General features: G+C 64.5%; 184 protein-coding genes, 1 pseudogene and 2 riboswitches (2 of these 187 running past the window's edge). Of the genes and pseudogenes, 90 read left to right on the forward strand and 95 right to left on the reverse strand.

Annotated elements, in window-relative coordinates; translation table 11 throughout:
- Positions 1 to 793: the 5' portion of a cardiolipin synthase gene (gene cls / locus ACTJK4_RS09605; protein ID WP_232039801.1), read on the reverse strand. Its footprint begins 641 nt before the window's first position; the window shows 793 of its 1434 coding nt (coding positions 1–793); it begins with the start codon at positions 791 to 793; the stop codon falls past the left edge of the window.
- Between the two features lie 188 nt (positions 794 to 981).
- Here cls and ACTJK4_RS09610 point away from each other — a divergent pair, with 188 nt between their 5' ends.
- A complete protein-coding gene (locus ACTJK4_RS09610) occupies positions 982 to 2709 on the forward strand; it encodes a phospholipase D-like domain-containing protein (RefSeq protein WP_440817747.1) in 1728 nt (575 codons plus the stop codon).
- A 76-nt stretch (positions 2710 to 2785) separates the two neighbouring features.
- Here the strand turns inward: ACTJK4_RS09610 and ACTJK4_RS09615 are convergent, their stop codons facing one another.
- Positions 2786 to 2926, reverse strand: coding sequence for an entericidin A/B family lipoprotein (locus tag ACTJK4_RS09615; RefSeq protein ID WP_024978581.1), 141 nt, complete (start codon positions 2924 to 2926; stop codon positions 2786 to 2788).
- Between the two features lie 289 nt (positions 2927 to 3215).
- Between ACTJK4_RS09615 and ACTJK4_RS09620 the strand changes: the two genes are divergently transcribed.
- A complete protein-coding gene (locus ACTJK4_RS09620; protein ID WP_440817751.1) occupies positions 3216 to 4784 on the forward strand; it encodes a methyl-accepting chemotaxis protein in 1569 nt (522 codons plus the stop codon).
- 58 nt (positions 4785 to 4842) lie between these two features.
- On the opposite strand, the gene ACTJK4_RS09625 is transcribed toward ACTJK4_RS09620, so the two are convergent.
- Entirely contained in the window at positions 4843 to 6258 is a 1416-nt protein-coding gene (locus ACTJK4_RS09625; protein WP_433867897.1) for an EAL domain-containing protein, read from the reverse strand.
- 224 nt (positions 6259 to 6482) lie between these two features.
- A complete protein-coding gene (locus ACTJK4_RS09630; RefSeq protein WP_260801531.1) occupies positions 6483 to 7388 on the reverse strand; it encodes a flagellar brake protein in 906 nt (301 codons plus the stop codon).
- Positions 7389 to 7508: 120 nt separating this feature from the next.
- Between ACTJK4_RS09630 and ACTJK4_RS09635 the strand changes: the two genes are divergently transcribed.
- Positions 7509 to 8021: a GtrA family protein gene (locus tag ACTJK4_RS09635; RefSeq protein ID WP_440817755.1), complete on the forward strand. Its 513-nt coding sequence runs from the start codon at positions 7509 to 7511 to the stop codon at positions 8019 to 8021.
- A gap of 15 nt (positions 8022 to 8036) precedes the next feature.
- On the opposite strand, the gene ACTJK4_RS09640 is transcribed toward ACTJK4_RS09635, so the two are convergent.
- Positions 8037 to 8519, reverse strand: a complete 483-nt coding sequence (locus tag ACTJK4_RS09640; RefSeq protein ID WP_316870784.1) for a hypothetical protein — start codon at positions 8517 to 8519, stop codon at positions 8037 to 8039.
- 654 nt (positions 8520 to 9173) lie between these two features.
- On the opposite strand from ACTJK4_RS09640, the gene ACTJK4_RS09645 reads away from it, so the two are divergent.
- A complete protein-coding gene (locus ACTJK4_RS09645; protein WP_440817974.1) occupies positions 9174 to 10514 on the forward strand; it encodes a diguanylate cyclase domain-containing protein in 1341 nt (446 codons plus the stop codon).
- A 78-nt stretch (positions 10515 to 10592) separates the two neighbouring features.
- Here the strand turns inward: ACTJK4_RS09645 and ACTJK4_RS09650 are convergent, their stop codons facing one another.
- The 5 genes from ACTJK4_RS09650 to ACTJK4_RS09670 all read right to left on the reverse strand — a co-directional run bounded on the left by ACTJK4_RS09650 (position 10593) and on the right by ACTJK4_RS09670 (position 20643).
- On the reverse strand, positions 10593 to 11156 hold the full coding sequence (locus tag ACTJK4_RS09650) for an acyloxyacyl hydrolase (protein ID WP_232039794.1): 564 nt from the start codon (positions 11154 to 11156) through the stop codon (positions 10593 to 10595).
- Between the two features lie 300 nt (positions 11157 to 11456).
- Positions 11457 to 12962, reverse strand: coding sequence for an efflux transporter outer membrane subunit (locus ACTJK4_RS09655; protein WP_322018428.1), 1506 nt, complete (start codon positions 12960 to 12962; stop codon positions 11457 to 11459).
- Positions 12963 to 12964: 2 nt separating this feature from the next.
- Positions 12965 to 16066 carry a multidrug efflux RND transporter permease subunit gene (locus tag ACTJK4_RS09660; protein ID WP_440817759.1) on the reverse strand — a complete coding sequence of 1034 codons (3102 nt, stop codon included), beginning with the start codon at positions 16064 to 16066 and terminating at the stop codon, positions 12965 to 12967.
- The gene (locus ACTJK4_RS09665; protein ID WP_440817762.1) at positions 16063 to 19197 is read right to left on the reverse strand and encodes an MdtB/MuxB family multidrug efflux RND transporter permease subunit; all 3135 of its coding nucleotides are present in this window, start codon (positions 19195 to 19197) and stop codon (positions 16063 to 16065) included. The genes ACTJK4_RS09660 and ACTJK4_RS09665 overlap by 4 nt, the downstream gene beginning before the upstream one ends.
- A gap of 57 nt (positions 19198 to 19254) precedes the next feature.
- Positions 19255 to 20643, reverse strand: a complete 1389-nt coding sequence (locus ACTJK4_RS09670) for an MdtA/MuxA family multidrug efflux RND transporter periplasmic adaptor subunit (protein ID WP_440817764.1) — start codon at positions 20641 to 20643, stop codon at positions 19255 to 19257.
- Between the two features lie 253 nt (positions 20644 to 20896).
- On the opposite strand from ACTJK4_RS09670, the gene ACTJK4_RS09675 reads away from it, so the two are divergent.
- The 3 genes from ACTJK4_RS09675 (at position 20897) to ACTJK4_RS09685 (ending at position 23458) form a co-directional block, all read left to right on the forward strand.
- Entirely contained in the window at positions 20897 to 21628 is a 732-nt protein-coding gene (locus tag ACTJK4_RS09675; RefSeq protein ID WP_232039789.1) for a response regulator, read from the forward strand.
- Positions 21612 to 22898: an ATP-binding protein gene (locus tag ACTJK4_RS09680; RefSeq protein WP_232039788.1), complete on the forward strand. Its 1287-nt coding sequence runs from the start codon at positions 21612 to 21614 to the stop codon at positions 22896 to 22898. Before ACTJK4_RS09675 ends, ACTJK4_RS09680 begins: the two co-directional genes overlap by 17 nt.
- Before the next feature lie 119 nt (positions 22899 to 23017).
- Positions 23018 to 23458 (forward strand): putative hemolysin, encoded by a 441-nt coding sequence (locus tag ACTJK4_RS09685; protein WP_316879414.1) that lies wholly within the window; start codon positions 23018 to 23020, stop codon positions 23456 to 23458.
- Between the two features lie 85 nt (positions 23459 to 23543).
- Here ACTJK4_RS09685 and ACTJK4_RS09690 read toward each other — a convergent pair whose 3' ends face one another.
- On the reverse strand, positions 23544 to 25238 hold the full coding sequence (locus ACTJK4_RS09690) for a glycosyltransferase family 39 protein (protein WP_440817769.1): 1695 nt from the start codon (positions 25236 to 25238) through the stop codon (positions 23544 to 23546).
- A 350-nt stretch (positions 25239 to 25588) separates the two neighbouring features.
- Here ACTJK4_RS09690 and ACTJK4_RS09695 point away from each other — a divergent pair, with 350 nt between their 5' ends.
- Both ACTJK4_RS09695 and ribB read left to right on the forward strand, forming a co-directional pair.
- On the forward strand, positions 25589 to 26821 hold the full coding sequence (locus ACTJK4_RS09695) for a Zn-dependent hydrolase (protein ID WP_440817771.1): 1233 nt from the start codon (positions 25589 to 25591) through the stop codon (positions 26819 to 26821).
- A gap of 91 nt (positions 26822 to 26912) precedes the next feature.
- Positions 26913 to 27068, forward strand: a riboswitch (FMN riboswitch).
- Positions 27069 to 27194: 126 nt separating this feature from the next.
- Positions 27195 to 27920 (forward strand): 3,4-dihydroxy-2-butanone-4-phosphate synthase, encoded by a 726-nt coding sequence (gene ribB / locus ACTJK4_RS09700; protein ID WP_440077330.1) that lies wholly within the window; start codon positions 27195 to 27197, stop codon positions 27918 to 27920.
- A gap of 35 nt (positions 27921 to 27955) precedes the next feature.
- Here the strand turns inward: ribB and ACTJK4_RS09705 are convergent, their stop codons facing one another.
- From ACTJK4_RS09705 to ACTJK4_RS09725, 5 genes are all read right to left on the reverse strand, one after another.
- A complete protein-coding gene (locus ACTJK4_RS09705; RefSeq protein WP_440077329.1) occupies positions 27956 to 28582 on the reverse strand; it encodes a bifunctional 4-hydroxy-2-oxoglutarate aldolase/2-dehydro-3-deoxy-phosphogluconate aldolase in 627 nt (208 codons plus the stop codon).
- Between the two features lie 34 nt (positions 28583 to 28616).
- Positions 28617 to 29969 carry a GntT/GntP/DsdX family permease gene (locus ACTJK4_RS09710; protein WP_232039782.1) on the reverse strand — a complete coding sequence of 451 codons (1353 nt, stop codon included), beginning with the start codon at positions 29967 to 29969 and terminating at the stop codon, positions 28617 to 28619.
- Positions 29970 to 30051: 82 nt separating this feature from the next.
- The gene (locus ACTJK4_RS09715) at positions 30052 to 30438 is read right to left on the reverse strand and encodes a RidA family protein (protein WP_009240594.1); all 387 of its coding nucleotides are present in this window, start codon (positions 30436 to 30438) and stop codon (positions 30052 to 30054) included.
- A gap of 42 nt (positions 30439 to 30480) precedes the next feature.
- Positions 30481 to 31965: a D-aminoacylase gene (locus ACTJK4_RS09720; RefSeq protein ID WP_440077328.1), complete on the reverse strand. Its 1485-nt coding sequence runs from the start codon at positions 31963 to 31965 to the stop codon at positions 30481 to 30483.
- Positions 31966 to 31978: 13 nt separating this feature from the next.
- Positions 31979 to 32848: a MurR/RpiR family transcriptional regulator gene (locus tag ACTJK4_RS09725; protein ID WP_024542574.1), complete on the reverse strand. Its 870-nt coding sequence runs from the start codon at positions 32846 to 32848 to the stop codon at positions 31979 to 31981.
- Positions 32849 to 33010: 162 nt separating this feature from the next.
- Here ACTJK4_RS09725 and ACTJK4_RS09730 point away from each other — a divergent pair, with 162 nt between their 5' ends.
- On the forward strand, positions 33011 to 34288 hold the full coding sequence (locus ACTJK4_RS09730; RefSeq protein ID WP_440077327.1) for an amino acid deaminase: 1278 nt from the start codon (positions 33011 to 33013) through the stop codon (positions 34286 to 34288).
- An 11-nt stretch (positions 34289 to 34299) separates the two neighbouring features.
- A complete protein-coding gene (locus tag ACTJK4_RS09735) occupies positions 34300 to 35220 on the forward strand; it encodes a sugar kinase (protein ID WP_440077326.1) in 921 nt (306 codons plus the stop codon).
- Between the two features lie 224 nt (positions 35221 to 35444).
- Here the strand turns inward: ACTJK4_RS09735 and ACTJK4_RS09740 are convergent, their stop codons facing one another.
- The 7 genes from ACTJK4_RS09740 to ACTJK4_RS09770 form a co-directional block, all read right to left on the reverse strand.
- Positions 35445 to 35711 (reverse strand): PAAR domain-containing protein, encoded by a 267-nt coding sequence (locus tag ACTJK4_RS09740; RefSeq protein WP_322018419.1) that lies wholly within the window; start codon positions 35709 to 35711, stop codon positions 35445 to 35447.
- A 385-nt stretch (positions 35712 to 36096) separates the two neighbouring features.
- Positions 36097 to 37317: a T6SS immunity protein Tli4 family protein gene (locus ACTJK4_RS09745; RefSeq protein WP_440077325.1), complete on the reverse strand. Its 1221-nt coding sequence runs from the start codon at positions 37315 to 37317 to the stop codon at positions 36097 to 36099.
- The gene (locus ACTJK4_RS09750) at positions 37314 to 39197 is read right to left on the reverse strand and encodes a lipase family alpha/beta hydrolase (protein WP_440077324.1); all 1884 of its coding nucleotides are present in this window, start codon (positions 39195 to 39197) and stop codon (positions 37314 to 37316) included. Before ACTJK4_RS09750 ends, ACTJK4_RS09745 begins: the two co-directional genes overlap by 4 nt.
- Positions 39187 to 41796: a type VI secretion system Vgr family protein gene (locus tag ACTJK4_RS09755; protein ID WP_440817778.1), complete on the reverse strand. Its 2610-nt coding sequence runs from the start codon at positions 41794 to 41796 to the stop codon at positions 39187 to 39189. The genes ACTJK4_RS09750 and ACTJK4_RS09755 overlap by 11 nt, the downstream gene beginning before the upstream one ends.
- Positions 41797 to 41903: 107 nt before the next feature.
- Positions 41904 to 44333, reverse strand: coding sequence for a penicillin acylase family protein (locus ACTJK4_RS09760; protein WP_440817781.1), 2430 nt, complete (start codon positions 44331 to 44333; stop codon positions 41904 to 41906).
- Between the two features lie 268 nt (positions 44334 to 44601).
- Entirely contained in the window at positions 44602 to 46650 is a 2049-nt protein-coding gene (locus ACTJK4_RS09765; protein ID WP_440817784.1) for an ATP-binding protein, read from the reverse strand.
- A gap of 139 nt (positions 46651 to 46789) precedes the next feature.
- Positions 46790 to 48088 (reverse strand): MFS transporter, encoded by a 1299-nt coding sequence (locus tag ACTJK4_RS09770; protein WP_440817787.1) that lies wholly within the window; start codon positions 48086 to 48088, stop codon positions 46790 to 46792.
- Between the two features lie 152 nt (positions 48089 to 48240).
- On the opposite strand from ACTJK4_RS09770, the gene ACTJK4_RS09775 reads away from it, so the two are divergent.
- Positions 48241 to 48600 carry a DUF3175 domain-containing protein gene (locus ACTJK4_RS09775; RefSeq protein WP_316879655.1) on the forward strand — a complete coding sequence of 120 codons (360 nt, stop codon included), beginning with the start codon at positions 48241 to 48243 and terminating at the stop codon, positions 48598 to 48600.
- A gap of 17 nt (positions 48601 to 48617) precedes the next feature.
- On the opposite strand, the gene ACTJK4_RS09780 is transcribed toward ACTJK4_RS09775, so the two are convergent.
- The gene (locus tag ACTJK4_RS09780) at positions 48618 to 48899 is read right to left on the reverse strand and encodes a hypothetical protein (RefSeq protein ID WP_316879434.1); all 282 of its coding nucleotides are present in this window, start codon (positions 48897 to 48899) and stop codon (positions 48618 to 48620) included.
- Positions 48900 to 49254: 355 nt separating this feature from the next.
- Between ACTJK4_RS09780 and ACTJK4_RS09785 the strand changes: the two genes are divergently transcribed.
- Positions 49255 to 49503, forward strand: coding sequence for a dodecin (locus ACTJK4_RS09785; RefSeq protein ID WP_232039761.1), 249 nt, complete (start codon positions 49255 to 49257; stop codon positions 49501 to 49503).
- 64 nt (positions 49504 to 49567) lie between these two features.
- Here ACTJK4_RS09785 and acpA read toward each other — a convergent pair whose 3' ends face one another.
- The gene (gene acpA, locus ACTJK4_RS09790; RefSeq protein WP_440817791.1) at positions 49568 to 51730 is read right to left on the reverse strand and encodes an acid phosphatase; all 2163 of its coding nucleotides are present in this window, start codon (positions 51728 to 51730) and stop codon (positions 49568 to 49570) included.
- 274 nt (positions 51731 to 52004) lie between these two features.
- On the opposite strand from acpA, the gene ACTJK4_RS09795 reads away from it, so the two are divergent.
- Both ACTJK4_RS09795 and ACTJK4_RS09800 read left to right on the forward strand, forming a co-directional pair.
- On the forward strand, positions 52005 to 53402 hold the full coding sequence (locus ACTJK4_RS09795) for a cytochrome-c peroxidase (RefSeq protein WP_440817794.1): 1398 nt from the start codon (positions 52005 to 52007) through the stop codon (positions 53400 to 53402).
- Positions 53403 to 53525: 123 nt separating this feature from the next.
- A complete protein-coding gene (locus ACTJK4_RS09800; protein ID WP_260801551.1) occupies positions 53526 to 55106 on the forward strand; it encodes a TerC family protein in 1581 nt (526 codons plus the stop codon).
- Here the strand turns inward: ACTJK4_RS09800 and ACTJK4_RS09805 are convergent.
- Both ACTJK4_RS09805 and ACTJK4_RS09810 read right to left on the reverse strand, forming a co-directional pair.
- Entirely contained in the window at positions 55103 to 56020 is a 918-nt protein-coding gene (locus ACTJK4_RS09805) for a DMT family transporter (protein WP_322018412.1), read from the reverse strand. The genes ACTJK4_RS09800 and ACTJK4_RS09805 overlap by 4 nt on opposite strands.
- Before the next feature lie 93 nt (positions 56021 to 56113).
- Entirely contained in the window at positions 56114 to 56893 is a 780-nt protein-coding gene (locus ACTJK4_RS09810; protein WP_440078066.1) for an AraC family transcriptional regulator, read from the reverse strand.
- A gap of 261 nt (positions 56894 to 57154) precedes the next feature.
- On the opposite strand from ACTJK4_RS09810, the gene ACTJK4_RS09815 reads away from it, so the two are divergent.
- From ACTJK4_RS09815 to ACTJK4_RS09825, 3 genes are all read left to right on the forward strand, one after another.
- Positions 57155 to 58708 carry an ATP-binding protein gene (locus ACTJK4_RS09815; protein WP_440817797.1) on the forward strand — a complete coding sequence of 518 codons (1554 nt, stop codon included), beginning with the start codon at positions 57155 to 57157 and terminating at the stop codon, positions 58706 to 58708.
- A complete protein-coding gene (locus tag ACTJK4_RS09820; protein WP_232039755.1) occupies positions 58692 to 59351 on the forward strand; it encodes a response regulator in 660 nt (219 codons plus the stop codon). The genes ACTJK4_RS09815 and ACTJK4_RS09820 overlap by 17 nt, the downstream gene beginning before the upstream one ends.
- 105 nt (positions 59352 to 59456) lie before the next feature.
- Positions 59457 to 60011 (forward strand): Spy/CpxP family protein refolding chaperone, encoded by a 555-nt coding sequence (locus ACTJK4_RS09825; RefSeq protein ID WP_260801555.1) that lies wholly within the window; start codon positions 59457 to 59459, stop codon positions 60009 to 60011.
- Positions 60012 to 60072: 61 nt separating this feature from the next.
- Here the strand turns inward: ACTJK4_RS09825 and ACTJK4_RS09830 are convergent, their stop codons facing one another.
- From ACTJK4_RS09830 to ACTJK4_RS09845, 4 genes are all read right to left on the reverse strand, one after another.
- Positions 60073 to 60513 (reverse strand): universal stress protein, encoded by a 441-nt coding sequence (locus ACTJK4_RS09830; RefSeq protein ID WP_112188252.1) that lies wholly within the window; start codon positions 60511 to 60513, stop codon positions 60073 to 60075.
- 155 nt (positions 60514 to 60668) lie between these two features.
- Complete coding sequence (locus ACTJK4_RS09835; protein ID WP_232039753.1) at positions 60669 to 61586, reverse strand: helix-turn-helix domain-containing protein; 918 nt, start codon at positions 61584 to 61586, stop codon at positions 60669 to 60671.
- A gap of 52 nt (positions 61587 to 61638) precedes the next feature.
- Positions 61639 to 62070, reverse strand: a complete 432-nt coding sequence (locus ACTJK4_RS09840) for a hypothetical protein (protein ID WP_232039752.1) — start codon at positions 62068 to 62070, stop codon at positions 61639 to 61641.
- On the reverse strand, positions 62067 to 62465 hold the full coding sequence (locus ACTJK4_RS09845; RefSeq protein ID WP_232039751.1) for a glycoprotein: 399 nt from the start codon (positions 62463 to 62465) through the stop codon (positions 62067 to 62069). Before ACTJK4_RS09845 ends, ACTJK4_RS09840 begins: the two co-directional genes overlap by 4 nt.
- 712 nt (positions 62466 to 63177) lie before the next feature.
- Here ACTJK4_RS09845 and ACTJK4_RS09850 point away from each other — a divergent pair.
- The 4 genes from ACTJK4_RS09850 to ACTJK4_RS09865 all read left to right on the forward strand — a co-directional run bounded on the left by ACTJK4_RS09850 (position 63178) and on the right by ACTJK4_RS09865 (position 67938).
- The gene (locus ACTJK4_RS09850) at positions 63178 to 65928 is read left to right on the forward strand and encodes an EAL domain-containing protein (RefSeq protein WP_440817804.1); all 2751 of its coding nucleotides are present in this window, start codon (positions 63178 to 63180) and stop codon (positions 65926 to 65928) included.
- Positions 65929 to 66050: 122 nt separating this feature from the next.
- On the forward strand, positions 66051 to 66554 hold the full coding sequence (locus tag ACTJK4_RS09855; protein WP_232039749.1) for a DUF6622 family protein: 504 nt from the start codon (positions 66051 to 66053) through the stop codon (positions 66552 to 66554).
- 66 nt (positions 66555 to 66620) lie between these two features.
- Positions 66621 to 67433 carry a TOBE domain-containing protein gene (locus tag ACTJK4_RS09860; protein WP_322018408.1) on the forward strand — a complete coding sequence of 271 codons (813 nt, stop codon included), beginning with the start codon at positions 66621 to 66623 and terminating at the stop codon, positions 67431 to 67433.
- A gap of 7 nt (positions 67434 to 67440) precedes the next feature.
- Positions 67441 to 67938: a flavodoxin family protein gene (locus ACTJK4_RS09865; RefSeq protein WP_440817807.1), complete on the forward strand. Its 498-nt coding sequence runs from the start codon at positions 67441 to 67443 to the stop codon at positions 67936 to 67938.
- On the opposite strand, the gene ACTJK4_RS09870 is transcribed toward ACTJK4_RS09865, so the two are convergent.
- Positions 67935 to 68678, reverse strand: a complete 744-nt coding sequence (locus tag ACTJK4_RS09870) for an ABC transporter ATP-binding protein (RefSeq protein ID WP_232039746.1) — start codon at positions 68676 to 68678, stop codon at positions 67935 to 67937. The genes ACTJK4_RS09865 and ACTJK4_RS09870 overlap by 4 nt on opposite strands.
- A complete protein-coding gene (gene modB, locus ACTJK4_RS09875; RefSeq protein WP_433867918.1) occupies positions 68675 to 69361 on the reverse strand; it encodes a molybdate ABC transporter permease subunit in 687 nt (228 codons plus the stop codon). The genes ACTJK4_RS09870 and modB overlap by 4 nt, the downstream gene beginning before the upstream one ends.
- A gap of 450 nt (positions 69362 to 69811) precedes the next feature.
- Between modB and ACTJK4_RS09880 the strand changes: the two genes are divergently transcribed.
- On the forward strand, positions 69812 to 70891 hold the full coding sequence (locus tag ACTJK4_RS09880) for a helix-turn-helix transcriptional regulator (RefSeq protein ID WP_260801560.1): 1080 nt from the start codon (positions 69812 to 69814) through the stop codon (positions 70889 to 70891).
- 34 nt (positions 70892 to 70925) lie between these two features.
- Here the strand turns inward: ACTJK4_RS09880 and ACTJK4_RS09885 are convergent, their stop codons facing one another.
- The 4 genes from ACTJK4_RS09885 to ACTJK4_RS09900 are packed head-to-tail and all read right to left on the reverse strand — an operon-like array spanning position 70926 to position 74358.
- A complete protein-coding gene (locus ACTJK4_RS09885; protein WP_392397738.1) occupies positions 70926 to 71696 on the reverse strand; it encodes a lytic transglycosylase domain-containing protein in 771 nt (256 codons plus the stop codon).
- An 11-nt stretch (positions 71697 to 71707) separates the two neighbouring features.
- The gene (gene sctR, locus ACTJK4_RS09890) at positions 71708 to 72367 is read right to left on the reverse strand and encodes a type III secretion system export apparatus subunit SctR (protein ID WP_045201601.1); all 660 of its coding nucleotides are present in this window, start codon (positions 72365 to 72367) and stop codon (positions 71708 to 71710) included.
- A gap of 57 nt (positions 72368 to 72424) precedes the next feature.
- On the reverse strand, positions 72425 to 73513 hold the full coding sequence (gene sctQ, locus ACTJK4_RS09895; protein WP_260801561.1) for a type III secretion system cytoplasmic ring protein SctQ: 1089 nt from the start codon (positions 73511 to 73513) through the stop codon (positions 72425 to 72427).
- Positions 73510 to 74358, reverse strand: a complete 849-nt coding sequence (locus ACTJK4_RS09900) for a helix-turn-helix transcriptional regulator (RefSeq protein WP_232039742.1) — start codon at positions 74356 to 74358, stop codon at positions 73510 to 73512. The genes sctQ and ACTJK4_RS09900 overlap by 4 nt, the downstream gene beginning before the upstream one ends.
- Positions 74359 to 74568: 210 nt before the next feature.
- Here ACTJK4_RS09900 and ACTJK4_RS09905 point away from each other — a divergent pair.
- From ACTJK4_RS09905 to ACTJK4_RS09965, 13 genes and pseudogenes are all read left to right on the forward strand, one after another.
- Positions 74569 to 76609, forward strand: a pseudogene (locus ACTJK4_RS09905) (FHIPEP family type III secretion protein).
- A 51-nt stretch (positions 76610 to 76660) separates the two neighbouring features.
- Positions 76661 to 76936: a type III secretion system export apparatus subunit SctS gene (gene sctS / locus ACTJK4_RS09910; protein ID WP_024978637.1), complete on the forward strand. Its 276-nt coding sequence runs from the start codon at positions 76661 to 76663 to the stop codon at positions 76934 to 76936.
- Between the two features lie 15 nt (positions 76937 to 76951).
- Positions 76952 to 78886: a type III secretion system outer membrane ring subunit SctC gene (sctC, locus tag ACTJK4_RS09915; protein WP_373407714.1), complete on the forward strand. Its 1935-nt coding sequence runs from the start codon at positions 76952 to 76954 to the stop codon at positions 78884 to 78886.
- A complete protein-coding gene (locus ACTJK4_RS09920; protein ID WP_316870822.1) occupies positions 78846 to 80039 on the forward strand; it encodes an FHA domain-containing protein in 1194 nt (397 codons plus the stop codon). Before sctC ends, ACTJK4_RS09920 begins: the two co-directional genes overlap by 41 nt.
- Before the next feature lie 142 nt (positions 80040 to 80181).
- Positions 80182 to 80388, forward strand: a complete 207-nt coding sequence (locus tag ACTJK4_RS09925) for a hypothetical protein (protein ID WP_024978640.1) — start codon at positions 80182 to 80184, stop codon at positions 80386 to 80388.
- 62 nt (positions 80389 to 80450) lie between these two features.
- Positions 80451 to 81032, forward strand: a complete 582-nt coding sequence (locus ACTJK4_RS09930) for a hypothetical protein (protein WP_316870823.1) — start codon at positions 80451 to 80453, stop codon at positions 81030 to 81032.
- A 1-nt stretch (position 81033) separates the two neighbouring features.
- Complete coding sequence (gene sctJ / locus ACTJK4_RS09935; protein ID WP_440817814.1) at positions 81034 to 81801, forward strand: type III secretion system inner membrane ring lipoprotein SctJ; 768 nt, start codon at positions 81034 to 81036, stop codon at positions 81799 to 81801.
- The gene (locus ACTJK4_RS09940; protein WP_440817815.1) at positions 81798 to 82460 is read left to right on the forward strand and encodes a SctK family type III secretion system sorting platform protein; all 663 of its coding nucleotides are present in this window, start codon (positions 81798 to 81800) and stop codon (positions 82458 to 82460) included. Before sctJ ends, ACTJK4_RS09940 begins: the two co-directional genes overlap by 4 nt.
- Positions 82442 to 83047 carry a type III secretion system stator protein SctL gene (gene sctL / locus ACTJK4_RS09945; protein ID WP_440817817.1) on the forward strand — a complete coding sequence of 202 codons (606 nt, stop codon included), beginning with the start codon at positions 82442 to 82444 and terminating at the stop codon, positions 83045 to 83047. Before ACTJK4_RS09940 ends, sctL begins: the two co-directional genes overlap by 19 nt.
- Complete coding sequence (locus ACTJK4_RS09950; protein WP_260801568.1) at positions 83044 to 84402, forward strand: FliI/YscN family ATPase; 1359 nt, start codon at positions 83044 to 83046, stop codon at positions 84400 to 84402. The genes sctL and ACTJK4_RS09950 overlap by 4 nt, the downstream gene beginning before the upstream one ends.
- Positions 84399 to 84893 (forward strand): hypothetical protein, encoded by a 495-nt coding sequence (locus ACTJK4_RS09955; RefSeq protein WP_440817819.1) that lies wholly within the window; start codon positions 84399 to 84401, stop codon positions 84891 to 84893. Before ACTJK4_RS09950 ends, ACTJK4_RS09955 begins: the two co-directional genes overlap by 4 nt.
- A gap of 28 nt (positions 84894 to 84921) precedes the next feature.
- Entirely contained in the window at positions 84922 to 85698 is a 777-nt protein-coding gene (sctT, locus tag ACTJK4_RS09960; RefSeq protein ID WP_440817820.1) for a type III secretion system export apparatus subunit SctT, read from the forward strand.
- Positions 85695 to 86762, forward strand: a complete 1068-nt coding sequence (locus ACTJK4_RS09965) for an EscU/YscU/HrcU family type III secretion system export apparatus switch protein (protein ID WP_440817822.1) — start codon at positions 85695 to 85697, stop codon at positions 86760 to 86762. The genes sctT and ACTJK4_RS09965 overlap by 4 nt, the downstream gene beginning before the upstream one ends.
- Before the next feature lie 64 nt (positions 86763 to 86826).
- Here ACTJK4_RS09965 and ACTJK4_RS09970 read toward each other — a convergent pair whose 3' ends face one another.
- Positions 86827 to 94563, reverse strand: a complete 7737-nt coding sequence (locus ACTJK4_RS09970; RefSeq protein WP_440817824.1) for a glutamate cyclase domain-containing protein — start codon at positions 94561 to 94563, stop codon at positions 86827 to 86829.
- Positions 94564 to 94876: 313 nt separating this feature from the next.
- Between ACTJK4_RS09970 and ACTJK4_RS09975 the strand changes: the two genes are divergently transcribed.
- Positions 94877 to 95821 carry a LysR family transcriptional regulator gene (locus ACTJK4_RS09975; RefSeq protein WP_045201589.1) on the forward strand — a complete coding sequence of 315 codons (945 nt, stop codon included), beginning with the start codon at positions 94877 to 94879 and terminating at the stop codon, positions 95819 to 95821.
- Positions 95822 to 95849: 28 nt separating this feature from the next.
- Here ACTJK4_RS09975 and ACTJK4_RS09980 read toward each other — a convergent pair whose 3' ends face one another.
- Complete coding sequence (locus ACTJK4_RS09980) at positions 95850 to 96764, reverse strand: glutaminase (protein WP_316870829.1); 915 nt, start codon at positions 96762 to 96764, stop codon at positions 95850 to 95852.
- A gap of 224 nt (positions 96765 to 96988) precedes the next feature.
- Between ACTJK4_RS09980 and ACTJK4_RS09985 the strand changes: the two genes are divergently transcribed.
- From ACTJK4_RS09985 to ACTJK4_RS10015, 7 genes are all read left to right on the forward strand, one after another.
- On the forward strand, positions 96989 to 97795 hold the full coding sequence (locus ACTJK4_RS09985; RefSeq protein ID WP_232040190.1) for a putative hydro-lyase: 807 nt from the start codon (positions 96989 to 96991) through the stop codon (positions 97793 to 97795).
- A 138-nt stretch (positions 97796 to 97933) separates the two neighbouring features.
- A complete protein-coding gene (locus ACTJK4_RS09990; RefSeq protein ID WP_440817825.1) occupies positions 97934 to 99235 on the forward strand; it encodes an MFS transporter in 1302 nt (433 codons plus the stop codon).
- Positions 99236 to 99765: 530 nt separating this feature from the next.
- The gene (locus ACTJK4_RS09995; RefSeq protein ID WP_440476827.1) at positions 99766 to 102048 is read left to right on the forward strand and encodes a type VI secretion system Vgr family protein; all 2283 of its coding nucleotides are present in this window, start codon (positions 99766 to 99768) and stop codon (positions 102046 to 102048) included.
- A 4-nt stretch (positions 102049 to 102052) separates the two neighbouring features.
- Positions 102053 to 102475, forward strand: coding sequence for a DcrB-related protein (locus tag ACTJK4_RS10000; protein ID WP_316870831.1), 423 nt, complete (start codon positions 102053 to 102055; stop codon positions 102473 to 102475).
- 13 nt (positions 102476 to 102488) lie between these two features.
- Positions 102489 to 107114 (forward strand): DUF6531 domain-containing protein, encoded by a 4626-nt coding sequence (locus tag ACTJK4_RS10005; RefSeq protein ID WP_440817826.1) that lies wholly within the window; start codon positions 102489 to 102491, stop codon positions 107112 to 107114.
- Positions 107115 to 107132: 18 nt separating this feature from the next.
- Entirely contained in the window at positions 107133 to 107561 is a 429-nt protein-coding gene (locus ACTJK4_RS10010; RefSeq protein ID WP_316870833.1) for a tetratricopeptide repeat protein, read from the forward strand.
- Positions 107562 to 108330: 769 nt separating this feature from the next.
- Complete coding sequence (locus tag ACTJK4_RS10015) at positions 108331 to 108696, forward strand: hypothetical protein (RefSeq protein ID WP_440077302.1); 366 nt, start codon at positions 108331 to 108333, stop codon at positions 108694 to 108696.
- Between the two features lie 150 nt (positions 108697 to 108846).
- Here ACTJK4_RS10015 and ACTJK4_RS10020 read toward each other — a convergent pair whose 3' ends face one another.
- From ACTJK4_RS10020 to ACTJK4_RS10035, 4 genes are all read right to left on the reverse strand, one after another.
- On the reverse strand, positions 108847 to 110424 hold the full coding sequence (locus ACTJK4_RS10020; RefSeq protein ID WP_440817828.1) for an efflux transporter outer membrane subunit: 1578 nt from the start codon (positions 110422 to 110424) through the stop codon (positions 108847 to 108849).
- 25 nt (positions 110425 to 110449) lie between these two features.
- Positions 110450 to 113656, reverse strand: a complete 3207-nt coding sequence (locus ACTJK4_RS10025; protein WP_414562007.1) for an efflux RND transporter permease subunit — start codon at positions 113654 to 113656, stop codon at positions 110450 to 110452.
- Between the two features lie 29 nt (positions 113657 to 113685).
- Positions 113686 to 114996 carry an efflux RND transporter periplasmic adaptor subunit gene (locus tag ACTJK4_RS10030; RefSeq protein ID WP_316879476.1) on the reverse strand — a complete coding sequence of 437 codons (1311 nt, stop codon included), beginning with the start codon at positions 114994 to 114996 and terminating at the stop codon, positions 113686 to 113688.
- A gap of 115 nt (positions 114997 to 115111) precedes the next feature.
- Positions 115112 to 116209, reverse strand: a complete 1098-nt coding sequence (locus ACTJK4_RS10035; protein ID WP_316870840.1) for an alpha/beta hydrolase — start codon at positions 116207 to 116209, stop codon at positions 115112 to 115114.
- 346 nt (positions 116210 to 116555) lie between these two features.
- On the opposite strand from ACTJK4_RS10035, the gene ACTJK4_RS10040 reads away from it, so the two are divergent.
- The 3 genes from ACTJK4_RS10040 to ACTJK4_RS10050 all read left to right on the forward strand — a co-directional run bounded on the left by ACTJK4_RS10040 (position 116556) and on the right by ACTJK4_RS10050 (position 118852).
- Positions 116556 to 117500 carry a LysR family transcriptional regulator gene (locus tag ACTJK4_RS10040; RefSeq protein ID WP_232039721.1) on the forward strand — a complete coding sequence of 315 codons (945 nt, stop codon included), beginning with the start codon at positions 116556 to 116558 and terminating at the stop codon, positions 117498 to 117500.
- Between the two features lie 97 nt (positions 117501 to 117597).
- Entirely contained in the window at positions 117598 to 117927 is a 330-nt protein-coding gene (locus tag ACTJK4_RS10045) for a hypothetical protein (protein WP_232039720.1), read from the forward strand.
- Between the two features lie 148 nt (positions 117928 to 118075).
- The gene (locus ACTJK4_RS10050) at positions 118076 to 118852 is read left to right on the forward strand and encodes a Mut7-C RNAse domain-containing protein (protein WP_414562012.1); all 777 of its coding nucleotides are present in this window, start codon (positions 118076 to 118078) and stop codon (positions 118850 to 118852) included.
- On the opposite strand, the gene otsA is transcribed toward ACTJK4_RS10050, so the two are convergent.
- The 4 genes from otsA to ACTJK4_RS10070 all read right to left on the reverse strand — a co-directional run bounded on the left by otsA (position 118853) and on the right by ACTJK4_RS10070 (position 123571).
- Positions 118853 to 120283 (reverse strand): alpha,alpha-trehalose-phosphate synthase (UDP-forming), encoded by a 1431-nt coding sequence (gene otsA, locus ACTJK4_RS10055; protein ID WP_232039718.1) that lies wholly within the window; start codon positions 120281 to 120283, stop codon positions 118853 to 118855. It lies immediately after the preceding gene.
- The gene (gene otsB, locus ACTJK4_RS10060) at positions 120280 to 121080 is read right to left on the reverse strand and encodes a trehalose-phosphatase (protein ID WP_440817831.1); all 801 of its coding nucleotides are present in this window, start codon (positions 121078 to 121080) and stop codon (positions 120280 to 120282) included. Before otsB ends, otsA begins: the two co-directional genes overlap by 4 nt.
- Before the next feature lie 161 nt (positions 121081 to 121241).
- Complete coding sequence (locus ACTJK4_RS10065) at positions 121242 to 123281, reverse strand: oxidoreductase (RefSeq protein WP_440477312.1); 2040 nt, start codon at positions 123279 to 123281, stop codon at positions 121242 to 121244.
- Positions 123282 to 123388: 107 nt separating this feature from the next.
- Positions 123389 to 123571, reverse strand: a complete 183-nt coding sequence (locus ACTJK4_RS10070) for a hypothetical protein (RefSeq protein ID WP_440077298.1) — start codon at positions 123569 to 123571, stop codon at positions 123389 to 123391.
- Between the two features lie 110 nt (positions 123572 to 123681).
- On the opposite strand from ACTJK4_RS10070, the gene ACTJK4_RS10075 reads away from it, so the two are divergent.
- The 4 genes from ACTJK4_RS10075 to ACTJK4_RS10090 all read left to right on the forward strand — a co-directional run bounded on the left by ACTJK4_RS10075 (position 123682) and on the right by ACTJK4_RS10090 (position 129036).
- On the forward strand, positions 123682 to 124662 hold the full coding sequence (locus ACTJK4_RS10075) for a tyrosine-type recombinase/integrase (RefSeq protein WP_440817833.1): 981 nt from the start codon (positions 123682 to 123684) through the stop codon (positions 124660 to 124662).
- A gap of 166 nt (positions 124663 to 124828) precedes the next feature.
- Positions 124829 to 125854 (forward strand): UDP-glucose 4-epimerase GalE, encoded by a 1026-nt coding sequence (galE, locus tag ACTJK4_RS10080; RefSeq protein WP_440077296.1) that lies wholly within the window; start codon positions 124829 to 124831, stop codon positions 125852 to 125854.
- 38 nt (positions 125855 to 125892) lie between these two features.
- Positions 125893 to 127320, forward strand: coding sequence for a PAS domain-containing protein (locus ACTJK4_RS10085; protein WP_433867940.1), 1428 nt, complete (start codon positions 125893 to 125895; stop codon positions 127318 to 127320).
- A 174-nt stretch (positions 127321 to 127494) separates the two neighbouring features.
- Positions 127495 to 129036, forward strand: coding sequence for a methyl-accepting chemotaxis protein (locus tag ACTJK4_RS10090; RefSeq protein WP_440077295.1), 1542 nt, complete (start codon positions 127495 to 127497; stop codon positions 129034 to 129036).
- A 120-nt stretch (positions 129037 to 129156) separates the two neighbouring features.
- Here ACTJK4_RS10090 and ACTJK4_RS10095 read toward each other — a convergent pair whose 3' ends face one another.
- From ACTJK4_RS10095 to ACTJK4_RS10115, 5 genes are all read right to left on the reverse strand, one after another.
- Positions 129157 to 129465, reverse strand: coding sequence for an H-NS histone family protein (locus ACTJK4_RS10095; protein ID WP_004627393.1), 309 nt, complete (start codon positions 129463 to 129465; stop codon positions 129157 to 129159).
- 412 nt (positions 129466 to 129877) lie between these two features.
- Positions 129878 to 131965 carry a putative bifunctional diguanylate cyclase/phosphodiesterase gene (locus ACTJK4_RS10100; protein WP_433867941.1) on the reverse strand — a complete coding sequence of 696 codons (2088 nt, stop codon included), beginning with the start codon at positions 131963 to 131965 and terminating at the stop codon, positions 129878 to 129880.
- Positions 131966 to 132268: 303 nt separating this feature from the next.
- Entirely contained in the window at positions 132269 to 133522 is a 1254-nt protein-coding gene (locus ACTJK4_RS10105; protein ID WP_232039710.1) for a helix-turn-helix transcriptional regulator, read from the reverse strand.
- 131 nt (positions 133523 to 133653) lie between these two features.
- A complete protein-coding gene (locus ACTJK4_RS10110; protein WP_232039709.1) occupies positions 133654 to 135327 on the reverse strand; it encodes a ShlB/FhaC/HecB family hemolysin secretion/activation protein in 1674 nt (557 codons plus the stop codon).
- 268 nt (positions 135328 to 135595) lie between these two features.
- Positions 135596 to 137065, reverse strand: coding sequence for a collagen-like triple helix repeat-containing protein (locus tag ACTJK4_RS10115; protein WP_440077294.1), 1470 nt, complete (start codon positions 137063 to 137065; stop codon positions 135596 to 135598).
- Between the two features lie 489 nt (positions 137066 to 137554).
- Between ACTJK4_RS10115 and ACTJK4_RS10120 the strand changes: the two genes are divergently transcribed.
- From ACTJK4_RS10120 to ACTJK4_RS10200, 17 genes are all read left to right on the forward strand, one after another.
- Positions 137555 to 138679, forward strand: a complete 1125-nt coding sequence (locus tag ACTJK4_RS10120; RefSeq protein WP_260801594.1) for a collagen-like triple helix repeat-containing protein — start codon at positions 137555 to 137557, stop codon at positions 138677 to 138679.
- A gap of 568 nt (positions 138680 to 139247) precedes the next feature.
- A complete protein-coding gene (locus ACTJK4_RS10125) occupies positions 139248 to 139433 on the forward strand; it encodes a Flp family type IVb pilin (RefSeq protein ID WP_440817837.1) in 186 nt (61 codons plus the stop codon).
- 92 nt (positions 139434 to 139525) lie between these two features.
- Positions 139526 to 139990 (forward strand): A24 family peptidase, encoded by a 465-nt coding sequence (locus ACTJK4_RS10130; protein WP_440817839.1) that lies wholly within the window; start codon positions 139526 to 139528, stop codon positions 139988 to 139990.
- A 64-nt stretch (positions 139991 to 140054) separates the two neighbouring features.
- Positions 140055 to 140558: a TadE/TadG family type IV pilus assembly protein gene (locus ACTJK4_RS10135; protein WP_440817841.1), complete on the forward strand. Its 504-nt coding sequence runs from the start codon at positions 140055 to 140057 to the stop codon at positions 140556 to 140558.
- 52 nt (positions 140559 to 140610) lie between these two features.
- Positions 140611 to 141540 carry a Flp pilus assembly protein CpaB gene (gene cpaB / locus ACTJK4_RS10140; RefSeq protein WP_440817843.1) on the forward strand — a complete coding sequence of 310 codons (930 nt, stop codon included), beginning with the start codon at positions 140611 to 140613 and terminating at the stop codon, positions 141538 to 141540.
- A complete protein-coding gene (locus ACTJK4_RS10145) occupies positions 141533 to 142897 on the forward strand; it encodes a type II and III secretion system protein family protein (RefSeq protein WP_440817845.1) in 1365 nt (454 codons plus the stop codon). The genes cpaB and ACTJK4_RS10145 overlap by 8 nt, the downstream gene beginning before the upstream one ends.
- 9 nt (positions 142898 to 142906) lie before the next feature.
- A complete protein-coding gene (locus tag ACTJK4_RS10150) occupies positions 142907 to 144250 on the forward strand; it encodes an AAA family ATPase (RefSeq protein WP_440817847.1) in 1344 nt (447 codons plus the stop codon).
- Positions 144247 to 145602, forward strand: a complete 1356-nt coding sequence (locus ACTJK4_RS10155) for a CpaF family protein (RefSeq protein WP_232039703.1) — start codon at positions 144247 to 144249, stop codon at positions 145600 to 145602. The genes ACTJK4_RS10150 and ACTJK4_RS10155 overlap by 4 nt, the downstream gene beginning before the upstream one ends.
- Positions 145595 to 146521 (forward strand): type II secretion system F family protein, encoded by a 927-nt coding sequence (locus ACTJK4_RS10160; protein WP_440817849.1) that lies wholly within the window; start codon positions 145595 to 145597, stop codon positions 146519 to 146521. The genes ACTJK4_RS10155 and ACTJK4_RS10160 overlap by 8 nt, the downstream gene beginning before the upstream one ends.
- Before the next feature lie 9 nt (positions 146522 to 146530).
- A complete protein-coding gene (locus tag ACTJK4_RS10165) occupies positions 146531 to 147520 on the forward strand; it encodes a type II secretion system F family protein (protein ID WP_440817851.1) in 990 nt (329 codons plus the stop codon).
- 1 nt (position 147521) lies between these two features.
- Positions 147522 to 148457, forward strand: a complete 936-nt coding sequence (locus tag ACTJK4_RS10170; protein WP_440817853.1) for a hypothetical protein — start codon at positions 147522 to 147524, stop codon at positions 148455 to 148457.
- Positions 148454 to 148783 (forward strand): DUF3613 domain-containing protein, encoded by a 330-nt coding sequence (locus ACTJK4_RS10175; protein WP_232039699.1) that lies wholly within the window; start codon positions 148454 to 148456, stop codon positions 148781 to 148783. Before ACTJK4_RS10170 ends, ACTJK4_RS10175 begins: the two co-directional genes overlap by 4 nt.
- A 93-nt stretch (positions 148784 to 148876) precedes the next feature.
- Positions 148877 to 150523, forward strand: coding sequence for a TadG family pilus assembly protein (locus tag ACTJK4_RS10180; protein ID WP_433868430.1), 1647 nt, complete (start codon positions 148877 to 148879; stop codon positions 150521 to 150523).
- 15 nt (positions 150524 to 150538) lie between these two features.
- Positions 150539 to 151945: a sigma 54-interacting transcriptional regulator gene (locus tag ACTJK4_RS10185; protein ID WP_440817854.1), complete on the forward strand. Its 1407-nt coding sequence runs from the start codon at positions 150539 to 150541 to the stop codon at positions 151943 to 151945.
- Positions 151946 to 152052: 107 nt separating this feature from the next.
- Complete coding sequence (locus ACTJK4_RS10190) at positions 152053 to 152844, forward strand: DUF2968 domain-containing protein (protein WP_440817855.1); 792 nt, start codon at positions 152053 to 152055, stop codon at positions 152842 to 152844.
- A gap of 150 nt (positions 152845 to 152994) precedes the next feature.
- On the forward strand, positions 152995 to 156234 hold the full coding sequence (locus tag ACTJK4_RS10195; protein WP_440817857.1) for a bifunctional cytochrome P450/NADPH--P450 reductase: 3240 nt from the start codon (positions 152995 to 152997) through the stop codon (positions 156232 to 156234).
- A gap of 191 nt (positions 156235 to 156425) precedes the next feature.
- Positions 156426 to 156716: a hypothetical protein gene (locus tag ACTJK4_RS10200; RefSeq protein WP_004627354.1), complete on the forward strand. Its 291-nt coding sequence runs from the start codon at positions 156426 to 156428 to the stop codon at positions 156714 to 156716.
- Between the two features lie 53 nt (positions 156717 to 156769).
- Here the strand turns inward: ACTJK4_RS10200 and ACTJK4_RS10205 are convergent, their stop codons facing one another.
- The 3 genes from ACTJK4_RS10205 to ACTJK4_RS10215 form a co-directional block, all read right to left on the reverse strand.
- Positions 156770 to 157924 carry a Gfo/Idh/MocA family protein gene (locus ACTJK4_RS10205; protein ID WP_232039694.1) on the reverse strand — a complete coding sequence of 385 codons (1155 nt, stop codon included), beginning with the start codon at positions 157922 to 157924 and terminating at the stop codon, positions 156770 to 156772.
- Positions 157925 to 158078: 154 nt separating this feature from the next.
- Positions 158079 to 158423, reverse strand: coding sequence for an antibiotic biosynthesis monooxygenase family protein (locus ACTJK4_RS10210; RefSeq protein ID WP_260801606.1), 345 nt, complete (start codon positions 158421 to 158423; stop codon positions 158079 to 158081).
- A gap of 48 nt (positions 158424 to 158471) precedes the next feature.
- Positions 158472 to 159611 (reverse strand): cytochrome P450, encoded by a 1140-nt coding sequence (locus ACTJK4_RS10215; protein ID WP_440817860.1) that lies wholly within the window; start codon positions 159609 to 159611, stop codon positions 158472 to 158474.
- An 88-nt stretch (positions 159612 to 159699) separates the two neighbouring features.
- On the opposite strand from ACTJK4_RS10215, the gene ACTJK4_RS10220 reads away from it, so the two are divergent.
- Positions 159700 to 160416 (forward strand): ArsR/SmtB family transcription factor, encoded by a 717-nt coding sequence (locus ACTJK4_RS10220; RefSeq protein ID WP_232039691.1) that lies wholly within the window; start codon positions 159700 to 159702, stop codon positions 160414 to 160416.
- Between the two features lie 16 nt (positions 160417 to 160432).
- On the opposite strand, the gene speG is transcribed toward ACTJK4_RS10220, so the two are convergent.
- From speG to ACTJK4_RS10235, 3 genes are read right to left on the reverse strand one after another with little or no spacing between them, the layout of a single operon-like run.
- Positions 160433 to 160975, reverse strand: coding sequence for a spermidine N1-acetyltransferase (speG, locus tag ACTJK4_RS10225; protein WP_440817863.1), 543 nt, complete (start codon positions 160973 to 160975; stop codon positions 160433 to 160435).
- A 55-nt stretch (positions 160976 to 161030) separates the two neighbouring features.
- Positions 161031 to 162173: a PepSY-associated TM helix domain-containing protein gene (locus ACTJK4_RS10230; protein ID WP_440817865.1), complete on the reverse strand. Its 1143-nt coding sequence runs from the start codon at positions 162171 to 162173 to the stop codon at positions 161031 to 161033.
- A gap of 30 nt (positions 162174 to 162203) precedes the next feature.
- Positions 162204 to 164324 (reverse strand): TonB-dependent receptor, encoded by a 2121-nt coding sequence (locus ACTJK4_RS10235; RefSeq protein WP_440817867.1) that lies wholly within the window; start codon positions 164322 to 164324, stop codon positions 162204 to 162206.
- A gap of 266 nt (positions 164325 to 164590) precedes the next feature.
- On the opposite strand from ACTJK4_RS10235, the gene ACTJK4_RS10240 reads away from it, so the two are divergent.
- Positions 164591 to 165667 carry an oxidoreductase gene (locus ACTJK4_RS10240; RefSeq protein WP_440817869.1) on the forward strand — a complete coding sequence of 359 codons (1077 nt, stop codon included), beginning with the start codon at positions 164591 to 164593 and terminating at the stop codon, positions 165665 to 165667.
- Positions 165664 to 167775, forward strand: coding sequence for a cation:proton antiporter (locus tag ACTJK4_RS10245; protein ID WP_322018826.1), 2112 nt, complete (start codon positions 165664 to 165666; stop codon positions 167773 to 167775). Before ACTJK4_RS10240 ends, ACTJK4_RS10245 begins: the two co-directional genes overlap by 4 nt.
- 30 nt (positions 167776 to 167805) lie before the next feature.
- Here the strand turns inward: ACTJK4_RS10245 and ACTJK4_RS10250 are convergent, their stop codons facing one another.
- The 4 genes from ACTJK4_RS10250 to ACTJK4_RS10265 all read right to left on the reverse strand — a co-directional run bounded on the left by ACTJK4_RS10250 (position 167806) and on the right by ACTJK4_RS10265 (position 172273).
- Positions 167806 to 169068, reverse strand: coding sequence for a DUF3734 domain-containing protein (locus ACTJK4_RS10250; RefSeq protein ID WP_232039685.1), 1263 nt, complete (start codon positions 169066 to 169068; stop codon positions 167806 to 167808).
- Between the two features lie 32 nt (positions 169069 to 169100).
- Positions 169101 to 169886 (reverse strand): 3-hydroxybutyrate dehydrogenase, encoded by a 786-nt coding sequence (locus ACTJK4_RS10255; protein WP_009240666.1) that lies wholly within the window; start codon positions 169884 to 169886, stop codon positions 169101 to 169103.
- A gap of 45 nt (positions 169887 to 169931) precedes the next feature.
- The gene (locus tag ACTJK4_RS10260) at positions 169932 to 170675 is read right to left on the reverse strand and encodes an acetoacetate decarboxylase (RefSeq protein WP_232039684.1); all 744 of its coding nucleotides are present in this window, start codon (positions 170673 to 170675) and stop codon (positions 169932 to 169934) included.
- A gap of 194 nt (positions 170676 to 170869) precedes the next feature.
- The gene (locus tag ACTJK4_RS10265) at positions 170870 to 172273 is read right to left on the reverse strand and encodes a PLP-dependent aminotransferase family protein (RefSeq protein WP_440817872.1); all 1404 of its coding nucleotides are present in this window, start codon (positions 172271 to 172273) and stop codon (positions 170870 to 170872) included.
- 155 nt (positions 172274 to 172428) lie between these two features.
- Here ACTJK4_RS10265 and ACTJK4_RS10270 point away from each other — a divergent pair, with 155 nt between their 5' ends.
- Entirely contained in the window at positions 172429 to 173766 is a 1338-nt protein-coding gene (locus tag ACTJK4_RS10270) for an aspartate aminotransferase family protein (RefSeq protein ID WP_440817873.1), read from the forward strand.
- A 1-nt stretch (position 173767) separates the two neighbouring features.
- Entirely contained in the window at positions 173768 to 175291 is a 1524-nt protein-coding gene (locus ACTJK4_RS10275) for a CoA-acylating methylmalonate-semialdehyde dehydrogenase (protein WP_322018831.1), read from the forward strand.
- Between the two features lie 76 nt (positions 175292 to 175367).
- On the opposite strand, the gene ACTJK4_RS10280 is transcribed toward ACTJK4_RS10275, so the two are convergent.
- Together ACTJK4_RS10280 and ACTJK4_RS10285 are read right to left on the reverse strand one after the other, a co-directional pair.
- Positions 175368 to 175574: a cold-shock protein gene (locus ACTJK4_RS10280; RefSeq protein ID WP_024978714.1), complete on the reverse strand. Its 207-nt coding sequence runs from the start codon at positions 175572 to 175574 to the stop codon at positions 175368 to 175370.
- A gap of 176 nt (positions 175575 to 175750) precedes the next feature.
- A complete protein-coding gene (locus ACTJK4_RS10285) occupies positions 175751 to 175954 on the reverse strand; it encodes a cold-shock protein (RefSeq protein WP_027679026.1) in 204 nt (67 codons plus the stop codon).
- Positions 175955 to 176304: 350 nt separating this feature from the next.
- Here ACTJK4_RS10285 and ACTJK4_RS10290 point away from each other — a divergent pair, with 350 nt between their 5' ends.
- Positions 176305 to 178200 carry a potassium transporter Kup gene (locus ACTJK4_RS10290; RefSeq protein WP_440077282.1) on the forward strand — a complete coding sequence of 632 codons (1896 nt, stop codon included), beginning with the start codon at positions 176305 to 176307 and terminating at the stop codon, positions 178198 to 178200.
- 18 nt (positions 178201 to 178218) lie between these two features.
- Here ACTJK4_RS10290 and fdhD read toward each other — a convergent pair whose 3' ends face one another.
- From fdhD to ACTJK4_RS10335, 9 genes are all read right to left on the reverse strand, one after another.
- Entirely contained in the window at positions 178219 to 179034 is an 816-nt protein-coding gene (fdhD, locus tag ACTJK4_RS10295) for a formate dehydrogenase accessory sulfurtransferase FdhD (RefSeq protein WP_232039679.1), read from the reverse strand.
- The gene (locus tag ACTJK4_RS10300) at positions 179031 to 179276 is read right to left on the reverse strand and encodes a MarR family transcriptional regulator (RefSeq protein WP_413411280.1); all 246 of its coding nucleotides are present in this window, start codon (positions 179274 to 179276) and stop codon (positions 179031 to 179033) included. The genes fdhD and ACTJK4_RS10300 overlap by 4 nt, the downstream gene beginning before the upstream one ends.
- Positions 179276 to 181615, reverse strand: coding sequence for an FdhF/YdeP family oxidoreductase (locus ACTJK4_RS10305; protein ID WP_440817874.1), 2340 nt, complete (start codon positions 181613 to 181615; stop codon positions 179276 to 179278). Before ACTJK4_RS10305 ends, ACTJK4_RS10300 begins: the two co-directional genes overlap by 1 nt.
- 28 nt (positions 181616 to 181643) lie before the next feature.
- The gene (locus tag ACTJK4_RS10310) at positions 181644 to 183299 is read right to left on the reverse strand and encodes an OFA family MFS transporter (RefSeq protein WP_232039676.1); all 1656 of its coding nucleotides are present in this window, start codon (positions 183297 to 183299) and stop codon (positions 181644 to 181646) included.
- A 290-nt stretch (positions 183300 to 183589) separates the two neighbouring features.
- On the reverse strand, positions 183590 to 184066 hold the full coding sequence (locus ACTJK4_RS10315; RefSeq protein ID WP_440077279.1) for an Hpt domain-containing protein: 477 nt from the start codon (positions 184064 to 184066) through the stop codon (positions 183590 to 183592).
- A gap of 90 nt (positions 184067 to 184156) precedes the next feature.
- On the reverse strand, positions 184157 to 187252 hold the full coding sequence (locus ACTJK4_RS10320; protein ID WP_440077278.1) for an efflux RND transporter permease subunit: 3096 nt from the start codon (positions 187250 to 187252) through the stop codon (positions 184157 to 184159).
- Between the two features lie 2 nt (positions 187253 to 187254).
- A complete protein-coding gene (locus tag ACTJK4_RS10325) occupies positions 187255 to 188400 on the reverse strand; it encodes an efflux RND transporter periplasmic adaptor subunit (RefSeq protein WP_440477295.1) in 1146 nt (381 codons plus the stop codon).
- A gap of 4 nt (positions 188401 to 188404) precedes the next feature.
- Positions 188405 to 189775: a TolC family protein gene (locus tag ACTJK4_RS10330; RefSeq protein ID WP_260801623.1), complete on the reverse strand. Its 1371-nt coding sequence runs from the start codon at positions 189773 to 189775 to the stop codon at positions 188405 to 188407.
- A gap of 154 nt (positions 189776 to 189929) precedes the next feature.
- Entirely contained in the window at positions 189930 to 190331 is a 402-nt protein-coding gene (locus ACTJK4_RS10335) for a MerR family transcriptional regulator (RefSeq protein WP_232039671.1), read from the reverse strand.
- A 97-nt stretch (positions 190332 to 190428) separates the two neighbouring features.
- On the opposite strand from ACTJK4_RS10335, the gene ACTJK4_RS10340 reads away from it, so the two are divergent.
- A complete protein-coding gene (locus tag ACTJK4_RS10340) occupies positions 190429 to 190851 on the forward strand; it encodes a hypothetical protein (protein WP_260801624.1) in 423 nt (140 codons plus the stop codon).
- A 13-nt stretch (positions 190852 to 190864) separates the two neighbouring features.
- Here ACTJK4_RS10340 and ACTJK4_RS10345 read toward each other — a convergent pair whose 3' ends face one another.
- From ACTJK4_RS10345 to ACTJK4_RS10380, 8 genes are all read right to left on the reverse strand, one after another.
- Positions 190865 to 191281: a BON domain-containing protein gene (locus ACTJK4_RS10345; protein ID WP_260801625.1), complete on the reverse strand. Its 417-nt coding sequence runs from the start codon at positions 191279 to 191281 to the stop codon at positions 190865 to 190867.
- 61 nt (positions 191282 to 191342) lie between these two features.
- A complete protein-coding gene (locus ACTJK4_RS10350) occupies positions 191343 to 191813 on the reverse strand; it encodes a DoxX family protein (protein ID WP_322018846.1) in 471 nt (156 codons plus the stop codon).
- On the reverse strand, positions 191810 to 192568 hold the full coding sequence (locus tag ACTJK4_RS10355) for an HvfC/BufC family peptide modification chaperone (RefSeq protein ID WP_440817875.1): 759 nt from the start codon (positions 192566 to 192568) through the stop codon (positions 191810 to 191812). The genes ACTJK4_RS10350 and ACTJK4_RS10355 overlap by 4 nt, the downstream gene beginning before the upstream one ends.
- Complete coding sequence (gene bufB, locus ACTJK4_RS10360; protein ID WP_260801627.1) at positions 192555 to 193424, reverse strand: MNIO family bufferin maturase; 870 nt, start codon at positions 193422 to 193424, stop codon at positions 192555 to 192557. The genes ACTJK4_RS10355 and bufB overlap by 14 nt, the downstream gene beginning before the upstream one ends.
- A 22-nt stretch (positions 193425 to 193446) precedes the next feature.
- Positions 193447 to 193713: a BufA1 family periplasmic bufferin-type metallophore gene (locus tag ACTJK4_RS10365; RefSeq protein ID WP_260801628.1), complete on the reverse strand. Its 267-nt coding sequence runs from the start codon at positions 193711 to 193713 to the stop codon at positions 193447 to 193449.
- Positions 193714 to 193941: 228 nt separating this feature from the next.
- Positions 193942 to 194472: a DNA-binding protein gene (locus tag ACTJK4_RS10370; RefSeq protein ID WP_414562097.1), complete on the reverse strand. Its 531-nt coding sequence runs from the start codon at positions 194470 to 194472 to the stop codon at positions 193942 to 193944.
- A gap of 123 nt (positions 194473 to 194595) precedes the next feature.
- On the reverse strand, positions 194596 to 194865 hold the full coding sequence (locus tag ACTJK4_RS10375) for an H-NS family nucleoid-associated regulatory protein (RefSeq protein ID WP_232039663.1): 270 nt from the start codon (positions 194863 to 194865) through the stop codon (positions 194596 to 194598).
- Between the two features lie 156 nt (positions 194866 to 195021).
- A complete protein-coding gene (locus ACTJK4_RS10380) occupies positions 195022 to 195924 on the reverse strand; it encodes a DMT family transporter (RefSeq protein WP_440817876.1) in 903 nt (300 codons plus the stop codon).
- Positions 195925 to 196056: 132 nt separating this feature from the next.
- Between ACTJK4_RS10380 and ACTJK4_RS10385 the strand changes: the two genes are divergently transcribed.
- Entirely contained in the window at positions 196057 to 196509 is a 453-nt protein-coding gene (locus ACTJK4_RS10385) for an Lrp/AsnC family transcriptional regulator (protein ID WP_433867962.1), read from the forward strand.
- Between the two features lie 11 nt (positions 196510 to 196520).
- Here ACTJK4_RS10385 and ACTJK4_RS10390 read toward each other — a convergent pair whose 3' ends face one another.
- A complete protein-coding gene (locus ACTJK4_RS10390) occupies positions 196521 to 197699 on the reverse strand; it encodes a cystathionine beta-lyase (protein ID WP_440817877.1) in 1179 nt (392 codons plus the stop codon).
- A gap of 125 nt (positions 197700 to 197824) precedes the next feature.
- On the opposite strand from ACTJK4_RS10390, the gene ACTJK4_RS10395 reads away from it, so the two are divergent.
- Entirely contained in the window at positions 197825 to 198301 is a 477-nt protein-coding gene (locus ACTJK4_RS10395; protein ID WP_232039659.1) for an Lrp/AsnC family transcriptional regulator, read from the forward strand.
- Between the two features lie 144 nt (positions 198302 to 198445).
- Positions 198446 to 200176 (forward strand): gamma-glutamyltransferase, encoded by a 1731-nt coding sequence (ggt, locus tag ACTJK4_RS10400; RefSeq protein ID WP_316870900.1) that lies wholly within the window; start codon positions 198446 to 198448, stop codon positions 200174 to 200176.
- Between the two features lie 77 nt (positions 200177 to 200253).
- On the opposite strand, the gene ACTJK4_RS10405 is transcribed toward ggt, so the two are convergent.
- The 5 genes from ACTJK4_RS10405 to ACTJK4_RS10425 all read right to left on the reverse strand — a co-directional run bounded on the left by ACTJK4_RS10405 (position 200254) and on the right by ACTJK4_RS10425 (position 205844).
- Positions 200254 to 201330 (reverse strand): 4-hydroxyphenylpyruvate dioxygenase family protein, encoded by a 1077-nt coding sequence (locus tag ACTJK4_RS10405; protein ID WP_232039657.1) that lies wholly within the window; start codon positions 201328 to 201330, stop codon positions 200254 to 200256.
- An 83-nt stretch (positions 201331 to 201413) separates the two neighbouring features.
- Positions 201414 to 202604 carry an MFS transporter gene (locus ACTJK4_RS10410; protein ID WP_232039656.1) on the reverse strand — a complete coding sequence of 397 codons (1191 nt, stop codon included), beginning with the start codon at positions 202602 to 202604 and terminating at the stop codon, positions 201414 to 201416.
- Between the two features lie 4 nt (positions 202605 to 202608).
- Positions 202609 to 203442, reverse strand: a complete 834-nt coding sequence (locus tag ACTJK4_RS10415; RefSeq protein WP_440077271.1) for a shikimate dehydrogenase family protein — start codon at positions 203440 to 203442, stop codon at positions 202609 to 202611.
- A gap of 18 nt (positions 203443 to 203460) precedes the next feature.
- Positions 203461 to 204846: an MFS transporter gene (locus ACTJK4_RS10420; protein WP_440077270.1), complete on the reverse strand. Its 1386-nt coding sequence runs from the start codon at positions 204844 to 204846 to the stop codon at positions 203461 to 203463.
- Between the two features lie 230 nt (positions 204847 to 205076).
- Positions 205077 to 205844 (reverse strand): IclR family transcriptional regulator domain-containing protein, encoded by a 768-nt coding sequence (locus ACTJK4_RS10425; protein WP_009240699.1) that lies wholly within the window; start codon positions 205842 to 205844, stop codon positions 205077 to 205079.
- A gap of 131 nt (positions 205845 to 205975) precedes the next feature.
- Between ACTJK4_RS10425 and ACTJK4_RS10430 the strand changes: the two genes are divergently transcribed.
- The gene (locus ACTJK4_RS10430; protein WP_440817878.1) at positions 205976 to 207859 is read left to right on the forward strand and encodes a bifunctional sugar phosphate isomerase/epimerase/4-hydroxyphenylpyruvate dioxygenase family protein; all 1884 of its coding nucleotides are present in this window, start codon (positions 205976 to 205978) and stop codon (positions 207857 to 207859) included.
- A 125-nt stretch (positions 207860 to 207984) separates the two neighbouring features.
- Positions 207985 to 209049, forward strand: coding sequence for a porin (locus ACTJK4_RS10435; protein WP_440077269.1), 1065 nt, complete (start codon positions 207985 to 207987; stop codon positions 209047 to 209049).
- 67 nt (positions 209050 to 209116) lie between these two features.
- Here ACTJK4_RS10435 and ACTJK4_RS10440 read toward each other — a convergent pair whose 3' ends face one another.
- The 3 genes from ACTJK4_RS10440 to ACTJK4_RS10450 form a co-directional block, all read right to left on the reverse strand.
- Positions 209117 to 210370: a D-amino acid dehydrogenase gene (locus ACTJK4_RS10440; protein ID WP_440817879.1), complete on the reverse strand. Its 1254-nt coding sequence runs from the start codon at positions 210368 to 210370 to the stop codon at positions 209117 to 209119.
- Between the two features lie 145 nt (positions 210371 to 210515).
- Positions 210516 to 210621, reverse strand: a riboswitch (glycine riboswitch).
- Positions 210622 to 210685: 64 nt separating this feature from the next.
- The gene (gene eutC / locus ACTJK4_RS10445; RefSeq protein ID WP_440077268.1) at positions 210686 to 211477 is read right to left on the reverse strand and encodes an ethanolamine ammonia-lyase subunit EutC; all 792 of its coding nucleotides are present in this window, start codon (positions 211475 to 211477) and stop codon (positions 210686 to 210688) included.
- 20 nt (positions 211478 to 211497) lie between these two features.
- A complete protein-coding gene (locus ACTJK4_RS10450) occupies positions 211498 to 212880 on the reverse strand; it encodes an ethanolamine ammonia-lyase subunit EutB (protein ID WP_433867969.1) in 1383 nt (460 codons plus the stop codon).
- Positions 212881 to 213004: 124 nt separating this feature from the next.
- Between ACTJK4_RS10450 and chrA the strand changes: the two genes are divergently transcribed.
- Complete coding sequence (gene chrA / locus ACTJK4_RS10455; protein WP_316870911.1) at positions 213005 to 214240, forward strand: chromate efflux transporter; 1236 nt, start codon at positions 213005 to 213007, stop codon at positions 214238 to 214240.
- 49 nt (positions 214241 to 214289) lie between these two features.
- Here chrA and dbpA read toward each other — a convergent pair whose 3' ends face one another.
- Together dbpA and ACTJK4_RS10465 are read right to left on the reverse strand one after the other, a co-directional pair.
- Positions 214290 to 215687, reverse strand: coding sequence for an ATP-dependent RNA helicase DbpA (gene dbpA, locus ACTJK4_RS10460; RefSeq protein ID WP_433867971.1), 1398 nt, complete (start codon positions 215685 to 215687; stop codon positions 214290 to 214292).
- Positions 215688 to 215701: 14 nt separating this feature from the next.
- Entirely contained in the window at positions 215702 to 215887 is a 186-nt protein-coding gene (locus tag ACTJK4_RS10465) for a hypothetical protein (protein WP_232039646.1), read from the reverse strand.
- Between the two features lie 502 nt (positions 215888 to 216389).
- Here ACTJK4_RS10465 and ACTJK4_RS10470 point away from each other — a divergent pair.
- From ACTJK4_RS10470 to ACTJK4_RS10505, 8 genes are read left to right on the forward strand one after another with little or no spacing between them, the layout of a single operon-like run.
- Entirely contained in the window at positions 216390 to 218138 is a 1749-nt protein-coding gene (locus ACTJK4_RS10470; protein WP_440817880.1) for a PHA/PHB synthase family protein, read from the forward strand.
- Positions 218139 to 219653, forward strand: a complete 1515-nt coding sequence (locus ACTJK4_RS10475; RefSeq protein WP_440817881.1) for an efflux transporter outer membrane subunit — start codon at positions 218139 to 218141, stop codon at positions 219651 to 219653.
- On the forward strand, positions 219650 to 220723 hold the full coding sequence (locus ACTJK4_RS10480) for an HlyD family secretion protein (RefSeq protein ID WP_440477278.1): 1074 nt from the start codon (positions 219650 to 219652) through the stop codon (positions 220721 to 220723). The genes ACTJK4_RS10475 and ACTJK4_RS10480 overlap by 4 nt, the downstream gene beginning before the upstream one ends.
- Positions 220720 to 223503: a ribosome-associated ATPase/putative transporter RbbA gene (rbbA, locus tag ACTJK4_RS10485; RefSeq protein ID WP_440817882.1), complete on the forward strand. Its 2784-nt coding sequence runs from the start codon at positions 220720 to 220722 to the stop codon at positions 223501 to 223503. The genes ACTJK4_RS10480 and rbbA overlap by 4 nt, the downstream gene beginning before the upstream one ends.
- A 12-nt stretch (positions 223504 to 223515) precedes the next feature.
- Positions 223516 to 224667, forward strand: coding sequence for an ABC transporter permease (locus ACTJK4_RS10490; RefSeq protein WP_440817883.1), 1152 nt, complete (start codon positions 223516 to 223518; stop codon positions 224665 to 224667).
- 10 nt (positions 224668 to 224677) lie between these two features.
- Complete coding sequence (locus ACTJK4_RS10495) at positions 224678 to 225190, forward strand: hypothetical protein (protein ID WP_232039638.1); 513 nt, start codon at positions 224678 to 224680, stop codon at positions 225188 to 225190.
- Positions 225191 to 225199: 9 nt separating this feature from the next.
- A complete protein-coding gene (locus ACTJK4_RS10500; RefSeq protein ID WP_260801645.1) occupies positions 225200 to 226645 on the forward strand; it encodes a bifunctional enoyl-CoA hydratase/phosphate acetyltransferase in 1446 nt (481 codons plus the stop codon).
- Positions 226642 to 227820: an acetate/propionate family kinase gene (locus tag ACTJK4_RS10505; RefSeq protein ID WP_440817884.1), complete on the forward strand. Its 1179-nt coding sequence runs from the start codon at positions 226642 to 226644 to the stop codon at positions 227818 to 227820. The genes ACTJK4_RS10500 and ACTJK4_RS10505 overlap by 4 nt, the downstream gene beginning before the upstream one ends.
- Positions 227821 to 227934: 114 nt before the next feature.
- Here ACTJK4_RS10505 and ACTJK4_RS10510 read toward each other — a convergent pair whose 3' ends face one another.
- The 3 genes from ACTJK4_RS10510 to ACTJK4_RS10520 form a co-directional block, all read right to left on the reverse strand.
- Positions 227935 to 228459, reverse strand: a complete 525-nt coding sequence (locus ACTJK4_RS10510) for a hypothetical protein (RefSeq protein WP_414562128.1) — start codon at positions 228457 to 228459, stop codon at positions 227935 to 227937.
- A 66-nt stretch (positions 228460 to 228525) separates the two neighbouring features.
- Complete coding sequence (locus ACTJK4_RS10515) at positions 228526 to 229386, reverse strand: sulfurtransferase (protein ID WP_414562130.1); 861 nt, start codon at positions 229384 to 229386, stop codon at positions 228526 to 228528.
- 289 nt (positions 229387 to 229675) lie between these two features.
- Positions 229676 to 230536 carry an MBL fold metallo-hydrolase gene (locus ACTJK4_RS10520; protein WP_232039628.1) on the reverse strand — a complete coding sequence of 287 codons (861 nt, stop codon included), beginning with the start codon at positions 230534 to 230536 and terminating at the stop codon, positions 229676 to 229678.
- An 82-nt stretch (positions 230537 to 230618) separates the two neighbouring features.
- Here ACTJK4_RS10520 and ACTJK4_RS10525 point away from each other — a divergent pair, with 82 nt between their 5' ends.
- Positions 230619 to 230686 carry the 5' portion of an ArsR/SmtB family transcription factor gene (locus ACTJK4_RS10525; RefSeq protein ID WP_414562132.1) on the forward strand. It continues 271 nt past the right edge of the window, so the window shows 68 of its 339 coding nt (coding positions 1–68); it begins with the start codon at positions 230619 to 230621; the stop codon falls past the right edge of the window.

The following is a 230686-nucleotide window of genomic DNA, read 5'->3' on the forward strand; positions in this document are numbered from 1 at the left end:
CCGCGGCACCGACAATCTCAATATGCGTGTCGCGCCACGGTGCAAGCGGCGGCTTTTCACCCATGTATTCGTTGCCGACGTTGTGGCCGCCAACGTAAGCGCGCTCGCCATCCACCACCACGAGCTTGCGGTGGTTGCGGAAGTTGAGCTGGAAACGGTTGACGAACCCGGCGTGCGTGGAGAACGGCTTGGCCAGCACGCCGCCTTCAATGAGGCGCTGCACATAGCGGCGGGGCAGCGCGTGGCAGCCGATGCTATCGAAGAGAAAGTACACCCGCACCCCGGCACGTGCGCGCTCGAGCAGCAGTTCGGCCAGGCGGCGGCCGAGCGTGTCGTCATGCACGATGAAGAACTGTACGATCAGCACGCGCCGCGCCTGTGCAATCGCCGCAAAGATGGCATCGAAGGTTTCCGCGCCGTTGATGAGCAGACGCACGCGATTGCGCGCCAGGCACGGCGTGCCGGTCAGGCGCGGCAAGGCCTGCATGCAGGTGTGCTGCGGGGCGACCACGCTGGATTCATGGTCGCGCAGGCGGCGCCAGTCGTCGGAGAGGGTGATTTCTCGCAGGCGGGCGTTGTGAAAGCGTCGCGCATCCACATAGCCGGCAAAGGTGCTTCGCCCGAAGATCAGATAGGGGATCAGCGTGAATTCGGGCAGCGTGACGAGCGAAATGGCCCATGCGATGGCACCCTGTGACGTGCGCACGGTCAGCACGGCATGCATGGCCGCGAGCACGCCCACGCAGTGCACGAAAAAGAGGAAAGTGGCAAATGCCGTGGTGTTGGTCAGCATTGAAGGCAGCAGGGGGGAAACAGCACACCGTTGGGCATTTTGACACGCCCGGGGTGGCGTCGGACAAACACGGATACTGCCCCGGCTGATATCTCGCGTAGTCTGACCGTGGCGTCGGTTCAGGCACGCCGCATGCTGGTGTGAAGTCAACGTCCTCTCGACCTGCCGTACCCAACACGACATCGAACATGCAAGGGCACCCGAGGAACCTCCCGATCGCGTATCTGCGCGCCTGGTTTGCGTGTCTGGCCATCGCGCTGGTGACGGGCTGCGCAAGCCTGCCCGACCACGTCGATCGCCCCGTGACAACGGCGCTGCCCAATGCCGAATCGGCCACCTCGCTCGGGCGCCTGGCGCAGTCGAATGCGCCCTCGGCGGATGTGTCCGGCTTTCGGCTGATCCCGTCGGGCGAAGAGGCCTATGCCACGTTGCTCACGCTGGCCGACCGGGCCGAGCGTACGCTGGACTTGCAGTACTTCATCATTGCCAGCGACAACAGCGTGCGCGAACTGATGCGCCATGTGCGGGCCGCTGCCGACCGCGGTGTGCGCGTGCGCATGCTCGTCGACGATCTGCACAGCGATGGGCGCGATCTCGCTTTTCTGAAATTCTCGTCACACAAGAATATCGACGTACGCCTGTTCAACCCGTTTCCAGGCGGGCGGATGTCGAACATCACACGGTACTTGAGCGGCGCGGCTGAGTTCCGCCGCGTCAATCGGCGCATGCACAACAAGGCTTTCATTGCTGACAACGCGCTGGCTGTAACGGGCGGGCGCAATCTTGGCGCTGAATATTTCACGCAGAACCAGACCACCAACTTCGTCGATCTGGACGTGCTGGCCGCAGGGCCGGCGGTGCGTCAGCTGTCGTCGGCGTTCGATGCGTACTGGAACAGCGAATTCTCCTATCCGGTGCAGGCACTGGCGCCCGAGCCTAGCAAGGCGCATCCGCCCGAGCCGAAGGAGGGCAACTATCCGCCGCCGGTGATGATGCCCAACCGCCCGGAAGGGCCGCCGCAGCATATCGATGTGCCGACCCGGCCGATCGACATGGGCTCCGGTTCCGCCACGCCGGCATCCGATCAGACGATCTCGCAGCTCGAGCAACGCCGCAACCAGACCGATCTCGCCAGCCCGGCGCCGGAGCAGCCCTTGCCGCTCAAGCCCGCTCCGCGCGATTGGTTCCTGGCCGATCAGATCGCCCGTGGCCGCCTGCGCCTGGAGTGGGCCCCCGCGCAAGTGATCGTCGATCGTCCGGCCAAGGTATCGGGTGACGAGGTGGAACCTGGCGGCGAGCGTCTCGCCCAGACTTTGCTGCGTTTGATTGACGAAGCCAAGCGCGAGGTGGTGCTGATTTCGCCGTACTTCGTGCCGGGCAAGCGCGGCGTCGAGGTGGCCAAGCGCCTGCAGGATCGGGGCGTGCGGTTGCGTGTGCTGACCAACTCGCTGGCAGCGACCGACGCGCCCATCGTGCATGTGGGCTACGCGAAATATCGCGGGGCGCTGATCGACGACGGTGTCGAACTGTACGAACTGCGCCCGACGCTGGGCGATCGCCCGAAGATGATCGGCACGTTCCGGTCGTCGCAGGCGAGCCTGCATGTGAAATCGATCGTGGTGGACCGCACCACGCTGTTTGTCGGCTCGATGAACATCGACCCACGCTCCATCGGCCTGAATACCGAAACGGGGTTGATCATCCGCAGCCCGGTGCTGTCGGATGCGGTCGCCAAGCTGTTTGACGAGTCGGTGCGCGACAGCGCCTACCGGGTGACCAACGACGACGGCCATCTGCGCTGGACCACCCACGAGAACGGCAAGGAGGTCGTTGTCGATCACGAACCGGAAGTGGGCCTGGGCCGCCGGACGTGGATCCAGATGTTGGCGCCGTTTACCCCGGAAGAGCTGCTGTAGCGGCTCCAAAAGAAAAACGCCGCGAACTTGCGGCGTTTCTTAACTCAAGCCAGGGGCTCCCCCGGCTGTCCCTTCATTACATCTTCTGCTTGGTGTTGTCAGCAGCGTTTTCCAGCTTCTGGCCGCCCGTCTGAATATCCTTGCCCATGCCGGCCATTGTGTTGCAGCCTGCCAGGACGACGCAGCCCAGGGCCAGCAGCGCGATCAGTTTCTTCATCTCGATCCCCTAGTGAGCCGTGCGGTATCCCGCACGATGTTTGCGTAATTGCCACCCCAACGGTGGCGCAACCCGCATTTTAGTGCCACCTCGCGCACGCGGGGTGCGTCGGCCGCATCTTTTTTACTCCTTGCATATCACTTGCGGCGCATTCCGGACATTCGTGGTGATGCCCTCTATTTCTGGCGTCGCCTGCCGTTAGCACCTTTGGGAGTGAACAGGGTGCCTGAAGAGGGGCGCCGGAAGAGGATCTCGGCGCCGCACGGCCCAACCATGCAGGGGAAAACATATGTGGAAGTGGATGGATACGAGCATTCGCACGCGGCTGACGTTCCTGGTCGCGGTATTTGCGGTCATGATCGCCGTGGTGGGTTTTGCCGGTATCACGACCGGCCGGGCCACCAATGAAGATTTGCGCGCCGTGTATCTGGAAGATGCCAAGGGCCTGGACCTGCTGGCAAAAGACACTATCAACCTGCTGTGGGCGCGCATCCACCTGACCAACTTCGATGCGGTCTCGTCGCCTGAAGAGCTCAAGAAGCTGCTGTCCGATGCGCACACGATGGTCAACACAGCCAACGATGCCTGGGCGCAGTTCATGAAGCTGCCGATTGCCGATGCGGATCGCGCCCAACTGCAAGCCGCCGACGCGGCACGCACCAAGTTCGTCAAGACGGCGCTGGAGCCGGCCATTGCCGCCCTGGAGCGCAGTGACCTCACCACGTACCGTGAGCTGAACACGAACCTGGTGCCGAAGCTCTTTGTCGACTACGACTCGGCGCTCGGCCCCCTGGTCGGGGCGCGCTTCAAGTACGGCCAGCAACGCTTTGATCATTCCCAATCGCGCTATGCGATGAGCATCTGGATTTCGGGTGGTTTGCTGGCCGCCGCGCTGGTGCTGTCGCTGGTGGCGCGCGGCGTGCTCGGCCGCACGGTGGTGCGTCCGCTGGAGCGCGCCATTCAGGTGTTCGAGCGCATGGCATCGGGCGACCTCGCCACGCGCATGGAAGGCCAGACCGCCGCGGGGCGCCGCGACGAAACTGCACGCCTGATGCACGCCGTATCGTCCATGCAAACGAGCCTGCAGCAGATCATCGGGCAGGTGCGCACGGGCTCGGATTCGATCGCCAGTGCCACCAAGCAGATCGCCGCGGGCAATGCCGACCTGTCGCAGCGTACAGAGCAACAGGCTTCGTCGCTGGAAGAAACGGCGTCGAGCATGGAAGAGTTGACGAGCATCGTGAAGCAGAACGCCGACAACGCGCGTCAGGCAAGCACGCTGGCCGTCAATGCGTCAGATATTGCGGTCAAGGGCGGGGAAGTCGTGGGCCGCGTGGTGGACACGATGGCCGGCATCAACGAAAGCAGCCGAAAAATTGCCGACATCATCGGCGTGATCGAGGGCATTGCGTTCCAGACCAACATCCTCGCGTTGAATGCCGCGGTGGAAGCCGCACGCGCGGGCGAGCAGGGCCGAGGCTTTGCTGTTGTTGCCGGTGAAGTGCGCAGCCTTGCACAGCGCAGCGCCACGGCTGCCAAGGAGATCAAGGAACTGATTGGTGATTCGGTGGGCCGCGTGCAAAACGGGTCGACCCTGGTGGCTGAAGCCGGTACGGTGATCGACGAGGTGGTGGTGGCCGTGCGCCGCGTGACCGACATCATGGGCGAGATCAGCGCTGCGTCGGAAGAGCAGAGCAGCGGCATCGAACAGGTCAACCAGGCCGTCACACAGATGGATCAGGTGACGCAGCAGAATGCAGCGCTGGTCGAACAGGCTGCGGCTGCGGCGGAATCGCTGGAAGAGCAGGCTGAAGCGCTGCGCAGCGCGGTGGCGGTCTTCCGCGTCGAGCACGTTTAAACCGCTCAGACACACGCAATAGCGCCCTTCCGCTTTGCAGGCGGGAGGGCGTTTTCTTTTACGGCATCAGATCGCGTGCGCGCTCGGCAATCACGTCTTGGGTGTCGTCGATCCAGCGGGCAGGGAAGGGCTGCGAGAGCAGGTAGCCCTGGATGACGTCGCACCGGCAGGCACGCAAGGCATGGAGCTGCGCGGCGGTTTCCACGCGCGTGGCGGTGACGGGCACGCCCGCGCCATGCGCGGCAGTCACCAGGCGTTGCAGCACCGCGTGATCGCTCGCGTTGGTCACTGCGTTGACGATGGCTTGATCGAGCTTGACCTGATCGGGGCGGAACGTTGCCAGGCAATCAAGGCTGTGCGCGGTGGCGCCAAAATCTTCCACTGCCACGCGTGCACCGCAGGCGTGCAGGGCTTCCACGGCCTTTTGCGCGGAGCCGTTGGCACGGTGCAGCGTGTGTTCCGATATTTCGAAGACAAGGCGTGTGGCCGGCACCGCGTGGCGTGCGGCAATCTCGCGCACCACGTCGCTCAATTGCGGATCGAGCAACTGCGCAACCGACAAATTGACTGCCGCATGCACGCCCGGCTGGTGGCGGCTGTTGCGTCCCGCGCGCTGGGATTCCTCGCGCAGCAGCCCGGCCAGCATCTGGGCGGCGTTGTCGAGCACCCAGTGGCCCACCTCGCGAATGTCGCCCGTCTGCTCCAGGATCGGCAGAAAATCGGCAGGCGCCACGACGCCCAGTTCCGGTGAAATCCAGCGCAGCAAAAATTCGTAGCCGACGATCCGCCCGTCGGTGAGGCTCAGTTGCGGCTGCAGGTTCAGGCTGAACTGGCGGCGCGCTAGCGCATGGCGCAGCCGGGCGGCCAGGCGTGGATGCTCGGCGGCGGCGTCGTATCCGTCAATGGTGGCGGTGTTCCCGTCTGAGACCGGAGGCATGGCCGCCGGCGCATACAGCGCCGGGCTTTGCTCGGCACCATGCTGGACCCCGTAGAGCGCCCGGTCGGCCTGTTCAATCAGCCGCGCTGCATCGGAAGGCATGGTCTCGAAAAGCGTCATGCCGATGCTGCACGAGCAGACCAGTTCGTAACCATGCGTGATGAAAGGTCGCGTGAGTGCCGCGGAAATCCGCCGCGCGAGGTCGTGCACGTCTTGTGCCGAGACGAAATCTGCGCAGGCAACGGCAAAGGTCTCAGGGCCGACGCGCCCGACGATGGGTGCGATGCCATCCGCCGGCGGCACGCTCAACGCTTCAAGCCGCGATGCACATTCGACGATGACCTCTCGCGCGGCCAGGGGCCCGAGCGTGTTGGTCGCCTCGGCAAAATGGTCGAAGCCGATCAGCAACAGTGCGCCAACTGCGTCCTGGCGCGTGGATTGCGGCATGGCAGCCAGCAGCCGGACGAATTGTTCGCGGTCCGGCAATCCGGAGATCGGATCCAGACTCGATGGCGCGGCAGACCTTGCGCGGCTCATAAATGGGGATCGTCCTGCAAATGCCTTTAAAACGGAAATACGTGCACTCGGCGCACTTTCAATTGTATAGCTTTGTCACAAAAACGCGTACGGCATCATAAGCTGAAAACCGGCCGTGGTGGCCGCTTCCGGGCATGTTTTCGGGTCGGTCCGGTAGGCAGTTTTAACGTTTAACAGCAATGAATTCTGAACAAAGAAAATTGAATATCAGGTCTGTCTGCACGTTACACCATACGCTGGCCGCCCCAAAGCAACTGTTCATAGATAAAGCACTGCAGCAGCATCTTTTGAGCAGCGACCAACTCGATGAATTCCACGCCGTATTGATAAACGTTGGGCAGGTCGGCCGGCTTCTCACTGCGCACCAGGGCCGCGGCCACCAGCTCGGAGTGGTAGTCGCGCGTCTTCACGCGAAAGCGCAGACGCGCCGGCGCGCCGCTCACTTCCAGCCGATGCGCGGAGCGGAATGACGCGCCCGTGGTGCTGATGTCGGAGATATGGATCATGCGCGGCGGGTCGCCGCTCACCAGCATCTTGCCGACCACGTTGGCACGCACGCGCAGCGATTTGCGCAACGTGCGGTTCTTGATCCGCCGCGGCGGTGACAACACGACGTATTCGAACGGGATGCGGCACACCCCCATCACCGTGCATTCGAAGCTGGCAATGCCCTCGCCCGAGAAGGCGTGGACTTCCACCAGCTCGTCCTTGACCGGCATGACCGTGCGGCCGTTGTCGGTGGGCATGGTGATGAGCAGATGGCGTTGCGGGCTGTAACCCATCACGCGCGCGGCACCCTTGGTCTGGCCGGCGCCCGCGGTCAGGCGCACGGTCAGCATGCCGCCGGGGCGCAGGCCCAGCAGCTCCATGGCGATCGTGCGTTCGCCGTCAGGGTCGTCGCCCATGTCGGGGAACATCGTGTTCGGGAACTGCGTATTTGCAAACGCGGGCGCAGGCGCGGGCGTTCCGTCGGCCAGGCGATGCGGGCGGTGCAGCGTGCACAGCAGGTCGATCTCCTCCGGGGAGTGGATGACGTCGCCCTTCGGGACGAGCAACTGCCCGTCGGCGTCAAGCATCGGCCACGGCAGGGGGATCGCAAGCGGAATGTCGAGAGGTTGAAGTTCGAGCATGGCAATAGGGGAGCCAACAGCCGCGCAAGGCCCCACCGGTTTTATACGGCCAAATGTTGCATAACTTTAAGCGCACTTATTGTGCGGGGTGCGTGGCACGCTAGTTGCGGCCCCGCAGCCATGATCGAGCACAATGTCGGTTCCAAAGTGGATGGGGTGAGCACGCGCATGGCGTCTCGGCAGCATTTCTGGGCGGTGATGGAGCAGTTTGCGCGCTATGTCGTGATCGGCGGGGGCGCGACGCTGGCGCACTATGTGGTGCTCTTCGGGCTGGTGCAGGTGGGCGTCTCGCCTTGGCGGGCGTCGGTGGCGGGCAGCGTGATCGGCGCCACGCTCAACTACTTCATCAGCCGGCAGGCTGTCTTCAACAGCACACGCGGGCACGTCGGCGCGATGGTGCGGTTCGGCCTGGTGGCCTTTCTGGCGCTGGGTTGTAACGCGACCATCATGGCCATCGGCCTGGGGATTGGCCTGTATTATCTGATCGCGCAGGTGTTCGCCTCGGCCATCACGGCGATCTTCAACTTCCTGGTGCACCGTTACTGGACGTTTCGTGACGCCGATGCCGTCGGTGCGCCAACTGAACCGCAGCCGGCCATCGTGCCAGAGCGGCCCACGCACAACGGGCCCTGAGCGGTTCGGCCGGCGTTAATGCCGGCTTGCCACGCTGTGCACGCCAGCCGTGGTTTCCGTAACAAACGTCACTTCGCCGATGCCGTCGGCAGGCGGGGTGGGGGCATCGTCACGCAAGCGCTCCACCACGAGGTGTACATCGATGACATCGGCCACTCCGGATGCCTCCAGCGACACAAGTGCGGCCAGCTGCGCAATCGCAAACGTATCCGCGAGCAGCGGCGTGTCGTCGTGGAGATCGCCGGCAACGCGTGCGGGTGAGGAGTTGCCCGCCGCGCGCGTGCGCTGCTGTGCCGTCTCACGTGCGCGATAGGCAAAGTAGGCGTCGGCAAAGTGCACGCGGTGCGCGTCGAATACGCGCACGGCGGCGGTAAGGGCATCGTCCACCCAGGCTGGATCGACTGACGCCGTGCCGGGCTCCGTCCCTTCGGGTAGGCCCGCGAGCTTGAGCGCATATCGATGCGTCTGGGTGCCGGGGGCGACAAAACTCAATTCCATACAACCTCCCACAACCGCGTGCGCTTGTGTCGCGGCTCGCCATGTTTGAATTCGCCCCCCCGAGCGATATAGAAGAATAGTAACGGAGCCGGCCGTTTGCGCGTTTCGTCCTTCCGGATGAGGTCGAGCGGCGTTGTCTTCACCTTAAGACATTCACAATGTGGAGATTGGGTGCCGCCTGCGTGGCAAACGGTTGCGTGGCGGCAGCGTCTGCGCGACCTAACCGAACGGCTAACTGCTTCGCCCAGGGGGCCCGTGTACAGTGATCGGATGTCTGGCGACGCCGGGCAACTGTCGACAATCGACGTCGACAAACGCAGACGGGAATGACGCGGGGCGCGTTTCCTTCGCGTCATCTCGCGCACGAGGGGACCCAAAGCGCGCACGCGGTCCATGTCCCCTCGCGGGAAGGGATTGCCCCGTTAACTCGCGGCTTCTATAGTCCGCCTCGATTCGTGCGCTTGCAACGCACCAAGGTCTGTCATTGCCAGTCGCCAGCTGGGCCACGCAGACCACGAGACCGGTTACGGGGATCACGCCAGCCGCCACCGCGCGCGCCTAACGCAGACATTGCGTCAATGGGCACCCGGCGGCGCGATGGCCACCATGTCAGCCACACCCCCGGGACTGCCGCATTCGCGAAACAGCATCGCCATGCTTGAGGACCACCACTTGTACAAGGCTGCGATCGAACATTCGCCGATAGGAATCGGCCTGTGCGCGCCGGAGGGTCGCTTCCTCGACGTGAACCGTGCGCTGTGCGCGCTGACCGGCCACGAAGCACAGGCGCTGCGCGCGCGCGATCTGTTCGACCTGTGCCACCCCGACCACACTGAACGCACGCGACATGGCGTTGAATCGCTGCTCGCCGGTCAGCGCGATGCGCTGTCGATGGAAACGCGCCTGGTCCGCCAGGACGGCACCACCGTGTGGGTGCAGACCGACGTAGCGGTGGCACGCGATGACGGCAACGACCACCTTGTCGTGCAGATGCAGGACGTGACTGCGCGGCGCCTGGCGCTGGAATCGCTGCGCGCGTCGGAGCAACGGCTGGCCTATGTGCTGGACGGCGCGGGGCTGGGTACGTTCGACTGGTCCACGCGTGCGCGGCATGTGTCGTTCAACCGCCGGACGGCCGACATGCTCGGCTACGAGCCGGCGGACCTGCCCAACGATCCGGATGCATGGTTCGCCATGGTGCATCCGCAAGATGCCGCGTTGAGCGCGCGACGCATTTATCGCCATATGCGCGGCGATGCCGACAGCTTTGAAGTCGAACAGCGCATGCGCGCGCGCCATGGTCAGTGGATCTGGGTGGCTGCGCGCGGTCGTGTGACCGAGCGCGATGCCCGGGGCATGGCCACCCGCGTGAGCGGCACGCTGCTCGACGTGACACAGCGGCGCACGGCACTGGACCGAGCGCACCACCTCGCACTGCATGATCCGCTGACGGATCTGCCCAATGCACGTTTGTTGCGCGATCGCCTGTTCGTCGCCATTCAGGCGGCACGTCGCGCGCGCGGCCAGGTTGCGGTCGTGTTCATCGATCTCGATCGCTTCAAGCCCGTCAACGATGAATACGGCCACGGGGTTGGCGATCTCGTCCTGAAGGCTACGGCCATGCGGCTGCGCAGCGGGCTGCGTGCCTCGGACACGGTGGCGCGCCTGGGCGGCGACGAGTTTGTCGCCGTGCTTACGCATTGCGCCACGCGCGACGATGTGACGCTAACCGTGGAACGCCTGATCGAACAATTGCAGACGCCGTTCCGTGTGGAAGGCCATGTGCTGTCGATGGGTGTGAGCGCCGGCGTGGCGCTGTATCCGACCGACGGGCATGACGCGCAGACGCTCATCCGCAATGCTGACGCTGCGATGTATGAGGTCAAACGTGCCGGCGGCAACGGCCTGGGTTTCCACGCCTCGCTCAATTACGAGCGGCTGATGGGCATGCGATCGCGCGATCGCAATCTCGACGGAGACGCCGACGCGCGTTAATACACCACCGTACGCCAAAAGAAAACGGCCCGCCGCATGGCAGGCCGTCTTTCTTCAAGCGTCGCAAACGTTCGGGCTTTAGAACGTGTAACGCAGGTACAGCTCGTTCAGGTCCGTGCCCGGGTTGGGGCGCTTGATCGACGCGTTTGACAGGTGTTCGAAGCGGTAGCCCATCTGGAATTGCTGCTTGCTGCCGAAGGCCACACCGACGCCGATCATGTCGGAGAACTGGAAGGCCGTGCTGAAATAGTGCTCGTTGGACGTGCTCACGTGCGACAGCAAGCGCGGGCCGACGCCGGCCTCGATGAACGGTACCCATGAGCCGCCGCGCTTTTCAAGGCGGAACAGCGGCGTCACGCCGAATTCTGTGATGTTTTGGCGGTTGGTGCCCTTCGTCGAGCGCCATTGGCCCAGCGCCACTTCCCAATCCAGGTTCACGAACCAGCCTTGCGGGTTGCCCCAGTGGAAGCCCGAATCGAAGTCGAGGTCGACGCCGTATTTCTCGATACCGTGCTTGTTGTCTTTGCCGTAGATGGCGCGCACGGACGGGTCAGCTTGGGCAGGCAGAGCGGCGAACAGCGTGGCGGCGCCCAGGGCGGTGGCCAGCAGCTTGGCAGAACGGGGAAGCGCGGATCGGATCATCAGAGAGAGCGGAGTCAGTTGAGCGGCGCGCGTGAATCGGGGCAACTGCGTCGGCAACCACGCGCGCGGCGGACATGGTGGCTGGCAAACAGACGGTCTGGACGGCACCGGGCGGGCTTGCAAGGCATCGGGCGACGCAATTTGCGCGCCCGATGCTGCATCAGCCGGCCCGGATGGTCGGGGCGGTCTGAAATAAATTCCGTCGATTATAGGGGGAACTATCCGACTGCGTGCGGGCTTACGCACAAGGGGACATTGCCGGTGGCGAAACGTTGTCGGCCACCGGCAACAAGAGAAGGGTTATTGCGCGGCCGGTGCGGACGCCGGTTGCAGCGCCGCTTTGCCGACCACCGGCACTTCGCCGTGCCACCCGCCGCCCAGCGCCTTGACCAGCAGCACCGCTGCCGAATACTGCTTGCCCTGCAGCGTCAGCAGCGTGCGCTCGGCACTGTAGGCCGTGGCTTGTGCGGTGATGACTTCCAGAAAGCTCACCGTGCCGGCGCGATAGCGGTTCAGATTGAGTTGCGCGGCTTCCTGCGCGGCTTTGACGGCATCGGCCTGTACGCCAAATTCCTGCGTCTGCCAGCGAAGCGCGGCGAGGTTGTCTTCGACATCCTGGAACGCGCCCAGCACCGTCTGGCGGTATGTTGCGACCGACGCGTCGTAAGCAGCGCCGGCCTTGTCGACGGCGGCCGCGCGCGCGCCGCCATCGAACAGCGTGGCGGCCAATGTCGGGCCGATCGACCAGACGCGGCTCGGCAGCGTTGCCAGGCGCGTGAGCGTGTTGGCTGCCAAACCGGCCGATGCGCCCAGCGTGAGCGTCGGGAAGTATGCCGCCTTGGCCACGCCGATCTGCGCGTTGGCAGCGGCCATGCGGCGCTCGGCGGCGGCGATGTCTGGGCGGCGTTCCAGCACGGCCGATGGCACTTCCAGCGGAATGGCGGGCAGGGCGGGCAAGTCGGCCGCGCTGGCAGCGGTGGCCGGGGCCAGCGAGAATTCCGCCGGCGGTTTGCCGATCAGCACCGCAATGGCGTGCTCAAGCTGCGCGCGGGTGACTTCGGTATCCAGCAGCAGCGCCTGCGACTGCTTGAGCTGCGTCTGCGCGGTCAGCACATCCGAGCGCTGCGCCACGCCCACTGCGTACTGGTTTTGCGTGAGCTTCAGGAAGCGTTCGTAGTCTGCAACCGTGCGTTGCAGGACGGCCTTCTGGGTATCCGTGACACGCAATTGAAAATAGTTCTGCGCAAGCGTCGCCTGGGCCGACAGCAAAGCGGACGATAAATCGCCTGCGCTGGCTTGCGCGCTAGCCTTGTTCGACTCAACCGATCGGCGGATGCGGCCCCACAGGTCCAGTTCCCAACTGGCGTTGAGCGACAGGCTTTGCGAGTTCAGCAGGCTGGGGTTGCCGGTCGACAGGCTGCCATCGGGGTTGACCGAGGTGCGCACTGAACGGCTGCGCGTGGCCGATGCACTGGCCCCCAGCGTCGGGAAGAACGAAGCCTGCGCCGATTGCACCAGCGCCTGGGCCTGCCGGTATTGCGCCTCGGCCACCAGGATGTTCTGGTTGGCGGCGGCCACCTGTTCCTCCAGCGCGTTCAGTTGCGGGTCGTTGAAGATCTCCCACCACTTGCCGCGGGCCATGGCGTCGCTCGGGTCGGCGACTTTCCAGTCGCCGGCTTCCTTGTATTGCTGCGGTACTTCGGCGTCGGGGCGCTTGTAGTCGGGCCCGACCGCGCAGGCCGAGACGAGCGCGCACGCGGCCAACGCGAGCAGCGAGGTACGAAGGGCTTGAGTGCCTCTTGTCATGTTCAGCTTCCTTGCGAATCCAATGCGGGCAGCGGTGTGTCCTTGCTGCGGCCGGCGCGACGCAGGCGCAGCCGGTCGAGCGCCAGGTAGACCACCGGCGTGGTGTAGAGCGTGAGGATCTGGCTGACCAGCAGCCCGCCGACGATGGAGATGCCCAGCGGCGTGCGCAGTTCCGCACCGTCGCCACGGCCAAGTGCCAGGGGCAGGGCGCCCAGCAGAGCGGCCATCGTCGTCATCAGGATCGGCCGGAAGCGCAACACGCAGGCGTGGAAGATCGCATCCGCCGGGCTCATGCCCTGGCTGCGCTCGGCCTCCAGCGCGAAGTCGATCATCATGATCGCGTTCTTCTTGACGATGCCGATGAGCAGAATCACGCCGATCAACGCGATGATCGAAAAATCCGTGTCTGTGATAATCAGCGCCAGCAGCGCGCCCACACCCGCCGAGGGCAGCGTCGACAGAATCGTGATCGGGTGCACGTAGCTCTCGTACAGCACGCCCAGCACGATGTAGATGGTGATGAGCGCAAAGAGGATCAGCACGGGCTGGCTGGAGAGCGAATCCTGGAACGCCTTGGCGGTGCCCTGGAAGCTGCCGTGCACGGAGGACGGCACGCCGATGCGGTTCATCGCGTCCTGGATATCCTGCGTGGCACCCGACAGCGAAGCCCCCGGCGCCAGGTTGAACGAGATCGTGCTCGCCGCGAACTGGCCCTGGTGGTTGACCGCCAGCGCCGTGTTGGTGGGCTCGTAATGCGAGAAGGTCGACAGCGGCACCTGCGCGCCCGTCGATGTGATGAGGTAAATGTCCCGCAGGCCGTCGGGGTTCTGCCAGTACTGCGGCGCGGCTTCCATCACAACACGGTACTGGTTGAGCGGGTTGTAGATGGTCGACACCTGGCGCTGTCCGAACGCGTTGTTCAGCGCGTTGTCGACATCGCTCGGGTTGATGCCGAGCGACTTTGCCTTGTCGCGGTCAATGACGAGGGACGTCTGCAAGCCCTTGTCCTGCGTATCGGTGTTGACGTCTGTCAGCGATTTCACCTGCGTGAGGGCCTGCTTGATCTTCGGGTCCCACGCGCGCAGCTCGTTCAGGTCATCGGCCTGCAACGTGTATTGGTACTGGGCATTGCTGGCCCGGCCGCCCACGCGGATGTCCTGTACCGATTGCAGGAACAGGCTCGCGCCTGGTTCGCGTGCCAGCTTGCCCCGCAGCCGATTGATCACCTGGTCGGCGGAGAGCTTTCGCTCGGCCAATGGTTTGAGCTGGATGAACATGAAGCCGCTGTTCCGCTGGCTGCCGCCCGTGAAGCCGACCACGTTTTCAACCGCAGGGTCCTGCTGGATGATGTGGATGAAATCGGTCACCTTCGTGCGCATGGCCTGGAACGAGATGGCCTGGTCCGCCTGGATGTTGCCGATCACGCGGCCTGTGTCCTGTTGTGGGAAGAACCCCTTGGGCACGATGATGTACAGGTAGACGTTCAGGCAAACCGTGGCCAGCAGGATCAGCAGCGTGAGCCAGCTGTGCCGCAGCGCCCACGCCAGCGAGTTGCGGTAGATGTCGAGCAAGAGGGTGAAGAAGCCTTCGGTTTTGCGGTGGAACCAGCCGTGTTCTTCCTCGGCGGCGGGCTTGAGCAAGCGCGCGCACATCATCGGCGTGGTGGTGAGCGACACCACCAGCGACACCAGGATGGCTACCGACAGCGTCACCGCAAACTCACGGAACAGCCGCCCGACGATGCCGCCCATCATCAGCAGCGGGATGAATACGGCAATCAGCGACAGGCTCATCGACACCACAGTAAAGCCGACCTCGCGCGCGCCCTTGAGCGCGGCCTGCATGGGCCGCATGCCGTTTTCGATGTGGCGCGAGACGTTCTCGAGCACTACGATCGCGTCGTCCACCACAAAGCCTGTCGCCACGGTCAACGCCATCAGCGAGAGGTTGTCGAGGCTATAGCCGCACAGGTACATCACCCCGAATGTGCCGATGAGCGAGACCGGCACGGCCACGCTCGGAATGAGCGTTGCCCGCACGTTGCGCAGGAACAAAAACACCACCATGATCACCAGCGCGATCGACAGCACCAGCGTGCGCTCCACATCTCTGAGCGAGGCGCGGATGGTGGGCGTGCGGTCCATCATCACATCGAGGTTGATCTGCGCGGGAATGGTATTGCGCAGGTACGGCAGGATGTCGTTGATGCGGTCGACCGTGTCGATGATGTTGGCGCCAGGCTGCCGGCTGATGATGAGCAGCACCGATGGCTTGCCGTTGGCTGAGCCGTAATTGCGGATGTCCTGCACGCTGTCGCTGACGTCTGCCACGTCGGCCAGCCGCACCGGCGAGCCGTTGCGCCAGGCGACGATGAGCGACTGATATTCGGCAGCCTTCTTGGCCTGGTCGTTGGCGTAGATGGTCCAGACGCGTTCGCCGGATTCCATCATGCCTTTGGGCTTGTTTGCGTTGGTGCTGGCGATGACGGTGCGCACGGTCTCCATCGAGATGCCGTACTTGTTCAGCGCCATCGGGTTCAGCTCTACCCGCACCGCCGGCAGCGACGCACCGCCGATGGTGACCTGACCCACGCCGTTCACTTGCGACAGCTTCTGCGCGAGGATGGTCGAGGCCGCGTCGTACAGCTCGCCGCGCGACTTGGTGTCGGACGTCAGCCCCACAATCATGATCGGAGCATCGGCCGGATTGACCTTGCGATACGTCGGGTTGCTCGGCAAGCCGGAGGGCAGCAGGCTGCGCGACGCATTGATGGCGGCCTGCACGTCGCGTGCGGCGCCGTCGATGTCGCGCGACAGATCAAACTGCAGCGTGATCCGTGACGAACCGAGCGAGCTGGACGAGGTCATCTCGGTAATGCCCGCGATGCGGCCGAGCGAGCGTTCCAGAGGCGTTGCCACGGTAGCCGCCATGGTTTCAGGACTGGCGCCCGGCAGCGATGCGTTGACCGAGATGGTCGGAAAGTCCACCTGCGGCAGCGGCGATACCGGCAGCAAGCGGAACGCTGCGATACCGGCCAACGCCACGCCGATGGTCAGCAGCGCCGTGGCAACAGGCCGGGCGATGAAGGTGGCGGACAGATTCATCGCGGTCCGCCAGACTGGTTGGTGCCTGCGGCGCCGTGGCGTCGGGCAGCACGGCGGGCGCGCCAGTCACGCAGGCGTTCGCCAAGGTTGTCAAAGGCCAGATAGATGACCGGCGTGGTGAACAGCGTCAGCACCTGGCTGACCAGCAGGCCGCCCACCATCGTGATCCCCAGCGGCTGGCGCAACTCGGAGCCCACGCCGGTACCCAGCATCAGCGGCAGGGCACCCAGCAGGGCGGCCATGGTCGTCATCAGAATCGGACGGAAGCGCAGCAGACACGCCTGGTAGATGGCGTCGCGCGGGGCCATGCCCTGTTCGCGCTCGGCCTCCAGCGCGAAGTCGATCATCATGATCGCGTTCTTCTTGACGATACCGATCAGCAGGATGATCCCGATGATGGCGATGATGCCCATGTCCTTGCCCGACACCAGCAGCGACAGCAGGGCACCTACGCCGGCCGACGGCAGCGTCGACAGAATCGTCACCGGGTGGATCGTGCTTTCGTACAACACGCCCAGGACGATGTACATCGTGATGACAGCGGCCAGGATCAGCCACAACTGATTCGACAGCGACGCACGGAACGCCAGCGCCGCGCCCTGGAAACTGGTCTGCATGCTGGCCGGCAGACCGATTTCCTGTTCGACGGCATTGATCGTGTCGACCGCTGCCCCCAGCGATGCATGCGGCGCCAGGTTGAACGAAATGGTGGCCGCCGGGAATTGCCCCTGGTGGTTCACTACCAGCGAGCCCGGTTGTTCTACCACCGTGGCAAACGCGCCCAACGGAATCTGTTGGCCACTGCTCGATGCCACGTGCAGGTCATACAACGATTGCGGCCCAAGCTGCATCTTCGGGTCCGTTTCGAGCACCACGCGGTATTGGTTCGATTGCGTGAAGATGGTCGAAACCAGGCGCTGGCCGTAGGCGCTGTACAGCACGCTGTCCACCGCCGCCATCGTGATGCCGTACACCGCCGCCTTGTCGCGGTCGACCTGTACGTAGGCGCGCAAGCCGTTGTCCTGCAGGTCACTCGCCACGTCGCGCAGTTCGTTGGTCTGCTGCAGGCGTTCAACGAGTTTCGGCACCCACTTCGAAAGGTTGTTCGGGTCCGGATCTTCCACCGTGAATTGGTACTGCGTGCGGCTCACGCGGTCTTCAATCGTCAGGTCCTGCACCGGCTGCATGTATAGCGAGATACCCGCCACCTTGGCCAATTCGGGCTGCAGGCGCTGAATGATCTCGGTGGCGTCGGCGTCGCGTTTATCCTTCGGCTTGAGGTTGATCAGCATGCGGCCGCTGTTGAGCGTGGTGTTCACGCCATCCACGCCGATGAACGACGACAGGCTCTCGACCGCAGGGTCTTTGAGCACCACCTCGGCCAGCTTCTGCTGCCGCTCGGCCATGGCCGAGAACGAGATCGACTGCGACGCATCCGAAATGCCCTGGATCACGCCGGTGTCCTGCACCGGGAAGAAACCCTTGGGCACCACCACATAGAGCAGGGCCGTCAGGACCAGCGTGCCGATGGCCACCAGCAGCGTGGTCTTCTGCCGATCAAGCACCCATTGCAGCATGCGGCCGTACCGCGCGATGACGTTGTCGAAGAACGCGCCCGCAGCGTGATAGAAGCGCGATTGCTCAGCTTCGGGAATGTGCTTGAGCAGTCGTGCGCACATCATCGGCGTGAGCGTGAGCGACACCACGGCCGAGATCAGGATCGACACTGCAAGCGTGATTGCAAACTCGCGGAACAGCCGCCCAACCACGTCGCCCATGAACAGCAGCGGAATCAGCACGGCGATGAGCGAGAACGTGAGCGAGATGATCGTGAAACCGATCTGCTTGGAGCCCTTGAGCGCAGCCTCCATTGGCGGGTCGCCGTCTTCGATGTAGCGGGCGATGTTTTCGATCATGACGATGGCATCGTCCACCACAAAGCCCGTGGCGATGGTCAGTGCCATCAGCGTGAGGTTGTTGATCGAAAAACCTGCCAGGTACATCACGCCAAACGTACCGACCAGCGACAACGGCACCGCCACTGCCGGAATGACCGTGGCCGGCACGTTGCGCAGGAACAGGAAGATCACCATCACGACCAGCGCCACGGCGAGCATCAGCTCGAACTGCACATCGGATACCGAGGCGCGGATGGTCGTGGTGCGATCGGTCAGCAGCGACACTTCCACGTTGCCGGGCAGCGTCTCCTTGAGCTGTGGCAGCAGAGCCTTGGCGCGGTTGACCACTTCGATCACGTTGGCGCCGGGCTGGCGCTGCACGTTCAGGATGATGGCCGGGGTGGTGTTGGACCAGGCGGCCAGCTTGCTGTTTTCGGCGCCATCAACGATCTGTGCCACGTCGGTCAGCCGGATGGGCGCGCCGTTCTTGTACGCGACGATCATCTTGCCGTACTCGGCGGCCGACTTGAGCTGGTCGTTCGCGTCGATGGTGGAAGCGCGCGTCGGGCCGTCGAAGCTGCCCTTTGCCCCATTGACGTTGGCCGTGCCGATGGCGGTGCGGATGTCGTCAATCGACAACCCCAGCGCCGCCAGCGCCGACGTGTTGGCCTGGATCCGCACGGCCGGCCGCTGCCCGCCGCTGATGCTGACCAAGCCGATGCCTGGCAACTGCGACAGCTTCTGCGCGATGCGCGTGTCGACAAGGTCTTCCAGCTTGGGCAGCGGCATCGTGTTGGAGGTGATCGCCAGCGTGAGGATCGGCGCGTCGGCCGGATTTACCTTGCTGTAGATCGGCGGCATCGGCAGGTCGTTCGGCAGCAGGTTGCCGGCCGCATTGATGGCCGCCTGCACCTCCTGCTCGGCAATGTCGAGCGAGAGCGACAGATCGAACTGCAGCGTGATGACCGAGGCGCCGCCCGAGCTGGACGACGTCATCTGCTTAAGGCCCGGCATCTGCCCGAACTGGCGTTCGAGCGGCGCAGTGATGGACGACGTCATCACGTCGGGGCTGGCACCCGGGTACAGCGTCGTGACCTGGATGGTCGGGTAATCGACTTCGGGCAGCGCAGAGAGCGGCAGCATCCGATAAGCCACCAGGCCCGAGAGCAGGATGGCGACCATCAACAGCGTGGTCGCCACGGGCCGGAGGATGAAGATTCGGGAGGGATTCATGCCAGCTCGGAACAGAAGACTTCGTCAGGCGCGTGCACGCAATGCACGACTCAGGGCTTACGGTTTGGCGGCCGGGGCACTCGCGGCGGGTGCTGAAGCACCGCCCTGGCCGCGGCGATGTCGCCCGCCCTGGTGACCCTGGCCCGCTGCGGGGGCACTGGCAGGGCCGGCACCCGGCTGGATCACCTCCACCGGCGAGCCGTCGCGCAGCTTGTCGGCACCATCGATCACCACGCGCTCGCCGGGCTGCAGGCCTTGCGCCACTGACACGCGCTCACCTTCGGTCACGCCCAGCTTGACCACGCGCAGCGCCACCTTGTTGTCGTCTCCCACCACGTAGACGAAGGTGCCCTGCGTGCCGCGCTGGATGGCGGCGCCCGGCACGATCACCACGTCGCGCAGCGTATCCACCTGCATGCGCACGTTCACAAACTGATTGGGGAACAGCATCGCGTTCTGGTTCGGGAACTGCGCGCGCAGCTTCACCGTGCCGGTGGTGTTGTCGATGGTGTTGTCCACTGTCATGAGCACGCCGCGCGCGAGCTGCGTGGTCTGGCCGCGGTCCCACGCTTCCACCGGCAGCTTGTCGCCGGACTGCAGGCGCGGCATGACCTTGGGCAGGCTGTCTTCGGGAATCGAATAGATGACCGTGATCGGGTCGATCTGCGTGATGACGACGATGCCGTTGGTGTCCGACGCATGCACGATATTGCCCGGATCGACCTGGCGCAGGCCAACCCGGCCAGACACCGGTGCCGTGATGCGCGTGTAGGAAAGCTGCACGCGGGCGTTGTCGACGTTGCCCTGGTCCAGCTTGACCGTGCCGTCGTATTGGCGCACGAGCGCCGCCTGCGTATCCACCTGCTGCTTCGAGATCGAATCCTGCGAAAGCAGCGTCTGGTAGCGCTGCAGGTCGAGCTTGGCGTTTTGCAGCAGCGCCTGATCGCGCGCAAGCTGACCTTCCGCCTGCGCGAGCTGCGCCTGATAGGTGCGCGGGTCGACCTCGGCCAGCAGGTCTCCAGCCTTGACGGTCTGGCCCTCGGTAAACGCCAGGCGCACGAGCTGGCCGTCCACGCGTGTCTTGACCGTCACGTTGTTGACTGGCGTGACATTGCCCAGCGCCGACAGCACCACGTTGATGTCGCCCTTGACGGCCGTGCCGACCATCACGGGCATCGGCTTGCCGGCCATGGCCGCGCCGCGGCCACCGGGGCCACCTCGCCCACCGGGGCCGCCCGCGTTGCGGTACTTCGCGTGATAGACCGCATAGCCGATCAACACCAGGATGATGATCACCACCCAGATGCCCCAGCGGCGGCGCTTGCCACCTTCGCGCGGGGGCGGCAGCAGCGTCGAAGACACCTCGTTGGGCGTCTCTGTCCCCTCGTGCGTACGGCGGCCGGCGTCGTCAAACTGGCCGGGCTTCTGGTCCTTGGGATCGGACATGTTGGCGTTCCTGTTCTTAGCAATATGGGGACGAGCGCACATGATAGCTGGCGCCCGTGCCAGTCAAACCGCAGCTTAAAGGCAACGTCTTTGCGAAGAATGAGTCGCGCAGCGGGTTCTATTACGGCAGATTACAAACCCATCGCGGTGTTACCGGGCGAAACAATATGGTGAAAGTGCGCGCGATTCGTGGTGGCCACAATCGCTATCATGAGCACACCTTCCTGCGTCTACCAGACACTCCACCAGACAGATGAGCGGCACCAAGATCCTGGTCGTCGATGACGACGTCGAACTGCGCGACCTTCTGCGCGAATACCTGACCCAGCAGGGTTTTGCCGTTTCCGTGCTGCACGACGGCGATGGGCTGGGCGCCCGGCTCGAACGGGAGCGCCCGGCCCTTGTCGTGCTCGACCTGATGATGCCCAAGGTGGATGGCCTGTCCGCCCTGCGCGACCTGCGCGCTCGCAATGACGATGTGCCTGTCATCCTGCTCACGGCCCGCAGCGATGAGATCGATCGCATCATCGGCCTGGAAATCGGCGCCGACGACTATCTCGGCAAGCCGTTCTCGCCGCGCGAGCTGCTCGCCCGTATCAACGCGGTGCTGCGCCGGCGCCTTTCCGTGCCGGCCTCCGCACCGGAAGACCGCGACAGCTTCAGCTTCGGCCCGTTCAAGCTCAACTTCCGCATGCGCACGCTGTTTCGCGGCGACACCGCACTGTCGATCAGCGATACCGAATTCGCGCTGCTCAAGCTGCTGATCGGGCATGCGATGCAGGTGCTCACGCGCGAGCACATCGTCGAGCTGATGTACGGACCGGGCAGCGGTGTGTCCGATCGGGGCATCGACGTACAGATCTGGCGCCTGCGTCGCGTGCTGGAAGAGGACGCCCAGCGCCCGCGATACATCCAGACCGTGCGCGGCCGCGGCTACACCTTTGTGCCGGATGAGCGGGAAGAGGCCAATGAAGTTCAAGGCTAGATTCGACACGCTGTTCGGCCGGCTGGCGGTGCTGATCGTGGTGGTGCTTGTGCTGAGCCACTTCTCGTGGCTGGGCGTGCTGCGCGCCGAGCGCCGCGAGCGACAGTTCCAGGCTTCGGTAGATCAGATGGCGTTCCAGTTGCAGGCCTTCCAGGCAGCGATGGACGGCCATCTGCATGTGAAGCTGCCCGATCTCGTGACCGAAACCGATGAGCCGCCCTCGGGCGAAGCGTCTTCGGCATCGGACAAGTCTGCGGAGTTGGTGCGACAACTGGCGCGCCGTTTGCCGTCCGACACACAGTTGCGGCTCGAAGCAGGCCCCACGCCACGCGTGTTCGTGCGTTTTTCGCAGCGCAACAAGTGGATTGCCATGCCCCTGGTGTGGGTGCATGCGCCGCCCACCATCTCGGCTGTGGTGCCGGGCGTGATGGTGGTGCTGGCGATTGCCATCGCGTTCTCGCTGTTTGCGGCGTGGCAGATCCAGCGCCCCGTGCGCGAGCTGGCCGATGCTGCGGGTGCGCTGGCCCGGCGCCGCTACGTGGCACCGCTCAAGGAGCGCGGCCCGTACGAACTCCGCCAGTTGACCGACCAGTTCAACCATATGGCTGCTGACCTGTCGGCTGCCGACGAAGAGCGCAACACCATGCTGGCCGGCATTGCGCACGACCTGAAGACGCCGCTGTCGCGCCTGCGCCTGCGTGCCGAAATGCTGGCTGACCAGAAAGCCGGCGCCGGTATCGAACGCGATGTCGAATCCATGTCGGCCATCGTCGAGCAGTTCCTCGCCTATGCGCAGAGCGGCGACAGCGAGGCGCGCGAGGTGTCGGTCGACCGCCATCTGCGCGGCCTGGTGCAGCCCTTTGCCGAGCAGGGCAAACATGTCGCGCTCGATCTGCATGCTGGCGATCGCTTCCGCCTCAAGCCGACGCATCTTGAGCGCATCGTCGTCAATCTGCTCGACAACGCGTTCGCGTATGGCGCCGAGCCGGTCAACGTGCGCACCGCGGCGGACGAAACCGGCTATACGCTGACGGTGGAAGACCACGGTGCTGGCATCCCCGCTGCCGACTTTGACCGCGTCATGCGGCCTTTTGTGCGCCTGGATCCGGCGCGCGGCGGCAATGCGCATTGCGGGCTGGGGCTGGCAATCGTCGATCGGCTGGTGCGCCACCTGGGGGGGGATCTCGCGGTCGGCCCGTCGGCCGCGGACGCGCCGTCGCCGGGGTTTCGCGTCACCATGCGGTTTCCGGCCTCAACAGCGGCGGCTTGATCGCCCGATCGCCCGACTGATTGCCCGACTGACACACGGGCAAGCGATTGCGTGAGCTATCCTAGGCGAGGCAAGCACGCTTGTTGCGTGCGTTCACCAGAACTCCGGGAGGAAAACGCATGAATCGCGCTGTCTGTCTCGTCAAGGATGCCGGCCAAGCCCGCATAACCGCCGCCGTTGCCGCGTGTGTGCTGGCGATGGGCCTGGCGGCCTGCTCGTCGCCGATGCCTCCGTGGCAGCCGCCGCGCATGACCATCCAGCCTGCGCCACCGCCCGCACCTGCACCCGCACCCGCACCCGTTACGACGCTGCCGCCTTCACCGGCCGTGCAGCCGGTACCGGCGCAACCGCCGGCTTACGCGTCACCGCCCGCCGCGGACACCGAACCCCCGCGCGCAACGCCGGGCATGGCGAATCCGGCATCCACGTATTGTCTGCAGCGTGGCGGTCAACTTGAGTTTTCCACGCGTGCCAACGGGGCTGACGTGGGAACCTGCGTCAGCCCAGGCGGAGATGAATGCGAGGAATGGGCGTTCCTGCGCGGCAGTTGCACGTGGTAAGTGGCGGCAGTTGCCGCAGGCAATAAAAAGGGCCGCTGATGTTGCGGCCCTTTCGTTTGGAGGGTGCGATTGTTTGGAGATGCGCCTACCGCCGCGCCACCACCACCTTGTCGGCAGATTCCGCCACCAGGCGCATCGGCACGCCGGCGTCATGCAATTTCTGCCATGTCGAGCGACGCATGAATGCGTAGGCAGGAGGGCCATCGGTCCAACGCTTGATCCATTCGTCCGTGGTGGCAATGACCTTGCTCGGCTCCAAGCCGGCGCCCATCTCCAATTCGTCAAAGCCCGAGACCAGCGTCATCGGTCGACCTAGGTAGTAGATGGCCGTCTGATCTAGCCACTCGACCGAGTAGAAAGGGGTTTCGTCGGGAATCGGGCCCGTTGCGTTCAAGGTTTTTTCAATGACGTCGCGGGCGGACAGTGCATCGCGGAAGATCTCGCTGGCGTTGAGCACGCGGTCCCAGCAGAGCAGGGCCGAGATCGACAGCACGATCACGGCCACGGTGCGCTTCTGCCAGCGCAGCGCCATGAGAGCGGCCAGCGTACCGACGGCCAGCATGACCATCACCTCGCGCAACGCAGGCATGGCCACCGCAACCTGTTGGGCGGGCATTTTCGCGCCAGCCTTGGCGCCGATCATTGGCACCGCAAACCACAGGCCGACGGCGATCAGCAGATTGACGCCCAGCGACCACGCAACAGCGCGCGTGGGCATCTTCTCCAGCGCCAGGGCCAGCACAATCGCCAGTGCGGGGAAGGCCGGCACGATGTAGCCCGGCAGCTTCGAGTTGGATATCGAGAAGAACAGGAAAATCATTCCCGCCCACGCAATCGACCAGCGCATCAGGTCAAATTGTCGTGTGCCGACGAACAGATCCGCCACGCGCCCCATGCGCCGGCCGATGGCCGCAAACAGCAGAGGCGTCCACGGCAGCAGCCCAGCCAGGCCCACCGCTATGAAGTACCACCACTTGCCGCTGCGATGGTGCTCGTTGGTCAGGAAGCGCTCGAAATGCTCGTGGATGAAGAAGAAGTGGAAGAACTCCGGGTTGCGCTCCTGCACGACGACGAACCACGGCACCGTGGCGATCAGGTACAGCGCAAGGCCGGGTAGCCAATGCATGCGGCGGATCAGTGCCCAGTCGCGCGTCATCAGCAGGTAGGCCACGCCGATCAAGCCCGGGACGACCAGCCCGATCAAGCCCTTGGTGAGCGTCGCGCCCGCCAGCGCCAGCCAGACCACGAGCATCCACGCGAGCTGCCCGCGACGCGATGCACCGGGCCGCTGCGCCAGCGCGAAGCCGCACGCACCGACCGTCAGGAAAAAACCCACGCCCATGTCGAGCGTGATGACCTGTCCGAACAGCAGATACAACAGAGACGAGGCGAGAATCGCCGCGCCCGTTGCCGCCGTGCGCCCGCCGCGATAGGCCGCCAGCGTCCAGGCCGTCATCAGGATCCCACCCAGGCCGAACAGCACTGGCCACAGGCGCGCGCCCCAGGCATTGACGCCGAACGCCTGGAACGTGGCGGCCGTCGTCCAGTACTGCAGGGGCGGCTTCTCGAAGTATTTGAGATCGTTCAGGCGGGGCGTCACCCAGTCACCGGAAGCCACCATCTCGCGCGGGATCTCCGCATAGCGGCCTTCATCTGGCCGGAAGAGGGTGGATCGCTGGAACAGGTCGTCCGTCCACAGCGCGAGGAATACGGCGACGAGCGCGACGACAAGCAACGCCATCCATGGCGAGCGGCGGGAGGAGACTGGGCGGGATTCCATGCGGGGGGCGATAGCAAGCACGGTCGGAAAGGCTTGGATTCTAGTCGATGCAGGGTTAGCGGATCGTCAGCCTGGCTAAATGTCTTGCCCTGGCCTCTCGCATGCATGGATAAAGACCCGGTCGACGCCTACCTCCACGAGTGCCTCGGCCGGAATCCGCGACGCACACTTTTCGCCGTTGGCCTTCAGCGCCTGTCTCCGTAACGACGGAATGCACGCTTTACGCCAGCAGTATTTGCCTGACTTATAGGCCGAATAAACATTCGCAATTTGACGCGCATTTTGCGATTGCCAGATAAAGACGGCTGAATGCGCCGAGCCGGTCGGCGTGCATGCAAAGGAATGGAGACATGTTGAAGGTCAACGGGGCGCGGCTGTGGTCGAGCCTGATGGAAATGGCGGCGGTCGGTGCCACGCCAAAAGGCGGTGTGCGGCGCTTGGCGCTCACAGAAGAAGACGTGGCCGGCCGCGCGTTGTTCGCGCGCTGGTGCGAAGACGCGGGCATGACGCTCAGCGCCGACCGCGTCGGCAATCTGTTTGCGCGCCGCGCCGGCAAATTGGCGCAAGCCCGCCCCGTGGCGAGCGGCAGCCATCTCGACACGCAGCCCGAAGGCGGGCGCTTCGATGGTGTCTACGGTGTGCTGGCCGCGCTGGAAGTCGTGCGCACGCTCAACGACGCGGGCATCGAAACCGATAAGCCCATCGAGATTGTTGTGTGGACCAACGAAGAGGGGGCACGCTTCACGCCCGCCATGTTGGGTTCTGCTGCATTTGCGGGCGTGATGCCGCTGGAACAGGCACTGGCCTTGCGCGATGGGCAAGGCGTTTCTGTGGCCGATGCGCTGGTGGCGAGCGGCTACGCAGGCGAACGCGCCATCCCCGGTACGCCGTTCGATGCGTATTTCGAGGCGCATATCGAGCAAGGGCCGATCCTGGAAGAGAACGGCGTGCCGATTGGCGTCGTCACGGGTGGGCAGGCGATCCGTTGGCTTGATGTGCGCGTGCAGGGCCAGGCGGCGCATGCGGGCACCACGCCAATGCGCTTCCGGCGCGATGCGACGTTCACGGCAGCGGAGATGGCCGCGTCGCTGGAAACGCTGGTCGAGATGTTTGCCCCGCACGGCTTGGTGACCATTGGCGAACTCGGCATCCGCAATGCTTCGCGCAACACCATCGCCGCCGATCTGATTTTCACGGTGGACTTGCGCCACCACGAAGACGTGCGCATCGCCGAGATGGAGTCCACGCTGCGGGAGCGCTTTGCCGACATTGCCGAGCGCCGTGGCCTAACCGTGCAGATCGACCAGCATTGGGTCAGCCCGGCCACGCCGTTCGACCCCGTTTGCGTGAAGGCGGTGGCCGATGCGGTGGAAGCCCTCGACTACCGGCATCAGCGCATCGTGAGCGGCGCGGGGCACGACGCCATCCAGATCGCCAAGCATTGCCCGACGGCGATGATCTTCATCCCGTGCGTCAACGGTCTGAGCCACAACGAAGCCGAAGATGCGTTGCCCGAAGATGTGACGCGCGGCGCCGATGTGCTGCTGCACGCCATGTTGGCTCGGGCACAGAGAGCGAGCTAGCGAGATAGCGCTTTGCCCGACCCGTCAGTAGGGTCGAATCGTTGCAACCTGTTGCGGTAGCATTGCGCTTGCCGGCGATCCTGCCGGTTCAGTACGTCTTCAGGGCGGGGTGGAATTCCCCACCGGCGGTATGCGGACCATGTGTCCGTGAGCCCGCGAGCGCCTTGCATGCGCCTGCATGCAAGGGTCAGCAGATCCGGTGAGATGCCGGGGCCGACGGTCAGAGTCCGGATGGAAGAAGATGTGCGGAACAACACGCCCGTGCTACAGGCGCGCGCCTGGCCTTGTGCCGGGCTGCGCCGCTGTATGGCTCGCGCGTGTTTGTCTGCTTGCCCTGGAACGTCTTGTCGCCAATCTTGCGAGGAGCGTTTCCATGTTGTCCACTCAGCAATCCCCTGCGGTTCACCCGCCCGCATTGCCTGTCAGCAATGTGATTCTTGATGCCTTCGACGCCCGCTTCGACCCGGCCGACATGCCTGCGCGCATGGCCGCCGCCCTCGATGCCGTGCGCCTCGGCGTGCCCGTTGTCGTGCTCGACGATGCCGACCGCGAGAACGAGGCCGACCTCATCGTCGCTGCCGACAAGCTCACGCAGGCCAGCATGGCCATGCTGATTCGCGAGTGCAGTGGCATCGTCTGCCTGTGCCTGACGGCTGAGAAGAGCGCATCGCTCGGCTTGCGCCCGATGGTGGAAGACAACCGCAGCCAATACGGCACGGCGTTCACGGTGTCGATCGAGGCACGCACAGGCGTGAGCACCGGCGTGTCTGCCGCAGACCGCATCACGACCATCCGCGCGGCCATCGCGGCAGATGCCGATACGCAATCGGTCGTCAGCCCGGGGCACGTGTTTCCGCTGGTGGCAAGGGAGGGCGGGGTGCTGGCGCGGCGTGGCCATACCGAAGGCTCGGTCGACCTGGCACGCTTGGCAGGCTTGCCGCCGGCCGCCGTGCTGTGCGAATTGATGCTGCGCGACGGCACCATGGCGCGCCGTGACGACGCGGTGCGCTTCGCCGATCAGCACAACCTGCCGGTGCTGACCATTGAAGACATCGTTCAATATCGGGAGCAGATGGAGCGCGCGGTCAGCTTCGTCTAAAGCCAAAGCCGGCCGCGCGAGAGAGGTGACGTTGATTACCGCTTGAGCGCGGCCGCTTCCTTGGCGAGCGCCGTGATGCCTGCCCAGTCGCCGGCAGCGACCTTGTCCTTGGGCACCATCCACGAGCCGCCGACACACACCACGTTGGGCAGGGCGAGGTACTCGGGCGCGCTTTGCGGTGTGATGCCGCCGGTCGGGCAGAAACGCACATCGCCAAACGGCCCGTAAATCGACTTGAGCATCGGGATGCCGCCAGCCGCTTCGGCCGGGAAGAACTTCAGCGTGGTCAGGCCGAACTCCAGCGCAGTGATCAGTTCTGAGGGCGTGATGATGCCCGGTAGCCAGTCCAGTCCCGACTCTGCCTGCGCCAGCGCGAGTGCCGTCGTGATGCCGGGCGACACGGCAAACACGGCTCCGGCATCGCGCGCCTGCACAAAGTGCTCCGGCCGCGTGAGCGTGCCGGCGCCGACGATGGCATCGCTGCCCAGGTCCTTCACCACCGCACGGACCACATCCAGCGCCACCGGCGTGCGCATCGTGATCTCGAACGTGCGGATACCGCCCTCGTACAGCGCGCGGCACACCTTGACGCCTTCATCGACAGATTGGAACTGCAGCACCGGGATGACGGGGCCGGCCTTGACGACGGAATCGATACCCACAACGTTCTCCTAGATCAACTTCAACGGAACAAGCTTAAACGACGGTCGCCAGCGCAAGCGTGAGCAGCAGCGCGACGATCGAGATGATGGTTTCCAGTACCGTCCACGTCTTGAAAGTCTGCGGCACGGTCAGGTTGAAATATTCCTTCACCAGCCAGAAGCCGCCGTCGTTCACGTGCGATAGGATCAGCGACCCGGCGCCGGTGGCCAGCACCATCAGCTCCGGCTTGACGGCGGCGCCCGAGGCTGCGGCGATCGGGGCGACGATGCCACAGGCGGTCGTCATGGCAACGGTGGCCGAACCCGTGGCAATACGGATGAGCACAGCCACCACCCAACCGAGCAGCAACGGCGACAGATGGGCATCGGTGGCGACAGCCACGATGGCCTTCGACACGCCCGAGTCACGCAGGATCTGACCGAAGCCGCCGCCTGCGCCCACCACCAGCGTGATCGTGGCGATCGGTGCCAGACACTCGTTGGTGAACTTGAGGATGGTCTCGCGATTGAAGCCCCGTGCCTTGCCGAACGTGTAGAAGCTCACGATAGCGGCAATCAGCAGGGCCATCACGGAGTTGCCGGCCAGCTTGAGGATGTCGTTCGCCAGCGTCTTGGGCGCGGCGATCAGGTCGGCCCAACTGCCGATCAGCATCAGCACCACCGGCAGCAGGATCGTGAACAGCGTCACGCCAAAGCCCGGCAGTTCGCGCTTCTGGTCGGATTCAACAAATTGTGCGGCCAGCGGGTTGTTCTCGTCCGGCTTGACGTAGCGCGAGACCAGCATCGCCCAAAGCGGACCGGCCAGGATGGCGGTCGGCAGACCGACGATCAGCGCATACATGATGGTCTTGCCGATGTCCGCCTGATAAGCCGTCACCGCCAGCAGCGCGGCCGGGTGCGGGGGGATCAGACCGTGCACCACCGACAGGCCGGCCACCATCGGCAGGCCGACCATCAGGATCGGCGTGCCCGTGCGCTTGGCCACGTTGAAGGCAATCGGGATCAGCAGCACGAAACCGACTTCAAAGAACACCGGCAGGCCGATGATGAACGCGACGACCATCATGGCCCAGTGCGCGTTCTTCTCGCCAAAGGCACTGATGAGCGTTTTGGCGATGCGCTCGGCGCCACCGGATTCCGCCATCATCTTGCCGAGCATCGTTCCGAGGCCCACCACCAGCGCAATGTGGCCGAGCGTGCCGCCCACGCCGGTTTCGAACGCCTTGACGATATTGCCCATCGGCATGCCGACCACCACGCCCAGCGCGAGCGAGACGACGATCAGCGTGACGAACGGGTTCAGTTTCTGAACAGCAATCAGGTAGATCAGCGCCACCACCGCCAGCGCGGCGGTCAGCAATAGCGAGTTGCCTTGCATCGGGACCATCTGGTTTCCTCCTCGGGAATATTCACGGCTCTTGTTTTGATGGGGGCCCCGTCGTGCAGGGCGCCCCTTTCTGGACTACGGATTACGGCTTCTTGTACGCCACGCAATCGACTTCGACCTTGCAGTCGATGACCATGCTCGACACCACGCACGCCCGCGCGGGCGGGTTGGCGCCGAAGTACTCCTTGAATACCTTGTTGAACGACTGGAAATCACGCGGATCATCCAGCCACACGCCGCAGCGCACGACGTGCTCGGGGCCGTAGCCCGCTTCAGCCAGGATGGCCAGCACGTTCTTGATGGTCTGGTGCGATTGCTCGACGATGCCGTTGCCGACAACCTCGCCGTTCACCATGGGCGTCTGGCCCGAGACAAACAGCCAGCCGTCTGCGCCGGCCGCGCGGGCAAAGGGCAGGTGCTGGCCACCGGTGCCGGTGCCGCCTTCAACGCCAATTCGGGTAATCGTCATCGCTACGTTCCTTCTTTCAAAACTCTCAAACAAACTCGGATTTCAGTGGACTTCCGGGGCTGCAACTGCCTGCGCACGCGGCCCGCGCCTAAGGAAGCGCCCGGCACGATGCGGCTGCACGGCGCCATCCTGATACGACAGATGGCCGTTGACCCACACTGCCGCAATACCCGCCGCGGGTTGCTGCGGATCGGTAAAGGTGGCGACATCGCGTACCGTTTCGGGGTCGAACAAAACGAGATCGGCCCAGTAGCCCTCGCGCACCAGGCCGCGTTCAGTCAGGCCGAAGCGCTCGGCCGACTGGCCTGTCATCTTGCGGATGGCTGCCGAAAGCGAGAGCAGCTTGCGCTCGCGGCTGTAGTAGCCGAGCACGCGCGGGAAGGCGCCCCACAGGCGGGGATGTGGCTTCGGATCGTTCGGCAGGCCGTCTGAGCCAATCACCGTGGCGGGGTGCGTGATGATGCGGTCCAGATCCTGCGCCGACATGTTGTGGTACACGGCGCCGGCCGGCTGCAGGCGGCGCGCGGCGTCCATCAGGTCGGTGCCCCACGCGGCGGCAATCTCCTTGAGCGTCTGTCCGGCCATGCCCGGCTCCGGCTCCGACCACGTGATGAAGATGTCGAATTCATCCGTCACCTGCTTCAAGTCCAGCGTGGACGAGCTTGCGGTGTACGGATAGCAGTCGCACCCCACGGGCTGATAGCGCTGCGCCCCTTCGATGGATTCCAGCACCTCGCCCGCGCGTCCCCAGTTGGCCGCGCCCGCGCACTTCAGGTGCGAGATCACGATCGGCACGCGCGCATGTTTGCCGACACGGTACGCCTCGTCCATCGCGTCGAGAATCGCGGCAAATTCGGTACGCAGATGCGTTGTGTAGATGGCGCCGGCCTCGGCCAGCGGCTCGGCCAGGCCCATCACTTCTTCGGTAGTGGAAGCAAAGGCGTTGGCGTAGGCCAGGCCGGTCGACAGGCCCAGTGCGCCGTGATCGAGTGCCTCGCGCAACTGTGCGCGCATGCCTTCGACTTCATCGGCAGTGGCAGGGCGGTCGAGGCGGTCCAGGTGATTGTTGCGCAGCGCAGTGTGGCCGATCAGCGCGGCCACGTTCACGGCCGGGTGTGCGCGCTCCACGGCTTCCACGTACGACGCAAAGGTCGGGTACGCAAATGCGCTGGCGGGCCCCAGCAGGTTCATCGGGTCGGGCGGTTCACCCTTGAGCGTGGCCGGCGACGCGCTGATGCCACAGTTGCCCACGATGACGGTCGTAATGCCCTGCGACACCTTGCACAGCATGTCGGGCGTGCGGATCACGTTGGTGTCGTCGTGCGTATGCACGTCGATGAAGCCGGGGGCAAGGACGCGGCCCTCGCCGGCGATTTCCGCATCCCCCAGCCAGGCGGTGGAGTCCGATGTGGCGATGGCGGCGATGCGGCCGTCGGTGATGGCCACGTCGAACAGCGTGGCCTCGGGTTCGTGGCCGCTGCCGTCCACAATGCGGACCTGACGGATGACGGTGTCGTACTGCTGCATGTGCTGCTCCTGCTCAATCTCCGAGCGGCTGGCGATTGCCGCCGCCGCGATGCGCATCGAGCACGTACTTGATGCGCCGTAAGAGCTCCTTGCTGCGATCGGCCTGCTGCAATGCGACCTCGGTGGCCAGCAGGTCGATCATCATCATCATGGCGTAGCGCGATGACGACGGCTTGAAGATGAAATCGGTTTCCATGGCCTGGATCGGCAGCAAGACATCGGCCAGCGCAGCCAGCGGTGAGCCGATGGCCGTGATGGCGACGATCCGGGCGCCGTACTCGCGCGCGATGGTCACGCTGTCGATCACCTCCGGCACGTGGCCGGTCACGGAGAACACAACCACCACATCGTCCGGGCTGAGCGTGGCCGCAACCATCCTCTGCAGCATCGAATCATGATAGGTGGTGACCGGCCGTCCCAAGCGGGCGAGGCGGTAGCGCATTTCGTCAGCCATGGTGGTCGAGCCGCCACCCATGCCGAATACGGCAATCATGCGCGCCGCCACCAACGCCACTGCCGCGGCGCGAAACGCCTCGGGCTGCACCAGCGCGCGGTTGGCCTCCAGCACATTGCTGATGTCGGCCAGGATGCCGTCGGCGCTCGAAGGTGGGCGGTCCGCGCCGCCATCCAGAAAGCGCTGGCCGACTGCGGCCGCCTGCGCTAGCTTGAGCTTGAGTTCACGCACGTCGCGGCAACCCATCGCTTTGGCAAAACGGGTGACGCTAGCCTCACTCACGCCGGCGCGCTCGGCGAGCGTCTGGATGCTGCCGGCGGCGGCTTCTGCAATGTCGCTCAGGACGGTCTGCGCGACCTTCTGCTCGGCGGGGCGCAGTTCAGCGGCACGCTGGGAGAGTCGGGTCACGATGTCCATCGGTTCACGCATGGGGTCGGGCTTAGGGTCGCGCATTCTGGCCCCCGGTAGTCGTCCGGATAGCGGCTTGAAGAGTGCTTTGGTACTTTGTAACAGGCTGGCCCGGAGAATAATTTCGCCGCTATCATTGTGTCAACCCGATGTTTACCCCCAAAGGAACGCGAGCCGATTCCCATGAGTGATACAAAGTACCAAGGAGACGCCCAGGCCTTCGTCAACCCGCTCGACAAGGGTTTGGGTGCGTTGGAGGCCGCATGCGCGCCGGAGCAGATTGCTGCCCAGCGCTGGAATGTATTGAACGAAGACCTGAACCTGCCTGCGGCAGTGCTTTCGCAATCGCGCGTGGAGCACAACCTGGCCTGGATGCAGCGCTTCGTGAGCGAATACGGTGCCAAGCTCGCCCCGCATGGCAAGACGACGATGGCCCCGCGCCTGTTCCAGCGTCAGTTGGCAGGCGGTGCATGGGGCATCACGCTCGCAACGGCGCACCAGACACGCATTGCGTATGCCCACGGCGTGCGTCGCGTGTTGATGGCCAACCAGTTGGTCGGTAAGCGCAACATGGCCATCCTGGCCGAGCTGCTGGCTGATCCGCCGTTCGAGTTCTTCTGTCTGGTGGATGCGGCGGACCAGGTCGATCAGCTTGCCGCCTTCTTCGGCAAGGCGGGGCGCCCGATTCAGGTGCTGATCGAACTGGGCGTGCAGGGCGGCCGCACCGGCGTGCGCGACGACGCGCAACTTCAAACGGTGCTCGATGCGCTCACGCGTGCCAATGGCGCCGTCAAGCTCGCGGGCGTGGAAGTCTATGAAGGCGTGATCAAGGAGGAGGCGGATATCCGCGCGTTCCTGCAGCGCGCGGTAAAGGTGATGGGTGACCTTGCAAAGGACGAGCGTCTGCAACGCACGCCTGCCGTGCTGACCGGCGCGGGATCGGCCTGGTACGACGTCGTGGCCGAAGAGTTCGCCAAGGCCAATATCGGCCAGCCGCTGGATGTCGTGCTGCGCCCGGGTTGCTATCTGACGCACGACGTGGGCATCTACCGTGCGGCGCAGGCTCGTATCGACGCCAACAACCCCATCGCGCACAAGATGCGTTCGAGCCTGCTACCGGCGCTCCAGCTTTGGGCCTATGTGCAATCCGTGCCCGAGGCTGAGCGCGCCATCATTGCCATGGGCAAGCGTGATGCCGCATTCGACGCGGGCCTGCCGCTGCCGGTGCTGCATTTCCGCCCGGGCGACAAGGCGCCGTCAGCCACACCCGCGCATTGGGAAGTCACCGGCATGATGGATCAGCACGCCTACCTGAAGATCGCCCCGGGTGACGACATCAAGGTGGGCGACATGATCGCCTTCGATATCTCGCACCCGTGCCTCACGTTCGACAAGTGGCGCCAGATTTCTGTCGTTGACGACGCCTACAACGTGGTCGACGTTGTGCAGACCTACTTCTGAGCGGGGCGCCCATGGCAGACATCCTCGCCTATGGCGAAGCGCTGATCGAGTTCAACCAGGCGGATCCCGGCAGCACGTCGTGGAATTTCGGCTTCGGTGGCGACACGTCGAACTTCTGCATTGCTGCGGCACGGCAGGGCGCACGCACGGGCTACATCAGCGCGGTGGGTGCTGATCGATTCGGCCAGGCGTTGCGCGCGCTATGGCAGGACGAAGGCGTGGACCATACCTACGTGCACACTGATGCGCAGGCGCCCACAGGCCTGTACTTCGTTTCGCACGATGCGCGAGGTCACCATTTCGACTACCTGCGTGCAGGCTCTGCGGCGAGCCGTTTCCAGACGGCGCAACTGCCGCTGCAGGCCATTGCGGCGGCCAAGGCGTTTCACCTGTCGGGGATCAGCCTGGCGATCAGCGACACTGCGTGCGACGCGGGTTTGGCAGCGATGGCGCATGCGCGCGCGGCGGGTGTGCTCGTCTCGTTCGACACCAACCTGCGCTTGCGCCTGTGGCCGCTGGCGCGTGCCCGTGCCGTAATGCAGGAAGCGATGCGCACGTGCGATCTGTGCCTGCCGAGTTGGGATGACGTGACGGTGCTGCTCGATTGTCATGACCGTGACGGCATTGTCGATACGCTGCTCGGCTGGGGCGTGAAACTGGTGGCGCTCAAGATGGGCGCGGAAGGTTGCTACGTGGCCACGCCCGACGCGCGTACGCTGGTGCCGCGTCATACGGTCAATGCGATTGATGCGACCGGCGCGGGTGATTGCTTTGGCGGGTCGTTTGTGGCGCGGATTGTTGCCGGGGATTCGCCGGTAGAGGCGGCACGGTATGCCAATGTGGCGGCTGCGATTTCTACGACGGGGTATAGCGCTGTGGCGCCGATTCCTCGGGCGGAGGTTGTGCGGGCGGCGTTGGGGCTGCCAGCCTGAAGGGCGATTTCCTGAGTCTGTTACCGCACGCAAAACGCCACCGTACTGCGACGCGGTGGCGTTTTGCTTTCAGGCGAATTGCGTTGTCTGGCCTGGAGGAGTCAGCCACGGTCATCGATTGCGGACCAATGACAATTGACCTCCGATGTCGCTCTCAGGCGGGCGGCATATCGACGTGCCGCTCGGGGCGCGGACCGTATAACCGCATCGGAGTGGTTTGTGCGCTAGCCACTCACTTGCGTGCGCGGGTCTCCAGCGATCAGCACAGCGCCGCAGGCGGTCTTCATGCCGCCCAGCGCGACCTTCACGCCGTTGACTTCGTAGTTGTCGGCACCCTCGATGATCGGGAACGGACCGCCGCACTTGGGGCACATCACCATGTTGCCCATACCAGCCATCGGAAGGCCATACAGGTCGGTACCGGGGATGCCGTCCAGCACGACACCACCGTGGTCGGTGGGATCGCCTACGCGGATGAATTCAGCGCTCATGTGTCTTTCAGGATTTTTGTCGTCATTTTCGGATGCAACGCTTTGGTAGTGCCTAGTCAACCTCGGTTCTTCCTGTTGCGTCGTTGGATCAACCAACTGAATACGATTGCTGATCCAGACGTAGGCAAGAAGAAAACTGCATAAACAAGGGGCCATGCAGAGGAAAAACCCAAGAATTTTCCAGATTGAGCAACGTAGAAACAGATGGCAGGCACGGCCGCACCACAGAGTGGCCACATGACTGATGCGATGTAAGGGTTGGCAGAGTTGGGCGCAGCGGCGGAGATAACCCAGCCTACCAGTATCAGAATCGCCAGAAATAGCGTGGTGTACAAGAGATCCATCTTTCAACTAACGCAATCAATTGCAATGATGTAATGGGCGCTCACGCGTCGTACTCGCCCATCCATGTCCACACGACAAGCGCTTCGTCTTGCGGCAACCCCAACCCGAAGCGGACCATCGGTTCGCCTCGTTGACGGAAGACACTGCGGCCATTGGCAACCCACGCAGCCTCCGGATGATCTGGAGGCAGCGAGGCCCGCCACAAACCAGTCAGCGGAGTCGGTTCCCCCGAGCGCACTGTCACCGGGGCACCGGTTTGCGTGGGTGGCGCGTTGACGCGAAAGCGCACGCTGTCCAGGAGCCGGTTCCACAAGGCCAGCGCTTCTTCGTCCGTGAGTGAAGAGGATTGACCCAGCGTCCGGTTGGCCTTGACGCCAGTGTTGAGTTGAATGTCGACCGAGGCGGGGTTCAGTGCGCTGCCACTCTTGCCGATGGAGGCCCACAGGAATTCATGGGCGAACACGCCTTTTTCGATACCGTCGCGCCGCAACAGGACTTGCTCGCCTTTCCAGCCATTGACTTCACGCTTGCCCAATTGCAAACGCTTGACTCCGGCGGGGGTCGTCTTGCCCATCGCGTCGTAGTGGCGTTCGATCAGGCCAGGGTCGCCATCGGTGCTCGCGTCTTTGTTGGACAGAATCGAGAAGCTGACATCGGGAAAGCTCGGCAGGTCGATGCCTGCGCTGAAAATTTCCTGGAAACTGCCGGACGAATCGGCTACGAAGCCGTGGTCGATACAGATGCCGGGGGCCGTGGGACGGGAAGCGTTGTCGCGTGCACGGAGGCCGTGTACCAAGGGTGCGAGCTCCTTGCCGCCATAAAACCATTCGAACAGATGAGGGCCGTTGGCGACGAAGGTCCTCGCTTTTTCGACACCATACGTTTTCGCGTTCTTGCTTTCAAACGATCGAATTTCAATGCTGTTGCTATTAGGCTCCAGCTTGAAGTAAGTAATCTCGGCAGTCTTGTTCGCTGCAAGTATTCTTGCGCGATAGGCTTGCGCCATAGCCTCCAGTTGCTTGGCTTCCCCAACGTGGGTAATGATCTTCCCTGGAAACTCCTGGAAGCCCCAAAGCAGCTCCGCTTCTGCCGGCACCTCCATCACATAACGCCCAAAGCACATCTGCTTGGTCTTGGCGAACAGCTTTTGCAAGCGCGGCGGCATAGCAATGGATTCCGACATTTTTTTCTCCGCTAAGACTGTCGATGTATAGCCCGCCAGTAGCAGACTCAGGATGATTGAGAAACGACGACGGTTCATTTGTCCCACCAAGTGGCAGTGTTGGCAATCTTGATGATTGAATACAGGAGGCTGGCCAGCACCTTGTCATCGTTGTAACTGTTCTGATGGTCGTAGCCAGATTGCCGGAAGTGCGTGCCACCCACCGCCTCGGCGGAAGCTTTGGCCGGCACCGTCTGATCGCCGGACTCTTCTGCAGGCGCCAAGTTCAAGGTCAGCAATTTGTTGCCCTGTGTGCGCACCACGATGTTGCCCTTGGCGTCCTCACTCTCAAGGGTCCAGGTGAGAGGATCACCGTGAGACGCGAGATCGGACGTATCCGCCCGCCAGGTCACGCTCCCATAGGTTTTTTGCGAAGCGTCCGCGCCGTAGCTTGCGTAGGTTGTGGCGTGATATAGGCCCTTGATGTTCTTGTGGAAATCTTGGGCGTCAGCAATTCGGAGTTTCGCCACTGAATATGGGTCCGCACGTTCATACTTCTTGAGCGCAGGATTAACCCACTCCGGATTCAACAACCGCCACCACTCCTTCGGGTTTCGTCCATAGATGTCGTATACCGGCTCCCCAATGACTGCGGGTGCCGTCGGTTTTTTCACGCCCAGGGCCTGATGCAGGCGCATCTCTTCGTGATACGCCTTCAATGGTTCATCTGAGGTGGCCGGCAGCGCCATCGCGATCCGGTCATCGTGGGCGGCTTTCACCCGCAGCCAACCACGCGGATAGGAGGGGATCGGCAGCAACTCCAGCGGCCCAGGAGCATTGGCGAAGACTGCCGTCACTTCCTTGCCGGTCTTCCCCATGATCCTGCGCGCAACTTGCCCGGGCACGTCGAGTATCGATGCAGCATCGAACCCTGTGCGTACCCGCTTGTAGGCTGCTGCCGAGCCTAGCGCGGGCTGCACGCTGTGGTAGACACCGAGGATCTTGTCTTTGATGTTTCCATACTCGGGGTGCAGCAGTGCGCGCGTCACCAGCCCGCCCATTGAATGCGTGACGATGATGACCTTCTCGCATTGCCGTCCATTGGCCTTGTACATCTGAATGATGTCGGTAATGCGCTTGGCGATTTTCTTTGCGGACTCGCCATTGCTTTGCAGGTAGTTGTAGCCCATCGCATGGACCGGATACCAGCAGTTGGTTACGCGCAGAATGTCTGCGTCAGTTAGAGCGTCGCCCGCGCCGCCCCACTCGGAAGGATTGATGTCCAATACCCGGCCGCTGGAGCTAGCGCTGTCCCTACGCCAAGGAGGGCTCACCATTGCGATGCCACCAATGGATAGGTATGCCATGCCGTTCAGGTGCCCCTCCATCAACTTGATGACCTCGCCATACGACGAGCGAAACAGCACCTCGCTCCAGCCACGCCAGCGCGCTTTCTGCGCGGCGGTGGATTCGTGCTTGCCGCGTTTGGCTTTCCATTGTTCGGCGGCCGGTGGCAATGGCGCGCTCATCAGCAAGCCAATATCAGGCAGCCCGTTTGGTACATCCTGATGACGCGCGTCCGAGTCTCGGGTTCTCTCGCCCGTCAGGTCGAATTTGCCGGCGTCTTCCGTGATCTCGTAGCGGTCGACTTCGACCTCGTCCGGATCGAACATGAGCTGCCGCTGACTTGGCGTGAGGTACTGTGCTTGGTGTGTGTTACCGCCGAAGAGGCCAGTTGGGCCCAAATCATCCGGTCGCCACGCCTTGTTGTCCTTCTGATTGAGAAACGCTTGCCGCTGGCGGCTCATGCGCAGGTTGGTCCCCATGACGCCCGGCAGAAAGATGACGGGGATCACGTTGGTCGGGGGCACAGGCAGGCTGACGCGCACCTTGTCTATCGAAGGTGTGAGGGCAATGGTAGCGCCGGCATGCCCGCCGATTTCTTCCCCGATGGGTAGGGGGATGCGATCAGTTTCCATGCAGCAGGTCCAGAATTTGAATTTGGAGGTTTTCCGCACTTTGGCTTCGGTGCAGCTTGGTCAAGCCATCGGAGCCGGTCACGCCTTCGATCACGCTGCCGTCGGCATGCGTCATGCGGAATTTGCGGTTGGCAGCCGGGGAGCCATCGGGTAGGTGCAGATAGACTTCTTGGTCGAAATCGCTATGCGGCAGCGAAACAGCGCCGAGGCTCATGCCATCGGGGCCGGTGACGCTATATGAATCGGCATGAATTTGCTTCTTCCCGCTCATACCCTCAACGATTTGCTGAGGCGTTAAACGCAGGTAGGTTTGCCCGACCTTGAACAAGATGCCCTCGTCGGCTTCGAGCACGATTTCGCCAAGCGAGCGCAGATGAACCTTGCGTTTGGCCGTGCCCTTTATGTCGCCATCCTGCGCTTCGAGCACGATGTGATCGGTGGCGGCCACGAGCTTGATTCCAAGGCTGTGTGCGAAGAGTGCAATGCGCCGTGCAGCGCTGGCAAAGAACCCGCCATTGGTAACGAAGGATGCGTGCTTGCCCGTGGTGAAGGCCAGATGCTCGCCGCTGTGCAACTGAGTGGATTGGGCGGTGGTTGTGGCCAAGCCAGCGGGCGATGCCAGCACGAGGTGCGGCGCACTCAGTTCGCCATGCACCTCGCCTGATCCGCGGATTTCATCGTGCTGCGCCTTGAGAGCTTTGGCTACATCTTGTTGCTCGGCATCCTGTGCGTTGTGATGCTGTGCGACCTGGCCCGTCGTATCGTGGGCATGTTGGGCCTGATGCAGCCGGGCGGTTGCGTCGCCCATGTCCTTGTGGTGCGCTTTGGCATCGGGCCGGGCTTCGGTGCTAATCAACAGGCCATCGCCACCGCGCACAGCACCGTGCCCGTCTGTGCGCAATTCGAACCCTTCGCCTCGTTTCTCCCGGCGCCCGATACCGCGCAGGATGCGGGTGATAAAGCCCAGGCTGAGGCTGGAGTTCTGGTGATCGCTTTGCAGTTGCGTCTGAATTTGCCCCTGCGTGTCGTCTTGGACAAAGGCGTTGGTCCCGCTCCCGTGCAATTCCTTGCTGACGAAACCCGAGAGCGCGTGGTGCGCTGGCATGGGCCATTGCGGCATGTTGTTCCGGTTAGGAACACGGCCGGTGATGATGGGGCAGTCGGGGTCGCCATTGAGGAAGTCGACGATGACCTCCTGCCCGATGCGCGGTATCTGGATGGCGCCGAAGCGCTCACCCTGCCAGGGGGAAGACGCACGCACCCAGCAAGAGCTATTGGCGTTCTTCCGGCCGATGCGGTCCCAGTGGAACTGCAAGCGCACGCGGCCGTACTCGTCAGTCCATACCTCCTGGTTCTCTGGGCCTACCACAGTCGCGGTCTGTGGCCCCGTGGTGCGTGGTTTGGGTTGCGTGCGCTCGGGGCGGAAGAGTTCGTTGCTGGGCTGCGCGGTGAAGCTGACCTCGCACTGCCACGATTGACCACCCCCTGATGCTTCGGGCACGTCCTCAATCAGAAACTGTGTGCCGAGGATCAGGTACTCCCGATTGGCTTCGTCCTGCAAGAAATGCGTTAGCTTGAACGTGCAACCCGGCACCATGGCGCGAACGTTACCAGCCCCGCTGACTCGCCGTCCGTGCTGACGTAAGGCCTCCATTCGCAGACGGGCGATTTGATTGCCTTCGGCCCATGGGTCGTTGCCGGTGGCGGGCTGGCTGTGGTCACCGGGCCATTCGCGCACTTCGGCATCGGCGTGGGCGGTGTCGAGCGGATCGGAGGCGCGGACGGTCAGGTCCGCCGTTGGCTTGACGAAGTCGTAGTCGGTGCTGGCCCATTGGCCGGAGACGACGCGGTCGTGCAGCTCAAAGGTGTGCAGGTGTTCTTCGTCGATGCGATCAGAGGACGATTGCCAGCGGATCGTTTGATATGCGGGGCTGGCGAACGGAGCAAATGCGCCATTGCCATCGGTGAGGATCAGACGGTGCTTGCCGCCGCTGTGCTCGATGTGCCAGGAAATGCCCCACTCTTGTGTAAGGCGCTGGAAGAACTCGAAGTCGCTTTCGTTGTATTGAACCTGGTACTCGCGCCTGGGGTAGCGAGCGACATCCAGACGGCGTTCAACGGGGAAGATGTAGTCGGCGAGCAGGGCGTCGAGGATCTCGACAACGGTTTGCTGTTGGAAGATGCGGGTGTCGCGGTTGAGGGTGGCTAACCAGAGCCAGGGACGAATTGTGAGACGGTATTTGATCTGCCGGCCTTGGCCTACAGGAATGGGGCCAACGATGTCGCTGACCAGACCGGTGATCTCTCGCCTGCCGGCGCCGATGCCACCTCCAAGACCAAAGCCGTTGCCATCCAGCGCAATGGTGACAGTGAGTTCCTGTCCGCGTAGTGCGTTGGCGTCGAGATTCGCCCCCGGGCCGTACAGAACGTTGCGATCGTCGGGGGTTTTAAGTTCGACTTCGTACTCGAACAACTCGCCCAGGTGCTCTGTGCCGGAAAGTTTGGAAAACACCAGGGCTGGTTGGCCCATGACCTCCGGCAATCCAGCCCCGGAGACGGTAACGGTTCGGGTGGCAAACGGCAACTCTCGACGGCCCATGGCGGCAACGCTCCAGCTCGGGAAGCTGTTGAGCGTAGCCAGCGAGAGGTCCGTTTGCCCGCGAATTCACAAAAAAATCCAATCTGCCAGGGTGGTGAACCGTCTCCTTACTTCCCAGGCACCAGATGCACTCGCGACTCGGTTGCCGCCTCGACCGCCTTGCGCGAATACAGCAGCGGAAAATACTCGCCCTTGAGCCACAGCGGTGCCAGGTCGCGGTAGTGCGGGCTGTCGGGGTTGCCGGACTGGCCGGGCAGGTTGACGGCGCGCGAGTTGTCCCAGTTGCCGACGTCCACCACTGTGCGGAACGACGGGCCGTTGGTCTGCAGGAAATCGGTCGCGCGATATGTCGATTGGTTTGGCGTGTAGGGGCTGCCGCCTTCCGGCGTGGGGCCGACGTTGAGCTTGGCGCGCGTTGCCTCGTCGACGATGGCTGCGAACGGATGGGCGTTCAGGTTGTGGTGCAACTGGCCCCAGTTCCACGCTTGCGGGTTCGGGCCTTGGCGCTTGACCATATCGGTCCACGCATTCTTCAGGCTGTCGAGCAGCACGGCATCGCGCTTGGCTGCGGCTTGCTGCGGATCTTCGCCAAACTTGCGTTCGCTGCCCTGCGGATGTTCCAGCGTGTCGAGCATGACGGCGGTATCGGGCGCGGCCATCGCTTCGGCGCCGGCCTTGGAAAGCACGGCATTCTTGAACGCGCGGCCAAGATGATGCGTGAACCAGACTTCATGCAGCGCGGCCTGCGGAGAATCCGCCAGCATGGTCGCGTTCCAGCCCTTGAACAGGTTGAGCGCGGCCTGCGTGTCGGCGTAGTTGGACGATAGCGGCGCCAGCAGGGCCATCAGTCTGCGCGCCGGGATCGACACCATGTCGTTCTGCAGGCGCATCGAATCTTCGATCGACACCTTGTCCAGTTTGGCCAGCACTTCGTCAATGCGTGCGTGGCGCGAGCCGTTGGTCCACTCGAAGCCGAGTTTTCGCTCGCGATACGGATAATCCGCAGGCATGTTCATCTCGTTGGACGAGGTGAAGTAGCCCGACTTCGGGTTGTAGCTGCTGGGCAGTTGATCGCCGCGCCAGAAACCGGCCCATTCGTAGCGGCCGTCGCCGGGTACCGGCAGCAGGCCGTCCCAGTTCGGGCGGATCGGGGCGAGGCCGCCTGGCACCCAGCCGATGTTGCCCTTGGTGTCGGCATAGACCTGGTTTTCGGTGGGCGCGCCCCAGTTCATCATCGACTGCTTGAACTGCACGAAAGTGCGTGCGCGCATGTAGCCCACTGAGCCGAAATACGGCGACATGCCCGGCGACAGCCATGCCGAGCGCACCGCATACGCGCGGTGCTTCTCGGCATCGATGTAGATGACCGGGCCGTGCCGCGTAAAGGTCAGGTCGACGGGGCGGGCCTCACCGCCGCGCACCTTCACGGTTTCGTGCAGCACGGTGAAGGGCTCCCAGCCGCCGTTGTAGCGGTATTCGCTGTTGTTGGCCGGGTTCAACTCGTAGACGTAAAGGTCTTCCTGGTCGATGTTGAAGATGGTCAGGCCGAACGCAACGTGCCCGTTATGCCCGATCGACACGGCGGGCAGTGATGGCTCTCCGGCGCCGATGATGTCCAGCGTGGGTGTGCTGACGTGGGCGATGTAGCGCAGGCTCGGTGCCGAATACGCGCGGTGCGGGTCGTTGGCCATCACGGCGCGGCCGGTGGTGGATTTGCCAGGCGCGATCACCCAGTTGTTGCTGCCCTCCATGGTCTCTTCAAGGTTGGCAGCGGCGGCCACGCGCGTGCTGTTGACGTCTACACCCTTGAGCGATTCGGGCGTGAGTTTCACGCCTTGCGTGGCCAGCGTGAAGACCTTCAGCAAGTCCTTCGGCAGGCATGGGTCGAGGCCTTCGGGCAACTGGGTTTGCCAGGCAGGCTGCAGGCCGAAGCGGATGGTGTCGTCGGCAAGGTTGGCCTTGCAGGCCACGTTGGCGCGCGCGACTTCCGATTGCAGATTGCGCGTCAGCCCGTGGCTGCGGATGCGGACCACGTCTTCCGGCGCCCAGTGCGCGGGCGTGTAGTTCAGCTTGCGGAACTCGAACGGCATCTGCTCCGGATGCCTGGCCAGCCAGTCGACGTACGCGTTGATGCCGGCCACGAAGCGCGTGGCAATGCGCTGCGCATCGGGGCTGTAATGATTCCATTCGACCTGCATGTCACCGCGATAGAGGAACAGCCGCGTGGCGCGATCCTGTTCCACATACGCCGGGCCGAACACTTCCGAAAGCTGCCCCAGGCCCCGGCGGCGCCACAAGTCAATCTGGAACAGGCGGTCGCGCGCGGCGTTGAAGCCTTGCGCGAAGAACCCGTCGTCTTCGCTCTTGGCGAAGATATGTGGCACGCCCCAGCGGTCGATCAGGATGTCGGCGGGCTTTTGCAGGCCGGGTACGGCAATAGTCTGGGTGGCCGCCTTGGACGCGTCTTTGGCAACCGCCTGGGCGGAAATGCCGAGCGCAACGGCAGAAAACAGCATGGGAAGCGAACGGATAAGCATGGCGATGCAGTCTCCTCTCTGAGCCCGGAATGCCAGCGCAGCCCAAATGGGCACGGAGGATTCAGGCGTTCTTATGGATACGGCAGACAACCGCGAACGCGGCTGATGGGAAGGGCAAGCTGGCCGATCGAGCGAGCGGGTGCTGGCAACTGCTTGGGGAGAGATGCCCACCGATCGGCACAGACGGCTGAGTATGCGGATGCGCCGCCACTTGCGCCAATGACTTTTGTTCGATCAACCATTCCGTCAAGGCATGGTCGCCGATGTGTCACACCAGCGTCTCCGGCCCGGTCTTGCGATGCACATTGGCGGCGAGCACGTGGCCCAGCTCTCCCGGGAAGATCGGCTTGGTAATGACGGACTGGTAACCCGCTTCCTTCGCAGCCTTCAGGCGGATCGGGTCCGCAAACGCCGTTACGGCGATGGCGGGCAGTTCAGTCAGGCCGCGTTCGCGCACGGCCCGTACCAACTGCATGCCGTCCATGCCCGGCATGGCGAGATCGCTGACTAGCGCATCGAACGGGTAGGCGTTGGCGGCTGCCTGTTCCAGCGCATCGAGCGCGGCAGCCCCACTGGATACGGTAACAACCTCGGCGCCGTAGCGCTCCAGCATCAGCGCGATCACGCCGAGCGATTCGGGGTTGTCATCCACCGCCAGCACGCGGATCCCGTCCAGCGTCGGCATGCCCGTCCCTGCGACAAGGCCCGGCGTGCGGTTGGCCTGTTCGCCCGTCTGCGCGGCATGCAGCGGCAACGACACAGCCATGGTGGTACCACGGTCTGCACCGCTGCTGGCTGCGGTAATGCGGCCGTGGTGCAGTTCGACTAGTTGTTTGGCAATCGCCAGCCCGAGGCCGAGCCCGCCGTGGCGGCGCGTGCTCGACAGATCCGCCTGCTGGAAGCGGTCAAAGATATGCGGCAGGAAGGCCGGCTCGATGCCGATGCCGGTGTCGCGCACGGTGGCGACCACGCCTTCGGGCGCCGGATGTACCGAGAGCCGGATGTGCCCGCCCTCTGGCGTGAACTTGACGGCGTTGGCCAGGAGGTTCCAGAACACCTGCTTCAGGCGCCCGGCGTCGCCTTGCAGTATTGGCACCGGCAGGAATTCAGTCTCGATGGTGATGTTCTTCTGGCGCGCCATCGGTTCGATGGTCTCGCGCGCGCGCTCCAGCACGTCGGCCAGGTCCACAGGGCCGATCTCCAGCGGGACCTTGCCCGAGAGGATGGCCGACATGTCGAGCAGATCGTCGATCAGGTGGACCTGCGTACGGGCGCTGCGCTCGATGGCTTCAATGCCACGCTTGAACGTCGCTTCATCGTAGGCGCGCATGTTCAACAATTGCGCCCAGCCGAGCACCGCGTTGAGCGGCGTGCGCAGCTCGTGGCTGACGGTCGCCAGGAAATCGTCTTTCAGGCGGCTGGCGCGCTCGGCTTCTTCGCGGGCGCGGGATTCGGCCTCGAGCAACTGCGTGCGGCGGGCCTCGGCCTGGCGGCGCTCGCTGATGTCGATCACGGCGTTGGTCAGGCCGATGATCTCGCCCGTGTCGTCGCGCAGCGGCATGACCACCACGTCGTAGACCACCCGCTGCGTGTGGCGTCGCCGGAAGGCGAACTCCACGCGCGTCGGTGTGCCGGTTGCGATGACGCGCTGGCCCGCCTCGGTCAGGCGCGATGCGGCGCGGCGTCCGAACACTTCGCGCACCGTCCGCCCCAGCAGCTGTTCGGGCTGCAGGCCGAACACGGGGTTGTGCACCCACGTGAAGTGCATCGTGTTGTCGACGTCGTAGAGGGAAATGGGCGAAGCCTGCAGAGCGGCCAGCAAGCGTTGCTGCGACAGGCGTTGCTGGGTTTCGGCCCGCGCGCGCCGTTCGGCCCCGGCGCGGGCCCGGCGCAACTGCTCACACAAGGCGCAGATGAGCAGCGCACCCACCCCAAACACCGTCATCTGGATTGGCGTGAGCGGCACGGTGGCAGGCCAGCTTTGCAGCGCAGCCAATCCCATGAACAGCCCTGCATAGCAGACGATGGCCAGCATCCCCGGCCAGAAACCGCCGTACCACGCGGCAATCGTCACCACCGGAAAAGCAAGGTAGAAGGGCAGGTGGATGCCCATCGCCGATTCGAGCAGCACCCTGCCAATCGTGCCGACTGCGGCCGCACCGATCGCCACCAGCCACGCCGATGGACGAATGGCCGGCGCACCGTTGAACCCGCTGGTGCTGAAAGGCCCAGGATCCGGCAGCCGGGCAGCGCCGGCAGCGCGCGCGTCCGACGGGCGGGACGAAGAGGGCAGGATGGACGTCACAGTCGGGCGCAATACCGGGCGTGGAACAAGGCAGCCAAAGGTGACTCAGGATACGAATTGGCCACCGCCGATGCCATCGGGGTTTCGCTGACACGCTTGCAAGACACTGCCCCATTCTTGCTCAAGCCACCAGCGGCGCGGGCCTGCGGGTTTATCCCCCTGAAGAGGGGTGTCCGGTGTGCTCTGGATGCGGATCGCGCATGCGGTCGCGGTGCGTCAGGGCCGGAAACAGCCGCATCCAGGCTGCCACCACCAAGAGCGTGCCCAGGCCACCAATCACCACCGAGGCCACGGGCCCCAGCAGCCCGGCCAACATGCCCGATTCGAATTCGCCCAATTGGTTGGACGCGCCCACGAACACTGAATTGACCGCGCTCACGCGCCCGCGCATGGCATCGGGCGTGTCGAGTTGCACCAGCGACGTCCGGATCACCACGCTGATCATGTCCGACGCGCCCAGCAGCACCAGCGCCAACATCGACACCGGCAGCCAGCGCGACACCCCGAACACCAGCGTTGCCAGCCCAAACACCGCCACGGCGGCAAACATCACCCGGCCAACGTGCCGATCCAGCGGGCGGTGCGCCAGGAAGAGCGCCATGCCCAGCGCCCCCACCGCCGGCGCCGAGCGCAGCAGCCCCAGCCCCCATGCGCCTGTGCCCAGGATGTCGCGCGCGTAGATTGGCAGCAGCGCCGTCGCCCCGCCCAGCAGCACGGCAAACAGGTCGAGCGAGATGGCACCCAGCACCACCGGCCGCCGCTTGATGAAGGCGATGCCCGCAAACAGCGATTCGAGGCTCAACGGCGTGCTGATCGGCGCCGCGCGCTCCATCCGCACCCGCGCCAGCAGTACGTGCGCGAGCAAAAAGAGCCCGGCTGCCGTGGCATACACCACCGGCGCGCCGGCCACGTACAGAAAGCCACCCAGCGCAGGCCCCAGGATGACGCCGGTCTGCCCGGCCGAGCTGGACAGGGCCACCGCGCGCGGCAATGCCTGCAGTGGCACCAGCGTCGGCAATAACGCTTGCAGCGTCGGCGTCTCGAATGCACGCATTGCGCCAATCACCACCACGCACAGGAAGATCGGTTGCACGCCGGCGTGCCCATTGGCCGCCATGATGGCCAGCGAGAGAGCCACCAATGCCTCGATAGCCTGACAGGCGCGCACGACGTACCGCCGGTCGTATCGATCCGCAATATGGCCGGAGGCCAGCACCAACACCACCGACGGCAGGAACTGCGCCAGCCCGACCAGTCCCAGCACATAGGCGCTGCGCGTCAGGTCGTAGATCTGCCAGCCGACGGCCACCCCGAACATCTGATATGCGAACGTGGTGGATAGCCGAGCGAACCAGAACAGTCGGAAGGCGGGGTAGGAGAACGGCGCATCTGACGACGTTTGCGCGGATGCGGAAGAGGAGGCGGGAGAAAGACCGGCGTCGCCAGACACGTTGGATGTGCGCCGGAGCCCGGCGATCAATGAAGGAGGCGGAAAAGAGGCGTGAAGCGTCCGTCATCGTAACGGAAGTCGCCCCGTTGTAGCCGCCCGCGCGGGTATGCGGCTTGCGGAACTGCCAGTACATCATTACAGGAGATTTCATGATGGCCACGCACCACGCCAGGTCGAAGCCGGCGGCCGCCAAATCATCGAAGGCCAAGGCGAAGAGCCGCCGCTGGTCGCACCATGTGATGGACACCAGCGACGCGCTGGACATCGAACCCGACATCTTCAAGGCGCGCAGCCCTGCGCGGATTGCGGCGTCGCTCAAGGCTTCGGCCGAGCACAGCCGGCGGCGCAAGGGGACGGCATTCCAGTCGGCCATGTCAATGCTGACGTTCTATATCAATCGGGCGGGGCACAACCTGGGCGCCGGGCGGCGCCGGATTCTGGAGCGTGCCAAGGATGCGCTGCGTGCCGAGTTCGGCCGCCCTGCGCACGGCACGGCCAAGGCCCGGCACTGATGAAAATGCGGCGGCGCTCAGATGGTCAGCATGACGCTAAGCAGCTGACGGGCGACTGCCTTGTAGTCGGCTTCGTCACCCTGCGGCGAATACGTGGACAGCGTCTTGCCGCGGTATTTGACCGTCACGATGCCGTTGCGGGTCGAATAGGTGGCTTCGATGCTCCGGCCGTTGCGCTCGAGATTGAAGGGGATGGTCTCTGCGACCAGTCGCGCGGTTTCCTGTGTCGCCCGCGGCGTCGGCGCTACGGCCGACAGCGGCGAGTATGAGGCGGGGGCTTGTTGTTCTGGGTGGCGCATGGCGCCTCCTTTTCGGGGAAACGGGTGTGCACCCCAACGCAGGTTCCGTACCAGCCCCGCCCGGCACGGACATGCCGTGCGACCGCCCGAAAAATGGCAGCTCAACCGCCATCAGGGGTTCGTCCTGCGCGCGGGTTTGACGCCACGCGTCGGTCCGTTGACGAGATTTGTCAGATTTGTAAACGCAATTAACCGCCAGAATTTTTTTGGCCCCGTGCAAATCCGGGCTATCAAGGCGGAGGGACAGGTGCCATTCTGGTAAGTGCAATGGCGCGCGCATCGCATGCCAGCCGCATGCATATCGCGCCTTACAGGCACCCTGCCGACGATCCAACCATGCCAACAAGGAGGCGATATGGGTTCCCATACGTACAAGATGATCGAGCTGGTCGGCTCTTCACCCGACTCCAGCGATGCAGCCGTCCGCAACGCCATCGCGCGAGCGGGCGAGACGCTCAAGTATCTGGACTGGTTTGAAGTGCTGGAAACGCGCGGCCACCTGGTCGACGGCAGGATCGCCCACTGGCAGGTGACGATCAAGGTGGGCATGCGGCTCGAAACGCTGGAGAGCGAGAAGCCCGCAGGCAAGAAGAAGGGGAAATAGCGGGTAAAGAAAAGGCGGCCAGGATTGCTCCGGGCCGCCTTTTTCTCAGGACTGCGCTGCTGCGTTATTGCGCTTGCGTGAAGTCCAGCGCGTTGGTCAGGTCGCCCATCGGCTTGTTGCCGTTGGAGACGAGGGCCGCGTCACGTTGCTTGATACCCGGCAGCGTCGGCAGGTCGAAGCGGTGCGTGATCAGGCGCAGGACCGAAGCCGTGTCGTACTGGGTGTGGTCAACGAAACCCTTCTTGGCGAACGGCGAGACGATGATCGCCGGGATACGCGTGCCCGGGCCCCAACGGTCAGCCTTCGGCACCGTGGCGTGGTCGTAGAAGCCACCGTTTTCGTCATACGTCACGACGATCACCATGTTCTTCCACTGCGGGCTCTTCTGCAGTTGAGCGATCACGTTGGCGATGTGCGCGTCGCCGTCAGCCACGTTGGCGTAGCCCGGGTGCTGGTTCAGGTTGCCTTGTGGCTTGTAGAACGTGACAGCGGGCAGCTTGCCAGCGGCTGCGTCTTGCAGGAAGGCGGCGTCGTAGTCGCGCAGGTGAGCCGCACGTTCAGCAGCGCCGGTGGCCGTGGCCGGGTCGAAGCGGCTGAAGTAGTTGAACGGCTGGTGGTGCGGCTGGAACTGGATCGAGCCGCTGTAGATCACGCTGCGCGTGGCGTTCGGAGCGTCGGCAAGGGCCGCGTTCCAGGCGCCGGCATACCAGGCCCAGTCCACGCCACGGGCCGTCAGCAGGTCACCGATGTTGGTGGTGGACTGCTTCGGCAGGGTGGTGGCCTTGGTCGGATCGGCGTAGGCCGTGTTGCCGCTGGCCACGGCGTTGCCCGACGGCTGGTACGGCGGCTGCATCGTGTTGACGGCGTATGAGTTGCCGTTGCTGTCGACCGGCGTCAGGTTGCCGTCCTTCGTGGCGTTGCCATCATCGGCGGCGCCGGCGTACGAGGTCGGCGCACCAGCCATCACCGAGCTTGCAGCCGGGATGAGGGTCGGGCTGCCGTCTGCATTCGTCTTGACGTTGGCGATGCTATTGACCGCCGGCGAGGCTTTTGCGTTCGGATAGATCGGTGCGCACGCGCAGACCAGGTATTGGTGGTTCAGGAACGAACCGCCGAATGCGCCCATGAAGAAGTTGTCGGCCAGCGTGTATTGCTTGGCGATGTTCCACATGGCCATCTTGCTGCCGTCGTAGTAGCCCATGGTCAGGCCGCCGGCATCGGCAAAGGCGGCGAACTTGTCGTTCTTGCCGCCGTTGATCTGCATCTGGTTCTGGTAGAAGCGGTGCCAGAGGTCGCGCGTGATGACGTTCTGGCCGACCACCGTGCCCGTGCTGCCGAAGCCCGAGGCGCTGTCGATCTGGAACATCTGGTTGGGCATATTGGCGGTGGACGCCTGCGTGATCTGCACGCTTTGACCGGCTGCGGTCACGCCGCCCCAGGTGGGCGGCAGCGTCGGCAGCACGGAGCCGTCGAAGTCCTTCTGCGCAACAGCGGTACCGGTCGAGGTGGGGTTCACGCCGGGGATGCCGTTGGCGCCCGGGAACAGGCCGTACAGGTTGTCGAAGCCGCGGTTTTCTGCGTAGATCACCACGATCGTCTTGACGTTGTTGGCCAGCGCCACGCGCTTGGCCACGCCGTCGCGCAGGCTCTTGCCGGTGTCGCCGCCATTGGCAACGGCGTCGGCGATCAGATCGATGGCCTGGTCGATTTCAGCCTGCAGCGCAGCCTTCGTGCCCGCGTCGGCTTCCTTGTTGTGGTCTTCCAGCAGCTTGTCGACCGTCACGCCAAGGCGGGCGGCGAGTGCCGTCTTGGCAGCGCTGATATCGCCGCCGTTGCTGTCCATCAGCACAGCCAGTTCGGTCGAGATGGCGCTGACGACAGCGTTGGCGCCGGCCGGTGCGCGGAACACCAGCGGTCGCGTGATAGCCGTGTGTGCACCTGTGTCCGGATCGTTGCGGAAGGCGTCCGTGCCAATTTCAACGGTGATGGGGCCGGAGCCTGCCAGCGTGTAGGCGCCGTTCGCATCGGTATAGGTGCTGGTTTCACCCGAATCGCACTTGCCGTTGTTGTTGGCGTCGATACAGACCTTGGCATGCTCGAAGTAGCTGCCGGTCACCACGCCCGAGGTGGACGCGGAGGCATTGCTGCTCGAATCACTGCCACCACAGGCAGACATGCTGGCCGCAACCAACGCGGTCAGCGGCAAAAGACGAAGCGCTCGGCTCATGATTTCCCTGGATTGTTGTGTGGGGGACGAAAGCGAGCGGGAGTCTGTGCTTCGTGTGTGACAAGTTGATGATGAAAACGCAGGCGTAGCCCCGATTTCGGCCCAGTTCAGCGTGATCACCATCATCAGGATGAGCAGGGGCACCACCGAACGTTTGAAGACATTTGCCACCATGGAACCCCTCCAAGGGCTGACGTGACACACGTTTGACGACATCAAAGTGTCATGGGAGCCATGCTAAGTTGCAAGGCTCCCAACATTTCGCCTATCGCAAATGCGCCGCCTTCTGCCTGTTGCAACTCATCGCGTGATCGCCGTTTCTGCGCTTGTGCTTGTTGGGCTGGCGGCCGGACTGAGCGGTTGCGGCCGCGGCGAAGCAGCGGTGGCCCATGCCGCAACCGTGGGAGCTTCGGCACCGGCAGCAGCGGCTGCTGCAGCAACATCCGCCAAGCCCGCAGCGGCGCCGGCATACGAAAGAGCCTTCTACACGATCATGGCCACGCGCCGCCCATCGGTGCCGGCGATGACGGCATTGGGCAAGGCGCTGTTTTTTGATCCTGCCCTGTCTGCTTCGGGCAAGCAGTCCTGCGCAAGCTGCCATAGCCCGACGCACGCCTACGGCCCGCCGAATGATCTGTCAGTGCAGCTGGGTGGCGCAGACATGCGCAAGACCGGCGTACGTGCCGCGCCGTCATTGCGCTATATCCAGAACGTGCCTGCGTTCACCGAGCATTTCTACGAGAACGACGGTAACGACTCGGAAGACCAGGGCCCGACCGGGGGCTACACCTGGGACGGCCGCGTGTCGTCCACACACGACCAGGCACGCATCCCGCTGTTGTCTGCGCACGAGATGGCCAACGGCACGCAGGCCGCCGTGGTGGCCAAGCTGCGCAATGGCCGCCATGCGCAGGCCTTCCGCCAAGTGTTTGGCAACGACATCCTGGACAACGAAGACACAGCCTTCCGCGCGGCGCTGATGGTGCTTGAGGTCTTCCAGCAGACGCCGTCCGAGTTCTATCCATATGACAGCAAATACGACGCGTTTTTGCGCAAACAGGTGAAGCTGTCGCCGCAGGAGATGCGCGGGCTGCAGGTCTTTGCCGATCCGGCCAAGGGCAACTGCGCGTCCTGCCATGTGAGCGCCATCAAACAGGACGGGGCGTTCCCGGCCTTCACCGATTTCGGCCACATTGCCGTGGGCGTACCGCGCAACCGCACGCTCGCAGCCAATGCCGATCCGAAGTTCTTCGATCTGGGCCTGTGCGGGCCTGACCGGACCGACCTCAGAGACCGCGCCGGCTATTGCGGCCGCTTTCGCACGCCGTCGCTGCGCAACGTGGCGCAGCGCAAAACGTTCTTCCACAACGGCGCCATCCATTCGCTGGAAGACGCGGTGCGCTTCTACGCCCAGCGCGACACCCAGCCGCAGAAGTGGTATCCGCGCAAGGCGGACGGCACGGTCGACAAGTTCGACGACCTGCCAGCCCAATACCGCGCCAACGTCAACATGGAGCGGCCGTTTGGCGGCAAGCCGGGTGACAAGCCTGTGTTGTCCGAGGCCGACGTGCGCGACATCGTGGCCTTCCTCAAGACGCTTACCGACGGCTATCGGCCGGTGCGGGCAACGCAATCCGGCGCCCAAAGCGCCAGCCGCGTTGCACAGCGCTGAGCGCCAGGCTCCAAGCGCCGCGGCCCGTTTGTTGCAACACCTTGCGCGGGATTCGCGCAAGGCCGCGCGTGCGCTGCGGTTATCATCGGCGGATCGTCTTTCTGCTGTCTTCTATTTCCCGCTATGACCTGGCTTGCTGACCCGTCCATCTGGATTGGCCTGTTCACCCTGGTGGTGCTCGAGATTGTTCTCGGCATCGACAACCTCGTTTTCATTGCCATCCTGGTCAACAAGCTGCCGCCGGCGCTGCGCGACCGCGCCCGGATGATCGGGCTGGGCCTGGCTTTGCTGATGCGCATGGTGCTGTTGGCCGCCATGTCGTGGCTGATCGGGCTCACCAAGCCGTTGCTCACGCTGGGGCCTGTCGATCTGTCGGGCCGATCAATCATCCTGCTGCTGGGCGGTTTCTTCCTGCTGTTCAAGGCCACCTCCGAGTTGCACGAGCGTCTGGACGGCGAACCGCAGGACGAAAGCCACGGCACCGGTCACGGCAAGTTCTGGAATGTGATTGCGCAGGTGGTGATTCTCGATGCGGTGTTCTCCATCGACTCCGTCATCACCGCCGTGGGCATGGTCAACGACCTGCCGGTGATGATGGCTGCCGTGGTGATCGCCATGGGCGCCATGCTGTTTGCCTCGCGCCCGCTGACGGAGTTCGTCAACGCGCATCGCACGGTGGTGGTGCTGTGCCTGAGCTTCCTGCTGATGATCGGCTTCTCGCTCGTTGCCGAGGGCCTGGGCTTTCATATTCCGAAGGGCTATCTGTATGCGGCCATCGGCTTCTCGATCCTGATCGAGTTCTTCAACCAGGTGGCCCAGCGCAATACCGTGCGCTACGATCGCCGCCGCCCGCTGCGCGAGCGCACCGCCGATGCGGTGCTGAGCCTGCTGGGCGACCGCCGTGGCGCGCCGGCAGAGTCCGAATCGCACGAGACCGCCTCACACGATGCTGGCCAGCCCGTGCCCGAGACCGTGTTCCGCCCCGAAGAGCGCAGCATGGTCAGCGGCGTGCTGGACTTGGCCGAGCGCTCGGTGCGCTCGATCATGACGCCGCGCCACGATATTTCGTGGGTGGATCTGGACGCCGATGCGGCCGTCACGCGCAAATTGCTGCTGGCCGTGCCGCATAACCAGTTTCCGGTCTGCCGTGGCGGCCTGGATGACCTCTTGGGTGTGGCGCGCGCCAAAGACCTGATGGGCGATCTCGACACCCGTGGCTCCATCGACGTAGACCGCAGCGTGAAGCCTGCGCTCAAGGTGTCCGACAACATCGGCATCCTGCGCCTGATGGATCAGCTCAAGCGTGCGCGCGGGCGCATGCTGGTGGTGACCGATCCGCTGGACGTAGTGCAAGGCGTGGTCACGCCCATCGACGTGCTCGAGGCCATTGCGGGCGAATTCCCTGATGAAGACGAACGCCTGGGCGTGGTGGAAGTCAGCGATGGCTGCTGGGAAGTGGCCGGCGAGGCTGACCTGCGCCAGCTCGAAGATGTCCTGCACGTCGACTGGCTGCTAGACGAAGGCGGCGGTGCCACGAGCCTGGGTGGCTACCTCTTCAACCAGTGGGACCGCCTGCCCGAAGTGGGCGACACGCTGGTGCGCCACGACCTCCGTTTCGTGATCCTTGAAGCCGGCAGCCGCCGCATCGTGCGCGTGCGCATCGAGCGTATGGAAGATGTGACAGCCCCCGAGGCTGAAGCTTAAGACGTCGTCGATGTGGCCGGCCGTGGTGCACGCGCCAGGCCAAGGCTAATCACGGCTGCCAGCACGCAAGCAATGCCACCCACCTGGCGCGCGCTGACGGCCTCGTCGAGCAGCGTTGCTGCAAATACCACGGCTGCCACAGGGGCCAGCGCGGTAAACAACGATGCCTCTGCACCGCTTACGCGCGCGGCCCCGGCATACCAGAGCACAAAACCACCGACGGTCGGCACGATGGCGTAATACGCCACGGCCATCAGCGCGTGTGTTGCCTGCGTCGATGCGTGCAACTGCCATGGCGCTTCCCATAGCGCGGGCAGCAGCGCCGCCAGCAAACCGAATGCACTCATCAGCGCCGACAGCGCAAGCGGCGGCACCGGCGTGCGCAGCCGCTTGTTGAGCAGGATGAAAAGCCCCTCGCACACCACGGCGCCCATCACCAGCAGGTTGCCGAGCAGCGGATGTGTCGCGTCGCCGCGCGGCTGCAGGGCGATGGCCAGCACCCCGGCGGTGGCCAGCCCAATCGCCCCGAGCACCGCGCGCCCGGGTCGTTCGCCCAGCAGCACGATCGCGATCAGCGCAGACATGACCGGCAGCGTGCCGATGATGACGCCCGCGTCTGCGGCCGACGTGTGCCGTAACCCGGAAATGAGCAGCGTCGTATAGCCCACGCTGCCGGCACCCGCCTGCACGAAAAGCAGTGCCCAATCCCGGCGTGCGAGCACGGGCCAGCGCGTGCGCGTCATGCGCATGATGAACAGGAACAGCGGCAGCGCCATCGCAAAGCGCAACGCTGTCGCCGTAAATGGCGGCAGGCCCGCCGCGATGATCTTGCTGGCCGCCACGGTGCTGCCCACCAGCACCATCGCCAGCGCAAGGTAGAGACAACCTTCAAGTCGATTGGACAGTTTTGGCATTTCGCATCCTGCGTGTGTGGATGCCGCAGGATGGGCCCACGCGATGCGCGCGTCTTGAACGAAATTGCAGCGAGGGGAGGGTGAAAGATGTGGCTAGCGCGCCGCCGCCACCATGCCCGGCGATACGCCGTACTTGCGCACGAACTGCCGCGTCATGTGGCTTTGATCGGCAAAGCCGCAGGCGGCTGCTACGTCCGCCAAGGGCTGGCCTTGGGCGATTAGCCGGCGCGCCAGGGCCACGCGACGCTGCACCTGATAGGCGTGCGGCGTAAGACCGGTCACGCGGGCAAAGCCGCGCAACACCTGGAAGCGGCTCAGGCCCGTTTCGTGTGCGAGGTCGAGCAGGGAGATGGCGGCAGCCGGGTCATCGTCGATGCGCGTGCGGGCAAGCCGGATGGCATCGGGCGCTTCGTCGGCGTGGTGGCTGGCGTGGTGGTTGGCGGCGTGCAGGGCGTCTGCCAATACGGACAGCAGCAGCTGCTCGCGCAGCAGTGCATCGCTTTGTGCGGCGGGCACCGTCATCTGCGCAAACAGCAGGCGCATGCGCGGGGCGAGGTCTGCGTCGTGGATGACCGGGCGGTCAAATTCAGCGTCGCCGCAGTGGCTGGGGTGCAGATCCGTCGCCAGTTCGGCGACCACGCCGGGGTCGAGGTAAAGCATGCGCCATGCGCGGCCGGCATCGCCGATGGGTGTGCCATCGTGCACTTCAAACGGATTGACCGTGATGACGTCGCCTGCGCCGGCTTCCACCATGCCGCGTCCGCTGAACGACTTCTGTGCCCCGCGATCGACGATGCCGATGCCGAACTGGCCATGCGTGTGGCGCGGGAAGGTGTGGCCGGAATCTGCGGCGACCGCCTCCACGCCGCGCATGGCGCAGCGACGCATCGAAAACGCGGGGTTGGCCGGCCGGCTGGGCAAGGGCGGTTCCTTGTAAGGGGATACGCGAATCTACGGGGGTGCAGCGTGGCAGCAGCATACGCTTTCTTCGCATTTCGCTCATTTTTTGCCCACAGGCGGTTGGTATGCTGGGGCTTTCTGCGGCAGCGCGCCCGGTAAGATGAGGCCGTGCCTGCTGCCGGGCAGCGCGGGAACCGCTCCAGCCGGGGCGCCCCGGCAGCCTCTGACTCATCCATGCGCCCGTCTTTCGGTATTACCTCCAAGCTGTTCGTTGCGTTGTTCATGCTGAGCATCGTTGTTGCGCTCGCCATGGGCGCGGCGGTGCGCTGGCGCTTTGACGCCAACTTTCTCGACTACGTGAACGCGCGCGAATCCGAGCGCATGGCCGTGCTCGCGCAGGGCGTGGAAGCCGCCTACACGCAGCACGGCAACTGGGATTTCCTGCGCAACGATCGCATGGCGTGGTTTCGCCTGCTGCGCCGCGAGGGTGCCCGGGCTCGCGCCAACGGCATGGGCGGCGACCGCTTCGACCTGCCACCGGGCCATCGCTTCGATCCACTGCCACCCGGCCCGGACCGCGGCATGGACAGAGACATGCCGCCGCCCGGCCCGCCTCCCGCAGGGAGCCTGCCGCCGCATCCGCCCGGCGAGCCGCCCGTGCCGCACTCGCCGATCTGGCTGCTAGATGCGCAGCGCAACGTCATCATTGGCGACGGGCCACCGCTCGGGCCGAACGCCCGATGGCACGAACTGCACCACAACGGCCAGACCGTCGGCTGGCTGGCCATGCCGCCGCGCGTGCGGGTGCCCGAAGGCGCCGACCAGGCATTCCAGGCGCAGCAGCTGCGCGCTACGTGGATCATCGCGGGGCTGTCGGTCCTGCTGGCGGCGCTGGTGGCGGTGCTGCTCGCACGCGGTCTGCTGGCTCCGATGCGCCGGCTGACCGATGCCGCACGCCGCATGGCTGACGGCGACTACGCCACCCGTGTCGACGTGCATTCGCGCGATGAACTCGGCGAGTTGGCTGCAGATTTCAACCATCTTGCCGCCTCGCTGGAGGCCAACCAGAAGATGCGGCGTCAGCTCACGGCCGACATCTCGCACGAACTGCGCACGCCCCTGGCCGTGCTGCGCGGCGAACTGGAAGCACTGGAAGATGGCGTGCGTCCGTTGACGGCCACGTCGCTCGCGTCATTGCAAGCCGAGGTGTCGACCCTCAGCAAGCTCATCGACGATTTGTACGAGCTCTCGCTGGCCGATGTGGGCGCGCTCGCCTTCCACATGGAGCCGCTCGACCTGGCCGATACCGTGTGCAGCGCCGTGCAGGGCTTTACGTCACGTCTGATGGAAAAGGGCATTGCGCTGCAGCTGGACGTGCCGGCAGCGCCGTCGCATGCAACGATGGTCAAGGGCGACGCGCAGCGCCTGCGTCAGGTCATGCAGAACCTGCTGGAGAACACGCTGCGCTACACCGATGCCGGCGGCACGCTGCGCGTGCATGTCCATCAGGACGGTGACTGGCAGCAGATCGACGTGCAGGACAGCGCGCCGGGCGTGCCCGAGGCGATGCTGCCGCGCATCTTCGACCGCCTGTTCCGCGTGGATGCCTCACGCAGCCGGGCGCAGGGCGGGGCCGGTCTGGGCCTGAGCCTGTGCCAGACCATTGTCGCCGCACACGGCGGCACCATTGACGCCAGACATTCGCCGTTGGGCGGGCTGTGGATCGCCATTCGCCTGCCGATTCTTGATGTGCTTGATCCGCTAGCCGACCATGATTCTGATCATTGAAGACGAACCCAAGCTGGCCGCATTGATGACCGACTATCTGCGCGCCGCTCACTACGAGACCGAGTGGCTGGCCGATGGCACGCATGCCACGCAGCGCGTTCGCGAAACCTCACCCGAACTCGTGCTGCTCGACCTGATGCTGCCCGGTAAGGACGGCCTGGAAATCTGCCGTGAGGTGCGCGCCTTCAGCGAAGTGCCGATCGTCATGGTGACGGCGCGGGTGGAAGAAATCGACCGCCTGCTCGGCCTCGAGCTTGGCGCTGACGACTACGTCTGCAAGCCCTTCAGCCCGCGCGAACTGGTGGCGCGCATCAAGACCATCCTGCGCCGCGTACAGCGCGCCGGTGGCGTGCCGGAGAGCGCCTTGCAGATCGACGGTGCCGCCTATGCCGCCACGCTGCGCGGCCAGCGCCTCGACCTCACGCCGGTGGAATTTCGCTTGCTGGCCGCACTGGCGGGCGCACCGGGGCGCATTCTGTCGCGCTCGAACCTGCTCGAGCAGATCTACGACGACCACCGCATCGTGACCGACCGCACGGTCGACACGCACATCAAGAATCTGCGCCGCAAAATGGAGCAGGTGAGCCCGGGCACGGACATGATCCATTCCGTCTATGGTGTGGGTTACCGCCTCGACGCCTGAGGTTCAAGAAAACTCCTCGGTTTGCCCACCTTTTGTGCAGGGTCGATGGCTACAGTGAACGTATGGTCGGCTTGCTCGGCCGACGATCTCATGAGGAGCTTCAACATGACCGCTGTGACTTCCCGCGTGGCAGGTTTTGCTGCCGGACTTTTGCTTTCGTGCGCCGCACTGGCCCAGACCGCCGGGCCCGGCGCTGTTCCGCTCTCGCCCATGCCACCCATGGCACCTCATGGTCCGGGCATGATGGAGCGCGGGCCAGGCATGGGCCCCGGCGGCCCGCGTGGCATGGGCCCGCATCATGGCGGCGCGCCCTTTCTGCGTGGCCTGAGGCTGAGCGAAGAGCAGCGCGACAAGATTTTCGCCATCGAATATGCGCAGATGCCGGATGCGCGAGAGCAGCGCAAGGCTATCGAGCATGCCCGCCGCGACTTGCACCAGATGGTGGCGTCAGGCCAGTATGACGAAGCGCGTGCACGTGCCCTGACTGAATCGCTCGGCCGCGCTGTTGCCCGCGAAGCGCAATTGCGCGCGCAGGCCGGCGCCAAGATCATGCAGGTGCTTACGCCGGAACAGCGCAAACAGGTGGGCGAGCGTGAAGCCCAGCGCGTGGCGGAACTTGAGTCCGGCGAAGGCGGGCCGGAACCGGTGCCGATGATGTAATTCGCGGCTGCCCAAAGATGGAATCGGTTCTCGGTCTGCAGCGGAGCCCGAGAACGGATTTCTAGCGGTAAACCACCACCGGCACGTGCGCGTAGGTCAGCACCTTGCGCGTCTCGTTGCCGATCAACAGGCGCCCCATCAGGCTGCGGTGCCCGTGCGATGCCATGAAGATGACGTCGCATGCGTGCCGCTTTGCCGCATCGAGGATGCCCAGATAGGGCTCGGCAAACTGCGACACATCGCTGTCGAACTGCACGCCTTCTTCGCGGGCACGCTCTGCGATGCGGTCAATGCAGTCCTTCGCGTAGCCCTGCACCGTTTCCATGTAATGCGCATGCGGACACTCGCCCACGCCGGCCGAATAGGCCATGTTGGGGAATTCTTCAATGCACGTGTAGGCGGTGAGACGGCAACCGGTGGCGCGCGCCAGCTTGAGCGCGCCGTCGATGGCCTTGCGGCATTGCTCGGAGCCGTCGGTCGGCAGGAGGATATGGGTAAACATGGCGGTCTCCATGGGGAACCCATCTCCACGTTACTGCGCGCACCGATGCGCCTCTATCGTGGAAAACGCTAGTCCAGCGCAGCTTTTCAGCCGATACCGACGATCGGCTGGTCGCAATGCACGGTCGTTCGCATATTGACGAGGCAGGTTAAGGCTTAGCCCCGTTGCCACGCCTGCCGGTAGCGCGACGGCGACGCGCCGAGCTGCAGCGCAAATCGCCGGCTGAAATGGCTGGCACTGGCAAAGCCGCAGCGCTCGGCAATCGTCGCCAGCGCAAGGGTGGTTGTGCGCAGCAGCGTTTGCGCGCGCGCCATGCGTTGCTGCATCACCCACTCATGCGGTGCGGCCCCGAATGACGCGCGAAACATCCGCGCGAAATGGAATTCCGACAGATTCGCTTCTGCCGCCAATTGCCCGAGTGACAGGGGCAGGTGCAGTTCTGCGTCGATGCGTGCCGCAATGCGCCGGCATACGTGCGGCGCCAGCCCGCCGCGCACAGCCAGCGCCCGCGTGCGGCCCTGTGTCTGCACGAGATACGACAGCGTGTCATTGGCCAGCGCGTTGGCGCGCATGCGGTCGTCCAGGTCGGTCCAATCGAGCTGGGCGATGTTCGCGCAAGCCTGTGCGAGATGGGCGTCTTCAATGAAGGTGCGGTCGTGCAGCGTGAACAGGCGGGGCTCTGCGTCGAGCAGGCGCACAGCGTGACCGGCCAGCGCGTCGGGCGGGAAATACAGGTGAACGAAGCGCATGGGCTGCTCGATCACCCAGCTCGATTGGTGTTCAGCCGGCAGCATGCACACGCGCCCTGGCGCGCCGAACAGATGCGGTAGATCTTGCCGGTGCGTGGTATAGCCGCCTTGCAGATAGACCGACAGCGTGTGGTGCTCGGGCTGGATGTAGCGCGCCTCGTCGTGCTCGTTGCGCCAGATGGCGGCGGTCACGCCGTCGCCCAGATTCGTCACGCGCTCAAGCGATGCGCGCGAGCCGCGTGCAAGCGTGCCGAAGACGCTCGCGTCTGCGGTGACGCGAGGGTCCGCGGGCTGGGACGAAGGGGATGTGGGGGCAGGGCGCACGCGTTGATGTTACCAACGATGGCACCGCGATGCGATGCAAAGAGCAGGGGCGCTATCCGCCGCAGAGCTGGCGCGCCACCTCGCCTGCCAGGCCGACGGCGTCTACGCGTTGCCAGCCCGCATCGTTGGCGAGCTGCCTTTCGCTGACGGTCAGCGCGCCTTGATACAGCTTGGCTTGCGACACCGAAAACTGCCGGCTGCGGCAATCGACGGTGTACAGAAAATCGGCCATGTCGCCGCGAAAGGCGCCGAACATGCGCTGCAGCGAACGCATGCCCGCACGGTTGGACGCTTCTACGCGCACCCACGCACTGACCGGGCCGCTGGGCATGCGCTGGATGCTGCCAACGTCAAGCGACGCGTAACTGTCCGGTTGATCGGGCAGCTGGATCCAGCGCTCCGCACCGGCCACCGGCATGGACAGCGCCGCCAGCGCTGCCAGCATGCCGGCCATGGCGCGGTGTGCGAAGGCGAAGGGTGTCATCGCGGCTTGCCGCCCGGTACGGGAATGGCAATCGAGTCGGAATGACTGCAGGCCATCATCACGCCGGCCTTGTCGACGTCGATCATTACGGTGCCGGGCTTGTCGGCTGTGCTGGGCGTGGCCGCCAAGCTGCCCGACAGGCGCTGCATGATCGCCTGGCAGGTCGGGGCCGTGGAGGCAACAGTCGTGGATTTGGCTGTCTTGGCCGCCGGGATGGGGGTGGGCGCGGCGGCAGCAACAGCGGGTCGGGTCGGGGCAGGCGCGGTGCCGGCCGTGGGTGGCGTAGAAGCGTGCGCGCGAGGCAACGCAACAAGTGCGGCCAGCACGCTCACGGCAATCAACAACCGCGTGGTGCGCCGTGAAAGCGATCGATTGGGGGGAGACAGAGACGGCATGACAGTCCAGACACGTGCATCCAATTTGCGCCTGCTAGGTCACGGGGCAGACGCGCTCTTTCGACCAGTAACGGCACGCCGCGCGCGAACTTAACGCGGCAATCTGCCTCATGGGTCACTCCAGCGTGATTTTGCCTGCGCAGAATACTTCATGTGAACGACATAATCGGGCAGGTTGGAACATTCTCATCAATGTAGCGACCAACCAATATGCCGGGGAGATTTTTCCGGCGTCGTCGGCATCGTGAAACGTACCGCACACAAGGCTCGCACATGCAGGCGATGTAAGCAGACGGGACAAGCAGCAACGGGGTTCATGCAGTGCCAAAAAAAATGGGTCGGCGGAAATGAAAATGCGATGGAATATCCGGCCTTTTCCGCCCTTTGTTTTTCCAAGGGGACCACTATGATTCATAACATGGTGATGCGACGGAACTTTGCGTCGCTTGCCTCATGGGTCAGTTCTCCTCTCTGGAACAGATCGACACGGTCCAGAGATTTCAACCCGCGCCTCGTCAACTGAGCGCGGGTTTTTTCTTGGGTCATGCCAACGTAGGGTGGCCACCACACGCCCCTCAGGGGTATCACACGCTGCACCCTTCAGTTTTCCACCGGCGCGCCGTTGTGGTTAGGGGCGAGACACGTGTAGTCTGCCTCTCGCTTTCCCATTGCCGTCGCTGTTGCTGTTATCGCTCAAGCCATCGCATTGCCCATGACCCAGTTTCTTCCGGCGCAGGCCGGAGCCTCTCCTACAGACGTTGCGCCGCGCTCCGAGGCCGCGCAACGTCCGGTGGCGGCCATGGCGGGGGCGATGACTGAACTGCGCGGTACCGATTTCGACGCGCTGTCCCGGCTGTCGTCCGACGCGGTATTGCTGACCGTGGACGGGCGGCTGGTGCGAGCCAACCCGGCCGCCGCCCGCTTGCTGGGCGCGCAAGATGCAGCGCAACTGACGGGCCTGCAACTCGCCGGCCTGATTCATCCCGATGACGTTGCCCAGGTGATTCCGCGCCTGGCAGGCATGGTGAGCAGCGGCCTTTCTGCCCAGCCGGTCGAACACCGGCTGGTGCGCGCCGACTACACGCATGTGCTGGTTGCCAGCGAAGCCGCTGCGTGCGAGCACGAAGGTCAGCCCGCCGTCATGCTCGTGCTGCGCGAGGCCGTGTCGCGCCATGCGCTGGAGCGCCACGCCGTACAGGCTCGCGCCGAAGCGCTGCATGCGCGCCGTCTGCTCGCTTCGGAGAACGCCGTGCTTGCGCAACTTGCCTCCAATGCGACGCTGTCGACCGTGCTGCGCCACCTGTGCCTGTACGTCGAGCAGGTCTATCCGAATGCCATGTCGGCACTGTTGTTGCTGGACGCCGACTCCCAGACCATGAGTGTGGCCGCTGCGCCCACGGTGCCTGCGGCCTATGCCGCCACGCTGGAGAACACGCCCGTCGGTCCCGATGCCGGCGCATGCGGTTGTGCCGTGTACCTGGGTGACGCCGTCTTCATCGAAAACATTGCGACCGACCCGCGCTGGCAACACGAGCGCACGGCAGCATTGGCAGCGGGCTTTGTCTCCGCATGGGCGTTGCCGATCCGCTCATCGCGTGGCGACAAGCTTGGCGTGCTGGGACTGTTCTATCGGCAACCGTGCGTGCCCGCGGAAGAAGAGCAGCATTTCCTCGACGACGTTACGCACCTGGCGGGCGTTGCCATTCAGAAGGACAACGTCGAACGGGGCCTGGCCGAAAGCGAGGAGCGCTATCGGCTGGCGATCTCGAACCTGCACGAAGGCGTTGTCATCATGTCGCCGGACGGCGTGGTGCAGGCAGCCAACGCCAGCGCCGAGCGCATCTTGCGCGTGCGCCCGGGGCAGCTCGTCGGCCGCAACCGGCTCGACCCGATTCAACGCGTGGTGGACGAAGACGGCAAGGAAGTCGGTGCGACCATGATGCCGTCCGGGCAGGTGCTGCGCACTGGCGAACCCATCTTCGGCCGTGTGTACGGGCTGTTGCTCAAGACCGGTGAGCTGATGTGGGTGCGGCAGAACATCATCCCCATCCGTCGGCATGCCGAGCCGGCACCCAGCAGCGTGATGTTGTCGTTTGCCGATATCACCGATATCAAGCGCGCGGAGCAGCGCCTGCGCCATCTGGCGGCGCACGATGCGCTCACGGGGTTGACCAACCGCAGCTTCTTCATCGCGCACCTGGAAAGCACCATTGAGAGCGCCCGCGACGAGAGCCGCGAGCTGGCGTTGTTCTTCCTCGACCTCGACCGCTTCAAGAGCGTGAACGATACCGCCGGCCATGCCTGCGGCGACACGCTGCTGCAAAGCGCCGCCGCACGCCTGACCGATTGCATTGGCCCCGGCGACGTGATCGCCCGTCTTGGTGGCGACGAGTTCGTCATCCTGATCGACCAGCGTGTCGAAGGAAAGCGCATTGCGTTGCTGGCTGAACGATTGCTTCAAGCCATGCGCGAGCCGTTCGATACCGTCAACGGGCGGTATTACCTGGGCGTGTCGATTGGTGTGGCGCTGTATCCGCATGACGGCATTTCGGGTTCCGACCTGCTGCGTTCGGCCGACGCCGCCATGTACCGCGCCAAGCAGAACGGCCGCAACCGTGCCCAGTTCTATACGGCCGAGCTCAACGCCCGGCTGCAACGCCGCTACATGCTGGAAAACGCGCTGCGCGATGCACGCGAGAACAACGAACTGCAGCTCGTCTATCAACCCAAGTACGACCTGGCCAGCCATCGCATCGTCGGGGCCGAGGCGCTGCTGCGCTGGAACAGCGCCAAGCTTGGGGCGATCTCGCCGGTGGAGTTCATCCCGGTGGCGGAAGAGACGGGCCTGATCGTGCCGATCGGCGCGTGGGTCTTACGGCGCGCCTGCGAACAGGCCGTGATCTGGTACGAGGCGCTGGGCTATGACTTCCGCATGGCGGTCAACCTGTCGGCGCGCCAGTTCCAGGCCGGCGACGTGGTCCCGATGATCGAGCAGACGTTGGCCGACACCGGCCTGCCGCCCACCGCGCTCGAAGTCGAAATTACCGAAAGCCTGCTGATGGGCGGTGCGGATGAAGTCCGCCCGATGTTCGATGCGCTCACCGCGCAGGGCATCCGGATCTCGATCGACGATTTCGGCACCGGGTATTCATCGCTGTCGTATCTGCAGCGTTTCCCGATCAGCAACGTGAAGATCGACCGCTCGTTCATCACCGGCATTCCGGGCGATCCGGATTCCGTGGCGCTGACGGAGGCCATCGTCGCCATGGCGCGCGCCCTGGGCATGACCGTCACCGCCGAAGGTGTGGAAGACGCCGACCAGGTGGAGTTCCTCGCCAAGGCAGGCTGCCAGGAAATCCAGGGTTATTACATCGGCAAGCCTGTCACGGCCGAAGGGTTCGACCGTTTGCTGCGGGCGCACCTGTCGGTGGTGGATGCCGGCGTGCGCGCCGCGCTGGGCTGACTGCCCGACCCGAATCGCATCTTTCCCGCCATTCACACCGGCGTTTCTGCCGTTCGTCGCAATCCGCTCCCGCGTGCGGGGGCCGGCACCTAAGCTGGCGTCATTCCAACAGGGAGACCGCCATGCTTGAATCGATCGCCTCCATCGTCTCGCATACGCCCACCTGGGTGTTCGTGGTGTTTGCCGTGCTGATTGGCATCGGGATGCGTCAGATGCAGTCCCGCATCGTGTCGCGCCGCCGTCTGATCGTGCTGCCGCTGGTGGTGGCCGCGTATTCGCTTTACGGAGTGTCGATGGCAAGCCATGGCAGCCCGCTTGCGCTCACGATGTGGCTGGTGGCCGTTCTGGTGGCGTTCCTGTTGACGTACATGTCGCCGCCCAACGGCGCCGTGTCTGAAACGGCCCACACCGTTCGCGTGCCCGGAAGCTGGGTGCCGATGGTGGTGATCGTGGGCCTGTTCGCCGCCCGCTATGCCTACAACGTGATGCTGGCGATGCACCCGGAAGTCTCGCACTCTGCCAGCTTCATGGCGATGTTCAGCGCGCTGTTCGGCTTCCTGGGCGGTCTGCTCCTCTCGCGCTCGGTGCTGCTGCATGTGCGTACGCCGCGCCTGGCGGCGGCTTGAGCCAGCGAACCGGCGTTAACACGTTAACATCCTGCATGTTGCAATCTCCATCCAAGACGAGACGACATGCTGGAACTCGACGGCACCATCTGGCTGCGCGCCGGTGAAGACAATTGGGGCGGGCGCGGCCGAATCGAACTGCTGGCTGCCATCGGACAGACCGGCTCCATCACCGCAGGCGCAAAAGCCGTAGGTCTTTCCTACAAGGCCGCGTGGGACGCCATCGATACCATGAACAACCTGGCCGGCGAGCCGCTGGTGGTGCGCACCACGGGCGGCAAGGGCGGCGGTGGCAGCGTGCTGACGCCGCGCGCCCAACGGCTGATCGAGAGCTTCCGCGTGTTGGAAGCCGAGCACCGCCGCTTTGTCGATCGCCTGGATGCCGCCGCGCACGCTGCCAGCGAAGACGTCAACCTGCTACGCCGCCTCATGCTGCGCACGAGCGCGCGCAACACGCTGTTCGGCACGGTGGAATCGGTAGCGTCGGGTGCTGTCAATGATGTGGTGACGCTGCGCCTGCCCGGCGGGCAGGCGGTTGCCGCCACCATCACCCAGGAAAGTACGCGCGTGTTGCAGCTGGCGCCGGGCGTACAGGCTGTGGCGCTCATCAAGGCGCCTGCCGTGATGCTGATGCGTGGCGCCGGCGAGTGGCGCGTCTCCGCAGAGAATCAATTGCCGTGCGTGGTCACGGAAATCCGCGATGGCGCGGTGCAGGCCGAAGTGCGCCTGCGCCTGCTGGACGCGAATGCCACGTCCGCGGGCGAGACCGTGCTGGTGGCCATGCTCTCGCGCACGGCGGTGGAAACCCTGGCACTGGCCGAAGGCGTGGAAGCGGTGGCGGTGTTCGAGGCATCGAGTGTGATTCTGGGATTGGCCTGAAGCGCCCATGACGCCCAAGACCCTGCTGATCGTCTACCACTCGATGACGGGCGGCGCGCGCCAGATGGCCGAGGCCGCGCAGGCGGGTGCCGCAGAAGAGGGCGGCGTTGCCGTGCGGTTGATGCACGCAACCCAAGCCGGCCCCGACGATGTGCTCGGGGCAGACGGCTATCTCTTCGCGACACCGGAAAACCTCGCGGCCATCAGCGGGCAGCTCAAGGATTTTTTCGACCGCTGCTATTACCCCGCGCTCGACCGTATCAACGGCCGGCCATACGCGTGCCTGATCTGTGCAGGCAGCGATGGCCTGAACGCGGTGCGCCAGATTGAGCGCATTGCCGCCGGCTGGCGGCTCAAGCCCGTGGCCGAGCCGATCATCGTCTGCACGCATGCGCAAACGCCCGAGGCCATCCTGGCCCCCAAGCAGATTGGCGCAGATGATCTGGAGCGCTGCCGCGTCCTGGGTCAGGCCGTGGCAACCGGGCTTGCGCTGGGCGTTTTCTAGCGCTTTACCACTGCCGTCAGATGCGGATACGGCGACAGCGGTGCCGCATCGTGTGCGCGCACGGCATCGGCCACGACGCGGCCATCGCGCAACTCGAATACGTGGTCTCCGAAGATCTCCACATCGGCCGGGTCGTGCGTGATCATCAGCATGGGTATCTGCAGCCGCGCTTGCAGGGCGGACAGCTCGGAACGCATGCGCGTGCGCAGTGCCGGGTCCAGTGCGGCAAAGGGCTCGTCCAACAGCAGCATGGAGGGCTCGGCGATCAGCGCGCGGGCCAGTGCCACACGCTGGCGCTGGCCGCCGGAAATCTGCGACGGGTAATTGGCGGCGACGGTGCCCAGCTCGAACGTGTCGATCCACTGCTGCACGCGTGGATCGCGTGTGCGGCGCGGCGGGTTGAACCACCCGCGCTTGAGCCCGAACGCAATGTTCTGCGCCACCGTCAGGTGGTTGAAGAGCGCGTAGTCCTGGAAGAGGTAGCCGACGCGGCGTTCCTGCGCGCTCAGGCTGATGCTCTCGGCGTGGTCGAACAGCGTGCGGCCGTTGAGCACGATGCGGCCGCGCTCGGGCGTCATGAGGCCCGCAATGGCGCGCAGCGTGAGGCTCTTGCCGGCGCCCGACGGGCCGTACAGCACCACGCGCCGGCTGTCGGAGCGCACGGCAACGTCGAGCGAGAACACGCGCGCCGCGCTGGTGAGCGTTTTCTGCACGACGAGATCGATCATGCCGCCGCTCATGCCAGTTGCTCCTGCAGGCTCGGCGCGCGCGCCTGCAGCAGGCGGCTGGCCACCACCAGTACCACGATGCAGGTGAGCGAGGTGATCAGCACCAGCGTGTTGGCCGTGGCGTCGTCGCCGGCCTGCACGGCTTCGTAGATCGCGACGGAAAGCGTCTGCGTACGGCCGGGCAGATTGCCGGCGATCATGAGCGTGGCACCAAACTCGCCCAATGCGCGCGCAAACGCCAGCAGAACGCCGGCGGCGATGCCGCGTGCAGCCAGCGGCAGCGTCACGCGGAAGAACACGGCGGCCTCCGGTAGGCCCAGTACACGCGCCGCGCTTTCCAGTTGATGATCGACACCTTCAAAGGCGGCGCGCGCGGATTTCATGACCAGCGGAAACGCCACCACGGTGGAGGCGATCACCGCGCCCTGCCACGTAAAGACGAGCTGGATACCCATGCTGTCGAGCCAGCCGCCGACCGTGCCGCGCCGGCCCAGCAGCACCAGCAGGTAATAACCGAGCACCGTTGGCGGCAGCACCAGGGGCAGGGTCAGGACGGAATCGACGACGTCGCGCAAGCGGCTGCGCGTGCGCGCGAGCGCGTAGGCCGCGCCGACGCCCAGCAGGAGGTTCAGGACGGTCGCCCAGCCGGCCACCTTGAGTGAAAGCAGCAGAGGCGTCCAGATGGAAGCGGACATGCGGATAGTGTGCGAAGGTGCCATCGGCCGGCCGGATGATTCTCGCGAACCGAGAGGTGACGCGTTGGGTGCCGGCGACAGATTGGAAACGTTATCCGCAATATAGGGTTGGATATAACGCACGGTCAATCCTGACACAGTGATGCCCGGCATGTGGCAAGGGGCATGGACGCGCGGCCCCGGCGCCATTGTCAGAGGCGTGGTTTGCTGCGTTGCGACATAAGCCGCGTCGATGGTGGGGCACTAAAAAGTTTTGTTGGACAACGTTGCCACCGGCTTGCAACAATGCGCCAAAACGTAGGCCGGACGTCGCTTTTCACGATCTGCGCCCAGCGGTGCTCAGGGTCACCGCGCAGCAAATGTCATCCCCCGGGGGGGAAACAGCCTTGGCCATGGCCGGAAACATTCCGGCGGCCAAGCAGGTGTTTCCAACATGACCGGAGGACGGCAATGGCCGCCGCACATCGCTCAGATGGTCTGCAGGCAGTACGTTTCCCCCGCGCCGAAGACCTGGCGCTGCTGATGGACATGCGCACCGCGCTCAAGGCAGCGGGCGCGCAGTCTGGCGTTTCCACCCACGCAAGCCCTTCCGTCCAGCTCGACCTGGATGCGCTGTCCGCGAAGGCGGACACTGCGCCGCTACCAGGGCACGCCGATTCCCTGGCTGCGCGCACAGCCGCGGACGATGCCGCCAATGGCGACCGCTTTTTCGTACCGCTGCCGCCGGGCACGGACGTGATTTCCGTGGACGAGCACGCGCTGCTGTTCGAGCCCGCACCCGCGCAGCCGGGTCGACTGCGCCTGGCTGCCGAGCTGCAGGCCGCACGCGGGGTGGCCGAGCGAGCACGCATTGTGTCCGGGCTGATGGGGCTGATGGGTTTTTCGTCCCTCACATACGCGCTGACCGAACGCCACGAAAATGCCCCGCCTACGGTGGCCATGCTCAAGAACTACGTGGCGCCGCGGTTCTTGCAGCGTTATTGCGGCGAACGTCTGTTCACCGTCGACCCACGCCTGCCTGCGGTGTTTGCCACGGGCATGCCGCTGGTGTGGGATCTGGCATCGCTCGCGCGGGGCCAGGCGCGCATGGAGCCGGCGATGCGCGCGCTGCTGCAGACGATGGACGAACACGGATTGCGCAGCGGCGTGATGTTCAGCCTGGGCGCGGGCAAGGGCATGAACCATGCGATTGTCAGCCTCAGTTCGCCGCATGCGGGGCGGGAATGGATCAGCGACAGCGTGCTCGGCCAGTCGATCCTCTTTGGCATGGCGCTGCATCAGGTCTGGCGGGCGCCGCTGCAAACGTTCACGCGCAACACACGCGTATCCGGTGAAGACGCACCGCTCACCGTCATGCAAAGCCGAGTGCTGACGTGCCTGGCCGCCGGCATGAGCGATAAGGAAATCGCCATCAAGCTGCACACCACAGCGCACAACGTTGATTACCACCTGCGCCTGATTCGCCGCCGCTACGGCGCGACCAACCGCGCTCAGTTGGCCTACATTGCGGGCCGCCTGAACCTGATCTGACCGGGATGGGGATGTGGAAGCTGCCGCGCGGCGCTCAGCGCGGCAGCGCCACGCAGCGCAGGCACGATGTGCCGTCGGCGCGATTACACGCAAGGATCATCACCTGCCGGCCGGTCTGGCCGGTGCACGCGCTGCCGGTCAGCACGCGTGGCTGCGCGGGCGCAGATACCGGGCGTGGCGCCCCGGGAGCGGGTGTACCGCCGCCGGCGGGCACGACCGGAATCGGCTCGATCCGTCCACGGGCGGCGTCGGGCACGATGGCCGGCACGTCCCCAGCATTAGCGACAACCTTCTGCACATAGCCGTGGCGGAAGCCGGTCTCGAAATTGCCGCTGTAATAGCAAGACAGCGCCGCGCGCAACGCCTGTTGCTGATCTCCATAGCGCGGCAATGAACGTGCAAAGCATTCAGCCAGGATGGTGCCGCCTGCGCGCAGGTTGCGGCAGGCGTCGAACGCGGTTTCCAGCGTCTCGCCAAAGCGCGCGAGGTTGTAGCGGTTGACCTGCCCGAGTCCCACGCTGAAGTTGTAGCCCTGGCGCTCCAGTGAACGCGCGGTGGCCACGGCTTCTTCCAGCGTGGCAGGCTGGCGCACGAGCCTGCCGCCCACCACGCCGATCGCATAGGGGTTGTAGGCAGACTCCGTGCGCACCAGCGCTTCCAGCGTGACGCGGTCAACGCGCGGCGCGCAGGTGGCGGCCAGCGTGGCAAAGGCGCGTGCATCAATACGCGGGCCTGCCACGGCAGACGTGGCTGCCATGCAAGCGCCAAACGCCATGGCGGCAATGATGAAAGCACTGGCACGCATGGTCGCCACCTCTATCGATAAGACAGCACGAGCCCGTGCACGAGCACCGACCAGCCATCGAGCATCACGAACAGCAGCAGCTTGAACGGTACCGAGATGGTGGTCGGCGCAATCATCTGCATGCCCAACGCCAGCAACAGGTTGGCCACCACGAGGTCGACCACCACGAAGATGATGTAAAGCACAAAGCCCACCTGGAACGCCTTGATCAGCTCGGTAAGGGTGAAGCTCGGCACGAGCACAGTCAGGTCGTCGTTCTTCAGGCCGGCGGCGCGCTCCTTGGGCCAGATGCTCGTGGCGGATTTGACGAAGAAATTGCGCTCCGATTCCAACGTATGGGTCTGCAGGAATTTCTTCACCGGCGGCTGCGCGGCATCGAGAATGGCGATCACGTCATCCACGCTCATCTGGCTGCTCAGGTTGAAGTTGCGCCCGCGCAGGTTGTCGACCATGTCCATGCCGACCGGCGCCATGATGAACACCGTCAGGATCAGCGCGATGCCGTTGAGCACGATGTTGGGCGGCACCTGTTGAATGCCCAGCGCCGAGCGCAGCAGGCCAAACACCACCACCAGCTTGGTGTAGCTCGTGACCATGAGCGCGGCAAAGGGCGCGATGCCCAACGCCGCCACCACGGCAATCATCGCTACGGGATTGGGCAGGTTTCCCATGGTGCGTGTCGAGTGTGTCGATGCGTTGTTCTTGTTGGGGGAGAAGCGGGCCGGGCGTTATGCCTGCCCAGGTGCCGCCTGCCCGATGAAGCGCGATACGCGCACGCCGAGCCGGTTGCCGACAGCAATCAGGTGGCCTTCGCCCACCGGCATGCCATTGGCGAGGATGCGGATGACGGCCTGGTTGAGCGGCTGCGCCAGCTCCATCACCGTGCCGGGCCGCAGCGCGCGCAGCTCGGCTAGTGACAGGCGCCGCTCTTCCAGCTCGAAGGTGGTAACCAGTTCGATGTCGTCCAGGCTGTCGGTGGGAAGCGGGCGCGCCGTGGGCTCCGTGCCGGATGTCGCGGCGTTCGGGGCTGGGTTCTCGGTTGTCATTGGCTTTTCCTCCACGTTTTCCACGACGATGCGGTTGCCTTGCACTTGTCCGAACACACGCAGGTGCAGCCGCCCGCGCACGCGGGCCACGCAGCGCAATGCATCGCCAGCAGGAAGCCATTTTTCGATACGCACGATGTCGCCCAGCGCAATGCCGGAAAAGTCCCGGCGTGACAGAAAGGTGGCGCCCAGCTCGAAGCGCAGCGGCACGTGCGTGCCCATGAAGGCGGCCAGCGGTATGGGTTCTGCAGTCAGCTCTGTCGGACACAGTTCGGGCAGGACGTGCGGCGCGTCGAACAGCAGTCCGGCGCGCGCCAGCCATGGCGCGGCACCGTCTTCGACGGGTGCGTCGTCGTGGCGGCTGATCATCAGCTGCAGGACGTCTGGCCGGTCCAGCCGGACCTCTGGCGATGCGGCCTCCGGCAACCATGTAAGCGCACGTCCGCTGCGTTGTTCGATACCCCGTGCGAGTGGCGCCAAGGCATCGGCCAGCACCGCGCAGCGCAAGGCTTGCGGCACATGCGCGTCTGCGGCGTCGGCCAGCCATGCGCGCTCAGCGGCGGCATCGAGCAGCAGCCAGCCCGGCGCATCGCCCAACGTGAAGCGGTAGGCTTTTGCCGCGGCTTGTACGGCATGCGCTTCGCAACGCGCTTCGTAGGGCGTGCTGCCTACGGAAAACGGTAGTGCTGCGCGCGCCAGATACAGGCGCGACAGCGTACGCGCCAGCGCCTGGTCCACGGCCGAAAGCATGCGGGCGTCGAGCGTATTCATGTCATGAACATGCGTCCGGCCATATAGGCAAGCTGCACGCGGTTCTGCGCACCGTATTTCTTCTTGAGCTGACGCAGGTGATAGTCGACGTTGTGCGGCGACATGTTGAGCTGCTCGGCAATCGCCTTGTCCGATAACCCGCTGGTGATGAATTCCAAAATCTGACGCTGTACCTGGCTGAGCGCACGCGCGTGCGTGTCTTCATGCAACGGTTTTGCGTGCTGCATGAGAAATTCATGCAGGCCCAGCCCCACTGCATAGGCTTGGCCGACCACGTTGTCGGCAATCCAGCCCTTGGCGTTATTGCCCGATCCAAAGCAGATGACGCTGTGCTCCAGGCTGCGTGGGCTCACGACACCGAAGCTGATGCCGCTGCGCAGGCCGGCGCGTTCGGCGTCTTGCAGCAGGCGGTGCAGGCGGTCCGCATCCGCCGGTGCGGTGAGCGTGGCTCCAAGGTCCGCCAAGTCCCACACCAGGGGCCATTCGTAGCGCAACGCAAAGGCCAGCCGCGGGTCGACTTCAAAGTAGCGTTCGTCGACGTAGCGCTTGGGCCAGTTCGGCGGGGAATACGCACGGAAGTACAGCACCCGCGTAATCGATTCCCCAATGCGTGTCAGCCGGTAGTAACAGAGCCAGTCGAAGCCGATGCTGCGCAAGACGGCGCGCAGCAGCAATTGCCGTTCCTGCGCACCGTGCGCGGCCCGCAGATCCTGCGCGGTTTCAGAGAAGGACTCGGCGCGCGCCGTCGCACCCAGGCGGATCGATTCCGCATCGACCACGATGTGTTCTTCGCCAAACAGGATCGGCGCGCGGACATCGCCGGCACCCACATTCGAAGCATTCAACCGTGGCCTCTCGCGTGGCAAGTGAATGCACTTACTGTAGTGGCGCGCACACGCTGCGATGAACTACCGAAAAGCGTAGTCCACCCCGAAACTTCGTCAGGGATTGACCGCACGACTACGAGTTTCAGCGTTGAGCGGACAGGCCCCCCACTTCTACACTTTTCGCAAGGGAAGCGGGTGCTGAACGGCGCCGGTCTTCTACGGACATTCGTGGGCTATGGCCCACACGGCCCAAAGGCGCTCCATGGCAAAGCCTCGCAATCTTGCTGCAGCGTTGGACGTTCCGCTCACCGGCTTGCGCTGGGCGCGGCTGGTGAACTACGACATTGCGATTGCCGTGTTCGTGGTGGCGGTCGTCGCGCTCTTTGTGCTGCCGTTACCCACCGTCGTGTTGGACGGGCTCATCTCGCTCAATCTGGCGGCCAGCATCGTGCTGCTGTGCGTGTCGATCTATCTGCCGTCGGCGCTTGCGTTCTCGTCGTTTCCGGCCGTGCTGCTGTTCACGACGCTGTTCCGGCTGTCGCTGAACATTGCGTCGTGCAAGCTGATCCTGCTGCAGGCCAATGCAGGTCACGTGATCGACACGTTCGGCAAGCTGGTGGTCGGCAACAACTTCGTCGTGGGCGGCGTGGTGTTCCTGGTGATCGCGGTGGTGCAGTTCATCGTGATCGCCAAGGGCTCGGAGCGCGTGGCTGAGGTCGGTGCGCGGTTTTCGCTGGATGCAATGCCCGGCAAGCAGATGAGTATCGACGCCGATCTGCGCGCCGGCATCATCACGTCGGACGAAGCCAAGCGCCGCCGTGAAGCGCTGGAGCAGGAATCGCAGCTGCACGGCGCAATGGACGGCGCAATGAAGTTCGTCAAGGGCGACGCCATTGCCGGCATCATCATCGCGGTCATCAACATCCTGGCCGGCATTGCCGTGGGCGCGTTGATGCACGGCATGTCGATTGGCGATGCGCTGCACCGGTACGCGATCCTGACGGTGGGCGACGGCATGGCTTCGCAGATTCCCTCGCTGCTGGTCTCCATTGCCGCCGGCATCGTCACCACCCGTGTGGCGACGCGGGACCGTGAAGCACGCCACCTTGGTCAGCAGATCGGCTCGCAGATCACTGCCCACCCGCGCGGCATGCTGATGGCCAGCGGCGTGCTGCTGGCGTTCCTGCTGGTGCCGGGGTTTCCGAAGTGGTCGTTCCTGCTGTTGGCCATCGGCACCGCGGCAGCCGCCTTCCTCCGCATGCGCCAGCGCCGGCAGGCGCCGCCGCTCGATCTGCTTGTGCTCGGCCCAGACGCACGGCGGTTGGCTGAACCCGAAGCAGGCTCGCCCGCGGAAGGCATTGCGGCACCCATCGCCGTGCGCCTGTCGGAAGACCTGCGCGGCGAAATCGAACTCGTTGCGCTGCAGACCCGCCTGGCAGAAGCCAAATCGCGCGTGCAGCGCAGACTCGGCGCCGTATTCCCGCGCGTGCAACTGAACTGGGACGCGACGTTACCGGCCCACGGCTACGCGCTGCTCGTACAGGACGTGCTGGCCGCCGAGGGCACGCTGCCCGAGCGCGATGCGATTTCAGACACTGCCGTGCCCGCCGAAGATCGTCTCGCCGCCGAAGTCGAATCGCTCATCGAACGCAACGCCGCGTCGCTCATCGGCATTCAGGAAACGCAGAACCTCATCCAGATCATGCGTCGCGAACACGGCGAGCTGGTGGCCGAACTCACGCGTCTGGTTCCGCCGCAGCGCATTACCGAAGTGCTGCGCCGGCTGGTGCAGGAGGGCGTGTCGATCCGCAACCTGCGCGCCATTTTCGAGAGCCTGATCACGTGGTCGCCCAAAGAGCCCGAAGACGTGATCGGCCTCGTGGAGCTGGTGCGCGTGGACTTGCACCGGCAGATCACCGAGCAGTTCTGCGGCACCAGCCGCGTGCTCGATGTGGTGCTGTTCGAACAATCCTTGCAGGAGCGCATCGAGCAGGCCGTCGTGCACACCAAGCAGGGCAGTGTGCTGAGCCTCACACGTGACGCCAAGCAGGCGATTACCGACCAGGTGGTGAAGATCCTTGGCGGCACCCGCCCGCTGGAGAAAGACCGCCATGGCCGCCCGCTGGCGGTGATGGTGTCGCTCAACTGCCGGCGCTACGTCAAGACGATGCTGCAGCCGGTGTTTGGCGATCTGCCGGTGCTGTCGTACCAGGAGATCGACGAAGCCATCGAACTCAACACCGTGGGCTGGGTGACGAACCCCGCCTGAACGCAGAACACACAGAGCGTACGGAACGCGCAAGGAGACAGACCCATGAACATGAGCGCCACCATTCTCGAAGCCACACGCCAGGGCTTGCTGCTGGTGCTGCTGGTCTCGTTGCCGGTGGTGGCGGTGGCGACGGTATCGGCGTTGCTGATTGCCATCGCGCAGGCAGTGACGCAGATCCAGGATCAGAGCATCGGCCTGTCGGTGCGGCTGATTGCGGTGATGGTGACCATCGTGGTGCTGGCGGGGTGGGGCGGACGCGAAGTGCTGCGTTTTGCCCGCATGGCACTCGATCAGGTGTTTTACGGCGGTGTGGCGCCTTTCTAGCGGGGGGATCGCGAGATGGCGCCGAACGGACAACAACATAACCGAGCGAGAACACGCGTGAACAAACGCTATCGATTCCTGCAGTGGAGTGCATCAGCGGCGTGCCTGTGGCTGCTGACGACGGCGGCCGTGGTGCAGGCCGCCGAGCTGCGCTGGCGCAACCGGTCGTACACGCTGGTGGCCGAAGGCAAGAAGGTGGGGGATTTCATCCGCGAGCTGGCGGCATCCCAGGGCGTGACGGCGGTGGTCGATCCAAAGGTGGAAGGCACCATCAACGGCAAGTTCTCTGGCCCGCCGGCCAGCACGCTCAACACCGTGTGCGCCACCTATGGGCTCACGTGGTACTACGACGGCTCGCTGATCTACGTAGACCGTGCGGACGATTCACAGACGCAGGTCTTCCCGATCCCGAAGGGCAGCGGCCCGGAGCTTGCGCAGATCCTGCGCGCCATGCAGATCACCGATCAGCGGTTTCCGCTGGTTGTGAGCGACAAGGAAAACACCGTCTACGCGTCCGGCCCGAAGCGCTATGTGGAACTCGTGCGCCAGGCCATTGCATCGATTGCCGATCCGTCACGCGGCATGGATCGCGCCGAGATTCGCGCATTCCCGCTCAAGTACGCCTGGGCGGGCGATGTGGAGATCAACCGGTCCGGCAAGCCCGTGACGATTCCCGGCATTGCCACCATGATGCGTCGCTTGCTGGGTGCGCCCAATCCGGGTGCCAGCAGCCCCGGCATGTCGCCCACGCGCGCCATGCGGCTGACTGGCCCGACGCGGCAGATGAAGCTCAGTTCCGGTGACAGCATCAACGTGCCGCGCATCGAGATTCCGCTGGCGGGCGCGCAAGGGGATTCCGGCTACGGCGCGCAGGCGCCGGCAGCATCGGGCGGCGGTGCACCGCCTGACCTCCCGCGTATCGAAGCCGACGCCGGCATCAATGCCGTGCTCATCCGCGACGTGCCCGAGCACATGGCGCAATACGAGCGCCTGATTGCCTCGCTCGATACCAAGCCGCGGCTGGTGGAGATCAACCTCACCATCATCGACATCAGCACCGATTCGCTCGACAGCCTGGGCGTGGATTGGCGCCTGCATACCACGCACGGCGATTTCCAATCCGGCAACGGCAACAATCCGCCGCTCACGTTCAATCTTGGCACCACGGAAGACGGCCAGACCGGTGCCACAACGCCGATCGGCATGGCGCTCACCGCATCGATTGGCGGCAGCCTGCGCAACTACCTGCTGGCGCGCATCAATGCGCTCACGCAGAGCGGCAACGCGCAACTGCAGGCCAAGCCGAAGGTGCTGGCACTCGACAACACCGAGGCCATCCTTGAAAACCTCATCCACTTCTACGTGCCGGTGTCGGGCTTTCAGGATGCATCGCTGTACGGCATCACGACGGGCACGAGCGTGAAAGTCACGCCGCTCATCGTCAACGAGGCCGGGCAGATGAGCGTGATGATGTCGATCGACATCGACGACGGCAACCTGACCAACGACCGCGTCTCGCAACTGCCGGTGGTGCAGGAGCGCTCGATCGTGACCAAGGCGATGATCGAAGAGGGCAAGAGCCTGCTGATTGCCGGCTTTAACTCCGACAGCCTGAACAACACCAAGTCGGGCATTCCGATCCTGTCAGACGTGCCCTTCATCGGCAACCTGTTCAAGTACACCAACAAGACCGGCCAGCACATGGAGCGTTTCTATCTGCTGACCCCGCGCATCCTGACCGCCGCCAGCACCAACCCGAACGACGTGCCCGCCGTGTCGATCCCGGGCGTTGGCATGCCGGTGCCGGGTTCGACCGATTGGAAACCGGGCCCGTTGCCCAACACGCCGGCACCCAACCAGCCGCCGGCCAGTGTCGGTGCCTTGCCCACGCCGCCTGTTTCGCGACTGCATGAACCAGCCAGCCACACAACCCTCGCCGCACTCGGATAAATCGCCCTGGAAGCTGTGCTTCCTGAGCGGGCCGCTGTACGGCAGATCGATGCCGCTGCGCATGGGCGCCAACGTGGTCGGTTCGGCGCCCAGCTGCGAAATCATCGTGCCCGACAGCAGCGTCGCCGCGCGCGAGTTGATGTTCGAGGTGGGCGGCATCGCGGTGTCCGCACGGCGGCTGGACGACGCCGAGCCGACGCTCAACGGCCAGCCGTTCGGCCAGACGCGCCGCAGCGTGGTGCCGGGCGATGTGATTGCCATGGGCGACATTCGCGTCGGCATCGAGAAGGTCGGGACGATCCGCATGCCGGCCGCCGCGGTGGAAGGCGCTGGTGCCACGGTGCTGGCCGAACGCGTGCCGTCGTGGTTGCCGCTGGCGGCAGCGGTGTGGCTGTCGCGGGTGTCCACCAAGGCCGGGCGCGGGCGGACGTGGCTGGTGGCAGGCATCGGCCTGTGGCTTGCGGTCTTGCTGGCCGGTGGTGTGGTGGCGTTTGCCGGGCACGACGGCTGGTCGCTCTGGGGCCGCGACCCCGCAGCGCGTGCAGCGCAGGTCCGTCACGCATTGGGCGACCCGGCGGAGATCGTGGTGGCGCCCGCGTCGGACGGCACGTCGCGCGTTTCCGGCTACGTGCCGACCGAGGCCGACCACCAGGCGCTGCTGAGCCGTGCGCGCGGGTTGTCGGATGTGTCGATCGGCGAGGTGTATGTGGTGAGCGATCTGCTGGCCGCCGCGCAGCAGTACTTCAGCGCAGGCGGCACAAGCGGTACGGCCGCGCTGAACGTGGCCTACGACGGACATGGCCGCATCGTGGTGAGCGGCACGGCCGATCGCGCGCAGGCGTGGCAGCGCATCCGCAACTACGCGCGCGACGCCAAGCCCGCCGTCGAAGTGGTCGACCACGTGGCCTGGGACGGCCCGCCACCGCCGAACATCGTGGCGGACACGCCGCGCGCCGACGGCCTGCCGGCCATTGTGAGCACGTACGAAGACGAAGACGGCACGCGCTTTGTGCAGACGCGCGACGGCCAGTTGTATTTCGAGGGCGCCCGGCTCAAGGGCGGCCTCCAGGTGAAGAGCATCGCTTCAGATGGTGTGGTGCTCGACCGCGGCGGGCAGTCGGTCACGTGGCCGATCCAGCCGCAAACACCGTAGCGCAGCGGGTCCCCCTTTCCCGCGCGTGGGGTGTGTCGTACGGAGGTCGCCGGCAGATGCGAGGTCGGCTTCCACCGCAAGCAGTTGCTAGTGAAGTTGTTCATTCCTTTTGACCCTTTTGACTGACATCCAGGAGAGCACCATGGCAGGTACACCCACCACCGGCGTCGACGGCGCCATCGGCAGCATCAACCAGTCCGGCGATGACCAACTGAAGATCGCCACGGCCGTGCAGGCCGCTGCAGCCAAGGGCGCAGCCGCCAGCGGCATCATCGGCGCGGCCCAGTCGCTGAGCAATACGGCGGCATCGGCAGCCGGTGCCGTCCGCGACGGCGCACGCGCGAGCTGACGCGCAACCCCAGCGGCGGCGGGCGCGGCCTGCCGCCGCTTCACCGAATTCAGGAGGGCACGATGTCGATCGAAGCGAATGCGATTGCGGCCGTTGCCGCGACTCAGGCCGCACAGGCGCAGGCCGGTGGCGCTGCCGGCGCCAGCCAGGCCGCACAGGTGAACCCGGCCGCGTATGCGGCTCAAGGCCCCGGGCAGGTCGAGCAGGGCATCGGCACTCCAGTTACGCAGGCCGCCATGCCCAACGAGGCACAGCAGTTTGGCGGCATGATGCGCCCGGTTGCCACCACGACGGTGCAGGCCGCCACGCTGCCGGCGCAACCGATTCCGATGGCCTCCAACGCAACGCCATCGCCGGTGCCGGATGTGTCGTTCTCGTTCACGCGCGGGCCTGGCGCAGACGGTGCGATGGGCCAGTGGCGTGACTACGGCCATGACCTCAACGAGCGCTACACCAGTATCAACAGCAAGCGCCAGGAGATGCTCGATTCGCTCGACAGCATGGACGTGACCATGACGATGGTGAAGCTGGCCGACTTCAGCTACTTCGCCTCGATGACGCTGGCTGAATACCAGATGGACATGAGCTTTGCGCAGGCCGCCAACGGCGTGAGCCACTCGCTGCTGAAGAACCAGGAAGGCTGACATGAACCGATTGCTGGGTGTGCTGATGGCGCTTGCCTGCCTCTTCGGCCTGGCCGGGTGCGAGCAGGAGCTGTACAGCGGCCTGTCGGAGGTCGAGGTCAACGAGATGGTGGCCGCGCTGTCCTCAGCCGGCATCAGCGGCCAGAAGCTCGTGCAGGACGGCCAGGGGCAGGAGGGCCGCACCTGGACGCTCACCGTCGATCAGGCCGACATGGGCCCTTCACTGGCCGTGCTGCGTGCGCAGGGCTTGCCGCGCCCGCGCCTCGCGTCGCTCGGCGAGGTGTTCCAGAAGCAGGGGCTCGTGGCCACCCCAGCCGAAGAGCGGGTGCGCTACATCTACGGCGTATCGCAGGAGCTGTCACGCACGCTGTTGGATGTGGACGGCGTGATGCTGGCGCACGTACATGTCGTCATTCCCGAGAATGATCCGCTGGCCGACAAGGCCAAGCCCGCGTCGGCAGCCGTGTACATCCGCTACCGGCCCGGCGTGAACCTCACCGCCATGGCACCGATGGTGAAGGACCTCGTCGCGCACAGCATTGAAGGGTTGAGCTACGACAACGTATCGCTGTTCCTGCAGGGCGCGCAGCCCGTGCCCGTGGATGTGCGAAAGGGCGCGGCGTTGCTCGGCACATTCAGCACGCGCAACCCGCTGGTGTGGTTGCTCGGCTTGCTGATCATCGCAGCGCTTGTTGTGACAGGTCTTGTGGCATGGCGGCGGGGCGTGTTCGACAACCTCAGCGGACGCAGGCCGGAGCGCGCGTCATGACCACCGATGCCCGCCTGGCAGCGCTGGTTGCCACGTTCAACCTGCGGCCGGATCGCTATATCGATGCGTCGTGGCTGCCGGCGGACTGGCCCATTGCGCTGCGCGACCCCGCCCGTTACGGCGAGGCAGGGCGCGCTGTGCTGGCGCGGGCCCTGCTGCAAGCCCATCAGTTGCAGGGCGCATGGGACTACGACTTTGCTGCCGTGGAAAAGCGCATCGCCCTGTTGCCAGCCGACGCGCTGGAGCGCCTGGCCGTGTGCTGCGGCCTTTGCCTGCATCGCCAGTGGCTGCGCGAGGGCGAAGTCCCGCGCAAGACGCGGCAGGCCATCGATCTGGCGCTCGGCGCGCCGCTGGTGGCATTTGCGTTGGAGCGCATGCCGGCCTTCGACGCCGTCGCCGAAACCCTGCAGGCGCAGCGTCAGCACCCCCGCCTGGCGGTGGAGACGCTGCGTGCCCGTGGGCGCCGGATACTGATCGATTTTTTGGTGCCCTTTGGCCCAGCCGTCATCCGCCGGCTGCCTTTGAAGTTTCCGCGCAACGCGGTCGATGCCGATCGTCCGCCCTATTTGCTGGGTCGCACGCAACGCGCAGAACTGGGTGAGCTGCTGCGGCTGAGCTTGATTCCTGAACAGGTGCCGGCATGGGACTGGCTTTTCTGATTACCACCGACAAGCTGCAGATCCTGAGCGAGCGCAAGGTGCTCAAACAGCACGAGTATGCAGCGCTGCTCGACGCCACGAGCATCCTCGGCAACGCCCAGGAAGAGCGCGAGAGGCTGCTGGAAGATGCCGAAGCCCATCGTCAGCAACAACTCAAGGCCGGCTACGACGAAGGCTATGAAAAGGGTGAACGCGAAGCCGCCACGCGGCTGTATGCCGATGCGCTTGCCAACGCGCGCGCGCTGGCGGCCATGAAGCAATTGATGGCGGAGCTCGTCACGCGCACCGTGCGCGAGCTGGTGGCTGATCTGCCGCGCGAGGCCATCTATGCCAAAGCCTTTGCGCGCATTGAAACACTGGTCGAACACGAGCCTGTGCTGACGGTGCGCATCGCCCCGCAGCAGGTGGCCGATCTGGAACGCGTGCTGGGAACCATGACCGACGGTACCCGCCGCGTGCGCGTGGTGCCCGATGCCAGCCTGTCGGAAGAGGCGCTGGTGGTGGAGACCGCATCCGGCGTGGTTGAAGCGGGCATCGACACGCAACTGGCGGCGCTGCACGCTGCACTGGCGGGGAACGAAACATGACCGAACCCGCCGTCAGCCACATCATCGACGCAGGCGATCTGGAACGCAGCCTGCGCGACGTGCTGGAGCGCGCCGACGGTATGGCTGCGGGCGTGCAGATGCGTGGGCGCATTCACCGTGCGGTGGGGCTCATGCTCAATGCATCGGGCATCCAGGCGCGGCTGGGCGAGGTGTGCGAATTGCGTACGCCCGGCGAGCGCAGCGTCTATGCGGAAGTCGTCGGCTTCGAGCGGCAGTCGACCTTGCTGACCCCGCTTGGGAGCGTGCACGGGTTGTCGGCCGCCACGGAGGTGATCCCGTCCGGCAGCGCGCACCGCTTTGGCGTGGGCGATGCGCTGCTTGGCCGCGTGCTGGATGGGCTGGGCGCGCCCATGGATGACGGCGGCCCGCTCTTCACCAACGAGCGTGTTTCCACGCACGCAGAGCCGCCGAGCCCGCTATCGCGCCGCCGCATCGACGCGCCGCTTTCCACCGGCGTGCGTGCCATCGACGCCATGCTCACTGTGGGCATCGGCCAGCGGCTGGGCATCTTCGCACCGTCGGGCGTGGGCAAGAGCACGCTGCTCGGCATGATTGCGCGCGGCGCGCAGAGCGACGTCAACGTCATCGCGCTGATTGGTGAGCGCGGGCGCGAAGTGCGCGAATTCCTGGAGCTGTGCCTGCCCGAGGCGACGCGACGCAAGACGGTGCTGGTGGTGTCCACCTCCGACCGCCCGGCCATGGAGCGCGTGAAGTGCGCGCTGGTGGCCACCGCTGTGGCTGAGTACTTCCGCGACCGCGGCAAGAACGTGCTGCTGCTGGTCGATTCGCTCACGCGGTTTGCGCGGGCGCAGCGCGAGGTGGGCCTCGCGAGCGGCGAGCCGCCCACGCGGCGCAGTTTTCCGCCGTCGACGTTCTCGGTATTGCCGCAATTGCTGGAGCGCGCCGGTGCCGGTGCACATGGCGTCATCACCGCGTTCTACACCGTGCTGGTGGAGGGCGATGAAGAGAGCGACCCGATTGCCGAAGAGGTGCGCTCCATCGTCGACGGGCACATCGTGCTCTCGCGCAAGCAGGCGCTGGCGGGACGCTATCCGGCCATCGATTTGCTGGCCAGCATCAGCCGCGTGATGCCGCAGGTGACCACGCCCGCGCACCGCGCCGCCGCGCAACGTGTGCGCGAGCTGCTGGCCAAATACCAGGAGATCGAATTGCTCGTGCAGATTGGCGAATACCGCGAGGGCAGCGATGCCTTGGGCGATACCGCATTGCGCGCCCATGCCGCGCTCACGCGCTTCTTTGAGCAGGACGCCGATGCGCGTGTGAAGCTGGAGCGCACCGTGGCCGATCTCGAAGCCGTGGTGGGGGCGCTATGAGCGATGTGCTCCGCCAACTCGCCCGCGTGCGCGAGGCGCGCAAGCTCGGTGCCGTAGCGCGCGCTCAGAAGCAGGCCGCCTTGGTCGCGCAGGCCGCAGCGCAGAACGCGGCAGCGCAACAGGGGCTGCAGCAGACGGTATCGGCGCGATCTGCGCACGACGCCGCCATTGAGCAAGCCGTGCGTGAAGATGCGCGCAGTGCCGTCGCGCTGCTGTGCGGCGCCAATGCCGCGCGGCTGGCGCTGGATCGTGCCATCTTGGACGCGCATGTCGAATCGCAGCACACCGGCACGGCGCTGGCGGCCGAGCAGGTCGCGCAGGCCCGTGCGCAGCGGCATGTGGCCCGCGCCAACGCCAAATGCGAAGCGGTGGACCGTGCCGAGCAGCGCGTGGTGGCCGCCCGGCGCCAAGCGACCGAATGGCAGGAAGAAGACGCCGCGCTCGAAGCCCAGCTCGCGCGCCAGTTCGCCGGCCAGAAGACCGCCGCCTGAGCCGATGCAAGGGTTCGATCCCCACTCCATGGAAGGCCTGTTCCGGCAGGCGCTGCTGGTAATGCCGCGTCTGCTGCCCATCATGTTTATCGTGCCGGTGTTCAGCGGACGGGTGGTGACGGGCATGGTGCGCAGCGGCTTGATTGCCATCCTCGCGGTGTTCGTGGCGCCGTCCATGGAGGGCGCGGCCATGAACGTGCAGGGCGGCGGGCTGTGGATGGCGCTCGCGCTCAAGGAAGCGCTGATCGGCGTTCTGCTCGGCATGGCCTTTGGCGCGCTGCTTTGGGCCATCGAGAACGTCGGCCACCTGATCGACTTCCAGACCGGCTCGGGCAACGCGTCCTTCTTTGACCCGGTGGCGGGGCACGAGAGCGGGCAGACCGCCAGCTTTCTCGGCTTCATGGCCGTCACGTTGTTCGTCACGGGCGGCGGGCTGCACGTGATGCTTGGTGCGTTCTTCGAGTCGTACAAGCTTTGGCCGATCGAACGCATGCTGCCCAGCGCGTCGGTCGCGCTGGAGCAGTTTGCCGTGCACGAGGCCGATAGCGTGCTCGGCTGGACCCTCAAACTGGCCGCACCGGTGATCATCGTGCTGGTGGTGGCGGAGCTGGGTATCGGGCTGATCAACCGCTCTGTGCCGCAGCTGAACGTGTTCCTGTTTGCTCAGCCGGTGAAGAGCCTGCTGGCCGTGCTGATGATGGTGCTGTTCCTCGGCTTTGTCTTTGAATCGCTGCGCACCTTCCTGGCCGGCAACGGCGAGATGGTCTGGCTGTTGCGCGCGCTGCTGCACAGCCCCGGCGCATGAGCGAGAAACAGCACAAGCCTACCCAGCGCCGGCTGGAAGACGCACGGCGCGAAGGCGAAGTCGTTCGCAGTACGGACGTGACCAGCGCGCTTGTCTTTATCGGGATGCTCGTGCTGTTGTGGCAAGGCGGGCCGTGGTTGCTCGAACGCATGCGCGGCTTGCTGATACAAAACGTGACTGCCGTGGCGCAGGCCCGCGACCCGGCTGCGGCGGTGCGGCAGGCATTGGTATCGGCAGGGGCGGAATGGATTTTGTTGAGCGCAGCCGTGCTGGTGCTGGTGACCGTGCTGGCGGTGCTGGGCGCGTTTGCCCAGGTGGGCGGCATGTTCGCGCCCAAACGCCTGACGCCGCAAATGTCACGGCTCAATCCTGGGGAAGGCATCCAGCGCATGTTCTCGGTGCGCAACCTGATCGGCCTGGCCATCATGCTGTTCAAGGTGGCTTGCCTGGCGCTGACGCTGTTCGTCGTGATTCGCGGGTCATTGGCGTTGCCGCTGCAGGCGGGCTACGGGCGGCCTGCGGCCATCCTGGCCGTGGTGGCGCATCTGGTTCTTGTGCTGTTCGGCTGGGGGGCGGTGGTGTACGTGCTGATGGCTGCGCTCGACTACTGGCACGTGCGTTTCGAATTCTTCAAAAAGAACCGCATGTCTACCGAAGAACTGCGCCGTGAGCACCGCGAGTTGCAGGGCGATCCGCATATCGTGGGGCGCCGCCGCCAGCTTGCATTGGAGGTGCAATACAGCGCGCTGGAAGATCGCATGCGCATTGCCACTGCCATCGTGTTCAGTGCGCGGCACGCGGTGGCGCTGTATTACCCCGGCGATGGCACGTTGCCGATGGTGATCGCCAAGGGCAGCGGCGAGTCCGTGCAGCGCATCCGGCAGATGGCCGAATCCCACCTCGTCCCGACCGCAGCCAACGCCGGCCTGGCGGAGCGCCTGCACGACACCGTACCGATGGATACCACCATTGACCGCACGCTGTTCCGCGACGTTGCCGCGCTGCTCCGCTGGGCTGAAGGTGCGGATGCGGTGGGTAACCCGTACGTGTCGTCAACCTCCTGAACGCGCACAAAAAACAGCGGGCGCCTGACTGCTGCGCCCGCCGTAGGTGGCTCGCCTTTTCCGTTTATCCGATCCGCACGATGTCACCCGGGACGACAAGATCCGGATCCTGCCCCGTTGCGCCCTGTGTGTACGGATTGCCGTCCAGCGCGGCCCAGTCGAACTGGCTGTTCATCGGCGGCAGCTTGTCGAACGCGGCAAGCGTACGCGGCTCGGATGCCGGGCCCGTGGTGCCGAGCAGCTTGGCGGCATCGGCTGCGCTCAGTTGCCAGAGCGTGTCGCCAGGGCCAACGATCGCGTACTGCGGCGACGTGGCAGTGCCGATCGACGGTAACGCGTGCGGAGCGTTGGCGCGCAGCACGTCACCGCTCACGCCTTGCATGTCGGGCAGCGGGAACGCGGCAATGGGCTGAGTGTTCTGATCCTGCCCGTTGCCATTGGCCTGCACTTGCGCAACGGCCGGCTTAGCCGCTTGGTTGGGCACGAACAGCTCGATGCCGAAGCGCGTGACCGCCGCCACACCCAGGATCACGCCGCCGGGCATCATGGGATTGCTTGGCAGGCGCTGGCCGACCTTGGGCATCAGGTCGCCGGCAATGCGCAGGGCGCCTGCCCCGAATGCCAGGTCCAACGCCGCCTTGGTGGCGCCCATGGCCGGGCTGTTCGTATGCATGAGCGCGTCGTTCATCGCCAGGGGCACGGAGCCGACCGTGTACAGCGACATCGTGAATGCCTGGGCACGGTTGAGCCACGGGCTCGTGTTGGTCGCCTTGTCGTTGAACGTGGCGCCCAGGCGGCCAGCAAAGTTGCGGCTGGATAGCGCCAGGTTGGCGCTCAGGAACAGCGCATTGCTCCAGAACGACGGTGTGTTCAGGTGGGCACCGTGCGTTGCAAACCAGTAGGCCGTGTTGCCGTTATTCAGCGCAAGCGTGAGCAGTTGCAGCGTGTCGTTGGCGCGGCCAATGGGGCTCTTCGGAGAGAGCAGTTTCGCCGGTGCGCTCGTGAGCGCTTGCAGGCGCTGCACGTCGCGCTCGGTCTTGGCGTCGGGGTTGTCTTTCTTGCTGAGCGCATCGGTGAGGGCGTCCGGGTTGGCCTGGAAGTGATCCAGCGCTTCACCGATGGCCGCGCGGTCTGTCTTTGAGAGCCCCCAGCGGCCCGCCTGATCGCGCACGTTGGCCTTGAGCCACGCCAGCGCCGAGGCGGAATCCTCGGTCTCCAGCTTGCCAAGCTGTTCGTTGATCGCGCGTGTCTTGTTGGCGCGCAGCGCCGCGATGCTGCCGCGATACATGAATGAAAGCGGACTCGTGACGGACGGGTCGAATACCGCGTGCGTAGCGGCGCTTCCGGTGAGTGTGGCGGAACTCGCAGCCGTGGAGAACGCCCCGGTGAGCGAGCCCGCGAAGATCCACCGGATCCACGGCTTGCGCTTGGGTTCTCCGGCGCTGGCGGCGCTGTTCGGCTCGGTGGGCGGGGTGCCGTTGCCATCGTCGCCGGCCTCGCCGGTCTTGATGGGCGGGGTGCTGGGCTCCGTGGGCTTGCTGTTGGAGGCCTGCGTGCCGGGGGCGGGCGTGTCCGGCGACGGACCGTCCGGACCCTTCGGCCCCGTCGCGTTTGCTGCCGCGGGTGGGGGCACGTCAGGTTTCTTGCCGGCGGCCAGATTGATCATCTGCACAACGGTCTGGTAGGTGTTGCTGTCGTGTCCGCCCACGGTGGGGTCGGCGCGGCCGGTGACGCCATCTACCGCCCCGGCGTTGGCACTGGCCTGGAGCGCGTCCATGTGCTGCTGGTGTGTGCTGAGCAAATCCGTGCGGCCGGCGGCCTTCAGTGCGGATGCGGCAAGCCCGTGCGCGCCCCAGTTGGAGTTGGATGCGCTCACGTAGTGGTCGGCCGGTACCACCGAGCGGGGGTCGACCACGGTGCCGTCGGGCAGCGTCACCTGCGGGGCCGTGCGGCGCGTGTTGCCCATGCCGGCTTCATGCCCGCGCGAGCCTACACCGATGGTAGTCACGCCATCGGTCTTCCAGCCGGCTGCGACCACTTCGTCCAGCGGCACGGTCTGGTCAGTGACGTCGTTGCCGTTCTGGTCGATATACCGGCCATCGGCGTTGCGACCGTGAACGTTGATGGAGACGATCGTGTCGGGCGACTCCTGGTTGATGAGGTCTTGCGCGGTGGTGCGTGCCGGCTCGCCGGGGGCCGCATCGAACGGGACGATGCTGTAGTCGTTGACCGCTGCGCCGCGTGCCTGAAGCGCGGCATCGAGTGTGGGCACCGCTTCGTGCGGGACCACATAGACGACCTGCTTGCCCGAGGCCTGCATGTCATGACCAAACACGGCAGCGCCGGCAATGCCGTCGGTGTCGACAGCGCCATGCGCATTGCGGGCGCCGGCCAGTACCAGGATTCGGTTGCTGTCCTGTAGCGCGGCGGCGGCGTTGTCGACCCCCTTCGGGTTTTCAATGCGCGCCATGTCGGGGTTGAACATCGCCATCACGGCGTTGCTGATGGGCGTGGGCTCCATGCGCGGGTTCGGCGGGATGGTGCCGTCCAGCGTCTTGCCGGGGCCGAACCTGCGCACGCGCTGCACGGGCACATTGAGGCGCTCCATCAGGTTCTGCACCGATTCGCTCACGGGCCCGGTCTTGCCCGAGGTAACCACGTACGGGTCGGTGGAATACGCCGCGCTCGGCGTGTGCCATTCGCTCTTCCCGATTTCGTTGAGCAGCGCTCTGGCCTGGTACTCCATCGGGTCGACCACGGGAATATCCATGCCGCGCTTCTGCAGCGAGGTCACGAGAAAATCCTTCATGGCCGGGTAGTGCGTGCAGCACAGCCACAGCGATGTGGTGTTCGGGTCGAGCTCCTCCACATATTTGTCCGAGGCGGCTTGCAGCTCTGCCTTCACCGCCGGGTCATCGCTCTTGTGCTTGAGGTCGTTGACGAAATCCGCAAATTTGTGGGCTGCCACGGCCTGCGGGGTGATGTCGCCATTGGTCAGCTCGGCGACCCTGTTCTGGTATGCGCCGCTCTTGACGGTGCCCGCTGTGGCGATGACGGCCGGGCGGTCACCGCCGTGTTCGACCATGGCGCGCGAGGTCACGTCAATCAGGTTGATGACGGGCACATCCACGTTGTCCAGCGCTTTCGGGAACGCGGTACACGCGGTGTTGCACGCCATGGCCACCATGGCCGCCTTCAGGCGCTGTGCGGTCTGCAGGCCATTGCCCACCAGGCGGATAAGCGTGTCGGGGCTCTTGGGGCCGTAGGGCGCGTTGGCATGGTCCACCACCGGCACCATCTGCAGGTCTTCCCCCGTTGCGGCCTTGATGATTGCCAGCATGTTCTTGGCCGCGATCAGCCCGCCGTTGCTGGAGTCGAAGGCGGCAACGGTGAAGGGTTCGTTGGGCGTGGCCTCGTCAAACGTCTTGCCGTCGGGCATGTGGTTCATGGCGTTGCGCAACAGCACGAGCATGCCCTGGTGCACCTGCGAGGCGAAACCGTCGACGCTGGCCTCGCCCTTGCGGCTCACGCCATCCACCGCACCGGCATCCACCGAAGCCTTGATGGCCGCGTGCAGTTGCTCCGGCTTGGGCATGAGATCCAGCCGCCCCATGTTGCGCAGCATGTTGGCCAGGATGGCCTGCGCGCCAAAGTTGGAATTCCACGCCGTGACAGGAAAGTCCACCGGCACCGTCGAGGCAAAATCGACTGTGCTGCCGTCAGCCAGCGTGACCGGCGGAATCTTGCTGCGCAGGCTTCCCATGCCGGCTTCGTTGCCGCCGTCACCCACGCCCACCGTAACGATGCCCTTGCGCTTGTTGGCTTCCAGAATGATCTGGTCTTTCGGCGCATTGACGTCGGCAACCGAGATGCCGCGCATGTTCAGGTAGTCGCCGTCGGCATTGCGCGCCGGCAGCTCGATGGCCACCACGGCTTCGGGCTGCACGCGGTCGAGCAGTTCGTTGGCCGCATCGCGCGCGGGCTGACCGCGTTTTGCATCGAACAGCTCGAGCTTGACGAGGTGGCCGCCCGGATAGGTATCGAGCACCGACTGGAGCACGGGCATGTTGGCCGAATCGGTGGCAACGGTGATGTCGTAGCCGGCCTGCGCGAGCGTGGCGGCTTTCTCGCCTGTGCCGACGGGGCCATCGGTTTCCGGCAGCATGCGGCCTGTTGCGGGGTCGCGTCCCACCGTAAAGCCCGTCACCATCAGGATGCGCTTGCCCATCAGCGCGGCGGCGGCGTCTTCGGTGCCGCCCTTGACGAAGAAGTTGCGGATGCCGCGGTCGATGAACATCGCCTGGATGCGGTCCACCGGCGACATGATGCGATCGGCCGTGCGCCCGAACACCGACGACTTGCCGCGATAGAGCTGCATGCGCTGGCGCCAGCTCATGCGCACGGGGTCTTTGATGTTGGCGGTATCGTGCGCGAACTCGGCCTTGCTCAGGATGAGTTGCCGCTGCTCATCGCTCATCTTCGAAAGCGCGCTGGCCAGGCGCCGCACGCCAATGCCACGCGGGTGACGCCCAGCGGTGGTCCCGCTGGTACGGTAATTCTCTGCGTCAAGCAGAAGGTCGGCATGCTGCGACAGCGCGTTCTGCGTGCCGGCGTCGAGTGCCTTTTGCGTGTCGGTAAAGTTCGTGAGCGTGACTTCCGGGTTGGCGAGGTCATCCAAAGCGCCGGGCAGCGGCCGCGAAGGGCGGGCGGGTCCCGTGTTGGTTGGATTGCCTTCGTCGCCCGGTGTGCCCGTTTTGCCGGGTTCCGTGGTTGGGTCGCCTGCGGTCTTGGGCTTGCCGGTGGCGGGGTCGATCGGGTCCGTGCCCGGCTTGCCTGTCGTGCCGTCCTTGCCTTCGGTGCCGGCCGTGGTGCCGCCCGGCTCGTTGGTCTTGCCGTTGGTTTGCGTGATGACCGGCTCGGTGGTCGGGTCGGTTGTGGGCCGGCCGGCGTTGGCCGGGTCGTTGGCAGCCACCGTGGTGGGCTCGGACACCATCTCGGTGGGCCTGTAGCGGTCGGCGTTGTTCTTCAGGGCGTTGAGCAGGCCGACGCGCTCCGTGCCTTGCGACAGGCCAACACGTTCGAGCATGCGCGTGGCGCCCACCTGGCCCAGGCCAAGACCCAGGAACATGATCGATTCGGCTTTCTGCTCGCCCGACATCCGGTCGCCGTACATCAGCAGGTCCTTGACCTGCGCGCCCGTCATGACGATGCCGCCGCCACCGGCCACCAAATCCGAAGCCGAGCGCGTGAGCGTGAACATCTTTGAGGCCGCCGCCGCTTCCGACAGCGCGGACACACCCTTGCCCGCCAGGCTGTACTCACCCGCTGCCGATGTGACGATGGCGAGCCAGTCGTTAAAGGCCTCGGGGTTGGTGGGCGACCACGAGCGTCCGTGGTCGGCCAGCGTGTTGAGGTGGTCGACCGACTCCCCAACGATCCACCCCGTGCCCACCGCCACCATGGCGCCGCCCACAATCGATGCGCCACCGAACGTGCCCACCGACAGGATCACCCCGCCCACCGCCGTGGCCACGCCGGCAACGATGTCGACAACGTGCCGGATCTTTTGCCCCGTTGTGGTGATGTGCGCACTGAAGTGATCGACGTCGGGAATGCCCTTGCTGTCGAGCGCCACAGTGCCTGCAAGGTTCTTCGGCACGTAGATCGTGCCGCCGTCGGACAGGGCGTTGTTATGGCGGTAGTCGTCGAGGTTTTCGTAGTCCCAGCCGCGATCGTCGATGTAGTGCGGCTTGCCCCCGTTCTTGTCGGTGACTTCGAACAACGCCGTCGGCATCACGCCTGCGCTCTTGTCCACGTAGGCAATCGGAATGGCTTTCACGGTCGGGTTATCGCCACCCACCTCGTGGATCTTCTTGTTGACCTCGTCGATGATCTTGGTGCTGTTGCCGCTGGTGAACCACGCTGTGCCGGTGGTGCCGCTGCTTTGCGCGCCGGCGTTGTCAGCCTGGATCATCAGCGCGCCGCCGATGTAGTTCTTGAGCTGCGTGTCGGCATCAGGGCCAGTGAAAGACTGCGCCTTGTCGTTGTAGAGCGGTGTGTCCTTGCCAAAGGTGGCCTTGGACATCTGCCCGAAGATGTTCTTCAGCCCCGTGTTCTGGTCGGACTGGAACGTCTTGTAGTCGGCTTCCGCCTGCTTTTGCTGGACCTTCTCGTTGCCGCGGTCAAAGGCGCGTTGCAGCATGTCGGCGTTGGGCAAGTCCTTGCCGTGCTGCTGGATCAGCGCGTTGGTGACGGTGGCGCCGTTGCCGTCGCCCACGGCGTTCTGCACCGGCACCCACGACGGCATGCTCCCCCCCGAGCCGGAGGTCTGCATGCTGTACAGGAACGATTTGGCATTGGAGTCGGTGGTCAGCCAGTTGGCAACCTGCTGGGCGTGATCGGTGCTTGGCTGGTCGCTGGCAAAGCGCGGCGAATCGGCCACGGCGGCCGTCAGGCTCAAGCCGCCGTAAAAGTCCGAGCCGTGGGGCACGAGTCCCGACGTGTCGGCGCCGGCGTTGCTCTGGAACCATTTGCCGTTGTCGTTGAAGCGATCCTCTACGGTGGTCAGCAGGTTGTTTGCCACCTCGGGTGGCGCCACCTTGGCCAGGTCCTTCATCCATTTGCCGACGGCGTCGTATTTGACCGTGCTGTCGGCCATCTTGCGATTGGCGTCCGGGTCGTCGGGGTTGTACTTGTAGACCTGGGTGAGGTCGCTGATCTGCTTGTTGAAGTAGTCGCTGTGTGCGTTGAAGAAGGGGGCGCCGGCCACCTGGTACAGATGGTCGCGCGCGTCGGGGTCGGCGCTGGTGACCGACACGTCGTTCATGTTGGTCGACAGGATTTTCAGCGCGCCCTGCGCATCGCCCGCCTTCATCTTGGCCGCGACCTGATCCTTGGTGTAGTTCACGCGCACGTCGTAGCTGGCTGCACCGATCTGCTCGTAGATCTGCTCGGCGTTCTTGTCATTGGCGTGCGGCCGCGCAAGCTGCACGCACGCAAACTGCACCGGATCGTTGGTGGCGAGCGCCTTGTCCTGCGCCGACAGCGTCGGGTCGTTCGGGTTGATGTGGTTGATCTGGTACTGGATCGCATCGGCTGTGGCGATGTTCCTGGCAAACGCGAGGCTGCCCTCGTCCCAATCGGGGTGGGCCTTTGCCAGCGCATCGGCGGCGTCGTTAGCCGCCTTCAGGTTATCGCCCGAGCCGAAGTTCTCGTAGCTTGAAAGCTCGCCGCCAATGGCGGTCTTGAAGTCCTGGATGGCCTTGTCCAGGTTGGCCTGCGCCGTGTTGATCGAGTCCTGCTTGTCTTCAGCAATGGTCCGATTGGTGACCTTGATGTTCTGCGCATCCTGCAGCTTGTCTTGCGCATCGAGCACGCCGTCGCGCGCTTCCGATGCGGTGCGCTGGCTCGGGTCTTGCTTCTCTACGGCGTCTTTTGCATCGTCGACGATCTTGTCGAGCCATTTGGCATCGGGATCGCGTTTCTTGATGGCGTCCGCTGCGTCTTCGATGGCTTTCTTCTCGCCGCCAGCGGGCGCTTCGTCGGCCTGCCGGCGCAACTCGTTCTGTACCGAGTTGATGACGTCCGAAAGCGGCTTGTCGAGCTTGGCCTGGGCGGCCTTGGAGTCGTCGCCGTTGTTGATGTAGTCGTTGACCGCCGTGTTGGCCGTCTGGATGGCCGCGTCGGTTTTGGTTTTGGCGTCGGCGGCGGCTTGTTTCTGCTCAGGGGTGGGTGGGGGCGGCGGCGGGGGCGGCGGACGGTAGTAGACGATGCGGCCGTTGATCTCGTCGATGGCGGGCATGGTGTTCTCCAGCGGCGCCCCATACGGGGTGGGCCTGATTGAAAGCAATCGGGGGATAGGGGCATTCTGGACGCCGGTTGCCGACGCAGCTATTGGCGAATTACGTAGTGCGGCGCCGGTGTGGGCGCGCCCGCGTTGTAGAAACTACGAGGTTCCGTGGCAGTTTTGGCCGAGCGTTGGTAAAAACCGCCGAGCACGCATGCATGGGCGTGCGCCGCAGCACGAAAATCCGTAACCTGAGCGCGCTGCATGGGCCGATGGCGCAGCGAGTGCGCCGCAACCGGGCCGCATACAAAAACACGAGGGGCAGGGCATGAACCTACGTTTTCTGGAAACCTTTGTCTGGGTGGCGCGGCTGCGCAGCTTCCGCCTCACCGCAGACAAGCTGTTCACCACGCAGGCATCGATTTCTGCGCGCATTGCCGCGCTGGAAGAAGAGCTTGGCGTACGCCTGTTTGACCGCGACACACGCGGCGTGCAACTCACGCCCGATGGCCACAAGGTGCTGGAATATGCAGACCGCATGGTGAGCACGCTGCACCAGTTGCAGGCGGCGGTGGCACAGCGCCCGGGCTTTGAAGGGCGCGTGCGGGTCGGGGCGATGGACAGCGTCATCCATACGTGGCTCTCGCCGCTCATTGCGCGCACGGCCGAGATGTTTCCCGCGTTGGAGATCGAACTCGTGGCCGACAGCGCGATGCACCTCGTCGAGCAGCTACAGAAGGGCGCGCTCGACATTGCCTTCCAGACCGATCTGCTGCGCGCCGAAAGCGTGCGCAACGTGCAGCTCGCGCAGTACCCGATCCATTGGGTGGTGGCCACCAACTCGCGGTTGGCGCACCCATACGGCAGCCTGGGCGAACTTGCGCGCGAACGGCTCATCACCTTCGTGCGCAACTCCCGGCCGCATCAGGACATGCTCAACCTGCTGCACCTGAGCGGGGTGGAATCACCGCGCGTGAACTGCGTCAATTCGGTGGCCGCCATGACGCGCTTGGTGGGCGATGGCTTTGGCGTGGGCGCGTTGCCCACCGTGCTGGTGCGCGACCGCATTGAGAGCGGCGCGTTGACGGTGCTGGAAGTGGAGCCGGCGTTGCCTGCCCTGCCGATCATCGCGTCGTGGCGCGCGGGGGCGGGCCTGGAGGTGCACGAAGCCATCGTCGGCCTGGCGCGCACGATGGCGCGTGAGTTCTGCCTCTCGGTCGGGCCGCGCTACGCCATTGCCGAGGAAGTCGAGCGCAACACGGAAGCCGCCTAAGCCAACGCAGCGTGCCGTGGCGCCAGCGTCAGAATATCGAGCGGCCGGTCAGTGTCGTGAGCCATTCCAGCGCCTGCAGGCCGGCCAGCGAATTGCCGCTGACGTCGAGCCCCGGAGACCACACGCACACGCCAAATTCGCCCGGCAGCACGGCGACGATGCCGCCGCCCACGCCGCTCTTGGCGGGCAGCCCCACGCGATAGACGAAGTCGCCCGCCGCGTCGTAGGTGCCGCAGGTCAGCATCAGTGCAGAGAGGCGCTTGGCAGGGCTCGCACCGACGATGTGCTCACCGCTCCACGGCACAACGCCGCCGTTGGCGAGAAACAGCACGGCGCGCGCGAGGTCGGTGCAATCCATCTCGATGGCGCACTGGCGGCAGTACGCATCGATGACAGTTTCCACCGGCATGTGCAGGTTGCCGAAGCTCTTCATGAAGTGGGCCATCGCGCGGTTGCGGTCGGCATGGGCCAGTTCGGATTCGGCCACGCGCCGCACGTAGTCGATGCGTGGGTTGTCGACCAGCCGTCGCATGAACTGCACCAGCGCGGTCTCGGCCTGCACGAAGCGGCGGCACAGAACGTCGGTCACGACCAGCGCACCGGCATTGATGAACGGGTTGCGCGGGATGCCGTTCTCGTATTCGAGCTGCACCAGCGAGTTGAAAGCGCTGCCGGAGGGTTCGCGGCCGACGCGCTGCCAGAGCGTTTCGCCTTCGAGCTGGAAGGCCAGCGTGCAGGCAAACAGCTTGGAGACGCTCTGGATCGAGAACGGCACATCCGCTTTGCCCACCGTGTAAACATCGCCGCCCAGGGTGACGATGGCCATGCCGAAATCCGTCGCACTGGCGCCGGCCAGCTCGGGGATGTAATCGGCAACCCGCCCCTGGCCGAGGTACGGCTGGATGTCGCGGTGGATGGTGTCCAGGATCGCTTGGTAGTCCATGTCAGGCCAGGAGGGCAAACGGTGGGGCGGCGATTTTACACGCGCGGGTGCTGCACCGGCCTCGGCAATCACCTTTTCCTATCGCCTGCAATCCGAAACTTTCGTTGGACCGCGTTTCATCACGCTTTCACAATCAGCCGCACAAACAACCTTGTGGAAGAGCTTGCATGACGACGGCAGTGGAGACAGCCCAGGCAAAAAGAATGCCGGAACAACCGGCACCGATGCCCTTACCCGCCCGCACGGGTGCCAGCGTGGCCTACGCAAATCCGTATTCCGCCCGCCTGGCGGCGCGCTCGGGCGTGCTGCGTGGCCATACCAGCGGCCTGTGCGATGGCTATGTGCAGGCCAACATCGTGATGCTGCGCGATACGTGGGCCAACGAGTTCCTGCGCTTCTGCCAGCTCAACCCGAAGCCGTGCCCGCTGCTGGACGTGACCGAGCCCGGCGTGCCCGTATTTCGGCATCTGGGCCAGGACGTTGACGTGCGCCGCGACGTGCCGCGCTATCGCGTCTACCGCAACGGCGAGCTGGCCGAAGAGCCGGCCGACGTTGAAGCGCTGTGGACCGACGACATGGTTGCGTTTGCCATTGGCTGCTCCTTCTCGTTCGAGCACGCGTTGATGGAGGCGGGTGTGCCGCTGCGTCATATCGCCATGTCGCGCAACGTGGCGATGTATCGCACGTCGGTCGACACGATCGGTACGTCCCGCCTGGCGGGCAAGCTCGTGGTGTCGATGCGGCCGATGTCGGTGCCTAACGCCATACGCGCGATCGAGATCACCTCGCGCATGCCGCGTGCGCACGGCGCGCCGGTGCATTTTGGCGACCCGGCGGCCATCGGCATTGCTGATCTGGCGCAGCCCGATTGGGGGGATGCCGTGCCCGTGCAGCCTGGCGAGGTGCCGGTGTTCTGGGCCTGTGGCGTGACACCCCAGGCGGTGGTGCAGCAAGCGCGGCCCGAGCTGTGCATCACGCATGCGCCTGGGCACATGCTGATCACAGACCTGCGCACCGCAGCGCTGACCTGAGCACGCAGTCGCAAGAGCGAAAGAGCGAAAGACGGACGGGTACCGGGGTTCCAGCCGGCGCACGCAGAGGCGCTGGTTTATAGCAAGTAATAAGCGATAGCCGCATCGAGACAGCATCAGTAACAAGGAGGAAACACCATGACAACCGAAGCAACGGTTGCGCGAGCGCCCGCCGGGACGGACGCCACGGCCGCAGCCAATTCCGGCGGTTTGTTCCGCTGGTACCGAGAGATCTCCACGCAGGAGCGGCGCACGTTCTGGAGCTGCAAGGTGGGCTACGCGCTCGACGCGATGGACACGCAGATCCTGAGCTTCGTCATCCCCACGTTGATCGGCGTGTGGGGCTTGTCCAAGGCCGAGGCGGGGTTGATCGGCACATGCACGTTGCTGGCATCGGCGGCGGGGGGCTGGGTGGCTGGCATCCTGTCGGATCGCATCGGGCGCGTGCGCGCGTTGCAGATCACCATCCTGTGGTTTGCGGTGTTTACCTTCCTGTGCGGCCTTGCGCAGAACTACGAACAACTGCTGATTGCGCGCACGCTCATGGGCTTCGGCTTTGGCGGCGAATGGACGGCCGGCGCTGTGCTGATCGGCGAGGCGATTCGCTCGCAGGATCGCGGCAAGGCTGTTGGCATGGTGCAGGCGGGTTGGGCGCTGGGGTGGGGCGCATCGGCGTTGCTGTACGCGTGGTTCTTCAGCGTGATGCCGCCCGAGACTGCATGGCGCGCGTTGTTCCTCGTGGGGATCGTGCCTGCCGTGTTCGTGTTCTTCCTGCGCAGGCTGGTGAAAGAGCCGGAGGTGTTTCAGGAAGCGAAGTCACAAGCCGCCGAGCGCACGAGCTTCTTCGAGATTTTCTCTCCGCGGCTATTGAGCACCACGCTGCGTGCCGCTGTGCTGACCACCGGCGCGCAAGGCGGCTACTACGCCATCACCACGTGGCTGCCGACGTTCCTGAAAACCGAGCGCCATCTGACCGTGCTGGGCACCGGCGGCTATCTGGCCGTGGTGATCATTGGTTCGTACATCGGCTACCTGACCAGCGCGGTGCTGACCGACCGCCTGGGCCGCAAGCGCAACTTCATCCTGTTTGCGGTGGGCTCGATGGTGGTGGCGCTGGCCTACACGCAGCTGGAAGTGACCGACAACACAATGCTGCTGCTCGGTCTGCCGCTGGGCTTCTTTGCCTCGGGCATCTTTGCCGGCATGGGTGCGTTCCTGACCGAGTTGTTCCCGACGGCGGTGCGCGGCTCGGGCCAGGGCTTTTGCTACAACGTGGGCCGGGCGGTTGGCGCGTGCTTTCCGTTCCTGATCGGGCAGGTGAGTGCGCATTCGTCCCTCGGGCATGCCATTGGCATCTTCGCGGCGGGCGCCTATGGGCTGCTCATCGTGGCGGCTCTCACGTTGCCGGAAACGCGCGGCCGAGAACTCGAATCGATTTAACTCCTGTGCTTCCCCCAAAAGTGCACAGCGCGCGGCGTTTGGAAGACGCCGCGCTTTTTTTTGTGCATCGATATGCCTCGGCGGTTTCAAGACACGCCGGACATGAAGCACTGATCTATCCGCCGGTCAATCACGTTCAGGCAGTCGACCGAGGAAGGGCCCGCCGACAATCTGCAGACGCGCTTGGGGCCACTTTGAAGGTGTTCGGCGCGTGAATGCAGGGAGTCCGGCGCGCGCGGTTGGCGTTGGTTTTTTATCAATCGTTAATCTTGGCGTGGCCCAGCGCCGATCAAGTGCACGCATGCCGACTTGGCCCAGCGCAATTAGCCCGCGTTAAACCAGAATTCAATAACTTTCAGGCTCCAAGTAACGGAACGCTCATCTGAAAAACGCACGCTTCCACTAGCATGCGAGCCATCGCCTGTCGACAACGTATCGGCGGGCATGCCGGGGGGATTCCGGCTGAAGGCAACGAGTCTGCGTAGTTGGCCCGGCCGGTGCAAATCGCATAGAACGATGGGAGCGGGCCCATGAGTTTCACCTCTACCGGCAACGGCAAAGCGCCGTCCGGAAATTCCTTTTTGTCGACCCTGTCCGGCGGCGGATTGTCGCCAGGTACCGGCATGCTTGCGGATGCTGCCGGCATGCTCGGCAACGCGCCGGGGGCCGGTTTGATTGGGGGCGCGGCGCGCGCCGCGCAGTTGGCGCAGACGGGCATGTCGCTGCTTGGGCGCACGCCAGCCTCGATTGCCGATGCCATCAACGGCATGCCCGGCGCGAAGTCTCGCCTGACGCAGGCCAGCCGCTTCGTGCGCATGGAGTCGCCACTCGGGCCCGACGTACTGCTGGTCAATGCGCTGGTGGTGGACGAGTACGTCAGCCGCCTGCCGGAAATCCATCTCGACCTGCTATCGCACCAGAGCGAAATTGAGATCGACAAGATCGTCGGGCAGCAGGTGTCGGTGTCGCTGGAACCCAAGTCCACCGGCGGCGTGTTCAGCCAGCTGGCGGCCGGGCCGGAAATCGGCCAGCGCTACTTTCAGGGCTACGTTGCATCGTTCGGGCGAGTCGGGCACCCCGGCTCGGTCACGCGCTACGAGATGACGGTGGTGCCGTGGTTCTGGTTTCTCACGCGCTCGACGGACTGCCGCATCTTCCAGAACAAGACCGCGGAAGACATCCTCTCCGAGATCTTTGTCGAGCTCGGCTTTCACGATTTCGAGTTCAACCTGAAGTCGGAGCAGGCGCGGCTCGAATACGTCGTCATGTACCGGGAGTCCTACTTCAACTTCTGCGCCCGCCTGATGGAGCAGGAGGGCATGTTCTGGACGCACCGCTACGAGAAAGACCGGCACGTCCTCGTCATTGGCGACACCAACGACCTGTTCAAGCCGCTGACGCCTGTCGATACGATTCCGTACTACGGCGCCAGCGCCGCCAGCGAGCGCAACGGCATCGACCGGTGGGACGAGGCGTTCAACTTTCGCGTGGGCAAGATCACCTATCGGGATTTCAACTACGACACACCGTCGTCTCCGCTGATGCACGTGGAAGTGCCGACCACGCTCAAGAACCCGAACATCGGGGCCACCGAGCGCTACGAATACCACTCGCTGTACGACCACAGCGACGACGGCCGCCGGTACGCGCGCCATGCCATGGAAGCAGAAGAGGCGCAGGCGCACCGGTTCAAGGGTGCTGGCTTCGTGCAGGCCATGACCACGGCCGGGCGCTTCCGGCTGACCAACCACCCCGTCTCGGCCTACGACGACAAGGCCTTTGTTCTGCTGCACGTACGCCACCACGCCGTGAACGACTACACGAGCCAGGGCGCCGAGCAGCCGTACCGCAACAGCTTTACGTGCCTGCCCGTGGATGTGCCGTTCCGCCCCGAGCGCCGCACACCCAAGCCCTACATGTACGGTACGCAGGCGGCTGTGGTGGTCGGCCCCAAAGGCGAAGAGATCCATACCGACGGCAGCCGCGTCAAGGTGCATTTCTTCTGGGACCGGCGCGGCAAGATGGATGGCTCCGATTCCATCTGGGTGCGCGTGTCGCAGCCGTGGGCGGGCGCGGGTTGGGGCGGCGCGGCCATCCCGCGTATCGGCCAAGAGGTGATCGTCGCCTTCAACGAGGGCGACCCCGACAACCCGGTGATTGTCGGCCGCGTGTTCAACGGCGAGGCCGCCAACCCGTACCACGGCGACGGCGGCCAGACCATGGGCATCCGCAGCCAGACGCACAAGGGAGGTGGCTCCAACGAGCTGCGTTTCTCCGACGTGAATGGCGCGCAGGAAGTGTTCATGCACGCGCAGAAAGATATGAACACCGTGGTGCAAGACGCGCAGAGCACGCATGTGGTCAAGGGCGATCGGACGATCCTGGTGTCGACGGGCAACCATGCGACGGAGGTCTCTACCGGCAACCTGAGCGAAGCCGTCAAGGGCGACCACACCACGCTGGTTACCCAGGGCCACCACAAGACGCAGATCGACACCGGCAACATGGAAACGACCGTGAGCACGGGCGACAAAACGCTCACGGTATCGAAGGGCAACTACGAGACGACGGTGTCGGTGGGGGATCTGACGGACACGGTCACGCAAGGCAACACCACGCAGAAGTCGCCCGCCGGTGTGCACACGATCGAGGCCAAGGAACTGTGGATCAAGGTGGGCGGTGCCGGCGGGACGTCGATCCATATGACGGCCGATGCGATCGAGCTGCACAAGGGCTCATCCACGATCCGGCTGGATGCGGCCGAGATCAAGATCCAGGCACCCAATACCCATATCAACCCGGATAACGGCTGACACCATGTATCAGATGCAGGAAGGTTCCTTGTTGCTCCCACCGGACTGGATCGACAAGACGATGAATGTGTTCGTCTCCGCCTCGACCGGCACGGAGGGCGTGAGCTTTGTCGTCACGCGCGAGCGTCTGCCATGGGGCATGCAGTTTGGCGAGTACGCCGCCAGCGAGCTGCAAAAGCTCGCCAAGCAGGTGCCCGACTATGAAGCGGTGAGCAGCAGCGAAACCACGGTGTCCGGCCGCGCAGCGTATGCGCACGAATACAAATGGTCGAACAACGGCCGGCCACTGCAGCAGTTGCTGACGATGGTGGAGCACGGCAAGCAGGTGCTGATGCTCACCTTTACTGCGCCCGGTGTGCTGAGCGCCAGCCAGAAGACGCTGGTAGAAGGCGTGGTGCAGAGCCTGCGCCTGAACGAACCCGCCTGAGCGCAGCGCTGCCATGGCGGATCAAGATCCAAGCACACCGAGCACTCCCACCGGGCCGAGCGGCACCGCCGACGAGCGCTTGGCCGCGCTTCAGAACCTGGAAGACGGCGAGGCGAAAAAGCAGTCGCAGATGAAGTGGGTGGACGGCGCCAACTACGGCATGTTGGGCGCCGACGTTGGCTATGGCGCGTACGCCGCCGGCACCGCCGCAACCGCTGCGGGCGCGACCGGTGCGGCTGCGGCAGGTGCCGCAGCGCTGGCCGCCGTGCCCGCTGTGGTGGCACTGGGCGGTGCGTGGCTGCTTGGCAAGATTGGTGTCACCGGCGCCGTTGAGAAAGGCGCCGAATGGCTTGGCGACAAGCTGGGCTTGAGCATCGGAAAGGGCGATCCGCACCCGGCGTGCGTGGGTGACGACATCGCGCATTCATCGGGCTTCTGGGGCATGGTGGCCGGTCTCGCAATCGGGGTCGCCATTGGAGCCGCGGTTGCCGCGACGGTGGCGACCGGTGGGCTGGCCGGTGCGGTGATCGTGGGTGCCTGTATGGCAGGTGGCCTGAGCCTCGGAAGCGGTTTGGCCGCAGCCAGCCAGAGCATGGGCAGCAACTGCGGAAAGATCGCGTCTGGCTCAGGCAATGTCACCTTCGAAGGCAAAGCCGCGGCGCGTGTGACGGACATCATCGCTTGCGATAAGCACCCCGGGCCTGAGCCGCTGGTCGAAGGCAGTCTCACCATCACCGTCAATCAGTTGCCGCTTGTGCGCATCGGCCATTCGAGCCATTGCAGCGGCAAGGTGAACTCTGGGCGCAAGAGCGTCTTGATCGACAAGACCACCGGGCAGTTCGGGCCGAAGAACCCCGAGCTGACAGCCGGCGAGGAGTTCTTTGCGGGTCTCGTGGGTGGGCTGCTTGGGGCCAAACTGGGCGGCATGATCGGCGGCAAGGCGCCGGGAGAGCCGAACAAGTCGGCCGAACGTGATGGCGTCAAAGACGAAACCGCCACCAACTGCAAAGACCCAATCGACGTGGCGACCGGCGAGATGGTGGAGATCCGCACAGACGTGTCGATTCCCGGCGTTCTGCCTCTAGTGCTCACGCGGCGCTACCGCACGCGTTCGGATGACGAGGGCCTGCTTGGTCCAAGGTGGTCGACGAACTGGTCGCAGCGCTTGCGGTTGGATGAAGGTCGCCTCGTTCGTTTCTTCGATGGTGGTGGGCTCACGATCACCTTTGAGGCCCCCGATGCCGATCTCAACGGCATCAACTTGCGCGAACCACGTTATCGCCTGGAGGGCACGCGAACCGCACCTCGCGTCCTTGACGATGAAACGCGCCATATCCTGTGGTTTGCACCATTGGTCGACGGCGCCGTATCGCGCATCGAGCGTATCGAGGACTGGAGCGGCAATGCCATCGCGTTCGAGTACGACGCCCATGGCCGGCTGACCGAGCTGCGACACACGACCGGTTACGCGCTTGTGTTGACGTATCCGGGCGCGCTGCGCACGGTGTCCAGCATTACCTTGCTCGAAGAGTCGGGCGAGACACGACGGTTGGTCGACTACCTGTATGAAGGCGGCATGCTCGCGCAGGTGTCGAGTTTCCAGCATGGTGAGTTCCACTACACCTACGAGGCGCACGGCTGGATGACGAGCTGGCGCGACGCCGACCAGACAGAGGTTCGCTACGCCTACGACAGCTTCGGCCGCGTGGTCGAGACCGGCACACGCGAGGGTTACCACACCGGCCGCTTCGTCTATGAGGACGGCGTCACGCGTGTGCTCGATATCGATGGTGAATGGCTCTACGCCCACAACGCCGAAGGACTGGTCACACGCGAGGTGAACCCGCTTGGGCATGTGATTCAACGCGAGTGGCAACTTGGCCGATTGGCGTCTCAAACCGACCCGCTCGGGCGGCGCACCGATTTTGGATACGACACGCAGGGCCGGCTGGCCAGCATGGGCGATGCCGCCGGCGGCGCCACGCTGTTCAAGTACGACGCACAGCGTCGCCTTGCGGCTGTGGTGCAGCCAAACGGCGATCGCGTGGCAATGGAGTATGACGACAAGCATCGGCTGATTGCACGCACCGAACCAGATGGGCAGGTCAAACGCTATCGGTACGGTGAACGGGGTGAGCTTCTGCGGGCGGTCGAGGGAGAGCAGGAAACCCGCTTCGACTATGACGCACAGCTTCGGCTCATCAGCACGCGTTTGCCCACGGGCGCGAAGCAGGGCACACGCTTCGATGTGCTTGGGCGCCTGCTCGAAGAGGTCGATGCGCACGGCAACGTGACGCGTCACGACTACGCCGCCGGCGTGGACAATCCGCGCGGCAACCGGGCGCTGACCACACTGCCGGACCGCAGCATGCATCGCACCGCCTACAACGCAGAAGGGCTGGCGGTGGCGAACACCGATCCGCTGGGCCGGATCACGCGCCATACCTACGGTCCGTTCGATCTGCTGACAAGCACCACCGATGCCGCCGGCCATGCCACCCGCTTTGAGTACGATCATGCAACGCGGCCGGTGCGGATCGTCAATGCGCGCGGTGAGGTGTGGGAGTACCGCTACGACGCAGCTGGGCGGCTTGTCACCGAGATCGACTGGGGCGGCCGAGTCTCACACTATGAGCGCGATGCAGCCGGGCGGGTGGTCAAGAAGACGTGGCCGGACGGCGGTGTCTGGCTGTATCGATATGACGCGGGCGACCGGCCTGTGGCGATCGACGCGGGCGACGTCAAACTCGTCTACCGGTACGACGCGGCGGGGCGCATGACCGCTGCCGCGGTGCAAAGCGAGTCCACGCACGTCATCCGCTTCCGCTACGACAGCAAGGGCCGCCTGATCGAGGAGGATCAGCACGGGCAGCGCCTCCAACATGCCTACGACGCGCGGGGCCGGCGCGAGGCGCGCAAGACCGCGCATCGGGAAACACGCTATGAGTACGATGCGCTCGGCGCCCTGACGCAGGTTGGCGGCATGACCATCCAGCGGGATCTGCTTGGCCGCGAAACGGGTCGGCAGGCCGGTGAATTCATTCTGCAGCGGCAGTACGACGCCGTAGACCGCCTGCAGCGCCAGACGGCCGGCCCCCGTGCGGCCTTTGACGCGCTGCCGGTCAACCCTGTCGAAGCGCTGCAGAGCCTGACGCGTCAGCATTTCCGCTACGACGCTGCGGGGCAGCTGACCCAGATCGATACCGATGCAGACAGCTTCGTGTATACGCACGACGCGCGCGGACAGGTCACCGCCTTCGATAGCGTTCGGCAGCCCGCAGAGCACTATGCCTACGATGTATCCCGGAACATTGCCGCGCATGGCCGTAGAGGTCCCGTCGATCGACACGATTACCTAGCAGGTGGCTTGCCCGTTCAGGCGGGGCATATCCACTATCGCTACGACGCTCGCGGGCGTGTCATCGAAAAGACCATCGAGCAACCCGGCGAACACCCTCGGACATGGCGTTACGCCTGGGACGGCCTGAACCGCCTGACCGAAGTTCACACGCCTGCCAACGAAACATGGATGTACCGCTACGACGCGTTCGGCCGGCGTATTGAGAAGACGCATGTCGAGACCGGGCGCGCGCAGCGCTTCCTGTGGGACGGTTACACGTTGGCTGAACGGTGGGAATGCGGCCGCGATGGGCAAACGGGCGCTGTCACGACCTGGCATTTCGAGCCAGAGAGCTTCGCACCGCTGGCGCAGGAATGCGGCGACCAGATGTACGCGATCTTCAACGCCCCCACCGGCCTGCCGCTGGAGATATACCGCGACACAGGTGAGAAGGTCTGGTCTGCCCGCTACAACCTGTGGGGCAGGCGGATCAGTGAAGAGGCACATGCTGCGGAAGCCGCCCCCGACACCAGCCTGCGTTTTGCGGGGCAGTGGGCAGACGAAGAGTCGGGGCTGCATTACAACCTGAACCGCTACTACGACCCCGACAGCGGCTGCTATCTCAGCATTGACCCGATCGCCATCCGCGGTGGGCACCGTACACAGGGCTATGTGCAGAACCCGTTGCGGGAGATGGATCCGCTTGGGTTGGCGGTGTGCGAACAACGCTATGCCAACTACAAGTCATTGCGTGAGATGGGGTTGTCAGTCGAGGATGCCGCTAAGCTTTCGAAGTCGTTGAACGGCAAGCCCCTTGAGATCAAGGTGGGCGATAACGGGGAGGTCTATGCAAAGCTGCCGGCACCCTCCAACCCGGATGTCTTGCGGTGGCAGCGAATGAACGGCGATGGCATGTCGAACCGCAGTAAATACATGGGTTCGACGCCTTCAAAGGATTCGCCGGTCGGGCGTGAAGTACAGGACCGGATGCGCAAGGAAGGCACATTGAAGGGGGAGGGCGACGGGCGGGAGGTTCTCGGTGCGGATGGAAAATGGTACCCAATCGATCAAACAGACATGGGCCACAAACAGTCGGCCGTGGATTATTGGAATACGGAAGGGCGCTACTATGGCCCTCGATCGCCAGAAGTGCGCGAATTCATGAACGATCCAAAGAACTACGAGTTGGAGCCTAAGAGTATCAACAGAAGTAACGGCGCGAAGATGGGTACGACCTATGACTCACCGGCAACGCCGGAGGAAAAGGCCGGCTATTTCAGCATTGACGACATTGATTAGAGCTAGAGCACACACAGCATGAGCAAGACACTTCCGGATGCGCTTTACGCGCAAATCACCGACCTCTGTAAGCAAGGCGACGAACTGGTAGAGCAGGGGAACCTCGACGCCGGCAAACAGCACTACATCGCCGCACTACGCCTGCTGCCCGACAACCCGCTCGACTGGGAAGCCGCCACTTGGATCTATGTCGCCATTGGCGACGTCCACTTCCGCACGAACAATTTCGACAAGGCGTTCAAGTGTTTCTACAACGCCGTGCAGTGTCCCAAGGGCTTGGGCAATCCGTACATCCATCTTCGCCTCGGCCAGCTCTACTACGAGCAGGGCAACTTCGACAAGGCGGCTGATGAACTGACCCGCGCCTATATGGGCGGCGGCTTGGACATCTTTCTCGAAGACGATCCCAAGTACCTCGAATTCCTGGAAACGAAGATCAAGCTCTGACAGGGGGGAAGACGCGGCCGAACTGCCGGTCACGGGCCCTTATGGCTCGAACGTGGACCACCAACCGTCGAACGTGAACCTCTGCGGGCGGAATGCGAGCCTCAAACACTCGCATTCCGCAGTCGGAGGTCGAAATTTTCGACCTCCGACACCCGCCATCGAGCCTCGGACACTCGAGCGTCGGCCTCAACTGGACAACGTCGACGGTTTGAGGGCGGGGCTCGGGGCTCGGAGGTCCGATGGGGCGAATGTTTTTGGGCCGCGTTTGACCCTCCAAGGGTCGTGCGCCACTGTTTGATGGTCGCGCGCCGCTCTCGGACTGTGGAAATCGAATGTTTAGGACCCATGCGCGCACCGAAAACTGCGGCGCTCCGCAGTCTGCGGGGCAACGACGGTGGGTTAGGGGTCAGGTTTGCTTCCGAAAGGTTTGGTCGTCGCGCGCTGCGAAGCGGAATGCCCGGTGCGCGCACGGCCCTTGCGCTTCAGAGCCTGATAGACGGAATCGGAACTTGGAAGGCGCCTGCGCCGCTATAATCGGCCCGCTGCCGCACCAACGGCAGCCTGGTTTAGCGACCTGAAACACCAAGGCGGACGATTGCTGCATGCAGTCGCACTGCTGCTTCCGTTCGCGCCTACTTTGGCGGGCCGGATGGTGAGACCTTCGGGTCTACCGGTTTCCTTGGGACCGGGTCGCTAACACCATCGTCAGGCCCGCCACCCTCGTTTAGCGCCGAGATGGTGAGGCTCCTTCAATCCCAAGGAGGCTCCTATGCCGATTTCCGACGCGACGCGCCCCGCGTCCTACCCCTCTCCACCCGCACCACCGAGCCCAGCGCCCACGTCATTCGACACAGGGCGGCTCACCAAGAACCGCACCTACCTGAACGGCGCCATCGCAGCGCAGGCGTATCTCAAGCGCACGCGCACCGCCATGTGCACACACGGCCAATGCCGGCCGGGCATGCTGCGCGAACAACTTCAGGTGTTCTCCACGCAGTCATTTCCACCGGCCTTCATCAAAGGCTTTGTGGATGCGATTGATGCCTACGTATCGATGTCGCTCGGCGGGCGCGATGTTGATCCGCAGACGTGGGACGTGTTAGCCGCCATAGAGCGGCGCGGCTACAGCCAGTAACAACAGATTGACGCATTCCCGTGACGGGCGGGAATGTCGCGCAGCGCTGCGCGAAGATGACATGACTGTGGATCGCAGGCAGTCCGCGGCAAAAAAAACGCGGCCGAAGCCGCGCAGATCTCGCTTTCCAGAGAGAGAGGAGAGAAATTCTTACTGCTGTGCCACCGTTGCGGGCTTGGCCGCATTGGCTGCATTGGCTGCGTTAGGCTGTACCGCCGGCGGCAGATCCCCCCACCCACCGCCCAATGCCTTGATGAGCCCCACCGTGGAGTTCACGCGGCTGCCGGCCAGTTGCACGCCGATGCGTTCGGCGGACAGCATGTTGCGCTCGGCATCGATCACGTCCAGGTAGTTAACCGAGCCCGCGTTGTAGCGCGTGCGGGACAGCTGCGCGGCGCGCGTGGAGGCGCGCACGGCGTCGTCCTGGGCCTTGGCCTGATCGGCCAGCAGGCGCAGTTCCGAGAGGTTGTCTTCCACCTCACGGAAGGCGACGAGCACGCTTTCGCGGTAGTTGGCAACGTTCTCTTCATACGCGGCACGCGCCTGCTTCACGCCGGCGCTGCGGGCGCCACCGTCGAAGATGGGCAGCGACAGCGCAGTGCCGACCAGCGGCCCGAGAATCCACGTGCGGCTGCCCCATTTGAGCAGGTCGCCGATGTCGTGCGACTCGTAGCCGAAGCCGCCCGTGAGTTGCAGTTGCGGGAAGAACGCCGCGCGCGCCACGCCAATGCGCGCGTTGGCCGCAGCCATCGAGCGCTCGGCGGCGGCCACGTCGGGGCGGCGTTCCAGCAGGGCGGACGGCAGCCCGGCCGGTACGCGCACTTCGGCCGATTGCAGCGGGTCTGCGCCCATCGTGAAATCAGCCGGCGCCTTGCCCAGGAGCGTTGCGAGCGCATGTTCCAGCACCGCGCGACGACGTTGTACGCCGATGCGGTCGGAGCGCGCCGTGGCCAGTTCGGCATCGGCGCGGGCGACGTCCAGTTCGCCAATGTCGCCCGTGTTGAAGCGGCGCTGCACCAGCTTGAGCGCCTCTTCACGGCCGACCAGCGTGCGAGCCAGCAACGCCTCTTCCGCATCCAGCGTGCGCAGGCTGAAGTACGTCTGTGCCACGTCGGCCTGCAAGGACAGACGAGCCGCGCGGTACAGCGCTTCGACGCGTTCGGCGTCGGCGCCGGCGGCATCGATGTTGTTGCGCACGCGGCCGAACAGGTCGACCTCATACGCCACCGTGGACTGCGCGCGCCAGTACGTCTTTGGCTGCACGGGCGCGCCGACCGGCAAGCCGGCCGATGCCGCCGAAGCCCGCTGGCGCGTCGGGCCGAAGCCCGCATCCAGTTCCGGGAACAGCGATGCACGGTTGGCCTGCACGAAGGCGCGCGCTTGCGTGACGCGTGCGGCGGCGGCGGCCAGCGTGGGGCTGGCTTCAGCGGCCTGCGCTTCGAGCTTGTCGAGCGTCGGGTCGTTGAAGATCTTCCACCACGCGCCGTCGGCGGGCAGGGCGGGCTCGGCGGTCTTCCACTTGCCTTGCTCGTTTGCGGCCAGCGGTGCATCGGTCGCTTGTGCCGATGGTGCCGCTTCCTTGAAGGCGTTGGGTGTGCCAACGTCCGGCTTCTCGTAGGTCGGGGCGAGCGAGCAGGCCGCGAGGAACAGCGCGGCGGCCAGCGCCAGCGGTGTCCAGCGGCCCGACTGCACGGCCGGACCTGTTTGTTGTTGTGTCGACGCGTTCATAGCGATGTCTTGATGAGTGTTGACCTTAGTGCTGGGTCGACGGCACAGGCAGCGCGCCATCCAGGTCCAGATCACGATCGGGTGCGTCTTCAGAGCGCTGGCCGCGGCGTGCCGCCAGCGTGCGCAGCAGCACGTAGAACACCGGCGTGAGGAACAGGCCGAACAGCGTCACACCCAGCATCCCCGCGAACACGGCCACGCCCATGGCATGGCGCATTTCCGCGCCGGCGCCGGTCGACACCACCAGGGGCACCACGCCCATGATGAAAGCGATCGACGTCATCAGGATCGGGCGCAGACGCAGGCGGCAGGCCTCGATGGCGGCTTCCACGATGGTGCGTCCTTGCAGCTCAAGCTCCCGCGCAAACTCCACGATCAGGATGGCGTTCTTACACGCCAGCCCCACCAGCACCACCAGACCGATCTGCGTGAAGATGTTGTTGTCTCCATGCGAGACCCATACGCCCAGCATGGCGGCAAACAGGCTCATCGGCACGATCAGGATCACGGCCAGCGGCAGCGTCAGGCTTTCGTACTGCGCAGCCAGCACCAGGAACACCAGCAGCACGCAGATCGGGAAGATCCACACGGCCGAGTTGCCGGCCAGGATCTGCTGATACGTCAGATCCGTCCACTCGAAGCGCACGCCCTTGGGCAGCGTTTCATGCGCGATGCGTTCCACCGCCGCCTGTGCCTGGCCCGACGAGAAGCCCGGGGCCGGGCCGCCATTGATGTCGGCCGCGGTGTAGCCGTTGTAGCGCACGACCATGTCCGGCCCGAAGCCTTGCGACACACGCAGCAGCGACGACAGCGGAACCATCTCGCCTGCGGTGTTGCGCGTCTTCAACTGCAGGATGTCTTCTGCATGGGCGCGGAACGGCGCGTCTGCCTGCACCTTCACCTGATACGTGCGGCCGAAGCGGTTGAAGTCGTTCACGTACAGCGAGCCCAGGTATACCTGCATGGTGTCGAACACATCCGTGACCGGCACGCCAAGCTGCTTGGCCTTCACGCGGTCAAGGTCGGCATTCAACTGCGGGACGTTGATCTGGTAGCTCGAGAACGACGGGCCCAGCTCAGGCGTCTTGCGTGCCTTGGCCATGAAGGCCTGCGTGGCGGCAAAGAGCTGCTCGTAGCCGACCGAGCCGCGGTCTTCCAGTTGCAGCTTGAAGCCACCCACCGTGCCGAGGCCCTGCACCGGCGGCGGCGGGAACACGGCAATGAAGGCGTCCTTGATCGCACCGTACTGCTGGTTCAGCTGCCCCGCGATGGCGCCGCCCGACAGGTTGGGCGCCTTGCGCTCGTCAAACGGCTTGAGCGTGACGAACACGATGCCGGCGCTCGGACTGTTGGTGAAGCCGTTGATCGACAGGCCCGGGAATGCCACGGCGCTTTCCACGCCGGGGTGCTTGAGGGCGATGTCGGACATGCGGCGGATCACGTCTTCCGTGCGGTCAAGCGAGGCACCGTCCGGCAGTTGCGCGAAGCTCACGAGGTACTGCTTGTCCTGCATCGGCACGAAGCCGCCCGGCACCTTGTTGAACAACAGCGCGGTCGCGCCGATCAGCGCCAGGTAGATGCCCAGCATGACGGCCTTGCGGCCGATCACGCGCGACGTGCTGCGGCCATACGATTCCGACGCGGCACCAAACACGCGGTTGAACGGACGGAAGATCCAGCCCAGGCCCTTGTCCATCGTGCGCGCCAGCCAATCCTTCGGCGCATCGTGGCTCTTGAGCAGCAGGGCGGCCAGCGCCGGCGACAGCGTGAGCGAGTTGAAGGCCGAGATGACGGTCGAGATGGAGATCGTCAGCGCGAACTGCTTGTAGAACTGACCGGTCAGGCCCGTCATGAAGGCCAGCGGCACGAACACGGCAATCAGCGTCAGGGCAATGGCGATGATCGGGCCGCTCACCTCGCGCATGGCCTTGTACGTGGCCTCGCGTGGCGATAACCCTTCGGCGATGTTCCGCTCGACGTTTTCCACCACCACGATGGCATCGTCCACCACGATCCCGATCGCCAGCACCAGCCCGAACAGCGACAGCGCATTGATCGAGAAGCCGAACATCAGCATCAGGCCAAACGTACCGATGATCGACACCGGCACCGCCAGCAGCGGAATGATCGACGCACGCCACGTCTGCAGGAACAGGATCACCACCAGCACCACAAGCGCCACCGCTTCCAGCAGCGTATGCGTGACGGCTTCGATACTGGAGCGGACGAACTGCGTCGGGTCATAGACGATGCGGTAGTCGACGCCTTCGGGAAAGTCTTCCTTCAGCTCGGCCATCGTCTTGCGCACGTCATCCGAAATCTGCAGCGCGTTGGAACCCGGCGCCTGGAAGATCGGAATGGCCACCGCCTGCTTGTTGTCCAGCAGCGAGCGCAAGCCGTATTCCGACGCAGCCAGCTCGATGCGGGCCACGTCACGCAGGTACGTGACGGCGCCATCGGGCGAACTCTTCAGGATGATGTCGCCGAATTCCTGCTCGGTCTTCAAGCGGCCCTGTGCGTTGACGGACAGTTGCAGGTCCGTGCCCGGCACCGACGGCGAGCCGCCGATCACGCCGGCCGCCACCTGCACGTTCTGGTCGCGGATGGCCTTGACCACTTCGTTGGCCGTCAGGCCGCGTTCGGCCACCTTGTTCGGGTCGAGCCATACGCGCATCGAGTAGTCACCCGAGCCGAACAGCTGCACCTGGCCCACGCCGCTGATACGCGCCAAACGATCTTTGACGTTGAGCACCGCGTAGTTGCGCAGGTACGTCATGTCGTAGCGGTCGTTGGGCGACAGCAAGTGCACCACCATCGTCAGGTCGGGGCTGCTCTTGACGGTGGTGACGCCCAGGCGTTGCACCACGTCGGGCAGACGCGGCAGCGCCTGCGACACGCGGTTCTGCACGAGCTGCTGTGCCTTGTCCGGGTCGGTGCCCAGCTTGAAGGTGACCGTCGTGGTCAGGTTGCCGTCGCTGTTGGCCTGCGACTGCATGTAGAGCATGTTCTCGACGCCGTTGATCTGTTCTTCGAGCGGCGAGGCGACGGTCTCGGCAATCACCTTCGGGTTGGCGCCCGGGAACTGCGCGCGCACCACCACCGAAGGCGGCACGACCTCGGGGTACTCCGAGATCGGCAATCGCCAGATCGAGATGATCCCGACCAGCAGGATCAGCGTGGATAACACGCCCGCAAAGATCGGGCGGTCCACGAAAAATTTAGAGAAGTTCATGGCTGTGAGCGATGAGGTTCAGTCGCAAATCAAGCGCGGTCGGCCGGCAGGCGTTGCGCGGTGGCGGCGGTCTTGGCGTTGGCGGCCTTGGCCTCGGCCTTGGCAGCAGGCGCAGCGGGTGCGTCGGCTTTGGCTTCGGTCGGTGCTGCGGGCGCTTCGGGTTGTGCACCGGGCAACACCACGCGCTTGGTGACCAAGCTATCCATGGTGACCGTGTTGGGCGCCACGGCGTCGCCGGGGCGCACGCGCTGGATGCCGTTCACGACGATGCGCTCGCCGGCCTTCAGGCCCGACTTCACAACGCGCAGGCCGTCGATGGAGGCGCCCAGCACCACCGGGCGATAGCTCGTCTTGTTGGCCGCATCCACCACCAGGACGAACTTCTTGTCCTGGTCCGTACCGATGGCCTTGTCGGTGATGAGGATGGCGTCGTGCGGTGCGCCGGTGCTCATGCGCACGCGGGCGTACAGGCCCGGCGTGAGGCGGCCGTCGGCGTTGTCCAGCGTGGCGCGCACGCGGATGGTGCCCGAGCGCACATCCAGGCGGTTGTCGACGGACTGGATCACGCCTTCGCGCGTGTAGCCGTCTTCGTTGGCCAGCCCGATGTAGACCGGCGTCTTCGCGCCCTGCGCCGCCTTGGCGGAGTAGCGCAGGTAGCTTTGTTCATCCGCATCGAACGCCACGTACATCGGCGAGACCGACACCAGCGTCGTCAGCACCGGCGCAGCACCACCGGCGGAGACGACGTTGCCGACGGTGATTTCTGCGCGCGACACGCGGCCCGCGACCGGCGCCACGATGTGCGTGTACTCCAGGTTCAGCTTGGCGGCATCCAGCGCGGCGGCAGCGCCTTGCAGGTTGGCCTGTGCCTCGCGTGCGGCGTTTTCCTTCTCTTCGAACTCGCGGCGTGCGATGGCGTTGTCGGCCACCAGCTTCTGCGCACGGTCCAGCTCCGACGTGGTGTAGGCCACGCGGGATTTGGCGGCCGTCAGCGCGGCTTGCGTGCGGGCCACTTCGGCCGCGTAGGGGCGCGGGTCGATGGTGAACAGCGCGTCGCCCTTCTTGACGATGCTGCCATCTTTGAAGTGGACGGCGGTGACGGTGCCGCTCACCAGCGGGCGGACTTCAACGCGTTGAACGGCTTCGATGCGGCCGGAAAACTCATCCCATTCGGAAACGTTCTTGGCCAGCACCGGTGCCACATCCACCGGCGTGGCGGCAGGCGCGGCGGCCGGCTGCTGCGATGCGCCGGCACTGGAGACCAGACCGTAGGTGCCCACAGCTGCAACGCCGAGCACGGCGGCAACCGAAATGGCGAGTGTGCGTTTGGACAGGCTCATGATGACTCTCTCGATTTTGTTGGGTAAGCAAAGAGAAAAAGACTGGATAAAAGCGCGTTGGCCGCAGCGTAGAAATACGCGGGCGGCCTCGCACTCCGTTTCTTGTTGTATGGGTTCAGCCAGGCGTCTCCCCGGTCGGGTCAATGGAGGTGCGGTCCTTGCGGTCCGCACGCTGACGGCGTTTGCGAGGTGCTGCCGCCTGCCGCGTCATGCCGAGGTGCCAGCGCAGGAAGCACGTCATCTCGTCTTGCGCGACTGCGCTCATGGCAATCGAGTCATGGCAGGCTTCGTTCACACGCACGACCTGTGTGGCCACGCCCGCTTCAATCAGGCACGCGGCATAGCGCTCGGCTTCGGTGCGCAGTAGGTCTTGCGGCGCGGTGAGCAGCAGGGCGGGGGGCAGGCCCTGCAGGCGGCGCGATTCCACCGGCGCGGCGTAGGGGTGCACGCGCTCGGTCGGGCGGGGCAGGTACTGGCGATAGCAATCGGCGCAGACTTCGGCCGAGTTGTCGGCGTCGGCCAGGTGGTCGGGGCGCATGCGCGCCATGGTCGGATCGAGCATCGGCGCGATCAGGACTTGCGCACGCAGATTCGGGCCGCCACGGTCGCGCGCAATCATCGTCAGCGCGGCAGAGAGGTTGCCGCCGGCGTCATGCCCGGCCACCGCGATGCGGCGACGGTCGATGCCCCACGCGTTGGCATGGTCGGCCATGCAGCACAGCGCGGCGTACACATCTTCGGGTGCGGCAGGAAAGGGGGCGGCGGGCGCCAGCGAATAGCCGACCGTGACCACCACCGCCGGCAATGTGGCGGCCAGGTGGCGCGCCGGCGCATCGGCATCATCGATCGAGCCGCGCACGAAACCGCCGCCATGCAGATACAGCACGCCCGGGCGGCGCAGCGGCGCGGCGGCATCGTCGGCATGCGTTTCCGGGCGGAACACGCGCAGGCGGATGCGGCTGGCGTAGCCCTGCGTCCAATAATCTTCGGCCGTGACCTCACGCGGCAACGGCAACGGCACCGCGCCAGCCGTTTCCTTGCACGCAGAAGCTTGCTCAGGCAGCGTCGATGCTGCGCCGCGCAAATTGTTATTCAGTGCAACATTTGCGGGGGCGGGCGTTGCGTACGGTCGTGCTGGACGAACAGCGGCCGATGCCGCATCGCTGGTGAGCGAACGATCCGAAACAACGAGGCGCGGTGGAGAAGAACCCATGATGTCAGGCGGGGCTTACCTTTGCGGATAACCCGGATATCGATGGGCTGAATGATGGTGATTAGACGAACGCGGATAAATGCCTATAATCAGACATCACTATTAGTTGCAGCCGAACAATCAATATTTACGGTTGTGCTACAAAGTGTCCTAGCTCGAGGCCGATCTTGTTGCACTGCGAAAACCCGTAGTCGCCGCCTTCCTGATCGCGCCGCATGCTCTGAGCGCGTGCATGCGCTCGAGCATGAGCATGAGCAGACCCCTTGATTCCACAGGTCCGGCGCATTGCCCGTTTTGATTCGGGCAGTGCGCCCGCCCCGTGGAGTCCGTCCCTAAGGAGCCGCAGATGGATCGCTTGCAGGCCATGCAGGTTTTCACGCGCGTCGTGGAAGCCAGCAGTTTCACCAAGGCTGCCGACAGCCTTCAGTTACCCCGCGCCACGGTGACGAACCTGGTGCAAAGCCTTGAGGCGCATCTCGGCGTGCGCCTGCTGCACCGGACCACGCGCCGTGTGAATGTCACCGCTGACGGCGCTGCGTATTACGAGCGCTGCGTGCGTCTGCTCGGCGATCTGGAAGAGACGGAAGCCGCGTTCTCGCAAAGCGCATCGGGGGCACGCGGCACCTTGCGCATCGACGTGCCTGCGTCGATTGGCAAACGGTTGCTTGTGCCGCGCATTCGCGATTTTCACGAGGCGTACCCCGATCTTCAGCTGGAGATCGGCATGAGCGATCGCACGGTCGACCTCGTGCAGGAGGGTGTGGATTGCGCCGTGCGCGGCGGCGAGTTGCAGGACTCCAGCCTGGTTGCGCGCCGCATCGGCCAGTTGTCGATGGTCAATTGCGCGTCGCCGGAATACCTTGCGCGCTTCGGCACGCCCAAGACGCTGGAAGACCTGCAGGACCACACGGCGGTGAATTACTTCTCTGCGCGCAACGGCCGCCGCATGGATTGGGATTTCGTGATCGACGGGCAGAAGCAAATCCACAAGGTGCGCAGCATGGTGTCGGTCAACGATGCCGAATCGGCGGTGGCTTGCGGCCTGCATGGCCTGGGGCTGCTGCAGACGTCGCGCTTCCTGGTGTACGAGCACCTGATGTCGGGCGCGCTGGTGGAGGTGCTGCCGGACCATATTTCCGAGCCGGTGCCCGTTTCGGTGGTGTATCCGCACAACCGGCACCTGTCGCCCAAGGTGCGGGTGTTCGTGGACTGGGTGGCGACGCTGTTTGCCGACCACCCGTGCCTGCAGCTCAAGGAACATCCGCGGCTGGAGATTGTTAGCGCCGCCTGAACAGTTATTTCTGCAAAGTCGCATTTATCAGACGGGAGCAACGATCTATTCTGCCCTTCAAGCGCAACAACGAGCGCAAACGAACAAGGAACAGATCATGAACTCCCGCCTCTTCTCCGCCTTCTCCCGCCGCGCTCTCCTGGCCATGGTGGCCACCGTGTCGGCTTCCGCCGCGCTGCTGTCGCAGCCCGCAACGGCTTCCATCCAGCCCAACTTCGATGCGCCGGCCGCTACGCAAGCGGGCCGCTTCGATCCGTACACGCAAGGCGCCGACCGCCAGGCCGATACCTACGGCTATCTGTCGTGGAAGAACGATCGCTTTGATCCGTACAGCCAAGGCGCTGATCGCCAGGCTGATACGTATGGCTACCTGTCGTGGAATGGCGATGCGAGCTACCCGAATGGCGGCGCTGCCTCGCGCGCATAAACCGCGCACCAGTTGAATTTCTCCTCCTCCCTGTTTGCGGCGTGACTCTAGCGGTCACGCCGCATTTTTATTCGTCAAGCTCCGGCAGAACGCTTGCAGCGCGGCCGTGTGAGCGCGCCGATGTCGGGTTGGGAGTATCGTGGCAGGCATGCAAACTGTCGTCCTCACGTTCGATTCCAGTCTGACGCCGCTTCTTCCGATGGCGTTGCGCGGGCGTCCCGTTGTGCGCGCCTGGGCAGAGGGCGCCACGCTCAAGCACGCCATCGAGGCGCTTGGCGTGCCGCATACCGAGGTGGGGCAAGTCCTGGTGGATGGCGCACCCACGGGTCTGGAGGCCATGTTGCCCGGCCGTGGGCACGTTGCCGTCTCTGCCGTGGAGCCGCTGTTGCCGACCGCGCCGCTGCACTTTCTGTGCGACGCTCACTTGGGGGCCACGGCTCGGCTGCTGCGCATGGCGGGTTTTGACACCGCCTACGACAACAACTACGCCGACGCGGCCATCGAAGCGCTGGCCCTGGGCGAAGACTGGATCGTGCTCTCGCGTGACCGTGAGCTCCTCAAGCGGCGCGGCATCCGCCGGGGCGCATTCATCCGCGCGAGAGAGCCGCAGGCGCAGATGCGCGAAATCGTGACGCGCCTGCGGCTGGCCGATGTGGCCAGGCCGTTCTCACGCTGTCTTGAATGCAATGTGCCGCTGCGCATGCTGAGCGCCGAAGAGGCTTCCGCTAGCGTGCCGCCTCGCGTGCGCGAGCGCCAGCGCCTGTTTAGCACGTGCGATGTCTGCCGGCGCATCTATTGGCCCGGTTCGCATTGGGCACGCATGAATGCCGTGCTGGCCGACATGCTGTCGCCCCAGCACTGCCATTCCTCAGACTTATCGGAAGCCCCCCAGCGTATGTCGCGCACTGGCAGCGCAGGCGCTTGACTACTGCGACGGCGCGTTGCGCAGATCGGCCACAAACCGCTCGCGCCAGATGGTGAGGTTGGCCGCGCGCAGCCGATCCATCATGTGAGCGTAGCGGGCTTTGCGTTCTTCCAGCGGCATCGTCAATGCGCGGTTCAGCGCCTCGGCCATGCCGCGCGTGTCATACGGGTTGACGATCAATGCGGCATCCAACTCGCGTGCCGCGCCGGCAAAGCGCGACAGCACCAGCACGCCTGGGTCTTCCGGGTCTTGCGCGGCCACGTATTCCTTGGCAACGAGGTTCATGCCATCACGCAGCGGCGTGACATAGCCGATCTGCGAGCTGCGGAAGAGCGCCATCAGCACGCGCCGTTCGTACTGCTTGTTGATGTAGCGGATGGGCGTCCAGTCCAGCTCCGAATGCTTGCCGTTGATCCGCCCCGACTCTGCCTCCAGCCGCTGCCGGATCTGCTGATAGGTCTGCACATCCTGGCGCGACGTTGGTGCTATCTGGATGAAGGTCACGTGGCGGCGATGGTCCGGAAAATCGTCCAGCAACTGCTCGAACGCACGGAAACGCTCGGGCAGCCCCTTGGAATAGTCGAGCCGATCCACGCTCATGATGAGTTTCGTGGGCTGTTGGCCTTGACCTTGTCCCTGACCGGCGATGCGCTCGCCGCGCGGGTTCGCATGCCGCGTGAACGGATTGCGCCGTGCCAGCGACGCCTTGGCCTGCTGCGCAATCTCGTCCGGATGCACGCCGATCGGGTAGACCTCGGCGCGCAGCGTGTGGCCGTAGGCGTGCACGGGGCCGTTCTGTTCCTTCTGTTCGATGTAGCCGCGCGCCTCCCGCTCGATATAGTCGTAGAAGGCCACGCGATCGGTCTCGGTCTGGAAGCCGACCAGATCGTATGAACACAGCGCGCGCATGAGGTCTTCATGCGGCGGAATCGTCGTCAGGATTTCCGGTGATGGAAACGGAATGTGCAGGAAGAATCCGATGCGGTTGGTGAGCCCCAGCGCGCGGCACTCCGCAGCAAATGGAATCAGGTGGTAGTCGTGCACCCAGAGGATGTCATCGGGCTGCACCAGTGCCTTGAGCTGGTGCGCGAACTGCGCATTCACGCGCCGGTAGCCGTGGTACTCCTGGCGCTCGTAACGTGAGAGGTCCACGCGGTAGTGGAAGATCGGCCACAGCGTCGCGTTGGCAAAGCCGCGGTAGTACTGATCGTAGTCCTTGCGGTTCAGGCCGACGGTGGCATAGGTGATGTTGCCCTTGGTGACGATGTTCGGCTCGTGCGAAACAGTGGCAGCGGTTTCGCCGCTCCAGCCGAACCAGATACCGCCGGTTTCGCGCAGCGCATCGAACACACCCACGGCCAGGCCGCCCGCGGTTCCCTGGCCCTCGGTAACGGGCGCAACACGGTTGGAGACAACAACGAGCCGGCTCATGCCGCACCTCGCTTGGCCGGGGCAGTCAGCGTTGCCAGCCATGCACGCAATGCCGCGGCATCTTGCACGCGCCAGCGCGCTTGGCTCGGGCCCGCACCCACCTTGATCGACCAACCATCCAGCGCATTGACGGCATCGAAGGCGCTTTCATCGGTCAGGTCGTCACCGGCAAACAGCACGGTGCGGCCCATGAATGGCGGTTCGGTCATCAGCGTATGCACTACATCGCCTTTGCTGGCGCCGCGCGGCTTGAGTTCGACAACCATCTTGCCGGCCTGCAGGCGCACGTGGTCGGCATAGCGGCGCGCAAGGCGGTCAGCCACCGTCAGCACGGCGTTCTCGGCCTCTGGCGCGTGGCGGTAATGCAGGGCAAAAGCGATGCGCTTGCTCTCCAGCACCACGCCGGAAAACTGTGTCGACAGTTGCGTGAGTTCGGCGCGCAGCTCGCGCTCCAGCCGGGCGAGTGCATCGGCGTCGGTGCTCAATCGCACGAAGCCGCCGTCTGCGTAACGGCGTTCGGCGCCGTGCACGCCGGCGATGACGAGGCCGGGCAGAGACAGGCGGGACTCCACGTCGTCCACCGTGCGCCCGCTGATGATCGCCAATGCGCCGCCGCTTGCGGCGTGCAGCGCGGCCAGCGTTTCACGCAACGGCGCAGAGACATGCACGGCATCGGGCTGCGGCGCGATGTCGACGAGCGTGCCGTCAAAGTCCAGCAGGAAAGCCGTCCGGCCCAGGTCCAGTGAGGGCAGCGGAGCGGCGTTGGCAGAAGACTGAGGAGAGACGTTCTTGGGCAAACCGGTTCTTGTGAATGTGCGTGATGCGCCTTTTCACGCAAGAACCGGGCCGACCGCGCCAGCCGTTGTCATTTCGGCATTCGCGGTGGTTTGGCGGTGGCGGTCAGATTGTAAAAACAGCCACGTGATGCAAAACCTTCATATGGCGCGTGACCGATACGTCATAACGATGCGGCCAAGCGGGTGCCTTGGTTGATGGCACGCTTGGCATCGAGTTCGAGGGCTTCGTCAGCGCCGCCAATGACGTGCACCTTGGCTCCGCCCGCCTGCAGCGGCCCGACCAGTTCACGCAGCGGCTCCTGCCCTGCACACAGCACGATGGAATCGACCGGCAGCCATTCGGCGGCTTCGCGTTTTTCGCCGTAGCTCACGAGCAGGCCTTCGTCACTGATGCGCTCGTAGTTGACGCCGCCGACCATGCGCACGCCCAGGTTTTTCAAGCTCGTCCGGTGGATCCAGCCGGTGGTCTTGCCCAGGCCGCCGCCGAGTTTGCCGGCGCGCCGCTGCAACAGGATGATCTCGCGCGCAGGTGTTTGCGGTTCTGGCCGGATGCCATCGACACCGCCACGCACTTCGGTCGGATCACCCACGCCCCATTCGGCGCGCCAGGTTTGCAGATCCAGCGTGGGCGAGTGGCCATCGAGCGCCAGGAATTCCGCCACGTCGAATCCGATGCCGCCTGCGCCGACAATCGCCACGCGCTTGCCCACCGGCTTCCGATGGCGCAGCACATCGATGTACGACAGCACGCTCGGATGGTCCTGCCCCGGGATTTTCGGGTTGCGCGGCGATACGCCCGTCGCGATGATGATTTCGTCGTATTTGGCTGTCAGCAATTGCTGCGCATCCACGCGCGCACCGAGGCGTGGCGTCACGCCGGTGGCCTCCACCCGGCGCTTGAAGTAGCGCAGCATCTCGTGAAATTCTTCCTTGCCCGGAATCGTCTTGGCCATGTTCAACTGGCCGCCGAGTTCCTGGGCTGCGTCGAAGAGATCGACCGCGTGCCCGCGTTCGGCCAGCGTGATGGCTGCCGACAAGCCCGCAGGCCCTGCGCCCACCACCGCAAACCGCCGCTTGGCGGGCGTCGGTCGAATGACGAGTTCGGTCTCATGGCACGCACGCGGGTTGACGAGGCAGCTCGCAATCTTGGCCTTGAACGCGTGATCCAGGCACGCCTGGTTGCAGGCGATGCAAGTGTTGATGTCCTGCGCGCGGTTCGTGGCGGCCTTGCGTACGAAGTCGGCATCGGCCAGCAGCGGGCGCGCCATCGAGACCATGTCGGCGCAGCCATCGGCCAGCACGGTTTCGGCCACCTCCGGCGTGTTGATGCGGTTGGACGTCACCAGCGGAATGCCGACTTCGCCTTTCATCTTCTTCGTCACCCATGCAAAGGCCGCGCGCGGCACGCTCGTCGCAATGGTCGGGATGCGTGCCTCGTGCCAGCCGATGCCCGTGTTGATGATGGTGGCGCCCGCGCGCTCCACGGCCTTGGCGAGCTGTACGACTTCTTCCCACGAGCTGCCGTCGGGGATCAGGTCGATCATCGACAGGCGATAGATGATGATGAAATCCTTGCCGACCGCCTCGCGCGTGCGCTGGACGATTTCCACGGGCAGGCGCATGCGGTTGGCATAGCTGCCGCCCCAGTCGTCCGTGCGCTTGTTGGTGTGCGTGACGAGAAACTGGTTGATGAAGTAGCCCTCGGAACCCATGATCTCGACGCCGTCGTAGCCGGCTTCACGGGCCAGTTGCGCGCACCGCACGAAGGCGCGGATCTGCCGCTCGATGCCGCGCGCGGACAACTCGCGCGGTGTGAACGGGCTGATGGGCGAGCGCAGCGCCGTGGGCGCGACAGCGAACGGGTGGTAGCCATAGCGGCCGGTGTGCAGGATCTGCAGGGCGATCTTGCCGCCTTCCTCGTGCACGGCGTTGGTGACCGTGCGGTGGCGGCGGGCCGCGCCATGTGTGGCCAGGCGCCCGGCAAAGGGCTTGGTCCAGCCTGCAATGTTGGGCGCGAATCCGCCCGTGACCATCAGCCCGACATCGCCGCGCGCCCGCTCGGCAAAGTAGGCGGCCAGCCGGTCGAAGTGGTTGCCATCTTCCAGCCCGGTGTGCATCGAACCCATCAGCACGCGGTTCTTGAGCGTGGTGAAGCCAAGGTCGAGGGGCTGAAGCAGGTGGGGATAAGGGGAGGAGGGCATGTCCGGCGCAGGAGGAGGCGCTGCGATGATGTGGAAACGCGCCGGACGGTAGCACCCAAGCGCCCGTTGGAACAACAGGGCGGGGTTCTAGATGTGTGGTGTGCGCGTCAGGATTTTTCCGACTTTTTCGGGTCGTCTTCGGTTGGCTTGCCGAGCAGCGCTTTCAGCAGTTTGTTCTGGGGAATCGCCTTGCCGGTGCCTTGGCCGGGCTTGCCGGTGCGCTGGGCATCGCGCTTGAGATTGTTGGCGATCTTGAGGCCCTTGAGTTTTTCGAGGTCGGTTTTCTTCACGATGGGGTCCGCAATGGGATACAGGAGCTGCGTGTTACGCTCGGCAGGATACGCGAATTGCCACACCCCCGGTCCGCCCACAGCCGTTTTTCAGCATTTCCACTACCGCATTGACCGCATTCACGCCGCCCGCCACGCCCGTTCCGGATCTGTTCCAGCCCAGCCTGCAAGACTGGGCCGAGCGGCCCGCGCAAGCCTTCGAACATTGGCTGGCCGCACGCGGCTATCGCGAATCGTCGGCGACGGTATATCGCGCAATGTGGCGCAAATGGCTGCGCTGGGCCGAGTCGCACCAGCGCGCATTGGCCGATTGGAGTGCCGGCGACATCGCTGCCTTTCTCGATGAATCGGGCCTGACCAAGCTGCATCGCTACCGTTACGCGCGCCTGATCGAGCGCGTCTTCCATCAGATCGAACAACAACGTATTGGCACGCACAACCCTGCAAGCTCTGCGGTGCAGCAGAAGTTGGCCGAAGGTGAGAACGATCCGACCACGTTCCTTTCATTGGCTGAACGTGCGGCAATCGAGGCGTCACTGGAGGTGGGCGCGCACGCCAGCGAGGCCGCCGCCAACGCCAGCGCGTTCAAGCTGGCGCGCGACCGCGCACTCGTAGCCGTGTGCCATGGCGCGGGGCTGAAGGTCGCGCAGGTGCAATCGTTGCTGCTCCGCCAGGTTGATGAGGCGCTGGAGTCAATCACCGTCGAGCGCCCGCGCGGCCCGTCGTACAAGGCGCCCGTGCTTGAAGCTGCGCGCCCCGCGCTGGCCGCCTGGCTGGCGGTGCGCGCACACGCAGAGGTGCCGGGCGAGCGCGTGTTCGTCGCCGATGCGGGCGGGCGCGTCATGCACGCGGCGTCGGTGTACCGGCGCGTGGAGGCATGGCTGGCCGCGCTGCCGGCTTTGCTGCACCGCAGCGAACGGCTGTCGCCGCAGACGCTGCGCAATGGCTACACCGCCGCGCTGTTCGACGCAGGCGCGGACCCTGCTGAGGTGGGGTACGCACTGGGCCTGCGCGATGCGACTTCGGCGTGGCGTCTGCGCGCGGCCTATGCTGAGTGGCAGGCCGCCGCGCATCCCGATGGCCAGCGGTAGTGCCGCTTTGTGGGCAGTCAGGCTTCAACAGCCCGCGAACCGTTGGCGGGCTTTGCTATGATCGCGCTGTTTTGCGCGCTGCGGAGCAGGTCGGCGCAGCGTAGAACGACGATGCCGGGTCCGAACCGGCACGCTGGCTCTCTCCTTCCTCGATACCTCGCACCCCATGACAGAAACCATTCTGCTGACCGGCGCTACCGGCTACATCGCCTCGCACACCTGGGTTGAGTTGCTGGACGCGGGCTACCAGGTGATCGGCCTCGACAACTTCTGCAACAGCAGCTCGACTGTGCTGTCTCGCATCGAGCAAATCACCGCCAAGACACCCAAGTTCGTTCAGGGCGACGTGCGTGACCGCCGCTTGCTCGACGACCTGTTTGCCAGTTCGCGTATCTCGGCTGTCATCCACTTTGCGGCGCTCAAGTCGGTGGGCGAATCGGTGCAGAAGCCGCTGGCCTATTACGACAACAATATGGGCGGGCTGGTCACGCTGTGCGCGGCCATGGGGCATGCGAATGTGCGCCAGCTTGTGTTCAGTTCGTCGGCAACGGTGTATGGCAATCCGCATACCGTGCCGATCACCGAATCGTTTCCGCTCTCGGCCACCAACCCGTACGGCCAGACCAAGGTGATGGGAGAGCAGGTGCTGCGCGATCTGGAGATTTCCAACGCCGCCTGGCAAATCGCTTATCTGCGTTATTTCAACCCGGTGGGGGCACACCACAGCGGCCTGATCGGCGAAGACCCGCGGGGCATCCCCAACAACCTGATGCCGTACGTGGCACAGGTGGCGGTCGGCAAGCGAGAGAAGCTCTCGATCTACGGGGGTGACTGGCCCACTCCGGACGGTACCGGCGTGCGCGACTACATCCACGTGGTGGATCTGGCGCGCGGGCACCTGTCGGCGCTCGACACGCTGCGCCGTGACAACCGCGGCTTTACCGTCAACCTCGGCACGGGCCGTGGATATTCGGTTCTGGAAGTCGTGGAAGCCTACAAGCGCGCCAGCGGCAAGCCGGTGCCGTATCAGATCGTGGATCGGCGCCCCGGCGATATCGCAGCGTGCTATGCCGATCCGGCACTGGCGGCCTCGCTCTTGGGATGGCGCGCGCAATACGGCATCGAGCGCATGTGTGAAGACTCCTGGCGTTGGCAGAGCATGAATCCGGACGGTTTTCAAACCCGTGGCTGATTCATTGAAGTGCCCGAACCAACTGGAGACGCCCCTCCGTGGATGAGGCGTTCATCGCTCACCTGATCCGTACGCTGGCGCATGCACTGTTGCCGGCGTTGCTGCCATTTGTCGTGGCCTGCGCGGCGGGCAGCTTGCTGCTGCGGTTGCTCGATGACTTGCGCAGCGCGATGGCCCCGCGCACGCGCGTGCCGCTGGTCATGACGGCGTTGCTCTCGGCGGTTGGGCTGTGGGCGGTGCCGCTGCTGCCGCTGCTTGCGCACTGGCCCTTGCACGAAAACAACGCGGTGCTTGTGATGACGCTGGCTTCGTTCTGCTGGAGCCTGGCCGTTGCGGCATTGTGGTGTGTGCTGGGCGGCCGTGCAGGTCTGATGCGCGCCATGTTGCTTGGCGTGTTGCTGAGCGTAAGCGGGCCGATCGCGGTGTTGCTGCTGGCCGGCGTGACAAGCTTCAGCGCCACGGCTTGGGAAGACGCTGGGCTGCTCGCTATCGTCATGGTGCTGTCGGCCATGGGGTGTGCGGCGGCGCTGCAGTTTGCGCTTTCGGCACGATCGGGGGCGACTGGGGTGGCGGTGCGTCGCCCCGGCGTGAGTCTGTTTTTGAGCGTGCTGTTTGGCACCGCATTGACGGTGGATGCCGTGTACACGGCGTCGCTTGCAGGCGCGTTTTCACCGCTTTCCGCCACGCCGGGCAATGCGCCCGCTGGGTTGCGGTTATTGCTGGTGATTGGCGCGGTTGCAACCGTGCTGGCTGCGTTGCTGCTGGGCTATCGGGACCGCGCTACGGGCGACACTGCCACCGCCATCGCGGCGCGCGAAATTCGTCTGCGCAAGGAAACCGTACAAGCGCTGAACGACCTGGAGCAGAGCTACCGCCGCCGCGAAGCAGAACTCGTTGCACGTCATCAACTGCTGCTAGACGGCGCAGATGTCGGCCTTTGGGAGTTCGATCTGGTCACGCGTGCCGCGCAGTTTTCCGCCCGCTTTGCCGCGATGCTCGGCTATTCGCTGAAGGAGATTGGCCCAAGCACGAGCGAGTATCTCCGCCTCGTGTATCCGGATGATCTGCCCATGGTGCTCAATCGCATCCAAGCACATGTTGACGGCAACACGCCCGCATACGTGGCTGAATTCCGCATGCGGCACAAGGATGGGAGCTATCGCCAGATTGCTGCACACGGCGTTGCGGTGCGAGACGCCGGTGGCCATGCCGTGCGCATGGCAGGGTCGCATATTGAGGTGACTGCAAAAGCAGCCTCGGCAGAAGTTGCCGTGTCAGCAGCTTCGATCGCTGCCGAAGCACCTGAAACGCTTCGTCGTCATGGTTTGTGGGAGTCCTGGACACCCGTCGACCCTCCCGCCGCAGAAGCCGTCGCATCGCAAAAGGAATCGACATCAACGCCCGTGCCCGCTACAACCTCCACAGGCGGCACGCTTCCGAGCATCAATCCTGACGCCTTGCGCTGAGGCGTCTTCTTTCCCTTTCTCGCTGGCGAACGGGTGCTTGAGTACATGTCCTACTCAAGTTTTTCGCGTTTGTGTTCGATAGCTCAAGCAGAGCGCGTGTAATCGCGCCAGGGGAGCGCCGCAAACGGCATGCGTGCCATGCGCGGATACAAGAAACGCTTGGAGGGAAGGAAGATGAATCGACTCACGCTTCGTCAGAAGCTGTGGCTGCCGCTCGTCCTGAGTTGGCTTTGTCTGTTGTTGATCACGTTGTGGAGCGCCTGGGAAACCCGCACCCTGCGTCTGGAAGAACGCGAGCGCGACTTGCAGAACATCAGTGAATCCGTATTCAGCATCATCAAAGACTACGGACAGATGGCGCAAGACGGCAAGCTTACCGCTGACGAAGCGCGCGCCCAGGCCCTCGCGCGCATCAAGGTGATCCGCTACGGTAAGGATGGCTACTTCAGCATTAACCAGACCAACTCGGTGATGGTGATGCACCCGATCAAAGCCGAAATGAACGGCAAGGACATGTCGGGTTTTACCGATCCGGCAGGGAATCATCTGTTCCAGGAAATCTCTCGCGCGGGCAAGAGCGGCGGCGGTTTTGTCGATTACCTATGGCCGAAGCCCGGCGCGGAGGCACCGCAGCCGAAGAAGAGCTACGTGCTGTATTACCAGCCGTGGGATTGGTGCCTCGTCACGGGCACCTACATGGACGACATCGCGACCGAATTCCGCGCCTCGCTCGTCAAGGCGCTGGGGCTGCTGTTTGGCGTCGGCTTCCTGATGACGGTGGTGGTCGTGGCCGTTACCCGCAGCCTACAGCGCCAGTTGGGGGGCGAGCCGGCCTATGCTGCCCATATTGCCGGCCGCATCGCCGCAGGTGATCTGGCTGTGCAAGTTGAAACCCGCTCGGGCGACCGCGACAGCATGCTGTTCGCCATGTCGCAGATGCAGCAGCAACTGACCGGCACGATTGGCGACATCAAGAATTCGGCGGATTCCATTGCCAGCGCCACCAAGCAGATCGCCGCCGGCAATGCCGACCTGTCGCAGCGGACCGAGCAGCAGGCCTCGTCGCTGGAGGAGACGGCGTCGAGCATGGAAGAGCTGACGAGTATCGTGAAGCAGAACGCTGATAACGCGCGTCAGGCAAGTACGCTGGCCGTCAACGCGTCGGATATTGCAGTCAAGGGCGGCGAGGTGGTGGGGCGCGTGGTCGAGACCATGTCCGGCATCAACGAAAGCAGCAAGAAGATTGCCGACATCATTGGTGTGATCGAGGGCATCGCCTTCCAGACCAACATCCTGGCGCTGAACGCTGCCGTAGAGGCCGCGCGCGCGGGCGAGCAAGGCCGCGGCTTTGCTGTGGTGGCAGGCGAGGTGCGCAGCCTGGCGCAACGCTCAGCAAGTGCGGCCAAGGAGATCAAGGAGCTGATCGGCGATTCGGTGGGCCGTGTGCAGAACGGCTCGGCGCTGGTGGAAGAGGCCGGTGTGGTGATTCAGGACGTGGTGACTGCCGTCAAGCGCGTCACAGACATCATGGGCGAAATTTCCGCGGCGTCTGACGAGCAGAGTTCCGGCATCGAACAGGTCAACCAGGCTGTGAATCAGATGGACGAAGTGACGCAGCAGAATGCCGCGCTCGTGGAGCAGGCGGCGGCCGCAGCGCTGTCCCTGGAAGAGCAGGCGCAATTGCTGCGCACGGCAGTGGGGCGTTTCCAGGTATAACCCCGCTTGACCTCTGTCACGCAGAAATGCAAAAGGCCGGCAAATTCGCCGGCCTTTCTCTTTTGTGGTTTCCGGCGCGCCTCTTTGTGCGGGCTCGGAATGCTGCGCTGAAAGCGCTGCTCAGGCAACCAGAAAATCCTCCATCTTCCGGCCCGACGACAACTCCTTTACCAGCCAGCCCGGTCGCTTGCCACGACCCGTCCAGGTATTGCCGTTGTTGTCGCGGTAGCGCACCGGCACCTTGCGGCCAGCCTTCTTTGAGGCCACTGCGCCCTTGGCGCCAAAACCGAGGTCTTCGGCGGTCAGGCCGTATTCCACGATCTTGTGCTTGATTTCAGCAATCACCGTTGCTTGTTCATTTGCCCGGAGTTCATCGGCTTGGCGCTGCAGTTCAGAGATCTTCTGAACGATTTCCTTGTAAGTCGGCATTATGGATTCCTCAACATTGCAATTGAAACATGGGCACGCTCCCCGTAGCCCAGGGCATTATAACGACTTTGCAGGTGAGAATTGAATTTCGTTAAGACCTCATGTCAACGGCGTGGATCTTTTGCTGCGCCGCTTTTGCGCAAACCCCTATGTGGCGGGCGTTTGCGGGGTGTGTCGAAATCGTAAACATATGAACCATTGCAAAACCATTGGGCTGTATTGCAATCGATGCAGCGCACTCTCTACGCAATCCCGACACAATTCCTTTCTTATGTGACTGCTTCATTGCTTCGGCAATCGCATCTGCCATTCACCTAATATTTCCGAATATGAAGGTGAAAGGTTGCTGAAAGGTTGTGTCGAATGCATCAAACCGGCGCATTTTCTGTGCCGCCTTTTCGAGTTCGACTGTTCAGGCGTACTCGATTCCAAGCAAGCCCTGAAAATCCTTGGCCGGCATGGGGCGGGCCAGCAAATAGCCCTGCACCTGATCGCATTGCAGACTCACCAGCGCCTGCATTTGCGCTTGGGTTTCCACGCCTTCCGCCACCACCGTCATGTCCAGCGAGTGCGCCATCGCGCAGATGGCGCGAATGATGGCGGCCGCCTCGGGCGGGTTGTCGTCGAGTGCAGAGACAAACGCGCGATCGATTTTGATCTGCTGGGCGCGAAAGCGCTGCAGATAACTGAGGCTGGAATAACCGGTGCCGAAATCATCGATGGCCACCTCGAAACCGAGCGACTGGATCTGACGAATGGCGGCAATGCTCTGGCCGGCATCGCGCATGGCCGCCGTCTCGGTAATCTCGAACATCAACCGATGCGCGGCAACCTGATAGCGATGCAGGATCTGCGACAGACGCTGCACGAGATCGGGTTGCTGGAATTGCCGTGGCGAGAGGTTGACGGCAATGCGCTGCGGCGGCATGCCGAGGGCATCCCAATGCATGATCTGGCGGCAGACTTCTTCGACCACCCAATCGCCAAGTTCGACGATGGTGCCGGTGCGCTCGGCCAGCGGGATGAACTCCGCCGGAGACACGGGGCCGAGCTCCGGATGATTCCAGCGCAGCAGTGCCTCGGCGCCGGTCATTGCCTGGGTGCGTGCATCGTACTTCGGCTGGTAGTGCACCGAGAGCTGCCCGTTGAGCGCTGCATGCGAGAGCGCACGTTGAATCTGTAGCACGCGGTGCGCGGTGGTGTTCAGGCGCGGCTCGAAGAAGCGGTAGGCGTTGCCGGTGGACTGCTTGCAATCGAACATGGCCGTGTCGGCATGTTCAAGCAGCGTGTCTGCCGTCGCGCCGTTGTGCGGATGCACGACTACGCCAATGCTGGCGGTCGCGCGAAGACGCCGACCGTCCACCTCCACCGATTCACGCAGGCGAAACAGCAGTTTGTCGCCGATGGTGGCGGCAGATTCGGGTAGCGCCAGGCCTTCAACGAGGATGCCGAATTCGTCGCCGCCAAGGCGTGCCACGGTGTCTTCGCCGCGAATGGTCTGGCGCAGGCGCTCTGCAATGATCTGCAGCACGCGGTCGCCCGCGTTGCGGCCGTATTGATCGTTGATCTGTCCGAAGTTGTCGAGATCCAGATAGAAGAGGGCAAACGGACGCCCGCGCCGTGTGGACGACAGAATTGCCGCCTCCAGTGCTTCGCGTAGATGCAATCGGTTCGGCAGGCCGGTCAGCGTGTCGTGGAGTTGAGGCCGGGGCGTTTGGTTTGCCACGCGTGCCAATGATGCTTCCAGGTGCGCCTGCGCCGAGTCGACACGCGTTTCAAGCATCATCAGCACGGCATGCACGCCCAACGCGATCAACACACCGCCGGCGCTGAGCATGATGACGGGCACGATATGCATCGTCGACTCATCTGCCGGCCATGCGGTGGCACCCGGCCACAACACAAGTGACAGCACAGCCGTTGTGGCCAGCACGGCCGCAGCGCGTGCACGCAAACCCACGGCGGCGCGGCGCTGGGCGGGTGGCATATGAAACGCCATACACATTGCCAGACACACGCCTGCGCCAAGCACCAGCGTGCCGCCGCCCCAGCCCAGCAGGGCGCGGCGCAACGGTAAGGCCTCGTCATGCGCCCACGGGCGATTGAGATACAGCTCCATCGTCAACAACCCGATGCCAAGCGCCACGGCGCCCATGGCAACGCTGCGTCGTTGCGGAGCCTGTGCGCCATTGGAAGACGACGTGTCCGGCAACACGATGGAGAAAGTCGCCAGCGATGCAGCCAGCGCAGTCATGAGCGTTGCCGCAATCGGCGCGAATATGGGTGTGCCGACCTGCCGATGCAGGCCAAGCTGGCCGAGCCAAAGCCCCGACCACAACCCAATGCCAAGAATGGTGGCGCAGGCAATGCGCCAGTTGCGGCGTTTTGCGACCGTCGAGCCCCCCGGCAGACGTGTCGCAGCGTCCAGTGCGGCAAACGTGGTCAGCCCCGTGCTGACCCACGCAAACAGCAGCAGCGCAATATGGAAATCGTTATGCATGCGAGCGCATCCGGCGCGGCCCCCCGATCTACGACCAGCGCCTAGTCTGTGTTTTGCGGCGAGGATAGCGCAAAAACCTGTCGTTTCAGGCCGCGAAAAGGTGCGTTTGTTGCGCGCTATTCACAGAATGCGTCGGGATCATTCGCGGCTACCGCTTCGCATCAAGCAGGCATGCGGCGCCGCGCCTGTCTTGAAAGATCGGCAGAAACCACCGAAACGTGAGCCGGGTATACGCGGATGGCTCGACGCCCGTGATTGGGCGTCGGCAATCAGGCGAAGCAGGAAGGGGAATCGAGCGCGAACTTACGCGTTCAGGCGGCCGCGCCTGCGCGCGGTCGGGGTGGCGGCACCTGCACGTTCCAGATCGACGCTGGGCAGCAGATGCAGCAGGCGCACGAGTTCTGACTGGCGATGCGTGCCGGTCTTGCGCAGGATGTCGCGGATATGCACGCGCACCGTGTGAAGCGAGAGGAATTCGCGCTCGGCAATTTCCTGCAGGGTTTCGCCCGCGGCCAGCCGCGCCGCGACGATGCATTCCTTGTTGGTCAGGCCGAAGAGCGAGGCGAGCACGCCGGCGTCCATGACCGAGCGCGCCTCGGAGTTGCCGACCAGCACCAGCGCCAGCGGCGAAGCCCAAGTCGAGCGCATCGCATCGGAGGGCGCAAGGGGCGTAGCAATGAAAGGCACCGGGCGGCCATCGCGCGCCAGGTACATCCACGAGCCGGCTGCGCCTTGTACGCCGAGCGAGCCGGCGGCCTGTTCGATGAGGTTGCGCAGTGCAGCGTCGTGCGTGTGATCTGCCGAGTGCAGCAAGCCGCCATCGAGCGACAGACGGTCGTCGCCCGTCGTCATCGTGCGCGCCCAGGCATTGGCGTATTTCACGCGCATGGTGCGCTCGATGACCATCACGCCGAAGTCCAGCGTATCCAGGCCGGCCATCCCGAGTGCGGCGAGTTCGTTCAGCTCCAGATTGCGCTGCTGCATGCGCGCAGCCCGCTGCAGGTGCGGCAGCACGCGTTGAAGGCGTGTCTCGCGCTCGATGGCGCTGACTTCCGACAGATCGTCGTCGCGCGTGCGCAGACGCATCGTGACGCACATGTCGGGCGTATCGATCAGGGTCATCGAGGCCGACGGCGTCTCTTCAGGTTGCCCGGCGTTGATCAGTTGCGCGTCCTGGCAGAAGGCGTTGCAGTGACCCGGCTGCGGACAGTGTTGGCACCAGCCCGACGAAACGCCGTGACGCGGCGTATCGGTGTGCTTATCCCAAACGAAATAGTGTGCGCTTTCGGCGCCGGCGTAGACGGAGAGCAGGGCCAGGGCGATCGGCATCTGCGCAGGCTCGAGTACCGCCTCGTAGATGGTATCGACGAGGCGATGGAATTCTGCGTCATCCGATAGACGTTGCAGCATGATGGCCCCCGGTGCGTATTGCGACAGCTCAGAGTGCATTCCCTTGCTGTCGGCGTGTTGCGGCGTGATGCCGCCGTCGCTGTAATGATTATTGTTGTTCTGCGCGACTTCTGTGGTAATCGGCAACTCTTTGGAAAAACTTAACATTCCGCTTTCGATGCTCCCAAATTCCGGCGGCGATGTATCCCCCCCTTGAGAGGGGAGTATGGTCGACTTTCAGCGCTGAAAATATAAAAAATATAAAAAGTTCGTTCACATGTTCACGATGGCGGCGCGTGTCAGTTGAACTGATAGGTGTAGGCCGCGTTGAACCGCAGGCTGCGAGAGCTGGAATTGATCGGTTTGTCGCCGACCGGTCGCGCGATCGCGAGGTCCAGCGTGTAGTACTTCCGATCGGAGAAGCGCACACCCAGCGCGATCGATCCGAGCTGATCATGCACGAGCGTGCTTGCGTTTGAATAGACCTTTGCGGTGTCGTACAGCACGTAGGGCTGCACGGTTTTCAGGTAATCCATCGATACCTGGAAGGCACGGTTGAGTTCGACCGACGCACCCCAGCCGCGATCGCCCGCCACTTCACCGGCCGGATAGGCGAGGCCAAAGAAGCGCCCGCCAAAGCTGATCTGTTCCGATGACGGCAGCACCGCGCCGCTGTACTGCGCGGCACCCGACACCACCACGCCAAAACCCAGGGGCAGGTCGTGGGCTTCGCTGGCGGTGATGCGCGTGCGCAGGAAGCTCAGGTCGACGTTGTTGTTAACCGATTTGCCTGCGCCCAGGCTGTTGATACCTTGGTACAGGCCGAGCGACGCACGGCGCGTTTCACCGGGCTTCACCTCGGTGTACAGCGCTTCGGCGCCGGCCACGCGCACCTTGGCATCGAGTTCAGTTTGAGCAAAACCGGGGTTTTGTGGCGTATAGCGCTGTTTGTCGTCGTTGCCGTAGAAAGTGCCCGTCACCGTCAGACTGCGCGAGTTCGACAGCAACACCGGATAGCTCAACGACAACCCAAGCCGCTGCGTGTCGGTCAGGTAGCGCGATTGATAGCCCAGTTGCTCCAGCGGCAGATTTTCGGGCATGCCGCGATAGTGCGACCACGTGAGCTTCGCAAGCAGCCCATCGGTGCCGATCGGCTGCGCCCAGGTTGCGGAGTAGAACGTCTCGTGATCGGACCCGCGCGGTTGCAGCGTCGAGACGGTGATTTGTTCCCCTAGCGGCGTCACGCTATTGAGCGTGCCCGTGATGATTGCCCGCACACCCGGCGAGCGGTATTCGACGCCCGTGCCGATCGTGTACGGCTGGCGCTTCACGTTCAACACGAGCTCGCTCGCGCCATCGGTGGTGGTGGGCGGCTGCACGGTCGCGGTGATCTGCACGCCGGGTTGCAGCGCGAGCACACCCGTCACGCGCTCGAAGGTTTCGCGGCGCAGGGGTTTCTCATTCATCAGGCGCTGCGAAATTTCGCGCAAGCGGCCTTCCAGCGGCCCGGGTGTGCCCTCGATGCGCATGCGGGCCACATAGCCTTCAACCACCGTGACGCGCACGACGCCGCCTTCAAACGTCTGTGCCGGCACAAACGCAAATGAGAGCGGGAAACCGCGGTCGGCATACAGCTTGGTGACATCGTTCGCGGCCTGCAGCAGTTGCGCGACGGTGATGTCGTGCCCGGCCAAGGGTGCGAAATGCGCGGCCACCTCGGGGAAGGGTAGCGTCTTGACGCCTTCGATCTGGAACTTGGTCGGTGTGAGATGCGTGGCAAGCAGATTTTCCAGCGCCGGGTTCGGCCGCTGCACTTCTACCTGGATCTTCTGCTGGGGCGGGCGGGACGTATCGACTTTGGGAAGCGTGTCGATCGGGTTGCCTTGGTTGGGGCTGCTTTGTGCCCAGCTCAATGCCGGGCCGGTCAGTGCTACGCCTGTGGCCAGGGCCAACCGCATGGTGGTGGTCCGCACGCCTGTCTCCTCCGTGGTTTTCGTTTGTGGTGTCGCGAAGCCGTGCAGCCGCGCGTTGCATCAAACGATAACCGCGAGACATGGTGCTTTACAACAAGACACATAGAGGGAGCGTTCACGCGACGCAACGGCCCAGGTAAATACTGGGATGCGTCGGTGCGTGGCAGCCAACCCAATGACGATGCCGCATTGCGCGGCATCGGTGCGTTTGAAACATGACAGCGGCGGACTGGCGTGATAGCCGGTCCGCCGAAGCGCAGAGCCTGGATCAGCGGGGCGTGCCGCCCAGTGCGGTGCCCACCGTGCCCAGCAGACCGCCCACCGCGCCAGTGACCGGCGCCAGCGGCGTGGCCCCGCCGGCCGACGCCAAGCCCGTGCCTACCGTGGTGACCACGTTGCCAACCGGAGCCGTGAGCGTGCTGACGGGGCCGAGCGGGTTGCTGGCACCGCCCGCTGCACTGCCCAGGCCGCCCAGTGCGCTAGTAATGGGCGCCAGCGGGTTGGCGCCACCCGCGCCGCCGAGACCACCAAGTGCGCCGGTGATCGGAGCGAGCGGGCTGCTGCCGCCCGTCGCGCCACCCAGGCCGCCTACCAAACCCGTGATCGGAGCCAACGGATTGGCACCGCCAGCGCCGCCAAGACCGCCGAGTGCGCCGGTGATCGGAGCGAGCGGGTTGCTGCCGCCCGTCGCGCCTCCCAGGCCGCCCAGCAAGCCTGTGATGGGAGCCAGCGGATTGGAGCCGCCCGCGCCGCCAAGACCGCCGAGTGCGCCGGTAATCGGAGCCAGCGGGTTGCCGCCCGATGCCGTCGGCGAATACACCACGCCGCCCAGCGCGGCAACCGTGTTGCCCGTGGCCGTCACCACGCCACCCAGGCCGCTCACCACTGGAACGTTCGCTGCGGTGAGGGTCGTGCCGCCATTGGCCACCGCGCCGCCAATCGTGCCCAGCAGCGTGTTTGCCGGCGACCCGAGGCCCGTGGTCGCGCCCAGTGTCTGCGTACCGCTGGTGATCTGCGAGGTCAGCGGCACGATGGCCGTGCTCAGCTGCTGCGTGAGTTGCTCGACGGGGCCACTCGACAGCGCTGTGCCCAGCGTGCCGCCCCCGTTTGCAACTGCTTGACCGACTTGCGTGACCACGCCTGCCAGGGGTGTTGTCACCGGAGCCAGCGGCGCCAACGGGCCAGTGCCAAGGTTATTGACCAACGTGCCGGCGCTCGTGACAGTGTTGCCTGCGCCGGTCACCACATTCCCGAGGCTGGAAACCGTGGTGCCCACCGGATTGGCGTTGCGGCCGATGCTGCCCAACCCGTCCTGTACGCCCGTGCCCAGCGCCGAAACCGTCGCGCCGGCGTTTTCAACCACACCGCCCAGGCCGGTCTGCACGCCGCTCAGTTGCGAGGGCAGCGGTGCGGTGGCGATGGTCTTGCCGAGGCCGCTCACAGTCGATCCGGCCGCCGTGACGATGCCGCCCGTGTTGTTGAGGACGGCGCCAGTCGGCGTCAGCGGAGCGGGCGCCGGCGTCGGGCTGGGGGACGGCGAAGGAGAGGGCGACGGGGAGGGGGACGGCGACGGCGAAGGCGAAGGCGTCGGCGTTGAACCGCTGCCGTTGTTATTGGAGCCGCCGCCGTTCGAGCCTCCCAGCGAGCTGCCCATGTCCCCGGAGCCGGAGCTGGCGCAACCACCCAAAACCAACAGGCTTGCCATGGTGGCGGCCAGGCACTTGATGTTCTTATTCATGATGGATCTCCCGTTTTAAAAGTCCGCTTTAGTCAGCTGGAAAATGTCTCACTGTCGATGTGAGGTGGCCGGACTCTGCAAACGGTGTGCCATGTCGCCATTATTACGCATTGCGTAATGGGCTCTCGGAATTTGCTGTGCTTGGCTCAATAAAAATGGAGAGATTGTGAAAACTAATCCGAATATGGGATTTACATACCCCACCAAAGTGGGGGTTAAACGTTTGCTCATGGGGTTATGTCCGAGGTGAATGTGTTCCCGTGTCACGTTACGTCGTAACGCTCGGAACACGGATTTGGGAGGGAAACGGTCTGTGTTCAGGGCCGGGTAATACCTGGCGCGCTGCCTACAAAACCAATAACCACGCCGTCCTTTGAAAACTGAATCCGCCTTCTACTGCGCCTGGCATGCCATTTGCAGAATGTGGCCCGCAGTCCGCAATACCGAGCTCAGACATCAAGACACATCATTCCAAGAAGGGGACGGACCATGACTCACATTCGACACTCCATGCGCGTTGCGCCCTTGGCCTGCGCTGTTGCCGCTCTCATGCTGGCGGCTTGCTCTTCGGGAGGCTCCGGCTCCGGCAGTTCGCCGAATCCGAGCCCGAGCGACACGACGGGCGTGACCCCCGTCGGCAAGGTCGCAAACGGCACCGGCAACACCGTTGTGGCGACCGGCCAGGCAGTCAGCAGCCTGGGCTCAACGCTCCAAAACGCAAACATTCCAGGCTTGTCGGACCAAGCCAAGGCAGGCCTCGGCGGCACCGTGGACAACACGGGCAAAGCGGTCAGCGATCTCGGTCTCGGCATCCAGACCGGGCTCGGCAAGATGGGTCAGAACCCCAACCCGATTGGCACGACGGTGGCCAGCACCGGCAATGTCGTGACGGACCTCGGCCAGGCAACCGTAAGCGCCGGCTCCCTCGTGCAGGGCCTCGGCCAAGGCTCTGGCGCACCGCTCGCACCGATCACCCAGCCGGTGGGCGGCGGCGTTCAGCAGATCGGCCAAGCGCTGATCGGCGGCGGCACGTTGCTGGGTAGCGCACTGTCTTCCGGCGCGGTTCAGCAGGTGACGCAGCAACTGAGCACGGCCATCGTGCCGGTGACTACGCAGGTCAGCGGCGCCACCCAGATGATTGGCGATTCGACGGGCCTGGGCGGGGCCTTGAACAACCTGTTGGGGACCGTTGGCGGCGGCGTGGCGGGTGCCGGCAACACCATCACCGGAACCGGCGTGCCGGTGGTCTCGAATTTGGGCCCGGTGGTGACTTCACTCGGCACCACGGTTGCGGCGGTGGGCGGCGTCGCAACGACCGGCGGGTCGGCGGGCAGCAACCCGCTGGGAGGCCTGCTCGGCGGCGTGGGCGGCGGCACCGGCGGCACGAACCCTCTGGCTCCGTTGACCGGCTTGCTGGGCGGCGCATCTGGAGGCTCCAACCCCCTGGCCCCTGTCACGGGCCTGCTGGGCGGCGCAGCCGGTGGCAGCAACCCGCTGGCTCCTGTCACCAACCTGCTGAGCGGCGCGACCAGCGCGGCCGGCGGCGCATCGGGCAGCAATCCGCTGGCCCCTGTCACCAACTTGCTGGGCGGCGTTGGCAGCCTGGCGCACTGAGCAGTACCTGTCTGTGCTCTTGAAGGTGCGCGGGCGTGTTCCCGTCGCTCGCGCATCCTTTTTTTGCCTGGACAGAAATGGGGAGCGTTCAGACTGGCCCCGAGAATTAATGGGAAACCCATCCGGATAATCGATCTAGTCTTCGGATCATTAGGGGATTTCCATTAGTTTTCAGAGGGTTGGCTTGTTTCTAATAAAATTAAATAGAGACTTCACTCTAATTTGAGGCAAGTACCTCAATTGAGTTATTTTGTTTGCGGTGCCGCACGCCTATAAAGTTGTTACGGGGTGTTACGTGACATACGTGACACGCCGAAAAAAATGGATGCCCATGGGGGGGCGTGCGGTTGATCATCGGGCGTGTTCGGGACACTCCGTTCGGTGATATTTGAATTCCGTTCCATTAGTGGAACGGCGCGAACGGCAAGTTTTTTTGCTGATCGTGTCATCGCTGTAAATCCCCATGCGTTTTATCCGTTATTAGTCAATATGAACTGGCTAAGGTTGGAGCGCCGAAAGCTGGTCGGGATCAACACATCCGCGGGCGAGTGCAAACAGGAGAGAGATCATGAAGAACGCCATTCTGAAGTTCATCCGTGACGAACAAGGTGCCACTGCCGTCGAGTACGGTCTAATCGCTGGCCTCGTCGCTGCGGCGATTGCGGTCGCAGTCGGCAAGCTGGGTACCGAACTCACCACCGTGTTCAACAGCATCTGTGGAGCAGTCAAAGGTGGTGGCGCTACCACGTGCTAGAGCGCTGGTATGGCCATGCAGATACCGCTGGCTGGGCAAGTGTCGTAGTTCTCGCAATCCTTGCAATCACGTGGGACATCCGCTCGCGGCGCGTGCCGAACTGGCTCGTCGCTGCGGGGGTTGTGCTGTCCGTCACTCTGATCAAGTTGGGTGGGGTCCAGGCGCTTGCCTATGACTGGCAGGACTTCTGGCTCGGCGGCGCGATCGCGTTTGCCTGCTTTCTGCCGCTGTACGCCCTCGGCTGGATGGGCGCCGGCGACGTGAAGTTCTTCACTGTCGTCGGCCTGCTTGCTGGCTGGCATGGCCTTGTGGCCGTATGGCTTGTCTCGAGCATGATTTCCGGCCTGCATGCGCTCGCGATCATGGTGTTACGCCAGTTCGATGCGTCGTCGCCGCCTGCTTGGATCGTGATGCGCGTGTGCCCAGCGATCGTGCGTTGGGACACCGCTCAGGCAGGGCGCCGCGGCATCCCGTACGCCGCCTATATGGCAATCGGGTTGCTGAGCCTTCCATGGGTGCCATCAGCGATGCGCATGCCGTGGCTGCCGGGCATGTAGTTCAGACAGTTGAAGCGTTGAACAAGAGCCGCCAAGCGGCCAGCCTATAAGAAAGGAGTCGGCCATGCCGACATTGCAACGGGAACGGGAGGGTGCTGGCATGCACCCGCAAGTCCGCACGCATGCTGGCCGCTGCCCCCGGCGGCAAGGCAGTCGCGGCGCGGCTTCAGTCGAATTTGCCATCGTCGTGCCAGTGCTGCTGGTGCTCATGCTCGGCATCGTCTACTACGGCATGATCCTCGCCATGCAGCAGGCGCTGACCCTGGCGGCGGAAGAGGGCGCACGCGCCGCGCTCCGCTATCAGCCTTCCAATACGCAGCGCGTGGCAGCTGCCTATGCGGCCGTGACGTCGGTACTCCCCACGTTCCTTACCGGGCGGGTTCAGACCAATCAGAACAGCACCCCGCTGGTGAATTGCCAGAACGTGGCAGGCATGCAATGCCTGAGCGTGGTCCTGACGTTGCCCGTGACCTCCGGCAATAACCCGTTGCTGCCTTCGATACCCCTGTTGCCCGCGCCGGACACATTGACGGGTTCAGCCGTCGTGCAACTGGTGCCCGGCTCCTGACACTTTTCAGTTCGTTGCCCCTCTTGATCGATCGCTCGGACACGCCGCCCAGATGACCAGCAAACACCTCCAGATCTTCGCCGCCGCGCTGCTGCTGCTGGCCGCCATTCTTGGCGCCGTGGCATGGAAGACGGCGCATCGCCCGCCGGCACCCGTGGCTATGCAGAAGGATGGCAAGGCCGTCTATCCGGTGGTCGTGACCACGAAACCGCTGGAGGCGGGCAAGCCCATCACCGCGGACCAGTTGGCCGTCGAGCAACTGCCCATCAATCCGGCCGAGGCGTTTTCGGACGTGACGAAAGTGGTTGGGCGTGAACCCATTCTGCCGGTCGGTGTGGGTGTGCCGTTGATTGCTTCGCAACTGTCGTCGGGCCTTGCGCAGCAGGTGGAGGCCGGGCAGCGGGCGGTCGCCATCAACGTGGACGAGGTGATCGGCGTGGGCAACCGCGTGATGCCGGGCGATTACGTCGATGTTTTCCTAGTGATGCGCAAGGATGGCCAGGAGGTTGAAGACAGCCAGGCGCGCCTGCTGTTGCCGCACCTGCGCGTGCTGGCATTTGGCCCGCTGGCCGTCAATGAAGGGGCGCAGAAGCAGCCCGAGAACACCGGGGTCACGCGCAAGGTCGATCAAGCCAAGACGGCCGTGCTGGCAGTGCCGGTAGAGGCGGTTAGCCAATTGGCGATGGCACATCAGAGCGGCCGTCTGCTGCTGGCGCTGCGCAACCCCGGAGACGACGCCGAGCCGACCGTGAAGCCGCAGGACGCAGCGCTGCTGGCTGCCGCCAGCCGCAATCCGATGGACGTGGCACAGGCCGGGGTATCGCTTGCCAGCCTGACAGGCGCGGCGCGGCGCTCGCCGGTGCTCCAGGTGCCGCCGCTGCCCGTGGTGGCGTCAACGCGCGCGACCGCACGAACCAATACGGTCGCCACCGGCGGCGTAGAAATCATCCGCGCAGGAAAACGTGAGGAGCAACATGACTGATGCCGCCATGGTTCGCGGTTGGATGGGCGTACTCGCGTTGGGCTGCGCCGCCTTCGTGCCGAGCGCATTTGCCGAGACGGCACCGACCGGCCAGACGCTTCATCTCCTGACAGGCAGTCAGCGCGAAATTCGCCTGGGCAAACCGCTCGAGCGCATTGCCATCGGCAACCCTGAAATTGCCGATGCGTTGCTGCTCAAGGGGCGCGGTACGGCCACGAGCGTTTTGATCATCGCCAAGAAGCCGGGCGCGGCCAACGTGATGGTCTGGACGCAGGGCGGCGTTGCGACGACTTACAACGTCCAAGTGGACGCCGCGACGCCTTTGCCTGGCGATCCGGCCGTGGTTGCGCAGGGCGATAGCGCCGTCGTGTCAGGCCAGCCTAAAGACGTCTACGCGCTTGCCCGTGCGCGCCGCTCGGCCGCCGTAGCCAGCGGCGGGGAAAAACCTAAAGGCGGCAACGTCATCGACACCACCTCGATGAACGTGCCGGGCACGGTGCAGGTCGACGTGCGTGTGGTGGAGTTCAGCAAGACGGTGCTGAAGGAAGCGGGCTTCTCCTTTAGCCGCACGCGTGGCGGTTTCAGCTTCAGCACGTTCTCCCCGTCATCGCTGACCAAGTACACATTCGGCTCGTCGGGGTTGTCGACCGAGTCGACCATGCCGATCGGCTCGGCGTTCAACCTGCTGATCGGATCAGTCAGCAAGGGGCTCTTTGGCAACCTGAGTTTGATGGAATCGAACGGTATGGCGCGCGTGCTGGCCGAGCCAAGCCTGGTTGCTTTGTCAGGCCAGAGCGCCAACTTTCTGGCCGGCGGCGAGATTCCGATTCCCGTGCCGCAAGCGCTGGGTACCACCACCATCGAGTACAAGCCGTTCGGCATCGGGCTGACGGTCTCCCCGACGATTCTGTCGGAAAACCGCATCGCCCTGAAAGTGGCGCCTGAAGCGAGCGACCTGGATTTCAGCCGAGGCGTCACGCTCAATGGCGCAACGGTGCCGGCCATCGTCACGCGCCGTGCCGATACGACCGTTGAGCTCGGCGATGGCGAGAGCTTTGTCATCGGCGGGCTGGTCAGCCGATCGACGCTGTCCAACGTCGACAAGGTGCCGTTCCTGGGCGACGTGCCGATCATCGGGACGTTCTTCAAGCGCCTGAACTACAACCAGGAAGAACGGGAGTTGGTGATCATCGTCACGCCCCATCTGGTCAAGCCGATGGCACGCAATGCGCCGATCGACAAGATGCTGCCGGGACAGAGCGGCGGGCAGGATCGCGATACCGCAGGCGACGCTGTGTGGCGGCCGTTTGCCCTGGGGGTGGCGGATCCGGCCACCATGCCCGGGTTCTCGAAGTAAGGGGCCGGCATGGATTACTTCCTTCTGCACGGCGGCGCGCGTGGCGGTATGCAAGGCGACGCCCAGGCGGCAGCTGTGCACCGCTGGCTGGCGGGGGCGATTCGCGAGCTGGGCGTGCTGGTGGCCGAGACGACCGGCCACGACGCGTTCATCGAACAGATTGGCGCAGTGAACCCCGAGGTCGTGTTCGTGCGCTTTGCCTCGTCGCCCACGCTCATTGACGTGCCCGATCACGACCAGAAGCTGGGCGAGGGCGCCGACGCCATCAACGAGGCGACGCAACTGGTCGCGCAACTCACGCGCTTGTTTCCGGGCTTGCCGCTGGTGGCTGTGGGCTCGGCTGCCGATGGCCGCGCGATGCTGGCTGCCTTGCGCGCAGGGGTCAAGGATTTCGTCGATGTGGACGGCGCACCGGCCGAGGCTGTGCGCGTGGTGCGCCGCCTGCTGGCGGAGCGCGCATCGGCTGAGCCGACCCGCCGCGGCCGCGTGCTGGCCGTGTTGGGCGCACGCCCTGGCGTGGGCGCCACAACGCTGTCCACCAATCTGGCCACGCTCGTGCGCCGCACGTCGGCCAGTGATGTGATGCTGCTCGACCTGGGGCAGCCGCTGCGTGATGGCGCGCTGTATCTGAATGTGCAGGCCAATTTCCATTTCGTCGAGGCCGTGCGCAACCTGCGTCGCTTCGACCAGGTATTTGTACAGACCGCGCTGTCGCGTCATCCGAACGGGCTTGCCGTTCTGCCGCTGCCGATCTCGCTGGCGGAAATGCGCGACATCTCGTTCTCTGAAGCGCTCGGCCTGCTCAATCGGCTGCGTACGTTCTTCGACCTGCAGGTCGTTGACCTGGGCGGTTTCGGCAACATCGACTTCATCGCACAGATCATCAAGGCCGCCGACGACGTGATGCTGGTAACCGAGCAGAGCGTAGGCGCCATCGTGTCGGCCGCCGAGCTGATGCAGGAACTCAAGAAGCGCGAGATTGACCGCGACCACCTGCACCTGACCATTTCGAAGTTCGACTCGCGCCTGTCGTTGGATGCAGCGCAGATTGCCGAGCGGCTGGAGATCCCCTCGGTGCTGACCGTGCCGAACCGCCGCGAAGCGCTGGTGATCGCCTCCAACCAGGGCGCGATGCTGGCCGAGACCCACCCTACAGATGCCTATGTGCGCGCGCTTGCGCAGATTGCCCAGACGCTCGGCTATGCGCAGCAGAGTGAGCGCGCGTCAGGTGTGTCGAGCTGGGTGTCGGGTGTGAGTGCGCGGCTGGGCGGGCGCTTTGGCGGGCGCTCCAAACGCAAGTCGGCAGACGCCGCTGAACTGGATATCGGTACCACCGAACGGAACGCGACATGACCCAACCCATCGAGTTCTCCAACCAGGCGGACGCCGGCCACGGCGTGTTCGCCGTTTCGCAGGCCTTCCAGGACATCAAGGAAGCCGCGCACGAACACCTGCTGACGCGCATCGAAGAACTCGGCGCCGAGTTCGGCCGTTGGTCGCGCACGGCCATCCAGCGTTTTGTCGATCTGGAAGTGGAAGGCTTCACGCGCATGCGCCGCATCCCCGTCAACGAGACGGAGGTGCGGCAGATTGCCGAGGCGCTCACCAAGGAGTTGGCCGGCTTCGGCCCCATCGAAGACCTGCTGGCCGATCCGGCGGTGGAAGACATTCTCGTCAACGGTCATCTGGACGTGTACGTGTCGCGTCACGGCATTCTCGAGCGCATTCCGGTGCGCTTTGCCGACAACAACCACCTGCTGCGCATCGTGCGCCGCATCCTCGCACCGATCGGGCGGCGGTTGGATGAATCAAACCCGATGGTCGATGCGCGCCTGCCCGACGGCGGCCGCATCAACGTGGTCATTCCGCCGCTGGCCCTCGAGGGGCCGGTGGTGTCGATCCGCAAGTTCCGGAAGGACCCGCTCAAGCCAGAAGACCTGCTTGGCCTGGGCACCATGAGTGCAGAGATCGGTGCGTTGATCGAATCTGCTGTGCGTGCCCGATGCAATATCCTGGTGAGCGGGGGTACGAGCTCGGGCAAGACGTCGCTGCTCAACGCCATGGCGTATCACATTCCGACGACCGAGCGCGTGATCACCATTGAAGACACGGCAGAGCTGTCGCTCAACCATCCGCACGTGGTGCGTCTGGAAAGCCGGCCGGGCGGCTTCGAGGGCACGGGCGTCGTCACGATTCGGGAGCTGCTGCGCAACAGCCTGCGCATGCGGCCCGACCGCATCATCGTGGGCGAAGTGCGTGGCGGCGAAGTGCTGGAAATGCTCCAAGCCATGAGCACCGGCCACGATGGGTCGATGGGCACCATTCACGCCAGCAGCCCGCGCGAATGCCTCTACCGGCTGGAAATGCTGGCGGGCTTTGCCGGATTCCAAGGCAGTGAGGTGAGCTTGCGCCGGCAGATCACCAACGCCATTGATTTCATCGTGCAGATCGGGCGGTTGTCCAACGGCAAACGCCGCATCCTGTCGATCACGGAAGTGACGGGGCTCGGGGACAACATCATCTCCACGCAGGAGCTGTACCGCTACGAGCCCTACGTGGGCCCGGATGGCGAAGAGGTCGACCGCTGGACGGCGCTTGGCCTGCAGCCGCATTCGCCCAAGCTGGCCCGCATGCGCAACAGCGAGGGCGGCGGGATGGATGGTGGAATGACCGGATTCGGCGGCGGAGGCCGTTTCCATGTCTAGCATGACGCTCTGGTTTGGTTGCCTCGCGCTGCTGCTGATGGGCGCATCGCTCATGCTGTGGGCGGAGGCCGTGCGCCGTCGCGAGCGTGAGGCGTCGCGCAGCTTCGTGCGCGCACAGACCGAGCAGATCAATGCGCGTTATCAACCGAATGTGGAGCCTGTGCCGGCAAGCGTGCCCGATTCGCTCAATCGCGCCTGGCACGATGCACTGCGCCGTGCCGACATCGAGCCGAGCCGGCGTTTTTACGTGCTGCTGATTGGCCCGGCGCTGATGATTTCGCTCGCGGTCTGGGCGATGTCGAGCACGCTTTCGGCCCTGACGGCGTTAGCACTGTATGTCTTGATCGTTGCGTTCCTGCTTTGGAACCGCACCCGGAAGATGAACGAGCGCCTGCTGGCGCAGTTGCCGGGCTTTCTCGATGGCGTGGTGCGGCTGATGAGCATCGGCAGCGCGGTGCCCGCGGCGTTTCAGGCGGCGAGTGCCAATACCGAGCAGCCGTTGCGCAACTGCCTGATCGCCATCACGCAGATGCAACGCGCGGGCAAGGACCTCGATGCAGCGGTGCTGACCGTCGGCCAGCAGTACCGCGTGAAAGAACTGGTCCTGCTGTCGTCGGTGCTGCGCCTTGCATTGCGCTACGGCGGGCGGGCCGACATTGTGATGGAGCGCACGGCTGCATTCATGCGTGACCGACAGCAAGCCCAGCGCGAACTGGTTGCACTGTCGGCGGAAACGCGGTTGTCCGCATGGATCATCGGCCTGCTGCCGATCGTGGTGGGTGGTGTCATCGTCATGTTCAACGCGGCATACATCATGTCGATGTGGCGTGACCCGTTCGGCAAGACGTTGATTCTTACGGCATTCGGCATGGAAGTGCTGGGTGCGGTCATGCTGGCCAGGCTGGCGAAATCGGTCTGAGGAGAACGCATGGACGATGCCCTGATCACCCTCAGCCTGACCGCGGCGGCCGCAGGCGTGCTGGTATTCGGTGGGCTCGCGCTGCGTGCAACGCTCACGCGACATCGCAGCGCACGCAAGCTCGATACGGCGCTGTCCGATATGCGCGCGATGGCGGCTAACCCCGCCGCACCCGCTGCGTCGCCGGTTGTACAGCCCGCCGCCAAGCCCCGTCCGCACGGCCCGCGTGAAGCGCAGCAGCTCCAGCAACAGATTGCCAAGGTGGGACAGCGCTGGATCGACACTGGCCTGGGCCGCCGCATCGTGGCGGAGGAAGACCGCAAGTTGCTCGAGGAATGCGGCTACTACGGCGAACACGCCCGCACCGTCTTTGGTGGGACCCGTATCGTGCTGCCGCCGCTGCTTGCTGTGTTCGGCGCATTGCATGCGTCATCGCTCCTGTTCGTGTTCGTGTTCAGTTTTGTCGGCATCGCGTTGGGCTACCTTGCGCCGAAGTGGCTGCTCGGGCGCCGCAAGGAAAGCCGCCGGCGCCGTATGGACGATGAGCTGCCCGTCATGGTCGACATGCTGCGGCTGCTGCAGGGCGTCGGCTTGTCAATTGACCAGAGCCTGCAGGTGATCGCCAACGAGTTCCACAGCATGCTGCCCGTGCTGGCGGGTGAATTTGGCCGCGCCAACCAGCAGTTCGCCTCGGGCCGCCCCCGCGAGCAAACGCTGCTGCGCATTGCGCGACTGTTCGACAACGAAGACCTGAAGGGCCTCATCACGCTGCTTACGCAGGTGGATCGCTTCGGCGGCGCGGTGCAGGAGCCGCTGCGGCAGTTCGGCGGCCGTCTGCAGGAGAACCGCCGCGCGCGGCTGAAGGAGCGCGTGGGCAAGCTGACCGTGCAGATGACGATGATCATGGTCCTGACGCTATTGCCCGCGTTGCTGATCGTCACGGCGGGGCCCGGCTTCATGGGCGTCATGCGCAGCCTGCAACACACCGGGGGACATTGAGATGACACGCTTCCCAAACACCGCGCGCGCCAGCTGGGCCGGCGTGGCCATGTTGACCATCCTCTTGGCTGGCTGCGGCTCGATGGCCACGTCCGAAATGAGCCTGCGCGCCGATGCCGACATTGAAATGGCTCGTCAGCGTCAGAGCCAGGAGAAGTCCGAGATCACCAGTCCGGCGACGTATCTTTCGCTGATTCGCAAGATGCAGGAGCAGGGCCTGTATTACGCATCGCTCGCGCATATCGATGCCTACCAGCAACGCTATGGCCGCGCGCCCGAAATCATGCTGCTGCGCGCGGATGCGCTGCGCGAAACCGATCAACTTGCCGCTGCCGATGCCGAGTACCGCGCGGTAGTGGGCGCCACGTCTGCCATGGGTGCAGGCACGCAAGGCGGATTGCTCAATGCCGCCGCCTGGCGCGGGCTGGGCATCGTTGCGGGGCGCCAGGGCAACTTTGCCGAGGCGGCTCGCCGGCTGCAGGTCGCGGCTCAGGCGAATCCGACCGATGCCAGCACGGCCAGCGATCTTGGTTACGCGCTCATGCGTGCCGGCGAGGTCGAGCAAGCCCGCGTGCCATTGATGCAAGCGCAGCAGATGGCCGCCGCCAGCCCAAAGATCGCCGGCAATCTGGTGATCTGGCTGACCGTGAACGATCGCAAGGACGATGCTGCATCCCTCGCGTCGCATGCACAACTGACGGCATCTGCGCGCAAGGCAGTCGATGACGACGTTGCCCGCGTGCGCGCTGCCTGGCGAGATCGCCGTATCGCTCGGGAAACCACGACGATGGCGCCGCGCGTTGTGGCAACCGGGCCTTCTGCCGCAGCGTCTGCGGGCGTTTCGATCGCCGCTGCGGCGACCGCCACCCACACATCGGCCCGCCCGCTGGCATTGCAGCGCGGTCGCCTGCTTGACACCTTGGAGGCTTCGCAATGACTTTCCGCATCTTGATGGCCGCTGGCGTGGCGGCATGGCTGACGTGCGGCGTTGCCGGCGCCCAGGGATTCTCGGGCGGCGACCCGCAGAGCGCTGCGACGGCGCCGAAGGTCGGCACCCAAGTGGGCGATGCGACGCGAGCGCTGCTCAAGGCGCAGGCCGAGGGCACCTACGCGGGCGAGTTCGTACCGTTGCGAGGCGAGCAGGCAGCGCTGGCCTATCAGCGCTACCTCAATTCGTTCAACCAGGCCATGCCCGGCTTGGCACAGCAGAGCTCCGGAACGCGGGCCTCCACTGTCAACCTTGTTCAGCAGTCTGGGCGCTGATCCCTGCGAAACGTACCTCACGCTGTGACACGAGCCGCCGCCCCCCGTCTTCGCCGAGCCGTCTTGCTCCGCCGCCTGCGTGGCGCGGTCAGCGTGATGACGGCCACCTTCATTGCCACGGTCGGACTGGCGGTGTTGGTGTCGATCGACATCGGCAACCTGTTCTATCAGCAGCGCGCGCTGCAACGCTCGGCCGATCTGGCAGCGATGGCCGCCGTGCAGCGGCTTGACCTGCCGACCGCCGCACAACAGGCGGTGGTGCAGAACGGACTGACAGTGGATGGCACCAATGTCACGCTGGCAGTCGTGCCAGGCGTCTGGGATGCCAGCGCGGGCACGGCGCCCACGTACTTCACCGCGCAGGCGGCTGTTGACGGCAACACCAACGCAGCGCAGGTGACGATCACCCAGAACGTGCCGTATTTCTTCATGGTGGGCCGGCGGCAACTGACGGCGACGGCGATTGCGAAGAACACATCCATCGTGGCGTTCTCCCTCGGGTCTGGGCTTGCCTCAGTCGATAACGGACTTCTGAACCAGCTGCTCGGATACCTGCTCCACACGAACTTGAATATCGATGCCGTTTCGTATCAGGGGCTGGCCACGACCAACATCCGCCTGGCCGATCTCGCGGTCGCGCTGGGTGCGGGGTCGATGCAGGAACTGCTGTCGCTCTCGCCTAGCCTGGGGACTTTTTTCAATGCTGTGATCTCGGTGGCGTCGCAGTCCGGCCTGGCTGGGGTGTCGGTGGGCGGGGCAGGCGCCAGCAATGCGCTGTCGTTTGGCAGCGATCTGAATGTGCCGATCAATATTGGCGATGGCGGAGCCTCGTCGCCGGGCTTGTTGCAGGTGCTGGCGCTGGCGGGCAATGAACAGGCTGCCCTCAATGCCACCGTCAATGTGCTCGACCTCCTTACGACGGCTGCGCAGATTGCGAATAGCCAGTCGGCCGTGAATGTGGCGCCTGTTGTGCTCAACATCCTAGGGCTTGGGACGGTCTCGCTATCGCTGAAGATCATCGAGCCTCCGGCCATTGCGGTTGGGCCACCAGGACAATTCTTGTCGGGGCCGAACGCAGGGCAATGGCGAACGCAAGCGCGGACGGCGCAAGTGCGGTTGGGTCTAGGCATCAATGCCAACGTGCTGGGGGTTGCCGGTATTACGTTGCCGATCGGTTTGCAGGTCGCGGGCGCCCAGGGGCATGCGAAATCGACCAACTGTGTCGTTCCTCGTCAGAACTCGACAGCCACCATCTCAGCGCAACCCCAGCCCGTTTCGCTGTGCATTGCTACAGGGGCGGATACGGCGGTAAGTGGCGCGTTGAATTGCGCATCGGCCGCACCGGCGCCTCTCGTCACTCTGCTTGGGATTGGTGCAGTGAGTATTAAGGCCAACGTGTCGCCGGCCCCCAATTCGGGGTGGGCTGACGAAACCATCGCGGCCACTCAGATCGGATTGAATCCGCAGACCGATACAAGCGGCAATTCACCACCGCGTGTGAGTACGCAGGCAGTGTTTGGCTCTGTCCTGAACAGCAACCTCGATCAGCTGCAGTTGACTGTCCTGGGAATTCCACTTGGGCCGATTGGTACGGCGATTCTGTCTCCGGTGCTAGCTCTGATTGGCTCGACCCTCGACGCGGTACTCACCCCTCTACTCGAAGTCCTCGGCATCCAACTCGGCTACGCCGACATCAAACTCCTCTCGCTCGACTGCGACGCCGTCGAGTTGGTTTACTGACATGGAAGCGACGACATGAAAACCGATCGCTGGGCGTACGAAACGCTTGAGATTTTTGTCTGGGAAGGCCGCCACGACATTGCCGATCGTGTAGCGCGGTTCATGGCGCCGTTCGGGGCGGAGGTCATCCGCGCAGGCGGTATCGATTTTCAGCCGGCCGAGCCTCGGCTCAAGCCTGCGGTGGCGGTGATCAGCGCATCGGTGGTGGAAAGCGGTGGCTTTACGGTGCTCGACTGGCAGGCCGCGCAAGGCATGCCGGTGATCTGGGTGGCGGCGGATACGCAGCATGATTCGAGCCGCTTTCCGCCCGAATACACGCACGTGCTTGGGCCGGATTTTGGTGCGACCGAACTCCGTGCGCAGATCAGCAAGGTGCTGCCATCGATGTCGTCTGCGCAGGCTCAGGCGCAGGATCAGAGCGATCTCGTGGCTGCATCGTCGGCCATGCACGGGTTGCTGGAGCAGGTCGATACCTTTGCCGATTGCGACAGCAACGTCATGCTTTATGGCGAAACCGGCGCCGGCAAGGAACGTATTGCACGCCTGCTGCACGACAAGAACAGCGTCTACGGCAAGGGGCCGTTCGTGGCGGTCAACTGCGGCGCGATTCCCGACGGGCTGTTCGAATCGCAGTTCTTCGGCCATGCCAAGGGCGCGTTCACTGGCGCCATGTACGCGCACCGTGGCTACTTCGAACAAGCCAATGGCGGCACGCTGTTCCTCGATGAGCTGGGCGATCTGCCGCTGTATCAGCAGGTGAAGCTGTTGCGCGTGCTGGAAGACAGCGAATGCACGCGGCTGGGCTCGACGGTGCCGGTCAAGCTGGATTTCCGGTTAGTGGCAGCCACCAACAAGAACCTGCGCGAGATGGTCGCCACGGGCAAGTTCCGGGCCGATCTGTACTTCCGCTTGGCCGTGATCGAGCTGCGCATCCCGAGCCTGGAGCAGCGCGGCGCGGATGACAAGATCGCACTGCTGCTTTCGTTCCTGCGGCATCTGCTGGGCGACAAAACCTTTGACGCCATGCCGCCGGTGCCGGAATGGGTGCGGGCGTCGGTCACTCGCGCCTACTTTGCCGGCAACGTGCGCGAGTTGCGCAACCTGGCAGAGCGCATCGGCATCACCCTGCGCCAGTTCGGCCGCTGGGACGAAGCCCGCATCCTGCCGCTGTTTGCCGGCCTGCAGCGCGATGCCTTCGAGCGCGAAGGCGGCAATGGCGGCTATGGCGAGCGCAGTGGCGGTGGGAATGGCGGAAATGGCGGCGAAGAAGAGCGCCGCCGTATCTTGGCCGCACTGGATGCCAACAATTGGCGCCGCCAGGACACCGCCGCCACGCTGGGCATCAGCCGCAAAGTGCTGTGGGAAAAGATGCGCAAATACCAGATTGCCGACGGCGAAGCCGAGCTGCGCGAGCTGGAGTGACGCCATACAACACCCTCCTGCGCGGCGGGCGTCCGGCGCGCCACTTGGGGAGGCGGATCGCGTATAGTTTTCGGCTGCAACACCTGCGCAGAATCCACAGGGTCGAGATGAGAACACAAAAACAATCAGGGAAAGCGTCGCACCAGGCGTTTCAGAGGGGATTGGCCATCGCGGCCGCGGTTTCAGTCATGGCCGGTATGACCGCCTGTACTTCGGCTGTGGCGCAGAGTCCGGCTGCACCGCCCACCGCCATTGCACCGATTGCCGCCGCCGCGCCCGTGCCGGCGTTGACGGCCACGGTTGGCCAGCCGGCGGCAACGGCACCCGCCGCCAGTGCCCCAGCCACGCCCGGCAGCGCGGCCCGCACCGGCGCTCCGGCCCCGAGCAGCGCCGTATTCGAGCTGCAACAGCGCATGCAGGCGCACGAACTGTCGGAGCTGCGAACCACGTACAACGGCGCCTACGGTGCCAGCCTGCTGTTTGCCCAGAGTGACCTGACCTACTACGTCACGCTGTTCCAACAGAAGGACCTCTGGCGTGTCATCAAGACCACCAACGAAGCCTCTGCTGAGCGCCTGTACAACGACTTCGCCAAGCAGACTCGCACGATGGCCGATCTGGAACTGCAGCGCATTCGCCTGGAAGCCCAGAAAGAGCGTTCCGAGCGCCAGATTGCCGCCCAGCAGGAAAAGCTCCGTGGTCTGAAGACCGACCTGGACATCCAGCGTCAGCAGCAGGCCCAGGCGCAGGAACGGCAGAAGACTGCCCGCACGGAGGCCGAAGCGCTGGATATCGAACGCCGCGCCGCTCGCGCCCGCGTCGACGAATTGCAGCGTCAGATCCGCGAACTCGAAGCGCAAGTCAACGCGCCGTTCAGTCCACAGCCGCGCCGTCGCTGATTCCACGCTTCACGTCATCCTCAGATCGGGCGGCCTACGGGTCGCCCGATTCACTTTTAGGGGCCTGCATTCAAACATGGCGACTTTGTTTGATACCGAGCGGGGCGGCGCGTACATTGGCGGACAATCCATTTTCGCAGTCGACCGCGCATGCGTTCCGCCTCCGAGTTACCCGCCAATGTTTCGCCCGCAACGGCGGCGCCCATCCCGCAGCCCAAGGGCTTGCCGTGGCTGGGCAACCTGCTTCAACTTCCCAAAGACCGCCTGGCCCAGACACTTCTGGAAACCAGCCGGCAGTTTCCCCAAGGCCTGTACCAACTCGACTTTGCCGGGCGGCGCGTGCCGTTTGTCTATTCCGCCGATCTGGTGGCCGAACTGTGCGACGAAACGCGCTTTCGCAAGCTGATCGGGCCACCGCTGTCGTTCCTGAGGGCGGGGGCGGGCGATGGCCTCTTCACCGCGCATGAGGACGAGCCCAACTGGGGCAAGGCGCATCGCATTCTGCTGCCGGCCTTCAGCCAGCGCGCGATGAAGGGCTACTTCGACGTGATGCTCGAAGTAGCCAATGCGCTGGCCGACAAATGGGCGCGTCAGGGGCCCGACGCCGATATCCCCGTGGCCGACGACATGACGCGGCTCACGCTCGACACCATCTCGCTGGCGGGCTTCGGATACCGCTTCGATTCGTTCAACACGCCGGAGCTGCATCCGTTCTTGGCGGCCATGGTGGGCGTGCTGTCCGAAGCCATGGGCAAGCTCACGCGCCTGCCGCTCAAAGATCGCTTCATGCGCGAGCACCATCGCCGGTTCGAGCACGACGTGGCTGCCATGCACCAATTGGTGGACGAGGTGATTCGAGCACGCCGTCAGGCAAAAGATGGCGGCATCGGCGCGAGCGACCTGCTCGGGCTGATGCTCAACGCCCGCGATCCGGTGTCGGACGAGCCGTTGGATAACACGAACATCCGCTTCCAGGTCATCACCTTCCTGATTGCAGGGCATGAAACCACGAGCGGCCTGCTGACCTTCGCGCTCTACATGCTGCTGCGCCATCCGGCGGTGCTGGCGCAGGCGTATGCCGAGGTTGACCGCGTGCTGCCGGGCGATACCGTGCCGCAGTATGCGCACCTCGCGCAGCTCGACGTGATCGAGCGCGTGTTGAAGGAAACGCTGCGCCTGTGGCCGACTGCCCCGAGCTTTGGCGTGGCGCCTTACGAAGACACGCGCATTGGCGGTCGCTACGCCATCCGCAAGGACCAGCGCGTGGTGACCGTGCTGCTGGCCCTGCACCGTGACCCGGCGGTGTGGGACCGCCCAGAAGTCTTCGATATCGACCGTTTCCTGCCTGAGAACGAAGCCAAGCTGCACCCGCACGCCTACAAGCCCTTCGGCAATGGCGAGCGTGCCTGCATCGGCCGCCAGTTTGCGTTGACCGAAGCCAAGCTCGCGCTGGCGGTGATCCTGCAGCGCTTTGCGTTGTCCGACCCTCACGATTACGGCTTCCACATCAAGGAAACGCTGACGCTCAAACCGGACGGTTTCCGCCTGCGCGCGCGGCTGCGCAACGCGCGGGAGCGGCTGTCGATCGCCATGCCTTCGGGCACAGAGGTGGTCCCGCAAGACGACGCCGAGGCCGCACTTGCCGGCGGTGGCGAACCGATGCATGTGCTGTACGGCGGCAGCCTGGGCACTTGCCAGGACATCGCTGAGCAGCTTGCTGCCACCGCATCGCGCGCCGGCTTCGACGCCAAGGTCGCGCCGCTGGACACGATTGCCGACGCGCTGCCGCAGCAGGGCGTGCTGATCGTGGTGGCCGCCACCTACAACGGCCGCGCGCCGGATAGCGCCCGCACGCTGGAGGCGCGCCTGGATGCCGCTGATGCGCTCACGCGGCAGGCAACAGGATTGCGTTATGCCGTCCTTGGTTGCGGCAACTCGCAATGGCCCGCGTTCCAGGCGTTTCCGAAGCGGGTGGAAGCGATGCTTTCTGCAGCCGGCGCACACGCCATCGTGCCGCGCGGCGAGGCTGATGGAAACGCCGGTTTCGACGCCGCTGTCGATGGCTGGACGCGCAGCCTGTGGAGCGCCCTGGGTGCCCGCCAGGCACAAGCCGATGGGTCCTCCGTCCACGTCGAGTATCTCGCTCCCGATGCCGTACGCGCCGCTACGCTGCCGCCCGCCGCACGTGCGATGACGGTGCTCGCCAACGAAGAACTCGTCAGCGACCCCACCGGCCTCTGGGACTTCACGCAGGAAGCCCCGCGCGGCCCCACGCGTCACCTCACCGTGCGGTTGCCCGACGGCGTGACCTACGCCACCGGAGACCACCTCGCCGTCTACCCGCGCAATGCCGACGACCGTGTCGACGCGGCCATCGTGCGACTCGGGTTGGAGGGCGACGCGCTCGTCACGCTGACCGCGCGCCATGCTCACGTGCGGCACCTGCCGCTCAACCAGGCGGTGTCCGTGCGCCAGCTGCTGCGTGATTTCGTCGAGCTGCAGGACACCGCCACCGTGCGCGACATCACCGCGCTGCATGCGGCCACGCGCTGTCCGTTCACGCGGGGTCAGCTTGCCGTCTGGCTGGAGGGCGACGAAGCGGCCAAGCGCTTCGACCAGGACATTCAAGCCGCGCACGTGAGCGTGCTTGACCTGCTGATCCGCTTCCCCGCGATTGAATTGACGCTGGAGGCGCTTCTCGCGCGGCTTGGCGCAATGCGGCCGCGCTTCTACTCCATTGCGTCGTCGGCACATGTGTCGCCGGGTGTGGCAGCGCTCACGGTGGGCACGGTGTCGGGGCCGGCATGGTCTGGAGTCGGCACGTATCGCGGGACGGCATCGAACTACCTGATGACGCTGCGTGCAGGCGCGGAGATCGCCGCCGCCGTGCGCACGCCCAACCCGCCGTTTGCCCCCGATGCCGATGCCGGTAAGCCGATGGTGCTGATCGGCGCCGGAACGGGCATCGCGCCGTTCCGTGGCTTCTTGGAGGAGCGCGCCGCGCAGCAGGCGGCAGGGGAGGCGGTGGCAACGTCGCTCCTGTGCTTCGGCTGCCGCCACCCCGAGCACGACTTCCTCTACCGCGACACCTTGCGCGCGTGGGAAAACGCAGGCGTGGTGCGCGTTTTCGCGGCGCATTCATGCGTGGCCGATCATCCGCATCGCTTCGTGCAGCATGCGCTTTGGGACGCGCGCGAAGCCGTATGGGCGGCGTTCGATGCCGGCGCCACGTTGTACGTGTGTGGCGACGGCCGTGCGATGGCACCGGCGGTGCGCGACACGCTGATCCGCATGCACCAGGCGCGCTACGGTAGCGACCTTGAGACCGCGTCAGGCTGGTTGACGACGCAGATGCAATCCGGCCGCTACCGCCAGGACGTCTTCAATTGAGGGCGCTGATAGGGCCTGATAGGGCGCCGATAGCGGGCGAGTGTGTTGCGGCACTGCCGCATTGACGGCCCCGCTTGGGCAGGGGCACGGGTGCCCCATGTTACGATTTGCCCCTCGGAGCAATGCGCTTTTGGCCCAGCGACGCCCTGCCAGGCGCGTCCGGCGCAGCGGCTCCACGAGGAGAAATGAGAATGTGGCGCCGAATCAAAGCGTCCTGGATGGCGATCTTTCTGGTCACCCTGCTGGGTGTCGGGTACTTGTGGATGTACCGTTTTGAGCCGCTGCTCTCTGGCGAAGCCGGGAGCGACGTGTTCGTGTGGGACCGCTGGACCCACCGCGTCTGTGCGCTGACCGACAACGGCGAAGCCACGGAATGGCGTTGCGATAACGCCATGGAAACCGACGGCTCCAGCAGCAACACCAATTCGGATGTCTCGATCCGCAAGCGCATGCGAGACGCCGTCCAGCGCATCAAGCTGTAAATCCTGAATCCCACGCCCGCCGTTCGTTGCGGGCGTTTTTCTTTCCCTGATCGTTATCCCTTGCTGGGTTCAGCCGCGTCCACCAGTTCCGGCGGGGGCACGGGCGGGAGCTTGCGCACCTGCGCGGTTTCCATGCGGCCCTGACGCTGGAACGGCCCAAGGTTTTGCGGTTGGCCGGATTCCAGCGCGCGCTCGATGGCGGCCAGCACGCGCACGTCGGCCAAGCCTTCCTCGCCATTGGGCTCAGGCTCACGGTTGTTGAGGATGCAATCGGAGAAATACTGCAGCTCGCCGCCAAACTGGTCGGTGGCGTCGAAGGCTTGTTCGTGCGTCTTGCCGTCGATGGTGGCGCGGTACTTCAACCCCACGCCAAACATGAAGCCGGGCGAGACTTCCAGGTCCCCCTTTGTGCCGAGGATGCGGTACTGGTCCATGCTGGCGCCGCTATAGCTGACCACGAACTGGGCGATGCGGTGGTCGGCAAAGCGCAGCGTGACGCTGACGGTGTCATCAAAATTGAAGGGCAGCTCGGGGTCGCGCACCCCACAGGCGGAAACCTCCACCGGCTCTTCGCCAAACAGATTGCGCACCGCGTTGATGGGGTACACGCCCATGTCCGACACAGGCCCGGCCCAATAGCCGTGGCTGGCGCGGTGGTTGGACGGCGCGACCGATTGGCTGAACATGGCCGAGAACGCGCGGATGCGCCCCAGCTTGCCTGCGCGTACGAGTTCAATGGCGGCCAGCGTGGCGGGCTCAAAGTGCAGCCGGTAGGCGATCATCAGCTTTGCGTTGCCGTTGCGGGCCGCTTCGATCATCGCTTCGCAATCCGCCTCGCTGGTTGCCATGGGCTTTTCAAGCAAGACATGGATGCCGCGCTGCAGGGCGGGCAGGGCGTATTGGCGGTGCATGTCGTTGGGCAGCGCCAGGTAGATCGCGTCGATATCTCCGGAGGAGAGCAACTGGTCGTAGTCGGCATAACCGTGGACGTGCTCGATGCCGTAGCGGTCGGCCAGCGCCGTGGCCTTGGCTTCATCGCCGGTGACCAGCGCGGTGACGACGGAGTTGCCGCTCTGCGCTACGCCCGGCAGAAACGCCGCCTGCGAAATCCACCCGGCGCCGACCACGGCATAACGCACGGGGCTCTGAACGGTGCGGGCTGGAGCGACTTGCGGCTCACGTTCAGCTTCATGAAAAGCGGTAGACATGACAATTCCTTTGCAATCGTTGCGCACGGAGGGCCTGCCGATGCCGTGGTGCGGCGCGCTTGGCCGTGCGGGTTCTAACTGACTAAGCAAAGGTGGTGCCCGGTGAGCGTAAAAGGCGTCACACCGGGCCATGTTCGAGCGCAGTGCGGTGCGCTCAAACGTGCTCGGCGCGGCTGTCGGTGGGGGCTTGGTCGCGCTCGGTCATGCCGTAGTCGCGCACCACGTGGGCGATGCGCAGCCGGTAGTCCGCAAACGCATGGTCGCGGCCGGCGTGCTGGGCGCCGCGGTGCTGCTCCATGTTGCGCCACGCCTTCACGGCCTCTTCATCGCGAAAGAACGACAACGAGAGCATCTTGTCCGGGTTCGTGATGCTCTGGAAACGCTCCACCGAGATGAAGCCGTCGACCTGCTCGAGCAACGGCTTCAAACGTGCGGCCAGGTTGAGGTAGGTATCGCGCTGGCCTGGTGCGGGTTCGACTTCGAAGATGACGGCGATCATGGCAAGTCTCCTGTGGGGTGTCTTCGTGATGTCTTCGTGGGTGCAACTTCAAGCTTGAAAGCTGGGAATGCGCGCATTGGGCGACGGGCGATACGCCACCTCGCCAAGGCCCGCAAGCCACCGATCGACATCCGGCAGGCTCAGCAGATGCAGCACCGTTTCGCGCGCGATGGTGGTCGCCAATGCATCGGCGGGGCAGCGGTGCACGCCGCCGCCGAACGTCCACAGGCGCGGCTCTGCGCGGTCGATGTCCAAGCGTAGTGGGTCCGGATTGGCTGTGCGATCCACATTGGCAGCGGCCAGCAGCACCAGGATCTTGTCGCCCGCGCGCAGCGACTGGCCGAGCAGCCCGACATCGTGTGCGACGAAGCGGCGTGTGTTCTGCACAGGGGCATCGCGGCGCAGAACTTCACGCACGAAGGGCTCAATGGCGTGCGGCTGTACGCGCAGCCGGGTCGCCAAGCCAGCTTGCCGCGACAGCGCGACGATGCAGTTGCCGAGCAGCCCGGCGCAGGCGTCGTAGGTTTGCGCGAGCAGGGCGGCGAGATTGGCGATCTCGGCATCGCCGTCATCGCTACCGCCGGTGAGCGGGGAGGCGGCAAAGCGGCGCTGAAGGCGGTCGACGGCGGCATCAGCCAGCGCAACGGCGGCTGCGCTGGCGCCCGGGCCCAACGCCGCCAGATACGCGGCAGTGTCAGCCTGGCAGGCAGGCGTATCGGCGTGGTCGCCCAGCAGTGTTTGCGCGATCGTGGCGAGCGGTACGCGGAAGTGAGCATCGGTATCCAGCGCAGCATCCAGGCTCGCTGCGTCGGGCAGCGCAGTGCGCGCATGCCGCTGCGCGTGGCCGGCCAGCGCAGACACATCCAGTCGGCCCAGCGCGGCCATTACCTTGGCCTTGCGCGTGCTGTGGTCAGGTCCGTCGATCTGGCGCACGAGGCGGCCAAAGAATGCGCCGGTGGGCGTTGCGGCCACGGCCTTGGGTACGGGCTCTTCTGGAGGCCGTACACGACACGCGGTGCTCCCCAGTACGGCATCGACGGCCTCAGCACTGGCGGCAACCCACCAGCCGAGTGCCGCATCGAAGAAGAACGGACGCCTGGCGGCCAGTTCGGCGTAGTAGGGGGCAGGGTCGGCATGCACGATGGCTTGCAGCGCGTCGGCGGGCGGGGCGGTGTCGAGGGCGGTCATCAGCGTGGGGCGCGGGAGTAAGATGGCCCCCATTGTCTGGACTGCCCGCCCGCGTGTCACGCGCCAACAGTTTGGTCTCCATCGAACCATGACCGCATCTTCTCCAGCCACTGAATCGACAACCCAGCCGGACATCGGCCGCGTGGCCGCCACCATTGGCGATCCGACCCGCATCCGCATGCTGCTGCTGTTGATGGAAGGCCGCTCGCTTACCGCCAAGGAGCTGGCTTACGGCGCGGGCGTGGAGCCGGCCACGGCCAGCGCGCACTTGCGCCGGCTTGAGGCCGATGCGCTCATCACCTCGTTGTCGAGCGGGCGCTACAAATACTTCGGGCTGCGCTCTCCGGCGGTGGCGGAGATGATCGAATCGCTGCTGGTGGTCGCGCCTGAAAAACCGGCCGACCCACGACGCTCGACCGTGCCTGAGAACCTGCGTGCGGCGCGCCTGTGCTATGACCACCTGGCCGGGCAGCTCGGCACCGAGGTGTCGGAGAAGCTGCTGTCGCGCGGCTGGCTGACGCAGCTCGATGCAACGCACGGCGCCTACGACGTCACGCCCGAAGGTGAACAGGCTCTGGCAGCCATCGGCGTTGACGTGAATGCACTGCGCAACGGCCGACGCCGCTTCGCTTACGGCTGCATGGATTGGAGTGAACGCCGCCCGCATCTTGCGGGCGCGCTCGGGGCCGCCGTGGCGGAGCGCTGCATCGCGCTGGGGTGGCTGGCGCGGCAAAAGCATTCGCGGGCCTTGAACATGACCGAGGTCGGGCAGCGCGAATTGCATGCGTGGCTGCGCACGGCGTAGGGCTCGCTGTTGTGCGTCAACTGGCGCTGCGGATCGACTTGACGTAGTCGCGCTGGAACACGCACATGCGAAGCGCGTTGTGATACGCGCCGTTGCTGAAGAACTCCTCGATCAGCTCGCCTTCGCGCTGGAAGCCGCATTTCTCGTACACGTGGATCGCGCGTTCGTTCACCACGTCGACAACGAGATACAGCTTGTGCAGATTCAGCACCATGAATGCGTAGTCGATGGCAAGTCGCGTCGCGGTGGACGCATAGCCGTGACCCTGCCAACCGGGCGCGATGATGATCTGGAATTCGCCGCGGCGGTGGATGTAGTTCAACTCCATCAATTCGACCAAGCCCACGGCTTCACCGGCATCGCTCTCGCAGATGAAGCGGCGCTCGCGCTGGTCGTGCACGTGGCGGTCGTAGAGTTGCGAGAGTTCGGTGAAGGTTTCGTACGGTTCTTCGAACCAGTAACGCATGATCTTGGCGTCGTTGTTCAGCTCGTGTACGAAACGCAGGTCATTGCGCTCGAGCGGGCGCAGGCAGAGGTCTCGGGATTTTTCGATCACCATGGTGTTGTCCTTGTTGTGTTGAGGCGCCCGACATCGCGTCGACCCCCTTACGTTGTCAGCAAGGACGTGTCGCTGCGGATGCGTGTTTGCGCTGCGGTTGCGCGCGTCGGCGCCGATCCAGGTAGAGCCACCACCCGGTTGCCGCAAATACCGGCAGCATCAACGCTCCGATCAACACTAGCACGACGCCGATCGGTCCGAAGTAGCGTCCATTGTGGAGTGGCAACATACCGGCCAGCAGGCGTTGCATCGGCGGCTTGTCGGCAAAGGATTCGTTGCGGAGGACTGCGCCGGTGCTGGTGTCCAGCGTCAAGCGGTTGAAGGCGCGGTCGTGCGGGGCATTGGCCGGGAGCCAATTGATATCGACCTTGCCCGTGAGGGCATCGTCGATGCGGAGGGTGGCCGTTCCATAGTTCGACGCGTTGGCCAGGAAAACGTTCCAGGTGCGCTCCAATGCCGCACTTCCGAGCGGTTGTCGCTGGCCTTCCACGGGTTTTGCCTTGGCCATGACCGGCATGCCGGTCAAGCGCTGCAGGCCATCGCGGTACCAGTCATACGCCCAATACAGCCCGCTGAAGGCAGCCAGCAAATACAGCGGCAGCACGAGCGTGCCGATGACGGTGTGCACGTCCCACCAGCGGATGCGGCCCGCGCGGCTCCATCGGATAACGAGCCAGCTTCGCCAGTTCGTGACGCGACGCGGCCAACGCAGGTACAGGCCCGACAGCGTCATCACGACGAGCCCAATCGTGCTCGCCCCTACGATCTGCTTGCCGATCTCATCCGCAAGCAATGTCCGGTGCAGCAGCTTGACGGTGGCGAAGAAGCGCTGGCCGCGAGCTTCGGGCAGCAACGTGCCGGTGGCGGCATCGATGTAGCGCAGCTCTCCGCGGCTGCTGCCGCCGTGTTTGCCCGGCGGCCAGGCATACCAGACACGCCACGGCTGGGTTGGGTCGGATGCGGCGGTGATGAAGGTGACGGGGCGATCCGGCATGGCAGCGCGCGCCTGCGCAGCAACATGCGGCAGCGTCGGTGCAGGGGCGCTGCGCGCGGGCAGGCTGAGCACACCGGGATTGAGCGCGCGCAACAGTTCGTCTTCGTAGGCCATCAGCGCGCCGGTGGCGCCAACGATGGCCAGCACCACACTGGCTGACAACCCGATCAGCCAGTGCACGCGGAAGAGCACCCGTCGCAGCATCGCCGGTTCGCCCGTTTGCCTGTTCGACGCTTACATCTTGTAGCGCACGCCGAGCAGCGCCATGCGCGGCGCACCGGGCATGTTGTAGTTCTCGGCGCCGCCGTGCGCCGACACGTAGTACGCGCGGTTGAACAGGTTCTGCAGGTTCAGCGTGACATCAAGATGCTTGCTGCGATAGCCGGCGCCCAGGTCGACGGTCATGTAACCGGGCAGCGTCGTTACGTTGTACTGCGATGCGTAACGTGCTGCTTCCGCACGTACGCCACCGGCCACGTAGAAGCCGTTCGGCAGATCGTGCTTGAGCCACACCGAGCCGCTATGCCGCGGCGTGAGCGACGGCTGGTTGCCATTGACGGCGACGCCACCGCTGCGGTCGTTCGGGTTTTCCAGGCGGCCATTCAGATAGGCATAGCTCGCCATCAGCGACCAGGTTTTCGCAATCTCCCCCGTGAACGACAGCTCCAGCCCGCGCGTGCGCTGCGTACCGATGGGCACGCCCAGCAGCGTGACCGGATCTGCCGCAGTCAGGTTGGTCTGCTTCATGTCGAAGAGCGCGGCCGTCACGCTTGCACCGGCCGAGAGGTCGTACTTGGCGCCGATCTCATAGTTCGTTGTCGATTGCGGGGCCAGCGCGCCGCTGTTGGGGAAGAAGGTGAAGCTATCGGCCAGCGGCTGGAACGAGCGGCTGTACGACGCGTACAGCGAAAGCGGCTCAATCGGGTGATACACGACGCCCAGGCGCGGGCTGACCGGCTTGTCGGTGCGCGACAGATCGACATTGCGCGCGGTCAGGTCGTCGCGGCTCTGCTTGAGGATTTCATATCGAAGGCCGGCGAGCACCGTCCATTGCGGCGAGAATTTGATCAAGTCCTGCACGTACGCCGCATACGTCTCGTTGTGCGAGAGGCCGTAGTTGGTCGGCACCGCGTTGCCCGGTACGGTCGGCAACACCTGCAGCGTCGGGTTGAACAGGTTGTACGTCGTGCTGCCCGGCGCAGCGGCCACGCGGTCGCTTTTGTCCTGGTAACCCAGCTCGATGCCGTACAGCAGCGTGTGCTGGATGCCCCAGGTCTCGGCCTTCTGCGTCAGCTCGTTCTGCCACAGCGTGCCGCGATCGCTGCGGTTGCGCTGGTTGACGGCCAGCGTGACGGTCGGGATCGGCCCATCGGTAACGCGGCTGATCGTCGTGTAGTTGTTGCGGCCGAGCGAGTATTCGTAGTTGCGCACCACGCTGTGGAACGACCATTTGTCGTTGAAGCGGTGGTCCAGCGTGCCGGTCACGCTCTTGACGGTGGACTCTACATTGCCGGCTGCGGCATTGGCGGAGCCATAGCGTGTCTCGATCGGTACGTCGACAGGGCGACCGTGGTACGACGGCACGCCCTGGTCTGCAACACGCTTGTCGTGCAGGTAGTCGAACTGCACCGTGAGCTTGGTATCCGGCGCGAGGTTGAACAAAAATGACGGCGAGATGGCCTGGCGGCGCAGGAAGTAGTCGTTGCGAAAACCGCCCGAATCCTCGACCGCGCCGGTAATGCGCGCGCGGATGGCGTCGTCGTTGATGGACGTGTTCAGGTCGAACTCCGCGCGCTTCTGGCGCTCGGTGCCTACCACCACGCCCACCTCTGCCAGCGGCGTCGCCAGCGGTTTCTTGGTGACGCGATTGATGATGCCGCCGGATGAGCCACGGCCATACAGCACGGCCGCCGGGCCTTTCAGCACTTCAATGCGGTCGATGTTGGACAGATCTCGGAAGTAGAGCGAGTCGTCGCGCAGGCCGTCGACGTACTGGTCATTGATCGACGAGAAACCGCGAATGGTCACCTGATCACGCTGCGCATCGCCCAGCGATGCCGACACGCCCGGCACGTTGCGCAGCGTGTCGTTGATCGACAGCGCACCCTGGTCCTGGATCACTGCACGCGGCACGACGTTCACCGACTGCGGAATCTCGCGCAGCGGCACAGGAATCTTCGTGGCCGTGTTGGCGATGGGCGTGTCGTAGCTGGTGCTGCTGCGCGTACCCTTGACCGTGGAAGTCGGCAACGTGCCGGCGTCGGCTGCGGCAACGGTGTCGGCGGCAGTTGCCACCTGGGCAAACGGCAGCGTTCCAAGGACGGCCAGAGACAGGCACAAACGTTTCGGCGGCATTGCAGTTCCCGTAAAGTGAAAAAGGACAGCGCGACTCCTCCCCCGAGGTTGGCGCCTTCAGAATGTGAAGGCGCAGATAATAATGAGAACAATTCCTATTTACAAGAGAGTTAAAACCGCTTTTTGACGATGGGCAACGTTTGCCAATCTTGTGACCGGCAATTTTTCATGGCTCACCGCAAGATTCTGGGCACCAAGTTGCGCCTCGAGCGTCTCATTCGCCTGCTTTCTGCCATTTTTTATACATGTCGCCTTCATCACATCAAATGCCATTGAGAGCCGCTTTGGTGGGCTACGGCTACGCCGGCAAGCTCTTTCACGCCGCGTTGATCGACGCCACGCCCGGGCTGCATTTGCAGGTCATCGGTTCCAACCGGCCAGACGCCGTGCGTGCGGATCGGCCCAATGTCGTGGTCTGCACGCCCGACGCGGCGGCCACGCATGCGCAAGCCGACCTCGTCGTCATTGCTGCGCCCAACGACCGTCATGCACTGTTGGCCGAAGCCGCGTTGCGCGCCGGCAAGCATGTCGTCGTGGACAAGCCGTTTACCGTCACGCTGGCAGAGGCGCGGCATCTGGCTCGGGTGGCGCGTGAGGCGGGGCGCGTGCTGTCGGTCTTCCAGAACCGCCGCTGGGACAGCGATTTCCTCGCTGTGCAAGCCGCGATTGCGGGTGGCGCCATTGGCGAAGCCATGCACGTCGAGGCGCATTTCGACCGCTATCGCCCCCAGGTGCGCGCCCGCTGGCGCGAGCAGGCGGGGCAGGGCACGGGCATCTGGTTCGATCTTGGCCCGCACCTGATCGACCAGGCGCTGCAACTGCTTGGCCTGCCGGATGCGGTGAGCGCTTCGTTTGCACGCCAGCGGCCAGGCGCTGAAACGCCGGACTGGGCGCATGTCGTCCTGGAAATGGGCGAGCGGCGCGCCGTGCTTCACGCGAGCATGTTGGTGGCGGGCGGCTCGCCGCGCTGGGTCGTTCATGGCACGCGCGGTTCGTTCATCAAGCGCCGGATTGATCAGCAGGAAGCGCAGCTGCTTGCCGGCATGAAACCTGGCGCGCAAGGCTGGGGCGTGGACGATGACGCAGGCCTGCTGATCGACGGCGCAACATCGACCGAAACCAGCATCGCAACGCCGGCGGGCGACCAGCGCGCCTACTACGCCGCAGTGCGCGACGCCATCCTCGGCCGGCGAGCAAACCCTGTCCCGCCCGTGCAGGCCGTGGCTGTCATGGCCGTGCTTGAAGCTGCCGTGGCCGCCGCCGAAACCGGCACTGCGGTCGTGCCGGATCTGACCGATGCCGAACGCGCGGATTGGCTGGCTGTGCGGGAGACCGCCTCGTGAACGGCGTCGTCATCCTGTTGCTGGTGGCGGGCGGTTTGCTCGCCGTGGTGGCGCTGGTGCAGATGCTGGCCTCGCGCCTGACGCTGCCGGAATCGACATTGCTGGCGCTCGCGGGCATCGGTATCGGCGGCGCCTATGTCATCTTGCGCAGCAGCGCGCCTGCTTTTGCGGCCACGTTCTTCGCGCCGCTCGTCGATCCGAGTTGGCCGGCAGAGGCGTACCTGTGGCTGTTCCTGCCGCCGCTGCTGTTTCAGGCGGCGCTGTCGGTCGATGTGCGGAGCATGGCGCCGGATGCCGCGCCGATCCTGATGCTGGCCATCGTGGCCGTGGTGGTTGCCACGGGCGTGATCGGACTCGCTGCGGCCGCCGTCACGCCGTTCGGCATCGTCACGTGCCTGCTGCTCGGCGCGATGATTGCCACGACGGATCCCTCTGCCGTGATTGCGGTGTTCCGCGACGTGGGCGCGCCGGCGCGGCTGATCCGCCTGGTGGAGGGTGAGGCGCTGCTCAACGACGCCGCAGCCATTGCCATCATGGGCGTGCTGCTTGCCATGCTGACGGGAAACGGCGGTGATGCCTCCGTTGGCACCGGTCTGCGCGAACTGGCCAAGGCGTTCGGTGGCGGCGTGGTGTTCGGGTTGGTTGCCGGGCGCATCGCCGCATTTCTGCTGCCCGCGCTGCGCGGCATTGCTCAAGCCGAAGCCGCGTGGACACTGGCATTGCCGTATCCGCTGTATCTCGTGGCCGAAAACGTGCTGGGCGTGTCGGGCGTAGTGTCGGTGGTGTGCGCGGGGCTGGTGATCGGCGCGCTGGGGCGCACGCGCCTCACGCCGCGCAACTGGTCACACCTGCAGCTCATCTGGGAGCAGATTGCAGCGCTGGCCGGCGCGGTGGTCTTTCTGCTGGCTGCGGTGCGCGTGCCGGAGCTGTTGCACGGCGTGGTGGGGAAAGACGCGCTGTGGCTGGCGGTGATTGTGTTGGCCGCGCTTGCGGCGCGTCTTGCGGTGCTGTTTGGCCTGTTGCCCGCGCTCGCGTGGCTCAAGCTCTCTGCGCCGGTCAGCCATGCCTACAAGCTCGCGATTGCATGGGGCGGCCTGCGTGGCGCCGTCACGTTGGTGCTGGCGCTGGGTGTGGCGGAGAACCAGGCTGTGCGCGAGGCGGATCGCCATTTCGTCACTATCCTGGCCACCGGCTTTGTTCTGGTGAGCGTGCTCTTCAACGGCGCCACGCTGCGCTGGGTGATGCGCCAGCTGGGGTTGGATCAGTTGTCGTCCCAAGAGCAGGCCCTGCAGGGCCAGGCGCTGAACATGTCGACAGAGGAAGTGGAATCGACCATGCGCCGCATCGGCGGGCACTTTCATTTCACCTCGGGCGCGACGGACCAGGCTGCGGAGGTGTATCGGCGAGAGGTCGCGGCCGGCGCGGTCGAGCTGAACCTTGAGGAGGCGCTGTCCGAACGCGAGCGCCTGACCATCGGCCTCGTTTCACTCGCCACGCGTGAGCGCGAGTTGATTCCCGAGTACGGCAACGGCCTTGTCTCCATCCGGAACCTTGACGCGATGATGCGCAACACCGCGGACATGATCGACGCGGCCCGCACAGAGGGGCGCCTGGGCTACAAGCGCGCATCGCGGCGCATCCTGGCCAAGCACGCCGGCTACCGGTTCGCGGTCTGGCTGCACCGCGTGGTGCATATCGACCGCCCACTGGCCAACGCGCTGGCCGATCGCTTTGAATTGCTTATTTGCCGCCAGACGGTGCTGGAGCGCTTGCGCGCGTACAACCGTGCATCGCTGCAGCCCGTGCTGGGCGAGCGCATGGCAGACCTGCTCGACGGCGTCTTGATTGCCCGGATCGAGGCGGCGGAAGAGGGCTTGGCGGAGCTGCGCGGAAAGTTTGGCGACTACAGCGCCGCTCTGGAAAAGCGCCTGCTCGTGCTGTTCGCGCTCTACATCGGCCAGAGCAAGATCGACACGATGCTGGCCGAAACCGTGATCTCGAAAGAGGTCTACAAGCAGATCAGCGCGGTGATCCGCCGTGCATGGACGGCCGCGCTGCCGCGGCCGCCGCTGTCGACTGCATTGCACATGCCGCCCGCACAGAAATAGCGCAACTCGGGTGATTCAGCGGCGAACAGCTCAGAGCCGCTTGTCTTCCCGCTCCACGCCGGGATGGCGGTGGATGTCGTGCGTGACGAAGCCCGTGTCGTTATCGGGCATCTCCAGCCACTCCGGATGCGAGAGCGATTCGCGAATATCGGCCAGGCCCGAGGCCCAGTGGTCGCGCATGGTGGACGGCCCGAACTGGATGTCCTTGCCGGGGCCTTCGTGTTCCTTGGCCGCGTAGATGAGGTGGAAGACGTTGTAGCGCTTGGTGCAGGCCATTTCCTGCGCGTGCTTGTACCACTGCGTGCGCTCGAACTCCTTGGGCGGAAGATGATCGAGCAGCTTCCGTATCAACCGGCGGGTGGATTGCGAACGCTCCATCCAGTCGGTGGTAAGCCGCGTGCGGCTGGAGTACTGCAAGTCCTTCTGGCGGCTGGCCACGCCGATCATCGTATTGGGCACCGGGCCCAGCGCGCTCCAGAGGTCCACCTGAAACACCAGCGTGTCGCGGCGCGGCTTGGAGCCCAGCACATACGACAGCGGCGTGTTGGAGACCACACCGCCGTCCCAGTAATACTCGCCGTCGATCAGCACGGGCGGAAAGCCCGGCGGCAGCGCGCCTGATGCCATGAAGTGCTCCGCGCGCAGGCGGCGCTCGGTGTTGTCGAAGGCTTCCAGGTTGCCCGTGCGGACGTTCACGGCGCCCACTGACACGCGAATGCCGCCGTCATTGATGCGGTCGAAATCGCACAGGCGTTCCAGCGTCGCCTTGAGCGGCGTGGTGTCGTAATAGCTGGCTTCGAGCGGGTCGATTTCGTTGGCGGGAAGCGGGGCAGGAAAGCGCGGCGTAAAAAAGCCACGCTGGCCTTCAAGCAGCGTGTCTGCCGCCTGCATGGCGGTCAGCCATTTACGCAGATGCGCGTTACCGTCAAACCAGGCGTTTTCCAGGATGTCAGGCAGCGGCGGCGAGAACGTCGGCTGCGTGATGATCTGCCAGAACTCACGCAGCTTCGCTTGCCGATGCTCGGGCGCATTGCCGGCAATGATGGCCGTATTCAATGCCCCGATGGAGATGCCCGCAATCCAGTTCGGCACGATGCCGGCTTCGTCCAGCCCTTCGAACACGCCGGCCTGGTACGAGCCAAGCGCGCCGCCGCCTTGCAGCACCAGCGCAATGTTCTCGTACGCGGGCAGCACGATCCGCTGAGCCGTGGTGAGCGGCGCATCTGCCGGGCGCGACGATTCTGCCGGCGTGGGCCGCTTGCTTGCGGCCACGCGTAGTTTGGGTGCGGGCATATCTCCTCCAACCTCCTTGCGTGTGCTCAGACTTACTGCATGAACCAGCCGTGGCTCACCACGAACGATTGGCCGGTCAGCGCGGCGCTCGGGAACGTGGCCAGGAAGCGCACCGTCTCGGCCACGTCTTCCACCGTGGTGAATACGCCGTCCACGGTATCACCCAGCATGACCTTTTTCACGACGTCCTCTTCGCTGATGCCGAGTTCTTTCGCTTGCTCGGGAATCTGCTTTTCGACCAGCGGGGTGCGCACAAAACCGGGGCACACCACATGCGAACGCACGTTATGCGCCGCCCCTTCCTTGGCCAGCACCTTGTTCAGGCCGAGCAACGCATGCTTGGCCGCCACGTAGGCCGACTTGAGCGGCGAGCCCTCGTGCGAGTGCACCGAGCCCATGTAGATCACCACGCCGCCGCGGTCGTCCTTGTACATATGGCGCAGCGCTGCACGCGTGGTCAGGAACGCGCCATCGACGTGGATGGCCTGCATCTTCTTCCAGTCGGCAAACGAGTAGCTCACGAACGGGTTGACGATCTGGATGCCGGCATTGGAGACGAGGATGTCGACCGAGCCGAGTTCTTCAGCCACGCGATCGATGCCGCTGTCCACGGCTTGTTCGTCGGTCACGTCCATGCGCAGGCCGATCGCCTTGCCGCCTGCATCGGTGATTTCCTTGGCGACGGCCTTGGCGCCGTCTTCGTTCAGGTCAACGATGGCGATGGCCGCGCCCGAATTGGCGAGCGTGAGGGCGATCTGCTTGCCGATGCCACTGGCGGCACCCGTGACGACGGCGACTTTGCCTTTCAAATCAGACATGTGTGTACTCCGAGGGTTGACGGAAAAAATGGCGTCGGGCAGGCGTTACTGCGCGAGGTAATCGAACACGACCTCGCCCATGCCAAGGGTCAGGTCTGCAATGATGTGCCGGGCTTCGACAATCTCCAGGACGGGCAGTTCGGCCACGGGTGCCAGCGCATGGTGCGCCAGTTCCAGCGACGCGGGGCCGGTCCATGCACCTTTCATGTCGATGTCGATCATGTAATTGCGCGACAGCTCGCAGATGCGCGCGGTCTTGCCGTCCACGTGCGGAATGATCTTGAGCAGGAAGTTTGGGCGCTCCAGGCGGCGTTTCTGCTCTGCCAGATCCAGCTCACGGTGCTTGTAGCCCATGGTGCCGGTCGCCACGCGCACGGGGCCGTAGTCGAGCGTGCCGATCAGCGTGTCCTTGTCGGTCACCAGCTTGGGCGAGGCGAGTTTCTTCGGGAAGCCCCACATCTCGCGGCCGCCGGCCAGGGGCGGATGGTCGTCCAGATACATCGCCAGCGTGTACGTGCCGGGCTTGCCTTCGTAGGTGACGGGAATCACCTGGCCGCTCTCGGTGTAATCACCAAAGCCGGTGGAATCGGCCATGCGGATGAACTCGTAGGCGACCAGCGGTTCGGGCACTTCCAGCGGCTCCGGCACCATGGCACGCAGCTTGGCCGGGTCGGTGCGGTACGTGATGATGAAGAATTCGCGGTGGATGAAGCGGTACGGGCCTGGCGGGTATGCGGGGCTCGTGAGCGGCATTGCGAACGCGGTTTCGCGGACGGTTTTGATGTCCATGGCACTCCTTGTGCAGGTTGGGCTGCAGGTGGCGTTGGGAATCGGTACGGCGCAAAAGAACGGTAGGCGACAGCGCATCGTGTCGCGCTTGTGTGACGCTGCCACCATCCGGTTACGCCGATTTCACGTTTGAGTGCCAGTCACGTGATTGATTGCATGCAATACGTCATTGCGACGCATGCAGGGCAGCACCATTACGCGTGCGAGAGAAATTCCCAGAGCGCCGGCTCAGCGGAGTAGGCCACGTTGAAGCGCAGCCACGGGCTGGGCTCGTCATGCGGCCGGAAATACTGTCCCGGTGCAAGCCAGATGTTGTGATCGATGGCCCGATTGGCCAGCGCAGAGGCATCTGCGTGGCCCGGCAGCCGGGCCCACAGGAAGAGGCCGCGCCCTGGTGTATCGAACAATTCAGCACCATGTTGGCGCATGAGGGCTTCGACTTGCGTGTGCGCTTCTCCCAGTCGTGCAATCAGCCGCGCCACATGCTCGGCATAGACGGGGCGCGTGACGAAAGCGTGCACGATGCGCTCCGTGATTTCCGACGAGGTGAGCGCCACGGCCATCTTGGTACGCGCAAGCTCGCGCGTGATGGCGGCGTCGGCCACCACATAGCCCGCGCGCAATGAAGGCGAGATCGTCTTGGAGAAGCCGCTCACGTACAGCGTGCGGCGCAGGCCGTCGAGCGAGGCCAGCATCGGTGCGGCGGGGTCGGCCAGTTCGCGGTGCAAGTCGTCTTCGACAATCCAAAGGCCGTGTTGCTCGGCGAGCTGCAGCACGCGATAGGCGTTCTGCGCCGTCATCGAGGAGCCGGTGGGGTTCTGCAGCACGGAGCTGGTGAACAGGGCGCGCGGCCGGTCGGCATCGTCGGCGCGCAGGATGGTTTCCAATGCGGCTGTGTCGAGCCCCTCTGGCGTGCGTGGCACCCCGATCACGCGCAGGCCGGCCAGCTTGAGCACCTGGAGCACGTTGCAGTAGCCCGGATCATCCACGGCTACGACGTCGCCGGCTTTGAACAGGGTGCGGACGATCAGGTCGAGCGCCTGCGTGGCGCCGCTGGTCAGCAGCACTTGCGAACGTTCCACCGGCAGCCCTCGTAGCGCAAGCGACTGCGCCACGTATTCACCCAAGGGCGCATAGCCCCATGGATGTCCGTAGCCCGCCACCCGCAACGCCGAAACACGGCTCACCGCGCGCATGGCTTCCTGCACGCCGCGCTCGTCCAGCCAGTCGTTCGGCAGCCAGCCACAGCCGGGCTTGATGGCGATGGAGCGATCGGCAAACACATCCGACAGCAGCCACGCAGCGTTGAGTGTGGGCGGCTCCCAGCGGGGAGCTACCGGCGCTGGTTGGGTGGGGGTGCGCGCCGCCACCAGGTAGCCCGAGCGCGGCCGCGCCACGATGGCGCCGAGCGCCGCCAGCCGTGTATAGGCTTCCGCCACCGTAAAGGTGCTGACATCGTGAGCCTGGGCCAGCTTGCGCACGGACGGCAGCCGCGTGCCTGGCAGCAGAGTATGGTTGTCGACCGCCGCACGAATGCCTTGGACGATCTGGTCGACCAACGTACGCTGGGTATGAGAAGGATCGAGTTCGAGGTGCATGTTGCGATGCGGCACGAGAGCGGTGGTGGGCGCCTATACAGTTTCTTATAGAACCGCCATCTGTGCATGTCCGTGTCGCATGTGACTCTGTACAGTTTGCTCCAACGGCTGGCTTGCCAGTCCATTCCCTTTCCGCTGTTTTTCCGGAGTGACCGATGAAACCCGCACCGCACCCGCTGGAGACCACTGATCTGTCTTACTTCTGGATGCCGTTCACGGCCAATCGTCAGTACAAGGCTGCACCGCGCCTGCTGACGTCGGCCCAGGGCATGTATTACCGCGACGGCGACGGCCGCGAAGTACTGGACGGCACTGCCGGCCTCTGGTGCGTCAACGCCGGGCACTGCCGTAAGGAAATCGTGGACGCCATCACCGCGCAGGCCGCCACGCTGGATTTCGCGCCCACGTTCCAGATGGGGCACCCGCTGGCGTTTCGCGCGGCAGAGAAAGTCGCCGAGATCATGCCGGAAGGGTTGAACCGCATCTTCTTCGTCAACTCGGGGTCGGAAGCGGTGGATACGGCGCTCAAGATTGCGCTGGCGTACCATCGCGCGCGGGGCGAAGGGCAGCGCACACGCCTGATCGGCCGCGAGCGCGGTTATCACGGGGTGGGCTTCGGCGGCATCTCGGTCGGCGGCATCTCGCCAAACCGCAAGGCGTTTTCGGCGAACCTGCTGCCGGGTGTAGACCACCTGCCGCATACGCATGCGCCCGAGCACAATGCCTTCTCCAAGGGCCAGCCGGCCTGGGGCGAGCACCTTGCCGACGAGCTGGAGCGCCTTGTCACGTTGCATGACGCGTCGACCATTGCCGCCGTCATCGTCGAGCCGCTCGCGGGTTCCACGGGCGTGCTGGTGCCGCCCAAAGGCTATCTGGAGCGCCTGCGCGCGCTGTGCGACAAGCACGGCATCCTGCTGATCTTCGATGAAGTGATTACCGGTTTTGGCCGCCTGGGTGCGGCAACGGCGGCGGAGTTCTTTGGCGTGACGCCCGATCTGCTGACGATGGCCAAGGGCATCAACAACGCTGCCGTGCCGATGGGCGCCGTAGCCGTTCGCCAGTCGGTGCACGACACCGTCGTCGACGCTGGTGCGCCGGGCGCGATCGAGCTGTTCCACGGCTATACGTATTCGGCGCACCCCTTGGCGGCGGCAGCGGCGGTGGCCGCGCTCGATTTGTATCGCAGCGAAGGGCTGTTCGAGCGCGCTCGTGCGATGTCGCCGGCGTTTGAAGCCGCGGCGCATTCGGTCAAGGGCGCGCCGCATGTGAAGGACATCCGTAACCTGGGCCTCGTGGCTGGCATCGAGCTGGAATCGCGGCAGGGCGCGGTAGGCGCGCGCGCTTACGAGGTCTTCCTGAAATGTCTGGAGCGTGGCGTGCTGGTGCGCTACACCGGCGACATCCTGGCGTTCTCCCCGCCGCTCATCATCGAAGAGGCGCAGATTGCGCGCATCTTCGACACCGTTCGTACCGTTCTGCAAGAGGTAGCCTGAAATGAACCGACCGATTGATCCCGCCGTGACGGAATCCGTCATCAGCCATTACATCGGCGGGCAACGCCATGCCGGCAGCGGCACGCGCACCGCCGATGTGTTCAACCCCGCCACGGGCGCCGTGAGCGCCCAGGTGCTGCTGGGTGGCAAATCTGAAGTGGACGCCGCCGTGGCCGCCGCGCATGCGGCCGCCGCCGACTGGGCAGAGACCTCGCCGCTCAAGCGCTCGCGCGTTCTGTTCAAGTTCAAGGAACTGCTCGACCAGAACCAGGACGCCCTGGCTGCCGCCATCACGCGGGAGCACGGCAAGGTGTTCTCCGACGCCAAGGGCGAAGTCACGCGCGGCATTGAAGTGGTCGAGTTCGCCTGCGGCATTCCGAACCTGCTCAAGACCGACTTCACCGACAACATTGGCGGCGGCATCGACAACTGGAACCTGCGCCAGCCGCTGGGCGTGGTGGCCGGCATCACGCCGTTCAACTTCCCGTTCATGGTGCCGATGTGGATGGCGCCCGTGGCGCTGGCATGCGGCAACACGTTCATCCTCAAGCCCAGTGAACGTGACCCGACCCCCAGCCTCATGATTGCCGACCTGCTCAAGCAGGCGGGCCTACCCGATGGCGTGTTCAACGTCGTACAGGGCGGCAAGGATGCCGTCGACGCGCTGCTCGAGCATCCGGATGTGCAGGCCGTCTCGTTCGTCGGCAGCACGCCTATCGCCGAATACATCTACGCCGAAGGCACCAAGCGCGGCAAGCGCGTGCAAGCCTTGGGCGGTGCAAAGAATCACCTCGTCGTCATGCCGGATGCGGATCTCGACCAGGCCGTCGATGCGCTGATCGGTGCCGGCTACGGCTCGGCCGGCGAGCGCTGCATGGCGATCTCCGTGGCCGTGGCAGTGGGCGACGTGGCTGACAAGCTCGTCCCGCGCCTTGCCGAACGCGCCCGCGCGCTGAAGATCGGCAACGGCATGCAGGCCGACAGCGAAATGGGTCCGCTCGTCACCGCCGCGCACAAGGCGAAGGTGGAAGGCTATATCGCCAAGGGCGTGGAAGAGGGCGCCAAGCTGGTGGTGGACGGCCGCGGCCACTCGGTCGAGGGCCACGCCGAGGGCTTCTTCACGGGCGGCACGCTGTTCGACCACGTCAAGCCCGAGATGACGATCTACAAGGAAGAGATCTTCGGCCCCGTGCTTTCGGTGGTGCGCGTGCACGATCTTGCCGAGGCGGTGAAACTGATCAACGCGCACGAGTTCGGCAACGGCGTGTCGTGCTACACGAGCGATGGCGGCGTGGCGCGCGCGTTTGCGCGGCAGATCCAGGTGGGCATGGTCGGTATCAATGTGCCGATTCCGGTGCCGATGGCGTGGCATAGCTTTGGCGGCTGGAAGCGCTCGCTGTTTGGCGACCACCACGCCTATGGGGGAGAAGGTGTTCGTTTCTACACGCGTTACAAGAGCGTGATGCAACGCTGGCCGGATTCGATTGCCAAGGGCGCCGAATTCGTGATGCCGACGGCCAAGTAATCCGGCGCATCACCCATGAGAAAGGGAGGCAATGCCTCCCTTTTTCTTTTGAACATGCCGAGTTGAAACCGGCGTGTCATATTGGTTTGATGTTGACGGCGATCAGTTCGCCGTCGGGCCCGATCTCTACGTCAAAACTGACGCGCTGCCCTTCATGGAATGTCTGCGAGCGCGAAAACTGGATTTCCGAATCCCGAATGAAACTCGGGGCAGCATGCATTTCTGCAGCTGCCCCGGCGGGCGGATCATACTGAACGGCGTTCTCTTCAATTCGGCTGGCCATTGCATGCTCCCAATAGGGGTTCGTCAAACCAGGTCACCGCTTCCGGTGACCTTCCGACTGCTTGATGGCAAACACGTACTGAACAACCTGCCTGGCGGAATATCCCGGCCAATACACGCGCGAGGAAACCCCGCGCGGCAAGCCAAAACCGGGCTACCGCGCCCGCGTGCTCCTTGTTACTGGGGCACGATGTTCGAAGCTTGCTTGCCCTTGGGGCCTTGCGTGACTTCGAACGACACCTTCTGGCCTTCCTTCAGGCTTTTGAAGCCTGCGGCATTGATAGCGGAGAAATGTGCGAAAAGGTCTTCGCCGCCATCATCCGGGGTAATGAAGCCGAAACCCTTTGCGTCGTTGAACCACTTGACGGTACCAGTAGCCATGATTTTGAGTCGTGAAGTTGAGAAATCGATCGGCCGCCGGCCAATACAAACACAGCAGGCAGACCCGGCCGAACCGGCCAAACGATCGTTTTGTGAATATATGCTTGGCGCGTCTCCCCGTCAAAGTCTGTTTTTTTAAGCTTTTTGCTTAGACCCGGTGAGTACGTTGTTTTCTGCCGCTCAGCAGGGTTGGCGCAGGCTTGCCATCGGTGCAAACACCGGCGCAAAACCGGGCGTTTTCACCTAAGCTTTAGTGGCTTCTGCCGCACTCGGCTCGCCCCGTAAAGCCAGTGCAGCAGACGGTGCACGAAAATTGCGTGCGCCCCCGTCGTTCCAGTCGCAGCCTACCCATGACGACCGCCGCAGCCAGTAAAACCAAGAAAAATCCCGCGTTGATGGCCACCGTGATTGGCGCAATCGGCGTGGTTTTCGGGGACATCGGCACCAGCCCCCTGTACGCACTAAAGGAATGCTTCAACCCCGAGCATGGGGTTCCGTTTTCCGATCAGACTGTCTTCGGCATCCTGTCGATGCTCTTTTGGGCCATGACGCTGGTGGTGTCCATCAAATACGTGCTGTTCGTCATGCGTGCCGACAACAACGGCGAAGGCGGCATCCTCGCGCTGACGGCGCTGGCCATGCGTGCAAGCAGCGGCAGCGCCCGGTTCACACGCACGTTGATGCTGCTCGGCCTGCTTGGGGCCGCCATGTTTTACGGCGATGCCGTCATCACACCCGCCATTTCGGTGCTCTCCGCCATCGAGGGCATGGAGATCATGGCGCCCGCGCTGCAGAAGTGGGTGCTGCCCCTTGCGCTGATCGTGCTGGTCGCCCTGTTTTTGATCCAGAAGCAGGGCACGCACGTGGTGGGGCGGCTGTTCGGGCCGATCATGGTGCTCTGGTTCCTGCTGCTGGGGCTGATGGGGCTGGTTTCCGTGGCGAAGTCGCCGCAGATATTGGTGGCGCTGAACCCCGTATATGCCATCGAATTTGGATTCCGGCATACGGTGTTGGCGTTCATCGTGTTCGGCTCGGTGTTTCTGGCGCTGACCGGCGCCGAGGCGCTGTATGCCGACATGGGCCACTTTGGCGCGCGCCCGATCCGCTACGCGTGGTTCTACATTGCCATGCCGTGTCTGTTGCTGAACTACTTTGGCCAGGGCGCCTTGCTGCTGCGCGAGCCGAGCGCCGTGCAGAACCCGTTCTTCCTGTTGATGCCGAACTGGGCGGTGGGCCCGATGGTGGTGCTGGCGACGGCGGCCACCGTCATTGCGTCGCAGGCAGTCATCTCGGGCGCGTTTTCGATGACGGCGCAGGCGGTGCATCTGGGCTATGCGCCGCGCATGAAGATTCTCTACACGTCGGATGTGGAAATCGGCCAGATCTACGTGCCGGTGGTCAACTACATGCTCCTGGTGCTGGTGGTGGCGGTGGTGCTGGCGTTCGGCAAGTCCGACAACCTGGCGGCGGCCTACGGTATTGCGGTGACGACCACCATGGTGCTGACGACAGGGCTCGTCACGGTGGTCATGCGCAACGCCTGGAAGTGGCGCCTGTCGCTGGTGGCCTGCATTGGCGCGGTGTTCCTGGCGGTCGATTTGTCGTTCTTTTCGGCCAACCTGCTCAAGATTGCCGCGGGTGGCTGGTTCCCCTTGCTGCTGGGCGGCCTGATCTTCTTCCTGATGGTGACGTGGCACTCGGGCACGCAACTGCTGAAGGCGCGCAACGTGGAAGGCGGCATTCCGCTCGAGCCGTTCATGGAAGGGCTGCTGCGCCATCCACCGTATCGTGTGGATGGAACCGCCGTGTATCTGACGCCGAGCATCGACTTCGTGCCTCTGGCGTTGCTGCACAACCTCAAGCACAACCACGTGCTGCACAAGCGCGTGCTGTTCATCCACTTCCGCACACTGGCCGTGCCGTATGTGGACCCAGCCAAGCGTCTGGTCATCAAGACCATTGGCGACGACATCCACACGGCCGTGGTCGATTTCGGCTTCAAGGAAACACCGGCCGTGGACGAGATCGTCCGCAACGTGGGTGAACGGCTGGGCATCGTTTTTGAAGACATGGAAACCTCGTTCTTCATTACACGTGCCACGGTGGTGCCATCGCCGCTGCCTGGCATGGCAATGTGGCGCGAGTCTTTGTTTGCCTGGATGCAGCACAACAGCGCCAAGCCGTCGGACTTCTTCCGGATTCCCGCCAACCGGTTGGTTGAGCTAGGAAGCAAGGTGGAGATCTAGCCCCGCCCGTTCCGCTCGCTACGCAAACCGCGTCACGCCATCACCCCGGCAGAACGCCAGCAGCGTCAGCTGTCCGGCCTTGGCGTGGCGAATCGCCAGCGAGGACGGCGCGGAGATTGTCGCCAGCAGCGGCACCCGGACCTGCACGCACTTGCGCGCCAGTTCGAAGCTCGCGCGGCTTGTCATGACGATGAACCCGTCTGCGGGGCGGATGCCGAGCCGGGCCAGCCGCCCGATCAGCTTGTCCAGCGCGTTGTGACGGCCCACGTCTTCCAGCACGTGCAGCGGTGTGCTGCCGTCTGCAGGTATCCAGCCCGCGGCATGCAAGCCACCGGTGAGCGCGTTGGCCGGCTGTTGCGCCGTCATCGCGTGCATGGCATCCAGCACTTGTGCGTCGGTCAATGCCGCCATCCACGTGGGCGGCACTAGCGGCGTCGGTGCGTCTTCAAACGTCTGCAGGCTTTCAATGCCACACAGGCCGCAGCCGGTCGGGCCGGCCAGAGCGCGGCGGCGTTCCTTCAGCCGCACGAAGCAATGCGAAGCGATTTCCGCATGCACTTCAAGCCCATGCGGGTGCGTTTCCACATCTGCGCCACGCCAATCGGCGCGACTGTCGATGATGCCTTCGGACAGCGCGAAACCCAGTGCAAAGTCTTCCAGGTCGGCTGGCGACGCCATCATCACCGCATGCGTGATGCCGTTGAAGACCAGCGCCACCGGGGCTTCATCGGCGACAGCGGTGGAGGCGTCTTCTTGCGTGCCGGTGCGCGTGCGTTTCGTCGCGATGGTCGAAACGACGGGCAAGCCGGCGGGGTGGCGGGGCAGAAAAGTCATGCGGTGAAATCGGGCAGAACGCGGCCGGCGTCGAGCAGCACGATGAGCCAGCGGGTGTCGTCCATGGCAACGCGCAGCAGGCCGGCATCAGCCAGCGGATGCAGCGCGCGCAGGACTGTGCTGGCACGCTCGCCCACGCGCTTGGTCAGCCAGGGCAGCGACACCGGTTTGCCGGCGTCGGTGTCGCGCAATGCGGCCAGCAGCGCCAGTTGCAGCGCAGACCACGCCGGCTCGGTCGACATCAGGCTTCTGCCGTGGTGGCCGCTTGGGACTCGGCGGTGCGTTGGACTTGGCTCGGGACCAGCATCACCGGAATCGACTTGGACGTCGGCGTGCGGGCCTGGTCGGCCACGGACGACAGCGGCACCAACGGATTGGTCTCGGGGTAATACGCCGCCAGGCAGCCGCGCGGAATGTCATATGCCACGAGGCGGAAGCCATCGGCGCGGCGCGTGGTGCCGTCGTCTGACAGCGTCACCATGTCGACCCACTCGCCGTCTTTCATGCGGATCGTGTGCAGGTCTTCCTTGTTGATGAACACCACGCGGCGCTGGCCGAACACGCCGCGGTAGCGGTCGTCCATGCCATAAATGGTGGTGTTGTACTGATCGTGCGAGCGCACCGTGGCGAGCGTAAAGACGGTGGCGTCGGCGTGGCGCTCGCGGGCGCGGTGGACCGGCGTGTCGGTCGGCACGGCATGCGCGTGGAATTCCGCCTTGCCCGACGGCGTGCTCCAGACGCGTTCCGATGCGGTGTTGCGCAGGCGGAAGCCGCCCGGCACGCGAATCTTTTCGTTGAAGCCGGCAAAGTCGTCGAACACGGCTTCGATGCGTTCGCGGATGCGGTCGTAGTCTTCGACCAGCCAGCGCCACGGGATGGTGCTCTCGGGCAGCGTCGCCTCGGCCAGCCGCGCCACGATGGCCGGTTCCGACAGCAGATGCGGCGAGGCCGGCGGATTGATGCCCGCCGACATGTGCACCATGCTCATCGAGTCTTCCACCGTCACGCCTTGCGTGCCGCCGGCTTGCTGGTCGACTTCGGTTCGGCCCAGGCACGGCAGGATCAGTGCCGCCTTGCCGTGCACGATGTGGCTGCGGTTGAGCTTGGTGGTCACGTGCACGGTCAGGTCGCACTGGCGCAGGCCCGCCCACGTGGCAGCCGTGTCCGGCGTGGCTGCTGCAAAGTTACCGCCCATGGCGAAGAACACGCGCGCCGCGCCTTGCTGCATCGCTTCGATGGCGCCGACGGTGTCGTAGCCGTGTTCACGCGGCACTTGAATGCCGAAGACCTGTTCCAGCCGATCCAGGAACGCCGGGGCGGGCTTCTCGTAGATGCCCATCGTGCGATCGCCCTGCACGTTGCTGTGACCGCGCACCGGGCACGCCCCGGCACCCGGGCGCCCGATGTTGCCGCGCAGGAGCAGCAGGTTGACGATCATCTGGATCGTTGCGACCGAATGTTTGTGTTGCGTGATGCCCATGCCCCAGCAGGCAATGACGCTGCCGGCCTGGATGTAGGTATCGCCGGCCTGGCGGATTTCGTGTTCCGGCAGGCCCGATTCGGCTTCGATGGTGGCCCACGATTCGGCGCGCACGTCGGCGGCGAAGGCGTCGTAGCCGCCGGTGTGCTGGGCGATGAAGGCGTGGTCGATGACGGCAGGTTCGCCGCGGCTGCGTGCCACGTCGTCACGCTCAATCACGTGTTTGATGATGCCCTTGACGGTGGCCAGGTCGCCGCCGATGCGCACCTGGTGGTATTCGGTGCTGATGCGCGTGGAGCCCAGCGTCAGCATCTCGATCTTGCTTTGCGGATCGGCAAAGCGCTCTAGCCCGCGCTCGCGCAGCGGGTTGAATGAAACAATCTTGGCGCCGCGTTTGGACGCCTCGCGCAACTCACCGAGCATGCGCGGGTGGTTTGTCCCCGGGTTCTGCCCGAAGATGAAGATCGCGTCGGTCTTGGTGAAATCGTCCAGCGTGACGGTGCCCTTGCCAACGCCGATGCTGCCCCGCATGCCGGTGCCGGAAGGCTCGTGGCACATGTTGGAGCAGTCGGGGAAATTGTTCGTGCCGTATGCGCGCACGAACAACTGGTAGAGGAAGGCCGCCTCATTGCTGGTGCGGCCGGAGGTGTAGAAGATCGCCTGGTTCGGGTCGGGCAGCGCACGCAGGTGCTGCGCGATCAGCGCAAAGGCGGCGTCCCAGTCGATCGGGACGTACTTGTCGCTGGCCGCGTCGTAGACCATCGGGTGCGTCAGGCGCCCCTGGTCTTCCAGTGCGTAGTCGGACCACTCCGCCAGTTCGCGCACGGTGTGCTGTGCGAAGAACTCTGGCGTGGTGCGGCGGGAAGTCGCCTCTGCGGCTACGGCTTTGACGCCGTTTTCGCAGAACTCGAAGGTAGATGCGTGGTCGCGATCAGGCCAGGCGCAGCCAGGGCAGTCGAAGCCGTCGGGCTGGTTGGCCGACAGCATCGTCTTGGCGCCCTTGGCCGCGATGCCCTGCGACAGCAATTGATGTGCAACGCTCTTGAGCGCGCCCCAGCCACCGGCCGGATGACGGTAGAACTCGATTTTCTGGTGCTTCATGGGTGGCGGGGCGGCTTTAAATCACGTATCAGGAGAACAGAACGGCAGCTTTTTGGAGTGTAATCCAAACCCCCCAGCCCAACGGCAGGCCCACTGCGGCCCAGGCCAGTACCACGGCCACGGCAGAGCCTGGATGCGCTTTCCATTCCAGTGACGTTTCCGGCGAGGCCACCGACGGGGTTGGGCTCTTGGTTGCCGCAGCGTGACGTTGCTCGTCGAGTTGCGCTTCCGTCATAAAGTGCTTCGCGTTGACGGGGCGCACCAGCAGGTTGCAGATGAAGCCCAGGATCAGCAGGCCGGCCAGGATCATCATCGTGATGTCGTACACGGCTGCGCGTTCCACGCCATGGGCGATCTGGTATTCGCGCAGGTAGTTCACCAGCACGGGGCCCAGAATGCCTGCCGTCGACCATGCCGTGAGCAGGCGGCCGTGGATGGCGCCCACCATCTGCGTGCCGAACATGTCAGCCAGGTAAGCCGGCACAGTCGCAAAACCGCCGCCGTACATCGACAGGATCACGCAGAAGGCCAGCGCGAACAGGGCGATATTGCCCGTGTGCGACGTCCACGGAATCGAGGCGTACAGCACGAAGCCGAGCACGAAGAAAACGGCGTACGTCATCTTGCGACCCAGGCGGTCCGACAGCGATGCCCAGAAGAAACGGCCGCCGATGTTGAACAGGCTCAGCAGACCCGTGAAGCCCGCAGCGATGGCCGCAATCTGGCCCTTTTGCGCGGCGGTCAGGTCCATGAACGACGTCGTCACGCCCAGCAGCTTGCCGCCAAACACTTCCTGCAGCAGCGGCGAGGCCATGCCGAGCACGCCGATACCGGCCGAAACGTTCAGGCACAGCACGGCCCAGATCAGCCAGAATTGCGGCGTCTTCAGCGCTTCGTTTGCGTGCACGTGGCGTTGCGTGACCATCGTGTCCTTCGCCTTGGCGGGCGAGGGCGTCCAGCCGGCAGGTTTCCAGCCCGTGGGCGGCACGCGGTAACCCAGCGCGCCAGCCATCATGAACACGAAGTAGATGCCGGCCAGCACGATAAACGTTTGCGATACGCCGACCGATTCGGGCGTGGCAAACAGCTTCATCAGGCGGTCAGCCAGCGGAGCGCCGATCATCGCGCCGCCGCCAAAGCCCATGATGGCCATGCCGGTGGCCATGCCGCGCTTGTCCGGAAACCACTTGATCAGCGTCGACACTGGCGAGATGTAGCCCAGCCCCAGGCCAATACCGCCGATCACGCCAGAGCCCACCCACAGCAGCCACAGTTGGTGCATCTGGATGCCAAGCGCGGAAATCAGCAAGCCGCCGCACCAGCACACGGCCGACACGACGCCAGCCTTGCGCGGGCCGACGCGCTCGAGCCAGCCGCCCCACATGGCTGCGGATGCGCCCAGGAAGACGAAGAACAGCGTGAACATCCAGCCCAGGCTGGACACGCGCCAATCACAGGTGGTGGTGAACAGCTCGGCGATCAGCGAGACATCGGCGCCGCAGGTGAGCGGCTTGGTGATGCCCAGCGCGCGGCCAAGCGGCAGCCAGAAGACGGAGAAACCGTAGGCCATGCCAATGCACAGATGGATGGCCAGCGCGGCAGGCGGAACCAGCCAGCGGTTGAAACCAACCGCGGCGACGGTGCGCTCGCGCGAGAAAAATGGATGCAGGACTGCTTCGGACATCGAATCCCCCCGGATAAGTTGAGCCCGTGTTGTGACGTACGTGGTGAAACGGTGCGGCCGTGCCGGTCATGGCCGGCGCGTGCCAGGCGGCTGCAGTTGGAGTGCGCCGACGTTGCCCGCGAAAGATAGTGGGGCAGCCTGCTCTAGATCAATAGTTGTAATCACCCGTTGTATTGCGAATCACGCAATTTGTAGCCTAATCAATTAATTTATGTTTCATAAAACATAAGTTGATTAGGCCAAGGGTGACGCTGCTCCGCAGTCGATGGCTTGCGGAGTATGGCGCGACGTTAGCCCGCTACCGCCGCGTTTGGCCAGGCGCAGGCATTGGCCTGCCGGCGGAATTCATCGGCCAAGGCGCGCAGGCAGGCGAGGGCGGATTGCATTTCTTGCGCACGCTGCTGATAGGGCCCGATGCTTTGCGCAGCGCGCTCGATGCGGCGGGCAGCATCGCCAATCGGCTGATGCCCCAGCATGCGCGCGGAACCGACGATGCGATGCGCCGCTTCAACGATCTGCGCGTCTTCGCCGCTGCGGATGGCGTCCGCCAGGTTGGCGAGATCCTGTTCTGCCGTCTCGCAAAATAGATCGACGATAAAACGCCATTGCTGCAGATCATTGCCAAACAGCTCGATAAGTGTGGCGACGACCTGCGGCGGAAACTGGGCGGCGACGCTGGGGGATACGTTGGGCGTGGGGAGCATGGTGGCGATGCGTGCGATGAGAACCAGAGGCGCACTCTGCTCGCCTCGGCTACGCGTCACCATGAGATTGGTCCGATTCTGGTGTGAGCCCAAATGAAAACGGGCGCATCGCCGGCAAAGCGATGCGCCCGTTGTGCTTTCAGCGCACGCGGCTTAAGGCAGCATGGCCGCTGTCGGATTGACGTCCGAATCGCGCGAGGGCGGCCGGCGATGACGGTGCGCCCACGTGAAGACCACCGGCAGCACCAGTAGCGTGAGAATCGTCGTGGTGACCATGCCGCCGACGATCACCAGCGCCAGCGGGCGCTGCGCTTCCGAGCCGATGCTGTGCGACAGCGCCGCGGGCAACAGGCCCAGCCCCGCCAGCATGGCCGTCATGATGACCGGGCGCAGGCGCAGCGCGGCGCCGTCCACGGTGGCTTCCCGCACGTTGTCCGATTGCGCCAACCGATTGACGTACGAGATCAGGATCACCCCGTCCTGGATGGCAATCCCGAACAACGACAGGAAGCCAATCCCCGCCGAAATCGACAGCGTCTCATGTGCGATATGCAGCGCCAGCAGCCCGCCGATGGCGGCAAACGGCACATTCAGCACCACCATCAGCGCATCCTTGAAGTTGCCGAACGTGCTGTACAGCAGCAGGAAGATCACGAGAATCGTCAACGGCACGATCACCATCAGCTTGCTCTGGGCGACCTTCATCTCGTTGAACTGGCCGTCCCACTTGACGGTGTAGCCCTCGGGCAGTTGCACGCTGTCGCCGACCACGTGCTGTGCTTCTTCCACTGCGCTGCCCAGATCACGGCCGCGCACGCCGAACTTGATGGCGATGTAGCGCTTGCCGAGTTCGCGGTAGATGAAGAACGGGCCATCGGTCATTTCCACCTTGGCGATCATCGACAGCGGAATGTGCTGGCCATCGGGCGTATCGATCAACAGTTCGCGGATGGCGTCGTACGACGCACGTGCCTGCTGATTCAGGCGCACCGCCAGGCCGAACGATTTCTCGCCCTCCAGGATTTGCGTGACCGGTGCCCCGCCAATGGCGTACTGCACGAGGTTCTGCACATCGCTCACGTTGATGTTGAAGCGGGCAGCGGCCTGTCGGTCGATCGAAACGTTCAGCGTCGGCTGGCCCAGTTCGCGGAAGATGCCCACGTCCACCAGGCCTGGCACCTTTTTGAGTTGCGCCTGGATTTCGTTGGCCTTGGCTTCGAGCACGTTGAGGTCGTTGCCGAACAGCTTGACTGAGTTCTCGCCCTTCACGCCCGAGAGCGCTTCATCCACGTTGTCCTGGATGTACTGCGAGAAGTTGTATTCGATGCCCGGAATCTTTTCCAGACGCTTGGACAGGCGCTCGACGAGCTTCGCCTTCGTCATGCCGGCGGGCCATTGGTCAGGCGGCGCGAAGTACAGACCGTATTCCTGGTTGAACACGCCGGTTGAATCGGTGCCGTCATCGGGGCGGCCGATCTGCACCGAAACTTGGTTGATCTCCGGCTGCTTGACAAAGTACGCACGCAGGTCGTTCGCTACGGAAGATGAGTAATCGAGGTCGACCGTGTTGGGCAGCGTAATGCGCAGCCACAGGTTGTTTTCTTCCAGTGTGGGGAGGAACTCCGTGCCGAGGAAGGTGGCGCTATACAACGTCAGCAGGAGCGCTGTGATGGCCGTGGCAAAAACGGCCATCGGGCGCGCAATCAGCTTGCGCAGCAGCGGTTTGTACCAGCGCAGAATCGCCGTAATAAACGCCGGCGAATGCGGATGCAGCGTCTTGCCGAAGACGAACGACGTGGTGGCCGGCACGAAGGTCAGGCTCAGCACGATCGACGCCATCAAGGCGAAGCCCATCGTGAAGGCCATCGGCTTGAAGATGATGCCTTCCACGCCGCCGATGAAGAACAGCGGCGAATACGCCACGATGATAATGCCCGTGGAAAAGATCATTGCGCGCTGCACTTCGCTGGTCGCCTTGACGATGGCATCGTCCAGCTTCTCGGCGCCTTCTTCCAGATGCCGCATGATGTTTTCCATCACGATCACGGCCGCATCGACAATCACGCCAAAGTCGATTGCCCCAAGCGAGATCAAATTGGCCGGCACATGGAAGTGCTCCATGCTGATGAACGACACGCACAGCGCCAGCGGAATCACCGCCGCCACCACGGCCGCCGCACGGAAATTGCCCAGGAAGACGAACAGCACCGCCAGCACCAGCGAGATGCCCACCACCAGCGTGTGTTCGACCGTGCCCATGGTGATGTCGAGCAGTACCTGGCGGTCGTAGAACGGCTTGATCTGAACGCTCTTGGGCAGGATGCCGTTGTTCAGCTCCGTGACCTTTTCGCGCACCTTGGCCAGCACCTCGCTGGCGTTGGCGTCGCGCTTGAGCAGCACGATGCCTTCGACCACGTCGGGCTGGTCGTTGTATTGCACCTGGCCCAGGCGCTGCACGTTGCCGATTTCCACCTCGGCAATGTCGCGCACACGCACCGGCACGCCGTTGTTGGCGGCCACCACCACGTTGCGGATGTCGTCCACCGTCTGCAGCAGGCCCACGCCGCGCACGACGAACTGCTGCTCGCCGTCGCGCAGCAGGTTGCCGCCGGTGTTGTTGTTGGCGTTGCCGATGGCCGTGATGAGCTGCGACAGCGTGATGCCGTACGACTGCAGCTTCGCCGGCGACGGCACGATGTGATACTCCTTCACCTTGCCGCCGAAGGAGCTGACATCGGCCACGCCCTGCACGTGCTTCAGTTCCTTGGTGATGTCGTAGTCCTGGTAGCTCTTGAGCGTGGTGAGGTCGACGCCGTTGCCCACGAGGCGAAAGCGCATGATCTCGCCGGTGGCGTCAGAGTCCGGGCTCAGCGACGGCTGTACGCCGGTCGGCAAATTGGCGGCCGCCACGTATTGCGCGAAGTTCTGCCGCGCCTTGAAGCCGTCGGTGCCTTCCTTGAACTTGAGCGTCACCACCGACAGCCCGAACAGCGATACCGAGCGGAACGACTGCACATCCGGCACGCCGGCCAGCGCATTCTCGATCGGGATCGTGATCTGCTGTTCGACTTCGGTTGTGCTACGGCCCGGCCACTGCGTGATGGCCTGCACCGACAGCGGCGCCACGCCCGGATACGCCTGCAGCGGCAGCTCGCGAAACGCCAGCACGCCCGCCACCAGCAGCGCGATCGCCAGGAAGACAATCAGCAGCCGCCGCTTGAGAATGCCTGCGATGGGGTTGAAGCCCATGCCTACGCCCCCGCCTTGACGATCATCTCGTTGAGCAGCGCGGCGCCGCGCACGACCACCTGCGACGAAGCCTCAAGCCCCGCCGTCACAGCAAAGTCACCGTCGGTGCCGGTGTCCTTGCCGTGCACTTCCACGCGCTTGAAGTGCGTGGCATCGCTCTGGACGATCACGAAGTAGCTGCCGTGGTCTTTCACCAGCGCCGACTTCGGCACCACGGTGGCCTGGCCGCTGCCGGTCTGAATGCGCGCCGTGGCGTACATCTCGGGGCGCAGCAGGCCGTCGGTGTTGGGCACGTCGCAGCGCACCGTCAACGTGTGCGTGGCCGGGTCGATGTTCGGGGCGATAAAGCTCACGCGGCCGGTGAACTCGCGGTCCGGATACGCCGAGGTATGCAGCGAGATCGGCTGGCCAATACGCACGCTGGCAATGTCGTTTTCATACACATTGCCCGTGAACCACAGCACGCGCGTATCGACGATGCTCATGAACGAATCGCCCACGTTCAGGAAGGCGCCCGGGTCCATGTTGCGCTTGACGATCGTGCCCGAGATGGGTGCGCGCAGCGTCAGGTGTTCAGCCGGCGTGCCGCGCTTGGCAACCTGCGCGACATCGGCATCCGACATGCCCAACACGTGCAGGCGGCCCGCTGCCGACTGCACGGTGGCATCTGCGTCGTCCTGCAGATCCTTCATGTTGGAGCCCTTGAGCTGGCGGGCGGTATTCAGCGCCAGCAGGTATTCCTTCTGTGCGGAGATGAAATCCGGTGCGTACAGCTGGGCAATCGGCTGGCCCTCGCGCACCTGCGCACCTTCGAACAGGAGGATCTGGTCCAGCCGGCCAGCCACGCGCGCCGATGCCAGCTTGGTGCGCTCGGCGTTGTAGGCGAGCTTGCCGGGCGTGGACAGCTCCGCCGGCACGGAAAGTTGACTGACCTGCGCGACCTTCACCTGCTGCGGGTCGAAGCCGCCGGCGGGAATTTCCACGGAGTCGGGCTTGGCGCGCGCCGTGGCTGCAGGAGCGGATGCGGTGGCAGGGGGTTTTGCGGTCTCGGCCGGCACGGCGGCAGGCCACTTGCGTCCGACCACCACGCCCACAGCGAGGGCCGCTGCCAGGGCGATCACAGCAACAACGGGAGAGAACTTCTTCATGATGTTATTGAGCTTGAACCGGCGAGCGACCCGTGGCCGCGAGCAGCGCGTGATAGGCCTGCAAGGCCGTGGCCTGAGCCTGGGCGACCGACAGTTCGGCGTTCTTGAGCGCGCCCTGGGCGGTGAGCAGGTCGTTGAAATCGGCGTTGTTGCTGGCGTAGTTGGTCATCGTCACGCGATAGGCCGCCAGCGCCTGCGGCAGTTGCCGCTGCTTGTTGAAGTCGAGCTGGGCAAGCGTCTGGCGCAGCGTGTTGTAGGCGGTATCGACGGCCAATAACGTCTGCTGACGCACCGACACGTCATTCGCCTCCGTGGCAATCTGGCTTTCCACGGCCTGGTTCACGCCGTACTTCTCTTTGGTCAGGAACCAGAATGGAATGATCACGTCCAGCTCGATCTGGTAGCTGTTCGGGCGCACGCCATACGGCGGGTTGTCCGTCGTGACGGTGGCGATGACCTGGAAATCGGGCAGGTACGCCTTGCGCGCAAGCGTCACGCTCTTGCGTGCGGCGTCCATCAGGTCGGCAGACGCCTTGATCGACGGATGTTCGCGCAGTGCTTGGTTTTCCAGCTCGGGCAGCGGCTCTTCCGGCAGGTGCACGGACTCGTCGTCGGCTCGCAGCACGAGCGGGAAGCTCGGCTCCTTGCCGATGAGCGTGTTGAGGGTCTGCAGCGTGCTGTCGTACTGGCGTTGCGCGGCAAACAGATCGTTCTGCGCGCTGCTCTGCATGACCTGCGCGTTGAGGAAGTCGGCGTACGCGGCGGCGTTGTTGGCGTAGCGCACGCGCGTGATCTGCTTGACCTGCTCGAGGCGCGTGATTGCCAGCTTTTGTACGTCGATCTGTTTCTGCAGCGCGATCGCCTGGTAATACGTGGTGGAAAGCTGCGCGTAGAGCTGCAGGTACAGCGCATCGTTTTGCGCGTTCAGCGATTCGGCCTGGCGGTCGGCAATTTCGGCCGCCAGCGCTTTCTTGCCGGGAAACGGGATCTGCTGCGTCAGGTTGTACTGGCTGCCGCCCGCGCGGTTGACCGCAAGCGGAAACCCCTTGGGGATGCTGTTCCAGATGTAGCCGAGCTGCGGGTTATTGGGCGCGGCAAGTTGCGGGGGGATCGACTTGGCCGACAGGTAGTTATGGCGTGCCTGGATCAACTGCGGGTTGTTGCCCTTCAGTTCTTGCAGAAGCTCGACCAGGTTGAACCCGGCGCCTGTCACGCCCGGCACGGAAGGCTTGATCGGCGGCATGGTCGCCACCGGCATGCTGGCCGCAGCTGGTGCCGATGCCGGCGTGGCTGCCCAGGCAGCGGCAGATGGCAGGCAAGCCACCGCGCACAGCACGGCCCTCACCCGTGGATGGAACGCACCCCGATGTTTCACTGCAGCAGACTCCCCTTGAGACGGGAGCGTTTTTACCGACGCGAACTTTCAAGCGCCTTTCACGACTCGGCAAGCCGTCAGGGCGTGGGAAACGCGCAAAACGCACCTAGCGGCGCCGGTCTGCGACAGTCATATGACAAGACATGGCGGGGTCTCAGTCCGGTGCAAGCGGGCACGGCATCCCGACGCGGGCAGCAAGTGCATCACGCGTGGCCTGCAAGCTGGCGATGCGGACATCGATGGCGGCAAGTTTCTCCCGCAGTAGCGCCGTAACGGCGGCATCGATGTCGGGTTGCTGCCACACCTGCGTCATCCCTTCGCCAATTTCTGCCAGCGTGAAGCCCAGTTGCTGCGCCGTGCGCACGTATTGCACCAGTTCCACGGCCTCGGGCGGGTAAGCACGGTAACCGTTGCTGCGGCGTCGCGCACGGATCAGGCCGCGTGCCTCGTAAAAGCGCAGACCGTCCCGCGAGACGCCGGTGGCGGCGGCCAGGTCGCCGATGGAAAGGTCGCCGGTACGCGCATTGGAAGCGGAAGCGGGGAGTGCAGCAGGCATGGTGATTTGGAAAGGAGAGACGGCTGAGGGCTTGACCTTGGAGCGTACACCAGGCTTTACCGTGGCGGCTCCTTCACTTCATTCCTGGAGTTTCACCATGGTTTCTGAGTCGACCTTCCTGCGCTTTGTGCGCGCCAGCGGCTGGTATGACCTGATCGTGACGGCACCGTTTGCTACGCCGTGGACGTTTGCCCTGTTGCATCAAGCGCTCACCGCATTGGCGCATGTGCTGGGCATCGGCAGCTTGCCGGCATTTGAGCCAGAGCACCTGTTGATGGCCAATCTGATGGGATCGGTTGTGTGCGTGTGGTCGGTGTTGCGTATCCGGCAGCCGAGTGTGGCGCTGGGCCGGTACGACGCCGTGGCGCGCGGCCTCTTTGCGGCGTGGCTGGCCTATGCGCTGGCATCGGGTGCCACGCTGCTGGTGTTGCCGTTCCTGATTGTGGAGATCGGCTTCGGCCTGCTGCAATCGGTGCCCGTGGGCCGCTTGCCACGGCGGACTGGCACGCAGGCCGTTTAAGAGCTTGAACGCGTCAGCGCGCGGCCGGCGCGCTGGCCGGTGCCTCGGGCGGCAAGCCGGCGGGGATGAACGGACCGCCGCCCAGCACCTGCATGCGCGAGAGCACGCGCAGCTGGTTGTCGAGCTTGGCCGAGTCAACAAAGCGTTTGACGTCGTCGCCGGCCCGGCGAGCCATTTCGGCGGTATCGACCCAGCCCGTCAGCGTGACTTTTCCGTCCGGGGTGGAGCGGATGCGAATCTGACGCGTGCTGAGCGCCGTGTCCTGGTCCAGCGCTGCCTTGACTTGGTACGTCAGCAGCGAATCGTCGAGCATGTGCGCGCCGGTGCTATTCGGGCTATCGCCCCACGCGCAGGCAGTCAGAACAGTTGCGGCGGCGATTGCAGCCAACACACCGGCCGAGGCAGCGAAGGACAACTGAGGGAAGCGCATCGATGCTCCTGAAAAGAGGGCGACAAGCCAACATCATAAGCCCGTCGCCTGCGCATTCTGCTTAACGCGTGCGGCGCTCCCATAGGGTCTGCGCCGCCAGCCAACCCGGCCCCACCGTCGCCACAAGCGCAATCAGCACGCCCCACACAAAATGAAACTCGATGGCCGATGCCGACAGATTGGCCCAGTAGGATATTGCCGCCACCACGTTGACGAAGAACAGCCCCGCCGCTGCGAGCCGCGGCACGATGCCGGCCAGCATCAACGAGGGAAAGACCAGTTCGCCAAACGTGCCGAGCGCGGCAGCCAGGGCGGGCGGCAGCAGCGGCACCTTGTATTCCTCGGTGAAGAGCAGCACGGTTGTGTCCCAGTCGTGCAGCTTGGTCAGGCCCGAGCGGAAGAACACGTAGAACAGATATGCCCGCGCGATCAACAGGATGAGCGAGCAGAGCGCGCTTTGCGGCCCGGCGAACCGGTCAAGCGAAGCGCGGATGCGCGTAAGCGGGGCAAAGGTCGTGGCGAGGGTGTTCATGGCGTGTCTCCAGTAGGCGGAGTTGTTGGGCGTGCAGACAGGGCGAGCAGCCCCGAGCGATAGAGGCCAGACAGGCATGCGGTCAAATCAAAATCCGGTCGCGCAGCCAGCGAGGTTTCGAGCGCGGTCTGAAGCGACGGCGTCGCGCCACAAGCTGCGAGGAACGTGGCTGTGGGGGCATCCAGATCGAGCACAGCAACGCGATGCCCGCGTACGGCAATCGCTGCGGCTTCGCCCACACCCAGGTCGATTTCGTTGAGTGAGATGGTTGCGCCGGGCTGGTGTGCGCGCCAGATCGAAACGATGGGCCATGGCGAAGCCACCCACTGCGCCCCCTCGGCCAATCCCGCGCGAATGTTGTCCGCAGGCTGCGCGAGCAGCGTGGCGTCCGTTGTTTCAACGTGCGCGTCGGGAGCGTAATGCGCCCAGTGCACGCACCATTCGAGCCGCGCTACGTCAGCCAGATACGGCACGCTGTGCGCCAATGGCGATTGCGCAATGACTTCGGGCAGCGCATTTCCATAGCGATGCAGATTCGGCGATGCAGACGCCTGCACTGCTAGCGTGTCGCGGACCAGCGCGTCAAAGCAGTCGTCACCGACGAGCGCCCGGCAGACGGGATACGTCCCCGCAAGCGCACTACGCAGAATGGCCAGACGCGCGTTGCGGTAGATGGCAATACCGCGCGCCTCTTCGTGGCCTGCAGGGTTGGTCAGTGCGCCAATCAGGTGGGCTTCCCAGTCAGGCAGTCGCATGGCGTGGCTCCTGCATGGGTGCATTGGCGTGGCGATCGAGCGTTGCCTGGGCGCGTGCCGCTTCGTCCAGCAACACGTGCACGGGAGGCAGTTCGGCATCCCATTCGATCAGCGTCGGGCGTGCGCCGTGCTTGGCGATCCATGCGTCGTACAGCGCCCATACGGGTGCATGGACCGGCGCACTGTGCGTGTCGATCAGCATGCCGTCTTCCTCGCTGAAGCCAGCCAGGTGAATCTCGCCGACCAGCAGAGGGTCGATATCGGCGAGTACCGATTCGACGGTCACGCCATGGTTGATGCTGTTCACGTACAGGTTGTTCAGGTCGAGCAAGATGCCGCAGCCCGTGCGCCGGGCGAGGGCGGTCAGGAATGCGCCTTCGGCGACGGCCTCGTCGGCGTCGACCAGCGCACGGCAGTCGATGTACGCGGCAATGTTCTCAATCAGCAGCGGCCGCTTGAGGATGTCCTGTGCACGCATGACGTTGGCGCAGACGACATCCAGCGATTCGCGAGAATAGGGCAGCGGCAGCAGATCGTTGACGACCTGCGCACCGCTGCGGTTGAAGCACAGGTGCTCGGAAATGGCGGCGGGCGCCACGGCATCGGCCAGCGTGGCGATGGCGCGTACGTGTTCGACGTCCAGCCCATCCGCATTGCCAAGCCCCATGCCGACGCCGTGCAGGCTCACCGGCTGGTGCGCTCGGGCGGCCAGCAGCGCCGCGCGGGCGGGGCCGCCATACAGATAGTTCTCGCTGTGCACTTCCACCCAGGGGAAGCGGGCCTCCCCGTGTAGCAGGGCAGGAAAGTGCGGCGCGCGCAGGCCTGCGCCGGCGCAGGTTGGCAGAGCGGTCTGCATGGCGGTCACCCGGCGTTGCGCGTTACTTGGACGGGGCCTGCATCATGCCGCCCATCTGGGCGCAGGTGCCGGCCGGCACGTACTTCCACGAGGTCGGATCCTTGTCGATCTTTGACTGGCCGGCGCAGGCATGCGCACTGCCGGGGCTGGCGCAATCGTTCTGGCCGGCCTTGGCAACGCCGTAGCACTTTTCCTTGCCGGCGGCATCGGCGGCTTGCACCGGTGTCGACAGTGCGCCCAGTGCGAGCAGGCTACCCAGAGCGGCGGCGATCATGGCGTGTTGTTTCATTTGTGTTCTCCTTGAGTGAGCAGGTGTCGTTGAACGGCGGACAGGGTGAAATCCCTTGCCGTACGGTCCACTGCGGCATCGCGCAGATGTGTTCCGTGCACCTTCGTCGGCGCATGGACGCGTTCCTGACACGGAGAACAGAAATTTTTTTATTTCTTTTTTCGGCGCAGCAAGCAGCCATAAAAAAGGCGACCCCGATGGGTCGCCTTCAGGCTGAACAGGAAAGATTTACCTGGCGTGCGCAGCGCGTGTGCGAGCCGCTTTTTTGGCGGCAGCGGATCGGCCGGCCGCACCCTTGGTGGCGGCGCCCTTCTTGGCCGCCGCCGAGCGCTCGCTGCTCGACCGCTTCGAAGCCGCGCTGTGCGCCTGCTTGGACAGCGACGACTTGGAAGCCGCCGAATGGCCTTCCTTCTTCAGCGTGCGTGTTGTGGTTTTGCTGCGCTTGGCCGTGGATTCCTTGCTCGCACTGGCGTGGCTGCTTTTCTTGCCACCAGCCTTGCTGCCGGCCTTGACGTCATGCTCCGCCTTCTTGCGCGTGGCGGCCGACGCCTTGCCTTCCCCCGGCGGCTTGACGGCAACGCCGGAGCGGCGTGCCTTCGATAGGCCGATCGCGATGGCCTGCTTGGTGTTTTTCGCACCGTGCTTGCCTTCGCGGATGTGATCCATCTCTTCCTTCACGAAGTTGCCTGCCTGGGTCGAGGCGGCCTTGCCGTGGCGCTTGTCGGCGCGTGCACGTTCTACGGTTTTGCGTTCCGGCATGATGACGTCCTCCGTTGGGTTGGAGCGCCAGCCGGCAATGCAGTGGATCAACGCACAGAGCAACGAACCGGCAGCGCTGACGCCAACAGACCACGCAACCGGCGTACCTGCACTAACTGCGCGTCAGCCCACGCGGAAATGCTCGATGCTCTGTCCGGCGTTGACGGCGCGTTGCAGCCAGTCTGGCATGTCGCCGGAGCCGTCCCAGTGTTGACCGTCGGCGCTCATGTAGACGGGGCCGATGGGAGCGGCTGGTGCGGGCGGCGGCGGTGGCGCGTCAAAGCAGCCATGTGCCTGCAAATCGTCGACAGACAGGTCGTACGTCTGCATTTGTTCCAGGATCCAGGCGATCGCGGCTTCGCGACCCGGCTCCGGCGGGTGACCTTCCTTCATCTTGTACGTATGTTTGGGGTTTCTGTCCGCTGGCTGCCAAGGGGGGAGAGAGGCAGGCGCAGGGCGCGCCGGGCGCCAGCGGAAAACGCACAAGAATAACAGCAGTTGGGCCGCCCATTCGTGTTGCGAATGCGGGGGGCTATTGCGCGTATTGCGTTATTTGGAAACCGGTGATTCGGCCCGTGCCCGCAACCAGCGATACGGCGACCACCCGAGGTTCATGCCCGCCGCCGCCAGCAGGATCGCCCCCGCACCCAGAAACTGCGCCAGTTGAAGGCGATGCCCGAACGCAACGATGTCCACCACGATGGCAACAATCGGATAGATGAACGACAACGACCCGGTCAGATGCGTCGGCAGCCGCTGGATGGCGCCATAGAGCAGGATGTACATCAACCCCGTGTGCACCACGCCCACCGTGACCAGCATCACCCACGTATGCGCATCGGCCGGCGGATGCCCCAGGTTGGCCAGCGGCGCCAGCATCAGCACGCCCACGCACACCTGGATGAGCGCGATCAGATGCGGCGGCGTACCGGCCAGCTTCTTGATCAGAAGCGCGGCCACCGCATAGGCAAACGCCGCGCCCAGCGCCATCGCAATGCCCGCCAGGTAGTCGGTTCCGACGCTGGCTGCAGGCCCCACCTGCACAATCAGCACGACGCCGATAAAGGCGATGGCCAGCCAAGTGAGCTTGGCCGCCGTGAGCTTTTCCGACAAAAACAGCGCCCCAAGCCCGACCAGCATGAACGGCTGCGTGTTGTAGACCGCCGTGGCAATCGAGATGGATGCGCGCGGATATGCCGCGAACAGCAGCAGCCAATTGATGACGATGGCCACGCCGCCCAGCGCGGCAATGCCGGCACGCCGCCATGTGATGGCGCCGCGCAGCAGCCCCAGGCCGGCGCAAACCCCCAGCAGCGTCAGCGCGCCGAACACGCAGCGCCAGAACACAACGTCGGCCACCGGCTGGCCCGAGCGGACAACGAACCAGCCGATCGTTCCGGAAATGACCATGGCGGTGGTCATCTCGACCGTGCCGCGCGTCTTATCGTTCATGCGAACCACCTTGAGCGTTGGATGCAAGAAGGATCGCATGCGGGTGGCCTGACTTCCATTGCTTTTCTAAGGCAAAATTGGCGTTCTTTCTAATTAAGTAAGGCGAAATGCCAAATTGACGATGGAGATGCAATGACCATGATTGACGCACTGGATCAACGCATTCTTGACGTCCTGCTGACCGATTCCCGCATCTCGCTCAAGCAGTTGGCCGAACAGGTGGGACTGTCGTCCCCCAGCGTGTCGGAGCGCCTGCGCCGGCTGGAAGAGCGTGGCGTGATCCGGCATTACACCGTCGACATTGACCCCGCCGCGCTCGGCTATACGCTGCAGGCCATCGTGCGCGTGCGGCCCATGCCGGGCAAGCTGCATATCGTGCAGAAGCTGATCGAAGAGATTCCCGAGATTGGCGAATGCGACAAGGTGACGGGCGAGGACTGCTTCATCGCACGACTGTATGTGCGCTCGATCGATCAGCTCGACCAGATTCTCGATCGCGTGGCGTATCACGCTGAAACCAACACCGCCATCGTCAAGACGCAACCGGTTAAGCGGCGTGCGCCGCCGTTTGCACAGGCTGGCTGAGGTGCCGGCGGCTATGCGACAACAGCGGGCTCCTGGATGGCTGCGCGCGCCATGGCTTGCCGCAGATCGGCAATCAGGTCTTCCGGCGCCTCCAGCCCGACATTGAGCCGCACCAGGCGGCCGCGATAGTGGCGGTTCGGCCGCGCCAGATCCGGATATGGCATCACCAGGCTGCTCGTGCCGCCCCAGCTCATGCCGATCCGGAACATGCGCAGCGCATCGATGAATGCGTTGACTCGTTCGGCCGAGACGCTTTCCTGAAACACCACCGAAAACACGCTGGTTGCGCCGGTAAAGTCGCGCTTCCAGAGTTCATGACCGGGGCATGACGGCAGCGCCGGATGCAGCACGGTGGCAATGCAATCCTGCAGATGCAGCCACCGCGCCACCGCCATGGTGGAAGCCTGCAGACGCTCCAGCCGCAGCCCCAGCGTTTGCAGGCCACGCAGCGCCAGGCTGCAATCGTCGGGCGAGGCGCCCATGCCGAGATCGGCAAACGCGCTGCCCACACGCTCGAACATCGCTTCCGAGTTGACCGAGACCGAGCCGAGCAACAGGTCGCTGTGGCCACCCACGTACTTCGTCAGCGCCTGCATGCTGATATCCACGCCGTGTGCAAAGGCGTCGAAATACACGCCGGCCGTGTACGTGTTGTCCAGCGCCACCGGCACGCTGCGCGCATGCGCCGCTGCCACGATGGCCGGCACGTCCTGCACTTCCATCGTGACCGAGCCGGGGCTTTCAGTCCAAACCAGTGCGGTGTTCGAACGGATGAGTCCGGCGATGCCCGCGCCGATGAGCGGGTCGTAGGTTTCGACTTCGATGCCCATGCGTTTGAGCAGGCCGTCGGCCATGCTGCGGTTGGGCCCGTACGCGCTGAACGGCACCAGCGCATGGCTGCCCGCGCCGCAGCAGGCCAGGTAGACGAGCGCGATGGCAGCCTGCCCGCCGGGCACGATAAAGCTGTGGCGGGCGCGCTCCAGTTGCGCAATCCGCGCGCCGAGTTCAATGGCGGTCGGTGTGCCATAGAGGCCGTAGGTATAGCCGTGCTGCGCATGGCGCCAGTCGTCGACGACCTGCGCTGCGTTGTCGAACAGCACGGTTGAACCACGGTAGACCGGGGTCACCAATGACCGAAAACCGCCAGGGGCAAGCGCTTCCGGGTTGACGAGCTGGGATTGCCAATGCATGGGATGGCCTTCTGCGAACACATGGACCACGAAATCCTATGTCACGTCAGCCGAGCAATTTCAGCTATTCTGCCCAGCCAGACGCAAAAATTTCTCGCTCCGCATCCGCTCGCTCCGCATCCGTTATGGCCGCACAGAAGTCGCTCGAACTCGACGCATTCGACATTGCCATCCTCAACACCGTGCAGCGGTGCTACACCACGCCCCTGCGCGTGATCGGAGAGCAGGTCAATCTATCGACCGCCGCCGTGCAACGGCGCATCAAGCGGATGGAGGAAGCGGGCGTCATCGTCGGCAACGTGGCCGTGGTGGACCCGGAGCATGTGGGCAAACCCATCACCGTGATCGTCGAGGTGCATGCCGAGCGTACCAATACCGCGGCAATGGCTGCGCTCAAGAAGGCGCTCTCCGGCCCCGAGGTGCAGCAGTGCTACTACGTGACGGGCGAGGCCGATTTCGTCCTCATCCTGAACGTGGCCACGATGACGGAGTACGAAGCCCTCGCGCGCCGCCTGTTCGACGACAACGACAACATCAAGTGGTACCGCACGGCCGTGGTGCTCAACCGCGTGAAGGTTGGGCTCGAAGTGCCGCTGGGCTAGCGATGCATGCCGTTCAACGGCCTGCGCAATGCGTCAATACGGGGATGAGGCTATAGTGCCCCAGCGCGCCGCCTGATAAGGTTTGCGCGCCATAACACGTACGCTGGCACGACCGGCGTCCTTGAAGGTACCAAAGGAGCTCCTATGCAGAATCCAAGAACAGGCATGCGGTGGATCGCCGCCGCAATCGCCTCGATCAGCATCACGACCGTCGCACACGCGGCATCCGTCGCCCCCGTGGCCGCAGAAAACGGCATGGTCGTTGCGGCGCAGCATCTGGCCAGCAAGGTCGGTGTGGAAGTGCTCAAGCGCGGCGGCAATGCTGTCGACGCAGCAGTTGCCGTGGGTTACGCGCTGGCCGTGGTCTATCCGGCCGCCGGCAACCTGGGTGGCGGTGGTTTCATGACCATTCAACTGGCGGACGGCCGCAAGACCTTCCTCGACTTCCGTGAAGTCGCACCGAAGGGTGCCACGGCCAACATGTACCTCGACAAGGACGGCAACGTCATCAAGGGCGCGTCCACCAAGGGCCACTTGGCCGTGGGTGTGCCGGGCACCGTGTCGGGCATGGAGTACGCGCGCCAGAAGTACGGCACCATGCAACGCGCTGCACTGATCGCGCCGGCCATTGCGCTGGCCGACAAGGGCTTCGTCCTCGACCAGGGCGACGTCGACATGCTGCACACGTCGACCAAGGACTTCCAGGAGGACGCCGCATCGGGCGCGATCTTCCTGAACAAGGGGCAGCCGTTCCAGGTGGGCGAGAAGCTCGTCCAGCATGACTTGGCCAAGACGCTGCGCGAGATCAGCAACAAGGGCACCGACGGCTTCTACAAGGGCTGGGTTGGGCAGGCCATTGCTGCATCGAGCAAGGCCGGTGGTGGCCTGATCACGCAAGACGATCTCGTCAGCTACAAGACGCGCGAGCTGGCGCCGGTGGAGTGCGACTACCGTGGCTATCACGTGGTGTCGGCACCGCCCCCGAGCTCGGGCGGCGTGATCATCTGCGAAATGCTGAACATCCTGGAAGGCTATCCACTCAAGGAGCTGGGCTGGCATTCCGCGCAGGCCACGCACTACCAGATCGAAGCCATGCGCCACGCCTATGTGGACCGCAACAGCTACCTGGGCGACCCGGACTTCGTGAAGAACCCGCTGGACCGCCTGCTGAGCAAGGACTACGCAGCCAAGATCCGTGCTGTGATCGACCCGAAGAAGGCTGGCGTGTCGAAGGACATCAAGCCGGGCGTCGAGCCGCATGAAGGCAGCAACACGACGCACTACTCGATTGCCGACAAGTACGGCAACGCGGTGTCGGTCACGTACACACTCAACGACTGGTTTGGTGCGAAGGTGACGGCCGCCAAGACGGGCGTGGTCCTGAATGATGAAATGGACGACTTCACGGCCAAGGTCGGCGTGCCGAACCTGTACGGCCTGGTGCAGGGCGAGGCCAACTCGATCGCCCCGGGCAAGCGTCCGCTGTCGTCGATGAGCCCGACCATCGTTACCAAGGATGGCAAGCCTGTCATGGTGGTGGGTACGCCCGGCGGCAGCCGCATCATCACCGCCGTCATGCTGACCATGATCAACGCGATCGACTACGGCATGAACGTGCAGGAAGCTGTCGACATGCCGCGCTTCCATCAGCAATGGCTGCCGGACGTGACCAACGTCGAGCCGTATGCCCTGTCGGAAGATACGCGCAAGATCCTGACGTCGATGGGCCACAACCTGGGTGCGCCGCAGCCGGCCAACCACCTGGCGGCGATCATCGTCGGGGCGCCGTCGCTGGGTGGCAAGCCGGTCGGCAACAACCGCTTCTATGGCGCGAATGATCCGCGTCGCAATACGGGGTTGGCAGCCGGTTACTGATTGGCATTGCAGCTTCGCAGTACGAAAAGAAAGCCCGCCGAAACCTGGCGGGCTTTTCCTTTGCAACGCTTTCCGGGTCAGGTCGCGGCAGCAGTCAACACCGGCAGATTGCCCTCGCCAAAGCCGTGGTGCCCGCGCCGCTGCACGATCTCGAAGAAGATCTCGCCTGGATGGCGCTTGATGAAGGTTTGCAGGAACAGTTTCGGCTCACCGTCGACGATCTCCCCGTCGACCAGGATGCCGTATCGGCGCAAGGCTTCCAGGTCCAAGCCGTGGCCGGGCAAGCGCGCGTCGACAGTGTCGTAGTAGTGCGCCGGGGGCTCGACGAAAGTGAGGCCGTTGGCGGCCAGAGCGCTTGCTGTGCGCAGGATGTCGTCGGTGGCCAGCGCGATGTGCTGCACACCTTCGCCGGGGTGGTCGGGCAGGTAGGCATGCATGAGGTGCGCGCGGTGCGTGCCTTCTTCATAGAGCGGAATCCGGATCGTGCCGCACGACGACACCATCACGCGCGAATCTGCCGCGACGTGCCAGTTAGCGTGCAGCTCGTGGATCTCGCGAAAGCCGAGCTGGTTGCGGTAGAAATCGATCCAATCCTGCAGGCGGCCGGGGCCGACGGTTTGCGTCAGGTGGTCGACGCGTGCCAGCCCCACGCCGGCGTGGTGCCAGTCCTCATGCGCGGTCGCTGTGTCCAGCGGCCGGAAGTCGATGTCGTAGATGGAGATGTCGCCCAGGCCGCCCCGGGCACCGTGCTTGCCGCGCCAGCGGTCGACAAAATACAGGTGCGTATCGCCCACGCCCTGGATGGCCGGGATCACCAGTTCGCTTGGGCCGATCGGCTCGGCTTCGGCCGGCCATGCGCCCAGTTCAACGGCACGATCGTAGGCGTGCTGCGCATCGTCGACGCGGATGCCGATGGCGCAGATGCCCACGCCATATTCCTCGGCCCAGCGGTGCGCGAAGGAATCGGCTTCGGCGTTGACGAGGAAGTTCATGTCGCCTTGCCGATACAGCGTGACGTCCTTGCTCACATGCCGCGCGATGGCCTTGAAGCCCAGCGATGCGAACACCTGGCCGAGCGCTGCCGGCGCTTGCGTGGCGAACTCGATGAACTCCAAGCCGGCGGTCTTGAAAGGCAGGTCGGCGTTGCGGCTCATGGTCAAACTCCTGTGGCTGAAGCAAAGAATGCGGACACCGCATTGTGTACCACCGGCGTGGCAATGCGCATCCCCAGCCGTTGCTATGCGGCAGCCCTTTGTGGATCCGGCTGGCTCTGTAGCTTCGGTAGCCACAGGAAAGCGATGGACGCCAGTACGGCGCCGGCAAGCATCATCGGCACCACCATGGGCCAGGCACCCAGGCTGTGCGATCTGTCGTCAAAGGCGGCCGCGGTCTGGCCCAGGCAGAAGGCCGCCAGCATCATGATGAAGCCGGACCATGACACCGCGCGCCCTGCAAGATGCGGCAGCTCGCCCACCGCGCCCGCCTGGCCGCAAGGCTGGTGGATACCGTGGCCCATGCAATAGATGCCGTGCCCCAGCAGCAGCGGCCACGCTTGCCCGGGAAGCAGCCAGCAGCCCAATCCCTGGATGCAGGCGCCTAGCAGGCTGAGCGTTGCGCCTTGCTGCACCGTCCGCACGAGGCTCTGGCGGCGCAGCAGGCGCCGGCAGCCGGTCGTGCTCACGATATAGACGAGCGAGCCGCCGGCCGGTATCCAGCCATACAGCTCGGGGGACAGGCCGAGGTATGCGATGTAGACCATCGGCGAGAGCAGCAGGAAGCAGAAGATGCCGGCGTAGGTGGTGGCTGCCAGCAACCCCCAGACGCGAAAGTCCGCACTCGCGAAGATCTCGCGCACGCTGCCCGCCTGGGCGTGCGTTTCTTGTCGGGTTTCGGAAAAGCCATACCAGCACATCGCCCACAGCACGATTGCATAGAAGCTCATGCCCGCCAGCACCCAGCGCCAGCCTGCGTGTTGCGCGACAAAGGCACCGAGAATCGGTGCCATCAACGCTACGAAACCCAGCCCCGTGAGGCCACGCGCCATGACGTGTGGACCATCGCGTGCCGGGTGCAGGTCGCGTACCGCAGCGCGTGCGCACACCAGGATGGCGGCCATCGAGAAACCTTGGAGGGCCCGTGCGGCGGTCAGCATGGAAGCGGTTATTGCCAGGGCGCCAGCCAGTGCAGCCACGGCATAGCACGCGAGCCCGATCAGCAGCACCTGGCGGCGGCCAAAGCGATCGGCCAGGCTGCCCATCGGCAGTTGACCAATGCCAAAGGCCAGCGCGAAGACCGTGAGGCTCGTGCTTGCCGATCCCAGCGTCTGGGCAATGGCGGGCAGGGCGGGGAGGTAACTGTCGGTTGCAACCGGCTGTGCCGACAGCAAGAGCGGCAGAAGCAGGGCAAAACTCAGAGGGCGACGCGTCATCAGCTCAGTATGCAATGGCTGCGCTGCGCCGCAGCTCATCTGCGGTGGCCGTGCCGAAGCCGAAGAACTCCAGGTACGCGGGAATCATCTCGAACAGCATGTCGGTGCCGACCTGGACATCACAGCCCTTGTCGAGCGCCGCGCGCAACAGCGGCGTGTACTCGGATTTCATCACTACCTCGCCGACAAAGCAGCTCGGTGCGATGCGTGCCACGTCGAAGGGCAGCGGATCGTCTTCCTTCATGCCCACCGGCGTGGCGTTGACGACCACATCGAAGCCGTCCGGATCATTCGACCCGGTGCGCACCACCAGCGCGGGGTAGTGCTCGCGCAGACGTCGGCCCAGCGATTCAGCCGATTCTGTGCGCGTGTCATACAGGGCCAGCTCGCCGACACCCGCAGCCGCCAGCGACGCGGCAATCGCCGAGCCGACACCGCCGGCCCCCGACAGCAGCACGCGCGCCCCTTCCAGTTTGCGCCCCTTGCGCAGCACGCCGCGCACGAATCCGGCACCGTCGAACTGGTCGCCCAGCAACGTGCCGTCATCGCGCTTGAGCACGGCATTGCAGGCGCCTGCGATGCGCACGGCCGGCGTAACTTCATCGACCAGTTCCACCGTGGTGACCTTGTGCGGCATGGTGATGAGGGCGCCACGCAGGTTGGTGAAGCGGCAGATCGAGTGGAAGCTCTGCGCATAATCCTCTGCCTTCACCCCCATGGGCACCACAACGGCGTCGATGCCTTTTTGCTCGAACCAGGGGTTGTAGATCATCGGCGACTTGAAGGTCTCGGTCGGGTAGCCGATGTGGGCGATGAGGGTGGTTTTTCCAGAAATCATGGTTCAGGCGTGCGTATTTCAGGCGACCAAGGCTCCGGCCCGCTGGCGGGCATATTCGGCCTTGTCGACGGGTTGGGCGGCTGGCTGGCCCAGGTCGTCCATATGGATGCGATACGTCTCGCGTGCGGTCATGGCGGCCACGGCGGCAATCACGGTTACGCCAAAGGCAATCGCGCCCACGGTCAGCCAGATGTTGGTGGCTCCCGGCGGCGCCACGGCGGTGAAGAGGGCCGGCAGCATGGCCGTGACAGCCGTGCCGACGTTCTGCGAAATCGCCATGGCCGACACACGGGTGCGCGTCGGGAACAACTCCGGATAGAAGCTCGGGAACACCGCGTTGTAGCCTTGGTAGACCACGCCCCACATCAGAATCGAGATGACGAAGGCCAGCGGCACATTCTTGATGCTGATGGCGTACAGGTAGGCAAACGCGAGCAGGCCAGCGAGCAGCGAACCGATCACGATTGGCGGCTTGCGGCCGATGCGGTCGGACAGGTCGCCAACATACGGAATGACCAGCACCGCAACGATGTTGCCCACCACCGGAATCCACAGGTAGATGTCTTTGGCGAAGCCGATGCCGTAAGCGGGCTGCACGGCATAGGCCGCGCCGAAGATGGTCGCCACCACCGGAATCACGTTCATCAGCGCCATGCAGACCACGCGCAACATGTCGGGCGTGCTGTATTTGAAGGCGTCGATCACGGGGGAGCGAGGGCGACCTTGCTGCTGTTGCTCAGCGGTAAACGCGGGGGTTTCGTGCACTTCGCGGCGGATGACATAGCCGGCGATGATGACGACGAAGCTCAGCACGAACGGAATGCGCCAACCCCACGAGTTGAACTGTTCTGCGGGCATGTAGTGTGCCAGCGGCAGGAATACGGCCGCGGCCAGGATCTGCCCGGCCTGCACGCCTTGCAGCGTGAAACTTGCAAAGAACCCGCGCCGGCCAAACGGTGCGTGCTCCAGAATCATCGAGCTGGCGCCCGAAATTTCACCGGCCACGGCAAACCCCTGGATCAGCCGCATGATGACCAGCAGTGTCGGCGCCCACAGGCCAACCTGGTCGTACGTGGGCAGCAGGCCCACGGCAATGGTCGAAAAACCCATCAGGAACATGCACCAGAGCAGCACGTTCTTGCGCCCGTGCGTGTCGCCCATGTGGCCGAGCACGAACGCGCCGATCGGTCGCGCGATATAGCCCACGCCGTACGTCGCCAGCGAGGCGATGATGGCCGTCTTCGGATCGCCCTTGGGGAAGAAGATCTGCGGAAAGATCAGCGCCGCTGCGGTGGCGTAGATGAAGAAGTCGTAGTACTCGAGCGCCGAGCCGATCCAGCCGCTGGCGGCGGCTTTCTTCGACTGGTGCTTGCCCAGGGGTTCATGGGCAGGGGCTGCGGTCATGGTTGTCTCCGGTTTTATCTGTGCGGCCTATCGGGCGATTCGTTCGATGAAGGGCCGTCTGTACACGCAACGCAGCGTAGTCCGCCGCCGGGGCGGGGCACAAGCGATGGCCGAGTGAATTCGTTCGATAATCGCACAATGTGGTGCGAATAACGTACGACTCAAGGGTTTTTCCGAGTCCGTAGGTGTGTCAAAGAACAGGGCTTGGCGGGCCGGAAATCCGCCGCGACCTAAAGCACACGCATGATCGACAGCGCAGTGTCCTGAAGCACCTGCAACACGCGCTGCAAGGCGTGCTCGGTAGTTTCTTCACCGACTTGCATGTTCACGCTCAGCGCGGCAATCACGTTGCCATGCCGATCGCGCAATGGCACCGCCACACCACGCACGCCAATCTGCAATTGCTGTTCGACCACGGCGTAGTCCTGCCGGCCGGCCTTGCGGATTTCATCGAACAGGCGGTCCCGCTGCAGGATCGTGTAAGGCGTGTAGGGCGTCAGCACACAGGTTTCCAGCCACGCCTTGACCTTCTGCTCGGGTTGCGCCGCCAGCATCATCACGCCGGCCGAGGCGAGCGGCGCCGGCACACGCGCACCGAGCACGAATCCCGTGCTCATGACCCGGCTTGTGCTGGTGCGCGAAATGAAAACGAGTTCCCAATCGTCCAGCACGCTGAGGTATGCCACCTCGCCCACGGCGGCGGTCACCTGTTGCAGGAAGGGCTGCACCGTGCGCGGCAAGCGCGCCGAATCGAAGTAGGACCAGCCCACCTTCAGCACGCGCGGCGTCAGGCTGAACAGCGTGCCTTCGCTGGTGAGGTAGCCCAGGTGTTCGAGCGTGAGCAGGTAGCGGCGCGCGGCCGTGCGGGTCAGGCCCGTCAGTTCAGCGGCCTGGGTGGGCGTCAGCCGCGGGTGCTCGTGGTCGAAGGCCTCCAGGATGGCGAGCCCTTTTTCCAGCCCGGCGATCCAGTCGCGCCGGTTCAGCGGTTCCTTCGTCATGGCGATAACCCTAAAAACGAGCGATATGTGCGCACGATTGTACGATCATCGCACGTTGTTGCGCGAATGCCGCTTGTGAAGGGATGGTGCGCCCACCTACGCTGCGGGCATCGTCAGACCAACGCATTGCCATGAATTCGCTACGCGCAGGGCGCCATCCCAAATGCATCGCCACCGTGTGCCTGTCCGGCACGTTGCCTGAAAAGCTGGAAGCTGCGGCCGCCGCGGGCTTCGACGGTGTCGAGATATTCGAGAACGATCTGTTGAATTTCGACGGATCGCCGGCGCGCGTGCGGCAAATGGCGGCGGAACTTGGGCTGGCGATCATGCTGTACCAGCCGTTCCGCGATTTCGAGGCAATGCCCGGCGAACTGCTCGCACGTAACCTGGCACGCGCCGAGCGTAAGTTCGACGTGATGGCCGAGTTGGGCGTCGAGACGGTACTGGTCTGCAGCAACGTGCAGGACATCGCCATCGATGATCCGGCGCGCGCGGCGGACGACCTGCGTCAGATGGCAGAAGCAGCGGCGCGGCGCGGGCTGCGCGTGGGTTATGAGGCGCTTGCCTGGGGGCGGCACACCCGGACCTGGCGCCAAGCCTGGCAGATCGTGCGGCAGGCTGACCACCCGGCGCTCGGGCTGATTCTCGACAGCTTCCATACGCTGTCGCTGGGTGACACGCTGGATGGCATTCACGACGTGCCGGCGGAGAAGCTCTTTTTTGTGCAGTTTGCGGATGCCCCGAAGTTGTCGATGGACGTGCTGTCCTGGAGTCGGCATCACCGTAACTTCCCGGGGCAGGGCGATCTGGCGGTGACGGGCTTTGCGCGAGACTTGCTTGCCGCAGGCTATGCCGGGCCGCTGTCGCTCGAAGTCTTCAATGACGAATTCCGGTCGGCGCCCGCACGGTTGACGGCGCAGGACGGCATGCGTTCGCTCCTCTGGCTGGAGTCCGAAGCTGGGGGTGCGGAACTGCCGGCGGCAGCCCGGTTTGAAGGCGTGGATTTCCTGGAGTTTGCCGTGGATGCCCCGGCAGGGCGTGAGCTTGAAACGCGCCTGCGTGCGCTGGGTTTTGCTCTTGCCGGGCACCACCGCTCCAAGGCCGTGGACCTGTATCGGCAAGGCCGCGTCAACGTGATCCTGAACATGGAGCAGGACAGCGCGGCGTCGGAGCACTTTCAGCTACACGGACCGTCTGTCTGTGCGATTGGCCTGAAGGTGGACGATGCCGAGCGCGCCATGGCACGCGCACGCGAGTTGTGCGCCCAGGAGTGGCGCGGGCCGGTGGGGCCGACTGAGCGCAGCATTCCCGCGCTGCGCGCGCCTGATGGCACGCTGCTCTATCTGATCGACGATCGCGAGGCCGATCGCAGCATCTACGAAAGCGATTTTGTGTTGCATCCTGGCGTGCAAGACGATGCAGCGGGGTGGGCATCGATTGACCATGTTGCGCAGGCGCTGCCCGCGCACCGGCTCGACAGTTTTGTGCTGTTCTACCGGGCCATCTTCGGCATGCAAGCCGAAGCCGTACAGGAGATTGCAGATCCGTACGGCCTCGTGAAAAGCCGGGCGATGGTCAGCCCGGACCGCAACGTGCGGATTCCCCTCAACGTGTCGGAAAGCGGGCGCACAGCCACGGGGAGGTTCATCGCCGCCTACGCGGGCTCGGGGGTGCATCACATTGCATTCCGCACGGAGCGGCTGTTCGAGACCATGGAGACGATCGACCGTGGCGCGGCCCGCCTGCAGCACGTGCCAGAGAACTATTACGACGATGTTGCCGCCCGGCTTGGGCTGGATGACGCGCTGCTCACCCGCCTGCACGACGACGGTCTGCTCTACGACCGCGACCCGCACGGCGATTTTCTGCACGCCTATACCGAACCCTTTCGCGACCGCTTCTTCTTCGAGCTTGTCCAGCGCAACGGCTACCTGGGCTATGGCGCTGCAAACGCTGCCGTGCGTATGGCGGTGCAGGCGCAACTGAGTCGCCAAGACCCTAACCCGGGCGGCTGAAGCCACACCACGAATCCCACGCCCGTGGCCAGTGCAGTCATGGGCGATTTCAACGTAGCAACGGCTGCGCGGGCGGCCATCGCACATCCACACCCGTCATATCGAGAAAAGGAGACAAGGGAGCCATGAACAAGACAATGATTGCCGCATTGGTGCTCGGAGCCACGAGCCTGCCAGCAGCAGCGCAAACCGCCGGCGGTGTCACGCTCTACGGACTGATCGACACCACCATCCGCTACAGCACACATGAGAACGCAGCGGGCAACCACAATCTGCAGATGACGGACGGGGTCCTGACCGGCAGCCGCTGGGGCTTGCGCGGCACCGAAGATCTGGGCGGCGGCACCAAGGCCCTGTTCATTCTTGAATCCGGTTTCTCGCCGGACACCGGAAGCAGCCAGCAGGGCGGGCGTCTGTTCGGGCGCACCGCGGTGGTTGGCCTGGAAGGCGACTACGGCAAGCTGTACCTCGGCCGCCAATACACGCTGGCGCATGAAGTGCTGTCTTCATACGAGGCGATGGCGTTCGCCAACAACTCCATCGTCGGCTACCAGGGCGGCAACTACACCGGCCTGCGTTACGACAACACGGTCAAATACATCAAGTCGTTCGGCGGGCTGCAACTGGCCGGCGCATGGACGTTTGGCGAAGCAGCGGGCAGCTTCAGCAAGAGCTCGGCGGGCGCCGGCTCGATCGTCTACAGCATGGGGCCGGCTGAAGTGGGCGCGGTGTACCAGGTCACCCACGATGTGTCATCGGCGTTCTTCGGTGCGGTGCCGGCAGCGCTGGCCAGCAAGCAGACGGTCTGGGGCTTTGGCGGCAAGCTGGATACCTCGATTGCCACGTGGTACCTCGGCTATACGAACAGCCGCCTCGACGTGGCCGACTACAAGAACCAGGCTGCCTATGTGGGCGCGAAGGTGCCGATCTCCGGCGCGCTGAGCTTCATTGGCACCGTGCAGTACGACTGGATGAAGCACCTCGATACCAGCGGCAAGCGCCTCACCACTGCCGGTATGCTCGACTACGCCTTCAGCAAGCGCACCGATGTGTATGCCGAGGTGGACTACACGCATCTGCAGGGTAGTTGGGTGGCGTTGGACAGCGCCGCCGCATTCAACAACTCCGGCAACCTGTACGGCAACAACTCGCGCCTGGGCGTGATGCTGGGCGTGCGGCACAAGTTCTGATCGCTTGGCTCGTTCTCGCAATGAAAAAGCCCGCCAGCGTCCCGGCGGGCTTTTTCGTTTGCCGCGATCAATGCAGCGGGCAATCTCGCGCGATCACGTCGCCCACCATTGCGGCGGTGGCGCCGGATAGCGTCCATCCCAGATGCCCGTGGCCCGTGTTGTAGAACACGCGCCCATGCCGCCCACGGCCGACGCGCGGCATCATGTCGGGCATCATCGGACGCAAGCCGGCCCACGGCACCACGCGCGACGTGCCAATGGCGAAGTTGCGCCGCGTCCAGGCCACCAAGGGTTCGATACGATCCGCGCGGATATCGCGGTTGTAACCGTTGAACTCGGCCGTGCCGGCCACGCGGAAGCGGCCGGTGCCAAGTCGGCTGGTCACGATCTTCGCGCTTTCATCGAGCAGGCTGACCCACGGCGCGCCTTGCACTCTGGCTTCGTCGTCCAGGTGCACCGTGATCGAATAACCCTTGACCGGATACACGTTGATGCGATCGCCCACCATTTGCGCGATATGCCGGCTGCCGACGCCCGCGCACACGACCATCGCATCGGCGGCAATGTCCTGCACGACATTCGCTTCGCTGGTGGAAAGGCGGTCATCAAGCGTGGTCTGCAGCAGGAGGCGAACGCCGCCTTCAGTGGTTTGCACATCGCGGACATCCACACCTTGCATGAAGCGCACGCCGCGCTTTTCGCACGCCTGCGCGAGACCGCGCGTGAACTTGTGGATGTCGCCGGTGGCATCGGACTCTGTGAAATAGCCGCCGTAGTAGTTGCCCCGCAGTGTGGGCTCGATGGCGGCAATGTCTTCGGGGCTCACGGCGTGGCGTTCAAGCCCGCCGGCGACAAGCAGGGCGTTGGCCTTGCCTGCTGCCGCAAAGCTCGCCTTGTCGTGATAGACGTGCAGAATGCCGCGCTTCTGTAGGTCGAAATCGATCTGCTCACGCTCAGCCATGGCAAACAGATGCTTGCGGGCCTCGATGGCCATGCGCGTGGTTTCGATGGTGTTGCGGCGGTAGTGCGCGATGCTGGCCACGAACTCGCCGATCCACGAATACTTATGCCACGACGGCTTGGGATTGAGCAGCAGCGGGGCGTCGTTGCGCAGCATCCATTTGATGCCCTTGAGCAGCGTGCCGGTGCTGTTCCAGACTTCAGCGTTGCTGGCGGAAAGCTGCCCGCCGTTGGCGAACGAGGTTTCCATGGCCGGATACAGGTGGCGGTCGAGCACCGTGACCTGATAGCCGAGTTGCGAGAGCGTGTAAGCAGTGGTGACGCCGGATATGCCGGCGCCGACGATGACGATGTGCGTCATGGCGGTCCCTATGGAGTGATGTCATGACCGGACGATCCGGTCGGCTCACCCCATCTGTCTCGGGACCTGAGAGCTTGGGCGTCAGCAGCGCTGGCGCCATCCCCTTCGGTGGGCGCGCGCGTGCACGCCTCTCTCCAGATTCGCAGTCGACGCCACAGTCCTTTTGCCTGAGAGTTTCCGGGGTGGTTGCTCCATCGGCGCCAGGCGTTGCGCGTGTGCGCGTTAAGCCCGGTCTCTCCTGCGGCGTGTTGCAGCTGTCGTTGGTGCGTCAGCCGCGCCTGCGTGCTGCCGGTGTGGGCAGCGGGAGGGAGTGTGTCACGGGTTGTGACGTTCGGCAAGTCGGGCTGTACCCGGGGCAGCGGCTGGGGTGTCGTCCTTCAGGTCCACGCCGCTGCGGCCGAGCGCCAGTGCGCCGTTGAGCAGGAACACCAGCCGGCTCGCTGCCTGGTCATAGGTCAGGCCTGCCGGCCGTACATTCGAGATGCAATTGCGCTGCGCATCGGAGCACCCAACGCGCGGTGCGTAGGTCAGGTAAATGCCCAGGCTGTCTGGCGAACTCAGCCCCGGCCGCTCACCGATCAGCATCACGACCTGCCGCGCGCCAAGCAACGCACCGATCTCGTCCCCCAGCGCAACACGGGACTGCCTGGCGATCACGACGGGGCCGATCGACCAGTCGCGCGGCAGACGATCGCGCACGCAGCACAGGAGCGGCACGCCGTGGCTTTGCGCCGCCAATGCGGAGAGCCCATCGGCAATCACGAAAACAACGTCGAATGGCTGCGCTTGCCGCAACGCGCCAACTCTTGCGTGGCTCGCATCGTCAAGCCGGCGGCCAAGATCGGGACGGCGCAGGTACTGGGCGCGGTCAGCCGCCGCGCTGTGTACGTTCAATGCGGTGAAGCCTGCCTGCCCAAGCGCGGACGACAACGCGGTGCTATCGAGCGGCAAATGCACGGCATCGCGCGCCTGGGCATGCGCCACGCCAAACGCGAGCACGGCGTCGGTCGTCTGGCTGTTGCCGGCGCGACCCAACGCAATACGAGCGTCGGTAAATGCGCGCAGATGCGTCCACGGATTCGGCTGAACGAGGGGGTGTTTCGGCATGTTCGGCTTCCCGGCGGGATTTACAGCGCGTGGGCCAACTGCAGCAGCGGTTGCCGCGCCGTGGCGTCTTGCAGGCGGCCGGCCGCATCGACGATGCCCATGCTTTGCAGCCACGCCTCGAACTCCGGTGCAGGCCGCAGGCCGAGCGTGTCGCGCAGATAAAGGGCGTCGTGAAACGACGTGCTCTGGTAGTTCAGCATGATGTCGTCAGCGCCCGGCACCCCCATGATGAAATGGATGCCCGCCACGCCAAAGAGCGTCAGCAGCGTATCCATGTCGTCCTGATCGGCTTCGGCATGGTTGGTGTAGCAGACGTCGCAGCCCATCGGCAGGCCCATCAGCTTGCCGCAGAAGTGGTCTTCCAATCCGGCACGGATGATCTGCTTGCCGTCATAGAGATACTCCGGCCCGATAAAGCCGACGACCGTATTCACCAGCAAAGGCGAAAACGCCCGCGCCACCGCATAGGCACGCGCCTCCATGGTTTGCTGATCGACGCCGTGGTGCGCATTGGCCGACAACGCGCTTCCCTGGCCGGTCTCGAAATACATCACGTTGTTGCCAACCGTGCCGCGCGCCAGGCCCTGCGCGGCGTCATGCGCCTCGGCCAGCAAGGCCAGGCTGATGCCGAACCCTGCGTTGGCCTGTTCACTGCCCGCAACCGACTGGAACACCAAGTCCACCGGCGCGCCTTGGTCAATAGCGCGCACGGTGTTCGTCACGTGGGTCAGCACGCACGACTGCGTAGGAATGGCGTAGCGGTTGCGCAGTTCATCCACCAATTGCAGCAGCGAAACGATGGCGCCGAGATTGTCGCCGGCAGGGTTGATGCCGATGGTCGCGTCACCACAGCCGTACAGCAGGCCATCGATGATCGACGCAGCAATACCTTTGGGGTCGTCAGTCGGGTGGTTTGGCTGCAGCCGGACTGACAACCGGCCCGGCAAACCGATGGTGTTGCGAAAGCGCGTGACCACGCGGCACTTGCGGGCCACGGAAATCAGATCCTGATTGCGCATCAGCTTGCTGACCGCGGCGGCCATTTCCGGCGTGATGCCGGCGGAGACGCTCGCCAATGTCGCGCTGTCGGTCTCGTGCAGGAGCAGCCAGTTGCGAAATTCGCCCACAGTGAGCGAGGCGATCGGCTGGAAGGCCTGTGCGTCGTGGCGATCGAGAATCAAGCGCGTGACCTCGTCGTCTTCATACGGCACCAGCGCTTCGTTGAGGAAGACTGACAGCGGCACGTCTGCCAGCGCCATGCGCGCGGCCATGCGCTCGCCTTCGCTGGCGGCGGCCAGGCCCGCAAGATAGTCGCCGGAGCGCGCCGGGCTGGCCTTGGCCAGCAGCGTCTTGAGATCGTTGAACACATGGCGCTGTGCGCCAATGGTCTGAGCAAAGTGCATGATGGGATACGCGGCAGGGTCCAATGACGGTGACGGCGATGCCTATGCTGCCACTTTAGTTGCCTTCCATGCCACGGCGGCAATGTTCTAATACGCGTGTCTCAAACGTCGATCTCGCCAGCCAATGACCGCATCCGCCACACCGTCCCGCACACATCAAGCGGGCTCTGCCATGGAAGTGCTGGCGGTCTTTCTCAAGCTGGGCCTGACGAGTTTTGGCGGTCCCGTCGCGCATATCGGCTACTTCCGCCGCGAGTTCGTGGAGCGCCGCCGCTGGCTGGACGACGCAACATTCACCGACCTCGTCGGGCTGTGCCAGTTTCTGCCGGGGCCTGCCAGCAGCCAGGTGGGGTTTTCTGTCGGGCTGCTTCGGGCCGGATGGCGCGGCGGTTTGGCAGCCTGGTGCGGCTTTACGCTGCCTTCGGTTGTGCTGTTGCTGGCTTTTGCGATGGTCGCGCCGGGCCTGGGCGGCCCCGTCGGAAATGGCCTGATCCACGGTTTGAAGCTGGTGGCCGTTGCGGTGGTGGCGCAGGCCGTGTGGGACATGGCGCGCAAGCTGTGTCCCGACTGGCAGCGCGCCAGCATCGCCTTAATCAGCATCGCCGTGCTCAGCGCGTTGACGACCGTTTACGCGCAACTGACCGTGATCGTGATTGGCGCTGTGTTGGGACTGGTGTTGTGCCGATCGTCCAGCCCGGCGCGTGGTGGCCCGATCGCAGGGCGGGGCGGCGCATTCCGCGTGTCTCACTTGGCCAGCGTCGTGAGCCTCGTGCTGTTTTGCGCGCTGCTGTTCGGGCTTCCCGTTGTGGCGGACCTTCATCCGTGGATGCCCGCGAAGGTGTTCGACGCGTTCTATCGTTCCGGCGCGTTGGTGTTTGGAGGCGGGCATGTCGTGCTCCCGCTGCTGGAGCAGCAGACGGTTGCCCCCGGTTGGGTCGCGTCGAACGATTTCTTGGCCGGCTACGGTGCCGCGCAAGCCGTGCCCGGACCGCTATTTACCTTCGCAGCATTCCTGGGCTGGACCATCGGCCCAGGGCTCAATCACTGGGCCGGGGCTGCGCTTGCTACGGTGGGCATTTTTCTGCCGGGACTGCTGTTGGTCATCGCGGCATTGCCTTACTGGCAGGCGTTGCGCGCCCGTCCGTCCATGGCGGCGCTGCTGGCGGGTGTGAATGCCGCAGTGGTGGGATTGCTGGCGTTTGCCCTTTACACACCGGTCTGGACGAGCGCCGTGCGGTCATGGCTCGATTTTGCTGTTGCAGCGATTGCGTTTCTGCTGCTGACGCGATGGAAAACGCCACCGCTGATTGTGGTGGCGTTGTGTGCGGCGGCGGGTGTTGCCGCTGCCATGCTGGGTTGAGTCGCGCGCACCCGGCGAGCCGCAACCCGTGGCTGCGCAGGGCAGGGCGTCACTCTTCCATCAGCCGAACCCTGACCTTCTTTCCCTTCACCGTCCCGGCATTGAGCTTGCGCAGCGCCTCGCGCGCGATGCCGCGCTCGACTGCGACGTAGGTCGAGAATTCGGTCACGTTGATCTTGCCGATCTGGTCGCCGCGAAAGCCGGCATCGCCCGTCAACGCGCCGAGCACATCGCCGGGGCGGATCTTCTCCTTGCGTCCGCCGAGAATCTGCAGCGTTTCCATGGGCGGCAGCAGCGGTGCATCGTTGCCGGTATCCAGCTCGTCGAGCTTGTGCCATTCGACCTCGCGGCCCATCGCCTCTTCGATATTGCCGACGCGCCCCATCTCGTCCATGCTCGCGAGGCTCAACGCCCAGCCGTTCTCATCGGCGCGGCCTGTGCGGCCAATGCGGTGCACATGCACTTCGGGATCGGGCGTCACGTCAACGTTGATCACCGCTTCCAGTTGGGCGATATCGAGCCCGCGCGCGGCAACGTCGGTCGCCACCAGCACCGAGCAACTGCGGTTCGCGAACTGGATCAACACCTGATCGCGCTCGCGTTGTTCGAGTTCGCCGTGCAGCGCCAGTGCGTGAATGCCCTGCGCGCGCAACACGTCGAGCAGGTCGCGGCATTGCTGCTTCGTGTTGCAGAACGCGAGCGTGCTGACCGGCCGATAGTGCTTGAGCAGCAGCCCGACCGCATGCAGCCGCTGGCTGTCGGTCACCTCGTAGAAGCGCTGGCGAATCTTGCTGTCGTCGTGGCGCTCTTCGAGCTTCACTTCCTTCGGGTTGCGCAGAATCCGCTGGCTCAGCTTCGCAATGCCTTCCGGGTACGTTGCCGAGAACAGCAGCGTCTGACGATCAGGCGGACACTGGCGCACGACCGTCGCGATGTCATCGAAGAAACCCATGTCGAGCATGCGGTCTGCTTCATCGAGCACGAGCGTTTTCAATGCGCCGAGCGCGAGATTGCCGCGCTCCAGATGGTCCATGATGCGGCCCGGCGTGCCGACGATGACATGTGCGCCATGCTCGAGGCTGGCTGCCTGCGGGCGCATCGGCGTGCCGCCGCAGAGCGTGAGCACCTTTACGTTTTCTTCGGCGCGGGCCAGGCGGCGGATCTCCTGCGCAACCTGGTCGGCAAGTTCGCGCGTGGGGCAGAGCACCATCGCCTGCACGTCGAAGTTGCGCGCGTCGAGCCGTGCGAGCAGGGCCAGCGCAAACGCTGCGGTTTTGCCGCTGCCCGTCTTTGCCTGCGCGATCAGGTCGTGCCCCGCAAGCGCGATGGGCAGGCTTGCAGCCTGGATCGGCGTCATGTCGGTGTAGCCGAGCTGCGCAAGGTTCGCGAGCACAGCCGGGGCGAGCGCTAGAGTGGTGAAGGGCGTGGCGGTTGGTTCGATGGTCATGTCGTTGCGTTGGATCACGTGAGCGGCTTGCCTTCGATTTGCTTGTAGATGACCCGGCCGTCTTTGGTTTCGACGCGTTTGAGATAGTTGCGCGCGCCGCATAGCGCACAGCGGAACAGCGGTCCTTGGCCCTCATCCTTGATGACGACGTCGGACAGCTCCCACTGCGTGCCGCAGCTCTGGTTGATGCAAGTGAACACGGTTTTCTCTAAATGGATTGTTCGTTGCGCCTCGATAACGAGGCTGGTAGACCGGCAGCGTGAATGCGCCGACGCAAATCTAGATGGATACCTCAATCGCAAATGGCTTTGCCGCGCCATTCGCGGACATTGCGCAGCCCGAGAGGCAGGGATGACATCTCGTCAAGGAGTTGGCCCTTGGGCGTCGCACTTCAGGCGACGCCTGCGCCATGCGCCCAATGCATCCTGTTGGTGCAACAGATTTGCCAGTACCGCGTTGGGAGGGATGGAGATATGGGGCCGATCTTGCGGATCGTCATGTTTTCCCCGCCGGACTCTAACACACACGTTTGGGGCCGTAATGCGCTGGACAAACCTCTGCGACGACTGGCATTCGCAGATGTCATTTCTTTGACACTGTCTAGAGTCCGCGCTCTTGTCCCGGTTTGAGATGCGTCAAGTCTGGTCGGTAGCCGCTGGCATCTAATGGATCGCATATTGGCAATCGTTTGACGCCCCAACCATGCGCACCGCCCCCGTGCCGTCTTTACCGACTGCAGAGCAGATCGATCTGCCGTTTCACGCGGCGCTTGCCCGCACATCGAATTCGCTGTCCCTCGTATCAATGCAGCTGGCGTTGCTCGACTGGGCACTGCATCTGGCCGTCTCGCCTGGCAAGCGGCTGGATTTGTGGCGCCTGGCGCTGACGCAGGCCGAACAACTCGAGGGTTACATCCGAAACTGCCTGGCGTCCGGCCCGCAGGACGTGTGCCTTTGCGTCCAGCCGCCGGCCCGTGACCGTCGTTTCTCGGCAGATGAGTGGCGCCTGTGGCCGTTCAACGTGCTGCACCAGTCTTTCCTGTTGACCGAACAATGGTGGGAAGCGGCCACGCGCGGTGTGTGGGGTGTCGCCAAGCATCATGAGGACGTGGTTGCCTTTGCCGCGCGTCAATGGCTCGACATGATGTCGCCGGGCAACCAACTGGCAACCAACCCGATTGTCCTGCGCCGGACGTTTGAGCAGCACGGCACCAATCTCGTGCGTGGCGCGCTGAATGCGCTTGACGATCTGGAGCGCTCCATGAGCGCCGCGCCGGCTGCCGGTACCGAACGCTTTGCGGTGGGCCGCGACGTGGCCATCACGCCTGGCAAGGTGGTCCTGCGCAACCGCCTGATCGAACTGATCCAGTACGCGCCGGCCACGAGCAAGGTCCAGGCCGAGCCCATCCTGATCGTGCCGGCCTGGATCATGAAGTACTACATCCTGGATCTGTCGCCGCAGAACTCGCTGATCCGCTACCTGGTAGAGCAGGGCCATACCGTGTTCTGCATCTCCTGGAAAAACCCGGACGAGGCAGATCGCGGTCTCGACATGGATGACTACCTCAAGCTCGGTGTCTTTGCCGCGCTCGATGCCGTCAATGCCATCGTGCCGGGCCGGCGCGTACATGCCGCCGGGTACTGCCTCGGGGGCACGTTATTGGCCATTGCCGCCGCTGCCATGGCGCGCGATGGCGATGCCCGGCTGGCGTCCATGACGCTCTTTGCCGCGCAGACGGACTTCTGCGAGCCAGGCGAGCTGGGCCTGTTCATCGACGAGGCACAGGTCAGTCTGCTGGAAGCGCAGATGGAGCAGACCGGCTATCTGCGCGCGAGCCAGATGGCCGGAGCCTTCCAGATGCTGCGCTCGTACGACTTGCTGTGGTCGCGGTTGGTGGGTGAGTACCTGCTGGGCGATCGCGCACCCATGAACGATCTGATGGCCTGGAACGCCGATGCCACGCGCATGCCCGCGCGGATGCACAGCCAGTATCTGCGGCACCTGTTCCTGAACGACGACCTGAGCGAGGGCCGCTACCCAGTCAACGGCAAGCCGGTGGCACTCAACGACATCGATCTGCCCATCTTCGTGGTGGGCACGCTGACCGACCACGTGGCGCCATGGCGCTCGGTCTACAAGCTGCATCACCTGACCGAGGCGGAGCTGACGTTCGTGCTGACAAGCGGCGGTCATAACGCCGGCATTGTCAGTCCGCCGGCCAACTCGCATCGGCGGTTCCAGATGCAGACGCGCCACATCGGTGAGACATCGGCGGCGCCGGACGACTGGCTGGCATCGGCCCCCACCACCGACGGTTCGTGGTGGCCGGCGTGGCATGCATGGCTGGTCGCGCATGCATCGGCGTCCACAGCGGTCAAACCGCCGAAGATGGGCGTACCCGGATCGCAGCCACTGGCTGATGCGCCCGGCACCTACGTGCTGGAGAAATAGATGCGTGCGGAGAAACAACGCCGGGCCTGGACCAGGTTCAGCGGCACGCCTTTGGCCGCCATCGTCGCCTCCGCCACTGTGCTGGCGCTGTCGGCTTGCATCTCGATGGCGCCGCCTTATGAGGCCCCCGCCTTGCCCGTAGCCCAGCACTACGACGCCGACGATGGCCGGGATGGCCTGCCAGCTTCCGCCACCGGCTGGCAGGCGTACTTTACGGACAAGCGCCTGCAGGCATTGATCGGGCAGGCGCTTGAGAACAACCGCGATCTGCGCACCGCTGTGCTGCGGGTGGAAGAGGCGCGTGCCGCGTTTGGCATCCAGCGGGCAGAGATATTTCCGCACCTCGACGCGCAGGCCGGCATCAGCCGCCTGAGCATTCCGGCGGACTTGAGCCCATTCGGCACGCCCATGCGTGTCACTCAGTACCAGGTGGGCGCCGGTGTCTCCAGTTGGGAGATCGATTTCTGGGGGCGCGTGCGCAACCTCAACGACGCGGCACTGGAGAGCTATGTGGCGTCCGACGCCGCGCGCCGTGCGGTCGCGCTTGGGTTGATCGCGCAGGTGGCCGACAGCTACCTGGTGTTGCGTGAACTGGACGAGCGCATCGCGCTGGCTCAGCAGACCGTGGACAGCCGGACCGAGACACTGCGCATCTTCTCGCGCCGTGTGGCGGTGGGGGCGACTTCACGATTGAACCAAACGCAGGTCGAGACCCTGCTGACCCAGGCGCAGGCGCTGTTGACGCAATTGCAGCAGGCGCGCGACGCGCAGGCGCACGGCCTGGCCTTGCTTGTCGGCAAGCCGATCGACTTGCCACCGGTTTCTGAGCCACTTGACGAGCACCGCATGCTGGCCGAGCTACGCGCGGGCCTGCCTTCCGACCTGCTGACGCAGCGCCCGGACATTGTGGCCGCGGAGCACCGCCTGCGTGCCGCGCACGCCAGCATCGGTGCGGCACGGGCGGCGTTTTTCCCCCGCGTGGCCCTGACCGGCGCTTACGGCACGATCAGCCCGGAACTGGGCAATCTGTTTGCGCCCGGCACGCGCGCGTGGGTTTTTGCGCCCAGCATCAGCCTCCCGCTGTTTGAAGGCGGGAAGCTGCGCAGCAATCTTGACTTGGCAGAAGCCCGCCGAGACCTAGCCGTGGCTGCCTACGAGAAGACCGTGCAGAGCGCTTTCCGCGACGTGTCCGACGCGCTGTCCGCACGCAAGTGGGTGGCCGAACAGCTCGACATTGCGAAGGCCGCGCTGGCAGCGCAGACCGAACGCGCTCGGCTGTCGCAACTGCGTTTTGACGCCGGCGCATCGACATTCCTGGAGGTGCTTGACGCCCAGCGCGATTTGCTTGCCGCGCAGCAGCAACTGGTGCAGGTGCGCCGCGCGCTTCTCTCTAGCCGCGTTGGCCTGTATGCGGCGCTGGGAGGCGGCACGCAGGCCGTCGATTCCGCGCCCGATCCGCAACCCCATCTGAGCCCAGCGCCACCACCGCGCGTATCGGGCGGAACAACACCATGACCACGACTCCCCGACAACGATGGATTGCGCTGCTCGCTGCCGCCTTGGTGGTCGCCGGCGGGGCGTTCGCTTGGAAGGCATTGCGGCACGACGGGCCCGGAAAGGGCTTTGTGAGCGGCAACGGCCGGATCGAGGCCACCGAAATCGACGTGGCCACCAAGCTGCCCGGCCGCGTGCAAGACATCCTTGTGGATGAGGGCGACTTCGTGCGGGCCGGCCAGCCGCTTGCTCACATGCAGGTGCAGACCTTGGAGGCACAGCGCGACGAAGCCCTGGCGCGGCAGCAGCAATCGGTCTCTGCCGTGGCAAGTGCGCAGGCCCAGGTGGCCGTGCGAGAGGCTGATCGGCAGGCCGCACTGGCGCAGATCGCCCTGCGTGAGAGCGATCTGGACGCCGCGCAACGGCGGTTGGCGCGGTCCGAAACGCTCTCGAACGAAGGGGCATCGTCGATGCAGGAGCTGGACGACGACCGCGCCCGCGTGCGCAGCGCCAAGGCCGCGCTGGTGGCGGCCCGCGCGCAAGCCGAGGCGGCGCAGGCCGCCGTATTGGCCGCCCGTACGCAGGTGGCTGGTGCCGGTGCCACTGTCAAGGCGGCCGACGCCACCGTACTGCGCATCAAGGCGGATATCGATGACAGCGCCCTGACGGCCCCGCGCGATGCCCGCGTGCAATACCGCATCGCACAGCCCGGCGAGGTTCTGGCCGGCGGCGGGCGCCTGCTCAATCTCGTGGATCTGTCCGACGTCTACATGACCTTCTTCGTGCCGGAGACGGACGCGGGCCGCATCGCCATGGGCAGCGAGGTGCGTATCGTGCTCGACGCCGCGCCGCAATTCGTGATTCCGGCGCGCGTGTCCTTTGTGGCCAGCACCGCGCAATTCACCCCCAAGACCGTGGAAACGGCCAGCGAGCGCCAGAAGCTGATGTTCCGCGTCAAGGCGCAGATCGATCGCGATCTGCTGCGCAAACACCTGAAGCTCGTGAAGACCGGTCTGCCCGGCGTGGCGTGGCTCAGACTCGACGGGCAAGCCGACTGGCCGGCCAGCTTGGCGATCAAGGTTCCGCAGTGACCACCTCTGTCGACCCATCAGCGTTGCATGAGGGGCGCCTTGCGCCGCCGGTTGCAAGCCTGGCCGGCGTGCGCCTGCGCTATCGCAAGACGCTGGCGCTGGATGGCGTCACGCTCGACTTGCCTGCCGGCTGCATGGTCGGATTGATCGGTCCGGACGGCGTGGGCAAGTCCAGCCTGTTGTCATTGGTGGCCGGCGCGCGTGCCCTGCAGGACGGCGCAGTGCGCGTGCTGGGCAGCGACATGGCCGATCGCCGTGCGCGCGCCGCGGTCGGTCCACGCATTGCTTACATGCCGCAAGGGTTGGGCCGCAACCTGTACCCCACGCTGTCGATCGAGGAGAACCTGCAGTTCTTCGGCCGGCTGTTCGGCCACGATGCAGAGGAGCGCCGCCGCCGCATTGATGCACTCACGTCCAGCACCGGCCTGCGGGCGTTTCTCTCACGGCCAGCCGGCAAGCTCTCGGGCGGCATGAAACAGAAGCTGGCCTTGTGCTGCGCGCTGATCCACGACCCGGATCTTCTGATCCTGGACGAGCCGACCACGGGTGTCGACCCGCTCTCGCGCACGCAGTTCTGGGACTTGATTGCCGATATTCGCGCTGCGCGTCCGGGCATGAGCGTGATCGTGGCCACCGCTTACATGGAAGAGGCTGAGCGCTTCGACTGGCTGGTCGCCATGGATGCGGGGCAGGTGCTTGCCACCGGCACGCCGGCCGAGCTGCGCAGCCGTGCCGGTACCGATTCGCTCGAGGCCGCTTTCATTGCGCTGCTGCCGCTCACGCGCCGGCAGGGTCATCAAGCTGTGGTGGTGCCACCCTTGGTGGCCGGCGCGGAAGACGATGTGGCCGTGCAGGCGAGCGGCCTGACCATGCACTTTGGCGACTTTGTGGCGGTCGACCACGTCGACTTCCGAATCCGTCGTGGAGAGATCTTCGGCTTTCTCGGCTCGAACGGCTGCGGCAAGTCGACCACCATGAAGATGCTCACCGGCCTGCTGCCTGCCAGCGAGGGCCAAGCGTGGTTGTTTGGGCATCCGGTCGACCCGAAGGACATCGACACACGCCGGCGCGTGGGCTACATGTCGCAGGCGTTCTCTCTGTATGGCGAGCTGACCGTGCGTCAGAACCTTGTGCTGCATGCGCGCCTGTTCCAGGTGCCTGAGCCGGAGGTGCAGTCGCGTGCGGCCGAGATGCTGACCCGTTTCGGGCTGCAGGAGGTGTCCGACAGCCTGCCCCAGAGCTTGCCGCTGGGCATGCGGCAGCGGCTGTCGCTGGCCGTGGCGATGGTGCACAAGCCTGAGCTGCTGATCCTGGATGAGCCGACTTCCGGGGTGGACCCGGTCGCGCGCGACATGTTCTGGCGCCTCATGATCGACCTTGCCAGACGGGATCGCGTGACCATCTTCATCTCCACGCACTTCATGAACGAGGCCGAGCGGTGCGACCGCATCTCACTCATGCATGCCGGCCGCGTGCTGGTGAGCGATGCGCCCGCGGCGCTGGTGCATGCTCGCGGCACACAGACGCTGGAGCAGGCGTTCGTAGCCTATCTGCAGGAGGCCGCCGAAGCGTCTGAGGGCACTGCCAGGATTGCCGCGCTGCTGCCCGTACGCACGGGGGCCGCCAGCGCGCCCAGCGGCATGCCCGCGCGCCGCCGCTTCAGTCTTGCTCGTGCATTGAGCTATTCGCAGCGTGAGGCGCTGGAGCTGCGCCGCGACCGCGTGCGTGCCACGCTGGCCCTGCTGGGTACGGCCATTCTGATGTTCATCATCGGATACGGCATCAGCCTGGATGTGGAGAACCTGACGTACGCCGTGCTCGACCGCGACCAGACCGTGCTTTCGCACGACTACACGCTCAACCTGGCGGGCTCGCGTTATTTCATCGAAAAACCCCCGATTCGTGACTACGCTGAGTTGGACCGCCGCATGCGCAACGGCGAGTTGTCGCTGGCGATTGAAATCCCGCCCGGCTTTGCGCGCGACATTGAACGTGGCGCGGCCGTACAGATCGGCGCCTGGGTGGATGGTGCAATGCCCACCCGCGCAGAAACTGTTCGCGGTTACGTGCACGCCATCCACCAGCTCTGGCTCGCGGATGCAGCTGTACACCGGCTGGGTGTGCGTCTTGCGACACCCAGCAGCGTTGAAACGCGCTATCGCTACAACCCCGACGTGAAAAGCCTGCCTGCCATGGTGCCCGCCGTGATCCCGATGCTGCTGATGATGATTCCGGCCATGCTGGCGGCGTTGTCGGTGGTGCGTGAAAAGGAGCTGGGCTCCATCATCAATTTCTACGTGACACCGGTCACCCGTGCGGAGTTTGTGCTCGGCAAACAGGCGCCGTATATCGTGCTGGCCATGCTGAACTTCTTCTTGCTGGCGCTGCTGGCGGTGACGGTGTTCGGTGTGCCGATCAAGGGCAGCTTCGCGACGCTCACGCTGGGGGCGCTGATCTTCGTGACGTGCTCGACGGGTTTTGGGCTGTTTGCGTCCACCTTCACGCAAAGCCAGATCGCGGCCATGTTCGTCACCATGATCGGCACGATCATTCCGTGCGTGCAATTTGCCGGATTGCTCAATCCGGTGTCGTCGCTGGAAGGGGCGGGGGCCTTGATCGGACGCGTGTATCCGGCCACGCATTTCCTGACCATCAGCCGGGGCGTATTCAGCAAGGCGCTGGATATGGGGGCGTTGGGTAGTGCCTTCTGGCCGCTCCTGGCGGCGGTGCCGTTCATCCTGGGCGCCACCTTGCTGATGCTGCGCAAGCAGGATCGGTAGGAGAGCCACATCATGCCGAGCCTTCCGATCGATCGCCGCACCGCTCGCCTGAACAACATCTTCCGTCTTGGCATCAAGGAATTGCGAAGCCTGGCGCGCGACCCGATGATGCTGGTGCTCATCGTCTATACCTTCACGGTGTCGATCTACGTGGCGGCCACTGCCATGCCGGTAAGCCTGCACAATGCCTCGATCGCCATCGTCGATGAAGACAGCTCACCGCTGTCGGCACGCATTGTCTCGAGCTTCTATCCACCGCATTTCCGCACGCCGGCCCTGATCCCGCTCACCGAGGTGGACCCAGGCATGGACAGCGGTAGCTACACGTTCGTGCTCGACATTCCGCCCAACTTCCAGCGTGACGTGCTTGCGGGCCGCGCGCCGTCCATCCAGCTCAACATCGACGCCACGCGCATGAGCCAGGCTTTCACCGGCAACGGCTACATCCAGCAGATCGTCGCGGGCGAGGTGAATACGTTTCTGCAGCGCCACCGCGCCACGCCCGCAACGCCGGTCGACCTCGTGCTGCGCACGCGCTTCAACCCTAATCTGGAGCAGACGTGGTTCGGCTCGTTGATGGAGATCATCAACAACGTGACCATGCTGTCGATCATCCTGACCGGAGCCGCACTCATCCGCGAGCGCGAGCACGGCACGATCGAGCACCTGCTGGTGATGCCCGTCACGCCATTCGAGATCATGGTGTCCAAGGTCTGGTCGATGGGGTTGGTGGTGGTGCTGGCCGCCCTGGTTGCACTGGTGTGCGTGGTGCAGGGCGCGCTGCATGTACCGATCGAGGGCTCGATCCTGCTGTTCATGCTGGTGGCCACGCTGCATCTGTTTGCCACGACTTCCATGGGGATTTTTCTTGCGACGGTGGCGCGGTCCATGCCGCAGTTCGGCATGCTGTTGGTTCTGGTGCTGCTGCCGCTGCAGCTCCTCTCGGGCGGTACCACCCCGCGCGAGAGCATGCCCAGCGTGGTGCAGGACATCATGCTCGCCGCGCCAACCACGCACTTTGTATCGGCGTCGCAAGCCATTCTCTATCGGGGTGCGGGGCTGGACGTCGTGTGGCCACAGTGCCTGGCCATCTGCGTCATCGGCGCCGTGCTGTTTCTCGCATCATTGACGCGCTTTCGCCAAACCATCAGTCAGATGGCTTAAAGGAGCCAACATGGATACACCCGCCAACGTTCCTCTCGCGCTCCAAAAGGCGCAAGTCAAGTTCGCGCTGCAGACGTTGGGTCTGCTCAAGGCAACACGGCAGCGCTGGTATGAACTCGGCGCCGACCTGCTTGCGGCAGACGTTGCCCGCACGGAGTCTGCACTGGCCGACCTGCAAAGCGTCGAAGACTGGAACGCCTTTGCAGCACTGTTGCCCAACGCATTCTGGCAGGCCAGCCAGCGCACCATGGATGTACTGCAAGGCGTGCTGCAGACGGCCATCTCGAACCAGTCGAGCTTCGTGGCGGATTACCAGCGCGTCATGCTGGAGTGGCAGCAGGCTTCCGTACGCGCCCTGAGCATGGCCGGGAACGCCATGCCGATCCACACGGCACTGCAGGAAATGCTGTCGACGTGGGGCGTGCCGGCCGACGCATTGGTCCGCTCCGCAAGCAAGCAGTCGACCCCGAATCTTCTGCGTGCCCCTGGCAAGGGCAACGGACAACTCCGCAAAGCTTCCTGACGAGCGCACATGGGCCCCGATCATCTGCCTGCACCGCCGGCGCTACTGCCGGGCAGCGACCTCAGCGTGGTGCGCAATCGCACCTTTGATGAAATTGCCGTGGGCGACACCGCGGCCATCCTGCGCACGCTCACAGCCGAAGACATTCAGCTATTTGCCGTGCTGTCGGGGGACGTCAACCCGCAGCACCTCGACCCGGACTTTGCCGCATCCACGCGCTTTCATGGCGTGATCGCCCACGGCATGCTGGGTGGCGCGCTCATTTCCGCGTTGCTCGGGACCCGCTTGCCGGGGCCGGGAACGATTTACCTTGGGCAGACGCTGCAATTCCTCGCACCGGTGCGTGTTGGCGACACGCTCACCATCCGCGTGACGGTGGTCAGCAAGGAGGAGGAACGAAAGCGGATCAAGCTGGCATGCACTTGCACAAACGACAGCGGCACGGTGGCCATCGCGGGCGAGGCTGAAGTCATCGCGCCCACCGAGCGCATCGAGCGTCCGCGTACCACGCTGCCGGATGTGCGCATCACCACCGGCAGTGATGGCATCCACCGGCTGCTCGACCATGTACGGCCTCTGGGTGCGATCCGCATGGCGGTCGTCCACCCGTGCGATGCGCTGAGCCTGTCTGCCGTGATGGACGCGCACGCTGAAGGTCTGATCGTGCCGTGCCTTGTTGCACCGTACGCCAAGCTGATGCGCGTCGCCGCCGAAGCCGGCCTTGACCTCAAGGGCATCGAGATCGAAGACGTGCCGCACAGCAGCGCCGCTGCCACCCGCGCAGTGGAGCTTGTCACACAGGGCCGGGCAGAGGCGCTGATGAAGGGCAGCCTGCATACCGACGAGTTGATGGCGGCAGTGGTGCGCGAAGAGGCAGGGCTGCGTACCAAACGTCGGATCAGCCATTGCTTCCTGATGCAGTCGCCAGCGTATCCGCGCCCGTTTATCGTGACGGACGCCGCCATCAACATCGCGCCGACCCTGGATCAAAAGGCGGACATCGTCCGCAACGCCATCGATCTGGCGCATGCGATCGGGGTTGAACGGCCGCGGGTGGCGATCCTGGCGGCGATCGAGACCGTGAACCCGCGCATGCCCGCCACGCTTGATGCGGCCGCACTGTGCAAGATGGCGGACCGCGGTCAGATCGAGGGCGGTGTGCTGGACGGACCGCTGGCTTTCGACAATGCGGTATCTGCCGCTGCAGCGCGTATCAAGGGCATTGTTTCGGAAGTCGCAGGGCAGGCCGATGTGCTGGTCGTGCCCGATCTGGAAAGCGGCAACATGCTCGCCAAACAGTTGGAATACCTGGGCGGTGCGGCCAGTGCAGGCATCGTGCTCGGCGCCCGCGTGCCCATTGTGCTGACCAGCCGTGCCGACTCGCGCGAGTCGCGCATCGCGTCGTGTGCCGTTGCCACCTTGCTGGCTCACCGTTACCGCAACTTACCGCCATGAACGATTGCATCGTCGTACTGAACTGCGGCTCGTCGAGCATCAAGTTTGCGTTGTTCGATGCCACCGCGCATCCATTGCCGCGCGCACCCATGTGGAGCGGCAAAGTGGAGGGGATCGGCACCGAGCACCCCACGGCAGCAGAGGCTGGCGCGCCAACACAAGCGCTAGAGCTTGACAGTGCGCAGCCGTACCATGCCGCGCTCGTGCACATTCGCCGGCGTGTCGAGCACAGGCTGGACGGCCGCCGGCTGATGGCCGTGGCACATCGGGTGGTGCATGGCGGTTCCAAATACTTCGCGCCGGTACGCGTGAGTGCCGATGTGCTGTCCGATCTACGCAGCTACATTCCGCTGGCGCCGCTGCATCAGCCGTTTGCTCTGGAGGCCATCGAGGCGCTTCTGTCGGACTTGCCTGAAGTGCCGCAAGTCGCCTGCTTCGATACCGCTTTCCACCGCACGCTGCCGCAGGTCGAGACGATGCTGCCGCTGCCGTATACAGCATGGGAACGCGGCCTGCGACGTTATGGCTTTCATGGGTTGTCGTACGAATACATGTCGATTGCTTTGCCGGAACGACATGGCGCTATCGCACTCGGGCGAACCATCGTCGCGCACCTGGGCAGCGGCGCCAGCCTGTGTGCAATGCACGGGCTGAAGAGCGTCGCCACAACCATGGGGTTTTCCGCCCTCGACGGCCTGATGATGGGGACGCGATGTGGCGCGCTTGATCCGGGGGCGGTGCTCTACATGATGGAGACCGAACATCTATCCCCCGCACAGGTCGGGCACGTGCTGTATCACGAATCGGGGCTGCTTGGGGTATCAGGGCTGTCTTCCGACCCGCGCGAGCTGATTGCGCGCGAGGCCGACAACCCGCGCGCGCAGGCGGCGCTCGCGCTCTACGTGCGCCGGATCGTTCGTGAGATCGGGGCCCTGGTGGCCGTACTCGACGGCCTGGATTGTTTGGTCTTCACGGCCGGTATTGGCGAGCACAATGCCGCAGTGCGCGAACGCGTTGTGAGCGCACTTAGCTATTTGGGTGCCCACCTGGATGACGAGGCCAATCAGGCGCATGCGTCGATCATTTCCAGTTCAGCGAGCCGCATTCGCGTGGCAGTCGAGCCTACAAACGAGGAGTGGGTGGCAGCACGGCATGCGGTTCAGTGCAATCCATGACCATGAGTCTTCGTGGCGAAATCGCTGATAGTCTCGGCAGGCGGTTACGCAATCTCGGGCGGCATCGCCCCATGTCCACCTGGCTGAGTGGACACGGGCTGGCAGAAATCGGCATTACCGTGGCATTTGCCTCCACATCTGATGGTTCAGCATCATCTGCTCCATCATCTCGTAGTGAAGGTCCATGTATTGGTCCGACATGTACTGGCGTTCCTTCATCTGCTCGGGTGTGAGGCGCGAGTAGTAGCCTCCCATCCCTCGCCACCCCATCATCGGGCCGCCGCCCATCATGTGGCCACCGCGCATTCCTGGGCCACCCATCATTCCAGGACCGCCCATCATTCCGGGGCCCCACAGCTCGCGCATCATGCCCATCGTGCTCTGCATCGTTGCCCAATGTTCATCGAGCAGTTTCTGGCGCTCTTTCGGATCCTGGGTCTGGCGGGCCTTGTCCATTTCTTCCTGCATCTTCTTCATATTCTCTCGAACGGCCGCCGTCTTTTTGTCGAACTCAGCCACGTTCGTTTGCGTCTGCGCGGTCTGACCGCCCTTGTTCGCGGGAGTGGCCTGTTGAGCAAAGGCGGGCGCGCTGGAAATGACCGCACATGACAGCATGGTCAGCAACACTGCTTTTTTCATCACGTATCTCCTGAAGCGAAATATGAAGGCCAATCCGATTAGGGTGGCGTGCAATGGCGATGGCCCTCAGTAGGGCAATCCCTCCTCGATCGGAAGGGAAGGGTCCCGGGACCACTCGTTCCAGGAACCGAGATACAGCCGCACGTTCTTGATGCCGGCTTCCTCCAGCGCGACGAACGTTGTGGATGCGCGCGCGCCTTTGAAGCAGAAAACAATGACGGGGGTTTCCTGGCGAATCCCGACCGTTGCGCATTCGGCAAGAATCTCTGCCGGTGACTTGAACATCTGCCCAGTCGGGGTCGGCTTCATCATGCGATACCACTCAAGCCAGACCGAGCCTGGAATACGGCCTTTTCGCGGGCAGAAATCCTTGCCGTAGGGCGATGAACTCTCGCCAATCCACTCGTCCACGTCCCGTACATCGAGCTTGACGACAAGCGGGTCGGCGACGGCCTCTTTCATCTCGTCGAGGTCGACGAGGATGTGGCTTCCTTGCATTGCCAGGGGAAAGTTGGCGGGCTTTGGGGCCGGCACGTCTGTCGTGCTAGGTAGCGCCGCCGCGCGCCATGCGCTGAAGCCACCGTGGAGCACCTTGATTTTGTCTCTCGGATAACCGAGGTAGCGCAGCAGAACGTAGCCCCGACAAGACTGCCCAAAGCCGGTCGTCATCGATTGCTCATAGACAACAGCTGTTTCCTTCCCGGACAAACCGGCCTTGCCAAAGGCTTCGGTGAATGCCTGCCGCAATGCCGCCACGCCTTGCGGCGTTGACGTCGCCAAATAAGTAAAGATTTCATGGATATTCACCGCGCCAGGCAAATGCGCTTCAGCAAAACTGGCCGCGTCCCGGGTATCGATGAGTACGAGTGGCTCGGTTTTCATCATCTCCGCCAACTCGACAGGAGACATGAGAACTCTTTCGTGCATGGCCGACCTCATCGTGTGATGGACAAAGGCGTTTCGGCGCAGGCAATCGCCAATCAAGCGCCTGAAGAAAATGTAGGCACTGTGGCGGAGTCGATATTGATGGCCGTCAACTGGGCGCGCGGGTGCAACGGACCACGTTTCGCATCATGCCAATGGGCAAGCCGACCAGCGGCCACCTGCAGCGCCGCAGGTGGCCGATCAAAATTTGCACGGTTGCGGAATTGCCCGTTCTCTTTGCCTCCCCCGGACTGCCTGCCACCTGCCGCGCAGGCGAGCGCGCGAAGTGGTCTCAGAGGGCGTTCAGCGGGATTTTCAGGTAGCGAACCCCGTTTTCTTCGGGCGGGGGCAGCTCTCCTGCGCGAATGTTGACCTGCACTGAAGGCAGAATCAGCGTCGGCATCGCCAGCGTCGCATCGCGGGCCTGCCGCATGGCGACAAACTGCGCTTCGGTCACACCGTCGTGCACATGGATATTGCGATTGCGTTCGTCACGCACCGTCGTTTCCCAGGCCGGCCCCCGTCCTTCGGGCGGGTAGTCGTGACACATGAAGAGCCGGGTCTCGCCTGGCAAGTCCAGCAGCTTACGGATGGAGTGAAACAGCTCGTGTGCATTGCCGCCCGGGAAGTCACAGCGCGCGGTGCCAACGTCCGGCATGAACAGCGTATCGCCGACGAAGACCGCATCCTCGAATTGGTACGCCATGTCGGCCGGTGTGTGGCCTGGCACGTGAATCGCCTTGCCGGTCAACCCGCCGACGGAGAACGTCTCGCCGTCTTCAAACAGATGGTCGAACTGCGACCCGTCTGGCTGGAACCCCGGTTCCAGATTAAAGAGTTGTTTGAACACCGCCTGCACACCGCGGATGTTCTGGCCGATGCCGATGCGGCCACCCAGATGACGCTTGAGATAGGGCGCGGCGGAAAGGTGATCAGCGTGTGCATGCGTCTCAAGAATCCATTCGACGCGCAACGCACGCTCGCGCACAAACGCGATGACCCGGTCGACGCTGGCCGTCGACGTCCGGCCCGACTTGGGGTCGTAATCCAGGACCGAGTCGATGATCGCGCACTCGGAGCGCGCTTCCTGATGGACCACGTAGGTCACTGTCCAGGTTGCCGGGTCGAAGAACGGCTGAACTATCGGTTGCATGGGGCCTCCTATGCCGCACATCAATCTACTGGAAAATAATATATTTTTTTATATACTATGCGCATGCAAACCGAAAGCACTTATGGACAACGATCAAGCTGCTATTGACCTCGTCAGCATGCAAGCCGCCGCGACGAACGCTTGCGCCTT

Origin of the sequence: Ralstonia sp. 22111, from assembly GCF_052045895.1 — a bacterium.
GTDB classification, from domain to species: domain Bacteria; phylum Pseudomonadota; class Gammaproteobacteria; order Burkholderiales; family Burkholderiaceae; genus Ralstonia; species Ralstonia wenshanensis.

Bases quoted from the DNA above. Each gene is read 5' to 3' on its own strand.
- ACTJK4_RS09610 (WP_440817747.1), top strand. From the start codon at position 982: ATGCAAGGGCACCCGAGGAACCTCCCGATCGCGTATCTGCGCGCCTGG.
- ACTJK4_RS09615 (WP_024978581.1), bottom strand. From the start codon at position 2,926: ATGAAGAAACTGATCGCGCTGCTGGCCCTGGGCTGCGTCGTCCTGGCA.
- ACTJK4_RS09620 (WP_440817751.1), top strand. From the start codon at position 3,216: ATGTGGAAGTGGATGGATACGAGCATTCGCACGCGGCTGACGTTCCTG.
- ACTJK4_RS09625 (WP_433867897.1), bottom strand. From the start codon at position 6,258: ATGAGCCGCGCAAGGTCTGCCGCGCCATCGAGTCTGGATCCGATCTCC.
- ACTJK4_RS09630 (WP_260801531.1), bottom strand. From the start codon at position 7,388: ATGCTCGAACTTCAACCTCTCGACATTCCGCTTGCGATCCCCCTGCCG.
- ACTJK4_RS09635 (WP_440817755.1), top strand. From the start codon at position 7,509: ATGATCGAGCACAATGTCGGTTCCAAAGTGGATGGGGTGAGCACGCGC.
- ACTJK4_RS09640 (WP_316870784.1), bottom strand. From the start codon at position 8,519: ATGGAATTGAGTTTTGTCGCCCCCGGCACCCAGACGCATCGATATGCG.
- ACTJK4_RS09645 (WP_440817974.1), top strand. From the start codon at position 9,174: ATGCTTGAGGACCACCACTTGTACAAGGCTGCGATCGAACATTCGCCG.
- ACTJK4_RS09650 (WP_232039794.1), bottom strand. From the start codon at position 11,156: ATGATCCGATCCGCGCTTCCCCGTTCTGCCAAGCTGCTGGCCACCGCC.
- ACTJK4_RS09655 (WP_322018428.1), bottom strand. From the start codon at position 12,962: ATGACAAGAGGCACTCAAGCCCTTCGTACCTCGCTGCTCGCGTTGGCC.
- ACTJK4_RS09660 (WP_440817759.1), bottom strand. From the start codon at position 16,066: ATGAATCTGTCCGCCACCTTCATCGCCCGGCCTGTTGCCACGGCGCTG.
- ACTJK4_RS09665 (WP_440817762.1), bottom strand. From the start codon at position 19,197: ATGAATCCCTCCCGAATCTTCATCCTCCGGCCCGTGGCGACCACGCTG.
- ACTJK4_RS09670 (WP_440817764.1), bottom strand. From the start codon at position 20,643: ATGTCCGATCCCAAGGACCAGAAGCCCGGCCAGTTTGACGACGCCGGC.
- ACTJK4_RS09675 (WP_232039789.1), top strand. From the start codon at position 20,897: ATGAGCGGCACCAAGATCCTGGTCGTCGATGACGACGTCGAACTGCGC.
- ACTJK4_RS09680 (WP_232039788.1), top strand. From the start codon at position 21,612: ATGAAGTTCAAGGCTAGATTCGACACGCTGTTCGGCCGGCTGGCGGTG.
- ACTJK4_RS09685 (WP_316879414.1), top strand. From the start codon at position 23,018: ATGAATCGCGCTGTCTGTCTCGTCAAGGATGCCGGCCAAGCCCGCATA.
- ACTJK4_RS09690 (WP_440817769.1), bottom strand. From the start codon at position 25,238: ATGGAATCCCGCCCAGTCTCCTCCCGCCGCTCGCCATGGATGGCGTTG.
- ACTJK4_RS09695 (WP_440817771.1), top strand. From the start codon at position 25,589: ATGTTGAAGGTCAACGGGGCGCGGCTGTGGTCGAGCCTGATGGAAATG.
- ribB (WP_440077330.1), top strand. From the start codon at position 27,195: ATGTTGTCCACTCAGCAATCCCCTGCGGTTCACCCGCCCGCATTGCCT.
- ACTJK4_RS09710 (WP_232039782.1), bottom strand. From the start codon at position 29,969: ATGGTCCCGATGCAAGGCAACTCGCTATTGCTGACCGCCGCGCTGGCG.
- ACTJK4_RS09715 (WP_009240594.1), bottom strand. From the start codon at position 30,438: ATGACGATTACCCGAATTGGCGTTGAAGGCGGCACCGGCACCGGTGGC.
- ACTJK4_RS09720 (WP_440077328.1), bottom strand. From the start codon at position 31,965: ATGCAGCAGTACGACACCGTCATCCGTCAGGTCCGCATTGTGGACGGC.
- ACTJK4_RS09725 (WP_024542574.1), bottom strand. From the start codon at position 32,848: ATGCGTGAACCGATGGACATCGTGACCCGACTCTCCCAGCGTGCCGCT.
- ACTJK4_RS09730 (WP_440077327.1), top strand. From the start codon at position 33,011: ATGAGTGATACAAAGTACCAAGGAGACGCCCAGGCCTTCGTCAACCCG.
- ACTJK4_RS09735 (WP_440077326.1), top strand. From the start codon at position 34,300: ATGGCAGACATCCTCGCCTATGGCGAAGCGCTGATCGAGTTCAACCAG.
- ACTJK4_RS09740 (WP_322018419.1), bottom strand. From the start codon at position 35,711: ATGAGCGCTGAATTCATCCGCGTAGGCGATCCCACCGACCACGGTGGT.
- ACTJK4_RS09745 (WP_440077325.1), bottom strand. From the start codon at position 37,317: ATGAACCGTCGTCGTTTCTCAATCATCCTGAGTCTGCTACTGGCGGGC.
- ACTJK4_RS09750 (WP_440077324.1), bottom strand. From the start codon at position 39,197: ATGGAAACTGATCGCATCCCCCTACCCATCGGGGAAGAAATCGGCGGG.
- ACTJK4_RS09755 (WP_440817778.1), bottom strand. From the start codon at position 41,796: ATGGGCCGTCGAGAGTTGCCGTTTGCCACCCGAACCGTTACCGTCTCC.
- ACTJK4_RS09760 (WP_440817781.1), bottom strand. From the start codon at position 44,333: ATGCTTATCCGTTCGCTTCCCATGCTGTTTTCTGCCGTTGCGCTCGGC.
- ACTJK4_RS09775 (WP_316879655.1), top strand. From the start codon at position 48,241: ATGGCCACGCACCACGCCAGGTCGAAGCCGGCGGCCGCCAAATCATCG.
- ACTJK4_RS09780 (WP_316879434.1), bottom strand. From the start codon at position 48,899: ATGCGCCACCCAGAACAACAAGCCCCCGCCTCATACTCGCCGCTGTCG.
- ACTJK4_RS09785 (WP_232039761.1), top strand. From the start codon at position 49,255: ATGGGTTCCCATACGTACAAGATGATCGAGCTGGTCGGCTCTTCACCC.
- acpA (WP_440817791.1), bottom strand. From the start codon at position 51,730: ATGAGCCGAGCGCTTCGTCTTTTGCCGCTGACCGCGTTGGTTGCGGCC.
- ACTJK4_RS09795 (WP_440817794.1), top strand. From the start codon at position 52,005: ATGCGCCGCCTTCTGCCTGTTGCAACTCATCGCGTGATCGCCGTTTCT.
- ACTJK4_RS09800 (WP_260801551.1), top strand. From the start codon at position 53,526: ATGACCTGGCTTGCTGACCCGTCCATCTGGATTGGCCTGTTCACCCTG.
- ACTJK4_RS09805 (WP_322018412.1), bottom strand. From the start codon at position 56,020: ATGCCAAAACTGTCCAATCGACTTGAAGGTTGTCTCTACCTTGCGCTG.
- ACTJK4_RS09810 (WP_440078066.1), bottom strand. From the start codon at position 56,893: ATGCGCGGCGTGGAGGCGGTCGCCGCAGATTCCGGCCACACCTTCCCG.
- ACTJK4_RS09815 (WP_440817797.1), top strand. From the start codon at position 57,155: ATGCGCCCGTCTTTCGGTATTACCTCCAAGCTGTTCGTTGCGTTGTTC.
- ACTJK4_RS09820 (WP_232039755.1), top strand. From the start codon at position 58,692: ATGATTCTGATCATTGAAGACGAACCCAAGCTGGCCGCATTGATGACC.
- ACTJK4_RS09825 (WP_260801555.1), top strand. From the start codon at position 59,457: ATGACCGCTGTGACTTCCCGCGTGGCAGGTTTTGCTGCCGGACTTTTG.
- ACTJK4_RS09830 (WP_112188252.1), bottom strand. From the start codon at position 60,513: ATGTTTACCCATATCCTCCTGCCGACCGACGGCTCCGAGCAATGCCGC.
- ACTJK4_RS09840 (WP_232039752.1), bottom strand. From the start codon at position 62,070: ATGACACCCTTCGCCTTCGCACACCGCGCCATGGCCGGCATGCTGGCA.
- ACTJK4_RS09845 (WP_232039751.1), bottom strand. From the start codon at position 62,465: ATGCCGTCTCTGTCTCCCCCCAATCGATCGCTTTCACGGCGCACCACG.
- ACTJK4_RS09850 (WP_440817804.1), top strand. From the start codon at position 63,178: ATGACCCAGTTTCTTCCGGCGCAGGCCGGAGCCTCTCCTACAGACGTT.
- ACTJK4_RS09855 (WP_232039749.1), top strand. From the start codon at position 66,051: ATGCTTGAATCGATCGCCTCCATCGTCTCGCATACGCCCACCTGGGTG.
- ACTJK4_RS09860 (WP_322018408.1), top strand. From the start codon at position 66,621: ATGCTGGAACTCGACGGCACCATCTGGCTGCGCGCCGGTGAAGACAAT.
- ACTJK4_RS09865 (WP_440817807.1), top strand. From the start codon at position 67,441: ATGACGCCCAAGACCCTGCTGATCGTCTACCACTCGATGACGGGCGGC.
- ACTJK4_RS09870 (WP_232039746.1), bottom strand. From the start codon at position 68,678: ATGAGCGGCGGCATGATCGATCTCGTCGTGCAGAAAACGCTCACCAGC.
- modB (WP_433867918.1), bottom strand. From the start codon at position 69,361: ATGTCCGCTTCCATCTGGACGCCTCTGCTGCTTTCACTCAAGGTGGCC.
- ACTJK4_RS09880 (WP_260801560.1), top strand. From the start codon at position 69,812: ATGGCCGCCGCACATCGCTCAGATGGTCTGCAGGCAGTACGTTTCCCC.
- ACTJK4_RS09885 (WP_392397738.1), bottom strand. From the start codon at position 71,696: ATGCGTGCCAGTGCTTTCATCATTGCCGCCATGGCGTTTGGCGCTTGC.
- sctR (WP_045201601.1), bottom strand. From the start codon at position 72,367: ATGGGAAACCTGCCCAATCCCGTAGCGATGATTGCCGTGGTGGCGGCG.
- sctQ (WP_260801561.1), bottom strand. From the start codon at position 73,513: ATGAATACGCTCGACGCCCGCATGCTTTCGGCCGTGGACCAGGCGCTG.
- sctS (WP_024978637.1), top strand. From the start codon at position 76,661: ATGAGCGCCACCATTCTCGAAGCCACACGCCAGGGCTTGCTGCTGGTG.
- sctC (WP_373407714.1), top strand. From the start codon at position 76,952: ATGGCGCCGAACGGACAACAACATAACCGAGCGAGAACACGCGTGAAC.
- ACTJK4_RS09920 (WP_316870822.1), top strand. From the start codon at position 78,846: ATGAACCAGCCAGCCACACAACCCTCGCCGCACTCGGATAAATCGCCC.
- ACTJK4_RS09925 (WP_024978640.1), top strand. From the start codon at position 80,182: ATGGCAGGTACACCCACCACCGGCGTCGACGGCGCCATCGGCAGCATC.
- ACTJK4_RS09930 (WP_316870823.1), top strand. From the start codon at position 80,451: ATGTCGATCGAAGCGAATGCGATTGCGGCCGTTGCCGCGACTCAGGCC.
- sctJ (WP_440817814.1), top strand. From the start codon at position 81,034: ATGAACCGATTGCTGGGTGTGCTGATGGCGCTTGCCTGCCTCTTCGGC.
- ACTJK4_RS09940 (WP_440817815.1), top strand. From the start codon at position 81,798: ATGACCACCGATGCCCGCCTGGCAGCGCTGGTTGCCACGTTCAACCTG.
- sctL (WP_440817817.1), top strand. From the start codon at position 82,442: ATGGGACTGGCTTTTCTGATTACCACCGACAAGCTGCAGATCCTGAGC.
- ACTJK4_RS09950 (WP_260801568.1), top strand. From the start codon at position 83,044: ATGACCGAACCCGCCGTCAGCCACATCATCGACGCAGGCGATCTGGAA.
- ACTJK4_RS09955 (WP_440817819.1), top strand. From the start codon at position 84,399: ATGAGCGATGTGCTCCGCCAACTCGCCCGCGTGCGCGAGGCGCGCAAG.
- sctT (WP_440817820.1), top strand. From the start codon at position 84,922: ATGGAAGGCCTGTTCCGGCAGGCGCTGCTGGTAATGCCGCGTCTGCTG.
- ACTJK4_RS09965 (WP_440817822.1), top strand. From the start codon at position 85,695: ATGAGCGAGAAACAGCACAAGCCTACCCAGCGCCGGCTGGAAGACGCA.
- ACTJK4_RS09970 (WP_440817824.1), bottom strand. From the start codon at position 94,563: ATGCCCGCCATCGACGAGATCAACGGCCGCATCGTCTACTACCGTCCG.
- ACTJK4_RS09975 (WP_045201589.1), top strand. From the start codon at position 94,877: ATGAACCTACGTTTTCTGGAAACCTTTGTCTGGGTGGCGCGGCTGCGC.
- ACTJK4_RS09980 (WP_316870829.1), bottom strand. From the start codon at position 96,764: ATGGACTACCAAGCGATCCTGGACACCATCCACCGCGACATCCAGCCG.
- ACTJK4_RS09985 (WP_232040190.1), top strand. From the start codon at position 96,989: ATGCCCTTACCCGCCCGCACGGGTGCCAGCGTGGCCTACGCAAATCCG.
- ACTJK4_RS09990 (WP_440817825.1), top strand. From the start codon at position 97,934: ATGACAACCGAAGCAACGGTTGCGCGAGCGCCCGCCGGGACGGACGCC.
- ACTJK4_RS09995 (WP_440476827.1), top strand. From the start codon at position 99,766: ATGAGTTTCACCTCTACCGGCAACGGCAAAGCGCCGTCCGGAAATTCC.
- ACTJK4_RS10000 (WP_316870831.1), top strand. From the start codon at position 102,053: ATGTATCAGATGCAGGAAGGTTCCTTGTTGCTCCCACCGGACTGGATC.
- ACTJK4_RS10005 (WP_440817826.1), top strand. From the start codon at position 102,489: ATGGCGGATCAAGATCCAAGCACACCGAGCACTCCCACCGGGCCGAGC.
- ACTJK4_RS10010 (WP_316870833.1), top strand. From the start codon at position 107,133: ATGAGCAAGACACTTCCGGATGCGCTTTACGCGCAAATCACCGACCTC.
- ACTJK4_RS10015 (WP_440077302.1), top strand. From the start codon at position 108,331: ATGCCGATTTCCGACGCGACGCGCCCCGCGTCCTACCCCTCTCCACCC.
- ACTJK4_RS10020 (WP_440817828.1), bottom strand. From the start codon at position 110,424: ATGAACGCGTCGACACAACAACAAACAGGTCCGGCCGTGCAGTCGGGC.
- ACTJK4_RS10025 (WP_414562007.1), bottom strand. From the start codon at position 113,656: ATGAACTTCTCTAAATTTTTCGTGGACCGCCCGATCTTTGCGGGCGTG.
- ACTJK4_RS10030 (WP_316879476.1), bottom strand. From the start codon at position 114,996: ATGAGCCTGTCCAAACGCACACTCGCCATTTCGGTTGCCGCCGTGCTC.
- ACTJK4_RS10035 (WP_316870840.1), bottom strand. From the start codon at position 116,209: ATGGGTTCTTCTCCACCGCGCCTCGTTGTTTCGGATCGTTCGCTCACC.
- ACTJK4_RS10040 (WP_232039721.1), top strand. From the start codon at position 116,556: ATGGATCGCTTGCAGGCCATGCAGGTTTTCACGCGCGTCGTGGAAGCC.
- ACTJK4_RS10045 (WP_232039720.1), top strand. From the start codon at position 117,598: ATGAACTCCCGCCTCTTCTCCGCCTTCTCCCGCCGCGCTCTCCTGGCC.
- ACTJK4_RS10050 (WP_414562012.1), top strand. From the start codon at position 118,076: ATGCAAACTGTCGTCCTCACGTTCGATTCCAGTCTGACGCCGCTTCTT.
- otsA (WP_232039718.1), bottom strand. From the start codon at position 120,283: ATGAGCCGGCTCGTTGTTGTCTCCAACCGTGTTGCGCCCGTTACCGAG.
- ACTJK4_RS10065 (WP_440477312.1), bottom strand. From the start codon at position 123,281: ATGCCCTCCTCCCCTTATCCCCACCTGCTTCAGCCCCTCGACCTTGGC.
- galE (WP_440077296.1), top strand. From the start codon at position 124,829: ATGACAGAAACCATTCTGCTGACCGGCGCTACCGGCTACATCGCCTCG.
- ACTJK4_RS10090 (WP_440077295.1), top strand. From the start codon at position 127,495: ATGAATCGACTCACGCTTCGTCAGAAGCTGTGGCTGCCGCTCGTCCTG.
- ACTJK4_RS10095 (WP_004627393.1), bottom strand. From the start codon at position 129,465: ATGCCGACTTACAAGGAAATCGTTCAGAAGATCTCTGAACTGCAGCGC.
- ACTJK4_RS10100 (WP_433867941.1), bottom strand. From the start codon at position 131,965: ATGCATAACGATTTCCATATTGCGCTGCTGCTGTTTGCGTGGGTCAGC.
- ACTJK4_RS10105 (WP_232039710.1), bottom strand. From the start codon at position 133,522: ATGTTAAGTTTTTCCAAAGAGTTGCCGATTACCACAGAAGTCGCGCAG.
- ACTJK4_RS10115 (WP_440077294.1), bottom strand. From the start codon at position 137,065: ATGAATAAGAACATCAAGTGCCTGGCCGCCACCATGGCAAGCCTGTTG.
- ACTJK4_RS10120 (WP_260801594.1), top strand. From the start codon at position 137,555: ATGACTCACATTCGACACTCCATGCGCGTTGCGCCCTTGGCCTGCGCT.
- ACTJK4_RS10125 (WP_440817837.1), top strand. From the start codon at position 139,248: ATGAAGAACGCCATTCTGAAGTTCATCCGTGACGAACAAGGTGCCACT.
- ACTJK4_RS10135 (WP_440817841.1), top strand. From the start codon at position 140,055: ATGCCGACATTGCAACGGGAACGGGAGGGTGCTGGCATGCACCCGCAA.
- cpaB (WP_440817843.1), top strand. From the start codon at position 140,611: ATGACCAGCAAACACCTCCAGATCTTCGCCGCCGCGCTGCTGCTGCTG.
- ACTJK4_RS10145 (WP_440817845.1), top strand. From the start codon at position 141,533: ATGACTGATGCCGCCATGGTTCGCGGTTGGATGGGCGTACTCGCGTTG.
- ACTJK4_RS10150 (WP_440817847.1), top strand. From the start codon at position 142,907: ATGGATTACTTCCTTCTGCACGGCGGCGCGCGTGGCGGTATGCAAGGC.
- ACTJK4_RS10155 (WP_232039703.1), top strand. From the start codon at position 144,247: ATGACCCAACCCATCGAGTTCTCCAACCAGGCGGACGCCGGCCACGGC.
- ACTJK4_RS10160 (WP_440817849.1), top strand. From the start codon at position 145,595: ATGTCTAGCATGACGCTCTGGTTTGGTTGCCTCGCGCTGCTGCTGATG.
- ACTJK4_RS10165 (WP_440817851.1), top strand. From the start codon at position 146,531: ATGGACGATGCCCTGATCACCCTCAGCCTGACCGCGGCGGCCGCAGGC.
- ACTJK4_RS10170 (WP_440817853.1), top strand. From the start codon at position 147,522: ATGACACGCTTCCCAAACACCGCGCGCGCCAGCTGGGCCGGCGTGGCC.
- ACTJK4_RS10175 (WP_232039699.1), top strand. From the start codon at position 148,454: ATGACTTTCCGCATCTTGATGGCCGCTGGCGTGGCGGCATGGCTGACG.
- ACTJK4_RS10185 (WP_440817854.1), top strand. From the start codon at position 150,539: ATGAAAACCGATCGCTGGGCGTACGAAACGCTTGAGATTTTTGTCTGG.
- ACTJK4_RS10190 (WP_440817855.1), top strand. From the start codon at position 152,053: ATGAGAACACAAAAACAATCAGGGAAAGCGTCGCACCAGGCGTTTCAG.
- ACTJK4_RS10195 (WP_440817857.1), top strand. From the start codon at position 152,995: ATGCGTTCCGCCTCCGAGTTACCCGCCAATGTTTCGCCCGCAACGGCG.
- ACTJK4_RS10200 (WP_004627354.1), top strand. From the start codon at position 156,426: ATGTGGCGCCGAATCAAAGCGTCCTGGATGGCGATCTTTCTGGTCACC.
- ACTJK4_RS10205 (WP_232039694.1), bottom strand. From the start codon at position 157,924: ATGTCTACCGCTTTTCATGAAGCTGAACGTGAGCCGCAAGTCGCTCCA.
- ACTJK4_RS10210 (WP_260801606.1), bottom strand. From the start codon at position 158,423: ATGATCGCCGTCATCTTCGAAGTCGAACCCGCACCAGGCCAGCGCGAT.
- ACTJK4_RS10215 (WP_440817860.1), bottom strand. From the start codon at position 159,611: ATGACCGCCCTCGACACCGCCCCGCCCGCCGACGCGCTGCAAGCCATC.
- ACTJK4_RS10220 (WP_232039691.1), top strand. From the start codon at position 159,700: ATGACCGCATCTTCTCCAGCCACTGAATCGACAACCCAGCCGGACATC.
- speG (WP_440817863.1), bottom strand. From the start codon at position 160,975: ATGGTGATCGAAAAATCCCGAGACCTCTGCCTGCGCCCGCTCGAGCGC.
- ACTJK4_RS10230 (WP_440817865.1), bottom strand. From the start codon at position 162,173: ATGCTGCGACGGGTGCTCTTCCGCGTGCACTGGCTGATCGGGTTGTCA.
- ACTJK4_RS10235 (WP_440817867.1), bottom strand. From the start codon at position 164,324: ATGCCGCCGAAACGTTTGTGCCTGTCTCTGGCCGTCCTTGGAACGCTG.
- ACTJK4_RS10240 (WP_440817869.1), top strand. From the start codon at position 164,591: ATGCCATTGAGAGCCGCTTTGGTGGGCTACGGCTACGCCGGCAAGCTC.
- ACTJK4_RS10250 (WP_232039685.1), bottom strand. From the start codon at position 169,068: ATGCCCGCACCCAAACTACGCGTGGCCGCAAGCAAGCGGCCCACGCCG.
- ACTJK4_RS10255 (WP_009240666.1), bottom strand. From the start codon at position 169,886: ATGTCTGATTTGAAAGGCAAAGTCGCCGTCGTCACGGGTGCCGCCAGT.
- ACTJK4_RS10260 (WP_232039684.1), bottom strand. From the start codon at position 170,675: ATGGACATCAAAACCGTCCGCGAAACCGCGTTCGCAATGCCGCTCACG.
- ACTJK4_RS10265 (WP_440817872.1), bottom strand. From the start codon at position 172,273: ATGCACCTCGAACTCGATCCTTCTCATACCCAGCGTACGTTGGTCGAC.
- ACTJK4_RS10270 (WP_440817873.1), top strand. From the start codon at position 172,429: ATGAAACCCGCACCGCACCCGCTGGAGACCACTGATCTGTCTTACTTC.
- ACTJK4_RS10275 (WP_322018831.1), top strand. From the start codon at position 173,768: ATGAACCGACCGATTGATCCCGCCGTGACGGAATCCGTCATCAGCCAT.
- ACTJK4_RS10280 (WP_024978714.1), bottom strand. From the start codon at position 175,574: ATGGCCAGCCGAATTGAAGAGAACGCCGTTCAGTATGATCCGCCCGCC.
- ACTJK4_RS10285 (WP_027679026.1), bottom strand. From the start codon at position 175,954: ATGGCTACTGGTACCGTCAAGTGGTTCAACGACGCAAAGGGTTTCGGC.
- ACTJK4_RS10290 (WP_440077282.1), top strand. From the start codon at position 176,305: ATGACGACCGCCGCAGCCAGTAAAACCAAGAAAAATCCCGCGTTGATG.
- fdhD (WP_232039679.1), bottom strand. From the start codon at position 179,034: ATGACTTTTCTGCCCCGCCACCCCGCCGGCTTGCCCGTCGTTTCGACC.
- ACTJK4_RS10300 (WP_413411280.1), bottom strand. From the start codon at position 179,276: ATGTCGACCGAGCCGGCGTGGTCTGCGCTGCAACTGGCGCTGCTGGCC.
- ACTJK4_RS10305 (WP_440817874.1), bottom strand. From the start codon at position 181,615: ATGAAGCACCAGAAAATCGAGTTCTACCGTCATCCGGCCGGTGGCTGG.
- ACTJK4_RS10310 (WP_232039676.1), bottom strand. From the start codon at position 183,299: ATGTCCGAAGCAGTCCTGCATCCATTTTTCTCGCGCGAGCGCACCGTC.
- ACTJK4_RS10315 (WP_440077279.1), bottom strand. From the start codon at position 184,066: ATGGTGACGCGTAGCCGAGGCGAGCAGAGTGCGCCTCTGGTTCTCATC.
- ACTJK4_RS10320 (WP_440077278.1), bottom strand. From the start codon at position 187,252: ATGGGCTTCAACCCCATCGCAGGCATTCTCAAGCGGCGGCTGCTGATT.
- ACTJK4_RS10325 (WP_440477295.1), bottom strand. From the start codon at position 188,400: ATGAAGAAGTTCTCTCCCGTTGTTGCTGTGATCGCCCTGGCAGCGGCC.
- ACTJK4_RS10335 (WP_232039671.1), bottom strand. From the start codon at position 190,331: ATGCCTGCTGCACTCCCCGCTTCCGCTTCCAATGCGCGTACCGGCGAC.
- ACTJK4_RS10340 (WP_260801624.1), top strand. From the start codon at position 190,429: ATGGTTTCTGAGTCGACCTTCCTGCGCTTTGTGCGCGCCAGCGGCTGG.
- ACTJK4_RS10345 (WP_260801625.1), bottom strand. From the start codon at position 191,281: ATGCGCTTCCCTCAGTTGTCCTTCGCTGCCTCGGCCGGTGTGTTGGCT.
- ACTJK4_RS10350 (WP_322018846.1), bottom strand. From the start codon at position 191,813: ATGAACACCCTCGCCACGACCTTTGCCCCGCTTACGCGCATCCGCGCT.
- ACTJK4_RS10355 (WP_440817875.1), bottom strand. From the start codon at position 192,568: ATGCGACTGCCTGACTGGGAAGCCCACCTGATTGGCGCACTGACCAAC.
- bufB (WP_260801627.1), bottom strand. From the start codon at position 193,424: ATGCAGACCGCTCTGCCAACCTGCGCCGGCGCAGGCCTGCGCGCGCCG.
- ACTJK4_RS10365 (WP_260801628.1), bottom strand. From the start codon at position 193,713: ATGAAACAACACGCCATGATCGCCGCCGCTCTGGGTAGCCTGCTCGCA.
- ACTJK4_RS10370 (WP_414562097.1), bottom strand. From the start codon at position 194,472: ATGCCGGAACGCAAAACCGTAGAACGTGCACGCGCCGACAAGCGCCAC.
- ACTJK4_RS10375 (WP_232039663.1), bottom strand. From the start codon at position 194,865: ATGAAGGAAGGTCACCCGCCGGAGCCGGGTCGCGAAGCCGCGATCGCC.
- ACTJK4_RS10380 (WP_440817876.1), bottom strand. From the start codon at position 195,924: ATGAACGATAAGACGCGCGGCACGGTCGAGATGACCACCGCCATGGTC.
- ACTJK4_RS10385 (WP_433867962.1), top strand. From the start codon at position 196,057: ATGACCATGATTGACGCACTGGATCAACGCATTCTTGACGTCCTGCTG.
- ACTJK4_RS10390 (WP_440817877.1), bottom strand. From the start codon at position 197,699: ATGCATTGGCAATCCCAGCTCGTCAACCCGGAAGCGCTTGCCCCTGGC.
- ACTJK4_RS10395 (WP_232039659.1), top strand. From the start codon at position 197,825: ATGGCCGCACAGAAGTCGCTCGAACTCGACGCATTCGACATTGCCATC.
- ggt (WP_316870900.1), top strand. From the start codon at position 198,446: ATGCAGAATCCAAGAACAGGCATGCGGTGGATCGCCGCCGCAATCGCC.
- ACTJK4_RS10405 (WP_232039657.1), bottom strand. From the start codon at position 201,330: ATGAGCCGCAACGCCGACCTGCCTTTCAAGACCGCCGGCTTGGAGTTC.
- ACTJK4_RS10410 (WP_232039656.1), bottom strand. From the start codon at position 202,604: ATGACGCGTCGCCCTCTGAGTTTTGCCCTGCTTCTGCCGCTCTTGCTG.
- ACTJK4_RS10415 (WP_440077271.1), bottom strand. From the start codon at position 203,442: ATGATTTCTGGAAAAACCACCCTCATCGCCCACATCGGCTACCCGACC.
- ACTJK4_RS10420 (WP_440077270.1), bottom strand. From the start codon at position 204,846: ATGACCGCAGCCCCTGCCCATGAACCCCTGGGCAAGCACCAGTCGAAG.
- ACTJK4_RS10425 (WP_009240699.1), bottom strand. From the start codon at position 205,844: ATGACGAAGGAACCGCTGAACCGGCGCGACTGGATCGCCGGGCTGGAA.
- ACTJK4_RS10430 (WP_440817878.1), top strand. From the start codon at position 205,976: ATGAATTCGCTACGCGCAGGGCGCCATCCCAAATGCATCGCCACCGTG.
- ACTJK4_RS10435 (WP_440077269.1), top strand. From the start codon at position 207,985: ATGAACAAGACAATGATTGCCGCATTGGTGCTCGGAGCCACGAGCCTG.
- ACTJK4_RS10440 (WP_440817879.1), bottom strand. From the start codon at position 210,370: ATGACGCACATCGTCATCGTCGGCGCCGGCATATCCGGCGTCACCACT.
- eutC (WP_440077268.1), bottom strand. From the start codon at position 211,477: ATGCCGAAACACCCCCTCGTTCAGCCGAATCCGTGGACGCATCTGCGC.
- ACTJK4_RS10450 (WP_433867969.1), bottom strand. From the start codon at position 212,880: ATGCACTTTGCTCAGACCATTGGCGCACAGCGCCATGTGTTCAACGAT.
- chrA (WP_316870911.1), top strand. From the start codon at position 213,005: ATGACCGCATCCGCCACACCGTCCCGCACACATCAAGCGGGCTCTGCC.
- dbpA (WP_433867971.1), bottom strand. From the start codon at position 215,687: ATGACCATCGAACCAACCGCCACGCCCTTCACCACTCTAGCGCTCGCC.
- ACTJK4_RS10470 (WP_440817880.1), top strand. From the start codon at position 216,390: ATGCGCACCGCCCCCGTGCCGTCTTTACCGACTGCAGAGCAGATCGAT.
- ACTJK4_RS10475 (WP_440817881.1), top strand. From the start codon at position 218,139: ATGCGTGCGGAGAAACAACGCCGGGCCTGGACCAGGTTCAGCGGCACG.
- ACTJK4_RS10480 (WP_440477278.1), top strand. From the start codon at position 219,650: ATGACCACGACTCCCCGACAACGATGGATTGCGCTGCTCGCTGCCGCC.
- ACTJK4_RS10490 (WP_440817883.1), top strand. From the start codon at position 223,516: ATGCCGAGCCTTCCGATCGATCGCCGCACCGCTCGCCTGAACAACATC.
- ACTJK4_RS10495 (WP_232039638.1), top strand. From the start codon at position 224,678: ATGGATACACCCGCCAACGTTCCTCTCGCGCTCCAAAAGGCGCAAGTC.
- ACTJK4_RS10500 (WP_260801645.1), top strand. From the start codon at position 225,200: ATGGGCCCCGATCATCTGCCTGCACCGCCGGCGCTACTGCCGGGCAGC.
- ACTJK4_RS10505 (WP_440817884.1), top strand. From the start codon at position 226,642: ATGAACGATTGCATCGTCGTACTGAACTGCGGCTCGTCGAGCATCAAG.
- ACTJK4_RS10510 (WP_414562128.1), bottom strand. From the start codon at position 228,459: ATGAAAAAAGCAGTGTTGCTGACCATGCTGTCATGTGCGGTCATTTCC.
- ACTJK4_RS10515 (WP_414562130.1), bottom strand. From the start codon at position 229,386: ATGCACGAAAGAGTTCTCATGTCTCCTGTCGAGTTGGCGGAGATGATG.
- ACTJK4_RS10520 (WP_232039628.1), bottom strand. From the start codon at position 230,536: ATGCAACCGATAGTTCAGCCGTTCTTCGACCCGGCAACCTGGACAGTG.